The sequence below is a fragment of the uncultured Bacteroides sp. genome (assembly GCF_958445495.1).
Classification (GTDB): Bacteria; Bacteroidota; Bacteroidia; order Bacteroidales; family Bacteroidaceae; genus Bacteroides.
This window is the reverse complement of the sequence record NZ_CAUCSQ010000002.1, coordinates 57,672-240,016: the sequence shown is the minus strand read 5'-3', so window position 1 is coordinate 240,016 and position 182,345 is coordinate 57,672. Positions and strand designations below refer to the sequence as shown.

Here is a 182,345-nt window from a genome sequence, read left to right as displayed (position 1 = left end):
GGAACCATATAAACAACTGTACTACAATATTTTAATTTATAGAACTCCTCTTATATTGTTTTGCACTTAAAGTAAACTACAGTGTAAATGGAGGTTATTTTCTTCGTTTATCGGGCTTAAACAAATTAAAATCAAAAAATGTCTGCTTGGCATTTATTGTAATGATTCGTTTTTACGGTTAATTATCTGGGTGCGTTTTTCAGGTTAAAACTGGAATCCTTTAGGTAAATGTTTGATTTTCGGTATCAGTTATAAAACTTCTGGTTAAAACTCATCTAAATGGGATAATTTGATTATATTTGTGGCGTGATAAAGAAGAAAATTTGCATATTTAATAATTAATACTTTAAAAAATGGCTTTAGAAATTACAGACAGCAACTATAAGGAAGTGCTTGCGGAAGGTAAACCGGTTGTTGTAGATTTTTGGGCTCCTTGGTGTGGCCCTTGTAAAATGGTGGCTCCTATTATTGAAGAATTGGCTACGGAGTTTGAAGGACAAGTAATCATCGGCAAATGTGATGTGGATGAAAACGGTGATATGGCTGCAGAGTACGGTATCCGTAATATCCCTACTGTTCTGTTTTTTAAGAATGGTGAGATTGTGGACAAACAAGTAGGCGCTGTAAGCAAACCGGTATTTGTTGAAAAGGTAAAGAAGCTTCTTTAAGCTGTACTTTTTATATATCGCAATAATTAATAATTTAAAAACTAAAAACATGGGACAGGAAGACGAGTTTTTGTCAGCAGATGTCGATGATGAGAAGACCATCGAATTTATTAGGAACTATCTACCCCAAGAATTGAAAGAGAAGTTCTCGGACGATGAGTTGTGCTACTTTATGGATTTAATTGACGAATATTATTATGAAAGTGGCATTCTTGACGCTCAACCCGATAAAGAAGGTTATATTGTCATCGATTTGGAAGATATTGTGTCCTATATCGTAAGAGAAGCCAAAAAGGATGAAGTAGGAGAATACCTGCCCGAAGAAATCCTTTTTGTGGTTCAGGGAGAAATGGAGTATGGAAACTCCCTGGGACAAGTAGAATAAAATCTGCATCCGGTCTCATTATAGATAAAATTAAGAAGAAGGGAGTGTGTCGAAACTAAGATGAACACTCGGAACAGTTACAGATTCTAACTGATAAACATAAAAGCCGTATCATTACTCAAAAATAGAGTTGATACGGTCTTTTTATTGCCGATGGAGAATGCCGGGTTTTAAATAGAGTGCGGGGTTTCAGATAGAGTGCCAGGTTTCAGATGAAAAGTCCATTTCCTCTAAAGTTGAATTTTGACATACCCCCTTCTTTTATTATCTGATTGATAATTGTTTTTTAGGGATATTCAGTAAATGTCCCTAAGTATGAATTAGTTAGCTAATTTTATACTATTTACTGAATGTCCCTTTTTATTCCTATAAATGTACTCACATCAATGTAATCTGCTAAGAGGATGACGGCGGACACGGAGATATTTATAATGGATGGTTACCCAAGTGCCGGCGAAGCCACCTGGCATTTTCCCGTAGAAGTTCCCTTTTCTATATCTCCTCCAGTGCATAATACTGGTAATCTCTCAATACCGTTTGAAGAAATGTCTCCGGATTACCGTCACGGGGAGTTATGAGCAGCAATTCCTGTACTTTTTTGGCTAGTGCCGTGACACGTCGTGACCGGTCTTTTGTACCGGACTCCAACGTTCTGGTAATTACGTTAATCTGTTCCAGTGACAAGTCTGCCGATTGCGGATATACCGGATGATAATTCCGGGTGAGATAGTCGAATTCATCGAGGCTGACGTGTATCTTACGATAGTTTTTCTCTTTAATCACCATTGTGCCGGCAGCAATATCCCCCATTCGCTGGCTGTTTTTAGTCAGTAAGACGACCAACAGACCCAGTCCTCCCGTGATAGGACCGTCAATAGGGAAAAGCAACCAGCGGAGAAGATAAGAACCCATACTGGGTATGGAACCGTCTGCCTTTATGACACGGATATTCATGAGGCGTTTACCGAAACTTTGTCCGTGGTTGAACATTTCACAGAGGAAAGAGTAACCCAATACCGGCAAATAGACGATGCAAAGAAAGAAAAAAAGAGTGAATCCTGAGGGTAACCGTAATTCGGATAAGAGGGTAGCGGTAGATATGACGTACAAGCCGATTAGAAAATAATCGATAATCAAGGCTAACAGTCGTTCGCCGATACTGGCAGGTGTCTGGCTGATACGAACAAACTGACCGGTGATAATTGTAGATTCTGCCATTTATGGTTAAACATTTTTAGGATTCCGTTGCAAATATATCATAATTCTCTTACTTTTGTTTCCGGTTTCGGACAAAACTTATCCGGAATTCTCTGGAAATTATGAAAGAAGTTACGTTTATCCGTCGGAACATTGAAAAATGGAAGGAAACAGAAAAGGTGGTAGAGCAGGCAGCAAGCTTGTCTCCCGACCGACTTGCCGACGCTTATACGGACTTGACCGCCGACCTCGCATTCGCACAGACTCATTTTCCGGCTTCCCGCATTACAATCTATCTGAATAATCTTGCTTCGGCACTGCATAATGAGATTTATCGGAATAAACGGGAAAAGTGGACGCGGATTATCACTTTCTGGACGAAGGAAGTGCCGGCAACCATGTATGACGCCCGCCGTGAGTTGCGGCTTTCTTTTATAATTTTTCTTGTAAGCGTATTGATTGGAATTATATCCGCCGCGAATGACTCCGGTTTTGTCCGTCTTATTTTGGGGAATGCCTACGTAGACATGACATTGGACAACATAGCTAACGGCGATCCGATGGCAGTGTATGGCGGTTCTTCCGAAGTCCCCATGTTTTTGGGGATTACACTCAATAATGTGATGGTCTCTTTCAATTGCTTTGCCATGGGATTGCTAACCAGTTTCGGAACAGGATACATGCTGCTTGCCAATGGCATCATGATAGGCGCTTTTCAGACTTTCTTTTATCAGCATGGCTTGCTTTGGGAATCCAGTCTTGCTATTTGGCTGCACGGAACCCTCGAAATATGGGCGATTATTGTGGCCGGTGCCGCCGGATTAGCCCTTGGCAACGGATGGCTGTTTCCCGGAACATATTCCCGGCTGGAATCTTTCCGGAAGGGAGCAAAAAGGGGATTAAAGATTGTGGTGGGTACAGTGCCCGTATTCATTCTGGCAGGTTTCATCGAAGGGTTTGTTACCCGGCATACGGAACTTCCGGATGCATTGAGGCTCGGATGGATTCTCCTTTCTCTGGCGTTTATTGTTTTCTACTATATTTATTTACCAAATAGAAAAAAATATGGAATCACAGAAACCTAAGATTGCGATGTATGTAAAACGTCCTTTTGGTGAGAAGTTGAATGCCTCTTTTGATTTTCTAAAGGAAAATTGGAAGTTACTGCTGAAATTCGTTACTTATTTGTTGTTGCCGCTATGTCTTGTTCAGGCGTTGAGCTTAAACGGGCTGATGGGCGGAGCGTTGGAAATGTCGGCCGGTGCGAATGACATGGTGGTCCCTTCATCCCTTGTGGCTATCGGTTCTTATTACGGACTATATATGCTTCTTTGTATAATAGGCACTGTCATGTTGACATCTTTGGTATATGCGCTGATTCGTGTGTATAATGAGCGCGAAGAACGTTTGCAAGGAATGACGTTGAGCATGTTGCGGCCTTTGTTGTTCCGTAATATGAAGAGATTGCTTTTAATGGTAGCAGCATGTGTCATATTGGTATTGCTGGTGGGAGGCGTTGTCGGTGTTTTGGTTGCTTTGTCACCGTTTACCCTGTTTTTGACCGTTCCGTTTATGTTTGCTTTTTTGGTCCCCCTTGCTTTGCTGGCGCCGGTTTACCTGTTTGAAGACATTACGCTGATGGGAGCTTTCAAAAAGACATTCCGTTTGGGATTTGCCACATGGGGAGGAGTCTTTTTAATTTCCATCGTGATGGGATTCATAGCCAATGTCCTGCAGGGAGTGACGATGATGCCCTGGTATATCGCTACTGTGGTAAAATATTTTTTTGCAGTGAGTGATGTCGGCGGAAGTGAAGTGACCGTATCTGCGGGATATAATTTCTTTCTCTATTTGCTAGCCATTATCCAGGCATTCGGAACCTACCTCGCGATGATATTTTCGATTGTCGGGTTAGCCTACCAGTACGGGCATGCCTCGGAAGTGGTTGACAGTATCACGGTAGAAAGTGATATTGACAATTTTGATAAACTTTAAGAACGGATTCAGGCAGATGATTGTTTCCCCGGCCGATACATTGGTTTGTGATTCTGCGCAGCTTGCAGCTTTTCGCTCAGATTCGGCGTATGATTATAACCGTGAGCTGATTACTCCGGAAATTAATATTTTCGAATGGCTCAGCAAGCAGTTTGGGGATTTCATGCGTAAAATATTCGGAAGTCATTTTGCAGAAGAATATTCAGGGTTAATCCTGATTCTCGTAGCTGTCATTATTTTATTGCTGATAATCTGGCTGGTTTATAAAAAACGGCCGGAACTGTTTACGTATTCACGCCGGAATGCGTTGCCATATACGGTTGAGGAAGATACCATTTACGGGGTCGATTTCCCGAAAGGGATTGATGAAGCCCTTTCCCGTCAGGATTATAGGGAAGCGGTGCGTTTGCTCTATTTGCAGACGTTGAAACAGTTGAGCGATGCGGGGCAGATTGATTGGCAGCTCTATAAGACACCCACACAATATATTTATGAAGTACGGTTACCGGCTTTCCGGCAGATGACTACTCATTTTTTGCGGGTACGTTATGGAAACTTTGAAGCGACCGGAGAACTTTTCCGGGTAATGCAAACTTTACAGGAAGAAGTGAGGAAAGGAGGGGCTGCATGAAAAGAAACCGTTGGTTTATTCTCTTTATCGTCGCTTTTCTGACAGTTATGTTTGCGGTGGAGTGCAACCTGCCGAAGGAGTTTGTGTGGACGCCTACTTTCAGCCGTTATGATACCCAACCTTTCGGATGTGCGGTATTCGATAGCCTGTTGTCCGTTTCTTTGCCGGGCAGCTATACGTTGTCGAAAAAGACATTCTATCAGTTGGAACGGGAAGATACGCTATGCCGCCGGGGAATATTGGCAGTCGCCTATGACATCTTTTTGTCAGAATTGGATGTGAAGTCTTTATTGAAGATGGCGGAACGGGGAAATAAGATTATGCTGGTTAGCACCACGTTCAGCCGGTATTTGAAAGATACATTGAATTTTGAATCTTACCGTTATTATTTTAGCCCGATGAGCTTGAAGAAATATGCGGTTTCCCTGTCTGCGAAAGACAGCATCTGCTGGGTGGGAACCCGGGACATTTATCCCCGGCAGACTTTTTATTTCTATCCTCATCTTTGTTCTTCTTATTTCCGGGTAGACTCATTGCCGGGAGAAGTATTGTCTCAGAAAGTACTCCATGCAGATGAATATCGATATGACACAGGAACAGATTCCATATCTTCGGAGACAGGGAAAGTAATGGCCGATTCCCTGGAAATAAGAACGGATACGGTTTGTTATTGCCCGGTGGCTATAACCTGTCCGGTTGGAAAAGGAGAGATTATCCTCGTTTCCACTCCTTTGATTTTTACCAACTACGGTATGCTCGACGAAGGAAACTCGACCTATATCTTCCGCTTGTTGTCACAAATGGGAGAACTTCCGGTTGTACGTACCGAAGGATATACCGGAGAAACTGCGGAAGTGCGGCAATCCCCTTTCCGTTATTTGCTTTCTCGGCAACCGCTTCGTTGGGCTTTGTATCTGACGATGGTCGGCATATTGTTGTTTATGATAACTTCCGCACGAAGGAGGCAGCGGGCGATACCTGTCATTCGTGAACCGGCGAACAAATCAATCGAGTTTATCGAACTGATAGGAACCCTTTATTATCAAAAAGGAGAACATGCGGATTTGGTACGTAAAAAGTTTATATATTTCGCGGAAGAATTAAGACGGGAAATCCAGGTAGATGTGGAAGAAGCGGCGGATGATGAACGCTCTTTCCACAAGATTGCCCGGAAAACGGGGATGGATGCAGAAGAAATAGCGAAGCTTATCCGTGAAGTGCGGCCGGTGGTTTACGGAGGGCGTACTGTTGATGCCGACCGGATGAAAATGCTTGTTGATAAGATGAATGAAATAACCAATCATATATAAAGAAGGAATTTATGGAAGAGAATACAGGACAACGGGTAGATTTAACACTCTTTTCCGAGAAGATACAAGAAGTGAAAGACCGGATTGCTTCCATCATTGTCGGGCAGGAACAAACCGTCGATTTGGTATTGACAGCCATTCTGGCGAACGGGCACGTACTGATAGAAGGGGTTCCGGGAGTTGCGAAGACATTGCTGGCCCGCTTGACCGCCCGCCTGGTAAATGCCGGTTTCAGCCGTATTCAGTTCACCCCGGATTTGATGCCGAGTGATGTATTGGGGACTACGGTGTTCAATATGAAAACCAATAACTTCGATTTCCATCAAGGACCGATTTTTGCGGATATCGTGTTGGTGGACGAGATTAACCGCGCTCCTGCCAAAACACAGGCCGCCCTGTTTGAAGTGATGGAAGAACGCCAAATCAGTATCGACGGAACTACCTACCGGATGGGAGAATTTTATACGATTCTGGCTACCCAGAATCCGGTAGAACAAGAAGGAACATACAAGCTTCCCGAAGCGCAACTCGACCGTTTCCTGATGAAGATAACGATGGATTATCCCTCCTTGGAAGAGGAAGTGAATATCCTGGAACGCCATCATGCCAATGCCGCATTGGTGAAGTTGGATGATGTGGTTCCTGTCATTACGAAAGAAGAATTACTGTCACTTCGTACCTTTATGAATCAGGTATTCGTAGACCGCACGTTGCTTCAATATATCGCGTTGATAGTGCAGCAGACCCGTACCAGCAAAGCCGTATATCTGGGAGCTTCTCCGCGTGCGTCCATAGCCATGCTGCAATCGTCGAAGGCGTATGCGCTGTTGCAGGGCCGGGATTTTGTAACGCCGGAAGATATTAAATTTGTCGCTCCCTACGTGCTTCAACATCGCCTTATCCTGACTGCGGAAGCTGAAATGGAAGGTTATTCTCCGGTCAAAGTGACACAACGTCTGATTGATAAAGTGGAAGTTCCGAAATAAAAGGTAAATGAGAGTTGACAGATGGTATTTATGCTGTAATCCGACTGTGGACTTCAATTTTTAATCATTAATATTCTAATAGCCAAGTTGTTTTTAACTCGTCGTTTCTATATCGCCCTTATCGTCGTTATCCTGTTGTTGGGTAGCGGATATGTTTTTACCCCATTTTTTGTCATCGGGCAATGGGCGCTGTTCGTCTTATTGCTGACAGTATCGGCAGATGCATATATCCTTTACCGTATTCGTGGAATCCGGGCTTCACGCCAGTGTGCCGGCCGTTTTTCCAATGGTGATGAAAATGAGGTAAGCATCCGGGTGGAAAACGATTATCCGCAGCCTGTATCTTTGGAAATCATCGACGAGATTCCTTTTATATTTCAAAAGCGTGATGTTGACTTTCGTCTGAAACTTCGGGCAAATGAAGGAAAAACGGTCGTTTACCGTCTTCGTCCGACCCATCGCGGCGTATATTCGTTCGGATATGTCAGAGTCTTTGCGAGCGGGCGGCTCGGATTGGTTTCCCGCCGTTATACTTGTGCGGAGCCTCTGGATGTCAAAGTATATCCGTCTTATCTGATGCTTCGCCAATATGAATTGTTGGCTATGAGCGATAATCTGACCGAGTTAGGCATAAAGCGCATTCGGCGGGTAGGGCATCATACGGAATTTGAACAGATAAAAGAATATGTGAAGGGAGATGATTACCGCACTATCAACTGGAAAGCGAGTGCCCGCAGGCATGAACTGATGGTGAACGTCTATCAGGACGAACGTTCGCAACAGATTTACAGCGTGATAGATAAGGGAAGGGTGATGCAACAGGCTTTTCATGGAATGACTTTGTTGGATTATGCGATTAACGCTTCTCTAGTGCTCTCGTATGTTGCCATGCGGAAAGAAGATAAAGCCGGATTAGTGACTTTCGATGAACATTTCGACACTTTTGTCCCGGCTTCCCGGCAACCGGGATATATGCAGACATTGTTGGAAAACCTTTATAGCCAGCAGACTACTTTCGGGGAAACGGACTTTTCGGCCCTTTGTGTCCATTTGAACAAACATATCAGTAAACGTAGCCTGTTAGTATTATATACGAATTTTTCAAGTATGGGAAGCATGAACCGACAATTGGCCTATTTGAAACAACTAAACCGCCAGCACCGCCTGCTCGTCGTTTTCTTCGAAGATGCCGATTTGAAAGAATACGTCGCCCGTCCGGCAAAAGATACGGAAAGTTATTATCAGCATGTGATTGCTGAGAAATTCGCTTTCGAGAAACGCTTGATTGTATCCACCTTGAAGCAGCATGGAATCCATTCCTTGCTGACTACGCCGGAAAATCTTTCGATTGATGTGATTAACAGATATCTGGAGATGAAATCCCGGCAACTATTATGATAAATCCCGGACTGTCCGTTCAACAGTTTCTTTCAGAGGAGGAAATCTGCCTTGCAGTTGCATATACATCCGGGTTTTTCTTGAATATCGAACAATAATAAAAAAAGTCCGGGTCTTATAGTTCGGCAAAAACATCCGAATCACCCTCTACATTGTCTTCTGCGGGCAAAAGACCCCTAAATACCGATAGAGATAATTTCATATTTCCCGGCATGCTATAGTTTGGATTGCCGGATTTTTGCAAGATATATTCATTAGTTGTTTTCGCTTTTCTGTCTTCCGAGACAGGTTTATCCTCCTGCGGCTTTTCGTGTTTCTACAAAGAAAAATACAGCCATGCCGATGATGATAACCCCTAATATCCCGTAGAAAAGCCGTGCCCGGTTTCGTCCAGCATTTCGGACGATAGTTTGTGCGTTTCGTGTTGTGAAGAACCAGTCCCAGTTCAGCAATGACGCCAGCAGGGAAATCGTTCCTGCCAGCGCAAAGATTCCTTGTACGATATATTGTCCGGTCATAGTTTAATCACTCTGCTTCCGTCTTCCAATTCTTCAATCGTCACTTTAACGGCATCGCCCGGCAGCAATTCCTCCACGAGTTCCGGCCATTCGATAAAACAAAGGGCACCGCTGTAGAAATAATCTTCGTACCCCATGTCGTACACTTCGCTTAGTTTTTTGATACGGTAAAAATCGAAGTGATAGATTAACTCCCCGGTTTCGTCCGAACGGTATTCGTTGACAATAGCAAAAGTAGGAGAGCTGATGACGTCCGTTACACCCAATTCTTCGCAAAGCGCTTTGACGAATGTGGTTTTACCGGCCCCCATTTTGCCGTATAATGCAAATACGGTGTTGTCACCCATGGCAGCGATGAATTCCCGGGCTGCTTCATGGATACTTTCCAGTGATTGAATTTTGATTTCCATATACTATATCTATTATGATGACTTTTTCATGCAACAACTCTTTCCGATTTTGCAGACGGCATAAATCAGGATAGAGAAGAATATGATTGAAGCTCCCGAAGGAACTTTCCAATGATAAGAAATGAACAATCCGCCCAAGCATCCCAAGAAACCGATACCGATAGATAACCAGATGATTTTCTTGAAACTGTAAGTGAAGAGGTTAGCTGTCATTTGCGGGATGGTGAGAAGGGAAATGGCTAACACGATACCTACCATCCGAAGACAAGCTACAATTGTCAATGCGATGAACATCATCAATACGTATTCGAATATCTCTACCGGAATCTTCTGCGAGCGTGCAAATTCGCGGTCAAAAGCAATATATACGATAGGACGGATAAACAGATAAAAGAATCCGGTCAGAATGAGCGCTAATATGCCGAGCAACCATAAGTCAGTTTGATTGATAGTCAGGATATTTCCGAAAAGATAAGCGGATAAGTCGGGGGCAAATCCCGGCGATAGGAAGCTGAACATGATTCCGAGTGCCATCCCCAATGTCCAGAATACCGCAATGGCGGAATCTTCGCGCATATCTTTCCGCTTGCTAAGCCACTCCACCCCGAAAGCAGATAAAACCGAGAACACGGCCGCCGAGAGTATCGGAGAAATTCCGGCAAACAATCCCAGCCCGATTCCTCCGAAAGAAGCATGGGTGATTCCTCCACTGATAAATACTAGGCGGCGGGTAACAATGTATGTACCGATAATCCCGCAGGCGATACTTGCCAGCAGACTACCCAACAAGGCATGTTGAAAGAATGTATATTGTAGTAAATCCAAGTAATAAAAAAATTAAAGATTAAAAATCAAAAACCGTGACCGGACTATAACGACATGCTATCATTTCCCAACGGCCGCCTATCATCTCTCACCCGCCTGTCATCTGTCATTTTTTACTTCTCCGCTTCTTCTTTCTCCGATAATCAGAAAGACCTCGTCTTTTAAATCATCCGGCAGTTCGATTCCACGAAGTTGAAGGCTGCGTACCCATCCGGCCACTTCTGCGTCCAATGTCGTGTACAGCACATCCCGGAACATATCCGTCTCTTCTTCCGTATAAGCATTTCCGGACCTGCCAATGAACTGGTCCAGCTCTTCATCATCGTAATATTCTATCTTTTTGCTGACAGCAGCCAACAAACTATCCCGTTTGCAAACTTCGTGTTGCCCGCAGCATTCCGCATCCACTTCCTTCACTTCCGGCATACGGTCCAGCTCACCCTTTTCTATTTTCTTTTGCAGTCTTTTATTGCGGATGATTCCGGCTATCAGTGCGATAACACCCAGCAGCACCAGACTTATAACGAGTATCCACATACCAATATAACAGTTACGAATCAAATTTGTGCAAAGTTACTTATAAATTTGCATTCTATCGAGTCTGTTATCTAATTCTTTTCTTACTTTTGTGAGTTACTAACCCAAAGTCCATACATGATGAAACAAAAGAAACTGTTATCCGGCTTGATAGGAATATGCCTGTTGTTGGGATTCTCTTCCTGTTCCGAGGACGATAAAAGTGTGTTTGGAGATGATTTCGAAATTCCCGAATTGACAGATGCAAATACCATCCAGTTCACGGTGGATGCGGGCGGCGAATGGAAGACGTTGGAGATAAATGCGAGTGGCGGACGGATGGCTGTCGAATGGGGGGACGGGCGGTTGCAGAAAGTCGGATATCCCGGCAATGCTTCGATTCAATACAGATATAAACCTTCGAGAAGTTTTACGGTAAAGGTGTGGGCGGAGGAATTGACAGCTTTCAGTGTCAGCGGGTTGTTGATACCGGTAAGTAATGTCCGTTTGGGAAATCTTCCAAGGATGGAGAGGATTGAATTAAATAGCATAAAAGAAAGTAAAGTCTTGGATTTGAATACTTCCTGTCCCAATCTGGAGTATATGAATATTGGAAACTGGGAGAGTCTGGAAGAACTGCATTTTGATGAGTGCGTGAATCTGAAAACAATACAGATATATACGAATCCGAAACTGGCCTCAATAAAAATAGGGTCTTGTGAACTGCTGACCTCGTTGTATTGCACGGATAATGGAATAACTTCACTGTCGTTGAGAAAGTTGCCGGCATTGCGCACGGTAGAGCTGACCGGTACGGCACAGTTGTCAGCTCTGGAAATCGATGATGATAATATGATTAGTATGTTGCATATTGAAGGATGTGCATTTAAGAAACTGGATTTCCTGGACAAGTTGGAGTCATTGACGGAATTATATTGTAGCTCTAACCGATTGACAGACCTTGATGTATCAGGGAATACCGGATTGTGGCGTCTGGATTGTTACAACAATCAGTTAAAAAGTTTGTCCGTCCCGGTGGACAATCACTTGAGAAAGCTTGATTGCCGCTATAACCAATTGGATAAAGAACAGCTTGAAACGGTTTTTAATACTTTGACGGATGTTACGGGATATCCCGCTTATTATGATAAATACGTGATACTGTACACTCATAATCCGGGAGCGGCGGATTGTGACGAAACCATATTGCAGAATAAACATTGGCAGGTGAATTAAACCTCACCGATGAATGAAAACGACTGACTAAATTTGAAGTATAATGAAAAAAGATTTTTTACTGTTAGCGTTCCTGTTTGCCGGAAACGTTATTTTGGCTCAATCTTCTTTGGAAAAAGGATTGAATACGATTAATCGTTCCTCCGCCGAAGCCACTGTCAACTTTTTGGCAGGCGATGAATTGCAAGGGCGTGAAGCCGGTTTCCACGGTTCACGTGTCTCTTCGGAGTATATTGCCTCTTTATTGCGATGGATGGGAATCCCGCCTTTGGCAGACAATTACTTCCAGCCTTTTGAGGCTTGTCGTAAAGAACGTCAGAAAAAAGGACGTTGGGAAGTACATCCCGATTCCATAGCCAAATTAAAGCAGGAAGTCCATCGGAAGCTCTCCATGCGGAATGTTTTGGGAATGATTCCCGGTAAGAATACGGAAGAATATGTGATTGTAGGAGCTCATTTTGACCATTTGGGTGTTGACCCTGCGCTCGAAGGCGACCGGATATACAATGGCGCTGACGATAATGCTTCCGGCGTATCGGCAGTGCTACAGATTGCCCGCGCTTTTGTCGCCAGCGGACAACAACCCGAAAGGAATGTAATTTTTGCTTTCTGGGACGGAGAAGAAAAAGGATTGCTCGGTTCTGAATATTTTGTACAAACCTGCTCGTTCCTGTCCCAAATCAAAGGATATCTGAATTTCGATATGATTGGGCGCAACAATAAACCTCAGCAACCCAAACAGGTCGTTTATTTCTATACAGCCGCTTATCCGGCTTTTGGCGACTGGCTGAAAGAAGATATCGGAAAATACGGTTTGCAGTTAGAGCCGGATTACCGTGCCTGGGAACATCCGGTAGGAGGAAGTGACAACGGCTCGTTTGCAAAAGCAGGCATTCCGATTATCTGGTATCATACGGACGGGCATCCTGACTATCACCAGCCTTCCGACCATGCAGACCGGTTGAACTGGGATAAAATAGTGGAAATCACCAAAGCTTCTTTTCTGAATATGTGGAAACTGGCGAATGAGGAATCCTATTGATGGAACAGATAAAATACAATCCTGCTTTTCTTTACCAACGGGCAGGATTGTACTTTTATTTTTTGAGTATTCGTTTTAAATAGTCGATATTCGGTAAATTTACAGTCTCGAAGATGCCTTTGTAAAACACGGCAAAATTGTTAAAAACACACGGCAGTTGTTTTGCTTTTTCCAGCGTGTCCACTTGGTTGAAAGAAACCGGAATCCCATTTGTTTCACAATATTGTTTGATTATCTCGATGTATTGATAAATATAGGGACATTGCATGTCATAATAAATCGTCAGTTCTTCGTTTTCTATTTTCAGTTTCTGGGCATTGGGGGCGAACTTCGGCATTGTCCCGTCAAAAGAAAGAGCGAGCAATTCATATCCGTTGCCGGTGGTGTCAACAACCTCAAAACCGAATTTTCTTGCAAACGATTGGTCTGAAAGCCAACTTTTCTGTTTTTTTGCTCCGAGCATACAAATGCCGGATTTGCCTTTTTCTTTGGCATCGGTTATACAGTACTCCATCAATGAACTCCCGTACCCGTTTCCCCTGGGACTGCCTGATACCCATAAACAGTACAAATAATAGTAGTTGTCACCCGTTACGGGAACCCATGCTGTTTCAAGAGGAGCATATTCGATAAAGACCGTAGCTTTTGCATTCAACTTTCTGAATACATGGCCTTCATTCAGCCGGTCGGCAAGCCATTGCCGTTTTGCGTCAACCCCCGGATGAGGCTTTTTACTGCGGATAATGCAACATAAATGCTCATCGGAAAAATTCTCTATTGTTAGATTCACGAAATCAGTATTCATATATGTCCTTGTTTCAAGTCGGATGCATCAGCCGGCCGGTATGACAGTCATGGTTTCTATCGGCAAATTGACAGTCTATAAAATACAAATGTAATGAATTCCTGTGGATTATCTTCATGAAGATACGGAAATCGGAAAAGTTTTTCTCCTATGCAACCGGTTATAACCGGTTTGCCGTTACATCCGACAGTAAATGGAGGATGGCAAAAGTCGGAACAATATAGCCACATATTTCCATCTTCTGGAGATGAAAGCTACTTTTCGTTTTTGGGTAACAGCCCTTTTGATTTGTTTCACAGCCTTATCAACAGGAGTTACCCAAAACAATCCTTCTCCTTTCGCCATAGCAGTGTCTACGAATCCGGGGCGGATATCAGTCGTATAAATAGGAGCATGAGATTGGGCGGCTTTCTGCCGTAACCCCTCCATATAGTTGATTTGGTAAGCTTTTGATGCATTGTAGGCAGGAGCGATGCCGCTGCCTCGTATTCCTCCGACGGAAGAAATGGTAACCAGATGTCCTCCTTTTTGCCGTTCGAAATACCGGAATCCCCAATCTGCCAGGTTGGTGAATCCTAGTACGTTAGTCAGCAGGGTCGGCTCTTCCAGTTGGTAAGATAGTCCGGGATTCAGTTCTCCGGTTCCGGCACAAATAATCAGTATGTCCATTCCGCCCGTTTTTTGAATAAGTGCCTCAAGGGATGAAACCGTAGCCTGTGTATCGGTAATGTCACACACTTGATAGAATAATTTGTTTTTATTCCAGGCACATACCTCCCTTAATAAGTGTTCTCTACGGCCGATGATGCCGACAATATAATCCTCTTGGGAATAAATTTCCGCCAATCCGCGGCCGATTCCGGAGGTCGCTCCTATAATTATCATCTTTTTCATGAAATGCCATTTACTTTATTTGCCCGCAAAAATAAAGGGAGAGGAACAATAAAATCTTGATTTCAATCAAGATTTTATTGGCGCACGATTTTTCTTCGGATACGGCTTAATGTTTCGGGGCGAATCAAAAGATAAGAAGCCAGTTCTTTTAGCGTAATCAGTTTCAGCAAATCGGGACAACGGGTGATAATGTCGAGATAACGCTCTTCCGGTGTCTGGCTGTATATTGAAATCATCCGGTCGTAAACCTCCCATAGCAAAGTCTCTGCAATGCGGCGCCCCAATTTCTGGTGGTCGTCATTGGTCTCGTAGAAATCCGCCATTTGCCGATAATCGATTACATACACCGAACAGTCGCATAACGCCTGTATGTTTACATTCGATTTGTCCTGTAACTGAAATGCCGGATAATTGCCGACAAAAGAATGGTCGAAAGTATATCCGACGATACGCCTCTCCCCTTCATTATTAGTACAACAGTACCGGAAAGAACCGTTAGTGACGAATCCCATCATTCTGCATGTTTCCCCCTGGCGGGAAAAATAGTCCCCTTTCTTGTAATAAATCCGTTTCCCCTGTTGCAGGACAAAATCTACAATAGGGGAATAGTTGACATGAGAAGTGTATTTATTGAAATCTTCCACAAATGTATGTGAATTACCCTTCGTTTATAACCTGGAATCCTGCCAGTTTCAAATCCTCCCAATATCCGGGATATGATTTGCTGACAACTTGCGGGTCAGCGATGAGCAGGTCGGGATAACGGATAACTGCCGGTGCGAATGCCATTGCCATCCGGTGGTCTTCGTAAGTGTCAATCACCGGTGTTGTCTCCGGTTCGCATCGTCCGCCCTTCCACGTCAATATGCTGTCATTCTCTTCCTCGATGATATATCCCAGTTTTTTCAGTTCGGCTTTCAGAGCGGCGATACGGTCGGTCTCCTTGATTTTCAGGCTTTGTAGTCCCGTGAATCGGAAAGGAATATCCAGCAGGGCGCAAGTCACGGCAAATGTCTGTGCCAAATCCGGGATATCAATAAAATCCTCTTCCAGCCTTTCCGGCGCTTTGCCCGTTTTTTTCAGTTTTACCCCTTGGGAAGTAAACTCGGTGGTTATCCCCAAGCGTGAGAAAATCTCAGCTCCCCGGCTGTCCCCCTGGTAGCTGTTATGAAATAATCCCGATAACTCTATTTCCGCTTTGGGGGATAAGGCGGCAATCTGATACCAATAAGAAGCAGCGCTCCAATCGCTTTCCACTTTGAAAGGAATGCTTTGGTAAAGTTGGGGAGCGACGGAAATGCTGTCGGGAGAAGTCCATGCAGCTTTGGCTCCGAAGTCCTGCATCAGTTGCAACGTAAGATTGATATACGGGCGGGAGATAATCTCTCCGTCCAAATGCAGGGTCAATCCGTCTTTGAGTACCGGTCCGAGCATCAGCAAAGCAGATATATACTGGGAGCTGACATCTCCTTTCAGGGTGATTTCATTCCCTTTCAGTTCTGTACCCTTGATGTGCAAGGGAGGATATCCTTCCTTGTTGACATATTCTATTTCAGCGCCTAGCTCACGGAGCGCATTGACTAATATCCGTATCGGGCGTTGCTGCATGCGTGCTGTCCCTGTGATTGTCCGTTCTCCCGGAGTCACGCTCAAATAAGCGGTCAGAAACCGCATGGCAGTTCCCGCAGCCATGATGTCAATCGTCTCTTTTCCTTCGGTGAGGGCTTTCACCATCACTTGCGTATCATCGCAATCGGACAGGTTTTCGGGAGGATAAATTCCTTTCCCCAGCGCATTGATGATTAATGCGCGGTTACTGATACTTTTAGAAGCCGGCAATTGCACGGTTGCTTTTACCGCTGAAGGAGGAATGAGTTTATAGAGCATCATTTTTTCTTTTTTGGTTTGAGACGGCAAAAATAGGCATTTTTCTTTGATTCTTTCTTTTAGAGGACTATATTAGTGTTATTAAACTTTATTATAGGGCAACATTATCGATACAAACACTTGAATATCTATTACCGATTTTAGAATATTGCATTTTTATTAAACTGATTTTCAGTGTTTTAATTGTGTTGTTATAAAACGACACTTTTGTGCTATACTATTATATGCGTAAACTCTACCTTTGAACATGCCGAAATCGATAGGCTTATTATCAACTTAAAATTAGTTACTATGAATAAGAAAAAGACACAATGGAAGAGGTTGTATTTGCCTCTTGTTTTTCTTTTGTTTGGACTTCTTCCTGTATTTGCCCAAACTGTTAAGGTAGAAGGAAAAGTCACCGATGCTAATGGAGAAGGACTTCCGGGAGTCACAGTCTCGATAAAGGGAACTACCAATGGAACTATAACCAATCTTAATGGTTCATACCGGCTGGATATCCCTCAAACCGGACAAGCCGTGCTTGTTTTTTCTTATGTAGGGTATAAAACAACGGAAATTGTACTCGATGATTACCGGAAAAGATATGATGTGACAATGTACGAAACATCAGAGGCCTTGGACGAAGTGGTAGTGGTTGCCTATGGAGTGCAGAAAAAAGCCAATTTGACGGGTGCCGTGGCTTCTGTACACGTAGATGATATTAAAGATATTCCCGTATCGAATACGTCTAGTCTGTTACAGGGACGTTTGAGCGGAGTTACGGTCAGTAGTTTTTCTGCTCAACCCGGAAAAGATGACGATGTTGAGATTCGCATTCGCGGTATCGGTACTTTTGGCAACAGTAATCCGCTTATCTTAATTGACGGAGTAGAAGGAAGCCTCAGCAGTGTATCTCCTAATGATATTGAAAATATTTCGGTATTGAAAGATGCGGCTTCTGCTGCCATTTACGGTGTGAGAGCGGCGAATGGTGTCATTCTGATTACAACGAAACGTGGAACGGAAGCCAATAATAAGCTTTCGTACAGTGGTTCGTTTGGCGTTCAGAAAGCAACGGTTTTGCCGTCCTATATTGATTCCTGGAAATGGGCTACATTATTTAATGAGGAAAATAACGCATTGGGAGGAGATGCCCCTCAACGTAATTATACGGCAGAGATGATTGAGAAGATGAGAAATGGGTCTGATCCGGAGCATTTTGCCAATACGAACTGGATGAAAGAAATTTTTAGGGCCGCTTTTATCCAGAACCATTATCTGTCAATGACAGGTGGAGGGGAGAACTCAAAATACATGGCTTCTGTCGGATATATGGACCAGGAAGGTATTATGAAAGGAACAGATACGCAAAGAGTGAATTTTCGATTGAATGCTGATACTAAATATCTCAATATAATAACTTTGGGGATGAATACGGCAGGCAGTTATCAGACGGTAACGGAACCTCTGGGTGGTACTTGGAATATTTTTAACCAGGTGGTAGACCATACTCGTCCCACTATTCCCGTAAAATATAATAATGGTTATTGGGGACAATATGATGGAAATCCGCAATTTCCCAGTTATCAGACCAATCCGTTAGAACAAACGACTTTTCCGACAGACCAGAAAATATATAAATTCGATGGTAAGGTGTTTTTAGATATTGAACCGATTAAAAATTTACATATCAAGTCTAGTTTCGCTTACCAGTACAGTTCTTCCAATTATTCGGCGTTCGACCCTACGCACAATCATTATAAAGCCGACGGAACATATACCACGACAGGTATTGCCGCCTTGGAAGAACAACGTGTCTTGCAGCAACAGTGGATTAACGAGAATATAATCACTTATAATTTTAATATTGCCGACGAACATTCATTCGGGCTTCTTGTCGGAGAATCAACGCAATTTAATGGAAATAAATATTCGGAAACTAAAGGTGAGAATTTTCTGACAAATACCGTACATGCCATGGATGTGGCACAAAATACATCAGCGTATGGGCGGGAAGAAAAAGCTACATTACGTTCTTTTTTCGGAAGAATCAACTATGCCTATAAAAACCGTTATTTATTGGAGGCCAATCTTCGTCGGGACGAGTCGTCAAGGATACCTAAAAAGAACCGGGTCGGTTATTTCCCTTCCGTATCTGCCGGATGGAATATTGCGGAAGAAGCCTTTTTGCAAGATTTACGTATCTTGAATACTTTGAAACTACGTGCGAGCTGGGGTAAATTGGGAAATCAGGATATCGGTTATTATCCATATAACCAGACATATACCTTGGGAAAGAATAATTATGTGTGGGGGGAAGACAAAATTTTAGGGGCAGCTCTTGCCAGTGCGGCCAACCCCGATATAAAATGGGAAACTACCACTACGGCCAATGTCGGGCTGGATATCGTATTATTAAATAATAAGTTCAATTTAACATTTGATTATTTCAATAAAATTTCTTCGGACATTCTGCTTCAGTTACCTATAAGTGCGATTATCGGTGTTGATGAGGCGCCTTATGTAAATGCGGCAGAGGTAAAAAACAGAGGTTGGGAACTTAGCGTGGGTTATAATGACCGTTGGAATGATTTTACATTCGGCGCTAATTTTAATATCAGCCAAGTAAAGAATGAGATAGTAAGTGTCAGCGGACGTGAAGACTGGATTGATGAGTGGACCATTAATCTGGCAGGACATCCGATTGGCGCGTATTATGGATATGTGGCCGATGGACTATATACCTCCCAAGAACAGATAGACAGTGCTCCGGTCGGTTTTGGCAGTCCTCGTATTGGCGATATCCGTTTTTTGGATATTAGTGGACCGGATGGAAAACCGGATGGCGAGATTACCGATTCCGACCGTACTATTATCGGTAACCCGTTCCCGAAAATCACTTATGGTTTAAATCTTACAGCCGGGTATAAGAATTTTGATTTCTCGGTATTCTTGCAGGGAGTGGGTAAGGTAGACCGTATTATGATGGATTATCCGACGATAGGTGGCGGAGCTACAGAAGCCATGTGGAATAGATATCATGAAACAGAAAATCCGTTTGGCACTTATCCCAGTTTGGGTAATGTAGCGTATAATTCTCTTCCCTCTTCTTTCTGGATTAAAAATGCTTCTTATTTGAGAATGAAAAATATTGAGCTGGGTTATTCTTTCCCGAAAAACTGGTTAAGTAAGGCAAAAATACAAGGATTGCGGGTCTATATTTCTGCACAGAACTTGTTTACCATTACCGGCATCGAAAATTATGATCCGGAAAAATATGCGACGGATAGCCGCAACTCTACTTATCCGAATGCCAAAACGTTCTCTGTAGGATTGAATATCAATTTATAAATCTTAATACCAAACATTTCATTATGAAAAGGATAAAAATACAGTTCGCAATATTTATTTTGGGGTTAAGCGTTTTATTACCTTCTTGTTCCGATTTTCTGGAGCAGGAAAACCCGTCTGTTGTTTCTGTTGATACATATTGGAATAATAAAGAAGAGGCAGAAGCCATGTTGGCAGGTTGTTATAATGTCCTCCAGCAACAAGGATTGTATTATAATTATTATAATAGCTGTGATCCGAGGGCATTGGATGGATTCGGAACTACGGATGGAAGTAGCGGGTGGTGGTTCTGGTCACCGGCGGAAAATGCTTTAAGCTGGGGCAATCAGTCTCCTTCTTTTGAGCTGGTGGATATTGTTTGGAAAGTATGCTATAAAGGCATAGCCAGATGCAATGAAGTTATTTATTATGTTCCTCAGATGGGGGAAGAAAAGATAGAGCAAGCTGACGTGGATAGAATTGTGGGAGAAGCTAAATTTTTGCGTGCATTTTATTATAACTATCTGACATCTTTGTTCCGGGACGTGCCCCTTTCCAAAGAACCTACATTGACAGGATATATCCCCGTGAGCCCTAAGGCCGATATTGTAGATTTTATTACGGATGAGTTAAAAGAGGTGGCAGAGTCGGATGCTCTTCCGGTCACGGTTTCGGAAGAAGAACGGGGACGCGCGACCAAAGGAGCTGCATGGGCTTTATTATGTCGTATTTGTTTGTATAACCAGAAGTGGGAAGAGGCTGCCAAAGCTGCCGAAGAAGTGATGGCTTTGGACTATGAATTGGAAGATGATTATCTGACGTTGTTCAGTGAAGCCGGGAATACCAGTAAAGAAATCATTTTTTCCGTAAGATTTAGTGCGACGGCAGATGGTACTGATAATCAAATGAGGGGTTTCCTTTCTACCCGGAATAATGAAGAATTTTTTACTCCTATTGTGGTAACTCAGGATTTGTTGGATGAGTATTACGATATAGACGGAAATCCCGTCGCACAGTCTTCTTATTCACCGGAAGAATTGAAAGAAACGGTGAATAGAGATCCTAGATGGGGATATAATTTCGTTTTTAAAAGAGGGGATGACGGAGGTATAACCGGATATATCAATAAATATCAGGATTATACGGTAACGGAAAAAAACTCAGACAATCAGGATTATTACGTGATACGTTATGCTGATGTACTTTTAATGCGTGCCGAAGCATTGGCGATGTTGGACAGTAACGGAAATAAAGCTGAAATAATAGGATTAATCAATCAAATTCGTGAACGTGCGAGTGTCGGAATGGCACATGTGACGGATGAAGAAATTGAAAATGCGGGAAATCTTCTTGAGCTTATTAAACATGAACGTCGGGTAGAGCTGGCATTTGAGGGACATCGTTATTTCGATTTGAGACGTTGGGGAGAATATGACAAGCTTTCTGAATATAATTACATCGGTGAGACCAAATCCCATGTATGGCCTATTCCGCAGAGTGAGCTTGACAATAATAAATCTTTAGTACAAGCTGTTGAATGGGGCGGTAAGTGACAATGGGGGGATGTGTAATGAGTGAAAACAAACAAAGAAAACTTGTTGCCCATCCTCCAGCCAACAAGTAAACCTTAGTAATTCTTTCTTTAAAATGATAAAGATGAAATGTAAATATATCATATTATTCTTTTTGCTTGCCGCAATATTGGCGGGGTGTGGCAAAGATTTGAAGTCTTCCCGTATCGTTTCGTTTGATGAGCAATGGTTGTTTCATTACGGTGATGTGGAAGATGGGGAAAAGGTAACATTGGACGATTCGCAATGGAGGAAACTGGATGTGCCCCATGATTGGACTATTGAAGATATTCCGAACACAGCTTCGCCTTTTGATTCCACGATAGTCGACGGAGTAGCTTCCGGTTTTACAAAAGGAGGAATAGGATGGTATAGGAAACATTTTATCATAGATGAATCCCAAATGGGAAAAAGGTTCTATCTCCGTTTTGACGGTGTTTATATGAATTCTGATATTTGGGTAAACGGACATCATGTCGGAAACCAGTATTACGGATATTCCACATTTGGATACGATATAACAGAATTTGTGAAGTTCGGTGAAAGTAATCTGGTAGCTGTCCAGGTGAAAACGGAGACTGTGACTTCCCGTTGGTATTCAGGCTCCGGGATTTACCGCCACGTATGGCTGGTTACTACTTTTCCTTTACACATAGATAATTATGGTATAGCCATTACTACCCCGGTTGTTACGGAACAGGAAGCGAAAGTCGTTGTCACGTCGACTTTAGTGAATCATACGGAACAGGATTCTAAAGTTATTGTGAGACAAAAGATATTGGATAAGGATAAAAAGATTGTTGTGCAAGGAGAGCAAAAGTGTGAGATACAAAAAGGAAATAGGGCAGAAGTATCTCAAAGTTTAACAGTTAAGCAGCCGTTATTATGGTCGGTAGATTCTCCGGATTTATATTCCCTTGTCACGGAAGTGATACAGAATGACGAGGTGGTAGATTGTACGGAAGAGACTTTCGGAATACGTTCTATACGGTTTGATGCGCAAAAAGGATTTCTTTTGAATGGAAAAGAGTTGAAATTAAAGGGAGGTTGTATCCATCATGATAACGGGCCTTTAGGAGCGATGGCATTCGACCGGGCAGAAGAACGAAAAGTAGAATTGCATAAGGCCGCAGGATTTAATGCACTTCGTATGGCGCATAATCCTCCGTCACCGGCATTGCTGGACGCTTGTGACCGTTTAGGCATATTAGTTATAGATGAAGCTTTTGACGTTTGGAGATATGGGCATTTTAAAGAAGACTATTCAAAGCATTTTGATTCTTTATGGAAAAAAGATTTAAAGGCTATGATTTTACGGGACCGTAACCATCCTTCTGTCATCATGTGGAGTATCGGGAATGAAATTAAGCGTAATGAAACGGCAGAAATGGCGATGCTGTCCGGAAAACTGGCAGATTATGTACGCTCTATTGACAATACGCGGCCTGTGACGGCAGGAGTGAATTCCGTATCGGAAGAAAAAGATGCATATCTGGCTACTTTAGACGTTGCCGGTTACAATTATTCTCCTGAGGAATATATACCTGGACATCAACGTCATCCCCGGCAGTTAATCTACGCTTCCGAGTCGTATTCCAGTGCGGCTTATGATTATTGGAAAGCCGTGGAAAAGTATAGCTGGGTCATAGGCGATTTTGTATGGACCTCGTTTGATTATATGGGAGAGGCGAGTATCGGCTGGAATGGGTATTATTTGGAACAAAGTTTTTATCCGTGGTATATGGCTTATTGCGGGGACATCGATTTGTGTGGCATAAGGCGTCCGCAATCCTATTATAGGGAGACTTTATGGAATAATGAACCTATGGTTTATATCAGCGTGACTCCTCCTGTCCCTTCGTTTCCCCTGAATCCGAGAAAAGAAGATTGGAGCGTATGGGATTGGCCGGATGAAATCAATTCCTGGAATTTCGACGGGTATGAGAATGAAGAACTATCGGTATGGGTATATACCCAGTGTGAAGAAATCGAGCTTTTTTTAAACGGAAACTCACTCGGACGTAAGGAAAATACGGTAATCACTAAAAATAAATTAGGCTGGAAAGTGCCTTATCGGAGAGGAGTGCTGGAAGCCAAAGGATATATCAATGGCAAAAAAGTGACGGCATCTGTATTGAAAACAGCGGATAAACCTGCCGGTATACGGTTGACAGCGGATAAATCAATCCTGCTTTCCAATGGCCGGGATTTAAGTTACGTATCTGTAGCGCTTGTCGATGCGGAAGGAAATGTCAATCCTGTTGCTGACGATTTGGTTACTTTTGATGTATCGGGTGAAGGCACGTTGGTAGCTGTAGCCAATTCAAATCCGATGAGTACGGAGAGTTTTAAAAAGACGTATCGTAAGGCATGGAGAGGCCGTTGCCTTGCCATATTGAAATCGGGGAAAAAGGCTGGAACCATTCATTTGAAGGTACAGGTGAAAGGTTTACCCTCTGAAGAAATATTGATTCGGACCGTAAAGCCGGATTAAGCATGAAAAGACACTGGGTGGAGTTCCGGCTGCCGACAAGCGATGCTTGTCCTGCGGATATGAATGCATTGGGGGGCGATGCAGATGGAGGATACCGGAGCCGGCATGAAAAGAATTTGATGTAGTCTATTAAAAAGTAAAATATGAGAGTCTTGAATTTATGGATTGTATTGTTGCTTGCGTTTATGCATATTTCATCTGCTGCGCAAGAATTAAAAGTGGCTGCTGTCTTCTCTGATAATATGGTGTTACAGCAGCAGACTCAGACACCGATATGGGGATGGGCGAAAAAAGGCAGTAAAGTCTGCGTAACGACTTCGTGGGACGATAAAACTTATGAGGCGGTGGCTGATGAAGTGGGAAAATGGAAACTGGGCATAGCGACTCCCGCCGCCGGCGGGCCTTACTCGGTTACGGTCAGCGCTTCGGAGACGGTAAAACTGCAGAATGTATATATCGGTGAAGTCTGGCTTGCCAGTGGGCAATCAAACATGAGTATGAGGTTGAAAGGATATAAACACCAGCCGGTGATTGGTTCGACGGAAGCGATTCTTCAATCGAAAGGGAAAAAGATTCACTTTATAAATATTCCTGAACTGGCTGCTTATAAACCGTTGGATGATATAAAGAATGCTAAATGGGAAGTTGCTTCGTTGGCTACCACAGGCGAGTGCAGTGCCGTTTGCTGGTTTTTTGCCGATTTGTTGAACCGGCAGTTGGATGTGCCGGTCGGCATTATCAATGCCAGCTACGGAGGTTCTAATGTTGAGGCTTGGATGTCGGAAGTTGCGTGTAAGGAATTCAAGGATATTGCGGTCCCCCCGGAAAGTGATGAAACTTCCCCCTGGATAGGTAATGTGGCAACCCTTTTATATAATGGCATGATACATCCGGTAGAAGGGTATGGAATAAAAGGAATGTTGTGGTATCAGGGAGAATCCAATATTTTTAACGTACCCCGATATGCCCCTTCGGTAGCTGCGATGGTGAAAGACTGGAGGGTAAAATGGAATCGGGGAGATTTTCCTTTTTATTTTGTCCAGATTGCCCCTTACGATTATAAAGAGTGGAATTTTTTTACTCCTCAGTGGCCGGAGATTTCCGCCTATCAACGGGAGGCGCAAATGAAAACACAGTCTCTCGTTCCCAATAGCGCGATGGCGGTGACCTTGGATATTGGAGCGGAATTTCAGATTCACTCTCCGCATAAGAAGGAAGTAGGGCAGCGTTTAGCGCTTTTGGCTTTGGCTAAAACCTATGGAATGAACGGTTTTGAATGTGAGAGTCCCGAATATGAACGAATGGAAGTAAAAGAGAATAAAGCAATTATCCATTTCTCTAAACAGTTTATGGGACTTACCAGCTATGGGAAAGAACTGACTCTTTTCGAGATTGCCGGGGAGAATAAAGTCTTTGTGAAGGCTGACGCTTATATTGACGAAGAAAAAGGGACGGTAGTAGTATCCAGCAAGTTGGTAAAAGAACCGAAGGCCGTGCGTTATGCATTCAAAGATTATGTATCCGCCGAACTTTTTGGTACAGGAGGGCTGCCGGTCTCTTCTTTCAGGACAGATGATTGGGAATGAATTAACTGATTAAACTACAATTTTGATAATTATGAAATTTATTTTTAAAGCTTTGATGTTATTGTCAATACCCGGTTTATTGGCATGTACCCGGCAAACCACTACTACGAATTATTATTTTGATTCGGTGAATGGCAATGATGCCAATACAGGGACAAGTCCCGGACAGGCGTTTAAAAGTTTGAGTAAGTTAAGCAGTCTGCCTGTTAATGCAGGGGATAGTATTTTACTGAAATCAGGGAGCGTATTTACGGAAAAGTTGTATTTTTCAGGAAAAGGAGAGGCTGGCAGACCGGTTGTTATCGGTAAGTATGGCGGTGAAGCGATGCCTCATATCAAAGGAGATGCAACAGAACTGGAAATGGTTCATATTTACAATTCTGAACATATTGTTGTCCGTGATTTGGAAATTTCCAATAAAGGGAAGAAAATACGTCCTCGTTTAAGCGGACTGTTTGTCGAAATTTATAATTATGGGAAAGCGGAAAACATAACGATTGATAATCTTTTTATTCATGACGTTTACGGGTCGCTTATCAAAGGTGAAGGACATGAACATGAGGATGCGGGAGGCGGACAAGCCATGATGTTGAGAAACTTCAGAGATGACGGGACGGATTCCATTCCTTCCTTCTTTGACGGTCTGCTGGTACAAAACTGCCTGTTGAAAGATTCGCAGCGCAATGGCATCATTATGTGGGGAAACTGGATTAGGAAACAGTGGTTGCCGAATCTGAATGTCGTTATTCGTAATAATGTACTGGATGGCATACCGGGTGACGGAATTGTTCCTACAGCATGTGACGGGGCGATTGTCGAGTATAATATAATGAAAAATTGTCCTCCGACCTTGCCGGCTACAGAAGCTTGTGACGGGATATGGCCCTTTTCCAGCGATAATACGGTGGTACAGTATAATATAGTGAGCGGGCATAAATCGCAAACAGACGGTTATGGTTTCGACTCGGACTATAATTGCAGGAATTCATTGTTCCGGTTCAATTTAAGCGATAATAATGAAGGAGGTTTTTTGTTGCTTTGTAATTCGGGAGGATGGCCGGAAGATTGGAGTGCCGGAAATACAGGTACGGTAGTGAAGTATAATATCAGTATTAATGATGGCATCAGAAAACATATCGTACGTGAGAAAAAGACAGAACATTATTCGCCTGTAATCCATATTACCGGCCCCACCCGGAACAGTACTATTGAAAAGAATTTATTCTATATATGCGAGAAGGAGCTGCCGCAGATGGACAAACGTCTTGTGCATTCGGACGACTGGCGGGGGTATGCCGACAGTACCTATTTTCAAAATAACTACATCCGGGCGGAAGAACCGAACATGGCTTTTGATGCTACCCAATCAACCAATAACTTTATAAAAGGTAATTTGTATGTAGGTCCGTTGCAATATACCGGTAGCGGGTTCAGAGAATATGACGGTAAGTTTGATAAAAACATGTGGTACGATGCGGAAGATGAAAACTGGGATAAACTTATTGAGTTTGTGAAGGATAAGAAAGTGGTAATAAAAGGGAAAGAAATTCCTGTATTGGAGATAATCGGATATAATTGAGAAATAGGATGAAAACTACAGGTAAATTGTTTTTAATATTAGTTCTTATAACAGGAATTCATTCCTGCCGTCGCGAATTGCCGGATGTTGCCACTTTAGCCGTCTATCCGGATAGTGTGATAAATGATGTATCCAATCATCCGTTAGGGATAAATTTGAATTTCTTTATGGACGGCGGACGTTTCCCGAATCCGGAACATACGGTTACGGAAACCTTGTCTGATATGAAGGTAAAGTATTTGCGTTATCCGGGAGGTGAAAAATCCGATTTATATCAGTTTGGTGTTCCTCCTTATGATAAATCGCAGCCGGCAGTCTGTCGTACGATCGGTTTGGACGATTATCCGGGAATGTTTGCGGCAGACGGTTCTCTGGTATTTGACCCATTGGATTTTGATGAGTTTATGCAAATATGCGATACGTTGGGAGCCGAGCCGGTAATCGTGGTCGCGGCAGACCGTTATCTGCTTCCTGCAGAAAAAGGAAAACGGCCGGCGAAACGGAGCGAGCTTATCAATCATGCTGTAGAATGGGTGCGTTATGCCAATATAAAAAAGAAATATGGCGTCCGTTATTGGATGATTGGCAATGAAAGCTGGAATAACAATAATATTAATTCTACTGCGGATATTTATGCGCAGGATGTGATAGACTTTTCTAAAGCGATGAAAGCCGTAGACCCTTCTATTCTGATTATACCTAACGGAGATGATGAGGAATTTTTCAAAACGGTAATTACCAAGGCGGGCGATTACATAGACCGGCTTTGTGTAAGTAATTATGGAGTTTTTGATTTTGACAGGGGATACCGGACGTACAGTGACTCTGCGAAATGTCTGATATGGCCTGCACGGACAGCATTGAATGCAATGAATAAATACGGAACGGAAGAACAACTGAAACGTTGGAAAATGATTGTTGCGGAATATGGGACGATTGATTGGGCGGGATTATGGAAAAGCGCCAATGATATGGGACATGCTATCGTGACGTTTGACATGACGGGCCAGTTATTGATGGAGCCTCAAATAGAATTTTCCTGCTTCTGGAATACGCGCTGGATAGGAAATGAAAATTCGAATGCCGACCACGACGCTTTGGATAAAGATGGAAACATGAATCCGACGGGAGTCGCTTTGAAAATCTGGAATTCCTTTCTCGGTACGCAAATGGTACGAAGCGAGTCGTGTGATTCAGTCATTACTTATTCGAGTATAAACCGGGACCGGAACAAGTTGTTTGTATATGCTGTCAATAAGCGGGGATGCATATCCAAGGTGAAATTCGAAATAAAGCCGTACGAATCAAGTTCATTCGTGCAAATGTGGGAATATTTCGGAACTTCTCCAGAAGATTGCTCACCGGTTTGGCAAAAGGTCACGGATGTGGATGAAAAATGCATTGAATTGAAAGGATACTCGATAACGGTATTGGAATATAAATTGGGCTGCAATTAACTTTATCGTTTATGCAGTATTTAAAAAAGATACTTATATTGCACCGGATTGGTTTATATTCTCTTTCATTTTTATTCCGAATGATATGAAATGTTGTGTTTTTATACTATTTGCCGTCATTGTGCCACAGTTGGTTTTTGCCTGGGAATCCATTCATTATACTACAATGAACGGGTTATCCGGCATTGACGTGACTGCTATCTGTGAGAATGAGAATTTTTTATGGATAGCAACCAATGACGGTTTAAACCGTTTTGACGGAAAAACATTCAAAACATATAGGAGTGATAACACGACAAGGAATAGCCTGACAGGGAACAATATAGAAACCTTGATGTTTGATTCGAACGGGCTTTTGTGGATTGGACTGAAAACGGGAGGAGCAGATATCTTTAATCCTCGGAAAAATAAATTTACCCATATCAGTGAGATTGTGGAAGATTATCCGCAACGGGTAATTTCCATTTACGAGGATTCCCGGAAAAATATCTGGCTGGGAAGCTGGGAAGAGGGTTTATACCAGTTGACTCCGACAGAGTCCGGAGAATTGTCGTATCGAGTCGCCAAACATTATCCGCGTAATATAGTTTCGAGTATTGTGGAAAAACCGGCCGGAAAATTGTGGATAGGAACTTATTATGGTTATTTCCTGTATGATATAGAGCGTAAGAAAGATATTGAGCTTGACGGAAACCATTATGCCGTTACTCAATTTCTGGATACCGGTGAGAAAAATGCTTTGTGGTTCTCTACTTGGGAGGATGGATTGTGCAAAGTGGAATGGGATGAAATGTTTTCTGTGACGGTTAAAAAGGGAGTAACTAAGGAGCCGGGTGATATTTATCGGATTTTTCCCTCATCGGATAATAAACTTTATTTGGGGACGTGGGGAGACGGAGTGAAACTTGCGGATAGGCAGTCCCATGTCTCTTCCCAATCGTTGCCGATTAATGCTCCTGTTATATTATCTTTTTTTCGGGACAGATACGATAAACTTTGGATTGGAACTTACGGTACCGGACTATACTGTTTGGACGACAGGCATCGGGGGATAGACAATTTATCGCCTATTAACCGTAAAAAAGCCGCTGCTTATGTTTTACGGGAATTTGATAATCATCATCTGCTTTTAGGGACTCAAGGAGACGGGCTTTATTTGTATAATCTCAAAAACCGTAAGTTTTATTCTCAATCAATGAAGAATACGGGTAGTTTTTTCCATCAATATATATTGTCCTTGTACAAGGATGATGAGCTCTTGATTGCAGGTAATGATGATACAGGGATTCAATATGCCCCGTTGAATGAAGGCAGTGTGGATAATCTTCATTTCCGGACATACTATGTGGACAAGAATTTCGGGAAAGTAACCTCTGTATTCAGGAGCAGCGATTCGATTTTTTGGATTGGGACTAAACAATTCGGATTATATTCGATGAAATATGATTCTGCAAATAAAACCTTTACGGAACGTATCCATTATGATTCGTTTGGAATGGATGAAATAACGGGATTTGCAGAAACCGCAGACAACCGGATATGGGTTTCTTCACATAAAGGAATTTACCTGTTCAATCCGATGACTAAAAAAATACAAAAAATAGAACGGGATATATCGGAAATGGTTTACAGCCTAGCGGATGACCATAAGAACAAATGTTTGTGGTTAGGAACTTCCGGCGGTTTGAGGAAATTGGATTATTCAGGGGAAATCCGGGTAGAGAGCCCTTTTTTCACGGAAATGTTGCCGGAAGGAGCTATTCGTGATGTGATAACAGATGCGGAAAATAATCTTTGGTTTTCGGTTTCTAACCGTATCTTCTGCTACATTGATGATAGTAAGGAACTGAAAGAGATAAATCTTGGAGCGATAAATACGCAAATCTTATATTCCTCCGCCCGTTGCCGGATAGGAAATAAACCGTTCATCGTGTTTGGAGGAGCTGATAATTTATTGTTTATTGATTCGCAAAAAGTGCTGAACCAGCCTAATCATACAAAAATATTGTTGACTGAATTGCAAGTAGATTATCAGGTAGTGAAGGTCGGACAAAAGGTTTACGGCAAGGTGGTGTTGGATGAGGCTACCGAATATGCACGTTCTATCACTTTGTCCCACCTTTGCAAATGGATAAGTTTGTCATTTACGGAAATAGGCTGGGACAATTATCATAACAGTTATCAGTATCGGATAAAAGGTTTTACGGAAGACTGGCAATATCTGGATTTGTCGAAACCTATAACCTTCTCACAGTTACCTCCGGGGAATTATACATTGTTAATCCGCCCTACTGCGATGGCTTTTGACTCCCGGAACGAAACGTTTTGGAGCCTGGATATCGCTGTTACTCCTCCGTGGTGGAAAACGAACCTTTTTTATTTTGTCTTGGCGATAACAGTCTTACTGCTATTGGCCGGATTATTTTTTATGATTAAGAATCATTATAAAAGACGCCAGGCATATCGGCTTCGTGAAATGGAAAAAAGGAAAAAAGAAGAGCTGTTGCAGGAAAAGGAAAGTTTTTTCACCGGGTTATCACATGATTTGTTGACATCTTTCTCTTTAATTCTGGCTCCTGCCAGCGATTTATTGAGAGATAAAGACATGAATGAGGAACAAAAGGAGAAACTGGACATCATATCGAAGAATGCGGATTTTCTATCGGATATATTCGGTACGATTCTTGATTTTAAGCGTGCGGAATTAACGGATAGGGAGGTGAAAGAAAAAACTGTGGAATTAGTCGCTTTTATCCGGATTATAGTGAATGCTTTCGATTATCTGGCTAAGTCCGGAGGCATCTCTTTGTCCTATCATTCGGAAGTTTCCAGTTTGGCGGTCGTTATCGATACGGTCAAGTTGGAACGGATTCTTTATAATTTAATTAGCAATGCTCTTAAATTTACCGGGGAAGGAGGTACGGTAGACATTATTCTGTCCTATACGGAATCTTCAAAATACTTTTCAATACAGGTAAAAGATACCGGCATCGGAATTGAATATCAGAATCAGAGCAAGATTTTTGAGAAATTCTATCGGGAAGATGAAAGTAATAATTCACGGGGGCTGGGGCTTGGATTATATACTACACGTAAATTTCTGCAAGTGATGGGAGGAGATATAACTATCGACTCTGTACCTCGGAAGGGAACTGCGATTACGGTGACTTTTCCTGCCAGGCAGGTAGAAATCATTCCCGATAAGGAGGAACAAGGAACAGATAATAATATCTTTACTGTACTGCTTGTGGAAGATAATATACAGATGCAGGAATATTTAAGAAAGAAGCTGTCGGCTCATTTTAATGTTGCTGTGGCTTCTAACGGAGTAGAGGCTTTAGAGTTTATAAAGAATAATTTGCCGGAGCTTGTCATTTCAGATGTTATGATGCCCGAAATGGACGGGCTGGCTCTTTGTTCGACAGTAAAGAATACTTCCATGTATTCTGACATATTCGTGATTCTGCTGTCTGCAAAATCTTCATCGGAGGACGAGGTATTGGGCTACAAGGCCGGAGCGGATTTTTATTTAAAGAAACCGTTTGACCCGGATATACTAATCAACCAGATGAAAAATGTATATGCAACCCGTCAACAGCGCAGGAAGCAAATTATTTCAGACTTGCTGTCGCCGCAAGAAGAGAATACGGAACTTCATCCTAAGAACGATTTTCTGAACAAAGCCATAAAAATAATAGAGGAACATATTATGGATGAAGATTTTAAGATTGATGAATTTGCTGCGGAAATGAACCTTAGTAAAACGATTCTGCATCGTAAATTCAAATTGATGATTGGAGAAACTCCCAATGTGTTTATCAGGAACATACGTCTGAGAAAAGCGGCCAATATGCTTAAAACAACCAATCTCTCTATCTCGGAAATTGCTTATATGACTGGATTTAGCCAGGCCCATTATTTTATAAAATGTTTTAAGGAGTTGTATCAGGACACTCCGAAAAATTTTAGAATGCATAATAAACCGGAGGAAAAAGAATGAAATTTTTAATGATATGCGTACGAAAGGAGAAAATACAAGAATGAGGTTCAGGGTTATCGGTTTAATCTGTCTGTCATTATATGCGGTAGTATGTAATGATGTGTATGCCCAACAGTGTGATTATGAGAAAGAGATTGAAGAATTGCTGAAACGGATGACATTGGAAGAGAAAATCGGGCAAATGAACCAGGTGAATTTTGATGGTTTGAATGACGGGTTGCTTCGGCGGGTTGAAAAGGGAGAGATTGGTTCTTTTTTAAATGTTACCGATTCCAAGGCAATCAATATTTTGCAAAAGGCCGCAGAAAAGAGTAAACATAAGATTCCGTTGATTATTGCGCGTGACGTCATTCATGGTTATAAGACTATTTTTCCTATTCCTTTGGGGCAAGCAGCCTCCTTTGAACCGGCAGTGGCGGAAATCGGTGCCCGTGTGGCTGCTGCCGAAGCTTCGGAACATGGCATTAAATGGACTTTTGCCCCGATGATTGATATTGCCCGCGATGCTCGTTGGGGAAGGATTGCAGAGAGTCTGGGAGAAGACCCTTATTTATCTTCCCTGATGGGAGAAGCCATGGTGAAAGGATTTCAGGGGAATGATGTGGCGGCTCCGAATTCTATCGCGGCTTGTGCAAAACATTTTGTGGGATATGGGGCTGCGGAAGGAGGAAGAGACTATAATAGCACCAGTATTACTCCCTATGCTTTGAGAAACACCTATCTGGTACCCTTTCAAAAAGCGATAGATGCGGGAGTACTTACGGTTATGACCTCATTCAACGATAATGACGGGATACCTTCGTCCGGTAATGCGTATCTTTTGAAACAGGTTTTGAGGAAAGAAATGGGTTTTGAGGGATTGGTCGTTTCAGACTGGAATTCTGTGGGTGAGATGATAACCCACGGATTTGCTGCCGACGGGAAGGATGCGGCCGGATTGGCTGCTAATGCCGGACTGGATATGGAGATGAATACTGAATTGTATGTTCGTCATTTGAAACGGCTGGTTGAAGAGGGAAAAGTCTCCATAACGGATATCGATGCTTCCGTACGTCATATCCTGAAAACGAAATTCCGTTTGGGATTATTTGGTAACCGGTATTTGGATGTGCCTGCCGAGAGTGTCGTTTATTCGGAAAAACATTTGCAGGCAGCCAAAGAAGCGGCATTGAAATCTGCTGTGCTTTTAAAGAATGACGCTTGTACCCTGCCGCTTAAAGAGACGCAAAAGATTGCTGTTATAGGCCCTATGGCAGATGCGCCTTATGACCAGTTGGGAACATGGGTTTTTGACGGAGAGCCCGAGCATACGGTAACTCCGGTCAGAGCGTTGAAAAATTATGCAGAGTATCGGAACATCCAGTATGTTTACGAGCCTGTTCTCCGAAAATCTACGGATAACGATACGGCTGACTTTAAAAAGATTGGACAAACGGTTGAAAAGGCGGATGTCGCGGTTGTTTTTGTGGGAGAAGAGTCCAGGCTTTCCGGAGAGGCTCATTCTTTATCTGATATAAATCTGATAGGCCGGCAGTCGGAATTATTGAAAGAAGTAAAGAAAACCGGTAAACCGGTAGTTGCCGTTATTATGGCAGGACGTCCTTTGACAATCGAACGTGATTTGCCTTATGTGGATGCACTGTTATATTGTTTCCATCCGGGGACGATGGGAGGTCCGGCTATTCTGGATTTGTTATTTGGACGGGCTAATCCTAGTGGGAAATTACCGGTCACTTTCGTAAGGGAAGTGGGGCAAATCCCTCTGTATTACAACCATAATAATACGGGACGTCCTGCTTCCGGGCATGTGAGAACCCTTTTTGATAAATCGGACGAAAAACAAAGTTCGGTAGGAGATGTATCATGCTATCTGGATTCGGGAAAAGAACCGCTATTTCCGTTTGGCTATGGGCTGTCATATAGTAAGTTCGATTATTCCGGGCTGGTGCTTTCCGAGAAAAAGATAGGAATGAAAGATTCTCTTACGGTGAGTGTTACATTGAAAAATAACAGTAATATGGATGGGACGGAAGTTGTTCAGCTATATGTAAGGGACCTCGTCGGTTCCATTATTCGTCCGGTAAAAGAATTAAAAGGATTTCAGCGTGTCCGTTTAAAAGCCGGCGAAAGTAAAGTCGTCCGGTTTACTTTATCTTCCGGCGATTTGGCCTTTTACGGTATAGACATGGTGCGTAAACCTGAACCCGGATATTATACTGTTTGGGTGGGAGGAAACAGTAAGGCTGATTTACAGGATACTTTTTTGTTGGAGTAATGTATTTATTGATTTTTATGGCTGTTTCTAGTGAATAAGCCCTATATTTGTCCGGTAGTATAGAATTGCCGATAATATGAAAATACCGAATATCCGTTTACTCAACCAACAGTTGGCGAGTCCTCTTTTCTCTCGGCCGAAAGAACTTGTCTCCTGGATGGGAGCCATGCAGGCGCAGAGTTATTCCATGGTAAAATGGGCAGTGGGAATGCGTTTGAAGTCCGCGACGGTCCAGACAGTGGAGAAAGCTTTGCGGGACGGTGAGATTTTGCGGACTCATGTGATGCGTCCGACATGGCATCTTGTTGCGGCGGAGGATATTCGATGGATGTTGAAGCTTTCCGCCCGGCGTGTCATGTCCGCCAACGATTCTTTTGCAAAAGGCCGCGGGTTGGATATTTCTGAAGAACTCTATACGAAAAGCCATAATCTGTTGGAGAAAATTCTTTGCGGGAAGAAAAGCCTGACAAGGCAGGAGATTGCCGAACATTTTAACCGTTCGGGGATTTTAGCGGACAATCATCATATAACCCGTTTCCTGGCGCGTGCGGAGCAGGTAGGAATCGTATGCAGCGGAGAAGAGATAGAAGGAAAATATACGTATGCCCTTTTGGAAGAACGTGTCCCGCCTGTGCCGGAATTGACGAAAGAGGAATCTTTGGCCCGTTTGGCGAGAAGCTATTTCCGTAGTCATGCTCCCGCCGTTCTGCAGGATTTTGTCTGGTGGTCGGGATTGCCTGTCTCGGAAGCACGGCAGGCTGTTTATCTGATTGCTTCGGAACTGTCTGTAGAAGAGTGGAAGGGGCAGAAGTGGTATGTCCATGAAGATTGCCGGATCCGTGGAAAAACGTCCGGCAGTTTGCACCTCCTCCCTTCTTATGATGAATATCTGCTTGGGTATAAAGACCGGACGGACGTTTTGCCTAAAGAACATTACTCGAAAGCGTTTACCAATAACGGACTCTTTTATCCGGTTGTCCTTCATGAAGGGCAAGTGATAGGAAATTGGAACAAGGCTGTTCGGAAAGAAGGGCCGTCGGTGGAGCATTCATGGTTCCGGTTGGACGGCTGTGTCGATGAAACCGCTTTGAACCGTGAAAAAGATAAATATGTGCGGTTTTGGCGATAATGCGAAAAAAAGGATATTTTATGGTTGCATCGTTCCGGTATATGCAGCTCTGTCCGGAGATGATTTGAAAATGGCAGGGAATTGCTGCCGGCGGATTTTGAAAAGAAATCAATCGGGAATATTAACTGTGAATTTGTTTTGTTTTCACCTTGAAAAGGGATGATGTGTATTGTTTCCCCTCTTATTTGATAGTAAAGTGACAGATTGCGTGTGATAGAGGAACGGGCGGCTGTTAGCTCAAAGTTTACCGTTAAAATACGGTTTGAAGCGTTCCTTTTAAAGGAAGGAAGGGCTTCTCACCGGGCAATGGTCCGTTCCTTTAAAAGGTACCGCCCGTTTGTTTTAAAGGAACGATTGCCGGCAATCTTGTTTACGTTGCATATTTGAACGGCGTTTATGTGAAAAATCCTTGGAACCCGTATATTCTTGCATTATTTTATGCAGAAAGATTACCGGAAGAAGGATTTTATTGATGTCTTTTGTGTCTCAAATTTAGAAAATAGAACAATTTGATGTCGTATCATACAGATAAGATTTCCGTAGAATTTGCTCCGAATCGGGATACCCGGTGCGTTGTTTCGGATTTGCCGGAAGCGGGAAAGCCGGAAAAGTTAAAGCAGAGTCAGCAACTCACCGAATCTTTTTATTTGTTTCAGGCGTTTGTGGGAGAATGCATCTACGATTTCGTGCTTCCACATTACATCGAAAGGAATGTGGATTCCGTATCCTCCCAATGATAAGACGGGCTGAATGTCCGATTTCAGCGAATTGCCGACCATGACGAGTTCGGAGGGGGCAATCTGCAGGATATTCAGCATCCGGAGATATTCTTTCTCTGTTTTGTCGGACATGACTTCGATATGGTCGAAATAGGCGGCGAGTCCCGAACGTTTCAGTTTGTTTTCCTGGTCGAGCAAATCCCCTTTGGTTGCGATAACCAATTTGTACCGTCCTTTTGCTTTCAGCTCTTCAAGCGTTTCTTTCACCTCCGGCAGAAGTTCGATAGGCATTTCCAGCAATGATTTTCCTAAATCGACAATGTGCCGGATGTCTGCTGCCGGAATCTGTTGCCTGCTGACGCGCAATGCCGTTTCAATCATTGAGATGGTAAACGCTTTGGCGCCGTATCCGAGATATTTCAGATTGTTCATTTCCGTTTGGAATAATGCAGCCGAGATATTCTCCGGAGTATCGTAAGATTGTAACAGAAAGACATACTGTTTTTCTATTTCCTGGAAAAAAGGCTCGTTGCTCCATAAGGTATCATCCGCGTCGAAGGCGATGACTTTGATGAGTTCTTTCATTGTTTTCAGTTATTTATAATAGAAGGCTTTCCAAATAATAAGCCAGGCGTTTCGGACGGCAAATTTACAATAAAAAGAGGAATAAGGGCAAGTTATTTGTTTTTAGAATCGGATTTCCGTTTAATTTCATAGAAATCTTTATCTTTGCTATCCGTTTTTAAGTTTGAACTTTAATTGGAGATACGATATGAAAATAGGAGATAAAGTGCGCTTCCTCAGTGAAGTGGGCGGTGGGATTGTGACAGGATTCCAAGGTAAGGATTTCGTTCTGGTGGAAGACGCGGACGGTTTTGATATTCCGATGCCGATACGCGAGTGTGTGGTGGTTGAAACGGACGATTATAATATGAAGCGGAAACCGGCTTCACCGAAATCCCGGGAGGAAGAGCCCGTTAAGCTGGTGAAACCGGAAATCCCGGCGGTTCAGCGCCAACCGGAGATGCGTGGAGGCGATACGCTGAATGTTTGCCTGGCTTATGTGCCCGAAGATGTGAAAGCGATGACGGTTACCCCTTTTGACGCTTATTTGGTAAATGACAGCAATTATTATCTGTACTATGCTTATCTGAGTGCGGAGGGAAAAGCGTGGAAGACCCGTTCGCACGGATTGGTGGAACCCAATACGAAATTGCTGTTGGAGGAATTTACCAAAGATGCATTGAACGATATGGAACGGGTGGCAGTGCAACTGGTGGCTTTTAAAGAGAATAAGCCGGCGGCAATCAAGCCCGCCGTCAGCGTCGAAATACGGATTGATACCGTAAAATTTTATAAGTTGCACACATTCAGGGAGTCGGATTTCTTTGAAGAGCCGGCATTGATTTACGATATTGTGAAAGATGACGTGCCGGTGAAGCAGGTATATGTGTCGGCGGAAGAAATCCAGGCCGCCTTGTTGCAGAAGAAGGCTGTCGATAAGCCTAAATCACAGCCAATCGTGAAATCCGGGCAAAGCGTTAAAAATGGAATTATCGAAGTCGATCTCCATATCGATTCGTTATTGGACGATACGAAAGGAATGGACAACGGGGAAATTTTGAATTACCAGTTGGACAAATTCCGGGAAGTTATGGGAAACTATAAAAATAAGCGTGAACAGAAGATTGTCTTTATTCATGGCAAAGGGGATGGAGTGCTTCGGAAAGCCATTATTGACGAATTGCGGCGGAAATATAGCAGTTGCCGCTACCAGGACGCTTCTTTTCAGGAATATGGATTCGGAGCTACCATGGTAACCATAAAATAATTGCATGGCCGTTGTCCGTACGGAACGCATGCAACGGGGAAATAGAAACAAAGGGTGCAAACCATAACATGGCTTGCACCCTTTTTCCTTTTGCATATCAATCATTTTACTTATTCAGTTCGATACCTCTGTTTTGAAGGGTAATATTCATCAAAGCGGCATATTTGGCATATTGTTCCGCATTGAGGGTCTTCTTCATCAATTTCAGGTTGCCGTAAACAGCGTTGCGCAATTTGGCTTCTTTATTTTTTTTCGCCGTTGTAGCTCTCGACATCTGTAATGAGAAGTAATCGCAGATATTCGCTACCTCTTCGCTTTGTGCGGAACTCAATTTTAAATATTTACCTAATTTATTCACATTGATATTACCTTCCCATTTTGCGGTTGCAGGCTGGTTTCCCGCTGCAAAAGTCATGGCAGCCAAACAGAATACTGCTGCCAGTGTTAATCCTAAACGTTTCATAATACCTCTTTTTTTAATTGTTATACCTAAAAACAAACCTTTAAAATAAATCTAATACCTATTGAAAATAGTCTAAGCGCTTAGTTTTTCTTTTTACCTGTGCAAATATAGAGATATGTTTTATAACACAAAAATAAAGAAAGAGAAAAGATTTTGTTTAGCGTGATTTCTTGATGTAGGTCAAGAGAGTATATGCTTTTTGATACGAAAAACCGGGATTTTGAAATGTATTTGTAATATGTGTGCGGGAACGAATACCTGATATTGCTCTATTTTAGGATTTATTGCTATTAAAATGATATGGAACAAAGAAATGTGACAAGGAAAGGAACGCTGAAATCGACGATAAAACCGTGGAAGATGGAAATGATGACGAACTCTTTTCCGGAACAACGGGTGATGATAGGGAGAGTGGTGTCCATCGTTGTGGCTCCGCCGACGGAAATGGGGGCCAGTTTGCCGAAATACTTTACCAGCAAGGGAGCGCACAGCAAGGCGATAATTTCACGCATGATATTGGATAACAACGCGATGGTCCCCAGTTCTGCGCCTTTATACTCGGTGATGAAAATGCTGGAGAGCGAATAATACCCGAAACCGGCCCCGACAGCCATACAGTCCAAGGGGCTTCGTTGGCTCATAAAAGCTCCTGCGACGGCACAGCCTGCCAACGTGCCGAGTATCGTCATGACGGGAAGAAATACCAGCCGGGGGTTCAGCGAACGAAAACTTTTTAGCGTGTTCGGGTCGTTTCCGATGCTGATACCTACGCAGAACATCAGTCCGCAGAGAGCGTAATAACTGAGCTTGCTGTCGGTGAAATCGTATGGGATAAGATGATAAAACCCGCAAAGAGTACCGATAATGAAAAATGAGACGATAATCAAACTGCCTTTCATACTTTTGTCTCCTTTCCTCTATTCCATTTATATAATAGATACCATAATCCCCAGGCGCATAACGTACTCCCTGCAACGGCGGCTACAGTAATGATAGCGGCTTCCAGGCCGAGAGTGTGCAAACCTTTGACAATAGACTCGTTGCCTCCTACATCTATTCCGAGAAGAAAGAGGAGAATCCATATGAGGAAAGTGATTATCTTGTGTATCCATGACAGCCTTTTGCTGCGTGACAAGTAGCCGAAAAATATGCCTGCCAGCATAATTCCAATAATGATAAACATAGTCAGTGTCTGCTTTTTGGCTGCAAAGATAGTATTAAATGTATATCCTGGCTAATCTCTTCCACGATTTCTTTCGTGGCTATTGACAGACATTCGGCCATATCATCCAGGCAAGCGGCATTGGCGGACAGCGAATCTTCGAATTTTTGAGTTTTTTCAGTTTGACGGTATTCTGTAAAGTAAGTTTTATCAAGCAGGCAATCTTCTTTTTGAGTGAGCCGGATGGAAACGGTAAGACTGGAAACTGCCGGACGGATTCTGTTATTGACAACTTCCAACATTTCTCCCTCAAACCAAAGGACACTCGACTGGTTGAGTTTGATTCTGGCACACGTCTCATTCTTTCTGATTTTTACTTCCAGCCGATAGGCGGAATCGGGAATCATTTTTCCTTTCTGATTATCTATCAGATGACAGCAGGTGCTACTGTTACATTCGGTAAGCAGTGCCTCCGTCAGAAATTCCCGATAGAGTTGGGTGAGAGAAGACTCTCCTAACCGAAGATGGAAAAGCTCACCCTCATAGTTATATAGCAGTAGCGGAATATATGCAGACTTTTTTCGTTTCACGCTGGTGTAATAATCCATGTTGGAGTAGTCGATGAAGTCCAGATATACGGTTTGATCTGCTTTCTCCTGATAGATAGGAGAAGTGAGCTCGTAATACAAGCTGGATTTTAAGGCTTGTATCTCCCTTAACATACTCCGGCTGCTTCGGCAGGAACAGAACAGCGGTAATGCGATGAGTATAAATAGTAGGTGATGAGTTTTCATATCCATGGCTTTTCTATATGAATGATTTTGCTTGTCTCCGTACTGATCCCGACAATCCCGACCCCTCCGTGCACATTGCCGGGATATTTGATTGGTTCGTTTATTGTCTCATCATAAGCGTCGGAATCTGCCAGGTTGAGTGCTTTCAGATAGTAATATTCGGTTTCTGTAATGCTTAACAGACGCACAATAATATCCATCTTTACATTCGTTCCATATTTGGAAAGCCCCTCAACATTTGTCTGGTTGTAAACTGTCATGGTATAAGATGTATTTTTGAATCGTGAGTCGTCAAACACCCCATATATATTCTTTACAGTGTCGAACATGCCATTATCTTCGTCATCGCTGTTGGTAGGCTGTCCGTCCGTCAACACAACATCTTCGCGAGATATAAAATGATAACGGTGTGTGGTTTGAGTGACATATTCGCCTATTTCATTATTATAGTCTTTCACTGTCATTTGCTTATCCATGATAAGTCGATAGAAATTATTTTCGTTGGGGCGATCTTTGATGTTGATTTTATATCGGAGGTAATTCTGTGTATAATAATACTGTGTCAGTGGAACAGTGACCGTATCGATATCAGTTATTTCGTTGGGACGCTGTGGAACGGTAACTTCAGCCCATGCGTGATACTGCCCGTCGTCAGTGAGAGCGTCGATACGTACTACATCTCCGGGAGAGAACTTGCCGGAAATGTTGAAGCGGCATTGCATATCTCCTTCCGCCTGGGGTGGGAGCGGACGTAAACTTTCTGACAACTGTCCGTTAACACGTACTTCCACGGTGGCTTTTTCTGCATGAGTGGCGTATCCTCTTCCCGTGAAATTGAGGTAAAGAACATTGGTCAGACTATCTGCGTTGATTAGTGCGTTCATCACTAGTTTGGGGGGATTGTCCTTTACACTAAACGGGAGTTCGTTTTCGCAAGATACTGTTGTCAGTAATGCTATTAACAGGATAAATGGATAATATATACGAGTTCTCATAATGGGTTTAGAATTTATAAGTGTAAGTGAATGATGGAATTAATGGAAGTATAGTATACTTCTTGATAATCGGTTTGTAGGGATCGTTTTTGCTGGTGCTGCGATATACGAAGGTAGGATTCATCGCATTATATGCATTATACAGACTGATATTCCAGGTACGCATACCATGTTTGGTCTTTTTGTTGAAATTGACTCCCACATTCAACCGGTGACTGGCTGGTAACCGGTAATTATTACGATGCTCCACATACGAAGCTTCTCCGATGGTGGGTGAAGTTATGCCTGAATCAAAATAATCTCCATATCCATATCCTCCTCCAAATCCGTTGTTTGTGCTGTCGCTAGGACGGATGACAGCGGTTTTCTCTTCAGGGATTGTACTTGTTCCGCCTGTATAGAACACCCAGGAAGCACCGATGTCGATACGTTCGTTGAACTTATGGTTGATTGTCAGGTTGATATTGTGTCTTCGGTCATATTTATATGGAAACCGTTCACCGTTGTTGATACCGCCTTTAGCAAACTGACGATCACTTTTGGACAAAGTGTAGGACAGCCATCCCGTCGTTCTTCCAAGTGTCTTCTGTGCCATAAACTCAATACCTGCCGAACGTCCCTTGCCCATTTCCACTTTATTTTCCCAACCGGCAGAAGAACCGAAGAAGCTGACTCCTTCCTTATACTCCAATACATTATACATATCTTTATAATAGCCTTCTACCGAGAATTCCCATCCCTCGATTCCCGTATAGTATCCGCCTAATGAATATTGGTGAGAGCGCATCGGTTTGATTTTTTTAGTCACGGGAACCCATAAGTCCGTAGGCATTGCGATTGGCATGGATGATAACAGATGTACGTATTGGCTCATTTGTGTATAAGAGGCTTTCAGAGTTACGTCTTTCCCTAGTTGATAACGGGCGGAAACTCGTGGCTGCAAAGAAGAATAACTCTGCTTCTGTACCTGAAACAAGGAGAAGTGTAATCCGAGATTCAGACGCAGACGGTCATTCACCTTGATGTTGTCTTCCAGATAAGCCGATAGCTCATGCCCGTAAATCCGGCTGTTGGCGATGCTGTGGTAAGTGGTGTCGCGATCTACTTTGTCTCCTGTTTTCTCGGAGATTTTGGATGTCATGACCTCCGGACGGAACCGATGATAGATATATCCTGTACCAAATTTAATGTGGTGTGCGGGAGACGGGTTATAATCGAAATCGATCTGATAGCTCCAGTCATTGATTCCCGAACGATAATCGGCTGAATATCGGTTGATTATCGAAGCTCCCATGCTGTTAGCATATTTATTGTTATTGTATGAGTTGACGTCGAATAAATAGTTGTTGTAAGAGACGGTTGTGTTGCTGAACAGACGGTTGTTGAATATATAGTTCCATCTGGCGGAAACAATGGTATTTCCCCAATTCATTGTGCTTCCATCCTTGGAGTCGGTATCTCCATCATAATTGGCGGCAAAATGATCTTTTCCATTGTAAACGCTTAGATAGATACGGCTCCGGTCGGAGAATTTATGATTGATTTTGGCATTGATGTCATAAAAGTAATAACCATATTCTTCATCATTCGGCATAAATGGCTTGGCGATGAGATCGACATACGAACGTCTGGCGGAAATGTTGAAAGAGGTTTTTCCTTTCACAATCGGGCCTTCCAGATTGATTTTGCTGGTTAGTAGTCCGATACTGAACGTGCCGTGGTATTTTTGCATGTCTCCGTCATTCGTGCGTACGTCGATGACGGAAGAGAGCCGTCCGCCGAAACGGGCCGGAAAAGAACTTTTGAACAACGTTACTTTTTTGACGGATTCGGGGGTGAAGACCGAGAAGAAGCCGAACATGTGGTCTACGTTGTACACGGGAATCCCGTCCAGCAGAATGAGATTCTGGTCCGGGCTGCCACCGCGTATGTATAATCCCGCCGAACCGTCGATTCCCGCCTGTACGCCGGGCATTAGCTGGATGGCTTTCATCACGTCGGCTTCTCCCAATATGCTTGGGGTATTTTTGATTTGCGTCATCGGAATTTCAATGGCTCCCATCCGGGTGGCTGTGGTTCCTGTCTCGGCTTTGTCCGAGACAATCACTACTTCCTGCAATTGTGTGTTTCCCCGCATGCGGATGTTTAACAGAGTATCCCGCGAGAGTTTGAGCTTGCGTGTTTCCGTGGCGTACCCTAAATAAGAGAAACGTAACTCGATGTCTCCTTCGGGCAGGGTGATGCTGTAGAAACCGTAAGAGTTGGTGGTGGTTCCTTGCTTTTGGCGGTTTTCGACAATATTGGCTCCAATCAGCGTTTCGGAAGATGTCCCGTCGGTCACGTGTCCGCTGACGGTAAATTTACGGTATCCGGTTGGGGGCTCTTTTTTCTTTTGCAGGAGGATGTACCGGCCGGAAAATTGATAACTGACCGGCTCGTTTTTGAAAACAAGGTCAAGTATTTCGTGCAACGGCTTGTTCTTTACTTGCAGGTTGATTCTGTGCCTGATGGCTATTTCTTCGCCATAGATGAAAGAATATCCGGTGGAGTTTTCAATCAGCCTGACAAATTCTTTCAGTGTGGCGTTGCGCTGTTTCAGCGAAAGTCCGGCTTCCGGGGCCTGTGCATATCCTTGTGTGGAGATAAGGAGCGCCGCTCCCATCAGAATAAGGGCTCTGACGGGCAGGCGGCATAGGAATATCATATTCATTTTAGTCTGGTTTAGCAGTGATGGTAATTTGTTTCTTGTTTCGTGAATAGTTGAAATAACCGGCATCGTGCAATACGGATAGGATGGTTTCCAAATCTTCTCCGTTGCGGAACCGTGCCGTAATCCGGTAGTTTTGCAAGGACGTATCGGCTATGTGAACCGTTGTTCCGAACGAGTTGGATAATTCGCGGGCGACTTCCCGCAGAGTCAGATTGTCGAATATGAACTCTCCCTGCCGCCAGGAAATCTCGTCTTGCGCATTCTCCGGCACTTCGCAGGTGAGTCTCTTTTCCACCTTATTATATACGGCAGTCTCATTCGGCTTCAAAATCATGCGGCCGGATTTGCTTTTGTCGCTGACTGCCACCGAACCTGTCAGTAATGTTGTCCTTACGTCCGGGTTGGCAGGGTAGGCGTCCACATTGAAATGAGTTCCCAACACTTGGATGTCGACTGTTTCGGTGTACACGACAAACGGGTGTCCGGGGTCTTTGCTTACTTCAAAATACGCCTCTCCGTTTAACTCTACTTCCCGTTGGCCCGATTTGAACTTTTCCGGATAGGAAAGCGAAGAATAACGGTTGAGAGTGACGGTGCTGCCGTCCGGGAGACGGATGGTACGTACTTCCGCCAGGGTGGAAACCGTTTGCATAGCGGCAGGCTGCATATATGAATAGGTTGCCCATACCGACAGGCAAAGCAGGATTACCGCCGCCGCTGCCGGGAATGTGCGTGCCAGAACCAGGCGCCGGGTGTATGATTTCAGCCTTCTTTCCAGTTCCGGATAACTTTCTTTTGCCGAAAAACACCCTCGCGGCGAACGTGTGGAAGCGACGAGCTTGTTCAGTATTTTTTCGAACTCCGTATCGGTATGTTTTTTCATCTTTTCCGTATTTTTTTGTTGATTATTTCTGTTTCAGCAGAATGGTTAGTTTGCTGATTCCGCCCTCTTTCCATTGGGGCGTACAGGTGAGGATGACATTCTGTTCTTTTAAGACCATTTGTCTGGGATAGATTTTGACGGTGGTTGTTGCCGATGTCTTTCCCGCTTTGACGATTACCTGTTTTTCCGTCAGTTGCATGATTGCGGCCTGTCCGGTTGCCGGAGAAGGGGAGGTCAGCAATACGGTCCGGTCTTTCTTGGATTTCTTCATTGCGATGATTTTGACTTCCAATCGGTCTTCGGCTTTGTTCCTGTCACATTCTACCGTTTGTTTTGAGTCCTTGAATCCCACATAGTCTTTGGGAAAATCGTCTTTGTCGCATGAGAACAGGCTCAGGCAGACCGATAGGAAAATAAGAAACCGGATGCTTACATTGTTTGGCTTTTCCATTTTTTCTGTCTTTTTGAGGTGATTAACTGGTTTATTTGCTGATAAAGACCGGAGGTTGACAGAAAATCACTATATGCTTTTTCTAAATAATTGTTAATCCGTTATCTCTGCCCGGCTAATCATCTCTTTCAGCCGTGCAATCGCTTTTTGAAGTTGGGCGTCTACGGTATTTATGCTGATGCCCAGTTCTTCCGCCACCTGCGCATAACTTTGTTTCTCTTCGCGGATGCGGATGAATATTTCCCTGCAACGTTCCGGAAGCCGGTCGAGCGCCTTTACATAGAGGGCGAACAGCTCTTCGCTGATTAATGACTCTTCGGGCGAGTAGCTTTGTTCTTGGGGTTCCGGCAAGGAATCGGGATAGACGAGGGGACGCCGTGATTCTTTTTCCAGATAATTGAGTGAAGCGTTTTTGACCAGGATGAAACAGTAGTCTTCAATATTTCTCACATCGGGCAGGGTGTCTCGTTGTTTCCACAGTTTCAAGAATACGTCGAGGACGATTTCCTGCGACCATTTTTCTTGTTTCACGTAGTAGTAGGCAATGCGGAAAAGGCGGTCGTAAGTCATATCGTAAAAGTTCCGGAAAGCAGTTTGCGAATCCTGCTCTTTCATTTGCCGCAATAACTTTCTTACTTCTGATTCGGTCATCGGTCTGTTGTTTGCATTGGTTAGTCTACCCGGAGCAAATCGCTCATGATACTGTCTGAGATGAAGATGCCTTCACGGGTCAGGTGCAAGGTGCCGTCCCGTTCTTCCAGTTTACCGCTTTTCAGGTAGGGTTCCGCCATTTTCCGGCAATATTCCCACATTTCGTTGCCGAACGTCTGTTTCAGCTTTTCTATGGAAACGCCCCATACGGTACGTAGGGCCGTGATGATAAATTCATTGTACCGGGTGGCCGGGTCCAGATATTCCGTTTCAAAAGTGCGGCGGCCTTCTTCCATTCCTTTTATATAGGCATCGAGGGAAGAGGCGTTCCATTCCCGTGTCGTGCCGTCGAACGAATGCGCTGACGGCCCGCATCCCAGATAGGGTATCCCTTTCCAGTAGGAAGTGTTGTGGCGGGAATATTTTCCGGGACGGCAGAAATTGGAAATTTCGTAGTGTTCGAATCCCGCTTTCTGCAAACGCTCTATCAGCAATGTGAAAAAATCCAAACTGGAATCTTCGTCCACTTCGGATATCCGGTGTTGTTTTAACATATTGTATATAGGGGTATTTTCCTCATAAATCAGGTGGTAGGCAGAGATGTGCTCCACGTCCAGGCTGATGGCGCGGCAGAGGTCATTCTCCCATTGTTCCCTGGTTTCTCCGGGCAGTCCGTAGATGAGGTCGATGCTGATGTTCCGGAAGCCGGATTTCCGGCATCTCTCCACCGCTTCCATAGCCGTGCGGGCATTGTGCCGGCGCTTCAACCGTTTGAGCATCTCGTCGTCAAAGGTCTGTATTCCCATACTGAGGCGGTTGAAGGGAAACGTGGAAAGCATTTCCAGGTATTCGGAAGTCAAATCGTCGGGGTTGGCTTCCAGGGTGATTTCATGACAGCGGCTTAATCCGTAGTGTGTCCGGATGGTATCGAATATCTGTTTGAAATCTTCCTCCTCCAGCCGGGACGGGGTTCCGCCGCCGAAATAAACGGTCTCTACCTCTTCCCCTTTCAAGTATGCTTTCCGCATCGCCAGTTCCCGGCAAAGAGCTTGTACGTAACGGGGCTTGAGTTCGCTGCGGGTGGTCGAGTAAAAGTCACAGTAGATGCAGCGCGTTTTACAAAAAGGAATATGAAGATAGATACCTGCCATAGTTATGCCGTTTTAGAAATTGCGGATGTAAAAGTAAGACTATTATCAGATATATCAAAAAACTTATGGATGGAAATCGTTTGCCGTTCCTTTCTTTGTTTCCGGGAATAATGGGACGTCTGTTTCCGTGCGAAAGCCGGTCGGATGCCGGGACGAAAAGAAGATTGTGTTAAAAATGTGTTACATAACATTGTTTAGTAACACTGCCTTAAGTGTTGCTTTTCCCCCGATTAATCCCTAATTTGCGCGTCACTAAAATGAATGTATGTGAAAACCATACTAAGTAATTATTTAAATCTTGTGTATTATGAAAGTATATCAGACTAATGAAATCAAGAACATTGCCTTGTTGGGAAGTTCTGGCTCTGGGAAAACCACTCTCGTGGAAGCGATGCTTTTCGAGAGTGGGGTTATAAAACGTCGCGGAACTGTCGCTTCGAAAAATACCGTCAGCGATTATTTCCCTGTCGAGCAGGAGTACGGTTACTCTGTTTTCTCAACTGTTCTTCATGTGGAATGGAATAATAAAAAGTTGAATATCATAGATTGTCCGGGGTCGGACGACTTTGTAGGCAGTACTGTAACTGCATTGAACGTAACTGATACGGCAATCATTCTTCTCAATGGGCAATATGGCGTAGAGGTAGGTACGCAAAATCATTTCCGATATACAGAAAAACTGAATAAACCCGTTATTTTTCTCGTCAACCAGCTTGACAATGAAAAATGCGACTATGATAATATCCTGGAACAATTGAAAGAGGCTTACGGTTCTAAGATTGTTCCTATCCAATATCCCGTAACCACCGGTCCGGGATTCAACGCTTTAATCGATGTGCTGTTGATGAAAAAATACTCTTGGAAACCTGAAGGCGGGGCTCCTGTGATTGAGGAAATTCCGGCGGAAGAGATGGACAAGGCCATGGAAATGCATAAGGCGTTGGTAGAGGCTGCCGCCGAGAATGACGAAGGACTGATGGAAAAATTCTTTGAACAGGATTCCCTTTCGGAAGATGAGATGCGCGAGGGCATCCGCAAGGGATTGATTGCAAGGGGGATGTTCCCGGTATTTTGTGTTTGCGGAGGGAAAGACATGGGAGTGCGCCGTTTGATGGAGTTCCTGGGGAACGTTGTTCCTTTTGTTTCTGAAATGCCGAAAGTGCAAAATACGGAAGGAAAAGAAGTGGCGCCGGACGTGAACGGACCGGAATCCCTTTATTTTTTCAAGACGAGTGTGGAACCGCATATCGGCGAGGTTTCCTATTTTAAGGTGATGAGCGGAAAGGTTCATGAAGGAGACGACTTATTGAATGCGGACCGCGGCTCGAAAGAGCGTATCGCGCAGCTTTATGTCGTGGCGGGCGCTAACCGCATCAAAGTGGAAGAGTTGCAGGCCGGCGATATCGGTGCTGCCGTGAAGCTGAAAGATGTGAAGACCGGCAATACGTTGAACGGTAAGGACTGCGACTATAAGTTTAATTTTATCAAGTATCCGAATTCTAAATATTCCCGCGCTATCAAACCGGTTAACGAGGCGGATGTGGAAAAGATGATGACTATCCTGAACCGTATGCGCGAAGAAGACCCGACATGGGTGATTGAACAATCGAAGGAGTTGAGGCAAACTTTGATTCACGGACAAGGGGAATTCCATCTCCGCACATTGAAATGGCGCCTGGAAAACAATGAGAAACTTCAAGTGAAATATGAAGAGCCGAAGATTCCGTATCGTGAGACGATAACGAAAGCCGCCCGTGCGGACTACCGCCACAAGAAACAGTCCGGAGGTGCGGGGCAGTTCGGTGAGGTGCATCTAATCGTGGAACCTTATAAGGAAGGTATGCCTGTTCCCGATACGTACAAGTTCAACGGGCAGGAATTTAAGATTAACGTGAAAGGCACGGAAGAGGTTCCGTTGGAGTGGGGCGGCAAGCTGGTATTTGTCAACAGTATCGTGGGCGGTTCCATTGATTCCCGTTTCTTGCCCGCTATCCTGAAAGGGATAATGGCACGTATGGAGCAAGGGCCGCTGACCGGTTCGTATGCCCGCGATGTGCGTGTTATCGTGTATGACGGCAAGATGCATCCGGTCGATTCGAATGAAATTTCCTTTATGCTTGCCGGACGTAACGCTTTCAGCGAGGCGTTCAAGAATGCCGGACCTAAAATTCTGGAACCGATTTATGATGTAGAGGTATTTGTTCCGTCCGATAAGATGGGTGATGTGATGGGAGACCTTCAAGGACGTCGCGCCATGATTATGGGAATGAGCAGCGAGAAGGGATTTGAAAAGCTGGTGGCTAAGGTTCCTTTGAAAGAGATGTCTTCTTATTCTACGGCTCTCAGTTCGTTGACCGGAGGGCGCGCTTCATTCATCATGAAGTTCTCCAGTTATGAGCTTGTTCCGTCCGATGTTCAGGATAAGTTGATTAAAGATTTTGAAGCGGGACAAACTGAAGAATAGCTGTTTATTGTTTACTGAATAGTTAAAACCGTTGCCTTTTTTAAGTAAAAGGCGGCGGTTTTTGTTTAACTATGATTAATAAAGATGGAAAAACGCAAGGAGAAGATTTAATTTTTTATTAAATTTGCAAACCAAAGGAGGGCTTTTATTGTTGTAGTAATCAGAATACAACCTAAATAGCTCCTTACGGTTAATTTCCGGGAAGTTCCGGTTAAATCAAGTTAATGCATTAGGAGTGTTAATTAGGGAGTGTTAATTTTGTTGCTATGAAGAAGTCAACAATTTGGATATTAGGTATTGTAATGGGGCTTTCCTTCCTTAGCCTGCTGTATTTGCAGGTTAGTTATATTGAGGAAATGATGAAAACCCGTAAGGAGCAGTTTGATTCGGCTGTACGCAATAGCCTGGATCAGGTTTCCAAGGATGTGGAATATGCAGAGACCAGACGTTGGTTGATCGAAGATATTTCAGAAGCGGAAAGAAAAGCACTGATTGCGAATAACGCTTCCATACAACAAGACAACTTGATTCAGCAAACGCAACGGTTCACGGTGAAGTCTAAGGATGGAAAGGTATATTCGGATTTTGAGCTGAAAGTGATGACCACCAAGCCCTCCGAGCTTCCAAAGGCTATGATTTCTCCTTACAGGGGAACAAAGACTATTCCGGAAACTTCGCGTTCATTAGTGGAAGCCATCAAGAATCGGTATATGTATCAACGGGCGTTACTCGATGAAGTGGCTTGGCAGATGATTTATCGGGGAAGTGACAAATCGATTGGAGACAGAGTACGGTTCAAAGAACTGGATGACTATCTGAAATCGAGCTTATATAATAATAGTATAGACTTGCCTTATCACTTTACGGTGATTGACAAAGACGGTAGGGAAGTCTATCGTTGTGCGGATTATGAGGCAAAGGGAAGTGAGGACGCTTATCAGCAGGCATTGTTCAAGAATGATCCGCCTGCAAAAATGAGCATATTGAAAGTGCACTTTCCTGGTAAGAAAGATTATATCTTTGACTCAATTAGTTTCATGATTCCGTCGTTGATATTTACGCTGGTATTGTTAGTGACATTCATCTTTACGATTTATATCGTATTCCGGCAAAAGAAACTGACGGAAATGAAGAATGACTTTATCAATAATATGACGCACGAATTTAAAACACCAATATCTACCATTTCATTGGCAGCGCAGATGTTGAAAGATCCCGCGGTAGGAAAATCACCGCAGATGTTCCAGCATATATCGGGAGTGATAAATGATGAAACCAAGCGCTTGCGCTTCCAGGTGGAAAAGGTGCTCCAGATGTCGATGTTCGAACGTCAGAAGGCAACTTTGAAGATGAAGGAGATTGATGCGAATGAATTAATTTCAGGAGTTGTCAATACCTTTGCGCTGAAAGTGGAACGGTATAATGGTAAGATAACATCGAACCTTGAGGCCACCGATCCTGTTATATTTGCAGATGAGATGCATATCACGAATGTAATCTTTAATCTGATGGATAACGCGGTGAAATATAAGAAACCGGAAGAGGATCTGGAACTGAAAGTGAGAACGTGGAATGAGTCGGGTAAACTGATGATTTCGATACAGGATAACGGTATCGGTATTAAAAAGGAGAACCTGAAAAAGATATTTGAAAAGTTCTATCGTGTACATACGGGTAATCTGCACGATGTGAAGGGCTTTGGACTGGGATTGGCTTATGTGAGAAAAATTATATTGGATCATAAGGGAACCATCCGGGCGGAAAGCGACCTGAACGTGGGAACTAAATTTATTATTGCATTACCTTTATTAAAAAATAATTGATATGGACGAGAAACTGCGTATTTTATTATGCGAGGATGACGAAAATCTTGGCATGCTTTTAAGAGAATATCTACAGGCAAAAGGTTATTCTGCTGAGTTATATCCTGATGGAGAAGCCGGTTATAAGGCTTTCTTGAAGAATAAATATGACTTGTGCGTGTTTGACGTAATGATGCCTAAAAAAGACGGCTTCACACTGGCACAGGATGTCCGTGCAGCAAATGCTGAAATTCCTATTATCTTCCTGACTGCTAAAACGCTGAAAGAAGATATCCTGGAAGGATTTAAAATCGGTGCGGATGATTATATCACCAAACCGTTTAGTATGGAAGAATTGACGTTCAGAATTGAAGCAATCTTGAGACGTGTTCGTGGAAAGAAGAACAAAGAAAGCAATATCTATAAGATTGGTAAGTTTACTTTCGATACACAGAAACAAATTCTGTCGTCAGAAGGCAAACAGACTAAACTGACTACCAAAGAATCTGAACTGCTCGGATTGCTTTGTGCGCATGCAAATGAGATTTTGCAACGTGACTTTGCTTTGAAAACGATCTGGATCGACGATAACTATTTCAATGCCCGTAGTATGGACGTGTATATCACGAAACTACGTAAGCATCTGAAAGAAGATGATTCTATCGAGATTATCAATATCCACGGAAAAGGCTATAAGCTGATTACCCCGGAAGTTGAATCTTAATAATCGCATTTGAGATGACTACAAATAAAAAATCCCGGAAACATTCGTTTCCGGGATTTTTTATTGATTTTTGCGAAATTAATCAGCGATCTTCTTATTAATAACAATATAAGAAATGAGTCCCAGTACTACAAGTACTACAGAAGTACCCAGAATGGCGTTGTTATTTACATTACCTGTAAATGAACAACCCAACAGGATGACTACTCCGGCCAAGATTAATATCAATCCTAAGTTCTTTAATAAGCCTTTCATGCGTGTGTATTTTAATAGATTATAATATTCCAGTCACAAATTAAAGCATAATTCTTTAACGGGCGAAATTATTTGGATAAAAATTCCATTATAAATGCACGATTTAGTGGATTTTATGATTTTAAGATCTGTTCTTCTGCTTAATCTTTCGTATTATAGAATACCTTTTTCAGTACCTCCTGCCCAATGCTCAATTCGTCGAGGGTGATGCCATGAAGAGCCTCTTTCAGAGTCTGGCCGGCAATGACGCGCGCTTTTTCTTCCAGTTCTTTTCCGTCTTTAGTCAGGTGGATCAAATTGGTACGGCGGTCTTTTTTATCGGAAATGCGCACAACGAGATGCTGCCGTTCCATATTGTCTATCAAGCGGGTCATGCTGGGTTTGTCTTTAAAAGTTGCATTACACAACTCTTGTTGTGTAACACCGTCTTTTTCCCACAAAAAAATGAGTACCGTCCATTGTTCCGGACTGATTTCCAGCCCGTTCTGACGGAAGTTACGGTACAGCTTACGGTTGATTGCCGCGGAAACTTTGCCATTTAATATGGCGAATATAAGCCGGATATCGAAATTAAATTGCTCTATCATGAAATTATTGTTTAAACAACTTTGCAAAGGTAAGTCACTTCCCGGATAAATCCTATCTTCGGATACAAAAAAAGATTAAATATTTGTAGTTCAAAATAAAATGTCTAACTTTGCACCCGCATTTAAAATCAAATAATTTATTTATTTAATTAAACGAAGTATGAATCAATACGAAACCGTTTTCATTTTAACTCCCGTTTTGTCTGATGTTCAGATGAAGGAAGCGGTAGAAAAATTCAAAGGCGTTCTTCAAGCTGAAGGTGCTGAGATTATCAATGAAGAAAACTGGGGACTGAAGAAATTGGCTTACCCAATTCAGAAGAAGTCTACAGGTTTTTACCAACTGATTGAGTTCAATGCAGATCCTACTGTAATTGACAAGCTGGAACTTAATTTCCGTCGTGATGAACGCGTAATCCGTTTCTTGACTTTCAAGATGGATAAGTATGCTGCTGAATACGCTGCAAAAAGAAGAAGTGTTAAATCAAACAAAAAGGAGGATTAATCATGGCACAACAAGTTCAATCAGAAATCAGATATTTGACTCCGCCGTCAGTAGATGTTAAGAAGAAAAAATACTGCCGTTTCAAAAAGAGTGGTATTAGGTATATCGACTACAAAGATCCTGAATTCTTGAAGAAATTCTTGAATGAACAAGGAAAAATCCTTCCGCGTCGTATTACAGGTACTTCTTTGAAGTTCCAACGTCGTATCGCGCAGGCTGTGAAGAGAGCTCGTCACTTGGCATTGCTGCCTTATGTAACTGACATGATGAAATAAGAAGGAGGAAAAGTATGGAAATTATATTGAAAGAAGACATTGTAAACTTGGGTTATAAGAACGATATCGTAAACGTGAAATCCGGATACGGTCGTAATTATCTAATCCCAACCGGAAAAGCTGTCATTGCTTCTCCTTCTGCAAAGAAAATGTTGGCTGAAGAACTGAAACAGCGCGCTCACAAACTTGAGAAAATCAAGAAAGATGCCGAAGCTATGGCTGCTAAGTTGGAAGGCGTTTCTTTGACTATCGCAACTAAAGTAAGTTCGACCGGTACGATTTTCGGTTCTGTAGGCAGTATCCAGATTGCCGAAGCATTGGCTAAGCTGGGACACGAGGTTGACAGAAAGATTATCGTTGTAAAGGATGCTGTAAAGGAAGTGGGCAACTACAAAGCAGTTGTAAAACTTCATAAAGAAGTTTCCGTTGAGGTTCCTTTCGAAGTAGTTGCAGAATAAGAGCAAATTTACTTCTCTATAAAAAAAGCGGTTTGTTCTTTGAATGAATCGCTTTTTTCGTTATACTTGCTAATAATATGAAATTCAACTGTTGTTTTCTGAAGAGGAGGATAGGGCTGCTGCTGGTTGCTTTGGGAATCGGCAGTGTTCTTTATGCGAATAATGAATTGAAGATGTTGGCTGACTCTTTGCGTAGAGTGATAGATGAAAAACATGTCTTTGTTCAGAAAAAGGAGGAGAGGATTAACCGGATAAAGTGTATGTTGAAAAGTGCCGGTTTGACGCTTGAAGGGGAATACAGGATAAATCTCCGGTTGTATGATGAGTATAAGAAATTTCATATTGATTCCGCCATCCATTATGTGGACCGGAATATCGAGATTGCCCGGCAGTTGAACAGGGCTTATTTGAAAACGGAGTCGTCTTTGCATCTTAGCCTTTTGTATTCGATGTGCGGCAGATTCAGGGAGGCGGAGATGCTTTTGAAAAGCGTTAAGACTTCAGAACTTCCTAAAGACCTTTTGATTGCCTATTATCAGACTTACTCCAATTTTTGGGGGCATTATTCCATCTCCGTAGCTAATAACCTGTATTGGAAACAGCAATCTGCTTACCAGGATTCATTGTTTGCCTTGATTGACCATACTTCCTGGGATTACAGGATGTCGGAGGCGGCTTATTATATGTGGAGCGATACTGTGAAATCAAAGGAGATTTTTCAAGAGTTGCTTGAAATCGAGGAGGTAGGAACACCCAGGTATGCAATGATTACTCATTCGTATTCGAGATTGTGCAGGCATCAGAAGAAGTATGACGAGGAGAAAAAATATTTAATGTTGTCGGCTATTGCCGATACCCGGAATGCGACGCGGGAGAATGCATCCTTGCAATCGCTGGCATTGATACAGTATGAAGAGCAGAATCTGGCTGATGCTTTCAAGTTTACGCAATCTGCCATTGATGACGTGATTTCTTCGGGCATTCATTTCCGGGCTATTGAAATTTATAAGTTCAATTCCATCATTAATACCGCTTACCAGGCGGAACAGGCTAAATCGAGGTCGAATCTGACTGTTTTTCTTATTTCTACAAGTGTCATTCTTTTTCTTTTAATCTTGCTGGTGGTCTTTATTTATCTCCAGATGAAAAAAACGCTGAGGATAAAACAGGCGTTGGCGCAAAGCAATGAGAAGCTTCTACGGTTGAATGAGAAATTGAATGCCGTGAATAGCCAATTGAACGATACCAATAATCAGTTGTGCGAGATTAACAGCATTAAGGAGCATTACATTGCCGAGTTTTTTGATGTGTGTTTCAGTTATATCTATAAGATGGAGAAGTATCAGAATGTATTATATAAGATTGCCATCAACAAGTATTATGATGAACTGATTAAGAAGTTGAAGTCGTCGGCGTTGATTGACGAGGAATTGAATGCGTTGTATGTCCGTTTTGATAAGGTTTTTTTGAGTCTGTATCCGACTTTTGTTTCTGATTTTAACGCTTTGTTGAAAGATGAAGAAAAAATTGTCTTGAAACCGGACGCATTGTTGAATAGGGAGCTCCGTATTTATGCCTTGTTGCGTCTGGGAATTACGGATAGCGGGAAAATCGCCAACTTCCTCCGTTGCTCTACGAGTACCGTTTACAATTATCGGACGAAGATGCGGAACAAGGCTGCCGTGGACAGGGATGAATTTGAAAATGAAATTATGAAAATCAGTTCAACTCAGGATAAATAATTGCATTTATTCAGTAAGGAATGATTCCAAACCTTCTACATTTTTTATATTCTCTTTGAGGGTTAATCCGTTGATTTATAGGAGTAAGTAAGAAAAAAGAATCTACACAAATTGCTATAACCTCCCAAAAGTGTTGTTTATTTGGCTAGTTTTGCAATATCGGTTTTCACCAGTCAATTTGATGATGAAAATTTGATGGTTTTTATTTTGTTTGCACTTAAACTTGCTACTATAATATGAATACACAAATTTCATCGGACACGAGAATAAAAGTCGGAATAATCGGTTTCGGTAGAATGGGACGATTCTATTGGGAGGCGATGCGGAAAAGTGGGAGATGGGACATAGCTTATATCTGCGATACGAATTCTGAATCGCGTGAACTGGCTAGGAAATTATCTCCGGAATCTCAAGTAATAGAAGATAATCAACCAATTTTTGAGGATGAGAGCGTGCAGGTCGTCGGACTTTTTACGCTGGCTAATTTTCGGATGGAGCAGATAGAAAAGGCCATTCGGTATAATAAGCATATCATTGCGGAAAAACCCATTGCGGATACGATGGAAAAGGAGTGGAAGACTGTGGAGCTGGTGGAGGGTTCTTCTCTTTTCTCTACCGTGAATTTGTATTTGCGGAATTCTTGGTACCACAATCTGATGAAGGAATATATCCGGAAGGGAGAAATCGGTGAATTGGCTATCATCCGTATTTGCCACATGACTCCCGGACTGGCGCCGGGCGAAGGCCATGAATATGAGGGGCCCGCTTTCCATGATTGTGGCATGCATTATGTCGATATTGCCCGCTGGTATGCCGGTTGTGAGTACCGGACATGGAATGCGCAGGGGGTAAATATGTGGAATTATAAGGACCCTTGGTGGGTACAGTGTCACGGGACGTTCCAGAACGGGGTGGTCTTTGACATCACTCAGGGATTTGTTTATGGGCAATTGTCGAAAGACCAGACACATAATTCATACGTGGATATCATCGGAACGGAGGGAATCGTACGTATGACACATGACTTTAAGACTGCTGTGGTCGATTTGCACGGGGTCAATCAGACACTTCGCATAGAGAGGCCTTTCGGCGGCAAGAATATCGATGTGTTATGTGACTTGTTCGCCGATTCGGTAGAAAGCGGGCGGCGTAGTTCTCGTTTGCCGTCGATGCGCGACTCGGCTGTTGCTTCCGAATATGCGTGGAAATTCCTGCAAGACGCGCGTATGCACGACTTGCCGGCTATCGGCGATTTGCATACGCTTGAACAGATTCGTGAACGAAGGAGAAACATGAAAAATGGATATGGATTGCTACATAGTAACCGTCCACAAATAACGAACCCTTAAAATAAATAATTATGTCAGACATTTCGAGAAGAGATTTTCTCAAAAGCGGCGCTTTTGCTTTGGCAGGTCTTACCATTGCTCCAAGCTCCATTCTAGGTATGAGCCACGGACACGTGTCTCCGAGTGATAAATTGAATCTTGCTGCCGTAGGTATTGGCGGTATGGGTCATGCCAATATCAATCATGTGAAGAACACGGAAAATATTGTAGCCCTTTGTGATGTGGACTGGAAGTATGCAAAAGGAGTGTTCGATGAATTCCCGAAAGCAAAGAAATATTGGGATTACCGCAAGATGTATGATGAGATGGGTAAGTCTATTGACGGGGTGATTATCGCGACTGCCGATCATACTCACGCCATTATCACGGCTGATGCGATGACAATGGGCAAGCATGTGTTTTGCCAGAAACCGTTGACTCATTCCGTTTATGAATCCCGTTTGTTGACTAAATTGGCTGCTTCCACGGGCGTTGCTACCCAAATGGGTAACCAGGGAGCCTCTGACGAAGGTACGGATTTGGTTTGCGAGTGGATTTGGAACGGCGAAATCGGCGAGGTAACCAAGGTGGAATGTGCTACCGACCGTCCTATTTGGCCGCAGGGATTGAATTCGCCCGAAAAGGCCGACCGTATTCCGAGTACGTTGAATTGGGATTTGTTTACGGGTCCTGCAAAATTGAATCCGTATAATGAAGTATATCACCCGTGGAACTGGCGCGGATGGTGGGATTACGGTACAGGCGCGTTGGGTGACATGGCTTGCCATATTTTACATCAGCCGTTCAGGGCGTTGAAGCTGGGGTATCCTACTAAGGTGGAAGGATCGTCTACTTTGTTGCTGAACGCTTGTGCTCCGCAGGCGCAACATGTGAAGATGATTTTCCCGGCACGCGACAATATGCCGAAGGTAGCGATGCCTGAAGTGGAAGTTCATTGGTATGACGGCGGTATGATGCCCGAACGTCCGAAAGGTTTTCCGGAAGGTAAGCAATTAATGGGTCCCGGCGGAGGTTTGACGATTTTCCACGGAACGAAGGATACGTTAATCTGCGGTTGCTACGGTCAGGAACCGTTCTTGTTGTCCGGCCGCGTTCCTAACGCTCCGAAAGTTTGCCGTCGTGTTCCCAATGCGATGAATGGCGGACATGAAATGGATTGGGTACGTGCTTGTAAGGAGGATAAATCGAGCCGCGTAATGACTAAGTCCGATTTTTCGGAAGCAGGTCCGATGAATGAGATGGTGGTTATGGGTGTATTGGCTATCCGTCTGCAAGGTTTGAATAAAACGTTGGAATGGGATGGAGAGAATATGTGTTTCACCAATATCGGTGATACGGAAACGCTCCGGACTTGTGTCAAAGACGGGTTCAAGATTCATGACGGTCATCCGACGTTCGACAAGACGTGGACGGAACCGGTTAATGCGAAACAGTTCGCTGCAGAGTTGGTGAAGCATAATTACCGGGAAGGATGGAGATTGCCGGATATGCCCAGATAAGAGTATTTTTTAATTAAATAATAAAATTGGTTATGAAGAAAGTTTTTTACCCTTTAGCATGTTGTCTTGCTGCAGGAGCTTTGGTTTCTTGCGGCGGACAGAAATCGGGAAACGCTCAGGCAGAGCAACCGGTAAGTGAAGTGTCATTGGCATATTCCAGAGCATTGAAGGCTCCGGAAACGGATAGTTTGAAGTTGCCCGTAGACGAGGAAGGTTATATCACTATTTTTGACGGCAAGACTTTTAACGGCTGGCGGGGTTACGGAAAAGACCGCGTTCCTTCTAAGTGGACCATTGAGGACGGTTGCATCAAGTTTAACGGAACCGGCGGCGGCGAAGCGCAAGATGGTGACGGCGGGGATTTGATTTTTGCCCACAAGTTTAAAAATTTTGAGCTGGAATTGGAATGGAAGGTTGCGAAAGGAAGCAATTCCGGTATTCTGTATCTGGCACAGGAGGTCACTTCTAAGGATAAGGACGGTAATGACGTGCTTGAGCCGATTTATATCTCTGCACCTGAATATCAGATTCTGGATAATGCCAACCATCCGGATGCGAAACTGGGGAAAGACGGAAACCGTCAGTCGGCTTCTTTGTATGACATGATTCCGGCGGTTCCGCAGAATTCTAAACCGTTCGGCGAATGGAACAAGGCTAAGATTATGGTTTATAAAGGAACGGTGGTTCACGGGCAGAACGATGAAAACGTTCTTGAATATCACTTGTGGACGAAACAATGGACTGATATGTTGCAAGCCAGTAAGTTCAGTGAAGACAAATGGCCTTTGGCATTTGGATTGCTGAATAACTGCGGCGGCGATAATCATGAAGGTTATATCGGATTCCAGGACCATGGGGATGATGTTTGGTTCCGTAATATCCGGGTAAAGATTCTGGATTAATTGTTATTATGTGACGATAATAAAGTGCGGATTATATGGATGTCACGGCATCCGCGGGTTTCCGGTTGCCTGATTCCATATAATCCGTATTCCTCACAGATTTTTTGTGTAAAGTTTAATTATTTATCCTGATATCTATTATATGAAAATCCGAATATATTCATGTGCATTGATTTTTCTTTTTATGATGCCGTTTGCAGCAGGTGCACAGTCTGGAAAAAATAAAAAAGAGGTCGCCATCCAGCTCTATTCCGTCAGAGACATATTGAATAAGGTCGACAACAAGGACGGTAAGTGTGACGCTGCCTATACTTCCCTTTTAAAGAGATTGGCGAAAATGGGTTATACCGGCGTGGAAGCCGCTAATTATAACAACGGTAAATTTTATGACAGGACTCCCCGGCAATTCAAGCAGGACGTAGAGTCTGCCGGATTGAAGGTTTTGTCTTCGCATTGTACGAGGGCGTTGTCCGAAGAGGAGTTGTCTTCGGGTGATTTGTCGAAATCCCTTCAATGGTGGGACCAATGTATTGCCGATCATAAGGCGGCGGGTATGAGTTATATCGTGGCTCCTTGGATGGATGTGCCTAAGACGCTCAAGGATTTGGATACGTATTGTACTTATTTTAACGAGATAGGCAAACGCTGTAAGCAGCAGGGGTTGTCGTTCGGATACCATAATCATGCTCATGAATTTCAGAAAGTGGAAGGTAAGGTGATGTATGATTATATGCTGGAGCATACGAATCCTGAGTATGTCTTTTTCCAGATGGATGTCTATTGGGTGGTTCGCGGGCAGAACAGTCCGGTGGATTACTTTAATAAGTATCCGGGCAGATTCAAGATATTTCATATCAAGGACCACAGGGAACTTGGGCAAAGCGGGATGGTCGGTTTTGACGCTATCTTCAGGAATGCGGAGAAAGCGGGTGTAAATCACCTCGTCGCAGAGATTGAACAGTATAGCATGCCTGTGGAAGAAAGTGTGGAAGTGAGTTTGGATTATTTGCTGGATGCTCCTTTTGTCAAGAAGTCATACGCCAAGTAATGCTAAGGTGAGCCGCGGAAGGGCGGGGGAGAAAAATAAAAAAGTCTGTGCATGCCTTGCATGTCAGACTTTCAATTCTCTCGAAGCTGTATGGCTTGGATTATTTAGCGGCTTCAGTGGTTTCTGTTGCTGCTACGCTATCAGTTGCCAGTGTGTCATTAGCTGCTGCGGCTGCTTCTTCGGCTGCGGCTGCTTCTACTGCTGCAATTGAGTCAGCGATACGGATAGAATCTGCAGTTGCTTTAGCTGCGTCGGCTGCTTTGTTGCCACATGATGCGAATGATACTGCTGCGATAGCTACTGCCATCAAAACTAATTTTTTCATTTTCTTTGCTTTTTAAAACGTAATACAATCAATTGCTTTATTAAAACGGTGCAAAGGTATGTACTTTTTCAATATGTTGTTCTCGCGAAGGTCACTTTTTTTATGTTTTTTTTCAGAAGGTTATTTTATGTTCTCTCTTCTTTGTGCTTTTGAAATGCGTTAGTCTATTGCAATGCTGTTGTAGAGGTATCTTTTGATACTTCGTTTCGGCGTTTTCTCGAATTCCGTCGGGTATAGCTGGATTTTGCTGATTGTTTCGTAAGATGCGACGTTGCTGTTCAGGTTCTTCAGGTTTTCATCCATGATTGTTTTCAGGTTCTCCGGATTGTTCAGTCCGAGGGAATCCAACGCTTCGTAATCTGCATAGACGAGCGCCACTAATTTTTTGTTGCGTTCGATGACAAGGCTTTCGAGGATGAAGGGCAGGTTGTTGAGTTTGTTCTCCAGCTCTTCCGGGAATATGTTTTGTCCGTTTGAACTTAGAATCATCGTTTTGAGCCGTCCGCGAATGAAGATATTGCCGTTGGTGTCCATGTTTCCGAGGTCGCCGGTACGCAGCCAGCCGTCTTCCGTGAAAACTTCCTGTGTGGCTTCCGGATTTTTATAATAGCCTGTCATTACGTTTTCACCGCGGACTTGGATTTCTCCGATTTCCGCTTCCTGTTTTTCTTTATGGATACGTGCTTCCATAATGTCCAGGACTTTTCCGGAGGAACCCGGTATGAATTCATCCCATGGCGCGTAGCTGATAAGGGGACCGCATTCCGTCATGCCGTAGCCGATAGTGAAAGGGAATTTGATTTTGTAGAAAAAATCTTCCACTTCCCTGTCCATTGCGGCTCCTCCGATGATAATCTCTTTGAACCGGCCTCCCAGGGAGTCGGTCAGTTTCTTGCGTATCTGATTGTATATTTGCGTATCGAGCAACGGAATGTTGAGCGCCCACTTCATTCCTTTTTTATTGATGAGGGGCTGGATGATGTTTTTGTATATTTTTTCGATAACCAGCGGGACGGTGATGATTAGGTTCGGTTTTACTTCCTCAAAGGCTTTCATGATGATTTTAGGGGAAGGTATTTTTCCGAGCAGGGTGACGTGGGTGCCGACGGCCGTTGCCGTTAAGAAGTCGAATGCGCAACCGTATGCATGGGCGAGCGGAAGGAAGGAGAGGACTTTATCCCCTTTTTTCAGAAGTCCGGTGCGGATACCGAACGTGACATTGCCGGCGAGGTTGTTGCCCGTCAGCATCACTCCTTTGCTGAAACCGGTGGTTCCGGAAGTGTAATTCAGGAGTATCACCTTGTCGTTGGACAGGGTGGCGTATCGGATGTTTTCCCGGTTGAATCCTTCGGGATAAAGGGAGTGCATTTCTTTATCGAGGTTTTTCAGGAACTTCTGTATGGTTTCTCCGTCGCGTTGGTAGAGGCAGCGGAAATCTGTCAGTGAGAATACGCCACGCAATCCCGATAGTTTTTCTTCTTCCAGGTTTTCCCAGATATTGTCGCCGGTAAATAAGAAAACGGACTCGGAATGATTGACGATGTGGTGGACGTCGTTGGCGGAAAAGTCTTGCAGGATGGGGACGACTATTGCGCCGTAGGTGATTGTCGCCATGTAGGCTATGCACCAGTGAGCGTTGTTTTTGCCGATAACGGCAATTTTATCTCCTCTGCGGAGGCTGCAACATTGGAACAGCCAATGTAAACGGGCAATTTTTTCGGCTACTTGCCCGTAGGTATATCGGGTATTTTCTCCGTAGTCGGTGTAGCAGGGCAAGTCCCAGTTTTCACGAAAACTGTTTTCATATAGTTTGATGAAATTCTCTTTTATCATTGCACGTTTTTTAGTGAATTGTGCAAAAATAGGAATAAACTTTCGTATCCTAAAGCGTTTTACTGATAATAATGTGTAACTTTGCACGAAATATGTGTTTATAACAGCTTATGATAGATACCACTGTGTTTCAAAATAAGACAGCCGTTTATTATACGTTAGGCTGCAAATTGAATTTTTCAGAGACTTCGACTATCGGTAAGATTCTGCGTGAGGCAGGGGTCAGGACGGCACGTAAAGGGGAAAAAGCGGATATTTGTGTAGTGAACACTTGTTCGGTGACGGAAGTGGCGGATAAAAAATGCCGGCAGGCCATCCATCGGCTGGTGAGGCAGCATCCCGGCGCTTTTGTCGTGGTGACCGGATGTTATGCCCAACTGAAACCGGATGATGTGGCGAAGATTAAAGGGGTGGATGTCGTGCTGGGCGCTGAACAGAAAAGCGAGTTGCTACGGTATTTGGGCGATTTGCAGAAACATGAGGAGGGGGAGGCTTTTACTACCGCGACCAAGGATATCCGTTCGTTTTCGCCTTCATGTTCGCGTGGAGACCGTACCCGTTTTTTCTTGAAAGTGCAGGATGGCTGTGATTATTTCTGTTCGTATTGTACTATACCTTTTGCCCGCGGACGTAGCCGTAACGGGACAATCGCGTCTATGGTGGAGCAAGCGGAGCGGGCCGCCGGTGAAGGAGGAAAGGAAATTGTGCTGACGGGGGTGAATATCGGAGATTTCGGAAAGACGACGGGAGAATCTTTTTTTGATTTGGTGAAGGCGTTGGACCGGGTGGAAGGCATCGGACGTTATCGTATCTCTTCCATTGAGCCTAATTTGCTGACGGATGAGATTATTGAGTTTGTGGCAGGTTCCCGTAGTTTTATGCCTCATTTTCATATTCCTTTGCAGTCCGGCAGTGATGAGGTCTTGAAGTTGATGCGCCGGCGTTACGATACGGAGCTTTTCGCCTCAAAGGTGAAAAAAATAAAAGAGGTGATGCCGGATGCTTTTATCGGCGTGGATGTCATTGTTGGAACCCGTGGCGAGACGGAGGAATATTTTGAACGGGCTTATCGGTTTATCGAGGGATTGGATGTGACCCAGTTGCATGTGTTCAGTTATTCCGAACGTCCCGGTACGCAGGCTTTGAAAATAGATTATGTGGTTTCTCCGGAGGAAAAACATCTGAGGAGCCAACGGTTGTTGGCGCTTTCCGATGAGAAAACGCAGGCTTTTTATACCCGTCATATCGGACGGGAAATGCCTGTATTGTTGGAAAAATCAAAGGCGGGTAATCCCATGCATGGGTTTACGGAAAATTATATCCGTGTGGAGGTGGAAGGTGACGGCTCGTTGGATAACCGGGTTGTCAGGGTCCGTTTGGGAGATTTTAATGAGGACAAGACTGCGCTTAAAGGCACAATTCTGGTATAAATATGAAATCGAGATTTATCTATTGGCTGGTGTATAGTGGGATGTGGCTGTTTTCGGCTCTTCCTTTCAGGGTTTTATATATGCTTTCGGATTTTAATTATCTGTTGATGTATTATGTCGGAAGGTATCGTCGGAAGGTGGTGAGAGATAATTTGAACAGGTCGTTTCCGGAAATGACGGCAAAGGAGAGGCTGCGGATTGAACGCAGGTTTTATCGTTATCTCTCGGATTATATGCTGGAGGATTTGAAACTTCTGCACATGTCGGCGGAAGACCTTTACAGGCGGATGGTTTATAAGAATACGGAACAGTATCTGGAGCTGACTGAGAAGTACGGCGGGATTATAGTGATGATTCCTCATTATGCCAATTACGAGTGGCTCATCGGAATGGGGGCGGTAATGAAGCCGGGAGATGTGCCTGTACAGGTTTATAAGCCGTTGAGGGATACGTATCTGAACGAACTGTTCAAACGCATCCGTTCCCGTTTCGGGGGGTATAACATTCCGAAACATTCTACTGCACGGGAGATTATTAAATTGAAGCGTGAGGGCAAGAAGATGGTGGTGGGATTGATTACCGACCAGTGGCCTAGCGGGAATGAGAAATATTGGACTGCCTTTTTGGGACGGGAAACCGCTTTCTTGAATGGGGCGGAACGGATTGCCAGGATGATGAATTTTCCGGTTTTTTATTGTGAGTTGACTAAAAGGAAGAGGGGATATTGTGAGGCTGAGTTCAAATTGATGACGGAAACGCCTAAGGATACGGCGGAGGGGGAGATTACGGAAATGTTTGCCCGTTGCCTGGAACAGACGATTCGCCGGGAACCGGCTTATTGGTTATGGTCTCATAGGCGGTGGAAGACTTCTAAGGAGGAGTGGATGAACATAATGGAGATGGAGAAAGAAAGGTTGAAGGAGAAGCAGAAGTGATGAAGGTGTCGGTTGTTATCTTGAATTGGAACGGGTGTGAGATGCTCCGTACGTTTCTTCCGTCGGTTGTCCGGTATTCGGAAGGAACGGGGGTGGAAGTCTGTGTGGCTGATAACGGCTCTACGGATGCTTCTACGGATTTGCTTCAAAGGGATTTTCCTTCTGTCCGTCAGATTTTACTGGAGCGGAATTATGGTTTCGCGGAGGGATATAACTTAGCTTTGCGGCAGATTGACGCCGAATATGTGGTTCTTTTGAATTCGGATGTGGAGGTGACGGAACGTTGGTTGGAACCGATGATTGCTTATCTTGACACTCATCCGGAAGTGGCGGCTTGCCAGCCGAAGATACGAAGTTGGCGGCAGAAGGAGTATTTTGAGTATGCCGGGGCTGCCGGAGGGTTTATGGACAGGTACGGTTATCCTTTTTGCCGGGGGCGTATAATGGGGAACCTTGAGAAAGACGAGGGGCAGTATGATACGGTGGTCCCTGTTTTTTGGGCGACGGGAGCGGCATTGTTTATCCGTCGTACGGATTATGAGAAAGCGGGCGGATTGGACGGACGTTTTTTCGCTCACATGGAGGAGATTGATTTATGCTGGAGGTTGCGTTCGCGCGGCCGGGAGATTGTCTGTATCCCGCAGAGTGTGGTTTATCATGTGGGAGGGGCTACGCTTAAAAAGGAGAATCCTCACAAGACTTTTCTTAATTTCCGTAACAATCTTGTCATGCTTTATAAAAATCTTCCTGAGGAGGAGTTGGATGAAGTAATGCGGTTCCGGGCTTTGCTGGATTATGTGGCGGCATTCGTTTTTTTGTTGAAAGGGCAATGGGAGAATGCTGTCGCTGTGGTTCGTGCAAGGAGGGAATATAAAAGGAACCGTTGTTCGTTCTCTTCTTCCCGTGAAGAAAACATGAGAAAAAAAGCGGGGAATCCGATACCTGAACGGACAAAAAATAGTATCTTGTGGCAGTTTTATGCGGGAGGATGCAGGAAATTCTCCCGATTGTCGGATTTTAAAAGATAACCAGATGGAACCAAAAGTGAGAAGAGGTATTGGGTTGGTAGCGCATGACGCTATGAAGAAAGACCTTATCGAATGGGTGTTGTGGAACTCCGAATTGTTGATGGGTCATAAGTTTTATTGTACGGGTACGACCGGTACTCTGATTTTGGAAGCGCTGAAAGAAAAACATCCGGAAGTGGAGTGGGATTTTACAATCCTGAAGTCCGGTCCTTTGGGCGGTGACCAGCAGATGGGGTCGCGCATTGTGGACGGGCAGATTGATTATCTGTTCTTTTTTACCGACCCGATGACATTACAGCCTCATGATACGGACGTGAAGGCGTTGACTCGTTTGGCGGGCGTGGAAAACATCGTCTTTTGCTGTAACCGTTCAACGGCGGATCATATTATTTCCAGTCCTTTGTTTATGGATTCCGATTATGAACGCATTCATCCTGATTATTCCGGTTATACGAAACGGTTTGCGGATAAGCCTGTGGTAACGGAGGCTGTGGAATCTGTGAATAAGAGGAAGCAAAAAACGAGATAGGCGGTCGGTCTCCGGTTGTCTTTTCTTACGGGGGCACGGAGCTTTTTTTCTTGTTTATCCTTGGGACATTCAGTAAATAGTATAAAATTAGCCAACTAATTCATACTTAAAGTAGGGATATTCAGTGTATTGAATCTGTAATACGACTGATGGCGGATGAATCGGTTGTTTCATGTCTTTGATGGAAGAAGGCTGGTTCAAGAGAGAAAAAGAGGCGTTTTTTGTTTCTGTTTTGTCAAGCGGGACATGTGAATCGAATCCCCTTGTTTTTACCTTCTGTTGTCATAACGCGAGGTTGAAACAAGGGGATATTTAATGATATCCTTATTCTGGAATGGGGAAGAATAAAGAGGAAATGTCTATGAAAGGGTAAACTTGCTTTTCTGCAAATCTCTGGTAGGGAGAATTGTCTGAATATTTCTACTCATTGTCTTTCAAAAAGGCAGAATGATTTATTAAATGTTCTCTTATGAGGGGGTTGATTTGCAGGATATCTGATTTTCAACATCTGTTACTGTTGCCTGCTGCAATGCAACTCTATTCCTGCTGCGTCAATATCTGCTCCCATCGGCGGATTTCGTTTGGAGAGGCGGAAGTCTATTTCTTCCACGGCAGGAAAAGCTTCAAAGAGCTTTTGTATAATCCGGATGCTGGCATGTTCCAGCAGTCGGGACGGGATTGCCATTTCATGTTTTATCACGTTGTACACTTCGGCATAGTTGATAGTGTCTGCGACTTCATCCGTTTGTGCTGCTTTGCCGATATCTGTTTTGAGCTTTAGGTCGATAGTATATTCGTTTCCGATAAGGTTTTCTTGCGTTGCTACTCCGTGGTAGGCGTAGCAACGAATGTTTTTCAGAAAAATATAGCTGTTGTCTATTTTCATTGTCTGTTATTTTACTTTTATATTTTTGTATAAGGTTTCGACATCGGCGTGTCTGTGGCATCGTTTCCGGTGTGGCGTCGTTTCCTTTTTATTTTTGCGGGTTTCTCCCTGTGTATTTGATAAGCCCGCGTATTTTTTCATTGACTTCTTTGGCTTTCATCAGTTGCTCTAAAGTAAGGTGCATCCGGTATCGCCAATAGTTTCTCGGATTGGAGGGGACATTGATTCGCTCTTCCTGTATATCGGGGTTTCTCCATTTTTCGTCAATGGATAGCCAGTCTTGTAATGACAGGATGCAGAGGATGGAATTACTGTTGAGATGATTGCGCACTACTTCTTCGCATAGTTCCGGTGTGGCGGTTGTGGGAGCGGTGCCGTAATGTCCCAGCATCGTGTTATAATAACGTTGTGTCTGTTGGTAATCTTCTTCCCACCACCCCCGCAGAGTAGACATGTCATGGGTGGAGATTGTACAGACCGACCGATAGGGGTATTGGCTCAGGTGTCCGAATTCTTGTGCCGGGTTCTTGGGCATCCGTTGGATTTCCAGGCTGAGAATACGTAAATCATTCATTACTGATGCGACGCAGTCCGGAATCATACCCAAATCTTCTCCGCAGACCAACATTCGGGTGGATTGTGTCAATTGCGGCAGCTTTTTCATTGCCTGTTGATGCCAGAAGGTGTTGTGACGGTGGTAATAATATTGGTTATAGAGTCTGTTGAAGGCGTTTTTTTCTCCTTCGTTCAGTGTGCGGAAAACATAGTCGTGTTGCACGCCGATGCGGGGATGGTATTTTCCTTTTTCTTTTTGAGAAGGAACGAATAGCACGTCACTGATTAAGGAATAAAGCCCGTCTCGTATCCATGTGCTGTCTTCATCGTTCTTGCCGAAGAAGAAACGCTCGACCTCCCGTTGGGTTTCAAATCCCGGCTTCATGCGGTAAATGCCGGATACATCGGTCGGTTGGAGGAAATTTTGTTTCACGAACTCGGTGTGCGGCCCGAACAGTTGTCCGAGGAAGGATTCGTGGATATAAGGAAGAAGGTATTCGTCGCGGAACGTGAGACCGAAACTTTCTATTTCTTCCCGGCTCATGGGAAGGGAGGGGACAAACTGTCCTAACAAGCCGTGTACGGCATGCATGGGAATTTCCCAGATACGGAAGAATCCGAGGATATGGTCAATCCGGTAGGCGTCGAAATATTCCGCCATTTTCTGAAAACGTTTCATCCACCAGCAGTAGCCGTCTTTTTCCATGACGTCCCAGTTGTAGGTGGGGAATCCCCAGTTCTGTCCGTTGGCGGAAAAATCATCAGGGGGGGCTCCCGCTTGCCCGTTGAGGTTGAAGTAATGGGGCTCTGTCCAGGCTTCCACACTGTTGCGGCTGATACCGATTGGAATGTCTCCTTTTAACACGACGCCTTGTTCGCGGGCGTATTTCGTAACGGCGAACAACTGGAGGTGCAGGTGGTATTGGATATAGAAATAAATTGCGATGTGCGGATAGTCTGCCGTTCCTTGCCGGCACATTTTTTCTATTTCTTGCGCGTCATAAACCGAATGTCTCGGCCATTCGCGGAAATCGGGCGTCCGGTAGGCATCCCGCAGATAACTGAATACCGCATAGGGCTGTAGCCATTCTTTGTTGGACTCGAAAAATTCCCTGAAACTTTTGGAGGATAAGGTCTTTTCTCCGTCTTGCTTGAATAATAGGCGGTAGTATTCCCATTTGGCCCGGTTTACGGCTTCATAGTCGATGGCGGACAGGTTGTTCAGCTCTTTTTGCCTTTGTTTGAGTTTCGATGCGGCTTCTTTGTCTTTAAGTGTGCCCATCTGCCTGAGGTCTGCGTACATCGGGTGGAAAGCATAAATGGAAATGCTGTTGTACGGATAGGAGTCTGTCCATGTATGTGTCATTGTCGTATCGTTGATTGGCAGAATCTGTATCACTTTTTGATGGGTATATACAGCCCAGTCAACCATCCGTTTTAAATCTCCGAAATCACCTACGCCGAAACTTTTCTCTGATTTTAGGGAGAATACGGGGATAGCAACCCCCGCCCCTTTCCATGCGGGAATGTCGAAATAGGCGTACCGGTCGGCAATGACTAAGGTCTCGTTTGTTTTTAATTCCGGCTCTGCCAGATAGCGGTTGGGATTATTTTCCCAGCAATCCGCTCTTTTTTCTGCTTTATTGTAGAGGATGAATTTATATTCCAGGGGAAATTTCAATTTGTTTGCGTCCAGCTCTGCCTGCCATTCCGGGAAGTTCGCGTCGCTCATAAGGACGGCTTTTTCCGGTTCCCAGTTTCCCAATGCTTTTTGATTGCCGCAGATTGCCAGGCAGTAGTCTTGGTTGACACGCGGAGCGTAGACCTTGATTACCAGACTTTTCTTATAGTTCTGCGGAACTGTTTCTCTTTCAGGATGTGCTAATAGGACTTCCGTGAATGCGGAACTGTAAAGATATGATTGTTCGGGAATGTTTTTCCAACAGTCATTGATTCTGTATTTTTTTTGGGAGGGGCCGCATAAGAAAAGGTGTCTGGGAAAATTGTCCCATTCTTTGCGGGTGACTGCTCCGTTTTGTTCTATCTGGTAACGGTAATTGACAGACATGCCTTCTTGGGGAACTTCGAGTTCCAATTCTGTTGTCCAGTATATTCCGTCTGTGGTATGCAGGGAGACGGATTCCGGAAACAGACCGGCAATCTTTACTTCTTCCCCCCAATTGGTGCGATATTCGATGTTGAATGATAAAATCATATATTAGATTCTGATTAGATATTTTCGGACTGCAAGTATAAGATATTTTTTTGAATAAAAAATAAAAGGAGTCCGTATGGGCTCCTTTTAACCTTTTGTTTATATATTAATTAACATACGAAGAGGTTTATCCACATCTGGAAGCGCCGCAAGTTGTACAAATCAGGCAGCCTTCTTGATAAACCAGTGTTTCATTTCCGCAGTTCGGACATTTTTTCCCTTTAGCTTCAGTCCCGTCCTGGATGTATTTTTTCAATGCGCGTTCCACGCCGTTTTTCCAGGTGTTAATGTTTTCACTGTTCAGTTGCAGGGAACCGACTAGCTTAATGACTTGTTCAATCGGCATTCGGTAACGGAGCACGCCGGAAATCAATTTGGCGTAGTTCCAATATTCTTTATTGAATTTTTCAGACAGTCCTTCAATGGTTGTTTTGTATCCGCGTTTGTTTTCAAACTGGAAGTCATAACGTTTTGTACCGTCTTCATCCACATTTTTTATGATACGTCCGCAAGTTACGCTCTTAGGCAACAGGATGCCTTCGTCGTCATCCTGCAATCCGGTAAAGATTTCGTAGGGATGCCCGTCCAGCAATCCTACGAAGGCGACCCATTTTTCTTTGTTGTTCTGGAACCGGACAACGTCTGCTTCCAGGACTTTGGGGCGTACTTCTACTACTGTAGGAGGTTTGCAGGGGGGGAGTTCTTCTTTTTTGTCTTTGTTTGATTTGGTGGAAATCAATACTCCCGAACGCGAACCGTCACGATATACGGTACAACCTTTGCAGCCGGATTTCCATGCTTCTACATACAGGCGGTTCACCAATTCTTCGTCCACGTCGTTCGGCAAGTTGATGGTTACGCTGATGGAGTGGTCTACCCATTTCTGGATTCTTCCCTGCATCTTCACTTTCATCAACCAGTCTACATCATTGGAGGTGGCTTTATAATAGGGTGATTTGGCTACCAGTTCGTCAATTTCTTCTTGCGTGTACCGTTTGGACGGGTCATATCCGTTAGCTTCCATCCATGTCACGAATTTATGGTGGAATACGATATATTCCTCGAATGCATCTCCTGTTTCGTCAACGAAGTCTACATGTACGTTTGTATCGTTCGGGTTGACTTTTCTTCTGCGTTTGTAAACGGGCAGGAATACGGGTTCGATACCGGAGGTTGTCTGGGTCATCAGGCTGGTGGTTCCGGTAGGTGCGATAGTCAGGCAGGCGATGTTGCGGCGTCCGTATTTTTTCATTTCTTCATACAGTTCCGGCTCTGCTTCTGCAAGGCGTTTGATAAACGGATTGTCTTGTTCCCGTTCGTTACTGTAAATTTCGAAGGCGCCGCGTTCTTTAGCCATTTCTACGGAAGAACGATAGGCTCCTAAGGCTATTGTCTTATGTACTTTCTCTGAAAATTTCGTCGCTTCTTCTGTTCCGTAGCGGAAACCCAGCGCAGCGAGCATATCTCCCTCGGCTGTGATACCGACTCCGGTACGCCGGCCTTGACCGCTCTTTTTATATATTTTTTCCCAAAGTATGCGTTCTGCGCGTTTTACCTCATCGCTTTCCGGATCTTCGTCGATTTTCTTCATGATGCGTTCAATCTTTTCCAGCTCAAGGTCGATGATATCGTCCATGATACGCTGTGCCAGAGCTACGTGTTTCTTGAACAGTTCGAAGTCGAAATAGGCATCCGGTTTGAATGGGTTGACGACGTAGGAATATAGATTGATAGCCAGTAAACGGCAAGAATCGTACGGGCATAAAGGTATTTCGCCACAAGGGTTGGTGGATACGGTTCTATAACCGAGGTCGGCATAGCAGTCGGGTACGGACTCGCGGATGATGGTATCCCAGAACAGGACTCCCGGTTCTGCCGATTTCCAGGCGTTATGGACAATCTTCTTCCATAGGGCGGAAGCGTTGATTTCTTTAGTAAAGCTGGGATTGGGCGAGTCGATAGGGTATTGTTGGATGTACGGCTTTTCTTCGATGGCCGCTTGCATGAAGGCATCGTCCAGCTTAACGGATACGTTGGCGCCGGTAACCTTGCCTTCTGTCATTTTTGCATCGATGAATGCTTCTGAATCCGGATGTTTGATAGACACACTGAGCATCAATGCGCCGCGGCGTCCGTCCTGTGCCACTTCACGGGTGGAATTGGAGTAACGTTCCATAAACGGGACGAGGCCGGTGGAAGTCAAAGCCGAGTTTTTGACGGGAGAACCTTTCGGGCGGATGTGAGACAGGTCATGGCCTACGCCTCCACGTCTTTTCATCAGTTGAACTTGCTCTTCATCGATTTTGATAATAGCCCCGTAAGAATCTGCTGCACCGTCCACTCCGATTACGAAGCAGTTGGAGAGTGAAGCTACCTGATGGTCGTTTCCGATACCTGTCATCGGGCTACCTTGCGGAACAATGTATCTGAAGTGGTCGAACAGGGCGTATAATTCCTGGGCGGTCAGTCCGTTCGGATACTTCGATTCGATGCGTGCCACTTCATTTGCAATTCTCCAATGCATGTCTTCCGGAGATTTTTCGTAAATATTTCCGAAAGAGTCTTTCACTGCGTATTTGTTTACCCAAACTCTGGCAGCAAGCTCATCGCCTTGAAAATATCGTAAAGATTCTTCATAGGCTTCATCATAAGAATAAATTTGCTTTTCCACGATTTAATGTGTCTTAGATTTCATTTTTAATAAGTAATGTGTAGAAGTTTACTTATCATTAACAAATGCAGGCACAAAGCTAAGAATGTTTTTTCATCTATCAAAATAAAAATGAAACATTTTATTAACAGATTGCAAGTTTTCCATTTGTCTTTGATAAGTATCTGATAAACAATGAAATCATAAAATTGTTCAAAGGTTAAAGTTTTCCAAAAAGAAAACTATTCTGTTCGGCCGGTATGGAGGAATCTTTTTTTCTTTTTATATCTTTGCAGAAAAAAGATATGTTTGAGACTGTAAGGAACAGAAGGACCGTTCGGAAGTATCTTGCCAAGGATATTGCTCCCGATTTGTTAAATGATTTGCTTGAAACCTCTTTCCGGGCTTCTACTATGGGGGGGATGCAGCTTTATAGTGTGGTCGTTACTCGTGATGCGGGAATGAAGGAAAAGCTTTCCCCTGCTCATTTTCACCAGCCGATGGTAAAGAATGCACCGGTGGTACTTACTTTTTGTGCCGATTTTCGTCGTTTCAGCAAGTGGTGTGAACAGAGAAAAGCTGTACCGGGTTATGACAATTTAATGTCTTTTATGAATGCCGCTATGGATACTTTGCTTGTGGCGCAGACTTTTTGTACTTTGGCTGAAGAAGCGGGACTCGGAATCTGTTATCTGGGGACGACGACTTATAACCCGCAGATGATTATCGACGTGCTGAATCTGCCTGCATTGGTATTTCCCGTGACGACAGTGACAGTGGGGTATCCGGACGGTGTTCCGGCACAAGTGGACCGTTTGCCTTTGGAAGCTGCCGTACATCAGGAAACGTATCATGATTATACGCCTGAAGATATTGATAAGTTATATGCTTATAAAGAATCGTTGCCGGAAAGCAGGCAGTTTATAGAAGAGAATAAGAAAGAAACTCTTGCGCAAGTCTTTACAGATGTGCGTTATACAAAAAAAGACAATGAATTTATGTCTGAAAATTTGTTGACGGTTCTTCGCGGGCAAGGATTTTTATAAGAGATAAAACAAGGGAGTCCGGTAAATTCCGCATTTGAGGAGAGATTCAGAAAATTCCGTATTTTGGGGAATATTCATAAAATAAAAGAGATAAGGCAACTGGTTCATTGCGAGTCAGTTGCCTTATTGTATTTTTAAGGGTATCCGGTATATGTTTCGCCTTTGGGAATTCAATAGGTGGAAATACCCGGAAAATTTTACGTATCTGAGATTTGTTGAAGGGTAAGTTTATCTTTTCAGGAGAGTTTACCTTTCATTTTTATTTTATGAATAGTCTTGATGGATACTAAGACAGTGGGGATACGAATGGCAATCGGACGGATATTAAAAACAACAATAAGCGGTAAAAGAGCCATTGGCGGCATACGATTGTTTACCGTTTACTGTTGTCCGGTATTTTTTCGGAATTCTTTTTCCTTTAATTTCTTTTCTTCAACAATGTCTCTATTTCCTGTACTTCCGCATGAAAGCTTTTGTCTACCTCCAATTGGCCTTTAACCGTCTTACAGGCATGGAGTACGGTTGCATGGTCCTTATTGCCGATAAACTTTCCTATTTTGGAAGTTGAGAAATCCGTATGGTTTTTAGCCAGATACATAGCAATTTGTCTTGCCTGGACTACCTCTCTTTTTCTGGATTTTGTATGTATGGCGGATGGTTCCAGGTCGAAATGTTTGCATACGACTTTAAGGATATCGTCGATTGTGACAGCCTTTGTTTCGTTATGGACTACACCGTGCACGATGTGTTGCGCTAAGTCCAAATCTATTTCTTTGTTGAAAATCGTAGAACGTGCCATGATTGCGATAACGATGCCTTCCAAATCACGTACGCTTTCATTTACGTTTTCTGCGATGTAGTCGATTACTTCCGGTGGAAACTGCAATCCGTCGCGGTGTATCTTGTTGCGCAGGATATTCTTGCGGAGTTCCACAGTCGGTTTTTCAAGTTCAGCCACCATACCCCATTTGAAGCGGGTCAATAGGCGCTCTTCGATACCTTGCAATAACACAGGGGCACGGTCGGAGGTCAGAATGAGTTGCTTGCCGTTCTGATGCAGGTGGTTGAAGATATGGAAGAAGTTGTTTTGCGTTTTGGTAACTCCTGCAAACTCCTGGATATCATCGATAATTAATACATCGATAGTCTGGTAGAAGTTGATAAAGTCGTTGGTTGTGTTATTACGTACTGAATCTGTGTATTGGACTTGAAACAGGTGGGCTGACACGTACAATACTCTTTTTTCGGGATATAATTCTTTGATTTTCGTACCGATTGCGTTGGCAAGGTGCGTTTTTCCTACGCCGGATGCTCCGTAAAGGAATAATGGATTGAAAGCGGTGCCTCCCGGTTTCTGTGCTACGGCTTCGGCGACGCTTCTCGATAATTTATTGCTGTATCCTTCTATGAAATTCTCAAAATTATAGTTGGGATTCAAATGTGGGTCCAAATCCTGTACGGCAGGAGCTTTCAGGAAATTAGGAGCCTTATTGCCGTCAAATATGCTTTTGGGGGTGACGGCTGTAGAACGATTGCTTGCTTCGAGATTAACCGTTTGATTAGGAATCGAAGTCTTGTCTACCATGACGTTGTACATCAACTTAGTGCCTTCGCCGATAACCTTATATAAGGTCTTACGAATCAGATCCACAAATCTCTCTTCCAGAATCTCATAGAAAAACTGGCTCGGAATCTGTAAAATCAATGTTTTGTCCTCATATTTTAGCGGAACAATCGGGGCAAACCAAGTATTATATGTCGTATCGGGAACATTGTCTTTGATTATTTCCAGACAGCGGTTCCAAAGCACGACATGATTTGATTCAATCATAGCAACTTCTAATACATTTATTAATTAAGCAAAACTTCTACGTTTGCAAAATTGGGAATCTTATTTGGAAAAAACAAATCCGTTTTTTCTTGTTTATTTCATGAAAATAATAATGCGTTTACTTTCAATGACTTATACATTCCTATAGAATCACTATAGGTGTGATAGCTCTTGATTTTTTATAAGTATCTGTATATTAGTATATTGTATTATGACTTCTCCTGATTTTTCTTTTATTCCCTTGTTTGTACAGGAATATTATTTCGGTTTATAGATAGACATTTGCAAAGTAATCCGCAGCCTTTTCGTCTCTTTTCCTTATTTAGATAAAATCTATATAAGGAAGAAAAGTTACTTGTCTTTCTTGCCGAACAATGAGAAGTGGACATAACGTTTCGGATGTGCTTTCAAGTCTTCCAAAAGACTGGCGGCATTTTTCGTCGTTGCATTCAGATTATTATATAGGGACGAATCGTTAAAGAGCAATCCTAACGTATTGTCTTTGTTATTCAGCTTTTCCGTCAGCATTTTTACGTTAGCCAGCGTTTCGTCTACTTTTTTGAAAGTTGCCGTATAGTCTATTTCTTTCAAATTGCCGCTGATGGTGACGAAATTGTCTCCGATGGTATTGAGTTTCCCTGTGAGTTGGGGAATATCATTGCTCATGAGCCCTTTCATTTGCGAACTTACCACAGCCAGATTGGCGGTAGCGGTTTCCATAGAATGCAAGGTGGCGGGGATACTTTTGTCTCCCAGGATATGATTCAGGGAAATGAGGATAGAGTCCAGTTTGGGCAACATCTCCTGTACTTTAGGCATTAGCTGTGCTACGCTTTCCATCATTCCGTTGTTCAGTGAGCCGGGGATAGTGTCTCCTACTGCATATTTTTCACGCGGGTTGTTAGCCAGCAGGATGTTCATGCGTACGCCTCCCATGAGTTCGGATACCAGTTCGGCGGTACTTCCTTTGGGAATGCGCAGTTCGGTATCTAGTTCCACTTCGACGACAACATTTCCCGGATTTACGTAATCATAATAGATGTCGCGTACAATGCCGACGCGAACGCCGTCTGCAAATACCGGACTGGATTTGGTCAATCCGTTTACATTCTGAAATTTGGCATAGAAATAACTTGAAGGTTGAAACATGTGTATTCCTTTCAGCCAATTGATGCCATAGACCAACACGCATAATGCTATGATACCTGCAATTCCTATTCTGACTTCTTTTGTAATGTACTTCATTTTATCTTTTATTTATTTTTTTCTTTTCTTGAATTCGGCAATCGCTTCGCTGACATTCATTTTTTCACCGTTGCGGAAGGCGATGATAAAAGCATCTTTGAACTGCGCCGTTATAGAGCGTTTCGTGCGTAATACTTTATTATAGTCGGCGGAAGCGCCATACGTATATTTGTATAATCCTTTTTCCTTATAGTAATCTACATTCTTCAATCCTTTCAGCCGTTTGTCTGTTTTTGCTAAAGGTTTGGAAGAGGTTAGTATTTGTATCTTAAACGTAATTTCACTGTCATTGGTTGCACTTTCTGCTGCGATTGGTCGTTTAGTTGCCTTTTTTGCCGTTGTGACCGGTTGGGCGGCAGTTTCGGCTACCCACGTTTTCTGTTGTGCCTGGGTATTTGTTGGAAGGGCTTGAGATTGCCGGGCTGTTGCCGGAGCGTCGTCTTTTTCTTGAGCGGCAGGGATAATCGTATTGCTGGCTCCTGTCAGGCGCAACTCATGTTCTCTTTTATAGTTTAAGAAAGCATGATAAATGCCTTTCGCCATCGTATTAGCTCCTTCTTCCGAATTCAGATAACGTTCTTCTTCAGGAGTGGAAATAAATCCCAGTTCAATAAGGATACTGGGCATAGCACTTGCTTTCAGAACAAGAAATCCCGCTTGGTGCACGCCTCGATCTATTCGTTTGCAGGTATGGCGGAACTGTTTCTGTACCAGTGACGCTAGATGTACGCTCTGTTCCATGTATTTGTCCTGCATGAATTCGAATATGATATAAGATTCTGCCGAATTCGGATTAAAGCCGGCATACCTTGTCTTATAGTCGCTTTCATAAAGGATTACCGCATTTTCCCGTTTGGCAACTTCCAGATTGGCCTCCGATTTGGCTAGACCCAAGGTCCAGGTAGAGGCTCCTTTTGCCGTACGGTTGTTTGCTAGTGCGTTGGTATGGATGGAGATGAAAAGGTCGGCCTTTGCATTGTTGGCTATTTCCGCCCGTCGCGCTAAAGGAATAAACACGTCCTTGCTACGGGTATAAATTACTTTGGCGTCTTTACAGTTTCTTTTTATCAGATTTCCGACCTTTAGGGCGATATTCAGGTTGATATTCTTTTCTTTGGAGATTTTTCCTATGGCTCCCGGATCATGTCCTCCGTGTCCTGCGTCAATAACTACGACAAAATCTTTCCCCCATAAACGGCCGATACATGAGGGTAGAAAAAGTAGCCATAGGCAAATGCATGTATATAATATGTAAGGTCTATTCAGTTTCATATCCGTAATACGCTGCAAATGTAGTAGAATTTTGTAGAAAACTCATTATTTACCATTAAGTTTTGTGTTTTTTTCGGTTTAATGATAGCTTTTTTCCTGAAATCTCCGTTACTTTGCAAGGTGAAGTTAAAATATACGTCGATGCTTAAGTTTTTGAAGAATTGGACATTACCTATTGCAATGTTGGTAGGTGCTGCGGGATATCCGTTGTTTATCACTCTTTCTTTTCTTACTCCATATCTTATTTTTACGATGTTGTTACTCACTTTTTGTAAAGTATCTCTCCATGAGTTGAAGCTTAAACCTCTGCATGCGTGGTTATTGTTGATTCAGATTGTAGGAGCGTTGGCAGCTTATCTTTTACTTTATCGTTTTAATAAGATTGTAGCGGAAGGGGTGATGGTTTGTATTATCTGTCCTACGGCCACTGCCGCTGCGGTGATTACTTCCAAGTTGGGAGGCAGTGCGGCGAGTCTGACAACTTATACGTTGTTGGGAAATATCGGGGCTGCCGTTGCAGTACCTATTCTTTTCCCGTTGGTGGAAACACATCCCGATATCAGTTTCTGGGGAGCGTTTTTCATTATCTTGAGCAAGGTGTTCCCATTATTGATTTGTCCTTTTCTCGCGGCGTGGTTACTGGGTAAATGTCTTCCGGGGGTACATCGGAAGTTACTGGGCTATCATGAGCTGGCTTTTTATCTGTGGGCTGTTTCATTGGCTATTGTAACGGCCCAAACATTATATTCGTTGTTGAATGAACCGGCGGACGGTTTTACAGAGATGATGATTGCTGTCGGAGCCTTGATTGCCTGTTGTTTGCAATTCTTCTTAGGAAAAACGATTGGTTCCGTTTACAATGACCGTATTAGCGGCGGGCAGGCATTAGGACAGAAAAATACGATTCTTGCCATTTGGATGGCGCATACCTATTTGAATCCGCTATCTGCCGTAGCTCCCGGTTCCTACGTACTGTGGCAAAACATCATCAACAGTTGGCAGTTGTGGAAAAAGAGAAAGAATGAGATAAAATACTGAACACAATACACTGATATTCATAGAACAGTACACTTCAAAAATAGGTGAAAGGTGCAGGCCTCCGAGTGTATTATTTTATGTTTTCCCAATATGCATACACTGCTATAAGATTTACATTAAAAGCCGGTTTCTATATCTTCGGTGAATTTGCCGGGGCATAAAAATACGGAGGATGTCCGAATTTATCCGTATCCTAAAATTCTGAGACACATTTATTAGAACCATTTCCTTTCCGCCTGTTTTTGAATCCCCCTTTTATAGGCAAGCTTTTGTCTGTTCTTGTGTACTTTGTCATTCGGAAATTAAAATATCAATAATCTATCCTATAACAAATGACGACAGCTTTCACATCTGCTTCGGGATATTTGTTTTGATAATAAACTGTAAGGTCTTTATAAAGCCACGGGGTAACAGAATAGTCGGCGGCAGATTTGGTCTTTGCCCCACTGCAAATAAATACATCATATTGCATGGCGTTCTTTTCCGGACCGGCATCTTTAATAAAGTCCCATTGCATATACCCCAATACATTGCCTTTAGGAGGGAACAATTTATATGTTTCCGAAAATTCGGTATAATCTTTATTTACTTTTTTAAGAATACCTTGTTCCACCGTTTTTTTATTCGTATCCAACAAGAACCAATTTTCCCATCCTGCCGTAATGTAACAATGTAATCCTTCAACAAGGGCGGCATTTGCCCTAATGTCGTTTTCAATGATTTCTTGTTGTTCTGCATTTACAGTATATCGGAATTCAGAATCTACATGTGAACAATATTACTCATAATACCAGTCAGGAATAAAGTTGAGAGGTAAGTTTGCCGAGCTCTTTTTTTCTTTTGAGATTACTTCAAGAAGAATGTATTCCGTCCATGCCGGTTCTCCTTTGCTATAATCCAGATAACTCGTTTCACTGATACGAATTCTGTATTCATACCCGGGTTCGTATTTAAACCCTTCGATTATTCCAAATGCTTCCCACTCCGTAGATTGTTCTTTCATGACAGCATACACGTCCGTTAGGTTGCTGTTACCACATGAAGTTATTACACCGGGCACTTTTGAGGAAGCAACCGTCAAGACATATTCTTTGTAATCGGTTATTTTTCTTTCCTCTTTTTCATCATTGCCGCAGCTTATAAGAATAACAGCACAAAACAATGATAAGAACATTCCAAGTAAATCTTTTGTTTTCATATCATTCGGCTATCAATTAGAAATCTCTTGTTCCATTTCGTAAAACCGGAACAGACTAATACAAAAATAGAGAAAAATTTCCTGATAGCGCAAATGCTATCTTGGAATATTGTTAAAAACTGAGTTTCTAAACTTATGTTCATTCTTTGTTGCCAAAACTCTGTTTACGCCTGATACGGCTCATGTGTACGGGAGTTATTTTAAGATAAGATGCAATTTCTTTGAGTGATATCATTTGCAGGATTTCCGGGCATCTTTTCAAAAGTTGAAGATACCGTTCTTCCGGTGTAAATCTGAACAAATCCAAATAACGTGAGTATGACTGAAAAAATAGCTGTTCGGTTGCGATACGGGCGATCCGTTGGTTCTCTTTGTTTTCTTCAATTTTTTGCAGGAGAAAGTCGGAAGAACAGATATAAATATCACACGGGGTTATTGTCTGCATATTCAGTTCCGATTTCCTGTTATATAAGCAAGCAGGATAATCGGCAATAAATTCGTTAGCAAAAGAAAATCCCACATTATATGTCTTGTTTTCTGTTTGGTTGGTACAAGTATATTTGATAACCCCTGATACGATAAAGCCGAAAAAGGGACACATATTACCCTCTCGGAGAATAAATTCGTCTCTTTTGTAATGCCGTAGCTCCCCGTGTTCTAAACACAACTCTTTAAAAAAAGTCGTGTTTATATTATCCATATATAAATTAAAACCTGTCATAATCAGTGCTTCCAATAAGACAAAGGTACAGAAAATTACCGAAACGCGATTGGCTGCATTCGATTATACTTGTTTGAACAGCCTGTCTATCCCGTCTTTATTTTATCCGGACTAAGATGAAAAGGAGTTTTAATAAAGCAGATAATTCTTTCTCGTCTCCTTGTAAGCCTGTAACTCTTTTTTCCAGCACTCCCGAATCTTCTCTTCCGGTTCGCCTCTGAGAATCGCTTTGCGCACACTATCTGTTCCCATGAGCAAATCAAACCAGCGGGGACGGGAAAAAAAAGCCGGGCCTTGACCGGACAAACGATAAAAGCGAAGGACATAATTTAAAGTAAACCCCTTGACATCGGTCACTGTCCTCAAATCCTCTCCATAGCAAGCCGTCCCTTTATGCATCGGTTGTTTATCAAAACCGGGCAAAGAACGGGGAGTAAAGGAGAAATTTCCGAATTTCCTGTCGGGAGCGCCTATCACTTGAAAAGGAAATCTAGTTCCTCTTCCTACACTGATACGAGTTGCCTCAAACGGACAAAGGGAAGCATACAGACGAATCGACTGATTATTCGGCAGGTTGGGAGAGGGCTTTACCGGAAGCGAATAAGAATCTCCGTGTTTCCATCCGGTTACCGGGATGATTCTTAACGGACAGGGGTTTTTCTTATTGGCAATCCAGCCTTCGCCGTTTATCATTTGTGCCAGTTCGCCGACAGTACATCCGTGAAGCACAGGTATGGGCAACATGCCGACAAAACTGCGATAAGTAGGTTTGAGTACCGGCCCGTCTATGTAATCGCAAGGGTTGGGACGGTCCAATATAATCATTTGCCTGTTATTTTCCGCACAAGCCTCCATTACATAATACATGGTACTGATATAGGTATAGAACCGTGCACCCACATCCTGAATATCGAATAAGACAACATCGATATCTTCGAGTTGGGCGGCAGCCGGTTTTTTGTTAGCTCCGTAGAGAGAGATGATAGGAATTCCGGTACGGGCGTCTTTTCCGTCCTTCACGGTTTCACCGGCGTCTGCATTTCCGCGAAAACCGTGTTCGGGAGCAAATACTTTAACTACATTCACGTTTAACCTTAACAGAGTATCGAGCAGATGAGTCTGTTCTTTCCCTACGACAGAAGTTTGATTTACCACCATTCCGACACGTTTTCCTCGTATGAGCGGCAGGTATTGTTCGAGACGTTCTGCGCCGGTGACGACTTTACCATTGGCACTTTCAGAAAGGAGTATAACAAATAGAAAAAAAAGAATGAGGGAAGTTCTAGTTCTCATGTCGGTAATTTTTTGTAATATTGCACAAAAATATTAATTTCTCATCAAGAGAGCAAAAAATAAAGCACATGAATCCATACGAAATCATTGATAAATATTATCCGGAAAATACGCAGCAGAGACAAATCTTAGTAATTCATAGTCTGGCGGTGTCCGGAAAGGCAATGAAAATGCTGGATGCTCATCCCGAATTGCGTTTAAACCGGAGTTTTGTGAAAGAAGCTGCTCTGTTGCATGATATTGGAATTTTTCAGACCGATGCTCCCACCATTCAGTGCTTTGGCACTCATCCTTATATCGCCCACGGATATTTGGGAGCTGAAATCTTGCGGGCGGAAGGTTTCCCCCAACACGCATTGGTGTGCGAACGCCATACGGGAGCCGGACTCTCGTTGGAAGATATCATTGCCCAGCAGCTCCCCGTTCCTCATCGTGAGATGCTGCCCATTACCCTGGAAGAGCAATTGATTTGCTTTGCGGATAAATTCTTTTCTAAAACCCATCTGGATGAAGAGAAAACTGTGGAAAAAGCGCGGCAAAGTATTGCAAAATATGGTGAAGAAGGCCTAAGCCGCTTTGATAGATGGTGTTCTCTCTTTTTATAGCACTAAAAAATAATTAAATAACGAAGATTCTAACTCATATTTGGTGAAGATTGTGTACTTTTGCCACTTCAAGCGTAAACTATTAGTTAATGGCGCCATTGAAAGCAAAAATACTTATATCATCTATACTGCTGATTGTTTTACTGATGCTTCCCGATGAGGCTACGTCTCAACGTCGAAGAAGAGGAATGATTGCCTCTAATACTGCTACTGCCCAGAATGATTCCCTGCAAAGGAATGATTCATTGGGGGCAGATACGGTAACGGTACGCATTGATTCTGTTGAATCGAAACCGAAAAAGCAGCCGCTTGACGCACCGGTCGTTTATGAATCCAACGACTCCACGGTTTTTACTTTGGGCGGTTCTGCCACGCTTTATGGAAGCGGAAAAGTCAACTATCAGAATATTGAATTAGCGGCGGAAGTCATTTCAATGAATCTGGACAGCAGTACGGTGCATGCCTATGGCATTAAAGACTCTGCAGGAGTGGAAAAAGGCAAACCCGTGTTTAAAGACGGGGATACGGCCTATGATACGGAAACAATCCGGTACAATTTTAAAACCAAGAAAGCGGGAATCACTGACATCGTTACCCAGCAGGGAGAAGGGTATGTGACCGGAAACAAGGCCAAGAAAGGTTCTAACGATGAAATTTTTATGGAGCACGGCCGCTACACGACTTGTGATCATCATGACCATCCTCACTTCTATATGCAATTGACAAGGGCGAAAGTAAGACCTAAAAAGAATGTGGTGACAGGTCCCGCTTATCTGGTGGTGGAAGATGTTCCTTTGCCGTTAGCTGTTCCTTTCTTCTTCTTCCCGTTTTCCAGCAGTTATTCTTCCGGTTTTATAATGCCGACCTATATGGATGATTCCAGCCGTGGTTTCGGTCTGGCGGAAGGAGGATATTATTTTGCCATCAGTGATATAATGGACCTGAAAATGACGGGAGATATTTTCACCAAAGGTTCATGGCGATTATCGGGACTGACTAATTACAATAGGCGTTACAAATATTCCGGTACGTTGCAGGCCGACTACCAGGTGACGAAAACCGGCGATAAGGGAATGCCGGATTACACAGTTGCCAAAGACTTCAAGATTGTATGGAATCATCGTCAGGATGCTAAGGCAAGTCCGAACAGCACTTTCTCTGCCAGTGTGAATTTCGCTACCAGTAGTTACGAACGTTCCAATATCAACAACCTTTATAATTCCCAGTTGTTGACTCAGAATACCAAAACGTCAAGTATCAGTTATTCACGCAGTTTCCCTGATATCGGTTTGACATTATCCGGAACTACCAATATTGCACAGACAATGCGTGATTCTTCCATTGCAGTGACTCTGCCTGACCTGAACATCACGTTGAGCCGTCTCTTTCCGTTCAAACGCAAGAAAGCGGCGGGAGAAGAACGTTGGTATGAAAAGATTTCCATCAGTTATACGGGACGTCTGACAAACAGCATCCGTACAAAAGATGACCGTTTGTTCAAGGCCGGGTTAAGCGAATGGGAAAATGCAATGAATCATAATATTCCTATCAGTGCTACTTTTACTTTGTTTAAATACCTGCAAGTTTCTCCTTCGGTCAATTATACGGAACGTTGGTACACTCGCAAGATAAACCAGCACTATAATGAAGATACCCATCGGTTGGAAACATTACCGGGCGATACGTTGAACGGTTTCTACCGGGTATCCAACTATTCGGCAAGTTTAAGTTTGAGTACCAAGCTGTATGGTATGTATAAACCGCTCTTTGCAAAGAAAAAGGAAATACAGATTCGTCACGTGTTTACGCCGCAAGTGAGTTTGAGCGGTGCTCCCGGATTCAGCAAATATTGGGAAGAATATACCGATTACAACGGTGATACGCAATATTACTCTCCATTTACCGGACAACCTTATGGCGTACCTTCTCGTGAAGGTTCAGGAACGGTAAGTTTCTCTATCTCCAACAATTTGGAGATGAAATATTATGATGCGAAGAAGGATACGGTAAAAAAAGTCAGCCTCATTGATGAGTTCGGTGCAAGCATGTCTTATAATATGGCTGCAAAAGAAAGGCCGTGGAGCGATTTAAGTATGACTTTGCGTCTGAAGTTGACTAAAAACTACACCTTTAACATGAATGCTTCGTTCGCTACGTATGCCTATACTTTCGATAAAAATGGTAATGTGGTGACAGGTAACCGGACAGAATGGTCGTATGGCCGTTTCGGACGCTTCCAGGGCTATGGTTCTTCTTTTAATTATACCTTCAATAATGATACGTGGAAAAAGTGGTTTGGTCCCAAAGACGAAACGGAAGACGATAAGAACAAAAAGTCGGCGGATGACGGTGAAGAAGATTCGGAGGGATTGGAAGAAGACGGGACTACTACTAAAAAGGTAGAAAAGGCGCAAGCAGACCCGGACGGTTATCAGGTATTCAAAATGCCTTGGTCTTTAAGTATCAGTTACTCATTCAATATCCGTGAGGACAGAACGAAACCTATCAACCGTCATTCCATGAGATATCCCTATACATATACACATAATATTAATGCGAATGGAAATATAAAGATATCCAATAACTGGTCTCTCTCATTCAATTCCGGTTATGACTTTCAAGCGAAAGAGATTACCCAGACCTCTTGTACAATCTCCCGTGACCTGCATTGCTTCAATCTGTCCGCCAGTCTTTCACCTTTCGGACGTTGGAAATATTACAATGTAACGATTCGTGCGAATGCAAGTATCCTTCGAGACTTGAAATATGAACAGAGGAGCCAGACGCAAAGTAATATCCAGTGGTATTAAACATTAAGAAGCGGTCCACACATCAGCCGAAGCATGTATCGCGGACCTGCAATTTTAACCGGGTCGCCTTTCTCTTTTGAGAACGTACTCCGATTCAACTTATATAGATAGTCATATCGGAAATTCGTCTCGATTTAAATTTACCGTGCCTCTTTTTTAATTATACATTTATATCTTATACGATGTCTATGCCGGAGATATTCAATAAATGCCGCGTTTATTGAAGTTTGGCGGAAAGTAATTTTATCCTTTTCATGGAAATCTGCTCTTCATTTTCATTTAAACATCTCTATGAAAAATGAATGCAAATATCTTTGGAATAGAAGAATAAAGTGGTTTTGCCTGTTATAAAGGAATTATTAATCCGTGAGTTAAAATATAACCATCCTCCTGTTTAACCCTTGCAGTGTGTTACAGATTAGGGTTAAACAGGAGGATGTTATCTAAAGGAAGTTGCAAATAACAAAATTTTTACTCTAAAACCATTTTGATATCTCCTCTTACAAACTACCTTCTAATTTTATCATTTTTACCTGCTTGTTTCTACCAATTAATCTCTGTTTCCCCATGAGCCTTCAAATAATCGTTTGTCCGGCTGAAATGCCTGTTACCGAAGAAACCGTTATGAGCGGAGAGAGGAGACGGATGTGCGGAAGTAAGTACCAGATGCCTGTTCCGGTCAATGAATGCTCCCTTCTTTTGTGCATAAGAACCCCATAAAATAAATACCAGATGTTCTTTATTCTCCGCCAGAATACGGATAACGGCATCGGTAAACGTCTCCCATCCTCGGTTTTGGTGCGAACCCGCCTGATGTGCCCGGACAGTCAATGTCGCGTTGAGCAATAACACTCCTTGTTCAGCCCAACGGGTCAGGTTTCCGGTAGAAGGGGCGTCCGTTCCTATATCCGCCTTTATCTCTTTAAAAATATTGACCAATGAGGGAGGAAATTGTACCCCGTCATTTACGGAGAAACAAAGACCATGCGCTTGTCCCGGCCCGTGATACGGGTCCTGTCCGATGATTACAACCTTTACTTTGTCGAAAGGGCAAAGATTGAAAGCGTTAAATATCAGTCTTCCGGGCGGGAATATCTGATAATGGCTATATTCGTTTCTTACAAATTCCGTAAGTACCCGGAAGTAGTCTTTATCAAATTCCGGTTGTAAATGTGTTTTCCAGCTTTCTTCTATTTGTACGTTCATGGCAATTATATAAGGTGGATTTCTAGTTTTTCACATTCTCTGCGCATATCTTCAGGCCATATACTGGCTTGTATTTCTCCGATATGCGCTTTACGGAGGTAAAACATACACAAACGTGATTGTCCGATACCCCCGCCGATAGATAACGGAAGAGTATCATTCATCAGGCGTTTGTGAAAATAAAGTTCCAGCCTTTTCTCTTCGTGTTCCTCTTTTAACTGGCGTTGCAATGCTTCTTTATCTACACGGATACCCATAGACGATAGCTCGATTGAACGTTGCAATACATCGTCCCAGAGTAACAAGTCCCCGTTTAGTCCGGGCAAGTCATTCAGTCCGTGTGTTGTGTAATCATCATAGTCCGGAGCGCGTCCGTCGTGTTTTTTACCGTCACCCAACTTGCAGCCTATTCCTATGATGAATACGGCGCCATATTTTTGGCAAATAGCGTGTTCGCGGCATTTCGGTTCCAGATTCGGGTAAAGTTGGCGTAACTCCTCCGAATGGATAAAGTGCAGCTTTTGTGGCAGGCAAGGTTTTATTTGAGGATACATTTCGTAAACCATATATTCCGTACGAATCATCGCCGCATAAATACGGTTGACAATTTCTTTCAGGAAATTTATATTTCTGTCTTCGTTGGTGATAACACGTTCCCAATCCCATTGGTCTACATAAAGCGAATGCAGGTTACCCAGTTCTTCATCCGAACGGATTGCATTCATATCAGTATAGATACCGTATCCCGGTTCGATGTGGTAATCAGCTAAAGTCAGTCTTTTCCATTTTGCCAATGAATGCACAACTTCCGCCTGTGCGTCTCCTAAGTCTTTGATGGGAAAAGAGACAGGCCGTTCCACTCCGTTTAAATCATCGTTGATACCCATTCCTTTCAAAACGAAAAGAGGAGCCGTTACCCGCCTTAGACGTAGTTCGGATGATAGATTTAGCTGGAAGAACTCTTTTATTTGTTTGATTCCCAACTCTGTTTGTTTAAGGTCGAGAAGCGGTTTGTAGTTCTCAGGTTTTATCAAGTAACTCATAGGTTTGTTGAATATTAATTGTCGGCAAAGATAGGAATAAAAATGATATATGTATTGAGATTTCTCTAAAAGATTGTCAAATTGATAAATTTATGTCGTATAGCATTTCAAAATAACATAGTGTTAACAAGTGTAGCGACTTTAAGAACTATAAAAAAAGGAGAATCATTAGGAAGATGAATTTTTTTTTTATACTTTTGTGCTCGCATAAAAAAAGAACGGCCCCGTAGCTTAGTGAATAGAGCGTCAGATTCCGGTTCTGAAGGTCGTGCGTTTGAATCGCACCGGGGTCACAGATGAATCCCTTGATAATCAGTTGATTGTTGAGGGATTTCTTTTGTTTGGTGGTGTCGTTTAAGGGCTGAAATCATGCTAAATATTGCTTAATCTTCCTTGTTGTTGACCTATTGTTGACCCCAAATTAATAGATTAAAATGCTGACAATCAAGGCAGAAGTCCAAAGGGACAAACAAAGAAGTGACGGAACTTACAACGTCAAAGTAAGATTTACACAGGACAGAAAGGTTAAAAGGCTATCAAGCAGTCTGTTTGTAACCTCTAAGGATTTAACCAAGTCCTTGAAATTAAAGGAAGGTACTACCGTAAAGAGAGAGGTGGACAAGCTAATCCATACTTATCAAGAGAAGTGTGCTAAACTCCAACTGGAAGTAAATCACTACACTTTGGATGATATATTGGAGTATCTAAAAGCGGAATGTACACGAACTCAGCCTATAGACTTCATTCAGTTCTGCAAGGAATGGTTGGAGACGACAAGCATAAAAGGACAGAAGAACTATCAGTCTGCCCTCAATTCCTTCATGAGCTACTTAGGCAAGGAACATTTGAAGACAGATGAAGTGACCTCTCAACTTCTAAATGGTTTCAAAGTATATCTTGTTTAATCCTGCTGAATCTTACTCGATGTGCCTTTTCGTTAACCTGTTGTTACCCCCAAATCGACAGATAAAAAAGCTAATAATCAGGACAGAAGTCCGATGAGGCAAACAAAGAAATTTACTCTGCCGTAATGCGGAACTGAACTTCTGAGGCGGGAATAATGCATGGCGGCTGAAAGAAAAAACGACCGTTTGGTATTGAAGTTAAAATTGCCTGCCAGTGTAAAACCGAATGTTCGTTATTCAATATCCGGTTCTTCGTTTCTTGCCGGATAAACTTTACAATATTACCATTAGTTGTATAATTTGCTTTATAATTAAGAAAAGTTGTTTTAAATAGTCATAAATTCAAAGAAAACTATAACTTTGTGCTGTGTAAATAAATAGTAGTCTAATAGTAAGGATAGTGTGTTCCCCGTTTATGCAAGTGGACATTTGGAAGTATATTATATGCATGCTATAAATATTATTGTTATGGAAGATCCGAAAAAAAGCAAACAGTCAGGTCTTATACTGGTTACAGGGGCTATTGTTTTGATAATAATTTTGATTTACTTTACAATAGTTGCGGGTACTAATATGTGAGTAACAGCTTTATAAAGCACAAGTATGATAATGACCGTATCGGAAATGTTTTCTTGCCGGAAAAGTTTTTTGGAGATGAGCGGGCGGAACGGTGTTTGTTTTTATTTCCGATACAGTCTTTTTATTTCTTAACTTCGTGAAATCTGTAACCCTTTGTCGGAGAGTGTCATTTCTACGAAACGGGCGCGGGGGTTAGGAGCCTGTTCAGTTAATGTCCGGCGGATTTTTACAGCGGCCTGCGGGTCCTTGGCTACTATATATAAATAGCCTCCGCCGCCTGCGCCGGGTAATTTGCAACCCAATGCATAATCTTTTATCTTTTCAATGATGGCGGCCACTGCCGGAGGATTCGTTCCGTTGTCCAATGATTGGTTTTGTGCCCAAGTCTTATTAATCAGATGCCCGAAATTCCCGAAGTCACTTCGCAGGATAGCCTCGCTCATATCTGTTGCATGAGCTTTCATCTCGGCCAACAAGCTGAGGTGCGGACCGGAATTGAGAAACATGGAACTGACGATTTCAGCCAATATCCCTTTAGCTGTACGGGTGATTCCCGTATAATAAAGAAGATGGCAATCACGATAGTCGGGATGTATGAACAGTTGGTCGGGCAGCCAGCGTACCAAAGGATGCTGGTTGAATCCTGCTTCGGATTGGAGCAACTTGACACCGGAAAAGACACCGCCATACTGGTCCTGCCACCCGCCACCCGTAGTGAGCAGTTGTTCCAACACCAATGTATAACTGCAAATGTCATTCTTGTCCCATGCGAGACCGCAGAAATCATTGATGGCTCCGAGTACGGTAGAAGCCAGGATAGAACTCGTTCCCAATCCGGAACCTGCCGGAATGGCTGCCAGTAACGTGATTTCAAGTCCCGAACCGAAAGCCGTCAAGTGTTCTTTCAGTGAAGAGTGGGACTCGGCAGAGAATACCGGTGAAAATCCCGCTAAAGCAAGCGCTGCCTTGGGAATGGAAAAAGGAGAACCTATTTTTTTGTAATCGTGCAACTCTTCATAACTCTCTATAATTTCCATAGCCCCCATATCGATGGAGCGGAGCACGATATGATATTCCCTGCATGGTTTCACATATACCTGCAGAGGAGGCTGTCCGTTCAGTTCGATAGCCAGATTGACTACGCTTCCACCGGAATACAGGGAGTAGGGGGGCGTGTCCGTCCATCCTCCGGCCAAATCTATGCGCACAGGGCTTCGTCCCCATACGATTTGGTCCGAATATACATCCAATCTCGGATAGTTTCTCCGCTTAGGCATCGCCTCTAACAATCCGTCGCGGAGAAGCTCGAATGCAGCCTGCTCTTCATCCTTGTAATTGCTGTTTCCCTGCAACTTCATGATACGTCCCCGAAGCATCCGGTTATGGATACGCATCATAGGAGCGGCGTCTTTTTCCAGAATATCGGGAAAATCCAAGTTGAAACGTACAAATTCGTTGGCGGCATCTTGCAAGTCCAGTTGGTAAAAGACGCTTTTCTCATAATTGGCGGCGAGACTTTGCCAGTTATTCCGGCGATAAGCGCCACGTTGGGCATAAAGGCGTTTCAGGTTGGCATTTGCCGATATCCCGTCGGCGGAAACTTTCCGGGCTTTTAGCCAGAGCGTTTTTCCTTCTTTTAGCAACGGTTCGGATACCATCCATCGTATCAAGATGCCCAACTCCCCGATGTCGTCCGTAATCGGGAAGAGAGCGGCCGACTGCAAATCGTCCGTACCTCCTCCTTTCATGTCTTCCGGGTCTATCCCCCTTTCTTCCATCCATCGGGAAAAAGGAACATTGAGAAAAGTCGTCGTTTCCTCTTCCAACGCCCCTTTAAACAAGTCGTCCATTCCGTAAGGACGCGCTACGAATGCCTTATCTCCCCAAGGAATCACATCGATGCAAATGCCGGACGGCAAATTTATCTCCCATTGATTTTCGGGGATTCCTGTGATTATCTGGCGAGACCCCAGCTTCCAACCTTTACCTATATGGCTGTTTTCAATCCACAGGCTGGCATTGCCGGCAGACAAGGCGACCTGCGTGACGGAGTTCTGAATGAAAATAGCCGGGTCCGGTTTCACCTTCCTGTGCATGATTCTTCTTTGGTCGCGTACTTTGTCTTGTATGGCTAAAGTCGAAGAAATCAGTTCACGGCTTGTCCCGTAATGGTAAAACTCTCCGCCGGGTAACGGCAATATGGCTACGGATAACCGGTTTACTTCCTCATCCTCCGTTTGCGGGTGTGCACCCAAAGCCCGGCCGTAATCGGAATACAAATCATAATATCCGATATTCTTCGTACCTTCCTTGAACGAACGTTTCATTAACACCTCTATGGCGCGGTCACTTAAAATCCAGATACCGATATCCATCAGGAAAAGATGCGTCTTGGATAATGCCTCCAGTTCCTCCAAAGATGGTTTTTGTAACATGAAATCAAGTACCTCCGGACTTTTCCGGTCGGAGACGAACACCCCGTGATGAGTAGCCAGTGAAGGATTTACCCATAAACCGTAACATACGACATCCACTTCGGGAATATCCTGCAGAGGTTTTTCCGAACGGATATAAACATCTCCGCTGGCAATCAACGTATTCAGTCCTTCCGGAGCTTGCCGCATAATTCTTTCATACAGCGGAAGTTGCAGGGATAATAAATTCTGACCCAGTTTCTGCCCCCTTTCCCAACTGAATACGGGAATGGGAGTCAGTATCTTGCCGGAAGGCCCGTAACTCGGTAAACGACGGCTTTGTCCTCCCGCATGAAGCAAAATTCTTTTCTCGCGTCCTATCCACTCGCTGAATGAAGATTGAGGTGCAGATGCCCGGTGGCAGGATTGCAATAGCCAAGTCGTTCCGCCCCCGGAACCCAGCTTGCAGTCTGCGGGGTCTGATGTACAAAACCATTCGTTATGGTCAACTCCTTCCAATTCATGAAAACAGTGAATCAGATTGGGCGGTAAAGATAATAATTTCTGCATGTCGGAATCGTCGTTTTGTTAGAGATATTATAAATCAAGTTCGTCCCAAGCATCGCAAAGAGCTTGCATGGATGGCAACAGCAAGTCAGCTCCGGAATCCAGCAATACCTGCCCGTCCAGCGGACCTGTGTTTACCGCGATTGTGAAGATACCCGCCTTATGTCCGGCTTCCACACCCAGAGGAGCATTTTCAATTACAACAGCCTCGCCGGCTTTCAACCCTCCTTTTTTCAGTGCCATTAAATAAGGCTCCGGGTTCGGTTTCCCGTATTTCACGTCAAATGCCGTAACCATTAACTCCTTATGAAACATCCCCGGAAAATTATGTTCCAGCCTTTCCAGCAATGACAGTTGTCCGGAACCGGTCACCACCATCGGAACCAGTCCTTCACTTTTTATTTTCTGCAACAACTCCCATGTTCCGGGCATGCGTTCCGCTTCCGCATAAGAATTGAACAAAATACTTTTCTCTTGGTATATGCTTTCAATTTCTTCCGGCGTAGCCTCTCTCCCCAGTTCACGTTGAAATACGATATTGATAGTAGCGGCCCCCGTCCGTCCTTCATGCATATACGCCTCTTCACGGCTGAGGGTGAGTCCGTGCGATTCCATAACCTTGTGCCAGGCTTCCGAATGATAAGGCATAGAGTTAAAAAGCACGCCGTCCATATCGAAAAGGACGGCTTTCAATTTCTTCTTCATACTTTGTAAATAGCAAAATCTTTACAGTCTGTTATTTTTTGGTTATCATTTCATTCAATTCGGGCGTAGTGATTACCATATCATATTGAACGCCGGATTTATTTCCGATGTATCTGTACGCTATGTTTTTGTTACAGTTGATGCATGTTTGGATAAACAGCCGGGTAGCCGGGTCGGTCTGTTTGGACAGTTCCGATATGATATTCTGTTTCACCGTTGCCGCATTTTCTTTAATCAAGCCGATATCGGATAAGTTTTCGTCAACGCGGCATATATAGATTACCGACTCATCGCTGAGCTCCATCTTCTCAATCGTGATATCTTCGCTGGCTTTCATCGGAAATTGCAGATTCGCCATTTTAATCTGTGATTCCAGCTTTGCCCGGTTACTTTCCGCAACGTCCGTATCCGTATTGAGAACCTTCTTGATTTCCGCAGCCGTCAGTTCGCAAGTCGTTCTGTTTTCCGGGTCCTGCCCTATGAAAATCATTTGCAGCCCCGCGTTGCATTCAACCATCAGGTCAAGCATCTTTTTCACGTCCGGGGCAGGGTTCCGGAACATGGTTTCCATAGACAACTTCATACTTTCCGGATTGTTTCTCAGGATTTCGATATCGGTAATCTTTTCATTGACATGAAAGCTGTACACCACATTTTCCCCGTCATAGACAATGCTGGTAATCTTGCCGGCTTCACCCATATCTAGTGGACACTGTTTGTTTGCGATTTTAATTACAGCCTTTAATTTCGCCTCCTGGCAACCGCTTGTCAAAACGGTCAACAGCGATAAGCTGCATAACAGCAGCATGAGGCCGGCAGATTTTCTTAATAAACTTTGCACCATTCCATTATCTATTTAAACGTTTAATATTTTCAGTCTGAGATATATACTCTCGCAAAGATAACGATAAAAAATGAGAGATAGGATAAAACCTGCAGATAGTTGTAAGTAAAGCTTTTGAATGATTAAGCATCCAATTATTTGTCATTTAGAAGATTATATGTATTTTTGCAGCATCATAAAACTTGTCGATAGCATGAAAAAGAGAGTATTGTTTCTGCTGCCATTGTTTTTAGGCGCTTGTTCTGATAATAACGGGGAGAGCCCTGTCATCATGATTGAAAGATTGTATGTGAATACAGAGCCGTCCGGTGAAGATTTCAAAGGAGAAGACTACGCCAATCGGATGGAGAGCCTGCCGGCCTTGAAAGTCGGTGATAAAGTGGACGCTTTCTTACTCTTAGACGGGAACGGAGCCGAACTCAAGACTTTTAAGCTTCAGAATGACGATGAAGTGCTTACCGAGCTTGTTTATGAAAAGACAGAAGTGTCTACCGAAGGAAACCTGACGAATGAGGAAGACGGCCAGTTGCGGTTTAAAGACGGAGTGACCCAAACCCGGATTCTGGTAAGGGCCACCATCAGAAACATCGACCAAAACGGTGACGTGAAATTAGCTTTCTATCTCTCTTCCAAAGCCGAGTGTGAGGGCGCACAGGAAGAAATCGGCTTGAAAACCAAAAAGGAAGAAAAAGACGATGAACGGTAAAACGGTGGAAGAGAGAAACTTTGCAGTGAAGGTATAAATGAATAAATGATATATGATGAACGGTGAACATACATGGCGTACGGCAAGATTATTCGCCGTTTATTTGGGGAGATTCCTTCAACCGCATCTGTTGAGCGAGTTCTGAAAAAGAAAAAAACATGAAGACGATTTCGTTCACTCCTTTCAAAACTTTGACAATATTCTTTAAGCGTATCCGACTCAATAAAACCTAGAGCCGGCTCAATTTCTGATATTTTTATATCTTTATCATCTGTTTTTCTGATTACCCCCTTCAAGCATAAAAAGAACCGTATCATTACTCGAAAACAAGTTTGATACAGTTCTTTCTTCGTTTACTTGTTACAATCCGTAACTTTTCAGAGTGCTCAGTTTAGTGCCGGCACACCCTTTCATCTTTTTATTTTAACAGGACATCCCTATTCCTTGACAGGGAAACAGGCCTGTGAAAAACAGCCTCTTAATATACCAGGCACGAATTTACAATCTTGCGCGGATAGCCTTCGCCTCTTCTTCATACCCCGGTTTGTCCAGCAGGGCGAACATATTCTTCTTGTATGCTTCTACACCCGGTTGGTTAAAAGGATTTACCCCCAGCAGATAACCGCTGATACCGCACGCCTTTTCAAAGAAATACAGTAATCCGCCGATATTGTACTCATCCAATGACGGAAGAATGATACGCATGTTCGGTACGCCTCCGTCTACATGAGCCAACTGCGTGCCCAGTTCAGCCATCTTGTTCACTTCGTCCACACGTTTGCCGGCCAAGAAGTTCAGGCCGTCCAGGTTAGCCTCGTCAAACGGAACTTCCAGTTTATGAGCCACCTGATCCAGTGAGATGACAGTTTCAAAGATAGAACGTTCCCCTTCCTGAATCCATTGTCCCATAGAGTGGAGGTCGGTAGAGAAATCCACCGAAGCCGGGAAGATACCTTTGTTATCCTTGCCTTCGGACTCTCCGTAAAGTTGCTTCCACCATTCGCTTACATAATGCAGTTTCGGGCAGAAATTGACAAGTATCTCGATTTTCTTTCCATTCCTGTATAACTCGTTACGGGTAGCGGCGTAAACAGCAGCCGGGTTCTCGGCAAACGGAACATTAGACCCGCATGCCTTTTCCATATCGGCGGCGCCGGCAACCAGCTTTTCAATATCGAATCCCGCTACGGCAATCGGCAGCAGACCCACAGGAGTCAGTACGGAGAAACGTCCGCCCACATTGTCGGGGATAATGAAAGTTTTGTATCCTTCCTTGTCGGCAGTGACACGTGCAGCGCCTTTCTTGGCATCCGTTACGGCCACGATAACCTTTTTCGCCGTCTCTTTGCCCCTTTGGTCCTCACATTGTTTTTTCAACAGACGGAAAGCAAGAGCCGTTTCGGTCGTCGTTCCCGATTTGGAAATATTGATGACACCGAATTTTTTACCTTTCAGATATTCGGTAAGTTCGAACAGATAATCCTCGCTGATGTTGTGTCCGGCATAAATCATGACAGGAGCGTCCTTCTTTTCCTGCAACCAGGTGAAACTGTTCGATAACGCTTCAATCACGGCACGCGCACCCAGATAACTGCCGCCGATACCGGCAATGATTACCACTTCGCAATTATCTCTCAACACTTGTGCGGTAGCGTTCAGGTCCGCCAGGTGCTCTTTGCTGATAGAAGAAGGCAAATGAAGCCAGCCTAGAAAGTCATTCCCTTTTCCAGTTCCCTTTTCCAGCGTTTCCTGTGCGGCTTTTACTTCGGTTTCGTAGGCGGAAACCTTTTCTTTGGAGATAAATCCAAAAGTCTTTTCAATGTTCAAGCTAATCATATCTTTATAAATTTAGAGTTATCATTATCTGAAAGAATCCGTCAGTAACTTAATCTCAATCATCGGTGAGATACGTTCATAAAGAATGTTGTACACAGCATCCAGTATCGGCATGTTGACATGATGATGCTTGTTGATTTCCTTGATACATTTCGTACCGTAGTAACCTTCGGCAATCATCTCCATCTCGATTTGCGCGCTTTTGACCGAATACCCTTTGCCAATCATCGTCCCGAACGTCCGGTTGCGGCTGAAATTCGAATAACCGGTCACCAGCAAGTCACCCAGATAAACAGATTCGTCCACGTTTCTGTTCAGCGGATGTACCGTATTCAGGAAACGGTTCATCTCCTGGATGGCGTTGGATATCAATACAGCCTGGAAATTATCGCCGTATTTCAGGCCGCTGCAAATACCGGCGGCGATGGCATACACATTTTTGAGGACCGAACTGTATTCGATACCTGCCACATCGTCGCTGACGGACGTCTTGATGAAACTGCTGCCCAGGCGGCGGGCGAAGATACGTGCCTTATCCTTGTCGGGACAAGCGATAGTCAGATAAGAAAGGCGTTCCAGCGCCACTTCCTCGGCGTGGCAAGGACCGGCCAAGACGGCGATATTTTCGGGTGGAACCCCATACTCCTTGGTAAAATATTCCGATACAATCACATTGTCATCGGGTACGATTCCTTTGATAGCGGTGATGATGAACTTATCCTTAATCTTTGTTTTCAACTTCTTCAAATGCGCTTTCAGATAAGGAGAAGGAGTGACAAAAATCAGCGTATCCGATTCTTTTACAATATCATTGATATTGGAACTGAAATTGATGCGCTTCGTATCGAATTTCACCCCTGTCAAATAGGCCGGATTATGTCCGAGCCTCTTAAAATCGGTAATGCGGTCATCCCGCCGCATATACCAATTTATAGAGTCTTCCTGCGCCAGACACATCTTTGCGATGGCTGTAGCCCAGCTTCCTCCGCCCATTATCGCTATCTTACCGGGTAGTTTCATTTGGTAAGCTTATTTATCCACTCGGTCACGTCGTTTACGGACGGATTGGTCAATTCTAATTTATATTTTTTGTTGATGCCGCAGATATCCTGGTGCAATTTCTGTGCATTAACGTTTTTCATGTCTTCAACCGTGTTATAGCCGGCTTTCTGGATAACCGGAACCCATTCTTCGGCAATGCCCAGTTCCGCATATTTGGAAGCGGCGTCTTTTTTCACCACCTTTTCCGGACGCATCTGCGGGAAGAACAACACCTCTTGGATAGTAGTCTGTCCCGTCATCAGCATAACCAGGCGGTCGATGCCGATACCGATGCCGGATGTCGGAGGCATACCGTATTGCAAGGCCCGCAGGAAATCCTGGTCGATAATCATAGCCTCGTCGTCTCCCTTGTCCGCAAGGCGCATCTGTTCCTTGAAACGTTCCTCCTGGTCCAGAGGGTCATTCAGTTCCGAGTAAGCATTTGCCAGCTCCTTCCCGTTCACCATCAGTTCGAAACGCTCGGTCAGTCCCGGTTTCGAACGGTGCATTTTAGTCAGCGGAGACATCTCGACCGGATAATCGGTGATGAAAGTCGGCTGGATGTAAGAACCCTCGCAGAACTCACCGAAAATTTCGTCAATCAGCTTGCCTTTCCCCATCGTATCGTCTATTTCCTCCATGTTCAGCTCCTTGCAAATCCGGCGGATTTCCTCCTCGTCCTTGCCGTTCAGGTCATATCCGGTTTTTTCCTTGATAGCCTCCAGGATGGGCAGACGGCGGTAAGGAGCCTTGAAACTGATCGTCTTTCCGTCCACGACGCTCTCCGTGCTTCCGTTGACGGCGATGCAGATACGCTCCAGCAGCTTTTCGGTAAAACTCATCATCCAGTTGTAATCCTTATACTGGACATAAAGCTCCATGCAGGTAAACTCCGGGTTATGGCTCTTGTCCATGCCCTCGTTGCGGAAATTCTTGCCGATTTCGTACACACCCTCAAAACCGCCCACAATCAGCCGTTTCAGGTAAAGTTCCGTTGCGATGCGCAGATAAAGGTCTATGTCCAGTGAGTTATGATGAGTGATAAACGGGCGTGCGCTTGCTCCCCCGGCGATAGATTGCAGAATCGGAGTCTCCACTTCCGTATAGCCGGCCTCGTCCAGTGCGTTGCGCAACGTTTTCACTACGGTGGCGCGTTTCAGGAAAGTCTCCTTTACCCCGTCGTTAACCACCAGGTCGACATAACGTTGGCGATAACGGAGTTCGGGGTCCTCAAACGAATCGTAAGCAACGCCGTCCTTATATTTTACGATAGGCAGCGGTTTGATGGATTTCGCGAGCACAGTCAGTTTTTGGGCGTGAATGCTGATTTCTCCCATTTGCGTGCGGAATACAAATCCTTCTATGCCGATAAAATCACCTAAGTCGAGCAGGCGTTTGAACACCGTGTTGTACATTTCCTTATCCTCTCCCGGACAAATGTCGTCCCGTGTGATATATACCTGAATACGGCCTTTGGAATCCTGTAATTCGATAAATGAAGCTTTACCCATCACCCGGCGGCTCATGATACGGCCCGCTACGGAAACCCGGCGCGGTTCGTCTTCGTCTTTAAATTCAGCTTTTATATCTGTAGAGAAAGCATTGGTTACATACTCTGCAGCAGGGTACGGCTCAATACCCATCGCACGAAGTTCATTCAGACTGTTACGTCGAATAATTTCCTGTTCACTTAGTTCTAATATATTCATTTCGTTATGTATTAACTCAATTTCGGAGGCAAAAATACGAAACTTTTCTTATATATCCCGTAATCCGTCTCTTTTTTGTATCTTTGCAGCCTCAAACTAATAGGTATGACAGGACAGAAAACACCCACTGCGTTGGGTACGGAAAAAATCGGAAAGCTTTTGATGCAGTATGCCATTCCGGCGATTATCGCCATGACGGCATCTTCCCTTTACAATATGGTAGACAGTATTTTCATCGGACACGGAGTCGGGGCGATGGCGATTTCCGGGTTGGCGCTGACTTTCCCGCTGATGAACCTTGCGGCGGCTTTCGGTTCGCTGGTCGGCGTGGGAGCGGCCACGCTGGTCTCGGTCAAACTGGGGCAGAAAGATTACGATACGGCGCAGCGGGTATTGGGCAACGTGTTTATCCTGAACCTCATCATAGGCATCTCCTTTACGGTTATCATTCTTCCTTTTCTTGACCCGATTCTTTACTTTTTCGGAGGAAGCGACGAAACCGTGAAATATGCCCGCGAGTTCATGCAAGTCATCTTGCTGGGCAATGTCGTCACACATTTGTATTTGGGATTGAATGCGGTGCTCCGGGCTTCCGGCCATCCGCAGAAAGCGATGATTGCCACCATAACGACAGTCGTAATCAACGTATTGCTCGCCCCCCTGTTCATTTTCGTTTTCGACTGGGGAATACGGGGAGCCGCTACAGCTACGGTTTGCGCCCAGTTGATAGCGTTACTCTGGCAGCTTCACCTGTTTTCCCGCAAAGACGAGCTGATACGGTTGAAAAAAGGCATCTTTCGTTTGAAACGTAAAATCGTATTCGACTCGCTCGCCATCGGCATGTCCCCCTTTCTGATGAATATGGCATCCTGCTTCATCGTGATTCTGATTAACCAGGGATTGAAAGAACACGGCGGCGATTTGGCTATCGGCGCGTTCGGCATCGTCAACCGCATCGTTTTTGTCTTTATAATGATTGTGCTGGGGCTGAATCAGGGAATGCAGCCCATTGCCGGGTATAATTTCGGAGCGAAACTTTACCCCCGCGTGACTAAAGTCTTGAAAGCGACTATCTGTTGCGCTACCGCAGTGACTACCGCCGGCTTCCTTATCGGCATGTTCATTCCGGAAACCCTGTCTTCCATTTTTACTTCGGATACCGACTTAATCGGTATTTCCGCCAAAGGTTTCCGTATTGTAGTCCTTTTCTACCCGATTGTCGGTTTCCAGATGGTGACTTCCAATTTCTTCCAGAGCATCGGTATGGCAAGCAAGGCAATTTTCTTGTCGTTGACCCGCCAAATGCTGTTCCTGGTTCCCTGTCTGCTCGTTTTGCCCCATTATTACGGGCAGTTGGGCGTTTGGGCAAGCATGCCGGCCGCCGACCTCGCCGCCAGCATCGTCTCCGGATGCATGCTTTGGTGGCAGTTCCGCCAGTTCAGGAAAGCGGCTGCCTGACCGGTCTGTTGCGGTATTCTTTCGGGGAAACGCCGACATACTGTTTGAAGTATTTCCCGAAAAATGACTGCGTGGGGAAATTGAGTCTCGTCGCTATCTCCTTGATGCTCAAATCGGTATTTTCGAGCAGTTGCTTGGCTTCCGCGATGACAGTCTGTATAATCCATTGTAGGGCGCTGCTGCCTGACTTCTCTTTGATGACGGAAGAAAAATAACGGGCGGACAGGCATTGCTTGTCCGCATAAAAACTCACGTCGCGTTCCTGGTGGTAATACCGGTAAAGGGCAATCATGAAATTCTGGAAAATCTTGTCCTTTGTATTTTGCGGCAACGGGTTCTGCGGTTCGTTGGTGAAATAAATGTTCAGCAACTCATAACATATCACTTGTCCCCAAGACTTGATTAATTCCGAAGTCAGATGTTGCTTCTGGCAGGAAACGTTGCCGCCGCTTTCCCGGCGGATTCGCTGTTCCACCGCATTGAGCAGCCTCTCCACAAACACATACTGCTCCTCGGAGAGCGACAGGCAAGGATTCTCCCGCAGGTACAGCAGGTTTTCCGAATTCACCACCTTATTTACTATCGGTACCACATAATCCAGGTTGACTTCCAGCATGACGCCCCTCAAATCCGCGCTCCTCCGGCATACCTGCAGGAGGTTGGCAGCCGTATAGATGAAAAGATTCCCCTTGCTTATCAGATAAGGCCTGCCTCCCAGCAAAATTTCCGCCTGTCCTTTCTGGCAGAGGAAAAGCCCGCACTGGTCGATTTCGGAAATGATACATCCTTCTTTCATGGAAGCGTCCTCCGGAGATATCGCCACATAATTAAACGGTATCTATTGTTCCATATTTTCCTTTCTTTCAATTAAACATCTTTACAAAATAACAAACAAATAACTACAAATCGCAAACTATTCGGGGCTTTTGTTACGGATAACATACAAATAGAACAATATATCATCTAAATCAACCTTTCCCCGCCTGTTTCCTTGGAATACTTTTGTAAAGACAAAATAACCGATGGAAATATGAAACGATTAAACTTTTTGCCGGCAGTGTTTCTTATGGCGCTGTTGGCGTCATGCAGTCAGCGTACGCAGGATACAGCCGGAAAACCGGCCGTGAAAATCGATACCGTTTTTCCTGCCGGCAAGCAAGCGGTCTTGCAATTTCCCGGACGGGTGAAAGCGGCGCAGGACATCAGCCTGGCGTTCCGGGTGAGCGGGACGATTCAGCATATGCATGTAGATGACGGCGCTTATGTGCGTAAAGGACAACTGTTGGCGGAACTGGACCCTGCAGATTACCGGATTCAGCTAGATGCCGCAGAAGCGGAATACCGGAGCGTGAAGGCCGAAGCGGAACGGGTGATGGCGCTGTATAAGGAAAATGTGGCTACACCGGATGCCAATGACAAAGCCGTGTACGGGTTGAAGCAGATAACCGCCAAGTACCATCATGCCAAGGACCAGTTGGAATATACCCGCCTGTACGCCCCCTTCAGCGGATATGTACAGAAACGGCTCTTCGATTCCCATGAAACGGTGGCTGCCGGTATGCCCGTCCTCTCTCTGGTCAGTGAAAGTACTCCGGAGGTGGAAATTAACCTTCCGGCGGCGGAATATATCCGGCGGAAACAATTTGCCCGCTATTATTGCACCTTCGATGTTTATCCCCGCCAAAGATATGCTTTGGAACTGATAAGTGTCACTCCCAAAGCCAACGCCAATCAGTTGTACACGATGCGGCTCCGGCTGGACAAGGAAGGTAAGCGTGCCGTTCCTTCGCCCGGCATGAATACGATGGTTACTATCGAGTGTACCGGCGGGGAAATGCGTGATTTGTCAGTCCCCGCCGGGGCGGTTCTCCGTGAGAACGGACGCACGGGCATTTTCCTTTACGACGCTTCCAGCCATGTTGTCCGCCGTTGCGACGTGACCGTGACCCGTCTGTTGAGTGACGGCAGATGTCTGATTACTTCGGACGAAGCGAAACCCGGTGATTTGGTTGTCGTTTCGGGAGTGCATCATATAAAAGACGGAGAACAGGTGGAGCCGTTTCTTCCGGCCGCTGAAACGAATGTGGGAGGGCTGTTATGACAGACATTAGCAAATGGGCGTTTGAAAACAAGAAGTTAATCTACTTCCTGGTCGCCGTGCTGATTGCAGGCGGAGCCTACTCCAGTTATGAAATGAGCAAGCTGGAAGACCCTGAAATAACGGTGAAGCTCGCTATGGTAGTCACTGCCTATCCCGGTGCATCCGCGCACCAGGTAGAGTTGGAAGTGACAGACGTGCTGGAAAAAAGTATCCGTTCCATGGGGAATATCGACAATGTGGAGAGTTACTCCTACAACGACCTTTCCCTGATTCAGGTAGAGTTGAAAACAACCGTCAAAGAGACGGATGTGGAGCAGTGTTGGGACTTGCTGCGCCGCAAAGTGGCGGATGTGCAGGCAGAACTTCCCGAAGGCGCCGGTACTTCTGTCGTGAAAGATGATTTCGGAAATGTCTACGGCATGTTTTTCGCTTTGACAGGCGACGGGCTTTCCGACAGGGAATTGTCTGACTATTCGGAACTCGTGAAGCGGGAAGTCAGCGAGCTGGACGGGGTGGAACGGGTCGATTTGTACGGTAAACGTCCCGAATGCATCAATATCTCTCTTCTGCAAGACCGGATGGCTAATCTGGGCGTGAAACCCGCCGAAGTGCTTGCCACTTTGAACGGGCAGAACAAGACGACCTATACGGGCTATTATGACAACGGCGACAACCGTATCCGGGTGACGGTCAGTGACAAGTTCAAGACAGTGGAGGACATCGGGCGCATGCTGATTCAAGGACATGACGCCGACCAACTGAGGCTGAGCGATATCGCCCGCATTGAGAAAGGGTATGAAAACCCTGTCCGCAACGAATTGTTTTACGACCGCAGGCGCGCGATAGGCATAATGGTTGCCGCCTCTCCGGATGCAGACATCATCAAAGTGGGGCATCGGGTAGAGAAGAAGCTGGAACAACTGAAAGCCGGACGTTTTCCGGCGGGAGTGGAGTGCCATAAGATTTTTTACCAGCCGGAGCGTGTGGGCAGTTCTTTGGGAACGTTCGTTCTGAACCTGGTAGAATCCGTGATTATCGTAGTCGTTATCCTGATGATTGCGATGGGTTTCAAGAGCGGGGTCATTATCGGCGTCAGCCTGGTAGTGACCGTATTCGGTTCCTTTCTGTTCCTCTATTTCATGGACGGTACGATGCAACGGGTATCATTAGCGTCGTTCGTGCTTGCCATGGGGATGCTGGTGGATAATGCGATTGTCATCATCGACGGCATTCTGGTAGACTTGAAAGCCGGAAAAAGCCGGATGGAAGCGATGACCGCCATCGGTCGGCAGACGGCGATGCCTCTGCTCGGCGCTACCCTGATTGCCGTTATCGCTTTCCTCCCTATTTTCATGTCGCCCGATACGGCAGGTGTCTATTCGCGTGATTTGTTTATCGTGCTGGCTGTCTCCCTGCTGCTCAGTTGGGTACTGGCGCTGGTGCACGTCCCGCTGATGGCCGACCGGATTTTGTATCCGGAAGTATCTGCGGCGGCAGCCGTTTCCGGGAAGCGCGTGTATGAAGGAAAAGTGTATGCCGTGCTCCGTTCGTTGTTGAGATTCAGCCTGGCGCATCGCTGGGGCTTCGTGTTTGTCATGATTGCCTTGGTGCTGCTTTCGGCTTTCGGTTACCGTTTCATGAAACAGGGCTTTTTCCCGGATATGGTCTACGACCAGCTTTATATGGAATACAAACTGCCGGAAGGGACCAATTCCACCAGAGTGGCGCGCGACTTGGAAGAGATAGAAGCATATCTGAAAAAACGTCCGGAAATCACACATGTCACGACTTCCGTCGGCGCTACTCCCGCCCGTTACAATCTGGTGCGCAACATAGCCAATCCTTCCTTGTCATACGGCGAGCTGATAATCGACTTCACCTCGCCGGACGAGCTGGTCGGCAACATGGCGGAGATTCAGCAATATCTTTCGACACATTATCCGGATGCCTACGTCAAGATGAACCGTTACAACCTGATGTTCAAGAAATACCCCATCGAAGCGCAGTTCACCGGTCCCGACCCTGCCGTTTTGCATCAGTTGGCGGACAGCGCCCGTAGGATAATGGAGAATTGCCGGGAAGTGTACCTGATTACTACGGACTGGGAACCGCAGGTTCCGGTACTGACTGTCGAATATGACCAGCCGGCGGCGCGTGCCGTCGGACTGAGCCGGAACGATGTAAGCCTTTCATTGCTGACAGCCACCGGCGGCATTCCTGTCGGGGCTTTCTACGAAGGCATTCACAAAGACAATATCTACCTGCGTTGCCTGGACGAACACGGAAATCCGATTGAGAATCTGGATAATACGCAAGTATTCTCGTCTCTTCCTTCCCTGAACGGCCTGCTGACCCAGGAGATGATGATGAAACTGAAAGCGGGGACACTTTCGAAAGACGAGCTGGTGGAAACGCTGATGGGAACGACCCCCTTGAAACAAATCTGCAAGCGGATTGAGGTGAAATGGGAAGACCCGGTGATTCCCCGCTATAACGGGCAACGCAGCCAACGGGTGCAATGTTCGCCCGTTCCGGGAGTGGAGACGGAGAAAGCGCGGCAATCCGTCGCCGCGCAAATCGAACGGATTCCGTTGCCTGACGGTTACCGGCTTCAATGGCAAGGCGAGAAAAATGCCAGTACGAAGTCGATGCAGTATTTGTTCAAGAACTTCCCGTTTGCCGTCATTCTGATGATTTCCATCCTGATAATGCTGTTTAAGGATTACCGGAAACCGCTTATCATCTTCTGCACCATCCCGCTGGTATTTGTCGGTGTAGTCGCCGTAATGCTGATTACCGGAAAGACATTCAATTTCGTCGCTATCGTAGGCACGCTGGGGCTAATCGGCATGATTATCAAGAACGGCATTGTGCTGATGGATGAAATCACCCTGCAAATCAGCCGGGGCACAGATCCGGTGACGGCATTGACAGACAGCTCGCAAAGCCGTCTCCGTCCCGTGATGATGGCTTCGCTGACTACGATTCTGGGGATGATTCCCTTGCTGCCGGATGCCATGTTCGGTTCGTTGGCGGCTTCTATCATGGGCGGGTTGCTGTTCGGCACGCTGATAACATTGCTTTTTATCCCGATTTTGTATGCATTATTCTTTCATATAAAAAAGACAGACAAATGAAAAAGGAGATTCTTGTAGCCATTGGAATAGCGGGTGCGTTATGCTCCGGAGCGCCGGCATCTCTTTCCGCACAGGAGAAACTGAGCCTGGAACAATGCCGCGAGATGGCGCTGAAATATAATAAGGATATGGCTGCCGCCAATAAACGGACGGAGGCTGCCCGGTTGATGTCTCTTAGTTATAAAGCCAATTTCTTCCCTGATTTCACGGTGAACGGAACAGGCATTTACAGCACGGCGGACGGAAGTCTGGGAATAGCGGGCGGAAACCTTCCCGTTTTCTTGCCTAATCCTCCGGCCGGAGAACTGTTGCCGGGCGGTTTCGCCTATTTTCCCGGACTGAATCTGGATTATAAGGTCGGAACCGTTTATTCGGGCGGCGTACAGGTGGAACAGCCTCTTTATATGGGCGGGAAAATCCGTGCCGCTTATAAAATGTCGCTGTTGGGAAAGGAGATGGCATATCTGAACGAAGCCCTGGCTACTTCGGAGGTCATCCTGAATACCGATAAAGCTTATGTGCAATTAGTGAAAGCGAAAGAAATGAAGAAAGTGGCTGAGAAGTACCATACCCTGCTGACGGAGCTTTTCAGGAATGTGAAGAGCGCCCGCCTGCATGGAGTAAAGCCGCAGAATGAGGTGCTGAAAGTGCAGGTGAAACTCAACGAGAGCGAGCTTTCTTTGCGGAAGGCGGACAATGCCTTCCGGCTTGCGAGCATGAATCTTTGCCATTACATCGGACGGCCCTTGACGGCAAAGATTGATATATCCGATGATTTCCCGCAAGTGGAACAGGAATGGAAAACGCAGGTTTCCGATATTACCGCCCGTCCCGAATACGGGATATTGAACAAACAGATTGCTATTGCCGAGCAGGAGGTAAAACTGAACCGTAGCGAGCTGTTACCGCATGTCGGTGTCAGGGGCAGTTACGATTATCTTCACGGGCTGGAAATCAATGACGAGACATTGATGAAAAAGGGAGCTTTCTCCGTATTCCTGAATGTTTCTGTCCCTTTGTTCCATTTCGGTGAACGTATGAATAAAGTGAAGTCTGCCAGAGTGAAGCTGGCACAAGCCCGTCTGGAACAAGAGAATGCTAGTGAGAAGATGTTGCTGGAGTTGATGCAGGCTGCCAATAATCTGGATGAGGCCCGGCTGGAAACGGAACTTTCGGAACGTTCGCTGGAACAAGCGGAAGAGAATATGAAAGTCAGCGGCAAGCAGTATGAGGCAGGAGTGGAAACCCTCTCGGATTACCTGGAGGCGCAAGCGCTTTGGCAACAGGCTTATCAGACGAAAGTGGACGCCCATTTCCAGCTCTATGTGAATTATGCAGCTTATTTGAAAGCGGCGGGGCGGTTGCGGCGGTAAAATCTGGATATTCCGGATATTCTTACGGAATGTCCAGAATACTGGTTATGATTTGTACCTAGCGGGTGAAGACCGCGAAAGAGTAAAATTATCATGCAGCAGACGTAGAAAGCGATACACACTCTTTTTGCATCGGAAAATATCGGGCGTGTTAGAAATTGCCGAATATTCCGCTAACCAGGAGAAGATATTCCGGCATTTTGCCCTCTTCTCCCCATTTTAATTCGATATGCAATAGTTCCGAAGCCGTCTTGCCTATGTCGAATCCGCAAGCTTCCAGTGACGGGCGGACTTTTTCCGGGTATAGGCAAGGCTTGTTTTCCATTCGTGTGCATGATGGGCAAATCAGGCAGGAACCGGGGAAGAAAGCGCGTCCGTTGCGGGCTTTTTCCATTTCTAACAACAGGGCATCCGTTCTTTTCCGTTCCGTTTCAATCATTTCCTTGCTGAAAGCCGCGACATCCGGAATCTTTTCGGGATGTAACGGGGTCAGTTTAGTCCCGATGAGGAAGGCGGTGTCATAACGGGAAAGATACCTGTCTACATTGAAGGTGAAAGGCGGGCATGCCCAATACGTGTTGTAACGTGCGCATTGTTTGCAAAAAACGATGAATTTCTCCGCATCCCGGTAGTGTTCCATATACTCGGCGACAGGGATGGTGGCGGTGAAATCCTCGGCAATATAGTCCTCTTTTGCTTTCATGTCACAAAGATATGATTTATTTTTGCCGTATCATTAAAAATCGGCCGAATGGAAAAAGGATATATTCATATTTATACGGGAAACGGGAAAGGAAAAACGACGGCGGCATTCGGGCTGGCCGTCCGCGCCCTTTGTGCCGGCAAAAGCGTATATATCGGACAGTTTGTCAAAAGCATGAAGTACAACGAAACCCGTATTGCTGAAAAGTTTGATAAAGTAGTGGTAGAACAGTTCGGAAACGGGTGCATGCTGGTACGCGAGCCGGCAGACGATGATGTGCGTATGGCGCATGAAGGAATGGCGAGATGCAGGGAAGCACTTCTGTCCGGAATGTATGATGTCGTGATTTTGGATGAATTGACCGTCGCCGTCTTTCTAGGCCTGCTCGAACTTGGGGAAGTTCTGGAACTTTTACATGGCAAACGTCCGGAAACCGAAGTGGTTATTACCGGACGTTATGCCCCGCAAGAGTTGATTGATGCGGCTGATTTAGTCACCGACATGAAAGAAGTGAAACACTACTATGCCCAAGGGGTGCTGTCCCGTGACGGGATAGACCGTTAACTCCCGTTGAGATAACGACAGACGGACGACACACAGACGATAGGCGACACATGCCGGGCGGGTTTCCCGGACGCTTCGCTATCCCAGGGACAAAATCAGAAGTTGGGCCGTCAATACCCGCAGGAACATGGTGAGCGGGTAAACGGTGGCATACCCTACGGACGGCGCATCACAAGACGTCAGGTCATTGGAGTATGCCAATGCAGGCGGATTGGTCGTGGAGCCTGCCAGAACTCCGATTAGCGTGAAATAATTCAACTTACAGTAATATCGTCCGATTAGTCCTGTAATCAGAAGCGGCAGGATGGTAATAATGACTCCGTATCCAATCCAGATATACCCCCCGCCGTGGATGATTGTTTCCACGAATCCTTCTCCCGCTCCCAGGCCGACACAGGCGAGGAAGATGGAGATACCTATCTCGCGGAGCATCAGGTTGGCGCTCATGGTCGTGTAGGTAATCAGTTTATACTTCGGCCCGAAACGGCTGATTAGGATGGAGACGATAAGCGGGCCGCCTGCCAGTCCGAGCTTGACGGGTTGCGGGATTCCCGGAAATGCGAAAGGCAGGCTGCCCAGGATGCATCCTAAAGCGATACCTATGAAAATAGGAATCAGGTTCGGGTGGTTCAGACGTTTCATTGAGTTGCCGAGCACCTTTTCGGCATGGGTGACAGCCAGTTCGGTACCTACGATTGTGACACGGTCGCCCATCTGCAATTGCAATTGAGGAGTAGCCACCAGGTCTACTCCCGAACGGTTGATGCGGGTGATGCTTGCTCCGAAGTTGTTCCGTATTTTCAGTTGCGAGAGCGTCTTGCCGTTCAGTTCCGGTTTGGTAATCAGGATGCGGCGCGAGATGAGCTGTTTGTTCAGTTGCTCCCATTCCATTTGGATTTCCTTTCCGAAAAAGACCGTGATTGCTTCCACGTCAATAGGGGTGGAGATAACCAGGATGATATCTCCTACATGTATCACGGTTTCGGAATTGACAAGTTCCGTTTCTCCTCCTTCGCGGTGCCTGATGCGCGAGATGACGAATTTGCGGTTCAGCAACGGACGGAGTTCCTTAATCCTGATACCGTCTACAGACTCGTTTCTTACTTCGATGGAGATAGGGCGGACGGTGAGTTCCTGTAAATGCCCCAAGCCGGTTTCCGCTTCCTTTTCTTCCCGGGAAATATTGATGCGCAGGAGATATTTCAAAGCAAGCAAGGACAGGATGATGCCCACTACGCCCAGCGGATAGCTGACAGCATAGCCCAAGGCGATTTCGGGGGCGTCTATGCCGTTCAGGTCACTGTTGGCCTGTTGGGCGGCTCCCAATCCGGGGGTATTGGTGACGGCTCCCGACAAAATGCCTACCATGGTAGTAATCGGGGTTCCGGTCGTGAAATGCAGGATAACGGTGATTGCCACTCCCGATACCACCACCAGTACCGCCAGCATATTCAGGGTGAAACCGCCCTTTTTGAATGCGGAGAAAAAACCGGGGCCCACTTGCAGCCCGATGGAGTAGACAAACAGGATGAGCCCGAACTCTTTCAGGAAATGAAGCAGATGCCCGTCCAGGTTCATGTTGAAATGGCCGAATACGATTCCTACGAAAAGTATCCATGTGACTCCCAGGGATACTCCCCGTACTTTGATTTTCGCAAGGATGATGCCGAATGCTATGGTTAGCGACAGAATCAGTACGGAGTGCGCCACTCCGCCGCCCCAGAGATTGGGGTAACCTTCAAATAAATTTCTTAGAACTTCCATTGTGGTTGATTATAGATTAAATCCCGATAATTTACGGTGTTGAAAGTATCCCCGGAGAAATCACTTCTGCGGGGATACGCACACATTGAGCATGACGGCCTGATGCCGCCCTTACCGGTTATGCCGGTATCGGCAACGCGGTTTTCGGTTTGTATTTCCATAAACGGTTAAATTTACATTTTTCTGTTTTCCTATCCCACGAGTAAAAACAGTGCTAAAGGCATGAACGGCAGGTCTTCTGACTGACTCCCTTTCCGATGCCTTCCCAATCCGGCCTGTTATAACCGGTCAGTGGCGATGGTAACTATCGGAAAGTTGAATGGAGCTTCACAGCAGCGGGACTGTCCGGGACTTACACCCGGTTCCCTTTTAATCCGGGCAGTTGATATTCTGCCGGGAACCGATTCGGGGGCAAAGATAGTGAATTTATGCAGAAACCGGATAAACGGAACCTATTTATTTGTCGGCTCTCCTTGAAGTTGCCGTTCTTTATTTGATGCGTACCCTCATCTCCCCGGCGTCGAACGTCACGGACTCGTTTCTGAAAAGCCTTTCCAAATGCCCGCCGGCTATTATTTCCGGGGTGGGCAGGGTATAGATATGCGGGTTGTCTATCAGCATGACAGTGTCGCAGAGCGATAGGGCGATGTCGAGCTCGTGGGTGGAGAACAAGATGCATTTTTTTTCTTCCTGCGCCAGTCTTTTCAGGAGCAGGCAGAGTTCGTAGCGGTTGGGCAGGTCGAGGAAAGCGGTCGGTTCGTCGAGCAGGATAACGGGAGTGTCCTGCGCAAGGGCGCGGGCTATCATGATTCGCTGGCATTCGCCGTCGGACATCTTGTCCATTGTCTTTTCCGCATAACCGGACATGCCGACCTGTTTCATGGCATTGCCGACACGTTGCCGGTCTTCGGGGCGTAACCGGCCGAGCCAGTTGGTGTAGGGGGCACGTCCCATTGATACCACGTCTTTGCAGCGCAGGTTGGGGATACGTATCTTTTCAGTCGTTACGAAACTGATGTTACGTGCCAGTATTTCCGGTTTCAATGAAGCGATGTCGCGTCCCTGGAGAATGATTTCTCCCGATTGGGGGTTTTCCAGTCCGGCCATTGCGCGGAGTAAGGTGCTTTTTCCCGTTCCGTTCCGGCCCAGCAAGGCGACGAGTTGCCCGCCTGCAATCCGGGCGTTCGCTGCTTTCAGCAAGACACGCTGTCCGTATCCCAGTGTGAGTTCCCTTAACTGAATCATTTGAATCTGCGTAAATTTTTGATGATTACCCATAAGACGACCGGCACTCCGAGCAGGGCGGTGATACAATTTACCGGCAACAGGAATTTCTTTGCGATAAGGTCGCATATCAGCATGCAGATGAGTCCTGTCAGCATCGTGCCCGGAATCAGTATTCGGTGGTCGGCGTCGTTGAACAGCAGGCGTGTGACGTGTGGCACTGCCAGGCCGATAAATCCTACGGGACCGCAAAAAGCGGTAACCGTTCCCGTCAGCAGGGCGGTAGAGATGAAGATGAGCGTGCGTGAGCGTTTGATGTTCATGCCCATCGTCCGTGCATAATTCTCACCGAGCAACAACAGGTTCAGCGGCTTGATGCAGATGACGGAAATCAGCAGGCCTGTACATAGCATCGGAATCATGACTCCCAGTTGGACAGTCGTGATGTGACTGAGAGAACCCATAGACCAGAGCGTGAATATTTTCAGTTGTTCGGCGGAACTCAGGTATTGCAATATCTGGATGATGGCTCCTGCCACATAACCTATCATGACTCCCATAATCAGCACGCCGAGAATGTTTTTCACTTTCCGGCTGATGACAGCCACACCCAGCAGGATAAGGGCAGTTCCTACCCATCCCGAACCGACGATGCCCAATGACTGGAGTAGCGGAAAATCCGACCAGCCGAGCAACGGGACGCCCAATATGAACAAGGCGACGCCCAGTCCCGCACCGGAACTGACTCCCAGCAGGTAAGGGTCTGCCAGCGGATTCTGGAAAACCGTCTGCATCTGCAGGCCGCTTACCGAGAGCGCCACCCCTATCAGCATCGCTACCGCTACCCGTGTGAAACGGATGGAGAGAAGGATGTTGCGCGTCATTTCGTCGCATTCGCCTCCGGTGAGGACAGCCCATACCTTGGAGACAGGGATATAAGTGTCTCCCGTCGCCATGTCTGCCAGTAACAGCAGTACGGCGGATATGCCTGATATGATAAACAGGAAGGAGGTACGTTGACGTGACTGTTTCATTTCCGGATAACTGTTTGTCGTTTTACACCCTGCAAAGATAATTCATAGAAATGAAAAATACCCGGAATCTTTGAAATAACATGAATAACATGGTTTCTGCGCACTTCGCCTGATGCCCGGAAAACGGTTTCCGTCTTTCAATCGTCCCGTTTTTCTCTTGGGGCGGAGGGGTGTCGCCTTTTCTTTATTCCAGATGCCTGTAATAATAGAGCGGTCTGGAAAGGAGCTCCGGATGGAATATTTGAATCAGGTCGCTCAGTACGACATCCGGGCGTACCACTGCCGATTCCCAGTAATCATTGCCGCCCGTGGCGGTTAGCCGCAGGTTATTGTTATACACGGTCTTTTGTCGCACGGGCCTGGCGTCGGCGAATTTGGGATTCATCGCTTTCAGTTCGTCCAAGGTGGAAGCCATGCCGACGTTCACCCAGTAGTCCGCTTTCTGTAACAGCCCGTATGCCGTTTCCATACCGATGGAGGCGGAACTGTTGGAGGAATTCTCCTTATAGATATAGTCGGCTCCGGCGTCAGTCACCAGTTGCGCCATGTAACTTTGGGTAGACGGCATTATCCAACTGTCGTTCCACGGGGTGTTGAACATGACGGAAGGGCGTCGGCTCACCTGTTCCGTGAGGGCTTTCAATGCCAGGTAGCGTTTCGGGATTTCTCTGAATACTTCGATGCCTTTCTCCCGGCTGTCCGTCAGTTCGGACAGGGCAACCAGCCATTCGGCTTTGCCGAGCGGCGATTCCTCCAGGTATTCGCCTATGTACATGTAAGGGATAGCCAGTTCCTTCAATTTGTCCGTTACGGCAGTCTGCGCGTCTCCGATACCATATAACAGGACAACGTCCGGTTTCAGGTCCAGCAGCAGCTCGTAATTCATTTCAGGTCCTATGTCCTTGACGGAATCTTTATGTGCGAGGATGTACGGGTTTGACACGTAGTCGATGCCCGATACGGCTGCAATCCGGTCCACTTGTCCCAATGCGTCGAGCATGGCGATGTAGGAGGAAGACATGCATACGATACGTTGCACTCCGGCGGGAATGGTGGGGCCGGTGAATCCGGCAGGCGCCTGTTCGCCGTTTCGTGAGACAAAGTACGACATTTCCACGCCTTTGGCTCCCTGCCACGGGTTGAATACCTGTATCAGGGTGCTTTGTGCTTTATCCGACCCCATTATCTTGAATCCGGAAGCATATTCGGGCGTGTATATGTCCAGGTTGAACATGTCGAGGGAGGTCTTTTTATCAAGTACGCAACCTGTCAGGAAAAAGATGCATGACAATGCGAAGGTTGAAATAAGGGATTTCATCTTTATCTGTGCTTTTGTTTTATCGGTAAATAATTCCTGGTATTTTAAAGTATAGAGCATACCGGAGACAAAGATAAGGATAAAAAATGAAAATAGAGGCGGTCGGAAGCGGGAAGGATAGCAGAATCGCCGTAACAACACACGAAGCCGTACCCTTATGCTTGTTTGTGCGGGTACGGCTTGTCTCCTGCCGGAGTTGATACCGGGGTTTCCCATACGTAAGTTTCCGGCTGATTCTTTTGATGGTTCAGGAATAGGATTGGGTAGAAAAAGTATGGACGCTCTTTTTTACAGAGTCCAGCTTTCGGTCCAGTCTTCCCCTTCCTTTACGGCGCCCCTGTAATCGGTACTCGTAAAGAAACTGTCTGCCGAAAGGTCTTTCCCTCCATCGATAGTTCCCGTATAGCGGCCGGTCCATGAGAAATCCCGGTTAGTCAGGTTGCTTGTTATTCCCGTGAAGTCGGCGTTGGTGTAAATGTTTTCCTTTGAGGAAAGTTCGCCGCTGATAGCTACGTATTCCAGTTTTGAAGTACCGTTTTTCAGTGCGTTCTCGGTTTCTGCCGTTTCTACCGTCAGCGGTTTGCCTTTGCCGGCGATAAGGGTGTTGTAAAGTTCTACCTGGGTTCCGGCACGCAGGCGTACGCCTTGTGATTCTCCCCCGTTACCAATCAGAGTGGCGTTGGCGATAATCGGATGGGCGGTCGGGGTAGCGGAAAAGTTGTTGCCGTTGTTGTCGCATTCCATCAGGCAGTCGCAGTCATATCCCAATGTCCCTTCGTTTTCCTGGTAAGCTACCAGGAACTGGGCTTTTCCGTTCCAGCCTTCGGTCCAGTCGAAGGAGTCGTCGCTGCAACTGGTGACAACCAGGTATTTTACGTTGACGGAACCGCCGAAAAACTCGAAACCGTCATCGGAACCTTTATAGGCTTGCAGGTATTCTACCGTTGTTCCGTTGCCCACTCCGTAAAAAGAGATTCCGTTCGCTTCATGTTCCTCGTCGAAAGCGTATCCTGTATATTCCAGGCGGATGTATTTCAACGTACCGGAATTGTCAGCGTCGTTGTCGCCGCCGTATGTGGCGTTGCCGATTTCAGAACTTCCCGTTCCGTTATTCGTATGGGCGTAACCGCAGATATGCAGGCCGCCCCATGCGCCCGGTTCTTTTTTCTCGGAAGTCATTACGATGGGTTGCGAGGCTGTGCCCTGTGCATCGATTTTAGCTCCCTGTTCTATCAGGATATAATCTACGACTTCATCATATTTGGCGGTGATGGTTACACCGGGCTGAATCGTCAAGGTCACTCCCGGTTTAACATGGACGCCTCCGCTGAGCGTATAATTCTTGCCGGTTTCCAGTGTCAGGTTTTCGGTGATGTCCGCGTCGAGCACGTCCGTTTGTTCTGTACCGCCGTTGCCGGTGTTGTCGTTGATTGAATCTTCGTCGCTGCAAGAAGCTGCGGCAAATGCCATGCTTGCGATTAAAGCCATTGTTGCGAATTTCCGAATCTTTTTCATAATCCAAACTGTTTTTTAAGTTAATAGTCTGTTTTTTACATTGTTATAGATTGTATGTAATACCTATCTCAAAACTGCTTCCGCGTTTGAAACGTTCCACTTCCTTTTTTTCTCCCGTATGCGGGACTTCCTGTTTGAAGACAACCGGTTGGTTCAGCAGGTCGTTGATTTGCAGTTTCAGGGTTGTCTTTTCGTTGAATTTGAAACTTCCCGCGAAATTCATCGTATGTACGGGCTGTTGTTTCACGTCGCCCAATCCGGCGATTCCGACCGATTGGATGCGCGGCCCTTGCAGATTGTACACAAGCGCCATGCCGAGTTGCCGTTTCTCTCCGAAGCGGGGGCTGTAGGTGGCGTCTATGTTGACCAGGTAAGGCGATGCACCTTGCAGGGCACGTTGCGTATTGGTATAGGCGCCTCCTTCGGGCAATTTCACGTCGGTGTACATGAACGAGGCGTTGGCTCCCAGCCGCAGGTTGCGGACAAGTTCTTTGCGGAATTCCATTTCCAGGCCGGCCGCCATACCGTTGCCGGCATTCCGGAACGAGTGCACGGTAGCCCCTCCCGACAATTCCTGTATCTGCTCTATGGGTGCTTTCAGATGTTTGTAGTATGCCGTGGCGGAGAACATGCTCCCGTCGCCGGCGAAAAACTCGTAGCGCAGGTCCAGGTTGAAGTTGTAGCCGTTCTGTAAATCAGCGTTACCCCGGATTTGTGCCGAACCGTATGATTCTTGGTAAAGGAACGGGGCCATTTCGATGAATGAGGGCCGGGTTACGGTACGCGAGAATGAAAAGCGGAGGCTGTTTTTGGGGTTCAGCCGGTAGCGCAGGTTCATGGCGGGAAAGAGGTCGTTGCAGTTCAGGTCCCTGCGTTGGCGTTTTCCTCCGTCTTCGGCGTAGTTCACCCATTGCCGGCTGTTTTCATAACGCACTCCGACGTTCACCAGCAATGCTTCCACGGGATAGATGTCTGCCGAAAGATAACCGGCATAAATCTTGTTTCCGGCGGTGTAGCTGTCTTTGGGCTGTTGCGAGCGGGTGATGGAGACTTGTCCGTCCGCTATCGACTCTTGGTTTAAGAAGGTTGAAGGCGTATAGATATCGTCTTCTCCCGTGAGGGTGGGATTCAGCTTGTTCAGGTTATAGTAGAAGCGGGTGGAAGCGTAATCGCGGGCTTTGTCCTTGTAAGTGAAGCCGGCTTGAAGTTTATTCTGCGTCCCGAATTTGTATTCTCCCGACAGGCTGCCTACCCATTCCTTTTCGTCCAACGTTCCGAAATAACGCATGGTTTCCTGACGGTTCAACTTGAAGAGCCCGATTTGCCCGTTTTCCCGGATAAACATGATTTGCCGGCGGTCGGGCTCATCGCTTGCCGTTTTGCCGTACGAGCCTCCCCAGTTCAGGCTCCATCGGTCTCCGAAGAAGTGTTTTCCGTTTAACTGGTGGTTCTGAAGGCTGTAAATATGGGTCACGCTGTTGCTTCCTGTCAGGTCATGCCCTTCGTAATCGTATCCCTCGCGGCGCATGTAGTTGTCTATCGCATTGCGGGCGTAGAAGAAAGTGTAGCTTATCTGGTCTTGCTTCCTGAAATTGTAGCCCAGGCTGCCCAATCCGGCTATTTTCAGTTCGTTCGAATAGCTGTCGTAACTGAAATCGTTCAATGTCGTGCCGGTCGCTTCCAAAGTGCGCACACTGGCCTCCCGCATCGTTTGTTGTTCGTTGCTGATACCGAGCGAGACGAGCAGGTTGAGCTTGTTTCCGGTTAGGTCGAAATTCTTCCCCAGTCCGATGTTTCCGCCGAATTCGGGTAAGGCTTTTTTCTTGGAGACATCGAAACTGGTGTTGAACAGTTCGTTTTTTCCGGCATATTCTTCAAAGTCGAGCAATTCCATATCACGGAGTTTGCCGTCTAAAGAGGGAGTCCTGAACAGAGACCCTTCGTGGTCCATGCGATAGGTGTCTCTGCCCAACGTGTTGAACTTTCCGCCCGTATTGAAAGAAAGGCTGAAAAAATCTTCTCCCGTCTGTTCTTTCGTGCCGATATCTATATGCGCTCCCGAATAGTCCGCGAATGAGTGCGCCTCATATACTTTGCTGACCGTGATGTTCTTTACGGCGGATGCGGGAAAGAGGTCCAGCGGTATCAGTTTGTTGTCCGGGTTGGGGGAAGCGACGGGCAAGCCGTTCAGCGTGGTCGTACTGTACCGGTCACCCAGGCCCCGTACGATAATCTGTCCTGCCGAAGCGACGGATACGCCGGTTATTTTCTTGACTCCTTCTTCTACGTTGGAGATACCTTTAAGGCTCATTTCTTTGGCTCCGATATTCTCGATGGCGATACCGGATTTTTGACGTTCCAACAGTAACATCTGCTCGTTTTCCAGATTTTTCCTTGCGACTACCGTCACTTCGCCGAGTTGCCGGTTGTCGGGAGCCAGGGCGATGACTAATTCTTCTTTCCGGTTTTTCCCGACTGTGATTTCTTTGTCCTTATATGATACGTACCGCACGACCAGCGTGCAGGTTTCCTCTTTTATCCCCTTGATTTCAAAAGCTCCGTCCATATCGGTGACCGTTCCCGTACCGGTTTCCCTGACTTGCACCGTCGCCCCGGTAAGCGGTTCTCGAGTAGACTCGTCTATTACGACGCCTTTCACGGTGAATGCCTGGATGCAGCCGCTTATGAACATGGCTACGGCTGTTAAAAACATTTTGTTCGTACTGTTCATGATTTCGTATCCTTTGTTTATTTTCACACTGCAAAAGTAGGAGATGCATGTTTCGTGCCGGTTACAACGGATTGAAGATTTCCCTACGCGGCGGTTACGATTGTGTTACGCTTTTATTGTTTGCGAAAAGTGTTTTCTCGGAAGATATCTTTTCTTTTTTATTGCATTTTTTCCAAAATCATTCCTATTTGTTTATCTTTGTCCTCCGTAATTTTGGTGTCACTCTTCCGATGCTACGGAAAGGGTGGTGAAAAGGGAACCGGGTGAAAATCCCGGACAGACCCGAGCTGCTGTAAGTCCCGCCGAAGTTTTCCTGCAATACTCAAATCCACTGTCCCTGCGCTTGTCTGGAAGGGACGGGAAGGGCGCCGGGAAAATGGGACAAGTCAGAAGACCTGCCAGAATGAAGTCCCCGAAGCTCTCCGGGAGTTGAGATTCGGGAAATACCGGATGATTCGAAAATCGAATAATGTTAGAATGGGAAGCGCGTTTTTTCAGGCTTCCGTAACCGATAGGTGAAATATGAGCAAATATGGTGGTATGCGATTGAAAAGCGGACGGTGGACGGCTGTCTGCCTTTTGTTACTTCTGGTTTCCTGCGGACAGAGAGGTAAAGGCAATGTGCGGACGGAGAGCGGACCGGCGAGTGTTATTGACTCCTTGCGGATGATTGTACCGGAATATGCCGAAGGGTTTAGCGTGCAATATGTGGAGGGCGGTTGCCTGGTGACGGTTCAAGACCCGCAGAAGGAGAAAGGCAAGGGGGAGATTTACCGTTATGCTTTTGTCAGCGACAAGGAGCGTTTTGCGAAGAATGAGGTGTCCGGCGATTATGAGGTACAGCCTGTCCCGGTTCGGAATATAGTCTGTATGACTTCCCTCCAATTATCCAATTTTATAAAGTTGGGCGAGTTGGAACATGTGGTAGGAATCACGAGTGCCCGCCATTTGTTCAATGAAGAGGTGAACAGGCGGCTGGAACAGAAGAAAATCCGTAAAATCGGCATAGAGGGGAATTTCGATAATGAAATCATCATATCCATGAATCCCGACCTGATTCTGATTTCTCCTTTCAAACGGGGAGGATACGAGGCGTTGAAGGATGTCGGCATTCCTCTGATTCCGCATTTGGGGTACAAGGAAAATTCCCCGCTCGGACAGGCGGAATGGATTAAGTTCGTCGGCCTGCTGATTGGAGAGGAAGAGAAGGCGAACGCTGTATTCGATTCCATTAAAACGGAATATAATGCTTTGAAACGGTTGACGGAGGGAGTGAAGAAGAGGCCTGTCGTCTTTAGCGGCGAGTTGCGCGGAGGCAACTGGTATGCGGTGGGAGGCCGTAATTTCCTGGCACAGCTTTTCCGGGATGCCGGCGCCGATTATTTTTTGAAAGACGACCCGAATACGGGCGGGGTGACGTTGGATTTTGAGACTGTTTACAGCCGGGCGGAAAGTGCGGATTATTGGCGGATATTGAACAGTTATAACGGGACGTTCACCTATGATGCCTTGAAAGCGCAGGATTCCCGTTATGCCGATTTCCGGGCTTTCAGGGAGAAAGGGGTGATTTATTGCAACCTCAAGGAAAAGCCTTATTATGAGAATGTTCCCACCCATCCGGAAGCCTTGTTGAAGGATTTGATTAAAGTGTTCCACCCGGAACTTTTGCCGGACTATGTCCCGGCTTTTTACGAGCTTTTAAAATGAGGAGGATATGAGGACGCCCGTCTGGTTGTTGATGCTTCTGCTGGCAGGATTGATTTTTTTTCTTTTCTTCCTGAATCTTGTGCTCGGTTCTGTGTCCGTACCGTTCGATGCCGTATGGGATATTTGCCTGCGGGGAAGCCATGAAAATCATATCTGGACGAATATCATCTGGAAATCGAGGATGCCGCAGGCGGTCACCGCGTTGGTTGCCGGAGCGGGCCTGGCTGTCAGCGGGTTGCAGATGCAGACGGTGTTCAGAAACCCGCTGGCGGGACCTTCCGTTCTGGGCATCAGTTCGGGAGCCAGCATGGGAGTGGCTTTTGTCGTCCTGTTGTCCGGCAGTCTCGGAGGGGTGGCGTTGAGCAGCTTGGGGCTGATTGGAGAATTGGCGCTGACGGTTGCCGCTGTTGCGGGAGCCTTGTCCATCATGGCGCTCATTGCTTTCGCTTCACAGAAAGTAAAAGGGAATGTGACGTTGCTGATTATCGGCGTGATGATAGGTTATGTGGCGAATGCGGTTATCGGGGTCTTAAAGTTTTTCAGCGTCGAGGAGGACATCCGCGCTTATGTCATTTGGGGATTGGGAAGTTTCTCCCGTATTTCCGGCGACCAGCTTTTCCCGTTTCTTTGTACGATGGCGGTGCTTCTTCCGCTCTCTTTCCTGCTGATAAAGACGCTGAACCTGTTGTTGCTCGGCGACCATTATGCCCGGAACCTGGGGCTGGACATCAAGCGCGCCCGACTGTCGGTCATTTCCTGTTCCGGGGCGTTGGTGGCGATTGTTACCGCATATTGCGGCCCCATCGTCTTTCTGGGGCTCGCCGTGCCCCATCTTTGCCGCGCTTTGTTCCGTACTTCCGACCATCGGATTTTGATGCCTTCTTCCTTGTTGGTAGGGGCGGTGATGGCGTTGTTGTGTAACCTCATAGCCCGTATGCCGGGATTTGAAGGCGCTTTGCCGGTCAACTCCGTCACGGCTTTGGTGGGTGCGCCGGTCGTTGTGTCGGTGTTGTTCCGTAAACGCAAAGGAGAGATAAACGAATGATTACCGGGATAGACAAAAATTTGAAACGCATGCGGGAACAAGAAACGATTATTATCAGGAACCTGGTTACGGGCTATAAAGGGAAGCATAAGACGCATGTCGTGGCCCGTAATATCAATGCCGGGATTTATGCCGGCGAATTGACTTGCCTGCTTGGAGCCAACGGGGCGGGAAAGTCTACTTTGCTGCATACCTTGTCCGGTTTCCTGCCGAAGTTGTCGGGAGAAATACGGATTATGGGTAAAGAGGTAGAGAGATATTCCGATGCAGACATGTCTAAAGTCGTCAGCGTGGTGCTGACGGAAAAATGCGATTTGCGCAACATGACGGCGGAGGAGATGGTAGCGCTGGGAAGAAGTCCTTATACCGGTTTCTGGGGAGTGTTGAGGAAAGGGGACAAAGAGATTGTCTCCCAGGCGATAGCCGGCGTAGGGATAGAGGCGCTGGCAGGCCGGATGATGCATACTTTGAGCGACGGGGAAAAACAGAAGGTCATGATTGCCAAGGCGCTGGCACAGGAGACTCCTGTGATTTTCCTGGATGAGCCGACCGCCTTTCTGGACTTTCCGAGCAAGGTGGAGATGATGCAATTGCTTCACCGGCTGTCCCGCGAAACGGGAAAGACTATTTTTATGAGTACCCATGATTTGGAGCTGGCTTTGCAGATTGCCGACAAGGTATGGATGATGGATAAAGAGAACGGAGTGACTATCGGGACGCCCGAAGACTTGTCGCTGGACGGTACGTTAAGCAATTTTTTCTCCCGTAAGGGGATTCTGTTCGACCAGGATACCGGACTGTTCAAAATCAATAACGAATATACGGTGAAGATGCGCCTTGAAGGGCACGGGCAGAAGTACGCGATGGTCCGGAAAGCCCTTTTGCGGAATGGCATCCTGGCGGGACGCGAGATTGAATCCGGCATTTATATAGAAACCGGAAATCTTCGGACGGAAGGTTTCCGGCTCCATTTGCCGGACAATGAAGTCCGGCAGGCTGAAAATATTGAAGAGTTGCTCCGGTTGGTCGCCGGATATGTCGGATAACCGGTGGAAAAAGCCGGTATCCGGGTGTTTAATCGTCCATATAATTTACGGGAATCAAACGTACTTTGCCGTTCAGTCCGGAAGGCATGGGAGCCCAATGAGCGTAGTTGGCCGGGCGATAATTCAAGTCGACGATATTGATTTCCTTGAATTTGCGCCATTGCGTTCCCTGTCTGTCCAATTCCGCAATCCGGTTTGCAGGGAGGTTTGTGACTTCTATCTCGATGCGGTTTTTTCCGGGTTGCAAGAATGTGCCCGCTTTCAGGCGGTAAGGTGCTGCCCATACGCATCCTGCTTTCTGTCCGTTGATGCGGACACGGGCGCTTTCACGCACATCCCCTAAGTCGAGAATCCAGTCGTCTGCCTGCAAGGGCGGCAATTCGATGTCTAAGGTATAGACGCCGGTTCCCATGTTGGTCTTGGCGGCAGGATGGTCGATTCGGGTCCAGGAGCAAGGGCTGTCGATGTCGAATGTGTCTTTGATTTCCGGTTGGCTTGCTGCGAAATGCAGTTTCCAGCCATGCTCCGGGCAGAGGCTGAAAACTTGTTCCCGTATGTATTTCCAGGGTTTTGCCGTTTGTAAGGGATGATGGTAAGTCCGGAGAATGATTGATTCGCCGGATTCCAGTTGCAGGTAGACCTGTGTTTTGCCCTCCAGCCGGCGTACTTTCGCTTCTCCGCATTCTCCGGTCATGGGGTTGAAAAGGGCGGCTGCGGCCGCATTCGTTCCCAAGGTTACCCAACCGTCCACTCCTTTGTTTTGCAGGGAGGAGATGAAATAGTGGTGTCCCGTATCATTTACCCTTCGGACGGCTTGCAGCCCGAATTTGGTTTTCATTTCTTCCGGGGAGATGCGGCAGCCCGCCAATGTGCATGCATAATCCGTTCCCGTGATGATTTTCCCTTTTCCCACCGGAGTAACGGCCGTTTCCGAGAATGAGACCGCCGGAAGCTGCCGGAGGATGCGCCGGTAGTTTCGGCGTCTTTGTTCCAACTGGCCGTATCCCGGCACATCCGCCGGATAATTTTCGAGGAATACGATTGTAGCTCCTTGTCTGGCAAGTTCCAGAAGATGAGCCAGTACGTCGTCCGGCATCAGGCGGGCGGCAGGGACTACCAGCGCTTTGTAACCGGTTCCTCCCGAAGTGACTAACCGCCCGTCTTTGAAACGGGTGCTGCGGATGAAGTTGTCGGATATATAATCCCCGTCATATCCGCTGTTACTGATGCGATGTACGGCGTCGATGAATTTGGGGGCGAGCTTGTCCATGTGGTGGATGGTAAACAGCAGGAGGCGTCCCGGTTGTTCGTACCACATGTCATACACCGGCAGATAAATCAGGAAGTCGTTATCCGGCTGTCCCATTTGCAGGAAACTCTGGCAGCGGGTGATGTAATCGAAAAACGAAGGCGCGTCCCGCCAAATGCTGTTTGTCGGGCTCATGTTGATTGATGCGTAAAACAACCATCCGGGCCATTCGGCTTCTTTCGGGGAATACGGAGTCCCGTGGAAAAACATGCGGTTGATGCCGGAAACAAACATCAGGTCCATATCCGGCTTGCATTGCGACAGGGAAGTGCGGAAATGTTCCGTCAGCCATGTGAATGTTTCGGAAGAGGTATATTTCTTTCCTGCAATGTGGGCGGCGGATGAGGCATATTTCAGCATCGACAGGTCCGAGTCGTTTTTTCTGGTAAGTGAATCCTGGCGCAACCCTTCGATGTGGAATTGGGAGAGTCCGAAACCTTCGCATTCGGGAATGTCCACGCTTGCGTAGAGGTCAATCAGGTTGCCGGGAGAGCCGTGCGCCTGGTTGCGGGTGATGCTTCCGTTCTTATGTGCCCAGCCCGTCCATTGGCGGGTGAAGTTTTCCAGCAGTAATTCGGAAATCGTTTCCCGGTAGTCGGATATGATGCGCCTGGTCGTTTCCGGGCGGGTCTCGTCCAGAAATTCGGGGAAATGCTCCTCCATCTTATATCCCCGGCGACGGGCGAACTGTTCCAGGAAATCTTCCGTCCAGTCTGCCTGGTACACTTCGTAAGAGTCGTTGAAAAAGGTATGCGGATAGTCTGTGCCGCTGTTTCTGAAAGCACGGTCAAAACGGGAAAGGTAGTTCTTGACAGCTTTCTTCGAGAGATGGTCCATCACATATCCTTCTCCTCCCGGAGCCGCCCGTTTCACTTTCTGCCGTGTTTTCCCGATGTAAAGGGCTATTACTTTCCATTTGCCGGCAGGCGCTTTCCATTGCAGCTTGTCTTTTTTCACGCGGGATGTCAGGTTGATGCATTCTCCTTTCCCGTTATAGGCCATCACCCGGCTTAGCACGGAAAACGGCTGCTGTTCAGGGTCGGTTACTTGGATATCCTGTTCAATCTCTCCGCCTCCCTCCAGGTCGTATGTCTGGAAGATAGCTTTGGCGGCCGCATCTTCGATGCTGACTTCCGGTCCGCCGAAAGGCCATCCCGTTCCGGTATTCATGTCAATCTCGATGCCGGTCCGCTTTCCTTCCGCCTGTGTATGTCTAAGCACTTCCATCCACCGGGGGGAGAGGAATTGAATCTCGTTCGCATCGTTGCCCTGTACGCCGTAAATGGGAGTGATTTCTACCGTCCCCATTCCGGCGCGTGCGTATTCTTCCAGGTTGTATGTCAGGTTCTTTTCGTCTACGGCGCTCCCCAGCCACCACCATCTGGCGCCGGGACGCGCTTCCGTCGGGGCGTCCGGCCATTGCTGCGCTTGCATTGCCCCGCCTGCGGCGAGCAGGCAGAGGATTATCCATTGTCTTTTATTCATCATTCTTTCGGCGTATTGTGATATTCTATGTTCTCTGCATCGTCGGTGACAAAGAGCGGTCGGCCGTCCGGCCGTTCGAAGTGGAAACGGACACCGTCGAAGGTGATGTTCCGTGCGTGGCGGATATAGAATCCTTTGGCGGGAATCGTGCCGAACATCCAGGGTTCGGGATATGCTTTCTCCTGTTCGGGCGGAATCCGTTTGCCGTCCTCCGCACTGTAACCGCCTTTATAATAAAGGTGGATGTTGCGGAAAGTCACGTCTTCGATACAGGCTCCCGGCACTCCGCTGACGATGGAGGCATACCGGCTGTCGGCATTCCATACGTTGACATCGCTGATAAGAATGCGTCTCATCGTGCCTGCGGGAGTACCTTCCGGGCTGCGCATGCGTGCGCCCAACCGGAGGAAAACGGGTGCGTTGACTATATTCCTCATCGTAATGTTGCTGATTACGATGTCTTCCAGATGTCCTCCGTCAACGGTTTCCAGTGCTAGCCCCCGGCAATGTTCGAAGATGCAGTTCGTAATCGCGATGTTGCGGAAACCGCCGCTGCTTTCCGTGCCCAGCTTGATACGTCCGGTGCGGTAACCGTGGTCGGGCGCCTGCGGCTCGTCCAGTTGCCAACTGCCGTCCATCACGCTGCCTTTGTCGAAACCGCTGACGTAGCAATCGCTGATTGTCACGTTTTCCGTATCCCGGAAGCGTCCTAACGCATAAGAAGCTTTCAATACGATGGCATCATCCCAAGGGGAATTTACCGTGCATTGGCTGATGCGCACATTCCGGCAGCAGTCGATGTCAAATCCGTCCCGGTTGGTGTCTACTTTCAGGTTCAGGATGGTGAGATGGTCTACTCCGGTGGCGAGCAGGGCGAAATGGCCGCAATGAAGCATGGACAAATCTTTCAGCGTCACATTCCGGCAGTCTTTCAGGCTGATTGCCTTGTTGCCTACACCCGGCAGGCGGCTTTCTTCACGGGTCAGCCCTTTGCCGTAGATGAGTCCGGGGCCGCTTATGGTAATGTTCTCCAGTCCGATTCCCCAGATTAAAGAGTTTTTCCAATGGCTGTGTCCGAAGTCCTGGTATCGGTTGTGTTCATTCGGTTCGGCGGCGTCATACCCCTGCTCTTTTCCGGGGAAGGCGGCGAGAATGCACGCTCCCTGTTCCAGATACAGATGGATGTTGCTTTTCAGCCGGATGGAATAGCAGGCATATTCTCCCGCAGGCAGGTATATTGTACCCCCTCCGGCTTGTGCGGCCGCTTCAATCGCACGGTTGACGGCGGGGGAATCGATGGTTTTCCCGTCCGCTTTGGCTCCGAAGTCTTTCACGTTATAGATAGCAGCCTGCAGGTTGATACAACCTATCAACAGGCTGAATAATAGATAGTTCTTTTTCATTTTCTGTCAATTTCGGCAAAAACATCCGGTAACATATAATAGTTGTAATCCGTTTTTTCATTCTGCTCGTAGAAACAGAAGTAAAGCCGGAGGGGCTTGCCTCCTTCGTTTGGGGAGAAAGCCGGGGAGAGGCTGCAACGTCCCGCCAGTACGGGGCGGCCGGTCCGTTTGCCCGATTCGTAAAGCATCAGGGGAGTCTCGTCTTTATGTCCGTCGCTCAAACGGATGTCGTCGGTGGGAGTGATTGCCTGCAACGTCCGCAGTCGCATGCTTTCTCCGTAGTAGCAGGTGAAGGCTTGCCCCTCCACGCTGAATACGTTCATGTCCGAGTCCGGCAGGCAATCGCCGAAACTCCAGAACAGGACGTCGGCTTCCGGAGGGCAGTCGGCTTCTACTTTCAGGATAAATCCGCGGCTGTGGGGCAATGTTTTCCATTGGAAAGATATTCCCCGTATCTTTTCACCGGGTTTGAGCCAGCGGCTTTCGTTTCCTTTCGATATGCCCAGCCGGAAAGTGCCGGCAGGAGGCGTCAGAGCCTGCGCTTGCGCATCAATGAGCAAGATTCCCAGCAGTACGATGGTCAGGAGATGTCTCGACATAGTTGAAGTGGATATTGCTTTGTTCATTTTCTTTTAGTTCAATGGCATTCTTTTCGTTTGTCTTTAATGTAATCCCGGACAAGTTGAAATTCTTCGTATAGCGGATTTTACCCGGCCGGTCGGTCTGCGCCTCGATGGCGTAAAGATAGAAATTTTCCAGACGCAACGAATCGTTCCAACCCGAAGCGGAGATGAATTCGTCCACATTTTCCGCTTTTACTTTTGATACGTAGACGTTGCGGAAGCGCGGATACCCTTTTTCGGGAGGTATTACCGGGGTCAGCATGATTTTCCAGTGTTCCGGGATTTCTTTCCCTTCATACTCTTTGGGCAAACTGCTGTAGCTGTAGCTGGGGTTCCAGTTCAAGTCCGCTGCCAGCACGTGACGGACGTTTTCCGCCTTTACGCCAGTCATATAGATGTTTTCAATCGTTCCTCCGCGGTTCATGGCGCTTTTCAGCCGGAGTACCGCCGAAGTGCCGGTCGCTTCCAGATTATATCCCAGTATGTTCCGTATGCCGCCGGACGTTTCGCTTCCGCAGGTGATGAGGCCGGCGCCTTTGCGGGCGGTGCAATTGCGTATGACTACGTTTTCCGTGGGGAGGTTCACCCGCAACCCGTCTGCGTCCCGTCCCGATTTGATGCAGATATTGTCGTCATTGCAGTCTATGTCGCAGTTTTCGACCAGGATATTACACGAGGAATCGATGTCGATGCCGTCCGTGCTCGGACCGTGCCCGCCTATGTTGTTGTTGATTGTCAGCCCGTCTATGGTGCAATGGTCGGAATAAAGAATCTGGCATCCCCAGAAACCGGTACGCATCAGGGTGAATCCTTTCAGGGTGACGTCCGAGCTGCGTTCCACAAGGATGCCCCGTACTCGTTTGCAGTCGTAATCCACAATCCAGCGCAATCCTTTCGCTTCGTATTCTTTCCGCATTTCCCAGTATTTGTCCCAAAATACTTTTCCCCGGCAGTCCAGGGTTCCTTCTCCGCTGACGGAAGCGTTCTTTTCATTGACGATGTTGAGGACCGCTGCCGGCCATATCATCTCGATTCCCGCAATCCGCGAACGGAATTCGGGGTAATGATGGATAGAAGGGCTTGCCAGTAAAGTCACCCCTTTGTCCAGTTGCAGGTTGACTCCGCTTTTTATGAACAGCGCGCCTGTCTGGTAATATCCCGGCTGGAATACCACCGTACCGCCGCCGCTGACGGCGCAACTGTCAATCGCTTTCTGGATAGCTTCCGTGCTGAGCACTGTACTGTCTGCTACTGCGCCAAAAGAGTTGGCGGATAAAATGATGTCGTTTCCGGGCGTTTGCCGGCTACCTACGCTGTCGGCAAACGACAAATCCGGTTGCTGTGGAACCTGCCCCCATTCGAAGCCGTTGTTTCCTATCTGTCCGGCCGGAGTGCATGCCGTAAAAAACGTGCCTGCTAAGAGTAGGGAAAGGATACTTTTACTTTTCATATCGGTAAATATTGGGATTCTTTAATTTCCGTCCGGTTTCTCTATTTCCGTGAATGGCGACTCGTTCCAGTGGAAACGGTCCACGTCGTCCGGTTGCGCCGGGTTATAGTCCGGGGTCGTTTTCAAATGTTTTGCCAGCTCCGGCACGGCTTTCTTCATTCCTTCAATCACACACCGGGCTATTTGATAGGCACCGTACGGATTGAAGTGGGTATTGTCGGCGAAATCTTCGGTCTGTCCCGGATAAGTACCTGCAGGGTAATGTACGAAAGCGCGTTTGGACATTTCCGGGCCGAGAGCTTCGTAAAGCGTGCGGGTCATTTCGTTGAGGTCTATCAACGGGACGTTTTCTTTGGCTGCCAGCCAACGCATGGCTTCCGGATAATCCTCATGCGTGTCGCGGATGTGTCCGGCCGCATCGAAACTCCGGCGCTGAGTGGGAGTGACCAATACGGGATGTGCCCCGCGCGCACGGGCTTCGTCGATAAATATTTTCAGGCTGGTCATGAAGGAGTAGTAGGCTCCTTTGCCGGGACCTTTCTGTTTTTGGTCGTTGTGTCCGAACTCCATGAAGAGATAATCTCCTTTCTTTATCTGGCTCAGGGCTTTCTTCAGGCGTCCCGCCGCAATAAACGTATTGGCGGATTCGCCTGATTCCGCATAATTGGCGATGCAGACGCCGGGACTGAAGAAATGGGGTATCATCTGTCCCCAGCTTGCCCACGGTTCATTGTCTTGGTCGACTACCGTACTGTTGCCGCACAGGAAAACGGTAATGACCGACGAGTCGGCAGGTTCGATACTGATGCTCTGGCATACGGGGGCGTCGCCGTTGAATTCCAGAGTCAGTTTGTCGTCCCAGTTCAGTTTTGACTTTTCACGGGGTTTGATACGTACGGATTCTTTTTCGGAAATACGGGGATTGCGTTTGTTGACGATAAAGGTCTCCTCTGCGAATTCTCCCTTTGGGGTTGCAAGGTTATCAATGAACAGTCGGCGTGACTCGCCTCTTACCGTCGTCACTCCTGCCTGTCTCTTGCTGCCCAGGCGAACGGTTACTTTGTAGTTTCCGTCCGGTACGCGGACGGAAAAGAAGAAAGGCGCCTTGCTGCCTTTGGAGGGAGTGGCGACGAAGTCATATCCGTATCCCGTCTCCTCGCTGTAGCGGGGAGCGTCCGCCAACCGGTATGTCCGGGCTTTTTCTTGTGCGTCGATGCTTGCCGCTGCCAAAAGCAGCAAGCTTATGATTGTAGTTTTCATTGTAAATAATAATATATTGTTTGACGGGATTTAGGCCGTATCCGGCAGTCCCCCGTTTTCAGTTGGTTTTCGGTTTGAGTTCGTCGGGCGAATCTTCGGTATAAGATTTCACTTCTCCCGCCACTTTGGTGAATAATGCCTGTATCAGCTCCGGGGCTATCCTCTCTGTCGGGCGGAAATCGTCCGAATTCATATAATCCAGGATTGCTTTGTGCATCTGTCGGGCGACGATTCGTTTCTCCGGCCGGGAGGTAATATCCATGCTAGTCATCATCAGCTTGCCGTTCAACACTTTTGCTTCGAACAACATGCCGATTTTCCGGCTGATGAACCAGGTGTCGATACTTTGAACCGTGGGCTGGAAGCTGGCCGGGAAGTCGGTGAACTGCATCACCTGTGCTTTGTTCAGCAACTCCCACCATTGCAGGTTGCTGTGGTACTCGGTCGGGAATTCCCGGAAAAGAGGATGGTACTCGTTCAGGAAAATACCCGTCGTATGCGGCGGGCGCATCTTGAACCAGGAAGTGTTCCAGAACACGGGAGTGAAATATTGTTTGACTTCCTTGCCGTATCGTATCTTTCCGGCAGCCGTAATCAGGACGTTTCCACCGTCTTGCAATACCGCCAACGCTTTGGCATCCAGGGTATCGGTCGTATATACATTTCCCTGTACCAACTCCGTTTGTGCCGGATATACCCAGAAATCCCAGTCGTTTACGGCGTCGCTGCCTTCAATGCGCACTTCCAGATTCAGTTTCTGCGGCGTCTTGATTTCTTTCAAGTCCATGTCCACACTGCCCAGGGAACAAAGGTTCCCGATAGGGATAGGGCGGATGCCGACAGTCCCGCGGGCATATACCTTTCCGAATTTGTCTTTGACGGTATAGGTCGTTTTCGCATTTTCCAGAGGAGCGGCTCCGAAATGGGATACTTCGATATCGGCGTGGAATGTCTCATCGTTTGTATATACGAATTTGGGAATGCGCGCCAAAGGTACGGTCGGGCTGCAGAAACGTCTGAACTGTTCAGCGTTGATATATCCTTTTTCTTCAAAGAAGACGTCCAGCACGCCGACTAATGCGGTTCCCTGTCCGGAATAATCGTTCAGGGCCAGCATTTGGAATCCCGCATAGTCGGGGGTACGCAAGGTCTTTTCGATTTCGTGTTTGTAGCAGAGTGCCTGGAGTTTGCCCGAAGCCATCATGAAATCGTGGCTTAGGCTTCCCATGCGGTTGTCATTCAGGATGTCCCGGAAAATTTCAAAATTCTTCGCTTTGTTGACTCCGGTGTATTTGCGGATTTCATTGAAATTCGGGAATACGCACCATTGGCCTGTTTCGTGCGATACATACGGTTGCTTGACCGTGTCGATTCTTGTACGGTAGTCTGATTCACTTTCCGGTTGCGCGCTTGCCCAGCTTAATCCCCGTGCGCCGGCTTTTACGTGAAACTGGTTATGCGGTTGCCATTGCCAACTGTTTCCGACGGAAGCACCCGTATATACGTGGCGCGGGTCGGCCGCTTTCCAGTAATCCACGAATTTGCTGACCCATGCCACCCAACGGCCGGAAGGCTCGTTACCACAAGCCAGCATGCAGTAAGAGGCGTAATTCCCGTATTCTTTTGTCAGTGCAATCGTCTCGTCCATCAAGTATTTGTCAATCGGTTGCCCGTTGCCCAGTTTCGGGCCGTGGTTCGGCCAGCTCGGTCCTTCCGGTTGCAGGTAGAAACCGACCAAATCCGCAGCGATGAAGGCGGCCTCCGGCGGACAAAAGGAATGGAAGCGCATGTGGTTCAAACCGTAGTTGCGGCAGATGCGGAAGACCCGTTCCCAGGAAGCTACATCCATCGGGGCGTAGCCTGTCAACGGGAAATCGCAGTTTTCCACCGTGCCGCGAAGCATTGTCTTACGGCCGTTCACATAGAACCATTTCCCTTTTATCTTGAAATCGCGCATGCCGAACTGTACTTGCCGCGTATCGGTTTGCTTGCCGCTGGTTAATTTTGCCGTCAGTTTGTAAAGCGCCGGATTGAATTCGTCCCATGTCAGGAACTCTTTTCCCATCGGAAGTTCCATTTCCACCGGATTATCTCCCGGACGGATGTTGAAACTCCGGCATACGGGAGCTACCTTGTGACGGACATCCGTATTGAAACTCTCGGCGGAAAGGGTGATTTCTCCTTTCACGGAAGAGGCGGACCGTACGTTCATCCGGACCAGTGCTTTCCGGGTATTCAAATCAGGATATACCTGGATATCTTCAAAATGAACTTTGGGAGTGGCCTGCAATTCGATTCGCCCGACGATGCCGTTCCAGTTGCCTTGTGTCTGGTCGGTGATGCTGTGGGAATCGGGCCCTACGTTGATTTCCTTGATGCGGTTGTCTATCCGGATGGTAATCAGGCATGTCTTTCCGGGGGTGGCGGCAGCGGTCAGGTCATAGACATGGGGGACGCAAAGACTGTTTTGCATACCGATTTCCCGCCGGTTCACCCATACGGTAGTCTCGATGTGCGGACGTTCCAGGAAAAGGGTGATTCTTTCCCCTTTCCAGTCGGCGGGGATTGCCACTTTTTTTTGATACCAGGCCACGCCTACATAATGTTTGTCGGGAGTCAGGAAGAAAGGAAGTTTTATTTGCCCTTCTATCCTGTATTTTTCCATATAGGGATTGAAGTAGTAAGAACTGTCGTAGAGGCTCCCGGTCCACCGGGTGCGGGCGGTCACTTCGTCCCCTTTCAGTTTTTCGGGCATGGAGCCGGGCAGGTTGATGGAATCGTCGAGGGATTTTTCGAACCATTGTTCCCTGACGCCGGCATCTTCCCGGTCTATCTTGAAATTCCATTTACCGGATAAACTGAAGGAGCGGTTTTGTCCCGCTACGGCCAGTATGGAGGCGAGTGCGATGGCACTGCTTACTAAAAGTCGTTTCATGATATATAGAATTGATAGGTTTTCCATCTTTTTAAAAATCTGCCGCTAAAGTAGGGATTTTTGGAAGTCCGGTAAATAGAAAGATGTACAGATACATAGAATATCGTATCAAAATAGGCTTGTAAAGACGTTTGTGTACAAAACTACATGAATTTGAAATATTGTCCATGTGCTTTGTCTTTGAGGAGGTGTGGAGATGCTTTATCTTTGCGGGGTAAACTTTTTAATCTTAAAGGAACCATGAAAAAAGCAATAGCCTGGATGGCATTAAGCCTTTGGTCGGTAATGGCGGTTTTCGCCGGTGAGACGGCCTACCTCTTTTCTTATTTTGTCAATGACAGCAGGGACGGGCTGCATTTGGCATACAGTTATGACGGATTGAACTGGTTGCCTTTACGGGGCGGGCGTTCTTACCTAGCTCCTGCCGTCGGTAAGGATAAATTGATGCGCGACCCCAGTATTTGCCGGTCGCCGGACGGAACTTTCCACATGGTCTGGACTTCCGGTTGGACAGACCGGATTATCGGATATGCTTCTTCCCGCGACTTGGTTCATTGGAGCAGGCAACAGGCGATTCCCGTGATGATGCACGAGCCGGACGCCCGTAACTGTTGGGCTCCCGAACTGTTTTACGACGAACCTTCACAACTCTATTATATCTTTTGGGCGACTACGATTCCCGGCCGCCACAAGGAAGTGCCCGTCAGTGAGAGTGAGAAGGGACTGAACCATCGTATTTATTATGTGACGACGAAGGATTTCCGTACTTTTTCGGAAACGAAAATGTTCTTCAATCCCGATTTCAGCGTGATTGACGCAGCTATCGTGAAGGACCCGAAGCGGGGAGACCTGATAATGGCAGTCAAGAATGAGAATTCTAATCCGCCGGAAAAGAATTTGCGCGTGACCCGTACGGAGAGGATAGAAAAAGGATTCCCGACCGAGGTGTCGGCGCCCATTACGGGAGATTATTGGGCGGAGGGTCCGGCTCCGCTTTTTGTCGGCGATACGCTTTATGTCTATTTTGACAAGTACCGCGACCATCGTTATGGGGCTGTCCGTTCGTTGGACAATGGTGAGACGTGGGAAGATGTGTCCGGACAGGTCTCTTTTCCGAAAGGCATCCGTCACGGGACGGCGTTTGCCGTGGATGCTTCCGTCGTGGAGGCGTTGATAGCCGGTTCGCGTGACTGAGAAGGGAAGGCGGGGTTTGTTATCTTGTCCTCATGTCTGCAGGGGAGATGCCGGTTTATGGGAATGGAAAATCTATGAATAGTGTCTTATAATATTGATAATCAATCGAATTTATGAAGTATATGGTAAAAAACAAGATTCTGGCGACTTTCTGTGCCGGCCTGTTGGCGGTTTCTGCCGGAGTGCAGGCTGCGGAGGAACCGGCAGCCGGAGCCCGGCGAGAACAGGCGCAAAAAACTGTAATGGAAACTTCTCCCTGGTTTGAGGATAAAGACCTGACTTTGACCGGGGTTTATTATTATCCCGAACATTGGGACGAGAGCCAGTGGGAACGCGATTTCAAGAAGATGCGGGAACTGGGATTCGAGTTTACCCATTTTGCCGAGTTTGCCTGGGCGCAACTAGAGCCGGAAGAGGGACGTTATGATTTTGCCTGGCTGGACAGGGCTGTGGCTTTAGCTGCCAAGTATGACTTGAAAGTTATCATGTGTACGTCTACCGCCACCCCTCCCGTATGGATGAGCCGGAAATATCCTGAAATACTGTTGAAGAATGAGGATGGAACGATACTCGACCACGGGGCCCGGCAACATGCCTCGTTCGCTTCTCCTCTGTATCGGGAACTGTCTTATAAGATGATTGAGAAACTGGCGCGGCATTATGGCAATGACTCCCGTATTATCGGATGGCAACTCGATAACGAACCTGCCGTGCAGTTTGATTACAACCCGAAAGCGGAACTTGCTTTCCGTGATTATCTTCGTGCCGAATATGACAATGACATCCGGCTTTTGAACGATGCGTGGGGAACCGCTTTCTGGAGTGAAGTGTATTCGTCTTTCGACGAAATAACCCTTCCCAAGCGGGCGCAGATGTTCATGAACCATCATCAGATTCTGGATTACCGCCGTTTTGCCGCGGCGCAGACCAATGAGTTCCTGAATGAGCAATGCCTGTTGATTAAGAAGTATGCGAAGAACCAGTGGGTGACTACGAATTACATACCGAATTATGATGAAGGCCATATAGGTGGCAGTCCCGCACTGGATTTCCAGAGTTACACCCGTTATATGGTATATGGCGATAATGAGGGAATCGGACGCCGGGGATACCGGGTGGGAAATCCGTTGCGGATAGCCTGGGCGAATGATTTTTTCCGTCCGGTCCAGGGGACTTACGGCGTGATGGAATTGCAGCCGGGACAGGTGAATTGGGGCGGTATCAATCCTCAGCCTCTTCCGGGTGCGGTTCGTCTGTGGATGTGGAGCGTGTTTGCCGGCGGGAGTGATTTTATCTGTACGTATCGTTACCGCCAGCCTCTCTACGGCACGGAACAATACCATTACGGGATTGTCGGGACGGACGGGGTGACTGTCACTTCCGGCGGAAGGGAATATGAGACATTCATGAGGGAGATTCGCGAGCTTCGCAAACATGCTTCTTCCCGTGAAACGAAGCCTGCCGGTTATCTTGCCCGTCGTACTGCGGTTCTTTTCAATCATGAAAATTCCTGGAGCATCGAGCGGCAGAAGCAAAACCGCACATGGGATACCTTCGCACATATCGAGAAATACTACCGTACTTTGAAGTCGTTCGGCGCCCCTGTCGATTTTATATCGGAAACGAAAGATTTATCCGGTTATCCGGTAGTCATAGCACCGGCTTATCAACTGGCTGACAGGGAGCTGGTGGATAAATGGATTGCGTATGTGAAGAATGGCGGGAATCTTGTCCTGACCTGTCGTACGGCACAAAAAGACCGCTACGGCCGTTTTCCTGAAGCTCCTTTCGGTTCCATGCTCACTCCTTTGACCGGAAATGAAATGGATTTTTATGATTTGCTCCTTCCCGAAGACCCCGGCACTGTTGCGATGGGCGGAAAAGAATATGCTTGGAATACATGGGGAGAGATATTGAATCCTCCGGCGGACGCGCAGGTTTGGGCGACTTACAGGAATGAATTCTATGAAGGGAGTCCGGCGGTCACTTTCCGTAAACTGGGAAAGGGGACGGTTACTTATGTCGGAGTGGACAGCCGTGACGGAGCGTTGGAAAGAGATATATTGAAAAAGCTGTATGCACAACTGGACATTCCGGTGATGGATTTGCCGTACGGGGTAACAATGGAGTACCGGAACGGTTTGGGAATTGTCCTGAATTATTCGGACCGTCCTTATACGTTCAGTTTACCGGAAGGGAGCAAGGCACTGATAGGCACTGAGGAGATTCCTACGGCAGGGGTATTGGTCTTTTCAATACGGCAATGAAGGAATATGTGTATCTTTGCAGGACTTGAATGATTTTAAAATGGAATTATTACGATGAGGACAGATTTCTTGAAATATACGGCAGGCGTTTGCTTTTGCCTGTTGACAGCTTCTTTGGCTTCCGCCGGCGAAGATTATAAAACGGTGGAGGTAAAAGCTCCTTTTCCCATGCAGCCTGTTAAAATCTTTGTTTATCCCGACAAAGATTTCCCGATAACGGATTACGGCGCGAAACCGGGAGGTGAGGCGGATAATACAAAAGCTATCGCCGCCGCTATCGAAGCGTGTAATCAGGCGGGAGGCGGACGTGTGGTCGTTCCGGCGGGTACGTGGCTGACCGGCCCTATCCATTTCAAGAGTAATGTAAACCTTTGTCTGGAAGAGAATGCGGTGTTGAGTTTCACGGATAATCCTTCCGATTATCTTCCGGCGGTGATGACTTCCTGGGAAGGCTTGGAATGTTATAACTATTCTCCTTTGCTTTATGCTTTTGAATGCAGGAATGTGGCGATTACGGGCAAGGGAACTCTCCAACCGAAAATGGACACCTGGAAGGTTTGGTTCAAACGTCCCCGGCCTCATTTGGAAGCGTTGAAGGAGTTATATACGAAGGCTTCGACCGATGTTCCGGTTATCGAACGTCAGATGGCGGCGGGGGAGAATCATCTTCGTCCGCATTTGATTCATTTCAATCGTTGCGAGAATGTGCTGTTGGACGGTTTTAAGATTCGGGAAAGTCCGTTCTGGACCATTCACCTTTATATGTGCGACGGGGGAGTGGTGCGCAATCTGGATGTGAAAGCGCACGGGCATAATAACGATGGCATCGACTTTGAAATGAGCCGTAACTTTCTGGTGGAAGACTGTTCTTTCGACCAGGGGGATGATGCAGTGGTTATCAAGGCCGGACGTAACCGGGATGCCTGGCGGTTGAATACTCCTTGCGAGAATATTGTTATCCGTCGTTGCCGGATTCTGAAAGGGCACACTTTACTTGGCATCGGAAGCGAGATATCCGGCGGTGTACGGAACATTTACATGCATGATTGCACGGCTCCTAATTCGGTAATGCGTCTTTTCTTTGTGAAGACCAACCATCGCAGGGGCGGATTCATAGAAAACGTTTACATGGAAAATGTACAGGCGGGCACTGCCCAACGGGTACTTGAGATAGACACCGAGGTTTTGTATCAATGGAAAGACCTGGTTCCTACTTATGAGGAACGGATTACCCGCATTGACGGCATTTATATGGATAAAGTGACTTGTGAGTCGGCGGATGCCATTTACGAGTTGAAGGGGAACGCGAAATTGCCTGTTGGGAATGTGGCTATCGAGAATGTGAGAGTGGGGGAAGTGAAGAAATTCGTGAAGAAGGTGAGCCATGTGGATAATGTGGTGGAAAAGAATGTGACTTATGAATCGGCGGGACCCATCGGCGGTTCACTGTAATATTGGTTGTACGGAAAATTATAAGATACTGACAACATAGGCGGGCATCCGAAAGGGCTGTTTATTTGGAGCCCGATGTTCTGTTTTTAAGATTCTGTTGAGGAAAATAAATTTTAAAACGGATGGATTGGAGGGATTATTGCATAAATAAATGCAATTTTATGCAGAAATTACCTCATATCCCGCATAAAACGGGAGGAAATATTCGTTTTCTTTAACGGAAGAGTTTGTGTTTGTTTTAAACCGACGGGGTGTTCCCCGGTGAGGAACGTCTCGTTCCTCACCGGGGGATGCTTTATTGGTCGGTGAGGGACGAATAAAGGGGTGTTTAGGGGAGGTTTTCTTTTCCGGATTGCCTGTGGAGATGAAAGAACGGGAATAAATAAAAAGTATGTTTTTGGGGGAGGTCGGTGTTCTGAATGACAGATATGATGGAGAAAATGCGCCGATTGTATCAATTAATTCTTTAAATCGTGACAAAGAGCGGTTTTGCTGTTTGCAAATGCCGGGCTTTATGTGCTGCTCTTCTATGTTGATGGGAATTTACGCTTTCTATGGCTGTTTATATATTCCTTTTTTAAGGAGTGTTGTTTTTGTAATTCAGTTAAACAAAAGTTAGATTCTCTTTTCAAAATGATTTTTTGAATCTCAGCAATTTATAAAAGGAAGCTGTTTATTTTCAGACAATAATAAAGCAGCCATCGAGTATTTTTCAATGGCTGCCTACCGACAGATACGAATTCAATATTTTGTCAGATTAATATATAAAACCCCGTATTTTATAATAGCTGGTTTAATATTTCCCTGAATACTTTGTCGGCATGCTCTTGCATGATTTTAATATAATTGAAGATAGGACGATTGTTTTTCATACTATGTCCTATACAATATTCTATCTTTTCGATTTGAATTCCCAAGTTGTATCCATGTTGCGCAAATGTTTTCCGGGCGGAATAATAAGTGACCTTTTTATTTATGCCCGAAAGTTTTGTAATCTTATTTATGTGCCTGAATATCAAACTGTATATCTGTTCATAAGAAGAATACTTCCCAAATTTCAGATAACCTTCTCCTGTTAAATATCTATTTATAATATCTTTTGCTTCAGGCTGTAAAGTAAACACGATTTCATTGTTTCCTTTTCTGCTGATACGTGTTTTATGACGTACATAACGCATATATTCCTTATTCTTAAAATTATACGCTAACAAATCTTTCAGGTTTATCCCTCCCAGATAATAAGTAAGCATAAAAATATCTCTGACTATGGAAAGAGAAGGTTTAAAAAGGCGGACATCCCGTATCCGTTTTAATTCTTCTATTGACAAATCAAGTTCCCTTATATTACTTACAGGCATCTTAAAAAGAACAAAAGGATGAATGGAATATGAGATATAATTCACTTTACCGGCATAGTTCAGTATCACTTTTATCAAAGTCAAATATATCCTGACAGTCGTGTTTGTTAACTCTTCCTTGCAAAGTGCCTCTGCAAACTTCTGTATATGGAGAGGAGTTAATTGGATTAAAGGAAAATCCCCTTTCATATATTTAACCAATCTTTCAGAAGCAATTTTATAAAGTTTATAAGATTTCTCTCGTTCTTTTCCTTTCATAAATTCCATATATTCTTTTGCTACGGCTAGAAAAGTAATTCCTTTTTTCTTCTGTTCATAACTGATAATATGTATCAGTTCCGTACATGAAATTACCGACAAATAACTGATAGATGCGACTATTTCTTCATACTCGTTTATTAATTTCCGGAGAGAAGCGTTAATATTTGCAGCATTTTCATGCCTGATTACCCTGCCGTTTCTCAATTGGCTAACGGAGTCCAGAGTGAACTGTGTAAGTATATATCTGGTTTCTGAATGATGTGCTACTGCTATCCTTATCCGATGCCTGCCATTTGCTAATTTTTTTGTCGGAACAATCACTATTGAAAAACTCGCCATATTTTTTAGATTTATAAATTACTCCTGTCAATACAATAAAATGGAAACATAGAAATTATATTCATTAGTAGTTTGTTAAAAACTAGGGCTACAACATGGAATATTGTGCAAAAGACGGTATTTTACATGCATTTGTACAATTCTGCATTGCTATATTTTAATTTACTCGTTATGTTTGCAACACTTTTTCACAAGTTAAATGTGAAAAAGTTCTCTTGAAAAGAGAATCTAACTTTTGTTTAACTATATAATATAGGATGTATGATGAACTGTGAAAAACTGCTAGTCTTTGAACGGTGGCAATTAAGAGCTATCGCCGCAAACTCTTCATTTTATCAATTCGGAAAACTTGAATCAGCAATACTATTTATAAAAACTTTAAGAAGTATGGTATGAAAAAAAACTATGTAATGACCGCTTTTGCCCTGTTATTTTTTATGGGGTGCAGCACTGATGTCAAAGATTCTGACGTCAAGTTTGCAGGAGAGACAGGAGTAAAGGTCTCTTTCAGTGCAGTAATCAATAACCAAACAGGAAGTCCTCTAACTTCGACCAGAACCACCGATACCGAATGGGAAATAGGTGATTCCATTGGAATTTCCTGTGGTGATACCCAGCAAAACATTCACTACAAATACACAGGCAATGCGAATAACATGTTTGCAGCCGAAGGAGGTGTAGCGGAAGAAATATGGGTATTGGGTACGCAAGAGTATGACGTAAGTGCCTATTGTCCGTTTATGGGAACATCCGGAGTCACGTCGGGAATTGTGGATGTGCTTACCGACAGTGAAAATCAAGCGACGGTAGAAAAACGGAAATATCTGGATTTCCTTTATGCTACGGCGAAAGCCAGTGCAGCTCAACCGAATGTGCAATTGGCTTTTAATCACCGAATGAGCCGTATAAAAGTAAAATTTGAAGCGGGTGAGGGAGTATCGCTTTCGGATATCGACTGTTATCTTATCGGTTTGAAACTGGAAGGTACATTCGATACGGCTACAGGAGTTCCGGCCGTTAATGAAGATGCAACGGTTACGGATATTTATTGGGGAAATGTAGGGGAAACGGAAGATTATACGATGGAAGCTATCCTGTTGCCCCAAACGGTAGATGCCGGTGTGAGTATTCAGGCGCGGATGGAAGGACGTTTGTATGAAGTACAGTTTCCTAAGTTGACGAAACTGGATATGGGAGTTTCTTATAATTATACAATCAAAGCCAATTTGTCCGCAGAGGAGAACAATTATGTATTTACTATTACGAAAGAGGGAACACAGATTAACAACTGGACTACGGAAGAAGAAGAAATAGATTCCGAATCCACTTCTCCCGATACAGGGACCTCGACTGAGAATACAGATTGGGAAAAAGAAGAAGAAAATATTACCGCTACCGAAAAATAGCCGTTAGCCTTCCATATCTAATTTATATCTAAAAATTAATCATTCAATAAACTGAACATACGAATATGAAAGTATATAATTATATATCAATGCTTTTAATTGCAGGAGCTGCCAGCCTTTTTTCCTGCTCACAAGAAGAAGAGTTAAATAAAATGACCGATGGAGTGTCTTCCGCCGGTTTCCGGATTAGCGTATCCGACAATGGATTCCTTAATGCCACTCCGGGAACACGTGCCGTTGAAAACGAGTATGCTACCGAATTTGTAGAAGGAGATGCGATTGGTATCTTCGGAGTAGACAATGGAATGGTGGTGGATGATATCAATAACCGGAAATTCACAATGAAAGGCGGTAATTGGGTTCTGGATGACGGTGGAAAGATTATCGAGTATAAAGGGACGGAATTCGGTAAGATGAAGTTTTATGCATATTATCCGTATAGTCAAAATGTGAAATTTGATGCACAGGCTGCTTTGGCTGACGGTGGTGATCCGTTTGCGGAGTATGTAAATGAATGGAAACCGGACAATAACCAGGAAGGTGAAGAATATACGAAATATGATTTAATGACAAGTTCCAGCAGTGCTGTGGTAGATAACCGTTTTAAGGGAGAAATCAAATTTACGATGGAACACCGCATGGCATTGGTTGTATTGAAGATGCCCAAACTGGTTTATGATTTTGCTAATACGGATGTGACCCTTGACGATTATGAATTGCCGATTGTTAACGGGACTTTCACTCTGAATGGTGATGAGGCTGTTCCATATTACCAGGAAAGTACGGATACTTACCGTTTTTTGGTAAAACCTGAAACGGAAGTCACTATTGAGGGGAACTATACAGGAGTGAAAGAGATGGTTTATACAGCAACCGCCACTTTAAATAAAGGAGTTGCCAAAGTATATACGATTAATGATGCAAATCGGAAAGAATATACTTTAGCGATAGGGGATTATTATTGTGCGGACGGTTCTATCGTGAGTAAGGACGAACAAAGTGTTCCGGATAATGTAATCGGCATTGTATGCTATGTGGGGAATCCCCAACCTTCTGTAATGGTTCCGGGTACTTATACGGAGACGAATGATATTTTGCGTAATGATTATCCGGATTGTAAACATGGTTTGGTTATTGCTTTGGATAATACCGGTGATGCTGCTTTTCAATGGGGAAACAAGAATCCGTCAACAGGAACAGCGGATGCACTGTTCGGCGATTGGTTTGGGACTGACGAAGAATGGCAAAACCGGCTTGTAAGTAATTTTAATGAATCTAATAAAGGAGGGGCTGCTTATGTCGCTACTCCGGGATTTTTAGGATATAACAATACATTCTTGCTGACTTATTGTTATGAAAATATCCGGCAGTACCCGTGTGATAACGCATATAACCAGATTCTGAATTATCGTTTGGAAGTCGATGTGCCTTCCATGGTGACAGATTGGTATATCCCCAGTACGGTAGAGCTGGAAGAGGTAGCCAAGGGACTGACTGCCATTAACTCAAGCATTGCCGCCGCACAAGGAACAGCGTTGTCAACGGATAACGGCGGATATTTTAGCAGTAATGAACGCAGTACGACTCATATGTGGTATCATAAACTAACAGAAAACGGCCAGGACATAACGATGCGTGAACGGGGTTCCGGTGGAAAACTGTGCCGTTTGATGCTTGCTTTTTAAACCTCTGTACTTCTCTATCATGAAAATAGGAATATATGAATAAGAAAAACTTAATAAAAGGAACAACTTTACCTGTCGCCTTGTTTTTCTCTTTCGCCTTGATTCCGGCTTTCGGTTATCAAGGACAGGCCGCTGCGGCTGTCGATATCGTTCAGCAGCAGGGTCTCATCAAGGGAACAGTGGTAGACGACAAGGGCGAACCGGTAATCGGAGCCAATGTACTCGTCGAGGGCACTACCGTCGGTACTATTACGGATATCGATGGTGTATTTAAAATCAGTGCAAAGGCGGGAGCAAAGTTAAAAATATCCTTTATCGGATATACGGAGCAGGTTGTGACGGCTCAAAATAATATGAAGGTGGTTTTGTCGGAAGACGCCACTGCTTTACAGGAAGTAGAGATTGTTGCCTATGGCGTACAAAAAAAGGTGACGATGACGGGTGCTGTGGCAAGCGTAAAGACCGAAGCCTTGACACGTACTTCCATCGGTTCCGTATCTAATGTATTGGGAGGCCAGATGGCCGGTTTGACTACCGTGCAAACTTCCGGTGAACCGGGGTCAGATGCTGCCGAGGTTTTTATCCGTGGTAAGGCAACCTGGGGAGACTCTTCTCCGCTAATCCAGGTAGACGGCGTAGAACGTAGCATGAATGATATAGATCCGAATGAAATAGAATCCATTTCAATCTTGAAGGATGCTTCCGCTACTGCTGTTTTCGGGGTACGTGGCGCTAATGGAGTTATCTTGATTACGACTAAGCGCGGTAAAGAAGGGAAAGCGAAAATATCATTTACGACTTCCGCCTCTGTACAGACACCTACGAAAATGGTGGAAACTGCTAATTCGTATGAGTATGCCATGTTTTATAACCAAATGTTAGCCAATGATGGTAAGGCGCCGGCATTCAGCGACGGGGTGATACAGAAATTCCGGGACGGTTCCGACCCCATTCGTTTTCCGAGTTTCAACTGGGTGGATTATATCATGGGAGATGCCACTTTGCAGAGCCAGCACAATCTGAATATTTCCGGAGGTACGGACAAGGTACGTTATTTCATTTCGGCGGGAGCTTATACGCAAGGAGGACTTTTCAACGAATTTAATCTGCCTTACGGCATCAGTTACCAGTATCGCCGTTTCAACTACCGGAGTAATCTGGATATCGACGTGACAAAAACGACTACTATTTCGTTCAATGTGGCGGGAAACGTCAACTCTTCGGAAAAGCCGCGTACCAGTCAAGGGTCGTCGGGAATGGTTAAGAATATCTATTACTCCACTCCGTTCAGAAGTGCCGGTTTTGTAGATAATAAATTGGTATATAGCACCACGGATTCACAGTCCGACGGATTGAGCCTGCCTTTTGTCGGTGATGCCGACCCCTTTACCTATTATGGAGGCGGAGCTGCCCACAGTAGCAATAATTCATTGAATGCCGACCTTATTTTAGATCAGAAATTAGATTTTATCACGAAAGGGCTTACCCTTAAATTGAAAGGTTCTTACAACAGTTCTTTTACTGTCAACAAGAATTTGTCCGGAGGAACTGAGATGACCTATAATCCGGTATTACAGAATGACGGAAGTGTAGGGCTCCGTCCGGTAGACGGCAGTAAATATACGAATGTAAGCTACGGTGTAACCCGGGGAAAAGCGCGTAACTGGTATATGGAAGTCGGAATGAATTATAATCGTTCGTTCGGCAATCATAATGTAGGCGCACTGGTACTTTATAACCAGTCGAAAGAATATTACCTGAAAGAGTATCCGAGTATTCCGCGAGGATATGTCGGATTGGTGGGACGTATTACGTATGACTGGAAAAACCGCTATATGGTTGAGGCGAATATGGGTTATAACGGGTCGGAGAACTTTGCTCCGGATAAACGTTTTGCTCTTTTTCCCGCAGCTTCCGTCGGATGGGTAGTCAGTGAGGAAAAATGGTTCCAGCCGGTGAAACCGGTGGCTAGTTTCCTTAAATTGCGTGCCAGTTTTGGTCTGGTCGGTAATGATAAGCTTGCAGACGGTTCCCGTTTTATGTACACATCCAACCCTTACCATGTCAATCTGAACGGATATGTCAGCAATTCCGGTTATGGCAGTGGCAATCTTAGCCAGATACAATCGTCTTACGGATACCTTTTCGGACAAGGAGGAACGACTTCTACCGTCAGTTTGGGAGCACACGAATGGGCGATAAATAATGCGAATGTGACGTGGGAAAAAGCGTTCAAGCAGAATTATGGAGTGGATATTAATTTTTTTAATGACCGTTTGTCTGCTACGTTTGAATATTATAGAGAACATCGGTGGGATATTCTTTTGCAAGACGGAACGGCACCCAGCATCTTAGGTTTTGCCCCACCCTTCTCTAATATGGGTGAGGTAAATAACTGGGGATGGGAGCTTTCACTGAAATGGAACGATAAAATCGGTGATAATTTCCGCTATTGGGCAGGTGTTAATCTGTCTTATAACCAGAATGAAATCATAGAACGTAAGGAAGCGCCGCAGAATTACGATTATTTGTATTCGAAAGGACATCGTATCGGTGCGCGCAGCCAGTATGTTTTTTGGCGTTATTATGATGAGCAGACTCCCGATTTATATGAGCAGACGTTCAATCGTCCGTTCCCCACCCATTCGGTGACTTTGCAAAACGGCGATGCCGTTTATGTGGACTTGAATGGCGACCGTAAAATTGATGCGAATGATATGAGTTATGATTACGGGTTTACAGATGATCCGGAATATATGGTCGGCATGAACCTCGGTTTTGCCTGGAAAAACTTGGAAGTGAATACGCAATGGACGGGAGCATGGAATGTGAGCCGTATGATTTCGGATGTGTTCCGCCAGCCGTTTGTTTCCAGTACCGGTAATACGGCGGGTGGCTTGCTTGCCTATCACTTGACAAATACGTGGACACCGGAAAATCCTTCTCAGGATGCGGAATATCCGCGTGCGACGCAAGACCGTTCGGGCAACAATTATTCTACTTCCACTTTGTATGAAAAAGATGCCAAGTACCTGCGTCTGAAAACATTGACTGTTTCTTATAATTTTCAATTCCCTTGGATGAAAAAGTTAGGAATGAGTACCTGTCAATTGTCGTTTAGCGGTTACAACCTATGGACGCTTACTCCCTATTTGTGGGGAGACCCGGAAGCCAGAGCAAGTAATGCGCCGTCATATCCGTTGACAAAAACATATACTTTGGGTTTGAAATTGGGATTTTAACATCGATTTAAAGACTGATAATTATGAAACAAAAATATAAATGGCTTGTCGGAGCAATGATGGGAGGGATGCTTTGTGCGGGAACTACGTCTTGCGTGGACGAAATTAAATTCGGCAATAGTTTTCTTGAAAAAGCGCCGGGCGGAGCCGCTACGCAGGATACTGTGTTCAACAGTGTCACTTATACCCGCCAGTTTTTAAACACTTGCTATAGCCGTCAATATTACGGATTACCTTATGTGAATTCTAACGTTGATGATTTTCCCGATTCTTCCAATCCTTATACGGGAAAATTCGATGCATTGACAGACTGCTGGCAACTTCATTACTCGGCAACTACAATCTATAATAATTATTATAGCGGTACACATACTGCAAGCGATAATGACAGTGGCAAAGTACGGGGGGATATTTTCGGATTTACCCGTGAAGTGGTGTGGCAAACTGTACGCTGGTGCTGGCTTTTGTTGGAGAATGTAGACAAAGTGCCCGGCATGAGCGATGAGGAAAAAATACAAATGAAGGCGGAAGCGAAATGCTTGATAGCTGCCCGCTATTTTGACATGTTCCGTCATTACGGAGGTTTGCCGCTCATTTACGCTTCGTTTACCGGAACGGAATCCGACTACTCGATGCCGCGTGCAACGGTTGAAGAAACGGTGAATTATATGGATAAGATGTTGGAGGACGCAATTTATTCCGGCGGTCTGAAGTGGGCTTACGAAGGGGCTGATGCAACTTCTGACGGCGGGCATTGGACGTTGGCGGGAGCTATGGCATTGCGGTGCAAGATTTGGCAGTTTGCAGCCTCTCCTTTATTTAACGATACTCAGGGATATGCTGGCGGATACAGTGAAGCGGAACAACAGCGCTTGGTATGGTATGGAAGTAAACGTTCTGATTTGTGGGACAAGTGCCTGGAATATTGCAGGCAGTTTTTCAATGCCATAGAGGCAAATCGTTTTTATGAGTTGCAACAGGCCACGGGAGCTAATCCGACTCCTGCCGAATATCGATATGCTTACCGTATGGGATATATCAGGCTCGAAAGTCCTGAAGTATTGCATTCTGTACGTGTGGCGGGATATGAGCGTCCCGGCGGTTCTACGACTTATATCTGGCGTACGTGGTGTAATAACGGACGTAATTCGTACACTCCGACACAGGAGTATGTGGAAATGTTTCCTTGGAGTGACGGGAGGCCGTTTGACTGGGATGAAACTGAGGCGGAAGGAAAATTGGACGAGATGTTCCTGAAAGGTGAGTTTGCCGACGGAGAGCAGACACTTTCCAATATTGAATTGACTCGTGACCCCCGTTTATATGAATCCGCCATTATCAACAATATTCCCGAAAATCTGGGATGGTCGGCTCCTGTCATGAGTGGTGACCCGTATGAACTTTGGGTAGGAGGTACGGATGCCGGTACGAATTCCAATTTGGAGACCGGACGTTTTGCCACCGGTTATGATAATATGAAGTATTATCTGAGCGATAGCGATTATCAACGCCAACCCATACATTGGGTATATCTCCGTTTGTCCGACCTCTATCTGACTTATGCGGAAGCTTTGTTACAGTCCGAAGGAAATTTTACGGAAGCATTGAAATGGGTGAATAAGGTCCGTGCTCGTGTAGGATTGGACAAATTGGAGAATTTCTGTCCGGAAGTCACTTCCGACAAGGATGCCTTGTTAGAGGAAATTCTTCGGGAACGCGCTTGTGAGTTGGGGATGGAAGACAGCCGTTATTTTGATTTGAAACGTTACAAACGTGCAGACCGTTTTGAGACTCCTTTGCATGGTTTGTTGATTTATCGCCTGGATGATGACGGCAATCGTATCGAAAAGCCGTGGAGAGACGGTACAGACCAGTATGGTAAGAATAAAGGGGCTTTACAACCTACGAAGTTCGAGTATGAGAAGTTTACATTACACAATAGAGCCCGAATCTGGTGGACGCAAGGATTCGATCCGAAATGGTATTTGTCCCCGTTCCCTCAAAGTGAAATCAACAAAGGGTATGGTTTGGTTCAGAACCCCGGATGGTGATGAAAAACATGAGTAAAATTGACATTAGAACAGTGATATGAAAAATAATAAAATGCTGGTACTGGCTCTGTTGGCATCTCTGGGTATGCCGGCAGGAGCACAGAATACGGACAATAACGGAAGGATGTTTAAAGACTCTGCCACTGTAGATGTAGGAGCTAACCGGACATTCAGCCGCCATGAATCGACTGCATCCGTTTCTACCGTTTATAATGAGGAATTTGACAAGAGAGCTTCAAAGGATATTTCCAATTCTCTTTTTGGACAGGGACTGGGATTGACAACTTTGCAGAATGCTGGCAATTATTCCAGTACGGAGCCTACTTTTTATGTGCGCGGGTTGCAGAGCCTGTCAAGCAGTTCTCCACTGATTTTGGTGGATGGGCTGGAACGTGATATGAGCCTGGTATCCCCGGAAGAAGTAGAATCGGTATCTGTTTTGAAAGACGCTGCTGCCGTGGCGTTATACGGATACAAAGGAATCAACGGTGCCATATTGGTAACTACCAAACGCGGAAAATACAATTCAAGGGAAATAAAGTTCACCTATGACCATGTGGTAAACTTTCAGTCACGCCGTCCTGAATTTGTCGATGCCGCCACTTATGCGGAGGCGGTGAATGAAGCGCGTGGCTATGAAGGATTGGGAGCGCGTTATACCCCGAATGAAATCAATGCTTTCCGGTATGGAAAAGTAGATGGAATCGGTGCTAATATTAATGCGCAGCTTCCTTATCTTTACCCGAATGTAAACTGGATTGACGAGACTTTCCGAAATATGGGAATTTCCAATAAGTACAATATTGAGTTCAGGGGTGGAGGAGCCAAGTTCCGTTACTACACGATGTTAGGCTTGATGACAGACAAGGGATTTGTCGGCAATGTCAATATGAACGACGGCTATTCCACGCAGGATAAATATTCCAGTGCCAATCTGCGTACGAATCTGGACATTGATTTGACGGGGACTACTAAATTGAAACTGAACATTCTCGGTACGTTGTCCGAATCGAGTCGTCCGGGAACTTCCAGTACAGACCTTTGGGACATGGTGTATTCGATACCGTCCGCTGCTTTTCCGATACGGTCGGACGACGGCTCGTGGGGAGGAAGCGCCACTTGGGCGGGTACATTGAATCCTGTGGCGCAATCACAGGGAGCGGCTTATAGTAAAGGACATACACGCAGTTTGCTGGCAGACCTGACGTTGTCGCAGGATTTATCCGGACTGGTGAAAGGTTTGGGAGCCAGTTTCCGCTTGGCCTATGACAATTATTCTTCCATCTGGGAAGACCATAGCAAGACGTACGCCTACAGGGGATATACGCCCAATTGGCAGGATGCCAGTGCCGGCGGGCCGACGTACACGGTTGTCAGCGGCGGTGCGCCGGGTGAAATGGAGAGCGGTGCGGATACGAACAACTGGACACGCCAGTTCAACTTCTCCGGTGGTTTTGATTATAATCGTTCGTTCGGCAAGCATGACCTTTATTCGCAATTGAAGTGGGAGTATGAATATCGTGACAGTTACGGGGTAAATACTACAATCTACCGTCAGAACGTGTCGTGGTACACTCATTACGGGTTCGACAGACGTTATTATGTGGATTTGGCTTTGGTAGGTTCGGCTTCAAGCCTGTTGGCTCCGGGACATAAGTGGGCCTTTTCGCCTACGGTTTCCGCTGCTTGGGTACTTTCCGAAGAAAATTTCCTGAAAGATGTTTCCTGGATTGATTTGCTGAAACTGCGGGCTTCGTTCGGTATCATTAATGCCGATTATTTGCCGAAAGACGGAAGTAATAATTCGGTATATAACTATTGGGAACAGATTTATACGACTACGGGTACGCGGTATCTGTTTGACGCCGGTTATGAGTCTACTTTCGGAAGTACCTATATTAATCGTCTGGCTACTTTGAATTCTACCCATGAAAAGGCTTATAAATACAATGTAGGTTTGGATGCGACGTTGTTTAAAGGGTTGAACCTGACGCTGGAAGGCTATTATCAGCGGAGAAAAGACATCTGGGTGGCTACTGACGGACAGTATTCAACGGTTTTGGGGTTGGACGCTCCTTATGAGAATGCCGGCGTGGTAGATAGTTGGGGTACGGAAATCGGTTTGGATTATACGAAACGGACGGGCAATTGGATTGTTAATGCGGGAGGTAACTTTGCCTTTAGCCGGAATGAAATCAAAGAACAGATGGAAGAACCACGCTTATATGATAATTTGAGGCAGACAGGGCATCGTTTGAATCAGGTGTATGGCTTGGTTTCAGAAGGATTCTTCAAGGATTTGGCGGATGTTGAAAGTAGTCTGCCACAGAATTTCAGTACGGTAGTTCCAGGTGATATCAAGTATCGGGACGTGAATGGGGATAAAGTGATTGATGCTAATGATGTGACGGCTATCGGGTATAGTACGATGGCTCCGGAGATTTACTATTCGTTTCATCTGGGTGCTGAATGGAAAGGTTTGGGAATGGATGTCCTGTTTCAGGGAACAGGCAATTATTCTGCAGTCTTGAATACGAAAAGTATGTTCTGGCCGTTGATAAACAATACGTCTCTTTCTACGCATTATTATGAGAACCGTTGGACGCCGGACAATCAGAATGCCAGATATCCGCGGTTGAGCTCGCAGAGTAATGCCAATAATTATCAGACAAATACAGTCTGGCTGGCGGACCGTTCGTTCTTGAAACTGCGTAATGTGGAAGTTTATTATAATTTCCCGAAGCGTTTGATGGAACGTACAAAGATATTGGGCAGTGCGAAATTGTATGTACGTGGAGTGGATTTGCTCTGTTTCGATCACATTGATGTGGCAGATCCCGAATCTTACGGTGCGACGAATCCGTTGACTAAAAGTGTGATAGTCGGTGTGAAGATAGGATTTTAATCATTAAAAAAGAGGTAAAGAATGAAACTGAATAATTTGATATATGGCATTCTGGGGATTTTCGCTTTTTCTTCTTGCGCGGATCAGATGGAATATTCGGAATATAACCCTTATGATGCGGACTATGTGAAGCGTACTTTTTATGATGTAGGCGGATTGGTATCCAATATTTACCAGTCACTCGATTCGGATTTCGGAAATTATAGCGGAGCCATTCTCGGCTCTGCCACTGACGAATCGGAATATGCTTATACGGGCAACGCGATTGAGTATTTTTATAATGGCGCATGGAGTCCGGTAAATGCGCAAAGCAGTATGTGGACTTCCTGCTATAAAGCTATTGCCAATTGCAACAATTATCTGGAGGAATTTACCGGACTGACTTTTTCGGATTATGAACAGCTTTCTGACTATAAGGCTGAGATGTACCGTTATAACAATTATCAGTATGAAGTCCGTTTCCTGCGGGCATACTTTTATTTCAACCTGGTGAGGCAGTACGGGGATGTCCCTTTTACCGACCATGTATTGTCAACCGGTGAGGTCAATACGCTTACACGTAAGCCTGCCCAGGAAGTATTTGACTGGATTATCCGGGAATGTGATGAAATCAAGGATTTAATCATTGCCGATTACAATAATTTAGGAGACTTGGTTCCTTCCGGCGAAGCTTCTGAAACGGGACGTGCTAACAAACGTGCCGTGTTGGCGCTGAAAGCGCGTACGGCTCTTTATGCTGCCAGCCCGTTGTTCAATCCGAATGCGGAAGGCAGTGAGGAATATAAAGAATTGTGGCATCGTGCCGCCAGCGCCAACAAAGAGTTGATAGAGGCTTGCGAAGCTGCCGGAATGAAGCTGATAGATAATTATGAAAAGTTGTGGGATGCGAAGAGTTATAGCGAGGCTATTGACGAGTTGATTTTCGGTTGTCGCGCTACCCGTGCCCTCAATTCTTTTGAAAAGTATAATTTCCCTGTCGGATTGGAAAATTGCAAAGGCGGAAACTGCCCGACACAGACGTTGGTCGATGCGTATGAATTCAAAAGCAGCGGTGAGAGGCCGGACGAAAGAGCGGATTTCGATGCGAATAAGCCCTATTATGATGACCGTGACCCTAGGTTTGGGATGACGGTTGCTAAAAATGGCGATACGAAATGGCCGAACTGGAATGAAACGGCTTTGGAAACTTTCCAAGGAGGGGCGAATGCCGAACCGTTAAGCGGAGGGACGCCGACCGGTTATTATCTGAAAAAGTACTGTCAGACCAGTATCAATACGACTACGGCGACTCCTACCACCGGATATCATACATGGATTACATTCCGTTTGGGAGAGTTTTATCTGAATTATGCGGAAGCGTTGTTCAAATATTTGGGGACTCCTTACGCTACCAGTGCGGAATTTCCGGTTCCCGCCAATAAGATGGTAAATAAAACCCGCGAGCGTGCGAGCGTACAAATGCCTGAATTTCCGACCGGCATGAGTAATGACGAGTGGTGGAAGAAATATCAGAACGAACGCATGGTGGAATTGGCGTTCGAGGGACATCGTTTCTGGGATGTGCGCCGTTGGAAAGAAGGGGACAAATATTTCAAAAGCATTGATGAGATGAAAATTACCCGGAATGCCGATAATTCTTATTCATACAACCGGGTGACGGTCAGCAGGCAATGGAATGACAAAATGTATTTCTTTCCTATTCCGCAAAGCGAGATTGCGAAGAATCCTAATTTGAATCAAAATCCGGGATGGTAAGTCCGTTTTCGGATATGGAAAATGATTATTTAACACTAAAGAATGAAATATGAAAAAAATAATATATGCAGCAGGCTTGTGCAGCTTATTGATATTGGGAGCATGTTCGGACGATGAACCGGTGGTGAAAGAAGACCCCAATCGTGGCGGTACGGAAGAACCGTTACCGGCTTTGCCTACGGATGTGGTTACCGGCAGCCGTGCGATGTGGGTAAGTTATGACCCGATATCGGGTTCTGATGCGCATAATGCAACGGGCATTTCATCGGCATTGGTGAGTTGGCGGTTATTGCTGACCGATCCGGAAAATGTTGCGTTTGACATTTACAAGTCGGAAGATGGAGGCGAAGAGGTCAAATTGAATGAAGAAGCGATTACAAAGACCACTTGTTGGGTGGATGCCGATATTAATCCGGAGAAAAGCAATTATTACCGGGTGACACTTGCCGGTCAGTCAGAGACGTTGTGTGACTATACTTTCACTTCCGATATGGCATCTAAATTTTATCGTGAGATTGTCTTGAATACGAATGTACCGGATTTGTCGCTTACTTATTCTCCCGATGATATCCAACTGGGCGAGTTGGACGGCGACGGGGAACTGGAGATTGTCGTAAAGAGAGAACCGTATGACGGGGCCAATCAGGGAGGATGGCATAACGGAACCACTTTGTTGGAAGCCTATAAACTGGACGGAACTTTTTTATGGCAGATTGACTTGGGCGTCAATATCCGTTCCGGTTCGCATTATACTTCTTATATCCTGTATGATTTTGACGGAGACGGTTTGTGTGAAATTGCATTCCGCTCATCTGAGGGGACAAAGTTTGCTGATGGAAAGGTGATAACCGATGCCAACGGGCAGGTAAACGATTATCGTTTGCGGGATACGGGAGGAACCGGATGGTTTTCCGGAGCCAGCCTGAATTCTACTGCCGGATTGATATTGGAAGGACCTGAATACATATCTGTCTGCCGCGGGTATGACGGGCGCGAAATTGCACGTACGCCTAATATTCCCCGCGGTCATGAAGATGAGTCAAAAGTGTCGCGTGCCCAATATTGGGTTTCCTATTGGGGAGATGATTATGGAAACCGTATGGACCGTTTCTTTATAGGTGCGGCTTATCTGGATGGCATACCGGATGAGGCGACCGGAGTGAGAAGAAGCAATCCGAGTCTGATTATTTCCCGTGGGATATATAAAAACTGGCAAGTATGGGCGTTTGACTTGCAAGGGAATGAACTGGTGAACCGTTGGAAATTTGATACGGCAGAACACAGCAGCAAATGGCTGGCAATGTGCTCACACTGTTTCCGTGTAGCGGATTTGGATGGTGACGGTAAGGATGAGATACTGTACGGTTCGGCGGCTATTGATGACAATGGAGGTGAATTGTGGTGTACCGGAAATGGACATGGTGACTGTCTGTATGTCGGAAAATTCATTAAAGACCGTTCCGGTTTGCAGATTGTGGCCTCTTTTGAAGAGGAAGATACTTACAGCACACAAGGGCTCGGATATGCTTGCCAAGTCATTGATGCGCGTGACGGAACGCTGATTACCGGGCATGGAGCGGGTAAAAACGGAGATGTGGGACGTTGTATTGTGGCGGATGTAGACCCGGATAGCCCGGATTTCGAATATTATTCATCTTTACAGTCGGGAATGTACAGTTGTAATGGAAGCGGGGTGGTAGCTACCGATTATCCGAAAGGCATCGGTAGCGGAGTGATGTACAATGCAGCTATTTACTGGAGCGGGCAGCCGACAAGAGAGATGTATGACCGTGCTTGTATTGTCAGTTATAAAAGCAATCCGGATGTGAATAAGTCGAATAAGAACCGTTTAGTCTATTTCGGGCATTATGGAAGCAATGACGGAAATCATGGTACGAAATATAATCCATGTTATTATGGCGACTTTTTAGGGGATTATCGCGAAGAAGTGATTTTGGGTTCAAGTGACTATAAATCCATTTATATCTTCTCTACGAATCATCCGACCGAGTTTCGTCTTCCTCATCTGATGACGGATCATAATTATGAAATGTCTCAGGCCATGCAAAATATGGGATATAACCAGGGGACTAACTTAGGTTATTACGTAGGTGCGGAAACATTGAAAACGTCGAAGTAAATCAAAATAACCGTTTTTATAAGGCATATCGGATAAAGGGGCTGTCTGACTTTTGAGCTCACTTCAAAAGTCGGACAGCCTTTTGTTGTCATTTGCAGTTTAAAAGCAGGGGAGTTGAAATTCCTCTTGTTTCCTAACCGGAAAGATAATAATTTCAAGTTTGCCGAAAAGGTATTCCTTCCATTGGCTTACGGACTGTAAGTTTTAAAACCGGAGAACTGGCTTTGGGCTTTCTTTTTTAAGTTTGTTATGGAGGATGTTGTTTGACTTGGAGCAGGAAAAATAAATTTGAGGTTGGTGCGGAAGGTTGAGAAGCCCGTTTGACTGAAACTTTTGTAAGATAAATCTCCTTATTTTGTCTCCGACATTGAATCATGCGAGACAAAATAAGGAGATGTCAATGATATCCGTTTGTAAAGATTGGATTGGGTAGGCAAGATTACCTTTGAGGTTATGAATTCTGAATAACGGATTTTTCAGACGGGGATTCCCGGTATTTCATACCGTCAGTTGAATTATTTTAAATAATCCTTTAACGGGCAATCCGTTTTTTTCAACCCTTCTGCAATGCTCTTGGCATTCATGTGCGCTCCTTTCAAAGAAGTATGGGTATGGTCGCGATTGTAGTAGGCGGCAGCTTTCCCGATACCTTCCTTTTCCAGTTTGTCGGCGCTGATTTTGTTTAAGTCAATGAAATAGGCTCCGGTGGCTTCGGCTGCCTCGCGGGTCCATTTTCCAAAAGATTCCGTATTGCGTTCTATCTTTCCGTTTTTCCATTTGTTGCGTGGAGTATGGCTTAATACAATCGGGATAGCCCCTTTCTCTTGAACGTCCATGATAAATTTGCGGAGATACCAGCCAAACGTGTAAATAACCTGGTATTTTCCGGTTTTCTCCATCAGAAAGACTTTGCTTTCTTCGCCTGAGCCGGGCAGTTCGGCACGCGCTTTCCCCGTATTGATGTCTCCGGCGTCGTTATGCCCGAACTGGATGAGGACAAAGTCGCCCGGTTGCAAAGCATTGTACACCTTATCCCAACGGCCTTCGTCCAGAAAGGTACGCGCACTTCGTCCCGCCATGGCGCAGTTCTCTACAGAGAGCCGGTCCGGCTTGAACTCGTCCGCTATCACACTGCCCCATCCCCACATTCCGTCAGGGTTTTTATCTTCATTCTTGACGGTACTGTCTCCGACGGTAAACAATACCGGTTGTCCTTCCTTCCGGCTCGACCCTGTAACCGTATCTTTCTCGACCGGTTTCAGATAGTCGGCAAGCTCCAGCCCTTTGCAGGCGCGTATTCCGTCTGCTGCAGACTCGGCGTTGATTTTGGCTCCGAAAGCACTCGTGTGGATGCGGTCGATGTAAAACATATACTTCACCTTATCCTTGCCGAATTTTTCAAATTTGCGGGCGGTGATGTCATTCAAATCAATGAAAGGAACGTTTTGTTCCTCAGCCACCTGTTTCGCCCACAGGCCGAACGTTTTGTTGACACGGGTGACGATTGTGCTGTCCTTGTCTTCCCATGCGTTGCGGGGAGTCAGGGAGAACAGAACCGGGTGGGCGCCTTTCGCTTTTACATCCCGTATGAAACGCCGCATATATTCTCCGTAAGTATATACGGTCTCTTTGGCTCCCGTCTCTTTGATTGTTACGTTCAGGGAGTCTTTACCGGTTCCCGGAATGGAAGCGCGGGCGCGTCCACTGTCGTAAGGGCCGTTGTCGTTATGTCCCAATTCGATGATTACCCAGTCGCCGGGACGCACCCCTTTGAGGACATCCGGCCAGAGACGGTTGTAGAAAGTGCGGCTGCTGGTTCCCCCCAATGCATGGTTCTCTACGGTAATCCGGTCGGAGTCAAAATAATCGCCGGCATAATATCCCCATCCCCATTGTCCGTTGTTGCCGTTTCCCAATGTTCCGGTACGCATGGTGGAATTGCCGACCAGGAATAAAACCGGATTGTCTCCTTTTCGGCTGGAACCGGCTTCCGGCCTTGCCGTGCGCGCCTTGTTCAGGCTGTCCAGGGTGTTGTCTATCACTTGATTGACGTCCTCCATCGGAGCCGCTATCTTATTTTGCGCCTGCATTTGCAAGCTGCATGCCAGGACTGTCAGCCAACATGCATTCCGAAATAATCTGTTTTTCATAAAGAGATGCTTATTGTTAAAAAATGGGGGAGCATCGAAACTTTTCCGATGCATCCCCGATTAAAAAAACTAACCTGGTGAAAACCTCTGTATTATTGTAATTTGTAGATTTCCGTGCCGGCCAGCAAAAAGCAGCCGATACCGTAATCTTCAAAATCGGGTACGCTCGTATGGGTCACCGGCTGCCCGTCTTTCGGTTCTTTGCCCGTTCCTTGCACATATCCTAGAAAACCGTCGGGATGAACAGCGTCTTTGACAATTGCATTCCAGGCTTTCAATAGGACAGGCAGATATTCATCGCGGTCCAGGAGCCCGTTGCGTACCCCCCATGCCATTCCGTAAACAAATAGGGCCGTACCGGAAGTCTCTTTTCCGCCGAAGTTGGAAGGGTCGTGCAGGCTGACATTCCAGAACCCGTCTTCACGCTGGCATTTCTTGACAGCTTCGCTCATAGCCAGAAAATCATTGATATAATCCTGCCGGTGCGCTTCGTCGGAAGGAATTTCGTTCAATACACGTACTAAAGCGGCATACACCCAACCGTTGCCGCGGCTCCAATAACAGTTCTTGCCGTTGGGCTCTTTGTAGGGAGGATCGAAGTCTTGGTCACGCCACCATAATCCTTCTTCGGCATTAAACATGCCCGCTTCTCCGTGCGTATTCCGGGTGTAGGAATACATATCCCACATCTTATCGTAATATTTCCGTTCGCCGGTCATCTTCCCGAATTTGGCATAGACAGGCATTGCCATTTGTACGGCGTCAATCCACCACCAGTCATTGACTTGCGGCGTATTGACTACCATGTCGATGTTGGCTTTTATGTTCCGTATCATATTCGGGTCGGACGGGCAGATGTTATACAAATCGATATAAACCTGCCCGCAGCATTGGTCGTCCGCATTGCGGGTCGTATTGCCGTTGCGCATTCCCCATTTGTGGAAATCGGCCCAGTCATAGGCATATCTGTAATAGTCCTCGCGCGGGTAGATGGAATAAAGCGCCATCAGCCCCTCATAGTAAACGCCGCGTGTCCATATATTGCTCGGACGTACCCTTCCGTGGAAACTGGGAATGGTGTAGTCGGCATACTTTTTCATAAAGTAACCGTTTACTTTTACGAGGGTGGCGAGAGTCTCTTTTTGTGAAGGCAATTCTTGGGCGACGGCGGAATTTGCAAACATCGGGCAGAGAAGCGTTGCCGTAAAAAATAAGAATAGTGATTTCTTCATGGTCGAATAAAATTCTGTTATGTTAATTAGCGTTTCTTAATGATTTACTTTGCAAAGGTAAGAGACTCTGTTTTCTTTTTCAATGGATTTTCGTGCATATATCTTTAATTTTGTCCACAAAGCAGTTGGAAAGCATGTGTTATGATGATTTCTACATGCATGTGTACAATATTCTATTTTATCAGTATGCCGTGCCCTTTATTTTTGTGGTATAATTTGATTAACGATAAAACTATGAAGTACATCAGTATCTTTTGGAGCTTGTGCCTGATAACCGTTTTTACGGCGGCACAGCCGAACTATGATTTTTCGAAACTGAAACGCGAACATTTGGGGCGTGGAGTGATTGCTGTCCGGGAGAACCCATCTACAGTCGCGGTTTCTTGGCGTTATTTATCTTCCGATTCGATGGATGAATCGTTCGATATATATAGGAACGGTAAAAAGATAAATCGGTATCCGCTGGAAAATGCCACCTTTTTTCAAGATTCTTATAGCGGGACGGACGCTGTGCTTTATACGGTCAAAGCTGTAAAAGCAGGGACGGAGAGCAGTTATCGGATGCCGGCTGACGCTCCGTGCGGTTATCTGGACATTCCTTTGGAACGTCCGGAAGACGGAACGACTCCGGCGGGACAGTCCTATTCTTATGCTCCGAATGATGCGAGTATCGGTGATGTGGACGGTGACGGCGAATATGAGATAATTTTGAAGTGGGACCCAAGCAACGCACATGATAATTCACATGACGGCTATACGGGACCGGTGCTTCTGGATTGCTATAAATTGGACGGAAAGCGTTTGTGGCGCATTGATTTAGGTAGAAACATACGTGCCGGAGCGCACTACACGCAGTTTATGGTCTATGATTTGGATGGAGACGGCCGTGCGGAAGTCGTGATGAAAACCGGGGACGGAACTGTGGACGGAACGGGAAAAGTAATCGGAGACGCCGGAGCGGATTATCGGAATGCTCAGGGACGTATTCTGACAGGCCCCGAATATCTGACGGTTTTTAACGGATTGACAGGAGAAGCGATGAAGACAATCGATTATGTCCCGGAACGCGGCAATCTGGCGGACTGGGGAGATAACCGGGCAAACCGAAGCGACCGTTTTCTGGCTTGCGTCGCCTATCTTGACGGAATACATCCCAGTGTCGTGATGTGCCGCGGCTATTATACACGTACGGTACTGGCGGCTTTTGACTGGGACGGGACGGAGCTGAAACGGCGTTGGGTGTTTGACAGCAACAACCCCGGATGCGGGGATTATGCCGGACAAGGCAATCATAATCTCCGTGTGGGGGATGTGGACGGCGACGGATGTGATGAGATTATCTACGGCTCGTGTGCGATAGACCATGACGGCAGCGGATTATATTCGACTAAGATGGGACATGGAGACGCCATTCATCTGACCCATTTTGACCCTTCCCGCAAGGGACTGCAGGTATGGGACTGCCATGAGAATAAGCGTGACGGTTCCTCATACAGGGATGCGGCTACCGGTGAGGTGCTTTTTCAGATTAAGGACCATACGGATGTCGGACGTTGTATGGCGGCGGACATTGACCCCTCTTATCCGGGCGTTGAGATGTGGTCGTTGGCTTCCGGAGGGATAAGGAGCGTAAAGGGGGAAGTTGTAAAAGAACGGGTGAAAGGGCTGTCCTGCAATATGGCTGTTTGGTGGGACGGCGACTTATTGCGTGAATTGCTGGATAAGAACGTAGTCAGTAAATATAACTGGGAAAAAGGAGAATGTGAGCGCATCGCGGTTTTTGAAGGGGCTCTTTCCAATAACGGGACGAAAGCGACTCCCTGTCTGCAGGGGGATATCATAGGCGACTGGCGTGAGGAAGTCCTGTTGCGTGCGGCGGATAACGCTTCTTTGAGGCTTTATGTTTCTGCCGTTCCTACGGAATACCGGTTCCACACATTTCTGGAAGACCCGGTTTACCGCATAAGCATTGCGACTCAGAATGTCGCTTATAACCAGCCCACGCAGCCGGGATTTTATTTTGGCCCGGAACTTCGGGGAACCGTATTCAGAGGATGTAAAATACCTAAAAAATAGATTATGGATTATCGGATAATAACCATTGTTTCATTATTGACAGTTTTACCTGTCGGCGCTCAGGAAAAGAAAAGCGTGATTAACGACTCGAATACTCCTTTGCATTTGCTGCAGCCCGCTTATCGGGGCGCGTACGGCGAACTGACAACCGGACAGATAAAGAAAGATATGGATTGCGTGTTCGCTTATATAGACAGGGAGACTCCGGCCCGTGTGGTGGATAAGAACACGGGAAAGGTAATTACGGATTATGCGGCGATGGGCGATGAGGCGCAACTGGAACGGGGCGCTTTTTGTCTGGCAAGTTATGAATGGGGAGTGACCTATTCTGCTTTGATTGCGGCTGCCGAAATCACGGGGGACCGGCGTTATATGGATTACGTACAGAGCCGTTTCCGTTTTTTGGCGGAGGTAGCTCCGCATTTCAGGCGCGTCTATCGGGAAAAGGGGACGACCGACCCGCAACTGCTGCAAATCCTCTCTCCGCAGGCATTGGACGATGCGGGAGCTGTATGTGCAGCTATGCTCAAACTTCGTTTGAAAGACCGGTCACTCCCTGTAGAGGAGTTGGTCGACAACTATTTCGATTTCATAATAAACAAGGAATATCGCTTGGCAGACGGGACTTTTGCCCGTAATCGCCCGCAGCGCAACACTCTTTGGCTGGATGACATGTTTATGGGGATTCCGGCGATAGCGCAGATGAGTTGTTATGACAAGTTGCAAAAAGACAAATACCTGGCGGAGGCTGTCAGGCAGTTCCTTCAGTTTGCAGACCGCATGTTTATTCCCGAAAAGGGACTGTATCGTCACGGATGGGTGGAGAGCAGTACAGACCACCCTGCTTTTTGCTGGGCGCGCGCCAACGGATGGGCCATGCTTACGGCTTGCGAATTGCTGGACGTATTGCCGGAAGATTATCCGCAGCGTTCTGAAGTGATGGACTATTTCCGTGCCCATGTACGCGGAGTGACGGCGTTGCAAAGCGGGGAAGGACTTTGGCATCAGTTACTTGACCGGAATGATTCTTATCTGGAGACTTCCGCTTCCGCCATTTATGTCTATTGCTTGGCGCATGCGATAAATGAAGGATGGATTGACGCGGTTGCTTACGGTCCGGCAGCTCATCTGGGATGGCACGCCGTAGCCGGCAAGATTAATGCGGAAGGCCAGGTGGAAGGAACCTGCGTGGGTACGGGAATGGCTTTTGACCCGGTATTTTATTACTATCGTCCGGTAAATGTATATGCGGCTCACGGATATGGCCCGGTTCTTTGGGCCGGTGCGGAAATGATTCGTTTGTTGAAGAACTTGTATCCGCAGATGAACGATAGCGCCGTTCAGTATTACCGGGTGAAACAGAAAACGGCGGCGCCTATTTTTGCTGTTGGTGCGGAAGATGCGGAAAATTAACTTTAAATAGATTGGAACTATGAAACGGGAAGCGTTTAAAATGTATCTGAAACCGGGGTGTGAGGCGGAATATGAAAGGAGGCACGCGGCTATCTGGCCTGAACTGAAGATGTTGCTTTCAGAGAGCGGCGTATCGGATTATTCCATTTATTGGGATAAAGAGACTAATATTCTTTTCGCTTTTCAGAAAACGGAAGGAGAGTCCGGTTCACAGGATTTGGGAAATACGGAGATTGTGCGGAGATGGTGGGATTATATGGCGGATATCATGGAGGTGAATCCTGATAATTCGCCGGTATCCGTGCCGTTGCCGGAGGTGTTCCACATGGATTGATTGCACATCTGTTTTTCAAGCGGGTAATGCGGATAATACGGATAAGAGACATCATCGCTGTATCATCCGCGTTATCCGTGTCTGGAAGCGGGAGTATTTTGCGGGCCGGCTCTTTATTATTCCAACTATCTTGATTATTTTTGTCCGTCATTCAGTTATTAATCTTAAAATCTATATGATGCAAAGACGTCTTTTAATCTTCTTTTTCCTGGTGGGCCTTGTACTGGATACATACGCCGCAATCGAACTCCGTTCTACCCGGATGAGAACCAGTGACGGTCTTCCTAATAATTCTGTCCGTTACATTTATCAGGACAGCAAAGGTTTCTTATGGCTGGCTACGTTGAATGGGCTGAGCCGTTACGACGGTAACTCTTTTCTTACTTTCCGTCCGGAAACCGGTGATGAAGTGTCTTTAGCGGATAACCGGATTTACAGTATTACAGAAGACAAAAACGGATTTTTGTGGATTTCCACCACGCCTGAACTATATAGTTGCTACGATTTGCGACGCGCGCGTTTTATCGATTATACGGGTTGCGGGGAATTGAGGCAAAATTATTCAACGGTGTATGTCGCCGCTAACGGGGATGTCTGGTTGTCGCATTCGGGAAACGGCTGCCGCAGGATGGTGCATCTGGAAGACGGGCGGATGAAATCTACGGTGTTCAGGACAGAATGCGGGAATCTGCCGGACAATAGGGTGAAATTCGTTGATGAGGATGCCGGCGGGCGGATTTGGATAGGGACACAATGCGGATTGGTTTCCGTCACTGACGGGCAGTATAGGATAGAAGACCGCCTGATTCATTTTGTCTCTTCTCTGGCTTACGGGGATGATATGTATTTTCTTACCGTGGACGGCGATATTTATTGTTACCGGGCTGCTGCCCGGAAGATGCGGAAACTGGCGTCTCTTGCCGCTGTTGCAGGGCAGACCTCACCGACCGGTAATTTCCTGTTGCAGGACAAATGGGTGGTTTTGACTACTACGGGGGTATATACCTATGATTTTAAGACGGGAGAGGTCCGCCCGGATTCCCGCATGGATATAAAAAAGGGCCGGTTGATTCGTGACAATCGTGGCAATTATTGGATATACAATCATACGGGGTGTCTTACCTATGTTCTTGCCGGTACAGGGGAAGTCAAGGAATTTCAGTTGATTCCCCAGGACAAAATCAGTTATATAGATTTCGAACGTTACCACATTGTCCATGATTCCCGCGGGATTATCTGGATTTCGACTTATGGCAACGGATTGTTCGCTTACAACACGGCGGAGGACAAGCTGGAACATTTTGTCGCGAATATAAACGACCAGAGCCATATCAGTTCCGATTTCCTGTTGTATGTCATGGAAGACCGTGCCGGTGGCATCTGGGTGGCTTCGGAGTATTCGGGACTGTCCCGCATCTCGGTATTGAATGAAGGGACTGCCCGCATTTACCCGGAATCCCGTGAATTGTTCGACCGTTCGAATACGATTCGCATGTTGACTAAGATGCCCGACGGGGATATCTATGTGGGCACACGCAAGGGAGGACTTTACACCTTTGATTCGAATCTCCGTTCAAAGGTGGCTAACCGGTATTTCCATTCCAATATTTACGCTATTACCGAGGACGGGCAGGGACGGATATGGATGGGGACCCGCGGAAACGGATTGAAAGTCGGGGATACGTGGTATTGCAACAATCCTTCCGATTTTTCGACATTGTCCGATGATAATGTCTTTGCTATTTATCGTGACCGTAAAGACCGCATGTGGATAGGTACGTTTGGAGGAGGGCTTGAGCTGGCGGAGCAGACGCCCGAAGGCGGATATAAGTTCAGGCATTTTCTTCAGCAGAGATTCGGTTTGCGGATGGTGCGTGTGATAGAGGAGGATGAAAACGGAATGGTTTGGGTAGGGACCAGCGAGGGAATTTGCATTTTCCATCCGGACTCTCTGATTGCCGACTCGGACAATTACCGTTTGTTCAGTTATACGAACGGGAAATTCTGCAGCAATGAGATAAAGTGTATTTATCGCGATACGGAAGGAAGGATGTGGATTGGCACTTCCGGTTCGGGGCTGAACCTTTGTGAACCGCAAGACGGCTATGCTTCTTTGAAGTACGAACATTACGGGACTTCCGAGGGCTTGGCAAATGATGTGGTTCAGTCTGTTCTGGGGGATAGGAACGGAAATATATGGGTAGCTACCGAATATGGGATTTCCAAATTTAATCCGGCGAACCGTTCTTTCGAGAATTATTTCTTTTCTTCCTATACTTTGGGCAATGTTTACAGCGAAAACAGCGCTTGTATGCGTGAGGATGGAAAATTGCTTTTCGGTACGAATTACGGGCTGATTGTCATTGACCCGGAAAAGATACAGGACAGCGAGGCCTTCTCTCCGGTTGTTTTTACCGATTTGTATGTGAACGGCACTCTGGTAAATCCGGCAGCGGAGGATTCTCCTTTGAAACAGTCGCTTGCCTATTCGGATGAGATTACGTTGCAATATTTCCAGAATTCATTCCTGATAGATTTCTCTACTTTTGACTATTCGGATAGCGGACGCACGAAATATATGTACTGGCTGGAGAATTACGATGAGGGATGGAGCGCTCCGTCACCTTTGAATTTCGCTTCTTTCAAATATCTTACTCCGGGGACTTATGTGCTTCATGTGAAGTCCTGCAACGGTTCGGGCATCTGGAACGACAGTGAGACTGCCTTGAAGATTGTGATTGTCCCTCCTTTCTGGAAAACAAACTGGGCGATGGCGGGATACGTATTGCTGTTGGTGGTCGCTCTCTATTTCGCGTTCCGCATTGTTCGGAATTTTAACAGTTTGCGTAACCGTATCAATGTGGAAAAGCAGTTGACTGAATATAAGCTTGTTTTCTTTACCAATATTTCTCACGAGTTCCGTACTCCGCTTACATTGATTCAGGGGGCATTGGAGAAAATACAGCGTGTCACGGAGATTCCCCGTGAACTGGCATATCCTTTGAAAACGATGGATAAGAGTACCCGGCGCATGTTGAGGCTTATCAACCAGTTGTTGGAGTTTAGGAAAATGCAGAATAATAAGCTGGCGCTTTCTTTGGAAGAGACGGATGTGATTGCTTTCCTCTATGAGATTTTTTTAAGTTTCGGAGATGTGGCGGAACAGAAGAATATGAATTTCCGTTTCTTGCCGTCTGTTCCGTCGTACAAAATGTTTATCGATAAAGGAAATTTGGATAAAGTGACTTATAATCTGTTATCCAATGCGTTTAAATATACTCCTTCGAACGGGACGGTTGTCCTTTCGGTAAATGTGGACGATGCGGGAAGGATGTTGCAGATTCGGATTTCGGATACGGGGGTCGGCATTCCTAAGGAGAAACAGAATGAATTGTTTAAACGTTTTATGCAGAGCAGTTTCTCCGGTGACAGTATAGGTGTGGGTTTGCATTTGAGCCATGAACTGGTGCAGGTGCATAAAGGTACGATTGAGTACAGGGACAATGAAGGAGGCGGTTCTGTATTTACCGTCTGTCTTCCGACGGACAAGTCGGTATATTCGGAGAAGGACTTTTTGATTCCGGGCAATGTGCTGTTGAAGGAAGCGAATGGGCAGGCGCACCATCTGTTGCAGCTTTCCGAAGAACTTCCCGAACCGGAAAAGATGGCTGTTCCTTTAAATAAGCGGAAAGTCCTGATTATTGAGGATGATAATGATATACGGGAGTTCCTGAAAGAGGAAATCGGGGTTTATTTTGAGGTGGAAGTTGCCGCCGACGGTATTTCGGGATTTGAGAAAGCGCGTACCTATGAGGCAGAGCTTATCATTTGCGATGTCCTGATGCCGGGAATGACCGGATTCGAAGTAACCAGGAAGCTGAAATCGGACTTTGACACAAGCCATATTCCTATTATTTTGCTGACTGCATTGAATTCGCCGGAAAAGCATCTGGAAGGTATTGAGGCCGGAGCGGACGCCTACATTGCGAAACCGTTTAGCATTAAACTGTTATTGGCACGCGCTTTCCGCTTGATAGAGCAGCGTGATAAATTACGGGAAAAATTCTCCAACGAGCCGGGCATCGTACGGCCGGCCATGTGCACTACGGATAGGGATAAGGAGTTTGCTGACCGCCTGGCGGTTATTCTGGAACAGAACCTTGCCCGTCCGGAGTTTTCTATTGATGAGTTTGCCCAGCTCATGAAGTTGGGACGGACGGTGTTTTACCGGAAACTGCGTGGGGTGACCGGGTATTCTCCCAATGAGTATTTACGTGTGGTGCGGATGAAGAAAGCGGCCGAATTATTGCTGTCGGAAGATAATCTGACGGTTGCCGAGGTCTCTTACAAGGTGGGTATCAGTGATCCTTTCTATTTCAGCAAATGTTTTAAGGCCCAGTTCGGGGTGGCGCCTTCGGTTTATCAGCGTGGAGTAAACAATGATGTCCGGACTTGATTGTTCCGAGTACTTGATACGCTTTGTTCATCCGTATGAAACATTGGTTTCTTGGTTATGAAACTGTATCTTCTGCCGCATGAAACAAAAGTTTCGTGCGGTAGAAACTATCTGTTCATCAGGTAAATTAGGGTTCCGGAATCAGTTCTTTAATCTTTTCTGCCGTATCTACTATGTATGCCGGATTGAATTTTTCCAGTTCGCTCTTGGGACGAAATCCCCATGTCACTCCGCAGGCGGTCACTCCGGCGTTGGCTGCCGTTTGCATATCGACTCCCGAATCACCGATGTAGAGGACTTCTTCTTTGGCTGTGCCTGCCAGTTGCAGGATGTCAAAGACTACAGTGGGGTCGGGCTTGACGTTCACCCCTTCCCGTTGGCCGAATACGGCGGTAAAATGAATTTCGGGGAAATAATGGGCGACTAGCTTTTCGGTGGCGGCCTGGTATTTGTTGGACGCTACGGCAAGCAGGATTCCTTCAGACTGCAAATAGGACAACAGTTCCGGAATGCCCGGATAGGGACGGCTGTCGTCTGCATTGTGGATATCGTAGTAGGGAATGAATTCTTTGCGTACGCGGAGTACGTTCTCTTCTGTCTTTTCTCCTTCGGGCAGCGCACGTTCGAAGAGTTTGTTGATTCCGTTTCCTACCATGAAATTGTACTTCTCTATCTTGTGCATGGGATATCCCAGCTTGTTCAGGGCGTAATTGGTACTGTGTGCCAGGTCGGCGATAGTGTTCAGCAAAGTACCGTCCAAATCGAATATGGCTAGTCTTTTCATTAGGCTTTTTTGTTTTTATTGTTTCATCCTCTTATTCCGGATTTTTTCGTTTGCAAAGGTAGAAAAGAAAAGGCGTCCCTGCAAAAATTTCATCATGCGGAAACGCCTTTTGGGTATTCGGTTGTTCTTTTTTACTTCTTCGCAATGCGGAACCAGTCTACATCCGCCCATCCTCCGTCATTGGTGACGATAGCGGGCCGCGTACAGAACATACCGACTTTTGCACCAATCCATTGTCCTTCCTTTGCTTGGAAAGGGTTGCCCAACGGCCGGTATTTCTTTCCGTCGAGGCTATAGCTGAAATTGCACATGACAATGAGGTCGTGCCCGCCTTCGCTGGCTTTGATTTTCTTTCCGTCGCAGGTGAATTTTACTTTCAGATAGACCGTATTTTGAGAGAGGCTGACGGAAGCGTTCGGTTGTTCCGGTTTGCCTTTGTCTGCTTTCTTGCATTCGACTTGTGACAAGACGAGTCCTTTATCGGTGTTTTCCAGAATCAATCCGGCATAATCCCTGCCCATGACGATGAGTCCGGTACGTTCGCCTTTGTTTTTCCGGTTCGGGCTGAATGTAAGTTTCATCGTGGCGGTGAAATTGTCCGAAGGTGTCTTTTGCAACAGGAGGTTGGCTACGTCCCACAGGTTTTTATAGTCTTGTACGACCGGATAGGAATAGAGTCTTACGTAACTCTTGTCACCTGCATAGTACGCCCACTTTTCGTTGATGTTGGCGTGCCATTGCCATTGCGGGGAAAGCGTGTAGCCGTCGAATTCGTCACTTTCCTGCGGGGTGCAGGCCGGGTAGGTTTTTCCTACGTCCGGCTTTTTATAGGTCAGTACGGGTTCGCCGCATCCGTCGCCGTCTTTGTCGATGCCGATGACGGGCCAGTCATTGACCCATTTCATCGGTTGCAGATGCATGACTCGGCCGTAGGCGCCCACATCCTGGAAATGGAGGAACCAGTCTTCGCCGGCGGGAGTGTCTACCCATGCGCCCTGGTGAGGGCCGTTGACGGGTGAGTCGCCTTGTGCGAGTACTGTTTTCCATTCATAAGGGCCGTAGATGTTTTTGGAACGCAGTACCACTTGCCAGCCTGTCGGTACGCCGCCCGCCGGATGGAAAATGTAATAATAGCCGTTTCTTTTGTACATCTTGGGACCCTCGCATGTCTGATGCGCTTCATGGCCGTCAAAGATGATGCGTGAAGGGGTGACGGCTTTTGTCACTTCTGCATTCAGTTCGCAAATCGTGATGACGCTTTTCAGCCCGGCACGGCTTCCCGCGTATGCGTGTACCATGTATGCTTTTCCGTCTTCATCCCAAAACGGGCATGTGTCAATGATACCTTTTCCCGGTTTTACAAGGACGGGGTCGCTCCACGGGCCTTTCGGGTCTTTGGCTTTCACCATAAATGCTCCTTGGTCCGGGTCGCCCCAGAAGATGTAGAATTCGCCGTTGTGGTGGCGGATGGCGGGCGCCCACACGCGGTTGCCATGTTCCGGACGTTCTGGAATTTCGACGGGGGAGAGGGTATTGGGGATGGCCGCGCCGATGATTGTCCAGTTCACCAAGTCTTTGGAATGCAGAATCTGTAATCCGGGCAGGCAGTTGAAACTGGATGAGGTCATATAGAAATCATCTCCCACGCGGCAGGCGTCCGGGTCGGAGTAATCGGCATAGAGTACCGGGTTTTTGTAGTTGCCGTTTCCGAGGTCGGAAACCCATACTTCGGATACGTAGTTTTTCTGTGCCAGTGCCGGAAAGGCGGCCAGCAGGCAGAGAACCAAAGTTTGTGTCAGTCGTTTCATACTATAGGTATAATAGAGTTTGATATGAATAATTCATTGATTGGTCTAGCCTTTGCAAAAGTAGAAAAAAAGACTCTGCACATGGGGTAATATTTGTGCAGAGTCGTATAAAAATTGGTAGAAACTATGTATTTTTTGTTTAGCCGTACCGGTATTCTTATTACCGGTTTGCTTTTTCTATTTTTATGGTTACCGGGTGAGTCAGTTCTTCTTTCCATTTGCGGAGATAGGCGAACCAGGCTTCCGGCGTTTTGTATCCGAAGGATTCTTTCATGGAGGTGAAGGTGGTATGGTATTGGAAATAGTTGCTTTCCGGAGCGGTAACCGTATAGAGGAAGTTTGCCTTGTCTTTTTCTTCCGATTTTACGTAACGTTGGGGGATGCAGGTTCCTAACCCTACTGTTTCTTTGGCATATTTGACCGTATCGTTTACCGGCCAGTCGGTTCCCCAGCTTCCGACCAATCCTTGATGGTCTGAGAATGAAGTTGCCGTACCTGTGATATTCTGGACGCCGGTCGAGAATATTTCTGTTTTCAACGGTTCGTCGAAGAAGGCTTCGATATGAAGGTCGCGGTGTCCTGCGTAAAGCGTGTAGCGTGTCGTCATGTTCAGCTCTGAACCCTGGTATTGCCATCCGGTCACTTCGATTTCTGCAATTGCACGTACCGGGCCATAGGATATGATGCGTTCGGTACGGGTTTCGACGGGGGTGATATGGGTCGCTTTTTTACCGTCCCACCCTTTCAAGGCGCCCGGACCGCAACTGTCGAATACCCGGAGCACGTCATCGCCGAATCCTTTTGCTAGCTGGGCGTCGGTGGGATAGAATTGAGATTCTTTGATTTCCAGTCCTTTGTTGAACTTCCCGTAAATGTCCGGTGTCTGTTTTTCATTGAAGTAGAGGCGGTAACCGACCAGCTCCGATTCGAGAACCGGACCGTGGGGGCGTACCATGCTGTAGATGTTGCTGCTTCCGGGGACCGTGATGGCTTGTACTCGTTGGTGTTTTCCTTTCCGGTGGTCTGCGATGAACATGTCGGCATAGACACGTGCCGGATAGTTCTTGACGTTCTTTTCCGAGGAGAGTGTGATACGGAATGTTTTTTTCCCGTTGGCGGGAAGGTCGGTGACGAATGCCAGTTCGTCCATGTTGCGGTCTCTGTTTAAATCGTCCAGTTGGGAGGGTATTTCGCGGGAGCCTTCCGTCACCGTTGCGGATTTTACCTTGAATCCCGTATGCAGCTCGTGTATATTGATGACTACCGGGGCGTCTGTTTTTGCTTGGTTCCAGTTGTTGTGTACTTCTACTGTAACGGTTGTCTCCTGTTGTTGGGCAGAAACGGGTAAACTGAGACTTCCTAAAAGGAAGGGAATGATGAATAGGTTCTTTTTCATGATTTCAAAGCTGATGTTAGATGTCGTCTTTTCTTTTGCAAAGATAGGGATAAAAAATGAAAGTCGGAGCGGATGGGTATAAGAAGGTTATGAACATCTACAACGGATAATTTTGCCTGTTAAAGAGTTATGGGAATGATATTCAATGTATAATTTTATCTGAAACGCAATGCTGGATTTGTTCCGGTTGTGTGTGTCGTATTGCCGTAAACGGTAAATTCATGCCGTTCGGTTACGAGTTGGATGTGGGGAAAAGATTGTGGAACGTGGAATTAGGTTGCGTTTCCGGTCGAGGTATCGTAGGCGGAAGGTTTATCGTATGCCGGATGAAATCCGTATGGACATCAATCAAACATAATTACTTCGTATCCGTTTGGATGGCCGGAAGCTGTCTGCTTTTAAGAAATTGGGTTGTCTCGACATGGAATCGGGATGTATTGAGTTGCTGCGGAGGTATTTTTATCTTGGATAGAAAGAATGGGAAATAGCAGACCGCTTATCTTTTGAGGATGAAGTTGTCTGCTATTTGAGCTTTTTACTCTATATAATGATTGTGGTTTTTTAGGTTGCAACTGCGGGTACGAATGATTCGGACCGTATCCTTTCCGGCAAATTTTCCCGTTTTTACATTGTTTACATTTGGGGTACGGAGTTTTATTTGAATTTCAGCGTTTCTCCTTTGGAATCTATTTCTTCATGGAGCTTTCCGTTTACTGTCAGTTTTTGGGCGTTTCTGACTTTTAACAGGTAGTTGCCCTTCACTGATTCTACATGGATATTTTCAAAGGTAACCCCGTCTACCTGGCTGAGTACGACTCCGTCCGAGGCTTCGGTTATTACTACGTTTTTCACCGTTACGTCGCTGATTGGCATTTCCGGCAGTCCGTTGAAGAACATGGCGCGTCCGGAACCTCTGCAGACGATGTTTGAAATGTGGATGTTGCGGAATGACGGGGTTTCTTCCGTAACCGGGGGGATGGCGGTTTTCATACGTTTCAACAGGTCTTCTTCCGATTCTTCTCCTGCGCCTTTGCCGCCGTAGAACAAGTCGAACAACAGGGGTTCGTTCGGTATGTTAATCATGTTGATGCGGTTGATATGGATATTTTCTACCACGCCGCCCCGTCCGCGCGTGCTTTTGAAACGTAGTCCTACATCTGTTCCCATAAACGTGCAGTCTTCTACATAGATGTTTTTCACTCCTCCGGACATTTCGCTGCCGACCACGAATCCGCCGTGCCCGTGCAGTACCGTGTTGTTTTTTACTATTACATTCTGGCAGGGTTCTCCGCGGCGGCGTCCGTTTTCGTCTTTTCCGGATTTGATGCAGATTGCATCGTCTCCTGCGTCAAACACACTGTTGATGATAAGTGCGTTCTTGCAGGATTCCAAATCGATAGCGTCACCGTTTTGGGAATACCAGGGGTTGATTACCATGATGTTGTTCACGGTGAGGTCTTCGCAAGACAGAGGGTGCAGGCACCAACTGGGTGAATTTTTGAAGGTTACGCCTTCCAGTAATATTTTTTTGCTTTTTACGATGCTTAACAGTACCGGACGCAGCCACGGGCGGATTTCAGCCCATTCTTCGTCTGTATGGATGCCTTCGGGAACATTGAAGTCTTTACAAGCCATGGCGCCTTTCAATGAACCTGCAGTAGGATACCATATTTCTTGTTTTTCGTCAAGAACACCTCCGGAGTTTACCAGTTTTTTCCATTGTGAGGCGGTCAGTTTCCCTTTCTTTACCGGTCGCCAGCAATCGCCGTTGCCGTCGAACGTGCCGTGTCCCGTGATAGCGATGTTTTCCGCATTGCGGGCTGAAATGGGGGATTGGCAGCGGCGGGTTTCCAGTCCTTCGAAGGAGGTGTTGATGATAGGGTATGCCTCGAAATCTCCGGTGAAGAGTACCAATGCGTTTGGTTCCGTATAAAGGTTTACATTGCTTAGCAGTTCGATGGGACCGGTCAGCCAGACGCCTTCCGGAATAACTACTTTGCCTCCGCCATGCCGGTTGACGTCTTTGATGGCATCATTTATGGCCTGGGTATTCAGGAACATGCCGTCTCCTTTCGCTCCGAATTGTTCGATGTTTGTTTCATAAGCGGGGAAAGACGGTTGTTGTACTTTAGGCATCTCAAAGGGTAGATTCTGGTAAAGGGTGTCGCTTATCCTACTTTCTTTTACTGTATTTTCATTCTGTTTGCATCCCGAAATGAACGGTAAGCAGCATATAGCCATCCAGAAGAATCTTTTTGTCAATGTGTTCATTTAGTAACTTAATTCTATAAGGGTTATACATTTATTGTTTTTCTTGGCAACTCGTTGAGCGTTTTAATTGTCGATGGCAAAGATAAGCGGGAAAGTCTAAGGGGATGTGGACTAATTGATAGAATACGTGTATTTTTTGTCATTTATACCTATTATTTGCACATATCTCGTGTTTTTATGCAGAAAGTTCCTATCTTTGCACAAAATTTAACTATTAAAAGATATGAGTTACAACTTGTTGAAAGGAAAAAGAGGTATAATCTTCGGTGCTCTGAATGACCAGTCTATTGCTTGGAAGGTAGCGGAGCGGGCCGTAGAGGAAGGTGCGACTATTACATTATCAAATACTCCGATGGCTATCCGTATGGGAGAAGTCAATGCTTTAGCGGAAAAGCTGAATTGCCAGGTCATACCGGCCGATGCGACTAGCATAGAGGATTTGTCGAATGTATTCAAGACCTCTATGGACATACTGGGCGGACAGATTGATTTCGTTCTTCACTCTATCGGTATGTCTCCTAATGTGCGTAAGAAACGTACTTATGACGACCTTGACTATGGGATGCTGGAAAAGACGCTGGATATTTCTGCTGTGTCGTTTCATAAAATGATTCAGTCTGCCAAAAAATTGAATGCCATTGCCGATTATGGCTCTATTGTCGCTTTGAGTTATGTAGCGGCACAGCGTACTTTCTACGGTTACAATGATATGGCGGATGCAAAGGCGTTGCTTGAGTCTATCGCACGCAGTTTCGGATATATTTACGGACGCGAGCACAGTGTGCGCGTGAATACGATTTCACAGTCTCCTACATTTACCACCGCCGGTTCGGGTGTGAAGGGAATGGATAAGCTGTATGATTTCGCCAACCGCATGTCTCCGTTGGGGAATGCCAGTGCGGATGAGTGTGCGGATTATTGTATCGTTATGTTCTCTGACCTTACCCGTAAGGTGACGATGCAGAATTTGTTCCATGACGGCGGATTTTCTAGCGTGGGCATGAGTCTTCGTGCTATGGCTACTTATGAAAAGGGGCTGGATGAGTATATGGATGAGAATGGTAATATCATTTACGGATAAAAGAATATGAAGTTGCGGATTTCTCTTCTTTTGGGATTGTTAAGCGTGCTTTTCGCCTCCTGCGGGATAAGTACGGGGAAAGGCGTGAAACAGAAAGGGGAAGAGATTTCTGTTTTAAGATATGATAAGCTGTTGAGCGAGTATGTCCGCTCGAACAGCTTTTCTGCCATGCAGAAGCTGACGATGGATTATCGCGAACCGACAAAACTCCTGATTGAGGATGTACTGGCTATCGGTACGGTGAAAGACGATACGATTTTTCAGCGTCTGCAAAAGTTTTATTCGGATTCCACGTTGATTCGCCTGATGAATGATGTGGAAAGGAAATTCCCTGACCTTGACGAAGTGGAGAAGGGGCTGAATGAAGGGTTCGGAAAGTTGAAAAAAGAAGTGCCTGATGTTAAGGTCCCGTTTGTTTATTCACAGATATCTGCATTCAATGAGTCTATTGTTCTAGTGGATACCCTGCTGGGGATAAGTCTTGACAAGTATATGGGGGAGGATTATCCTCTTTATAAACGGTTTTATTATGATTATCAGTGCCGTTCCATGCGCCCGGAACGGATTATACCGGATTGTTTTGCGTTTTATCTTCTCAGCCGTTACGGAATGGGGTATCATGAGGGGGCATGCCTCATTGATTTAATGGTACATTCCGGAAAGATTCATTATGTGGTGCAGAAGTTGTTGGGCTATGATAGTGTGGGGGAGGCAATAGGGTATTCGAAAGAGGAGGATGCCTGGTGTGAGGAGAATGAGGAGGCTATCTGGAAGTATATATGCGCTAACGAGCATTTGCATGCGCGCGATCCGATGGTTATCCGTTATTATATGAAGCCTGCTCCTGCGGTTGAGATGTTGGGCGAACAGGCTCCCGCTTTGATTGGTATTTGGATGGGGGCGAAGATTGTGTCTTCCTATATGAAAAGGCATAAGGGTATGAAGGTAAAGGATTTGCTGGAGTTTACCGATTATCATGAAATGCTGAATGAGTCTGAGTATCCGGCTTCCTGATTTGTTTGAACGGGTTGCTGGTTGTCGTATTGTTTATAATCTGTAATAAGTGATTGTTGAAGTGGAAACGGCTCTTTATTTGTTGCCTGTGACTTTGGGCGATACCCCGCTTGAGAAGGTGTTGCCTTCTTATAATAAGGAGATTATCTCCGGTATCCGTTATTTTATAGTCGAAGATGTTCGTTCTGCCCGCCGTTTTTTGAAGAAGGCGGACCCTGGGATTGATATTGACTCGCTGACGTTTTATCCGTTGAACAAGTATACTTCGCCCGAAGATATTTCCGGTTATCTGGAACCTTTGTTAAAGGGGGCTGCAATGGGGGTTATCTCAGAGGCCGGTTGTCCGGCTGTTGCCGATCCGGGGGCGGATGTTGTTGCGATTGCGCAACGGAAGAAGTTGAAGGTGGTTCCTTTGGTGGGGCCTTCTTCCATCATTCTTTCTGTGATGGCTTCCGGTTTTAACGGACAGAGTTTTGCTTTTCACGGGTATCTGCCGATTGAGCCGGGTGAACGTGTCAGGAAATTGAAAATGCTGGAACAGCGTGCGTATGCGGAGAATCAGACGCAGCTTTTTATAGAGACGCCTTACCGGAACCATAAGATGGCGGAGGATATCTTGCAAAACTGCCGTCCGCAGACGAAACTTTGTATTGCTGCCAATATCACTTGTGAGGGGGAATATATACAGACACGTACTGTGAAGGAGTGGAAAGGGCGTATTCCTGATTTGTCTAAGATTCCTTGTATTTTTCTCTTATATAAATGACGCTTTTCAAGTGTTCGTATTCATCTTCAAAGCAACTGCTGAAAAAGCCTTTTCCCAAGTTTTCCTCTATTTGTCTGAAACTCCATAGCTTACTGTTCTTGAAACGTGGAGTACAGAGGATGGAGTCGTCATTTATGTCGGCGATGAACAGGTATATAAGGCGGTTGGTTACTTCGTTTTCGAAATGGTAAACGATATTGAATTCCGGTTGGATGCTTTCTTTTGCATGCGGAAATGCATTGGCAAGTAAACGGTTGACTCCTTCTGACAGGGTTTCGCCGAAACGGAGGTAACATTCCAGCGGGATATCTGTTTTGTTCTTATCCAGGATTGCGGTTGACGGCCGGTCGCAGAGGAATAACATGCCGTGGGTAGATATGGCTATGCGGATGACCGGGTTGATATAGGTGTTTTTATAATTGATGGCTTCGATTGCAAGGGTTTTTCCGATAACGTCTCCTTTGGTATTGACAATGGGGACATATTCTGTGTGTGACATTAGGCGGTTAAAGAAGCGTATGGCAACCTGGTTGAGGAGGATGCTCATGATGAAAACGGCGGGTGGGGACACTTTGTAGAGAACAAGGGCGCTTGTATGGCTTAGCGGGTTCTGAAGAGTGAGGGTTGCACTGATGGCTATGAAATGGAGTGTGCCGAGAATCAACGCGATTCGTGCGGAAACGATGGCTGCTTCCGCTCCTTGTGCATACAGGCGTTTGTTGCAGGAGTCTATTTGTTTCAGGAAATGGTTGATGAATCTTTTCTTATGCATATAGAGGATGAGCATCGGGATGAGAATGCTTACTTCCAGCGTGAGGGGAAGAGCTCCGGCCGGTATGTAATCGCCCGGAATGAGGGTGGCGAGAGCCAACAGTGACAATATGCCGGCGGATATGTCTAGGATGAAGTTGGGGAGCAATGCGCCTTTTCGCCGGTATGAAAGATATATGCTTACGATACTTATGCCCGTACCGATGTAGATAGCCGTGTCTTGCGTTATGAATTCGCACAATAGAATGGAAATAATAACGGGGATAAAACCCAGCGACATGTTAAATGCGGAAGAAAGTATTCCTTTATGCTCCATTTCTTTCTGTTTATTTGTCGGTCCTGTTTATAAAACAAATGGCGGTTGTGTTTTGTTTGCTAACGGATGTGTTTCTCTGCGTGATAGGAGGAGCGGACAAGCGGAGCGCTTTCTACGATATCGAATCCTTTCTCTAAGCCTGTGGCTCGGTAGTTTTTGAACTGTTGCGGCGTTACATATTCCGCAACGGGATAGTGGCGGTGGCTGGGTTGAAGGTATTGCCCGATGGTAAGTATCCGGCAACCGGCTGCCAGCAGGTCGTCCATCAGTGTTTCCACTTCTTGGGGAGTTTCTCCCAAACCGACCATAATGCCGCTTTTGGATTGGATGCCGTTTTGCGATATGTGGGCGATAACTTGCAGGCTGGTGTCATAATTGGCTGCGCTGCGTACCTGGGGACTGATACGCCGGACGGTTTCCATATTGTGTGAGATAATATCGGGCCGGGCTTCGATTATCCAATCTATGAACTCTGTTTTGCCCTGGAAATCGGGAATCAACACTTCGATGGTGGTTTGCGGATTCAGCCGTTTTATCTCCTGGATGGTACGTGCCCAATGGGCTGCTCCCAAATCGGGCAAATCATCGCGGTCTACGGAAGTGATTACCGCATGGTTGAGTTTCATGAGCGAGATGGACTCCGCTACATGAACGGGTTCATTGTTGTCCAACGGATGGGGACGGCCGGTGCGGGTATTGCAGAATTTACAACTGCGGGTGCAAATGTCGCCGCCAATCATGAATGTCGCTGTCCCTTTTCCCCAGCATTCGCCCATATTGGGGCAACGCCCACTGCTGCAAATGGTGTGCAGGCAGTGGGAGTCGACTATCCGTTTCGTTTCGGTGTATCGTTCATTGGCACCGATATTGATTTTCAGCCATTCGGGCTTACGTACTCTGTCAGTCATTATAGGTTGTTCAGGAAGAAGTTGGTTAGCCGTGTGTAGAGGTGGTTTCGGGTGTTTCCGCCGTATATGCTGTGGTTACGGTTGGTGTACACTTGCATGTCGAATTGTTTCCCGAGTTGTACGAGGTGTTCGGCATACTCCGTACAGTTCTGGAAGTGGACATTGTCATCGGCCATGCCGTGTACCAGCAACAGGTTGCCATGCAGTTTATCGGCACGGGTGAATGCGGATGCTTCTTTATATCCTTCTGCATTCTCTTTCGGGGTACGCATGAAACGTTCTGTATAGATGGTGTCGTAAAAACGCCAGTCGGTGGGAGCGGCGACAGCTACGCCCGCCTTGAATACCGGAGTTCCTTCACTCATGCTCATGATAGTCATGTATCCGCCGTAACTCCATCCCCAGATACCTATGCGGTTTTTGTCTACATAGGGTTGTTTGCCGAGATAAAGGGCTGTTTCTACCTGGTCTCTGGCTTCTTTTACTCCGATTTTCAGATAGGTACATTTCTCGAAGGCTTCTCCGCGGCCTCCTGTTCCACGCCCGTCTACGCATACGACGATGTAGCCGAGGCTTGCCATGTAGGTTTCCCAACTGATTCCCCATGTGTCGAGTACTTGTTGGGAGCCGGGACCGCTGTATTGGTACATCAGCACGGGGTATTTCTTGGATGCGGAGAATTCTACGGGTTTCATCATCCAGCCGTTTAGTGTAACTCCGTCTGTTGTCTGGAAAGTGAAGAATTCTTTTTGGGGAATGGAATATCCGGACAGCGTTTGTTTCAGCGGTTCGTTAGTGACAAGGGTTTTTAATGTTTTGCCCGTATTGTCGTTCAGTGTGATGAGCATGGGTGTATCCACGTTGGTGAACTTGTTCATGTAATATTTCATCGATTTGCTGAAGAGGGGCGTATTGGTTCCGGCTTTTTGGGATAGCTTGGTTTTTCTGCCTTTCTTGTCGGTCTTGTAAACTGCTTTCCGAAGCGGGCTTTCTTCGTTGCTGGTATAATAGAAGGAACCGTCTTCTTCGTCATATCCCAGAAAGTCTTTTACTTCAAATTTGCCGTTGGTGACTTTTTTGATAAGGTTGCCGCCCATGCTATACCAGTAGAGATGGCTGTAACCGTCCCGTTCGCTCAACAGGCTGAAAGCTTCCGGATAGAACTTTATGTTGTCGAAAATGTTTTCTTTGATATAATAAGGTGATTCATCACGTAGTATGAGTTTGCAGAGGGTAGAACGCGGGTCTGCAAAATAAAGGTCGAAACGGTCCTGATGGCGGTTTAGTGTCATGACGGCTAGTTTGTTGGCGTCTTTGGTGAAGCGGATGCGCGGGATATATCCGTCCGGGTCCAGTGGAAGTTTCATGGTACGGGTGACGTGTGATTTGATGTCGTAGGTGCGTACTTCTACTTTGGAGTTCGGATATCCGGCTTTGGGGTATTTGTAAGTGTACTCGCCCGGATAGTCTTTTAAGGCTCCGATACGCGGCGCTTCTCCTGCGAAAAGGGGAAAGGAGTAGGACGGAACTTTCGATTCGTCAAAGCGGATGAAGGCGAGCATGGTATTGTCGGCACTGAATTCCAATGCGCGGTTAAAACCGAATTCTTCTTCATATACCCAGTCCGGGATACCGTTGATGATGGAGTTCTGTTTGCCGTCTTCGGTTACTTGGCTTTCGCTATTGCCATAGAGGAGTTTGACGAGGAATATGTTATTGTCGCGTACGAAAGCGACCATTGTTCCGTCTGGAGAAAAGACGGGGACCTGTTGAGGTCCGCCGTCAGACAGCCGTTCGATAATATTGTTTGTCGTGACACCCTTGTCATTTCGTTTCAAAGGGTAAAGATAGTATATGGCTGTATAGGAATGTCGATAAATAGGGGTTGTTTTGGTGGCTATGAGCAGTTTCTGGCCGTCGGGCGAGAACTGGTAGCTGTCAAAGTGCTTGAAGTCGCATTCGCGTGCGGTGTTTACATCGAAGAGTACTTCTGTTTTTTCACCTGTCTTGAAAGAGTATTTGATGATTTGCGTACCGTCGGCATTCATTTGCGTATAATGCTCACCGTCGGGCGTAGGGATGACTCCCTGAATGTTTTCCGGGCGGAAACGTCCGGAGGTGATATCTTTTAAATCGAGTGCCTTTGGTCCTTGCGCCATTCCGGTGAGGCAGGATAGGCAAAGCAATAAAATGATGCTGATCTTTTTCATTTGTTTTTTATGAATCGGTTTTGGTTTCTATTCGTATCTGCAAAAGTAACAATAAACTTAGATTCAACAAAACATGACTGATTTTTATCGGAGTTTGATAAGGATTATTGGGTAGGATTCAATATCTTTGTGAAAAGTACTTTAAACATTACCGCTATGAATTCTAAAAGAAAAGATTTGCAGTATGCTTCTGTCTTTTTGTTGGCTGTGGCATTGACGTTCCTGATGGGGAAGGGTGATAATCTGTGGTTGGTATCATGGGGTGACTTGATACCGAACTTGTTCGTGTTGTTCATAGCTGGTGATTGCCTGCATAGTTCCTTACTCCGTATCCGGCATGGTGAAGAGAATGGAGGCGCCCGTTGGAGCACTTGCTTTACTTTTTTGGTGTTCAGTATTGTTTTTATGGGTGATTTGTTTTTTATCGGTAATTTCATTGTTGATAAAATATGGGGATAAGGTGTTTGTAAATTCTTATTTTACAGGAGTTTGCTGGTATTATGACTTCGATAACTAAATCCTTTAGTTTATATTAACTATAAAAATTAGTTTATGAACTAAAACTTTTCGTTATTTGCGCCATATAAAGTTGCAGATATGAAAGGATTGACAGTTAAAGAAGAAGAAATCATGGGCTTTTTTTGGAAGAAAGGTCCTTTGTTTGTAAAGGAGATGCTGGCTTTTTATGATGAACCCAAACCGCATTTCAATACGTTGTCTACGATTGTCCGCGGACTGGAGGAAAAAGGCTTTCTGTCTCATAATACTTTTGGAAATACTTATCAGTATTATCCTGTTGTCAGTGAGGAGGAATTTCGTAAGGGAACGCTTCGGAATGTGATTAGCAAGTATTTTAATAATTCTTACCTGAATGCGGTCTCTTTTTTGGTTAAGGAAGAAGATATTTCTCTGGATGAACTGAAGCAACTGATTCGGGAGGTGGAGAAGGCGGACAGGAAACGTTAACTAACGAAATGACAATCTAGACTATGGGAGCATTCTTCATTTATATATTGAAATCATCCGTTTGCCTTGTTTTGTTTTACCTGTTTTTCCGTTTGTTGCTTAGTAGGGAAACTTTTCATCGTTTTAATCGTGTTGCTTTGTTGGGGGTGTTGTTTTTGTCGTTACTCATTCCTTTTATTAAAGTGACGACGAGTCATCAGGTTGAAGTCCGGCAAACAATGCTCACCATTGAACAGTTGTTGTTGATGGCGGAAGCGGAACCTGTTGCTTTCGATGCGGTTGGAGGGACGGGAGCGCATGATACTTTTTTCTTGTCTTGGGTAAAAATCTTTTTGCTTATTTATCTGGCAGGTATAATTTTCTTGGCTTGCCGTAACCTGTATTCTTTGTTCCGTCTTTTCCGGTTGATACATTCCGGCAAGCGGGAAAAATTGGGGAACGGGACAATTCTTGTTGTCCATGAACAGGAGATAGCTCCGTTCAGTTGGATGAGGCATATCGTTATCAGCCGGAAGGATTTGGAGGAGGACGGGCGGGAAATTCTGATTCATGAAACGGCGCATGTCCGTCACTGGCACTCTGTCGACTTATTGATTGCCGATGTCTGTATCTTTTTCCAATGGTTCA

At 45.8% G+C, this 182,345-nt stretch carries 135 protein-coding genes, 1 tRNA gene, 1 pseudogene and 2 riboswitches (1 of these 139 only partly in view); of the genes and pseudogenes, 71 read left to right on the top strand and 66 right to left on the bottom strand.

Translation table 11 applies throughout. From position 1 onward, the window contains the following. The first annotated feature begins 353 nt into the window (after positions 1-353). Positions 354-668 carry a thioredoxin gene (gene trxA, locus Q5076_RS01930; protein WP_303010534.1) on the top strand — a complete coding sequence of 105 codons (315 nt, stop codon included), beginning with the start codon at positions 354-356 and terminating at the stop codon, positions 666-668. A gap of 49 nt (positions 669-717) precedes the next feature. Then, the gene (locus Q5076_RS01925) at positions 718-1,053 is read left to right on the top strand and encodes a hypothetical protein (RefSeq protein WP_303010533.1); all 336 of its coding nucleotides are present in this window, start codon (positions 718-720) and stop codon (positions 1,051-1,053) included. 492 nt (positions 1,054-1,545) lie between these two features. On the opposite strand, the gene Q5076_RS01920 is transcribed toward Q5076_RS01925, so the two are convergent. After that, entirely contained in the window at positions 1,546-2,271 is a 726-nt protein-coding gene (locus Q5076_RS01920; RefSeq protein WP_303010532.1) for an RDD family protein, read from the bottom strand. Positions 2,272-2,372: 101 nt separating this feature from the next. Between Q5076_RS01920 and Q5076_RS01915 the strand changes: the two genes are divergently transcribed. From Q5076_RS01915 to Q5076_RS01890, 6 genes are all read left to right on the top strand, one after another. After that, complete coding sequence (locus tag Q5076_RS01915) at positions 2,373-3,335, top strand: stage II sporulation protein M (protein ID WP_303010531.1); 963 nt, start codon at positions 2,373-2,375, stop codon at positions 3,333-3,335. After that, positions 3,316-4,245, top strand: coding sequence for a hypothetical protein (locus Q5076_RS01910; protein WP_303010530.1), 930 nt, complete (start codon positions 3,316-3,318; stop codon positions 4,243-4,245). The genes Q5076_RS01915 and Q5076_RS01910 overlap by 20 nt, the downstream gene beginning before the upstream one ends. 16 nt (positions 4,246-4,261) lie before the next feature. After that, positions 4,262-4,876, top strand: coding sequence for a DUF4129 domain-containing protein (locus tag Q5076_RS01905; RefSeq protein ID WP_303010529.1), 615 nt, complete (start codon positions 4,262-4,264; stop codon positions 4,874-4,876). After that, on the top strand, positions 4,873-6,186 hold the full coding sequence (locus tag Q5076_RS01900; protein ID WP_303010528.1) for a DUF4350 domain-containing protein: 1,314 nt from the start codon (positions 4,873-4,875) through the stop codon (positions 6,184-6,186). Before Q5076_RS01905 ends, Q5076_RS01900 begins: the two co-directional genes overlap by 4 nt. Before the next feature lie 11 nt (positions 6,187-6,197). Beyond that, on the top strand, positions 6,198-7,172 hold the full coding sequence (locus tag Q5076_RS01895; RefSeq protein ID WP_303010527.1) for a MoxR family ATPase: 975 nt from the start codon (positions 6,198-6,200) through the stop codon (positions 7,170-7,172). 87 nt (positions 7,173-7,259) lie between these two features. After that, positions 7,260-8,570 carry a DUF58 domain-containing protein gene (locus tag Q5076_RS01890; protein WP_303010526.1) on the top strand — a complete coding sequence of 437 codons (1,311 nt, stop codon included), beginning with the start codon at positions 7,260-7,262 and terminating at the stop codon, positions 8,568-8,570. Positions 8,571-8,860: 290 nt separating this feature from the next. On the opposite strand, the gene Q5076_RS01885 is transcribed toward Q5076_RS01890, so the two are convergent. The 4 genes from Q5076_RS01885 to Q5076_RS01870 all read right to left on the bottom strand — a co-directional run bounded on the left by Q5076_RS01885 (position 8,861) and on the right by Q5076_RS01870 (position 10,860). Further along, positions 8,861-9,088, bottom strand: a complete 228-nt coding sequence (locus Q5076_RS01885; RefSeq protein ID WP_303010525.1) for an immunity 17 family protein — start codon at positions 9,086-9,088, stop codon at positions 8,861-8,863. Then, positions 9,085-9,498: a tRNA (adenosine(37)-N6)-threonylcarbamoyltransferase complex ATPase subunit type 1 TsaE gene (gene tsaE, locus Q5076_RS01880; RefSeq protein WP_303010524.1), complete on the bottom strand. Its 414-nt coding sequence runs from the start codon at positions 9,496-9,498 to the stop codon at positions 9,085-9,087. Before tsaE ends, Q5076_RS01885 begins: the two co-directional genes overlap by 4 nt. A 12-nt stretch (positions 9,499-9,510) precedes the next feature. Then, positions 9,511-10,323: a metal ABC transporter permease gene (locus Q5076_RS01875; RefSeq protein WP_303010523.1), complete on the bottom strand. Its 813-nt coding sequence runs from the start codon at positions 10,321-10,323 to the stop codon at positions 9,511-9,513. A 99-nt stretch (positions 10,324-10,422) separates the two neighbouring features. Continuing rightward, positions 10,423-10,860 (bottom strand): phospholipase, encoded by a 438-nt coding sequence (locus Q5076_RS01870; protein WP_303010522.1) that lies wholly within the window; start codon positions 10,858-10,860, stop codon positions 10,423-10,425. A gap of 117 nt (positions 10,861-10,977) precedes the next feature. Here Q5076_RS01870 and Q5076_RS01865 point away from each other — a divergent pair, with 117 nt between their 5' ends. Then, positions 10,978-12,075, top strand: a complete 1,098-nt coding sequence (locus Q5076_RS01865) for a leucine-rich repeat domain-containing protein (RefSeq protein WP_303010521.1) — start codon at positions 10,978-10,980, stop codon at positions 12,073-12,075. Positions 12,076-12,118: 43 nt separating this feature from the next. Further along, entirely contained in the window at positions 12,119-13,117 is a 999-nt protein-coding gene (locus Q5076_RS01860) for a M28 family metallopeptidase (protein ID WP_303010520.1), read from the top strand. A 55-nt stretch (positions 13,118-13,172) separates the two neighbouring features. Here Q5076_RS01860 and Q5076_RS01855 read toward each other — a convergent pair whose 3' ends face one another. The 4 genes from Q5076_RS01855 to aroA form a co-directional block, all read right to left on the bottom strand. Continuing rightward, positions 13,173-13,922 carry a GNAT family N-acetyltransferase gene (locus Q5076_RS01855; protein WP_303010519.1) on the bottom strand — a complete coding sequence of 250 codons (750 nt, stop codon included), beginning with the start codon at positions 13,920-13,922 and terminating at the stop codon, positions 13,173-13,175. Between the two features lie 177 nt (positions 13,923-14,099). Beyond that, positions 14,100-14,816 carry an SDR family NAD(P)-dependent oxidoreductase gene (locus Q5076_RS01850; protein ID WP_303010518.1) on the bottom strand — a complete coding sequence of 239 codons (717 nt, stop codon included), beginning with the start codon at positions 14,814-14,816 and terminating at the stop codon, positions 14,100-14,102. A gap of 74 nt (positions 14,817-14,890) precedes the next feature. Continuing rightward, positions 14,891-15,460 (bottom strand): Crp/Fnr family transcriptional regulator, encoded by a 570-nt coding sequence (locus tag Q5076_RS01845; RefSeq protein WP_303010517.1) that lies wholly within the window; start codon positions 15,458-15,460, stop codon positions 14,891-14,893. A gap of 13 nt (positions 15,461-15,473) precedes the next feature. Beyond that, positions 15,474-16,706, bottom strand: coding sequence for a 3-phosphoshikimate 1-carboxyvinyltransferase (aroA, locus tag Q5076_RS01840; protein WP_303010516.1), 1,233 nt, complete (start codon positions 16,704-16,706; stop codon positions 15,474-15,476). A gap of 288 nt (positions 16,707-16,994) precedes the next feature. Here aroA and Q5076_RS01835 point away from each other — a divergent pair, with 288 nt between their 5' ends. The 10 genes from Q5076_RS01835 to Q5076_RS01790 all read left to right on the top strand — a co-directional run bounded on the left by Q5076_RS01835 (position 16,995) and on the right by Q5076_RS01790 (position 36,106). Beyond that, positions 16,995-20,036, top strand: coding sequence for a TonB-dependent receptor (locus Q5076_RS01835; RefSeq protein ID WP_303010515.1), 3,042 nt, complete (start codon positions 16,995-16,997; stop codon positions 20,034-20,036). Between the two features lie 23 nt (positions 20,037-20,059). Then, positions 20,060-21,568, top strand: a complete 1,509-nt coding sequence (locus tag Q5076_RS01830; RefSeq protein ID WP_303010514.1) for a RagB/SusD family nutrient uptake outer membrane protein — start codon at positions 20,060-20,062, stop codon at positions 21,566-21,568. A 103-nt stretch (positions 21,569-21,671) separates the two neighbouring features. Further along, complete coding sequence (locus Q5076_RS01825; protein WP_303010513.1) at positions 21,672-24,080, top strand: sugar-binding domain-containing protein; 2,409 nt, start codon at positions 21,672-21,674, stop codon at positions 24,078-24,080. A 2-nt stretch (positions 24,081-24,082) separates the two neighbouring features. Next, positions 24,083-24,205, top strand: coding sequence for a hypothetical protein (locus Q5076_RS01820; RefSeq protein ID WP_303010512.1), 123 nt, complete (start codon positions 24,083-24,085; stop codon positions 24,203-24,205). Between the two features lie 18 nt (positions 24,206-24,223). Beyond that, positions 24,224-25,666: a sialate O-acetylesterase gene (locus Q5076_RS01815; protein ID WP_303010511.1), complete on the top strand. Its 1,443-nt coding sequence runs from the start codon at positions 24,224-24,226 to the stop codon at positions 25,664-25,666. A 31-nt stretch (positions 25,667-25,697) separates the two neighbouring features. Further along, positions 25,698-27,245, top strand: coding sequence for a right-handed parallel beta-helix repeat-containing protein (locus tag Q5076_RS01810; RefSeq protein WP_303010510.1), 1,548 nt, complete (start codon positions 25,698-25,700; stop codon positions 27,243-27,245). An 8-nt stretch (positions 27,246-27,253) separates the two neighbouring features. Further along, complete coding sequence (locus tag Q5076_RS01805) at positions 27,254-28,702, top strand: hypothetical protein (RefSeq protein WP_303010509.1); 1,449 nt, start codon at positions 27,254-27,256, stop codon at positions 28,700-28,702. Between the two features lie 85 nt (positions 28,703-28,787). After that, on the top strand, positions 28,788-32,702 hold the full coding sequence (locus Q5076_RS01800; RefSeq protein WP_303010508.1) for a hybrid sensor histidine kinase/response regulator transcription factor: 3,915 nt from the start codon (positions 28,788-28,790) through the stop codon (positions 32,700-32,702). Between the two features lie 13 nt (positions 32,703-32,715). Further along, positions 32,716-34,977, top strand: coding sequence for a beta-glucosidase BglX (bglX, locus tag Q5076_RS01795; protein WP_303010507.1), 2,262 nt, complete (start codon positions 32,716-32,718; stop codon positions 34,975-34,977). Positions 34,978-35,053: 76 nt separating this feature from the next. Further along, entirely contained in the window at positions 35,054-36,106 is a 1,053-nt protein-coding gene (locus Q5076_RS01790) for a winged helix DNA-binding domain-containing protein (RefSeq protein WP_303010506.1), read from the top strand. Positions 36,107-36,717: 611 nt separating this feature from the next. Here the strand turns inward: Q5076_RS01790 and Q5076_RS01785 are convergent. Further along, positions 36,718-37,410: an HAD family hydrolase gene (locus Q5076_RS01785; protein ID WP_303010505.1), complete on the bottom strand. Its 693-nt coding sequence runs from the start codon at positions 37,408-37,410 to the stop codon at positions 36,718-36,720. 187 nt (positions 37,411-37,597) lie between these two features. Here Q5076_RS01785 and Q5076_RS01780 point away from each other — a divergent pair, with 187 nt between their 5' ends. Next, on the top strand, positions 37,598-38,656 hold the full coding sequence (locus Q5076_RS01780; protein WP_303010504.1) for a DUF2027 domain-containing protein: 1,059 nt from the start codon (positions 37,598-37,600) through the stop codon (positions 38,654-38,656). 106 nt (positions 38,657-38,762) lie between these two features. Here the strand turns inward: Q5076_RS01780 and Q5076_RS01775 are convergent, their stop codons facing one another. The 10 genes from Q5076_RS01775 to hemW form a co-directional block, all read right to left on the bottom strand. Then, complete coding sequence (locus Q5076_RS01775; RefSeq protein ID WP_303010503.1) at positions 38,763-39,119, bottom strand: hypothetical protein; 357 nt, start codon at positions 39,117-39,119, stop codon at positions 38,763-38,765. A gap of 290 nt (positions 39,120-39,409) precedes the next feature. Then, positions 39,410-40,018 carry a lysine exporter LysO family protein gene (locus tag Q5076_RS01770; RefSeq protein WP_303010502.1) on the bottom strand — a complete coding sequence of 203 codons (609 nt, stop codon included), beginning with the start codon at positions 40,016-40,018 and terminating at the stop codon, positions 39,410-39,412. Then, on the bottom strand, positions 40,015-40,302 hold the full coding sequence (locus Q5076_RS01765) for a LysO family transporter (RefSeq protein ID WP_303010501.1): 288 nt from the start codon (positions 40,300-40,302) through the stop codon (positions 40,015-40,017). The genes Q5076_RS01770 and Q5076_RS01765 overlap by 4 nt, the downstream gene beginning before the upstream one ends. Before the next feature lie 2 nt (positions 40,303-40,304). Then, a complete protein-coding gene (locus Q5076_RS01760) occupies positions 40,305-41,075 on the bottom strand; it encodes a hypothetical protein (RefSeq protein WP_303010500.1) in 771 nt (256 codons plus the stop codon). Next, a complete protein-coding gene (locus Q5076_RS01755) occupies positions 41,072-42,070 on the bottom strand; it encodes a DUF4249 domain-containing protein (protein ID WP_032844020.1) in 999 nt (332 codons plus the stop codon). The genes Q5076_RS01760 and Q5076_RS01755 overlap by 4 nt, the downstream gene beginning before the upstream one ends. A 7-nt stretch (positions 42,071-42,077) precedes the next feature. Further along, positions 42,078-44,780: a TonB-dependent receptor gene (locus Q5076_RS01750; protein ID WP_303010499.1), complete on the bottom strand. Its 2,703-nt coding sequence runs from the start codon at positions 44,778-44,780 to the stop codon at positions 42,078-42,080. Between the two features lies 1 nt (position 44,781). Further along, entirely contained in the window at positions 44,782-45,663 is an 882-nt protein-coding gene (locus Q5076_RS01745; RefSeq protein WP_303010498.1) for a FecR family protein, read from the bottom strand. 22 nt (positions 45,664-45,685) lie between these two features. Next, the gene (locus tag Q5076_RS01740) at positions 45,686-46,114 is read right to left on the bottom strand and encodes a hypothetical protein (RefSeq protein WP_303010497.1); all 429 of its coding nucleotides are present in this window, start codon (positions 46,112-46,114) and stop codon (positions 45,686-45,688) included. Between the two features lie 93 nt (positions 46,115-46,207). After that, a complete protein-coding gene (locus Q5076_RS01735) occupies positions 46,208-46,765 on the bottom strand; it encodes an RNA polymerase sigma-70 factor (protein ID WP_303010496.1) in 558 nt (185 codons plus the stop codon). Between the two features lie 20 nt (positions 46,766-46,785). Beyond that, complete coding sequence (gene hemW / locus Q5076_RS01730) at positions 46,786-47,916, bottom strand: radical SAM family heme chaperone HemW (protein ID WP_303010495.1); 1,131 nt, start codon at positions 47,914-47,916, stop codon at positions 46,786-46,788. Positions 47,917-48,223: 307 nt separating this feature from the next. Here hemW and Q5076_RS01725 point away from each other — a divergent pair, with 307 nt between their 5' ends. The 3 genes from Q5076_RS01725 (at position 48,224) to Q5076_RS01715 (ending at position 52,906) form a co-directional block, all read left to right on the top strand. Then, positions 48,224-50,380 carry a translation factor GTPase family protein gene (locus tag Q5076_RS01725; RefSeq protein ID WP_303010494.1) on the top strand — a complete coding sequence of 719 codons (2,157 nt, stop codon included), beginning with the start codon at positions 48,224-48,226 and terminating at the stop codon, positions 50,378-50,380. 266 nt (positions 50,381-50,646) lie between these two features. Continuing rightward, complete coding sequence (locus Q5076_RS01720) at positions 50,647-52,203, top strand: sensor histidine kinase KdpD (protein ID WP_004306607.1); 1,557 nt, start codon at positions 50,647-50,649, stop codon at positions 52,201-52,203. 1 nt (position 52,204) lies between these two features. Next, positions 52,205-52,906: a response regulator transcription factor gene (locus Q5076_RS01715; RefSeq protein ID WP_004299326.1), complete on the top strand. Its 702-nt coding sequence runs from the start codon at positions 52,205-52,207 to the stop codon at positions 52,904-52,906. 78 nt (positions 52,907-52,984) lie between these two features. Here the strand turns inward: Q5076_RS01715 and Q5076_RS01710 are convergent, their stop codons facing one another. After that, entirely contained in the window at positions 52,985-53,161 is a 177-nt protein-coding gene (locus Q5076_RS01710) for a hypothetical protein (RefSeq protein WP_004326214.1), read from the bottom strand. Between the two features lie 140 nt (positions 53,162-53,301). Then, positions 53,302-53,748: a MarR family winged helix-turn-helix transcriptional regulator gene (locus tag Q5076_RS01705; RefSeq protein WP_004299328.1), complete on the bottom strand. Its 447-nt coding sequence runs from the start codon at positions 53,746-53,748 to the stop codon at positions 53,302-53,304. Positions 53,749-53,908: 160 nt separating this feature from the next. Here Q5076_RS01705 and rpsF point away from each other — a divergent pair, with 160 nt between their 5' ends. The 8 genes from rpsF (at position 53,909) to Q5076_RS01665 (ending at position 61,526) form a co-directional block, all read left to right on the top strand. Continuing rightward, the gene (rpsF, locus tag Q5076_RS01700; RefSeq protein WP_004306610.1) at positions 53,909-54,253 is read left to right on the top strand and encodes a 30S ribosomal protein S6; all 345 of its coding nucleotides are present in this window, start codon (positions 53,909-53,911) and stop codon (positions 54,251-54,253) included. Between the two features lie 2 nt (positions 54,254-54,255). After that, entirely contained in the window at positions 54,256-54,528 is a 273-nt protein-coding gene (gene rpsR, locus Q5076_RS01695; protein WP_002562536.1) for a 30S ribosomal protein S18, read from the top strand. A gap of 14 nt (positions 54,529-54,542) precedes the next feature. After that, positions 54,543-54,986 carry a 50S ribosomal protein L9 gene (gene rplI / locus Q5076_RS01690; RefSeq protein WP_303010493.1) on the top strand — a complete coding sequence of 148 codons (444 nt, stop codon included), beginning with the start codon at positions 54,543-54,545 and terminating at the stop codon, positions 54,984-54,986. 77 nt (positions 54,987-55,063) lie between these two features. Further along, on the top strand, positions 55,064-56,728 hold the full coding sequence (locus Q5076_RS01685) for a DUF6377 domain-containing protein (RefSeq protein WP_303010492.1): 1,665 nt from the start codon (positions 55,064-55,066) through the stop codon (positions 56,726-56,728). A 236-nt stretch (positions 56,729-56,964) separates the two neighbouring features. After that, complete coding sequence (locus Q5076_RS01680) at positions 56,965-58,077, top strand: Gfo/Idh/MocA family protein (protein WP_303010491.1); 1,113 nt, start codon at positions 56,965-56,967, stop codon at positions 58,075-58,077. A gap of 11 nt (positions 58,078-58,088) precedes the next feature. Continuing rightward, complete coding sequence (locus Q5076_RS01675) at positions 58,089-59,576, top strand: Gfo/Idh/MocA family protein (RefSeq protein ID WP_303010490.1); 1,488 nt, start codon at positions 58,089-58,091, stop codon at positions 59,574-59,576. A 32-nt stretch (positions 59,577-59,608) separates the two neighbouring features. Next, positions 59,609-60,478 carry a DUF1080 domain-containing protein gene (locus Q5076_RS01670; protein ID WP_303010489.1) on the top strand — a complete coding sequence of 290 codons (870 nt, stop codon included), beginning with the start codon at positions 59,609-59,611 and terminating at the stop codon, positions 60,476-60,478. 142 nt (positions 60,479-60,620) lie between these two features. Continuing rightward, positions 60,621-61,526 carry a sugar phosphate isomerase/epimerase gene (locus Q5076_RS01665; protein WP_303010488.1) on the top strand — a complete coding sequence of 302 codons (906 nt, stop codon included), beginning with the start codon at positions 60,621-60,623 and terminating at the stop codon, positions 61,524-61,526. Between the two features lie 100 nt (positions 61,527-61,626). Here Q5076_RS01665 and Q5076_RS01660 read toward each other — a convergent pair whose 3' ends face one another. Continuing rightward, entirely contained in the window at positions 61,627-61,851 is a 225-nt protein-coding gene (locus Q5076_RS01660; RefSeq protein ID WP_303010487.1) for a hypothetical protein, read from the bottom strand. A gap of 159 nt (positions 61,852-62,010) precedes the next feature. Further along, a complete protein-coding gene (locus tag Q5076_RS01655; RefSeq protein WP_303010486.1) occupies positions 62,011-63,684 on the bottom strand; it encodes a long-chain fatty acid--CoA ligase in 1,674 nt (557 codons plus the stop codon). A 110-nt stretch (positions 63,685-63,794) separates the two neighbouring features. Between Q5076_RS01655 and mtaB the strand changes: the two genes are divergently transcribed. Genes mtaB through Q5076_RS01635 form a run of 4 tightly spaced genes read left to right on the top strand, consistent with a single transcriptional unit; the run spans position 63,795 to position 67,606 of the window. Beyond that, positions 63,795-65,114, top strand: coding sequence for a tRNA (N(6)-L-threonylcarbamoyladenosine(37)-C(2))-methylthiotransferase MtaB (gene mtaB / locus Q5076_RS01650; RefSeq protein WP_303010485.1), 1,320 nt, complete (start codon positions 63,795-63,797; stop codon positions 65,112-65,114). Between the two features lie 2 nt (positions 65,115-65,116). Next, complete coding sequence (locus Q5076_RS01645; RefSeq protein ID WP_303010484.1) at positions 65,117-66,049, top strand: lysophospholipid acyltransferase family protein; 933 nt, start codon at positions 65,117-65,119, stop codon at positions 66,047-66,049. Next, entirely contained in the window at positions 66,049-67,077 is a 1,029-nt protein-coding gene (locus Q5076_RS01640; RefSeq protein ID WP_303010544.1) for a glycosyltransferase family 2 protein, read from the top strand. Before Q5076_RS01645 ends, Q5076_RS01640 begins: the two co-directional genes overlap by 1 nt. Positions 67,078-67,081: 4 nt before the next feature. Continuing rightward, a complete protein-coding gene (locus Q5076_RS01635) occupies positions 67,082-67,606 on the top strand; it encodes a methylglyoxal synthase (RefSeq protein WP_303010483.1) in 525 nt (174 codons plus the stop codon). 511 nt (positions 67,607-68,117) lie between these two features. Here the strand turns inward: Q5076_RS01635 and folB are convergent. The 3 genes from folB to Q5076_RS01620 form a co-directional block, all read right to left on the bottom strand. Next, positions 68,118-68,492, bottom strand: a complete 375-nt coding sequence (gene folB, locus Q5076_RS01630) for a dihydroneopterin aldolase (protein WP_303010482.1) — start codon at positions 68,490-68,492, stop codon at positions 68,118-68,120. An 88-nt stretch (positions 68,493-68,580) separates the two neighbouring features. Next, positions 68,581-71,262 carry a 4-alpha-glucanotransferase gene (locus tag Q5076_RS01625; protein WP_303010481.1) on the bottom strand — a complete coding sequence of 894 codons (2,682 nt, stop codon included), beginning with the start codon at positions 71,260-71,262 and terminating at the stop codon, positions 68,581-68,583. A 127-nt stretch (positions 71,263-71,389) separates the two neighbouring features. Further along, on the bottom strand, positions 71,390-73,933 hold the full coding sequence (locus Q5076_RS01620; protein WP_303010480.1) for an adenosylcobalamin-dependent ribonucleoside-diphosphate reductase: 2,544 nt from the start codon (positions 73,931-73,933) through the stop codon (positions 71,390-71,392). A gap of 284 nt (positions 73,934-74,217) precedes the next feature. On the opposite strand from Q5076_RS01620, the gene Q5076_RS01615 reads away from it, so the two are divergent. Next, positions 74,218-74,958 (top strand): NADPH-dependent oxidoreductase, encoded by a 741-nt coding sequence (locus Q5076_RS01615; RefSeq protein WP_303010479.1) that lies wholly within the window; start codon positions 74,218-74,220, stop codon positions 74,956-74,958. Positions 74,959-75,376: 418 nt separating this feature from the next. Here the strand turns inward: Q5076_RS01615 and dnaA are convergent, their stop codons facing one another. The 3 genes from dnaA to Q5076_RS01600 all read right to left on the bottom strand — a co-directional run bounded on the left by dnaA (position 75,377) and on the right by Q5076_RS01600 (position 79,306). Then, complete coding sequence (dnaA, locus tag Q5076_RS01610; RefSeq protein ID WP_303010478.1) at positions 75,377-76,789, bottom strand: chromosomal replication initiator protein DnaA; 1,413 nt, start codon at positions 76,787-76,789, stop codon at positions 75,377-75,379. A gap of 351 nt (positions 76,790-77,140) precedes the next feature. Continuing rightward, positions 77,141-78,034 carry an MlaD family protein gene (locus Q5076_RS01605; protein WP_303010477.1) on the bottom strand — a complete coding sequence of 298 codons (894 nt, stop codon included), beginning with the start codon at positions 78,032-78,034 and terminating at the stop codon, positions 77,141-77,143. 12 nt (positions 78,035-78,046) lie between these two features. Then, on the bottom strand, positions 78,047-79,306 hold the full coding sequence (locus Q5076_RS01600; protein WP_303010476.1) for an N-acetylmuramoyl-L-alanine amidase: 1,260 nt from the start codon (positions 79,304-79,306) through the stop codon (positions 78,047-78,049). Between the two features lie 81 nt (positions 79,307-79,387). Here Q5076_RS01600 and Q5076_RS01595 point away from each other — a divergent pair, with 81 nt between their 5' ends. Continuing rightward, entirely contained in the window at positions 79,388-80,344 is a 957-nt protein-coding gene (locus Q5076_RS01595; protein ID WP_303010475.1) for a transporter, read from the top strand. A 310-nt stretch (positions 80,345-80,654) separates the two neighbouring features. Here Q5076_RS01595 and Q5076_RS01590 read toward each other — a convergent pair whose 3' ends face one another. The 4 genes from Q5076_RS01590 to Q5076_RS01575 all read right to left on the bottom strand — a co-directional run bounded on the left by Q5076_RS01590 (position 80,655) and on the right by Q5076_RS01575 (position 83,556). Beyond that, the gene (locus Q5076_RS01590; RefSeq protein ID WP_303010474.1) at positions 80,655-80,978 is read right to left on the bottom strand and encodes a hypothetical protein; all 324 of its coding nucleotides are present in this window, start codon (positions 80,976-80,978) and stop codon (positions 80,655-80,657) included. Positions 80,979-81,122: 144 nt separating this feature from the next. After that, positions 81,123-81,542, bottom strand: coding sequence for a DUF4377 domain-containing protein (locus Q5076_RS01585; protein ID WP_303010473.1), 420 nt, complete (start codon positions 81,540-81,542; stop codon positions 81,123-81,125). 139 nt (positions 81,543-81,681) lie between these two features. After that, the gene (locus Q5076_RS01580) at positions 81,682-82,263 is read right to left on the bottom strand and encodes a Crp/Fnr family transcriptional regulator (protein ID WP_368389368.1); all 582 of its coding nucleotides are present in this window, start codon (positions 82,261-82,263) and stop codon (positions 81,682-81,684) included. A gap of 129 nt (positions 82,264-82,392) precedes the next feature. Then, positions 82,393-83,556, bottom strand: coding sequence for a DUF1343 domain-containing protein (locus tag Q5076_RS01575; protein WP_303010471.1), 1,164 nt, complete (start codon positions 83,554-83,556; stop codon positions 82,393-82,395). 68 nt (positions 83,557-83,624) lie between these two features. Between Q5076_RS01575 and Q5076_RS01570 the strand changes: the two genes are divergently transcribed. Both Q5076_RS01570 and Q5076_RS01565 read left to right on the top strand, forming a co-directional pair. Next, on the top strand, positions 83,625-84,161 hold the full coding sequence (locus Q5076_RS01570; RefSeq protein ID WP_004312347.1) for an HDIG domain-containing metalloprotein: 537 nt from the start codon (positions 83,625-83,627) through the stop codon (positions 84,159-84,161). Positions 84,162-84,250: 89 nt separating this feature from the next. Further along, positions 84,251-86,971 carry a putative LPS assembly protein LptD gene (locus Q5076_RS01565; protein WP_303010470.1) on the top strand — a complete coding sequence of 907 codons (2,721 nt, stop codon included), beginning with the start codon at positions 84,251-84,253 and terminating at the stop codon, positions 86,969-86,971. A 543-nt stretch (positions 86,972-87,514) separates the two neighbouring features. Here the strand turns inward: Q5076_RS01565 and ung are convergent. Together ung and asnA are read right to left on the bottom strand one after the other, a co-directional pair. After that, complete coding sequence (gene ung, locus Q5076_RS01560; protein ID WP_303010469.1) at positions 87,515-88,177, bottom strand: uracil-DNA glycosylase; 663 nt, start codon at positions 88,175-88,177, stop codon at positions 87,515-87,517. Between the two features lie 5 nt (positions 88,178-88,182). Further along, entirely contained in the window at positions 88,183-89,220 is a 1,038-nt protein-coding gene (asnA, locus tag Q5076_RS01555) for an aspartate--ammonia ligase (RefSeq protein WP_303010468.1), read from the bottom strand. A gap of 220 nt (positions 89,221-89,440) precedes the next feature. Between asnA and Q5076_RS01550 the strand changes: the two genes are divergently transcribed. Together Q5076_RS01550 and Q5076_RS01545 are read left to right on the top strand one after the other, a co-directional pair. Then, positions 89,441-89,513: transfer RNA gene (locus Q5076_RS01550), tRNA-Arg, on the top strand. A 141-nt stretch (positions 89,514-89,654) separates the two neighbouring features. Beyond that, positions 89,655-90,125, top strand: coding sequence for a phage integrase SAM-like domain-containing protein (locus Q5076_RS01545; RefSeq protein WP_303010467.1), 471 nt, complete (start codon positions 89,655-89,657; stop codon positions 90,123-90,125). A gap of 707 nt (positions 90,126-90,832) precedes the next feature. On the opposite strand, the gene Q5076_RS01540 is transcribed toward Q5076_RS01545, so the two are convergent. The 3 genes from Q5076_RS01540 to Q5076_RS01530 are packed head-to-tail and all read right to left on the bottom strand — an operon-like array spanning position 90,833 to position 95,234. Further along, the gene (locus tag Q5076_RS01540; RefSeq protein WP_303010466.1) at positions 90,833-93,688 is read right to left on the bottom strand and encodes a bifunctional fucokinase/fucose-1-phosphate guanylyltransferase; all 2,856 of its coding nucleotides are present in this window, start codon (positions 93,686-93,688) and stop codon (positions 90,833-90,835) included. A gap of 27 nt (positions 93,689-93,715) precedes the next feature. Further along, positions 93,716-94,390: an HAD family hydrolase gene (locus tag Q5076_RS01535; protein WP_303010465.1), complete on the bottom strand. Its 675-nt coding sequence runs from the start codon at positions 94,388-94,390 to the stop codon at positions 93,716-93,718. 31 nt (positions 94,391-94,421) lie between these two features. Further along, positions 94,422-95,234 (bottom strand): hypothetical protein, encoded by an 813-nt coding sequence (locus Q5076_RS01530; protein ID WP_303010464.1) that lies wholly within the window; start codon positions 95,232-95,234, stop codon positions 94,422-94,424. A gap of 193 nt (positions 95,235-95,427) precedes the next feature. Here Q5076_RS01530 and Q5076_RS01525 point away from each other — a divergent pair, with 193 nt between their 5' ends. Further along, the gene (locus tag Q5076_RS01525; RefSeq protein ID WP_303010463.1) at positions 95,428-95,940 is read left to right on the top strand and encodes a DUF5035 domain-containing protein; all 513 of its coding nucleotides are present in this window, start codon (positions 95,428-95,430) and stop codon (positions 95,938-95,940) included. Positions 95,941-96,438: 498 nt separating this feature from the next. Here Q5076_RS01525 and Q5076_RS01520 read toward each other — a convergent pair whose 3' ends face one another. The 3 genes from Q5076_RS01520 to lysS are packed head-to-tail and all read right to left on the bottom strand — an operon-like array spanning position 96,439 to position 100,526. After that, positions 96,439-97,776 carry a glucose-6-phosphate isomerase gene (locus Q5076_RS01520; protein WP_303010462.1) on the bottom strand — a complete coding sequence of 446 codons (1,338 nt, stop codon included), beginning with the start codon at positions 97,774-97,776 and terminating at the stop codon, positions 96,439-96,441. A gap of 24 nt (positions 97,777-97,800) precedes the next feature. Continuing rightward, positions 97,801-98,796, bottom strand: a complete 996-nt coding sequence (locus Q5076_RS01515; protein ID WP_303010461.1) for an NAD(P)H-dependent glycerol-3-phosphate dehydrogenase — start codon at positions 98,794-98,796, stop codon at positions 97,801-97,803. Then, positions 98,793-100,526 (bottom strand): lysine--tRNA ligase, encoded by a 1,734-nt coding sequence (gene lysS, locus Q5076_RS01510; protein ID WP_303010460.1) that lies wholly within the window; start codon positions 100,524-100,526, stop codon positions 98,793-98,795. Before lysS ends, Q5076_RS01515 begins: the two co-directional genes overlap by 4 nt. 105 nt (positions 100,527-100,631) lie before the next feature. Here lysS and Q5076_RS01505 point away from each other — a divergent pair, with 105 nt between their 5' ends. Then, on the top strand, positions 100,632-101,984 hold the full coding sequence (locus tag Q5076_RS01505; RefSeq protein WP_303010459.1) for an MATE family efflux transporter: 1,353 nt from the start codon (positions 100,632-100,634) through the stop codon (positions 101,982-101,984). Here the strand turns inward: Q5076_RS01505 and Q5076_RS01500 are convergent. Next, entirely contained in the window at positions 101,965-102,780 is an 816-nt protein-coding gene (locus Q5076_RS01500; RefSeq protein ID WP_303010543.1) for a helix-turn-helix domain-containing protein, read from the bottom strand. The genes Q5076_RS01505 and Q5076_RS01500 overlap by 20 nt on opposite strands. 234 nt (positions 102,781-103,014) lie before the next feature. Here Q5076_RS01500 and Q5076_RS01495 point away from each other — a divergent pair, with 234 nt between their 5' ends. The 3 genes from Q5076_RS01495 to Q5076_RS01485 are packed head-to-tail and all read left to right on the top strand — an operon-like array spanning position 103,015 to position 108,595. Beyond that, entirely contained in the window at positions 103,015-104,085 is a 1,071-nt protein-coding gene (locus tag Q5076_RS01495; RefSeq protein ID WP_303010458.1) for an efflux RND transporter periplasmic adaptor subunit, read from the top strand. Then, positions 104,082-107,222: an efflux RND transporter permease subunit gene (locus tag Q5076_RS01490; protein ID WP_303010457.1), complete on the top strand. Its 3,141-nt coding sequence runs from the start codon at positions 104,082-104,084 to the stop codon at positions 107,220-107,222. The genes Q5076_RS01495 and Q5076_RS01490 overlap by 4 nt, the downstream gene beginning before the upstream one ends. Beyond that, positions 107,219-108,595, top strand: a complete 1,377-nt coding sequence (locus Q5076_RS01485) for a TolC family protein (RefSeq protein WP_303010456.1) — start codon at positions 107,219-107,221, stop codon at positions 108,593-108,595. Before Q5076_RS01490 ends, Q5076_RS01485 begins: the two co-directional genes overlap by 4 nt. 151 nt (positions 108,596-108,746) lie before the next feature. On the opposite strand, the gene Q5076_RS01480 is transcribed toward Q5076_RS01485, so the two are convergent. Beyond that, the gene (locus Q5076_RS01480) at positions 108,747-109,298 is read right to left on the bottom strand and encodes a DUF2284 domain-containing protein (protein WP_303010455.1); all 552 of its coding nucleotides are present in this window, start codon (positions 109,296-109,298) and stop codon (positions 108,747-108,749) included. A gap of 48 nt (positions 109,299-109,346) precedes the next feature. Between Q5076_RS01480 and cobO the strand changes: the two genes are divergently transcribed. After that, positions 109,347-109,862 carry a cob(I)yrinic acid a,c-diamide adenosyltransferase gene (cobO, locus tag Q5076_RS01475; protein WP_303010454.1) on the top strand — a complete coding sequence of 172 codons (516 nt, stop codon included), beginning with the start codon at positions 109,347-109,349 and terminating at the stop codon, positions 109,860-109,862. A 78-nt stretch (positions 109,863-109,940) separates the two neighbouring features. Here cobO and Q5076_RS01470 read toward each other — a convergent pair whose 3' ends face one another. The 6 genes from Q5076_RS01470 to Q5076_RS01445 form a co-directional block, all read right to left on the bottom strand. After that, positions 109,941-111,626, bottom strand: a complete 1,686-nt coding sequence (locus Q5076_RS01470) for a putative transporter (protein WP_303010453.1) — start codon at positions 111,624-111,626, stop codon at positions 109,941-109,943. A gap of 210 nt (positions 111,627-111,836) precedes the next feature. After that, positions 111,837-112,046: riboswitch (cobalamin riboswitch) on the bottom strand. A gap of 69 nt (positions 112,047-112,115) precedes the next feature. Next, the gene (locus Q5076_RS01465) at positions 112,116-112,871 is read right to left on the bottom strand and encodes an ABC transporter ATP-binding protein (RefSeq protein ID WP_303010452.1); all 756 of its coding nucleotides are present in this window, start codon (positions 112,869-112,871) and stop codon (positions 112,116-112,118) included. After that, positions 112,868-113,884: an iron ABC transporter permease gene (locus Q5076_RS01460; RefSeq protein WP_303010451.1), complete on the bottom strand. Its 1,017-nt coding sequence runs from the start codon at positions 113,882-113,884 to the stop codon at positions 112,868-112,870. Before Q5076_RS01460 ends, Q5076_RS01465 begins: the two co-directional genes overlap by 4 nt. A 184-nt stretch (positions 113,885-114,068) precedes the next feature. Continuing rightward, positions 114,069-115,202, bottom strand: a complete 1,134-nt coding sequence (locus tag Q5076_RS01455) for an ABC transporter substrate-binding protein (protein WP_303010542.1) — start codon at positions 115,200-115,202, stop codon at positions 114,069-114,071. A gap of 288 nt (positions 115,203-115,490) precedes the next feature. Next, positions 115,491-116,717 carry a hypothetical protein gene (locus Q5076_RS01450; protein ID WP_303010450.1) on the bottom strand — a complete coding sequence of 409 codons (1,227 nt, stop codon included), beginning with the start codon at positions 116,715-116,717 and terminating at the stop codon, positions 115,491-115,493. Between the two features lie 43 nt (positions 116,718-116,760). Continuing rightward, positions 116,761-119,430, bottom strand: coding sequence for a TonB-dependent receptor (locus Q5076_RS01445; protein ID WP_303010541.1), 2,670 nt, complete (start codon positions 119,428-119,430; stop codon positions 116,761-116,763). Positions 119,431-119,645: 215 nt separating this feature from the next. Next, a riboswitch (cobalamin riboswitch) is annotated at positions 119,646-119,866 on the top strand. Between the two features lie 104 nt (positions 119,867-119,970). Between Q5076_RS01445 and Q5076_RS01440 the strand changes: the two genes are divergently transcribed. The 3 genes from Q5076_RS01440 to Q5076_RS01430 are packed head-to-tail and all read left to right on the top strand — an operon-like array spanning position 119,971 to position 123,246. Next, positions 119,971-121,155 (top strand): ABC transporter substrate-binding protein, encoded by a 1,185-nt coding sequence (locus Q5076_RS01440; RefSeq protein WP_303010449.1) that lies wholly within the window; start codon positions 119,971-119,973, stop codon positions 121,153-121,155. 7 nt (positions 121,156-121,162) lie between these two features. Beyond that, positions 121,163-122,200 (top strand): iron ABC transporter permease, encoded by a 1,038-nt coding sequence (locus Q5076_RS01435; RefSeq protein WP_303010448.1) that lies wholly within the window; start codon positions 121,163-121,165, stop codon positions 122,198-122,200. A 29-nt stretch (positions 122,201-122,229) separates the two neighbouring features. Then, positions 122,230-123,246: an ABC transporter ATP-binding protein gene (locus Q5076_RS01430; RefSeq protein ID WP_303010447.1), complete on the top strand. Its 1,017-nt coding sequence runs from the start codon at positions 122,230-122,232 to the stop codon at positions 123,244-123,246. Between the two features lie 28 nt (positions 123,247-123,274). Here the strand turns inward: Q5076_RS01430 and Q5076_RS01425 are convergent, their stop codons facing one another. Genes Q5076_RS01425 through Q5076_RS01400 form a run of 6 tightly spaced genes read right to left on the bottom strand, consistent with a single transcriptional unit; the run spans position 123,275 to position 133,711 of the window. Further along, on the bottom strand, positions 123,275-126,043 hold the full coding sequence (locus Q5076_RS01425) for a glycosyl hydrolase (RefSeq protein ID WP_303010446.1): 2,769 nt from the start codon (positions 126,041-126,043) through the stop codon (positions 123,275-123,277). Then, on the bottom strand, positions 126,040-127,443 hold the full coding sequence (locus Q5076_RS01420; protein ID WP_303010445.1) for a glycoside hydrolase family 28 protein: 1,404 nt from the start codon (positions 127,441-127,443) through the stop codon (positions 126,040-126,042). The genes Q5076_RS01425 and Q5076_RS01420 overlap by 4 nt, the downstream gene beginning before the upstream one ends. Next, positions 127,440-128,042: a DUF4450 domain-containing protein gene (locus Q5076_RS01415; protein ID WP_303010444.1), complete on the bottom strand. Its 603-nt coding sequence runs from the start codon at positions 128,040-128,042 to the stop codon at positions 127,440-127,442. The genes Q5076_RS01420 and Q5076_RS01415 overlap by 4 nt, the downstream gene beginning before the upstream one ends. After that, on the bottom strand, positions 127,993-129,516 hold the full coding sequence (locus tag Q5076_RS01410; protein WP_303010443.1) for a glycoside hydrolase family 28 protein: 1,524 nt from the start codon (positions 129,514-129,516) through the stop codon (positions 127,993-127,995). Before Q5076_RS01410 ends, Q5076_RS01415 begins: the two co-directional genes overlap by 50 nt. Before the next feature lie 21 nt (positions 129,517-129,537). Beyond that, positions 129,538-130,776, bottom strand: coding sequence for a rhamnogalacturonan acetylesterase (locus Q5076_RS01405; RefSeq protein ID WP_303010442.1), 1,239 nt, complete (start codon positions 130,774-130,776; stop codon positions 129,538-129,540). 58 nt (positions 130,777-130,834) lie between these two features. Then, positions 130,835-133,711 (bottom strand): sugar-binding domain-containing protein, encoded by a 2,877-nt coding sequence (locus Q5076_RS01400; protein WP_303010441.1) that lies wholly within the window; start codon positions 133,709-133,711, stop codon positions 130,835-130,837. Positions 133,712-133,951: 240 nt separating this feature from the next. On the opposite strand from Q5076_RS01400, the pseudogene Q5076_RS01395 reads away from it, so the two are divergent. From Q5076_RS01395 to Q5076_RS01385, 3 genes and pseudogenes are all read left to right on the top strand, one after another. Continuing rightward, positions 133,952-134,890, top strand: a pseudogene (locus Q5076_RS01395) (glycoside hydrolase family 43 protein); the annotation flags it as partial. Positions 134,891-135,018: 128 nt separating this feature from the next. Beyond that, the gene (locus Q5076_RS01390; RefSeq protein ID WP_303010440.1) at positions 135,019-137,172 is read left to right on the top strand and encodes a beta-galactosidase; all 2,154 of its coding nucleotides are present in this window, start codon (positions 135,019-135,021) and stop codon (positions 137,170-137,172) included. Positions 137,173-137,226: 54 nt separating this feature from the next. Next, entirely contained in the window at positions 137,227-138,624 is a 1,398-nt protein-coding gene (locus tag Q5076_RS01385) for a glycoside hydrolase family 28 protein (RefSeq protein ID WP_303010439.1), read from the top strand. A gap of 779 nt (positions 138,625-139,403) precedes the next feature. On the opposite strand, the gene Q5076_RS01380 is transcribed toward Q5076_RS01385, so the two are convergent. Then, entirely contained in the window at positions 139,404-140,582 is a 1,179-nt protein-coding gene (locus tag Q5076_RS01380; protein WP_303010438.1) for a phage integrase SAM-like domain-containing protein, read from the bottom strand. A gap of 392 nt (positions 140,583-140,974) precedes the next feature. On the opposite strand from Q5076_RS01380, the gene Q5076_RS01375 reads away from it, so the two are divergent. The 7 genes from Q5076_RS01375 to Q5076_RS01345 all read left to right on the top strand — a co-directional run bounded on the left by Q5076_RS01375 (position 140,975) and on the right by Q5076_RS01345 (position 155,766). After that, positions 140,975-141,988, top strand: a complete 1,014-nt coding sequence (locus tag Q5076_RS01375; RefSeq protein ID WP_303010437.1) for a fimbrillin family protein — start codon at positions 140,975-140,977, stop codon at positions 141,986-141,988. 89 nt (positions 141,989-142,077) lie between these two features. Then, positions 142,078-143,673, top strand: a complete 1,596-nt coding sequence (locus tag Q5076_RS01370) for a fimbrillin family protein (protein WP_303010436.1) — start codon at positions 142,078-142,080, stop codon at positions 143,671-143,673. 35 nt (positions 143,674-143,708) lie between these two features. After that, on the top strand, positions 143,709-146,915 hold the full coding sequence (locus Q5076_RS01365) for a TonB-dependent receptor (protein WP_303010435.1): 3,207 nt from the start codon (positions 143,709-143,711) through the stop codon (positions 146,913-146,915). Positions 146,916-146,938: 23 nt separating this feature from the next. Continuing rightward, positions 146,939-148,966: a RagB/SusD family nutrient uptake outer membrane protein gene (locus Q5076_RS01360; RefSeq protein WP_303010434.1), complete on the top strand. Its 2,028-nt coding sequence runs from the start codon at positions 146,939-146,941 to the stop codon at positions 148,964-148,966. 37 nt (positions 148,967-149,003) lie between these two features. Continuing rightward, positions 149,004-151,871: a SusC/RagA family TonB-linked outer membrane protein gene (locus tag Q5076_RS01355; RefSeq protein ID WP_303010433.1), complete on the top strand. Its 2,868-nt coding sequence runs from the start codon at positions 149,004-149,006 to the stop codon at positions 151,869-151,871. Between the two features lie 21 nt (positions 151,872-151,892). Beyond that, positions 151,893-153,626 (top strand): RagB/SusD family nutrient uptake outer membrane protein, encoded by a 1,734-nt coding sequence (locus tag Q5076_RS01350; protein WP_303010432.1) that lies wholly within the window; start codon positions 151,893-151,895, stop codon positions 153,624-153,626. Positions 153,627-153,675: 49 nt separating this feature from the next. Next, positions 153,676-155,766, top strand: coding sequence for a hypothetical protein (locus Q5076_RS01345; protein WP_303010431.1), 2,091 nt, complete (start codon positions 153,676-153,678; stop codon positions 155,764-155,766). A gap of 515 nt (positions 155,767-156,281) precedes the next feature. Here Q5076_RS01345 and Q5076_RS01340 read toward each other — a convergent pair. Both Q5076_RS01340 and Q5076_RS01335 read right to left on the bottom strand, forming a co-directional pair. Then, positions 156,282-157,856 carry a rhamnogalacturonan acetylesterase gene (locus Q5076_RS01340; RefSeq protein WP_303010540.1) on the bottom strand — a complete coding sequence of 525 codons (1,575 nt, stop codon included), beginning with the start codon at positions 157,854-157,856 and terminating at the stop codon, positions 156,282-156,284. A 152-nt stretch (positions 157,857-158,008) separates the two neighbouring features. Further along, positions 158,009-159,148 carry a glycoside hydrolase family 88 protein gene (locus tag Q5076_RS01335; RefSeq protein ID WP_303010430.1) on the bottom strand — a complete coding sequence of 380 codons (1,140 nt, stop codon included), beginning with the start codon at positions 159,146-159,148 and terminating at the stop codon, positions 158,009-158,011. A 234-nt stretch (positions 159,149-159,382) separates the two neighbouring features. On the opposite strand from Q5076_RS01335, the gene Q5076_RS01330 reads away from it, so the two are divergent. The 4 genes from Q5076_RS01330 to Q5076_RS01315 all read left to right on the top strand — a co-directional run bounded on the left by Q5076_RS01330 (position 159,383) and on the right by Q5076_RS01315 (position 167,427). Continuing rightward, a complete protein-coding gene (locus Q5076_RS01330) occupies positions 159,383-161,224 on the top strand; it encodes a rhamnogalacturonan lyase (protein ID WP_303010429.1) in 1,842 nt (613 codons plus the stop codon). 3 nt (positions 161,225-161,227) lie between these two features. After that, the gene (locus Q5076_RS01325) at positions 161,228-162,637 is read left to right on the top strand and encodes a glycoside hydrolase family 105 protein (RefSeq protein ID WP_303010428.1); all 1,410 of its coding nucleotides are present in this window, start codon (positions 161,228-161,230) and stop codon (positions 162,635-162,637) included. A gap of 19 nt (positions 162,638-162,656) precedes the next feature. Beyond that, on the top strand, positions 162,657-162,971 hold the full coding sequence (rhaM, locus tag Q5076_RS01320; protein ID WP_303010427.1) for an L-rhamnose mutarotase: 315 nt from the start codon (positions 162,657-162,659) through the stop codon (positions 162,969-162,971). Between the two features lie 175 nt (positions 162,972-163,146). Beyond that, a complete protein-coding gene (locus Q5076_RS01315) occupies positions 163,147-167,427 on the top strand; it encodes a two-component regulator propeller domain-containing protein (RefSeq protein WP_303010426.1) in 4,281 nt (1,426 codons plus the stop codon). Between the two features lie 127 nt (positions 167,428-167,554). Here Q5076_RS01315 and Q5076_RS01310 read toward each other — a convergent pair whose 3' ends face one another. The 4 genes from Q5076_RS01310 to Q5076_RS01295 all read right to left on the bottom strand — a co-directional run bounded on the left by Q5076_RS01310 (position 167,555) and on the right by Q5076_RS01295 (position 173,686). Further along, positions 167,555-168,211 carry an HAD family hydrolase gene (locus tag Q5076_RS01310; protein WP_303010425.1) on the bottom strand — a complete coding sequence of 219 codons (657 nt, stop codon included), beginning with the start codon at positions 168,209-168,211 and terminating at the stop codon, positions 167,555-167,557. Between the two features lie 131 nt (positions 168,212-168,342). Continuing rightward, complete coding sequence (locus Q5076_RS01305; protein ID WP_303010423.1) at positions 168,343-170,019, bottom strand: glycoside hydrolase 43 family protein; 1,677 nt, start codon at positions 170,017-170,019, stop codon at positions 168,343-168,345. A gap of 160 nt (positions 170,020-170,179) precedes the next feature. After that, entirely contained in the window at positions 170,180-171,415 is a 1,236-nt protein-coding gene (locus Q5076_RS01300) for a DUF4861 domain-containing protein (protein WP_303010422.1), read from the bottom strand. A 654-nt stretch (positions 171,416-172,069) separates the two neighbouring features. Beyond that, a complete protein-coding gene (locus Q5076_RS01295) occupies positions 172,070-173,686 on the bottom strand; it encodes a glycoside hydrolase family 28 protein (RefSeq protein ID WP_303010421.1) in 1,617 nt (538 codons plus the stop codon). A gap of 223 nt (positions 173,687-173,909) precedes the next feature. Between Q5076_RS01295 and Q5076_RS01290 the strand changes: the two genes are divergently transcribed. The 3 genes from Q5076_RS01290 to Q5076_RS01280 all read left to right on the top strand — a co-directional run bounded on the left by Q5076_RS01290 (position 173,910) and on the right by Q5076_RS01280 (position 176,547). Continuing rightward, entirely contained in the window at positions 173,910-174,767 is an 858-nt protein-coding gene (locus Q5076_RS01290) for an enoyl-ACP reductase (protein WP_303010419.1), read from the top strand. Between the two features lie 6 nt (positions 174,768-174,773). After that, positions 174,774-175,781 (top strand): gliding motility lipoprotein GldB, encoded by a 1,008-nt coding sequence (locus Q5076_RS01285; protein WP_303010418.1) that lies wholly within the window; start codon positions 174,774-174,776, stop codon positions 175,779-175,781. A 61-nt stretch (positions 175,782-175,842) separates the two neighbouring features. After that, positions 175,843-176,547, top strand: coding sequence for an SAM-dependent methyltransferase (locus Q5076_RS01280; RefSeq protein WP_303010539.1), 705 nt, complete (start codon positions 175,843-175,845; stop codon positions 176,545-176,547). Here Q5076_RS01280 and Q5076_RS01275 read toward each other — a convergent pair. The 3 genes from Q5076_RS01275 to Q5076_RS01265 are packed head-to-tail and all read right to left on the bottom strand — an operon-like array spanning position 176,513 to position 180,752. Then, positions 176,513-177,634 (bottom strand): hypothetical protein, encoded by a 1,122-nt coding sequence (locus Q5076_RS01275; protein WP_303010416.1) that lies wholly within the window; start codon positions 177,632-177,634, stop codon positions 176,513-176,515. The genes Q5076_RS01280 and Q5076_RS01275 overlap by 35 nt on opposite strands. 59 nt (positions 177,635-177,693) lie before the next feature. Next, positions 177,694-178,542: a lipoyl synthase gene (gene lipA, locus Q5076_RS01270; RefSeq protein ID WP_303010414.1), complete on the bottom strand. Its 849-nt coding sequence runs from the start codon at positions 178,540-178,542 to the stop codon at positions 177,694-177,696. Then, positions 178,542-180,752 carry a S9 family peptidase gene (locus tag Q5076_RS01265; RefSeq protein WP_303010413.1) on the bottom strand — a complete coding sequence of 737 codons (2,211 nt, stop codon included), beginning with the start codon at positions 180,750-180,752 and terminating at the stop codon, positions 178,542-178,544. The genes lipA and Q5076_RS01265 overlap by 1 nt, the downstream gene beginning before the upstream one ends. Positions 180,753-180,908: 156 nt before the next feature. On the opposite strand from Q5076_RS01265, the gene Q5076_RS01260 reads away from it, so the two are divergent. The 3 genes from Q5076_RS01260 to Q5076_RS01250 form a co-directional block, all read left to right on the top strand. Then, the gene (locus Q5076_RS01260) at positions 180,909-181,211 is read left to right on the top strand and encodes a hypothetical protein (protein WP_303010412.1); all 303 of its coding nucleotides are present in this window, start codon (positions 180,909-180,911) and stop codon (positions 181,209-181,211) included. A gap of 138 nt (positions 181,212-181,349) precedes the next feature. Continuing rightward, positions 181,350-181,718 carry a BlaI/MecI/CopY family transcriptional regulator gene (locus tag Q5076_RS01255; protein ID WP_303010411.1) on the top strand — a complete coding sequence of 123 codons (369 nt, stop codon included), beginning with the start codon at positions 181,350-181,352 and terminating at the stop codon, positions 181,716-181,718. A 23-nt stretch (positions 181,719-181,741) separates the two neighbouring features. Continuing rightward, positions 181,742-182,345, top strand: the 5' end (the start) of a protein-coding gene (locus tag Q5076_RS01250) for a TonB family protein (protein ID WP_368389367.1). 1,958 nt of this gene lie beyond the right edge of the window; 604 of the gene's 2,562 nt are visible here — the first part of the coding sequence; the start codon lies at positions 181,742-181,744; its stop codon lies off the right edge, out of view.

Excerpts from the sequence above, each read along its gene's own strand:
- trxA (WP_303010534.1), top strand. The coding sequence starts at position 354 with ATGGCTTTAGAAATTACAGACAGCAACTATAAGGAAGTGCTTGCGGAA.
- Q5076_RS01925 (WP_303010533.1), top strand. The coding sequence starts at position 718 with ATGGGACAGGAAGACGAGTTTTTGTCAGCAGATGTCGATGATGAGAAG.
- Q5076_RS01920 (WP_303010532.1), bottom strand. The coding sequence starts at position 2,271 with ATGGCAGAATCTACAATTATCACCGGTCAGTTTGTTCGTATCAGCCAG.
- Q5076_RS01915 (WP_303010531.1), top strand. The coding sequence starts at position 2,373 with ATGAAAGAAGTTACGTTTATCCGTCGGAACATTGAAAAATGGAAGGAA.
- Q5076_RS01910 (WP_303010530.1), top strand. The coding sequence starts at position 3,316 with ATGGAATCACAGAAACCTAAGATTGCGATGTATGTAAAACGTCCTTTT.
- Q5076_RS01905 (WP_303010529.1), top strand. The coding sequence starts at position 4,262 with ATGATTGTTTCCCCGGCCGATACATTGGTTTGTGATTCTGCGCAGCTT.
- Q5076_RS01900 (WP_303010528.1), top strand. The coding sequence starts at position 4,873 with ATGAAAAGAAACCGTTGGTTTATTCTCTTTATCGTCGCTTTTCTGACA.
- Q5076_RS01895 (WP_303010527.1), top strand. The coding sequence starts at position 6,198 with ATGGAAGAGAATACAGGACAACGGGTAGATTTAACACTCTTTTCCGAG.
- Q5076_RS01885 (WP_303010525.1), bottom strand. The coding sequence starts at position 9,088 with ATGACCGGACAATATATCGTACAAGGAATCTTTGCGCTGGCAGGAACG.
- tsaE (WP_303010524.1), bottom strand. The coding sequence starts at position 9,498 with ATGGAAATCAAAATTCAATCACTGGAAAGTATCCATGAAGCAGCCCGG.
- Q5076_RS01870 (WP_303010522.1), bottom strand. The coding sequence starts at position 10,860 with ATGTGGATACTCGTTATAAGTCTGGTGCTGCTGGGTGTTATCGCACTG.
- Q5076_RS01865 (WP_303010521.1), top strand. The coding sequence starts at position 10,978 with ATGATGAAACAAAAGAAACTGTTATCCGGCTTGATAGGAATATGCCTG.
- Q5076_RS01860 (WP_303010520.1), top strand. The coding sequence starts at position 12,119 with ATGAAAAAAGATTTTTTACTGTTAGCGTTCCTGTTTGCCGGAAACGTT.
- Q5076_RS01855 (WP_303010519.1), bottom strand. The coding sequence starts at position 13,922 with ATGAATACTGATTTCGTGAATCTAACAATAGAGAATTTTTCCGATGAG.
- Q5076_RS01850 (WP_303010518.1), bottom strand. The coding sequence starts at position 14,816 with ATGAAAAAGATGATAATTATAGGAGCGACCTCCGGAATCGGCCGCGGA.
- aroA (WP_303010516.1), bottom strand. The coding sequence starts at position 16,706 with ATGATGCTCTATAAACTCATTCCTCCTTCAGCGGTAAAAGCAACCGTG.
- Q5076_RS01835 (WP_303010515.1), top strand. The coding sequence starts at position 16,995 with ATGAATAAGAAAAAGACACAATGGAAGAGGTTGTATTTGCCTCTTGTT.
- Q5076_RS01830 (WP_303010514.1), top strand. The coding sequence starts at position 20,060 with ATGAAAAGGATAAAAATACAGTTCGCAATATTTATTTTGGGGTTAAGC.
- Q5076_RS01825 (WP_303010513.1), top strand. The coding sequence starts at position 21,672 with ATGAAATGTAAATATATCATATTATTCTTTTTGCTTGCCGCAATATTG.
- Q5076_RS01820 (WP_303010512.1), top strand. The coding sequence starts at position 24,083 with ATGAAAAGACACTGGGTGGAGTTCCGGCTGCCGACAAGCGATGCTTGT.
- Q5076_RS01815 (WP_303010511.1), top strand. The coding sequence starts at position 24,224 with ATGAGAGTCTTGAATTTATGGATTGTATTGTTGCTTGCGTTTATGCAT.
- Q5076_RS01810 (WP_303010510.1), top strand. The coding sequence starts at position 25,698 with ATGAAATTTATTTTTAAAGCTTTGATGTTATTGTCAATACCCGGTTTA.
- Q5076_RS01805 (WP_303010509.1), top strand. The coding sequence starts at position 27,254 with ATGAAAACTACAGGTAAATTGTTTTTAATATTAGTTCTTATAACAGGA.
- Q5076_RS01800 (WP_303010508.1), top strand. The coding sequence starts at position 28,788 with ATGAAATGTTGTGTTTTTATACTATTTGCCGTCATTGTGCCACAGTTG.
- bglX (WP_303010507.1), top strand. The coding sequence starts at position 32,716 with ATGCGTACGAAAGGAGAAAATACAAGAATGAGGTTCAGGGTTATCGGT.
- Q5076_RS01790 (WP_303010506.1), top strand. The coding sequence starts at position 35,054 with ATGAAAATACCGAATATCCGTTTACTCAACCAACAGTTGGCGAGTCCT.
- Q5076_RS01785 (WP_303010505.1), bottom strand. The coding sequence starts at position 37,410 with ATGAAAGAACTCATCAAAGTCATCGCCTTCGACGCGGATGATACCTTA.
- Q5076_RS01780 (WP_303010504.1), top strand. The coding sequence starts at position 37,598 with ATGAAAATAGGAGATAAAGTGCGCTTCCTCAGTGAAGTGGGCGGTGGG.
- Q5076_RS01775 (WP_303010503.1), bottom strand. The coding sequence starts at position 39,119 with ATGAAACGTTTAGGATTAACACTGGCAGCAGTATTCTGTTTGGCTGCC.
- Q5076_RS01770 (WP_303010502.1), bottom strand. The coding sequence starts at position 40,018 with ATGAAAGGCAGTTTGATTATCGTCTCATTTTTCATTATCGGTACTCTT.
- Q5076_RS01765 (WP_303010501.1), bottom strand. The coding sequence starts at position 40,302 with ATGTTTATCATTATTGGAATTATGCTGGCAGGCATATTTTTCGGCTAC.
- Q5076_RS01760 (WP_303010500.1), bottom strand. The coding sequence starts at position 41,075 with ATGAAAACTCATCACCTACTATTTATACTCATCGCATTACCGCTGTTC.
- Q5076_RS01755 (WP_032844020.1), bottom strand. The coding sequence starts at position 42,070 with ATGAGAACTCGTATATATTATCCATTTATCCTGTTAATAGCATTACTG.
- Q5076_RS01750 (WP_303010499.1), bottom strand. The coding sequence starts at position 44,780 with ATGAATATGATATTCCTATGCCGCCTGCCCGTCAGAGCCCTTATTCTG.
- Q5076_RS01745 (WP_303010498.1), bottom strand. The coding sequence starts at position 45,663 with ATGAAAAAACATACCGATACGGAGTTCGAAAAAATACTGAACAAGCTC.
- Q5076_RS01740 (WP_303010497.1), bottom strand. The coding sequence starts at position 46,114 with ATGGAAAAGCCAAACAATGTAAGCATCCGGTTTCTTATTTTCCTATCG.
- Q5076_RS01735 (WP_303010496.1), bottom strand. The coding sequence starts at position 46,765 with ATGACCGAATCAGAAGTAAGAAAGTTATTGCGGCAAATGAAAGAGCAG.
- hemW (WP_303010495.1), bottom strand. The coding sequence starts at position 47,916 with ATGGCAGGTATCTATCTTCATATTCCTTTTTGTAAAACGCGCTGCATC.
- Q5076_RS01725 (WP_303010494.1), top strand. The coding sequence starts at position 48,224 with ATGAAAGTATATCAGACTAATGAAATCAAGAACATTGCCTTGTTGGGA.
- Q5076_RS01720 (WP_004306607.1), top strand. The coding sequence starts at position 50,647 with ATGAAGAAGTCAACAATTTGGATATTAGGTATTGTAATGGGGCTTTCC.
- Q5076_RS01715 (WP_004299326.1), top strand. The coding sequence starts at position 52,205 with ATGGACGAGAAACTGCGTATTTTATTATGCGAGGATGACGAAAATCTT.
- Q5076_RS01710 (WP_004326214.1), bottom strand. The coding sequence starts at position 53,161 with ATGAAAGGCTTATTAAAGAACTTAGGATTGATATTAATCTTGGCCGGA.
- Q5076_RS01705 (WP_004299328.1), bottom strand. The coding sequence starts at position 53,748 with ATGATAGAGCAATTTAATTTCGATATCCGGCTTATATTCGCCATATTA.
- rpsF (WP_004306610.1), top strand. The coding sequence starts at position 53,909 with ATGAATCAATACGAAACCGTTTTCATTTTAACTCCCGTTTTGTCTGAT.
- rpsR (WP_002562536.1), top strand. The coding sequence starts at position 54,256 with ATGGCACAACAAGTTCAATCAGAAATCAGATATTTGACTCCGCCGTCA.
- rplI (WP_303010493.1), top strand. The coding sequence starts at position 54,543 with ATGGAAATTATATTGAAAGAAGACATTGTAAACTTGGGTTATAAGAAC.
- Q5076_RS01685 (WP_303010492.1), top strand. The coding sequence starts at position 55,064 with ATGAAATTCAACTGTTGTTTTCTGAAGAGGAGGATAGGGCTGCTGCTG.
- Q5076_RS01680 (WP_303010491.1), top strand. The coding sequence starts at position 56,965 with ATGAATACACAAATTTCATCGGACACGAGAATAAAAGTCGGAATAATC.
- Q5076_RS01675 (WP_303010490.1), top strand. The coding sequence starts at position 58,089 with ATGTCAGACATTTCGAGAAGAGATTTTCTCAAAAGCGGCGCTTTTGCT.
- Q5076_RS01670 (WP_303010489.1), top strand. The coding sequence starts at position 59,609 with ATGAAGAAAGTTTTTTACCCTTTAGCATGTTGTCTTGCTGCAGGAGCT.
- Q5076_RS01665 (WP_303010488.1), top strand. The coding sequence starts at position 60,621 with ATGAAAATCCGAATATATTCATGTGCATTGATTTTTCTTTTTATGATG.
- Q5076_RS01660 (WP_303010487.1), bottom strand. The coding sequence starts at position 61,851 with ATGAAAAAATTAGTTTTGATGGCAGTAGCTATCGCAGCAGTATCATTC.
- Q5076_RS01655 (WP_303010486.1), bottom strand. The coding sequence starts at position 63,684 with ATGATAAAAGAGAATTTCATCAAACTATATGAAAACAGTTTTCGTGAA.
- mtaB (WP_303010485.1), top strand. The coding sequence starts at position 63,795 with ATGATAGATACCACTGTGTTTCAAAATAAGACAGCCGTTTATTATACG.
- Q5076_RS01645 (WP_303010484.1), top strand. The coding sequence starts at position 65,117 with ATGAAATCGAGATTTATCTATTGGCTGGTGTATAGTGGGATGTGGCTG.
- Q5076_RS01640 (WP_303010544.1), top strand. The coding sequence starts at position 66,049 with ATGAAGGTGTCGGTTGTTATCTTGAATTGGAACGGGTGTGAGATGCTC.
- Q5076_RS01635 (WP_303010483.1), top strand. The coding sequence starts at position 67,082 with ATGGAACCAAAAGTGAGAAGAGGTATTGGGTTGGTAGCGCATGACGCT.
- folB (WP_303010482.1), bottom strand. The coding sequence starts at position 68,492 with ATGAAAATAGACAACAGCTATATTTTTCTGAAAAACATTCGTTGCTAC.
- Q5076_RS01625 (WP_303010481.1), bottom strand. The coding sequence starts at position 71,262 with ATGATTTTATCATTCAACATCGAATATCGCACCAATTGGGGGGAAGAA.
- Q5076_RS01615 (WP_303010479.1), top strand. The coding sequence starts at position 74,218 with ATGTTTGAGACTGTAAGGAACAGAAGGACCGTTCGGAAGTATCTTGCC.
- dnaA (WP_303010478.1), bottom strand. The coding sequence starts at position 76,789 with ATGATTGAATCAAATCATGTCGTGCTTTGGAACCGCTGTCTGGAAATA.
- Q5076_RS01605 (WP_303010477.1), bottom strand. The coding sequence starts at position 78,034 with ATGAAGTACATTACAAAAGAAGTCAGAATAGGAATTGCAGGTATCATA.
- Q5076_RS01600 (WP_303010476.1), bottom strand. The coding sequence starts at position 79,306 with ATGAAACTGAATAGACCTTACATATTATATACATGCATTTGCCTATGG.
- Q5076_RS01595 (WP_303010475.1), top strand. The coding sequence starts at position 79,388 with ATGATAGCTTTTTTCCTGAAATCTCCGTTACTTTGCAAGGTGAAGTTA.
- Q5076_RS01585 (WP_303010473.1), bottom strand. The coding sequence starts at position 81,542 with ATGAAAACAAAAGATTTACTTGGAATGTTCTTATCATTGTTTTGTGCT.
- Q5076_RS01580 (WP_368389368.1), bottom strand. The coding sequence starts at position 82,263 with ATGACAGGTTTTAATTTATATATGGATAATATAAACACGACTTTTTTT.
- Q5076_RS01575 (WP_303010471.1), bottom strand. The coding sequence starts at position 83,556 with ATGAGAACTAGAACTTCCCTCATTCTTTTTTTTCTATTTGTTATACTC.
- Q5076_RS01570 (WP_004312347.1), top strand. The coding sequence starts at position 83,625 with ATGAATCCATACGAAATCATTGATAAATATTATCCGGAAAATACGCAG.
- Q5076_RS01565 (WP_303010470.1), top strand. The coding sequence starts at position 84,251 with ATGGCGCCATTGAAAGCAAAAATACTTATATCATCTATACTGCTGATT.
- ung (WP_303010469.1), bottom strand. The coding sequence starts at position 88,177 with ATGAACGTACAAATAGAAGAAAGCTGGAAAACACATTTACAACCGGAA.
- asnA (WP_303010468.1), bottom strand. The coding sequence starts at position 89,220 with ATGAGTTACTTGATAAAACCTGAGAACTACAAACCGCTTCTCGACCTT.
- Q5076_RS01545 (WP_303010467.1), top strand. The coding sequence starts at position 89,655 with ATGCTGACAATCAAGGCAGAAGTCCAAAGGGACAAACAAAGAAGTGAC.
- Q5076_RS01540 (WP_303010466.1), bottom strand. The coding sequence starts at position 93,688 with ATGCAGAAATTATTATCTTTACCGCCCAATCTGATTCACTGTTTTCAT.
- Q5076_RS01535 (WP_303010465.1), bottom strand. The coding sequence starts at position 94,390 with ATGAAGAAGAAATTGAAAGCCGTCCTTTTCGATATGGACGGCGTGCTT.
- Q5076_RS01530 (WP_303010464.1), bottom strand. The coding sequence starts at position 95,234 with ATGGTGCAAAGTTTATTAAGAAAATCTGCCGGCCTCATGCTGCTGTTA.
- Q5076_RS01525 (WP_303010463.1), top strand. The coding sequence starts at position 95,428 with ATGAAAAAGAGAGTATTGTTTCTGCTGCCATTGTTTTTAGGCGCTTGT.
- Q5076_RS01520 (WP_303010462.1), bottom strand. The coding sequence starts at position 97,776 with ATGATTAGCTTGAACATTGAAAAGACTTTTGGATTTATCTCCAAAGAA.
- Q5076_RS01515 (WP_303010461.1), bottom strand. The coding sequence starts at position 98,796 with ATGAAACTACCCGGTAAGATAGCGATAATGGGCGGAGGAAGCTGGGCT.
- lysS (WP_303010460.1), bottom strand. The coding sequence starts at position 100,526 with ATGAATATATTAGAACTAAGTGAACAGGAAATTATTCGACGTAACAGT.
- Q5076_RS01505 (WP_303010459.1), top strand. The coding sequence starts at position 100,632 with ATGACAGGACAGAAAACACCCACTGCGTTGGGTACGGAAAAAATCGGA.
- Q5076_RS01500 (WP_303010543.1), bottom strand. The coding sequence starts at position 102,780 with ATGAAAGAAGGATGTATCATTTCCGAAATCGACCAGTGCGGGCTTTTC.
- Q5076_RS01495 (WP_303010458.1), top strand. The coding sequence starts at position 103,015 with ATGAAACGATTAAACTTTTTGCCGGCAGTGTTTCTTATGGCGCTGTTG.
- Q5076_RS01490 (WP_303010457.1), top strand. The coding sequence starts at position 104,082 with ATGACAGACATTAGCAAATGGGCGTTTGAAAACAAGAAGTTAATCTAC.
- Q5076_RS01485 (WP_303010456.1), top strand. The coding sequence starts at position 107,219 with ATGAAAAAGGAGATTCTTGTAGCCATTGGAATAGCGGGTGCGTTATGC.
- Q5076_RS01480 (WP_303010455.1), bottom strand. The coding sequence starts at position 109,298 with ATGAAAGCAAAAGAGGACTATATTGCCGAGGATTTCACCGCCACCATC.
- cobO (WP_303010454.1), top strand. The coding sequence starts at position 109,347 with ATGGAAAAAGGATATATTCATATTTATACGGGAAACGGGAAAGGAAAA.
- Q5076_RS01470 (WP_303010453.1), bottom strand. The coding sequence starts at position 111,626 with ATGGAAGTTCTAAGAAATTTATTTGAAGGTTACCCCAATCTCTGGGGC.
- Q5076_RS01465 (WP_303010452.1), bottom strand. The coding sequence starts at position 112,871 with ATGATTCAGTTAAGGGAACTCACACTGGGATACGGACAGCGTGTCTTG.
- Q5076_RS01460 (WP_303010451.1), bottom strand. The coding sequence starts at position 113,884 with ATGAAACAGTCACGTCAACGTACCTCCTTCCTGTTTATCATATCAGGC.
- Q5076_RS01455 (WP_303010542.1), bottom strand. The coding sequence starts at position 115,202 with ATGAAATCCCTTATTTCAACCTTCGCATTGTCATGCATCTTTTTCCTG.
- Q5076_RS01450 (WP_303010450.1), bottom strand. The coding sequence starts at position 116,717 with ATGAAAAAGATTCGGAAATTCGCAACAATGGCTTTAATCGCAAGCATG.
- Q5076_RS01445 (WP_303010541.1), bottom strand. The coding sequence starts at position 119,430 with ATGTTTTTAACAGCCGTAGCCATGTTCATAAGCGGCTGCATCCAGGCA.
- Q5076_RS01440 (WP_303010449.1), top strand. The coding sequence starts at position 119,971 with ATGAGCAAATATGGTGGTATGCGATTGAAAAGCGGACGGTGGACGGCT.
- Q5076_RS01435 (WP_303010448.1), top strand. The coding sequence starts at position 121,163 with ATGAGGACGCCCGTCTGGTTGTTGATGCTTCTGCTGGCAGGATTGATT.
- Q5076_RS01430 (WP_303010447.1), top strand. The coding sequence starts at position 122,230 with ATGCGGGAACAAGAAACGATTATTATCAGGAACCTGGTTACGGGCTAT.
- Q5076_RS01425 (WP_303010446.1), bottom strand. The coding sequence starts at position 126,043 with ATGATGAATAAAAGACAATGGATAATCCTCTGCCTGCTCGCCGCAGGC.
- Q5076_RS01420 (WP_303010445.1), bottom strand. The coding sequence starts at position 127,443 with ATGAAAAAGAACTATCTATTATTCAGCCTGTTGATAGGTTGTATCAAC.
- Q5076_RS01415 (WP_303010444.1), bottom strand. The coding sequence starts at position 128,042 with ATGTCGAGACATCTCCTGACCATCGTACTGCTGGGAATCTTGCTCATT.
- Q5076_RS01410 (WP_303010443.1), bottom strand. The coding sequence starts at position 129,516 with ATGAAAAGTAAAAGTATCCTTTCCCTACTCTTAGCAGGCACGTTTTTT.
- Q5076_RS01405 (WP_303010442.1), bottom strand. The coding sequence starts at position 130,776 with ATGAAAACTACAATCATAAGCTTGCTGCTTTTGGCAGCGGCAAGCATC.
- Q5076_RS01400 (WP_303010441.1), bottom strand. The coding sequence starts at position 133,711 with ATGAAACGACTTTTAGTAAGCAGTGCCATCGCACTCGCCTCCATACTG.
- Q5076_RS01390 (WP_303010440.1), top strand. The coding sequence starts at position 135,019 with ATGAAGTATATGGTAAAAAACAAGATTCTGGCGACTTTCTGTGCCGGC.
- Q5076_RS01385 (WP_303010439.1), top strand. The coding sequence starts at position 137,227 with ATGAGGACAGATTTCTTGAAATATACGGCAGGCGTTTGCTTTTGCCTG.
- Q5076_RS01380 (WP_303010438.1), bottom strand. The coding sequence starts at position 140,582 with ATGGCGAGTTTTTCAATAGTGATTGTTCCGACAAAAAAATTAGCAAAT.
- Q5076_RS01375 (WP_303010437.1), top strand. The coding sequence starts at position 140,975 with ATGAAAAAAAACTATGTAATGACCGCTTTTGCCCTGTTATTTTTTATG.
- Q5076_RS01370 (WP_303010436.1), top strand. The coding sequence starts at position 142,078 with ATGCTTTTAATTGCAGGAGCTGCCAGCCTTTTTTCCTGCTCACAAGAA.
- Q5076_RS01365 (WP_303010435.1), top strand. The coding sequence starts at position 143,709 with ATGAATAAGAAAAACTTAATAAAAGGAACAACTTTACCTGTCGCCTTG.
- Q5076_RS01360 (WP_303010434.1), top strand. The coding sequence starts at position 146,939 with ATGAAACAAAAATATAAATGGCTTGTCGGAGCAATGATGGGAGGGATG.
- Q5076_RS01355 (WP_303010433.1), top strand. The coding sequence starts at position 149,004 with ATGAAAAATAATAAAATGCTGGTACTGGCTCTGTTGGCATCTCTGGGT.
- Q5076_RS01350 (WP_303010432.1), top strand. The coding sequence starts at position 151,893 with ATGAAACTGAATAATTTGATATATGGCATTCTGGGGATTTTCGCTTTT.
- Q5076_RS01345 (WP_303010431.1), top strand. The coding sequence starts at position 153,676 with ATGAAAAAAATAATATATGCAGCAGGCTTGTGCAGCTTATTGATATTG.
- Q5076_RS01340 (WP_303010540.1), bottom strand. The coding sequence starts at position 157,856 with ATGCAGGCGCAAAATAAGATAGCGGCTCCGATGGAGGACGTCAATCAA.
- Q5076_RS01335 (WP_303010430.1), bottom strand. The coding sequence starts at position 159,148 with ATGAAGAAATCACTATTCTTATTTTTTACGGCAACGCTTCTCTGCCCG.
- Q5076_RS01330 (WP_303010429.1), top strand. The coding sequence starts at position 159,383 with ATGAAGTACATCAGTATCTTTTGGAGCTTGTGCCTGATAACCGTTTTT.
- Q5076_RS01325 (WP_303010428.1), top strand. The coding sequence starts at position 161,228 with ATGGATTATCGGATAATAACCATTGTTTCATTATTGACAGTTTTACCT.
- rhaM (WP_303010427.1), top strand. The coding sequence starts at position 162,657 with ATGAAACGGGAAGCGTTTAAAATGTATCTGAAACCGGGGTGTGAGGCG.
- Q5076_RS01315 (WP_303010426.1), top strand. The coding sequence starts at position 163,147 with ATGATGCAAAGACGTCTTTTAATCTTCTTTTTCCTGGTGGGCCTTGTA.
- Q5076_RS01310 (WP_303010425.1), bottom strand. The coding sequence starts at position 168,211 with ATGAAAAGACTAGCCATATTCGATTTGGACGGTACTTTGCTGAACACT.
- Q5076_RS01305 (WP_303010423.1), bottom strand. The coding sequence starts at position 170,019 with ATGAAACGACTGACACAAACTTTGGTTCTCTGCCTGCTGGCCGCCTTT.
- Q5076_RS01300 (WP_303010422.1), bottom strand. The coding sequence starts at position 171,415 with ATGAAAAAGAACCTATTCATCATTCCCTTCCTTTTAGGAAGTCTCAGT.
- Q5076_RS01295 (WP_303010421.1), bottom strand. The coding sequence starts at position 173,686 with ATGAACACATTGACAAAAAGATTCTTCTGGATGGCTATATGCTGCTTA.
- Q5076_RS01290 (WP_303010419.1), top strand. The coding sequence starts at position 173,910 with ATGAGTTACAACTTGTTGAAAGGAAAAAGAGGTATAATCTTCGGTGCT.
- Q5076_RS01285 (WP_303010418.1), top strand. The coding sequence starts at position 174,774 with ATGAAGTTGCGGATTTCTCTTCTTTTGGGATTGTTAAGCGTGCTTTTC.
- Q5076_RS01275 (WP_303010416.1), bottom strand. The coding sequence starts at position 177,634 with ATGGAGCATAAAGGAATACTTTCTTCCGCATTTAACATGTCGCTGGGT.
- lipA (WP_303010414.1), bottom strand. The coding sequence starts at position 178,542 with ATGACTGACAGAGTACGTAAGCCCGAATGGCTGAAAATCAATATCGGT.
- Q5076_RS01265 (WP_303010413.1), bottom strand. The coding sequence starts at position 180,752 with ATGAAAAAGATCAGCATCATTTTATTGCTTTGCCTATCCTGCCTCACC.
- Q5076_RS01260 (WP_303010412.1), top strand. The coding sequence starts at position 180,909 with ATGAATTCTAAAAGAAAAGATTTGCAGTATGCTTCTGTCTTTTTGTTG.
- Q5076_RS01255 (WP_303010411.1), top strand. The coding sequence starts at position 181,350 with ATGAAAGGATTGACAGTTAAAGAAGAAGAAATCATGGGCTTTTTTTGG.